The following is a 230,686-nucleotide window of genomic DNA, read 5'->3' as shown; positions in this document are numbered from 1 at the left end:
TGTTCGTCATCCAAACGAAGGTGCTGCCCGCTACATTTCTGAGCAGGTCAATATTCCCGTGGTAAATGCCGGAGATGGATCAAATCAGCACCCGACACAATCCATGCTGGATTTATATTCAATCAGCAAAACGCAAGGGACCTTAGATAATTTGTCAATTGCCCTGGTTGGCGATCTTAAATACGGACGAACGGTTCATTCTCTGGTTTACGCACTTTCTACATTCTCACCTATATTTTATTTTATTTCACCTGAAATCCTGGCCATGCCGGATTATATCACGGAAGATTTGAAACAGATGAATATTGAATATCATATTCTTGATAAGGTGGAAGACATTGTTGATAACCTCGATGTAATGTATGTAACGCGCATTCAGCGGGAACGTTTTGCTGATCCCCAGGAGTATGAGCGTGTTAAGAATGCTTATATTATTCGTGCTTCTCAATTGACAAATGCAAAAGATAATTTCAAAGTTTTACACCCATTACCGCGTGTTAATGAAATCCATACAGATGTAGACGAATTACCGGCTGCATATTATTTTGAACAAGCTGGGAATGGTGTTTTTATGCGCCAGGCGATACTTTCAACTTTGTTAGGAGTGCAGTAAATGAAACATTTAAAAGTTGATCCGATAAAGGAAGGGACAGTAATTGATCATATTCCTGCTAATAAAGCTTTGCAGGTTATTTCAATTATCAAACCCGGCAAAGATGACGTTGTAACAGTTGGAATTAATTTTAGCAGTAAAAAATTCGGTAAAAAAGACATTGTTAAGATTGAGGGTCGAGAATTGACTTCTGCCGAAGTAAACTCAATTGCCCTCGTTGCGCCAAATGCAAATGTTATAATTATTCGCAACCATGAGGTGTTAAATAAAAGGTTAGTTCAAATCCCCGATGAAATAATTGACTCAGCAATTTGCGGCAACCCTAAATGCATCACCAATGTAGAAGAAATGGGCACGCGGTTTAAAACAGTTTCTCGCACACCGGTTCGCCTGCGCTGTGATTATTGTGAGCGTATTTTTCATATCGATGAGTTGCGAGTACGTTAACTAGGATGATTAAATGCAGACATCGTTTATTAGAATAGCAGTTTTAGTTTTTATTTGTGTAAAATATGGTTTTGCCGGTGACGCAATTACAATCGATGGTCTTTTTGAAGATTGGACTGAGATTCCAGTTGCTTACGCTGATGCTGCCGGGGATGGCTCTGAGGATTTTGCAGATTTTAAAATAACCAACGATAAAGACTTCCTTTTTATAAAAATTGCTTTCCACTCGTCCAAACAACTACTTCAAGACTTAAATAGTATTAAACTGTTCATTGATACAGATAACAACAATCAAACAGGACACCAGACAAATGGAATTGGCGCTGAACTGGAGTGGTGTTTTGGTTGTCGTGATGGAATTTACTACAGTTCTACCGGGGAAGCAGCTATTCGCCAGGCTGATATTATTATTCGAAGTGCTCCAACAATTACATCAAAAGAGTTTGAGATTGCCATTGGTCTTAATTCAATTCCAATGACCTCAGGAACTTTGGTTACTCCTGATAATCTTTCGTTATTTTTATCTTCTTCAGATAATACGGATTTTGTTCCTGACGCTTCCGGAGGATTCTCCTATGTGGTTGATACAAATAATGTTGAACCGCTCAATATAATCCCTCTTGTTAAAAATATTGAACAACACGTTCGTATGATGACTTACAACACTTTGAGCAGCGGACTTTTTGATACAGACCGGCAAGATCATTTTAAAAAAATAATTCAGGCTCTAAATCCTGATATTATGGGCTTCCAGGAGCAGTCTGATGGGAATCAAGTTAAGGCTCTGATATCTAACTGGATTCAGGAAACAGAATTATATAGCGTAGAGCTGGGTAATGGCAATGTTGTAGTTTCAAAATATCCGGTATTAAACCAAGCCTTATTGACAACTTCCGATCGAACAATGGCCGTTTTGTTGCAGACCGAATCCATATTAGGGCAAAATCTTCTTATCATAAATTCGCATTTGGCTTGTTGTGCAAACAATGAAAGCCGCCAGAATGATGCAGATGAGATTATCAAAATTATGAGAAACTGGCGTTCAGGCGATGGTCCATTTCCTCTTGCGCTCAATACGCCAATCGTCCATCTTGGGGATTTCAACCTTGTTGGCGATTCACAACAACTTATAACTCTTACCGAAGGCGATATCGTTAATGAAGCAACTTTTGGGGAAGATTTCCTTCCTGATTGGGACAATACTGGTTTAGCAGATTTGTTTTCAAGACAAACTTCTATTCGCATGGGCTACACATGGAGAAATGATAACAGTTCTTTTAGTCCGGGAAAACTTGATTATATTTTATATTCTGACAGCAACATTGAATTGGGCAATCATTTTGTATTAAATACATTAGCTATGTCCCAAAGTGAATTGGATACTTACGGATTGTTATCTGAAAATACGAATATTGCTTCCGATCATTTGCCAAGAATTATGGATATAGCTTCATTAAGTCCTGTTTCTATTGAAGATAAAACGGAAATCCCAAATAAAATAGAGTTGTATCCAGCCTATCCAAATCCATTTAATTCAACGACCAATATTCGGTATTCGCTTTCAAAAACAGGTAGAGTATCCTTGACAGTTTATGATTTACTAGGTAAACAAGTGGAAGTATTAGTAAATGAAATACAATCAGCTGGCCCCTATGTAATACAGTTTGATGCAGGTACGTTATCTAGTGGGATTTATTTATATCATCTTGAGTCAATAGGGCAGAGCAAAGTTAAAAAACTTTTGCTGGTCAAATGACGTAACCTTGGATTACTTCAATTCGAGAAAATTAGTAATGCTAAATATTGATTTATACCAACAGGTTTTTTTTACTACTTTTGCTGTCGCCTTTACCATGCTTCATTTCGTACTTTACATGCATAACCGCCATATAAAAAGCAATTTGTATTTTGCTTTATTTACGCTTCTATTTGCAGCAAATATATTCTTTGATTTTCAGGCAACAATTGAAAATGAATTTTTCTATCTACAATTGCATCGTGTGGTTATGCCATACAACCCTATCTTTATGCTATTATTTATATATTCAATTTTTGAATTGGTAATCCCAAAACAATTTTGGATAATCACAATCGGGTTAATTGTAACTGGTGTTTTAGCTGTATTTGAACCAGTAGCAAATTTAAAATTTGTTATAATTTTTCAAATAGGTTTGGCTATAGAGGTATTTCGTCTTATGGTTTTTGGGATTACAAAACAGAAAGATGGTGCAAAAGTATTATCTTTTGGTTTTTTTCTCCTGTTTGTGTTCTCTACTTATGATGTTTTTATGGACATGGGTTTAATAAACGCCTATTATGGAATTTATAATGGTTACCCTTTTGGATTTATTGGCCTGATTTTTTCAACTTCTGCTTATCTTGCTGCTGACTTTTCAAGAAAGAATAAGCAAATCATTTTGAAAGAACAGCAGGCAAAACAACATGAATTAGAACTCCGGATATTGGAACTTGAAGACACACGTAAATCTAAAGAATTGCAGGATGCACGAGATCTGCAGCTTTCCATGTTACCTAATTGTATGACTGAACTTGGCGGGTATGAAACATGTTTTGAAATGAAACCAGCTGCCGAAGTTGGTGGAGATTATTATGACTATCATATTTCAGAAGATGGAACTTTAACTCTTGCTATTGGGGATGCAACCGGTCATGGGATGAAAGCCGGGATCATGGTTTCTATAATGAAAAGTATGTTTATTGCTCATGAAAAACAAAAAGATATTACCACATTTTTTGAGGAGAGCACACACACAATAAAAAAAATGGGTTTGGGCAATCTGTATATGGCTTTGATGATTTTCAAAATCAAAGATGGTAGATTGTATGGTTCCTCAGCCGGAATGCCGCCATTTTTTATTTATCGTGCTGATACAAAAAGTGTTGAGGAAGTTACTGTTAAAGGGATGCCCTTGGGAGCATTCGAGTCATTTCCATATAAAACGTTTGAAACTAATTTGAATCCAGGTGATACACTATTATTTTTGTCAGATGGGTTGATTGAATTGTTTAATGAACAAAATGAAACTTTAGATATCCCACGAATCAAAGATGCCTTTGCAGGAATTGCTGATGCTTCTCCAAATGAAATTGCCCAAAATTTACTTAGGATAGGGGATGAGTGGCGAAAAGATAGAAAACAAGATGATGATATTACTTTAGTAATTTTAAAAGTAATGAAGATATGACATAGAAAATTGAAAATACTATAAAATTAGCTTGGCAACCCCAGCTATAGCTGCCGTTTCCGCCCTTAATCTAAATTTTCCCAAAGAAACATCTTTAAAACCATTTTCTTTTAAAACAATTATTTCCTTATCACTAAAACCACCCTCAGGCCCAATGCTAAGCAATGTTTCTTCTGTATAATTAATAGGAAAATGAGAGCTAATACCCGGGCTGTTCGGATCAATAGCAGCCAATTTTAAGGGGATGTTATTTGTTTTTTCAATAAAACTTTTAAAATCTTTATGTAGATACAATTTTGGTAACCAAAAACGGTTGCTTTGTTTTATAGCCTGGCGTAGAATTTTCTCAAACCGCTTTTCATTATCACTAAAATAATTGGCATGTTCACTCCTGAAAATATGAAAAGAACCAACGCCAAGTTCGGTTCCTTTTTCAAGAACAAATTCCAAACGGTTAGGGCGTATAAAAGCAATCCCAAGGGATAGGTTTTGTTCATCTTTTTTAATTTTCTTCTTTGAGCTAATTTTAACAGTAAGCCCTGGCTTCAAGCTTTCAATAATTCCAGAAAAATGATTTCCTTCTCCATCGGTAATATCAATTTCATCACCTGTTTTTTTGCGTAGAGTTTTCGTCAAATGTTTGGCTTCAAAAGAATCAAGAGTAAGTAAATTGTCAGAGATGTTTTCCGGGAAAGCGTAAAATAATTCCATGGGTTGAATTTGTGAAAGAACAGGATTTATTGCAATATATTTTGGATTTGATCATAGTCATTTCACCTCGGGGATTATAAAGTTTAGATTAGTTGACTTTCATTGCAGGGCAATCCAAAAAAATGTATATTTAAAGCTGTCCATTTAAGAAATAAAAATCTATAATTTTTACGAGAAAATAATGCAGATTGTACAGGTTGGTAAAATCAAAATTGGCCAGGGAAATCCTTTATTGTTAATTGCAGGACCTTGTGTTATTGAATCAGAAGAGGTCGTAATGCATACGGCAGAAACGCTGAAAAAAATCAGTGAAAAGCTGGAAATCCCCTTTGTTTTCAAATCCTCTTATCTAAAAGATAATCGATCATCTGCATCATCATATCAAGGGCCCGGGTTGGAAAAAGGATTAAAAATTTTGCAAAAAGTAAAAGATACTTTTAATGTCCTGCTTCTTTCTGATATCCATAATGCGCATGATGCAGAGGCGTGTGCCGAGGTTTTAGACATTGTACAAATCCCTGCGTTTTTATCCATGCAAACCAGTTTGTTGCAGGCAGTTGCAAAATCCGGTGTGGTAGTAAATATAAAAAAAGGCCAATTTCTTGCTGGGGGAGATTTATCGGCATCAATAAATAAAATTAAAGATGCCGGCAGCGAACGAATCTTGCTAACCGAAAGAGGAAGTATGTTTGGCTATGGCAACTTGGTGGTCGATATGCGCAGCCTGAAAGTTATGCGCGATTTGGGTTATCCTGTTATTATGGATTCCACCCATGCCTTAAAAAAATATGGTGTCAGGAATAATGATAAAAGTGGCTGGGCCAAAGAATTTATTTTTGGATTATCACGCTCAGCAGTGGCCATGGGTGTTGACGGTTTTTTTATTGAAACGCATCCGGATTGTGATTCCGCTTTATGCGATGCGGATAGCATGTTGCCTTTGGGGCGCATGGAAGAATTAATGAGACAGTTAAAAGAAATTGATCATCTGATCAAACCCAATCTAAAAGGGGATGATCAGGGATTGTATTAGTCTTTGAATGCTTTAACCTAAATCTGCGAGAATCAGTGGAAAAAAAATTATAGGATAAGTTGAAAAATAATCTTAAAAACATAAAAATGGTCCTGATGGATGTGGACGGTGTCTTAACGGATGGTAAAATAATATTTACATCCAATGGAGATGAAGTAAAAGAGTTTAATATCCTTGATGGAATGGGCATTACTTTGGCGAGAATGGCCGGTTTAATGACAGGAATTATCACAGGCCGTGAATCAAAAATGGTTCAGCGACGTGCAGAAGAATTAAAATATGATGTGATTTCACAGGGGAGTTTTAAAAAGTTACCCCGATATGAAGAAATCAAGAAACAATTTAACCTTTCAGACGAACAAGTGTGCTACATGGGTGATGATTTCCCGGACTTGCCGGTTTTAAAAAAGGTTGGATTTAGTGTTGCTGTTTCTAATGCACGTGACGAATTAAAAGAAATAGCTGATTATACTACAGCTGTCTCTGGTGGTGAAGGTGCTGTACGGGAAGTAATTGAGAAAATATTAAAAGCCCAGGGGAAATTTGATAAACTGATCAAAGAGATTAAAGCTTAAATGAAATATTTATACGCAATTCTAATATCATTCTTTTTAAATACTACTGTTTTTTCTCAAGTAAATGTTGCTGTTTCCAACTTTTCCAATGAATCTGAAGTGCTTTATCTTGATGCATGGGAAAGAAGTGTACCAACATTATTACGCTCACATCTGTCAGATAATAAAGATATTGTGGTTCTGGATCGTGCACGACTTGATAAAGTTTTAGAAGAACAAGCCTTAACATTATCCGGATTAGTTGATTCATCAAAAGTGCAAACAATTGGAAAAATCCTGGGTGCGGAGTTTATTTTGTCCGGCAAAATTGATAAGCAGGGCAGCGATATAATTGTTAGTGCAGATTTGGTTAGGGTTAAAACCGGACAGGTTCAAACGGAAATTGTGCGCTCATCGAACAGGGATCATAAAGAATCCATGATTGAAATGCTGGCAAACAACCTTAAATATCGCTTGACCGGACAGGGTGAATACCAGACAAAAAAAGTATTCAAGTCAAACTCAATTTGGTATTGGACAGGAGCTACCGTTTTGCTTGGCAGTGCAACTCTTGCAACAAACTCCTATCATAATGATAGTGTTGACAAATACAACTCTGCCACAAAGTTGAAAGATTTTGACAAATATTATGACCGCTCAAATAACTCCAAAGATCTATATACAATTTTAGGGATTTTGGCAGGCAGCGCTGCGATAGGGACGCTTGTTGATTTTTTGAGCAGCGATGAAGAAAACGAAATCAGAAGTGGCCATTCAAAACAATCTTCTGTAAAAAGTAATATTTATTTTGTAGGAAAAAATGAAATTCAAATCGGTTTTCAAATACATTTTTAGTATCCTGATTATTTTTTCATTTGCCTGTTCTCAAATCGAACGGGATAATATTTTGGATCCGAAAAATAATTCAAGCTCGCGTGAAAGCGTACTCCTTTTAGAAGCGTTTATAAATACAAGTGATAATGTTCCACAGAATTATACTTTTAATTATGATGCTTTGGAAGCCATTGATTCGTTATCGGATATTTATGGAGACAGGTTGATCTGGCTGGAATATCATTGGAACACAAGTAATTCGAATTATTACGATCCTTTTACTTTAGCCATGGGTGAAGATCAGTATACAAAATACACAACAGGATTTGATCTTTCCCGCTCGAAAGGTGTTCCGGATATTTTTATTAATGGAGCAGAAAACCGTGTTCAAGGTGCATCGAACGTATCAAATGTAATTAAAAGAACTCAGGTTTTTGCCTCAGATTTAATTGTTCAACCAAGCCAATTTACAATCGAAACAGAGTTTGATGCCTTATCTGATAAAATCGAAGGGACCTATCTAATAGCGGGCTTGGGCAACAAACAAACTGATGAAATGCTGATGAGAATTGTCCTTACTGATAATAATGGCCTTAAAGGTAAACGCACCGTCAGGGCTATGTCTATACCTGATCCGGTTGACAAAATTGATGCCGGAGAATTTGTTGAAAAGGATTTCACGTTGGAGTTTGACGGTTTTAATCCAGACAATATTATATTTATTTTAATGGATGAAAATGGTAACGAAGTTTTACATGCCATTGAAAAAGAGCTATGAAAAATACAATTTCCGTTTTATTGTTAATATTTTCCTTCTTTATTTCCTGTGAGAAATTAGGTGAAATTATTGATGAGGGTAAATATGAAAAACCGGTCATCGAAAAAGTCGATGCGTTCCCAGGAAATGTTAATCAGGGAGATACCGTTACAGCAGTTGTGGTTGCAACCAATCCTGAGGATGGCATGTTAACTTATAGCTGGAGTAGTGATCCAAGCCGTGGCACATTTATTCAGCCTGCCAATCTGGATACAGTTTATTGGATAGCTCCGTCAGTTGGCGACACATATACTTTGAAAGTTACTGTTAGAAATGATGAAGAATCAAATACAGGTGAAGATATAGTTGTTGTTAGAAGTTATGAAAAACCAATCATCGAAAAAGTAGATGTCTTTCCGGGAACTGTAAATCCGGGTGATACAGTCACTGCAATAGTTGTTGCCACCAATCCTGAAGATGGATTATTAACTTACAGTTGGAGTAGCGATCCGAATCGAGGTCAATTCATTCAACCGGCCAACAAAGATACCGTTTATTGGATCGCGCCATTGATTGGTGATACTTATACATTAAAAGTAACTGTTAGAAACGAGAAATCAAATACAGGCCAGGATGTCGTTATTGTGCAAAGTTCTGTAAATCCGCTGGTAAATATCACCTCTCCAAAAACAAACGAATTTTTTGTGCAAAATACAAATATTGATGTTGAGCTAACCGCATATCATGATAATTCTCTGGCATATGTTCGCTTATTTGTAAATGGAATTCAAAAAGGTGAACAGAATTATGATGCATCAAATAACTATTTATTTAGCTTTACAACAGATTCTTCAATGGTTGGGCCAACCACAATCGAAGTAGTTGCCGCCGCATTTAATAAACCTGACAATACCGGATCTGATTTGGTAGTTGTAAATGTTGAAGGGATCCTTCCGAAAAGCGGGGGAAATTAGATTTATGCCGATTCTTGAAGCTGCAAAACAGGTTATCCGAATAGAGCGTGAAGCCCTTCATGAAATGGAGAACCGTATTGGCGAAAACTTTGAAAATGCCATTAAGCTAATCCTGCAAAGTGAAGGCCGTGTAATTGTAACAGGCATGGGGAAATCTGGCGCGATTGCCAAGAAAATGGTTTCAACTTTTGCCAGTACCGGAACAACATCTTACTTTTTACATCCTGCTGAAGGGCTTCATGGTGACTTGGGCATGGTTCATAAAAATGACGTGGTTATTGCAATCTCAAAAAGTGGTGAGACAGAAGAATTGCTTCACATTTTACCAGCTTTAAAACGTCTCAATGTTCCGATTGTAGCGATGACTGGAAATAAACAATCTACATTGTCCACAAATTCTGATGTAAGCTTAGATATAAGTGTAAAAGAAGAAGCGTGTCCGCATGATTTAGCTCCTACAGCCAGCACAACAGTTACGCTGGTAATGGGAGATGCAATGGCCGTCGCTTTACTGGAAGCCCGTGGTTTTTCTGCGGATGATTTTGCTTTGCTTCATCCGGGTGGCTCGCTTGGAAAAAAATTATTGATGCGTGTTTCAGATATAATGGAAAAAGGTAAAAAATTACCTTTCTGTTTTGCTGAAGATAATATGCGCAAAGCCGTTTTGGAAATGGCCCACAAACGCGGGATATGCCCTGTAGTAGATAAAAATATGCAATTACAAGGTGTTTTAACAACTGGTGATTTGAACAGGCTCATTGAAACAAACGATCAGTTTATGAACATTCCTGTAATTGAAGTGATGAATAAAAAACCAAAGCTGATAAAAGAGGATGCCTTAGCTATAATTGCTTATAACGAAATGGAAATGCATCGAATAATTGCCATGCCTGTGGTTAATAACGAAAATCGATTACAGGGAATAATTCATTTACATGATTTGATGCAAGCCGGCATATCCGTTTAATTTTTAACACTAATACAATTATAAAAATGATCAAATTAATATTTATTATTATTTTACTTTTTACCCTTTTCAACTGTGCCCAGCGTGAAGAGGAAACAACAGGTTCTAGTACAGTTACGGAATTTCCCGATCAGGAAAGCTGGAACTCGACGCTTTTCATTACCAATGATGGCCAAAAAGTGGGGATTGTTGAAGCAAAGCATTTTCAAAAATTCAGTAAAAAAAAGAAGACTTATATTTCTGAAGGACTTAAGGTAGATTTCTTCAATAACGAAGGGCAGCACACATCTGTGCTTACATCAATTGGCGGTGAGGTTGATGATCAAAAACAAGATATGATTGCTTACGGCAATGTAATTGTTGTTTCTGATAGCGGGATGACACTATATACCGATACACTAATGTGGGACAATAAACGGCAAAAAATTATATCTTTAATACCAGTGAAAATTACTTCTGATACAGATACACTTTATGGCGATAGTTTTATATCTGATCCAAGCCTTGAAAACTATGAAATTACCAATTCTCATGGAACAGGGAGTGAACTAATCGGAAAGCCTCAATAATGCGTCTTTCTACAATCCCGTTTCTTATATTCATTTCAATTTTTGTCATTTCCCAGTCAAACTCAAAAATTCGCATAATTCATGCAGATTTGAATTTAGGAAAAAAAATACAGGGTGAACAGATACGAATATTAAAAGGTTCTGTACATGTTGTTAAAGACACAGTTCATATGTATTGTGATAGTGCATATTATTTTGAAGCAAAAAATACATTGGAGCTTTTAGGAAGTGTTGTAGTTAATAATGGCCATCGAACCATTAAGGCAAAAAAAATTATTTATTTTCCTGATGATGAGTTGACTGAGTGCATTGGCAATGTAAGGGCAACATCGGAAACAGATTCATTATTTACAAATCGCCTTGTTTATAATCTAAAAAGAAGTGAAGCAACCGCCACAGACAGTGTTTATTTATGGAGTAAGGAAGACAATGTTCATATTACCGGTGATTATGGATATTTCGATAAAAAAAATAGTTATTTCCGAATAAAAAACAATGCTCATTTTATTCAGGTGGATTCCGCTAAAGGCGATTCTTTTCAAGTTAAGTCTGAAAAATTAGAATATTTTGGAGATACTCTAAAATACGCCTATGCAGAAGACAGTGTAAAAATATGGCAAGGAGGATTAAAAGCCTTTTGTGATACATCATGGTATTATTCAAAAACCGAAATCGCCTGGCTAAAAGGTAATCCAATTACCTGGTTCGAGAATAATGAACTAAAAGGTAAAGAGATTAAGGTGAAATTTGATTCCTCTGAGGTTAAACACTTAGATGTATTTGGTGAGGCGCAGGCAAAAACAATAAATGATTCAATACCAAATGAGTATAATTTGCTAAAAGGCAAATCAATTGAGTTTTTTATAAATGAGAGAAGGCCGGATCTTGTTATCTCCAGGCTAAATGCAAGTAGTAAATATTATTTAAGTGAAAACGCTGACAAGGGTATAAATTATTCGACATCGGATAGTATTTATGTGTTTTTCAAAGCGGGTAAATTGGATTCAATAGAAATAATTGGTGGAGCAGAAGGGACATATTATCCCGACGGTTTTAAAGGGGAAAAAAAAATTGGAGAATAACAAGCTCGTTCTTTCAGGAAAAGATTTAATTAAAATTTATGGTAAAAGAAAGGTTGTTAATTCAGTTTCCCTTAATGTTGCTCAGGGAGAAATTGTTGGGCTATTAGGTCCAAATGGTGCCGGGAAAACAACCACTTTTTATATTATTACTGGAATGATCCGGCCTAACTCTGGTAAAGTAATGTATCAGGATCAGGTAATTACGCGCTTTCCGATGTATAAACGTGCACGATATGGTATTGCATATTTACCACAAGAGGCATCTATTTTTAGAAAACTTACTGTCCGGGAAAACTTAATGGCCATAATGCAAATGATTGGCCTATCTAAAAGTGAACAAAAAAGAAAATGTGATCAATTCTTAAATGAGTTGAATATTACACATATTGCCAACAGTCTGGGGTATAATCTATCGGGTGGTGAAAGAAGACGAACTGAGATTGCCCGCACCCTTGTTACAGATCCAAAGTTTATTTTATTGGATGAACCTTTTGCCGGAGTAGATCCCATTGCTGTTGAAGATATCCAGGGTATTGTTCATGGATTAAAAGAAAGAGGCATCGGAGTATTAATAACGGATCACAATGTGCATGAAACTTTGGATATAACCGATCGAGCATACTTATTGTTTGAGGGACAGATTTTAAAAGAGGGGACAGCAGATACTTTAGCTGCAGATGAGCAGGTAAGAAAGTTGTATTTGGGTGAAAATTTTAAATTAGATCGTTAAGCGGAAGAGTTTATTTTCAGATTGTTCTTATTAACGAAAATGATATTTTCTTTACCAAATATTTTAGAAATAAGCATTGGAGATATCTCTGAAACATTTGGAATATGAATTCTGTTAAAAGGAAAGTTCGAGTTAATAAAAAGCAAAGATTCAGAATCTTTTGATTCAAAATGATAATTGTTTTTCAGCAACACTTTTGCCAGTTGGTTTGATGAAATCTTATTGAAACGGATTTTACGATCAATTATCGGATAGTCATAGGAAGTAGGTAGTGCCTGGTTTCTCTTACTATAACTCTTTCGATATACTTCTATTGCCTTCCGAAGTTCTATAACAAGTTGTTCGGATGAATGTGATTGCACATAGCAACTAGGCAAATTCTCGCAAGAACCGATATAGTTTTTGCCGTCAAATTCCTTTTTTACAATTATCTTCATGATCTTTGAGGATTTTTTGGTTAGTGGGCTAAATATATGCCATTAAAACTTTCATGTCAATTACTAAAACTTTGTAACATCAAGTTGTGATAAATGATACAATTCTGAAATTATTCTTAATTAATGAATCAACTCATTTTTTAAGTTGACGATACTGTTACTAACACAAGTTTTCAATTTGAACTTCTATCCTAGCTTAAACAAACGTATTTTTTAACGAAAGGAATAACGTTGAATAAAATTCTTATTCTACGTGACAATTTTTGGCATAATTCAGCAAAAAAACTTATTGAATCTGATGAAAACATTGATATCCTTACGTTTGATGCTATTGACGAACTTCCACTTTCTTTTGGAAATGAAATATATGGAGGGATATTTTTCCTGGTTAATAAGACATCAAACGATCTTGTTGAATATATAAAAAAATTACGTTTATATAATAATGAGCAGACAATATTTGTTTTAGGCACAGCAGCAAATAAAGAAGTTATAAACAAAATTTCTGATATCAATAATTGTTTGTCTTTTGAAAAGTCTTCTTTTTTTGAGGAACAATTAATACTACTTTTTAACCAGTTAAAAGACATCTCTCAATTACACAGACAATGTGAGCAAAATACTCATAATATTAAAAAATTTATTGCTAATTCACCGGAATGTATAATTACCGCCAATCACAAAGGCAACCTTCTTAATATTAACCAGGTTTTCTGTGATATTTTTAATTATAACCCCACACAGTTAATTAATACAAATATTGATAGTTATATTCCCGGGTATTCATTCGAAGAATATTTATTTTTTACGCGAGACCCTGAAAACAATAAAAAATTGATAACAACTTTTCTTGATGGGGCTGGACAGATAAAACCTGTTGAAATTAATATAATTAAATCACCACAATCGGAAAATGAGTTTTTTCTTTATTTGAAATCCAAAAGTGAAGATTTAAATATTAGAAGAATGCTGGATAATCAAAATAAAAGTTTTGCTGATTTAAGGGAATTACTTAATCAATTTTTTCATATTTCGAATTCAAATTCAAATCTCAAAGTCCTTGGTAACTATATAAAACAAATTGTTAATTGTGATACAATAATCAATTGCCCTGTAGTAGAATCGAATTTTAAAAATAAGTTTATTGTTGATTTTGAAAACATTGCTAAACAAGACCAAGATGCTGTAAGTGCTTTGAAAGGGGTTTTGGAGACGATTTTAAAGAAGCCTGAAATCAGCACTTTTAACTTTTTTAATGAAAATGATGCTCACAAAGAAATAATCCAATTTGGTAGAACAGCTACATTTATACCAATTGTTAATACTCATGTAGTGGAAATAGTTATTCTCCTTTATGCCAATCCCTACGAACCTGATGAATTTGTGATGGATATTTATAAAATAGTTCAGGATATGGCCAGGTATAGATATCTGGCAGAAGGCAAGGGCGAGCTGAAAAAGGAAAGTTTTAATTTTAAAGAGATTGTGGAAAGTGCCCTGGATGGAATATATCGCTCTACCATTGAAGGCGAAGTTATATATGCAAACCCAGCTTTTCTTGATATTTTGGGTTATAAAACTATTGATCAGGTGAAAAGGAATAAGGTCGCATTCGATTTCTATCCAACTGAAAATGAGCGTGAGGAATTTTTAAATAGCTTAAAACATGAAAAAACTGTCAACAATTATGTTTCTAATCTAAAGACTAGGACAGGAAAGCTTATAAAAGTTTTGGAACATGCTCATTTGATTACAGATGATGAAGGAAACTCGTACATCGAAGGGATAATCCGGGATATATCAGAAAACAAGCAACTCGAAAACAATCTAAAAAATACGAGGTTTTTTGCAAATGAGCTGATTGAAAAGGCAAATATAATCATAACAGTCGTTGCTGAAAATGGTGATTACCTGGTATGGAACAAAAAAGCAGAACAGGTGACAGGGTATAAAAAAGAGGAAATATTAGGTGCATCCGATATAATGGACAAATTATATCCCGATGAGAAATATAAAAACTATGTTATCCATAAAAGGAATGAGCATATTGCTGAAAATTCCTCAACACCTATTGAAGTAAAACTTGTATCCAAGACTGGCAAAGAAAAAATAATTAGATGGACTGCAGTTGAAATAAAAGCAGAACACAACAATTCTGTTGTAGTAAATTTTGGTATAGATACAACTGAAATGCGTCATCTTGAAAAGAGGTTTACTGAAACACGCCGCATGGATGTTTTTAATAGCGTAACCGATAAAATAGCGCAACAATACAATCAAATAATTACATCATTAACAAAAAGTTTAGACGAAATAAAAGAGATTTCAGCACCAGAAACTTATGCTGCATTCAGAGATGCTGAGCTGGTTATGCAGGAAGCTCACCAGTTTTCTGACCAGATTTTAAATCTGTCCGGTAAACAACTTTCCAAAGCCGAAACAGCTGTAGATCCGGATCAGATTATTGAGAACTCGATCCACATTCTTAAAAATACAATCCCGGAAAGTATAAAAATTGATGCGGATTTAAATTCCAGGGGGTTTGTAACCGTCAGCGAAGCACAGCTAAATAAAGTTATGTTAAATCTTGCTTTGAATGCTGTAGCGGCCATGCCACAAGGCGGAGATATATTTATTACTTCGCGTGTGTGTAAAACAGATACGGATAGCTTTTTAATTCAAAACAATGCGGTTAATCAAAACTATTTAAAAGTTGTATTCCGCGATACGGGATCTGGCATGAATTCATCTACAATAGACAGATTGTTTGAACCCTTTTTTACAACATCAAAAGATGCCTCACGAAAAGGCCTGGGCGCAAGTTTGATTTTTAATATAATCAGATCGGCCAATGGTTACATTGATGTAGAATCAGAACCAAATAAAGGCACTACAATTTCTTTCTACCTTCCATTTATACATGAAAGACGTGCGGTAAAAAGTGCAAAACAATCACAATTGTCAAAGATATTAATTGTAGATGATCAGCAGGTTATCCGTGAATTTTTAAAAGACATGGCTAATACCGATGGCTATAGTACTTTTCTGGCAGAAGATGGCATGGAAGGCTTAAAAATATTCGAAGAAAATCATTCAGAAATTGATCTTGCAATTTTGGATATTATTATGCCGAAGATGTATGGAAATGAACTTTATTATAAAATAAAAGAAATAAAACCTGAGCTAAAAGTATTAATTACCTCTGCACACACCAATAAGAAGATAAAACAGCAGCTAATTAAAGATGGTGTTGATGGGTTTTTGCCCAAACCTTTCGATGTCCAATCTGCCCGTGAACAAATCCGTGTATTATTATCCTGATAATAAAAAGTATAGCAATGTAATATCTTGTTATGTAAATTTATCCATCTCATAAAATTGCATTGAAAATTGCTATTAGGAGCGAGAAATGAAAAAAAGGGTTCTTGTCCTTGGAACCGAAAATTCTGTTTTGACACCAATGATGTCTGAACTTATTAAACACCTGACATTTAAAAAAGTTGATGTTGATAGCGCCGGAATTCGCCCAAAAGAAATTCATCCTTTAACAGTAAAAGTATTGCTGGAGATGGGTATTGATATGTCTGAATTTAATACAAATTCGGTAAACGAATATACTCATACCAAATTTGATATTATCATCACAACATCAGAAATTGCCAGGAATTCGTTACATATCCTAATGAGCAGCCGTACAAAAATTCATCGTGAGTTTGATAATCCATCAAAAATTGAAGGAAATGAGATCCAGAAACAAAAAGCCTTCAGGCAGGTTCGTGATGAAATGAATGAGTGGCTAAATGAATTTTTAACGAGACATCGATTAATCTAACCAAAAAAATCCTGCATTGTTAAATCTTATAAATTTCCTCCGAATACAAATAACATTAATTTTTCAATCGGTCTTTATTTTGCCTGGGAGGCAATATGTACGCTTTTAGTAAGAAACTCATTCTAATTATCACACTTGCTTTTTTATATATCGTTCCCGCTAATGCGTTTTCAACGCAAAATGAACACGAAACAGACAGTTTAGCAACTTCTCAGGAAGTAGCACATTCTGTTGAAAGTGATAGTCATGATGAACATCATGCACCACATTTAGATGGGAAAACACTTTCTCTTTGGTGGTTAATCCCGTTTGTTGGAATTCTTCTTTCAATAGCCGTTTTTCCATTGGTGGCACCTCATTTCTGGCATAATCATTATGGTAAAATTTCTCTTTTTTGGGGTGTTTTATTTTTTGTGATGTTCACAATTTTTAAAGGGATAAATATGAGCGGGTTTTACCTTGCCGAAGTTTATCTTGGAGAATTCATCCCCTTTATTGTTTTATTATTAGCTCTCTTTACTGTTGGTGGCGGCATTAGGTTAAAGGGCGAGCTTATTGGAAGCCCAAAATTAAATACAGGTTTGATTTTAATTGGAACAATATTAGCCAGCTGGATGGGAACAACCGGTGCAGCAATGCTAATGATCAGGCCGGTGATCCGGGCCAATGCCTGGCGTAAAAACCAAAAACATGTAATAATATTCTTTATTTTCCTGGTCGCAAATATCGGAGGTTCACTTACTCCGCTGGGAGATCCGCCACTATTTCTCGGATTTTTGAAAGGCGTCAGTTTCTTCTGGACAACAACTCACATGTTTCTTCCAATGCTTTTTGAAGTAGTTGTTTTGATAATTGTTTTCTTTGTAATTGACAGCTTTTATTATAAAAAGGAAACTAATAAGCCAACAAAAAAAGAAAATGGTGAAAAGTTTGGTATCGAAGGTTCAATCAATTTCTTGTTTCTTGCCGGGATTATTGCAGCTGTTATTTTTAGCGGAATCTGGCATCCCAATATTGCAGTTGAAGAAGACTGGAGTATTGTAATGTGGGGAACCGGTTTGATGACAAAAGGTACTTTGGCACAGGTACTAATTCTATTAGGCCTTACATTCTTATCATTGAAATTCACTCCTGAATCAGCTCGTAAAGGAAATGGATTTACCTGGGAACCGATCGTAGAAGTAGCTAAGCTTTTCGCAACAATTTTTATTACTATGGTTCCACCTATTGCTATGTTAAAAGCGGGTTCAGAAGGGCCTCTTGGTGCAATTATTAACAGCGTTAGAACAAGTTCAGGAGAGTTTGTGGATTCTGCATTCTTTTGGGCGACAGGCATTTTATCCAGCTTTTTAGACAATGCTCCAACTTATGTGGTGTTTTTTAATACTGCTCTTGGTGAAAGTTTAAAAGTAGGCGATTTAATGACAACCTATGCGTCAACATTGCTTGCAATTAGTGCCGGAGCTGTTTTTATGGGTGCAAATACCTATATTGGAAATGCACCGAACTTTATGGTTAAATCAATTGCTGAGGAAAATGAAATTAAAATGCCATCCTTCTTTGGTTACATGGCCTGGTCAGTAGCTATTTTGGTACCAACATTCGTTTTAGTAACACTAATTTTCTTTTAGAATGATTTAAAACTTGGCGTTAAATTTATTATCTTTTAAAACGAAATTTCTTTAAACAAAGCGACTCCATTAAATATGGCGTCGCTTTTTATATTAATGGTTTTATTTAAAAATGGACCAAACATCCTCAAAAGTTCAAATATTACCGGAACATCTTGCCAATAAAATTGCCGCCGGGGAAGTTGTAGAACGGCCCGCATCCGTTGTAAAAGAGCTGATTGAAAATGCGATAGATTCTGGTGCAAACTCAATTCAGGTACATATTTCCGGTGGTGGCAAAAAACTGATTCAGGTTATTGATAATGGCTGTGGTATTGGTGAATTAGATTTACCTGTTGCTTTTGAACGGCATGCTACAAGCAAAATCCGTTCGGAAAAAGATCTGGAAAGTATTCATTCACTTGGGTTTCGAGGTGAAGCTTTGCCAAGTATCGCATCTGTTGCCCAGGTTGAAATTAAGACTAAAGAACAGAGTGAAAAACTTGGATTGGTTTATTCAATTGATGGAGGTCGAAAAGGTCACGTAAAAAAAATTGCTGCAAACACCGGTACGAGCATATCAATTAAGAATTTATTTTTTAATACACCTGCCCGCCGGAAATTTCTAAAATCTGATAATGCTGAAAGCCAACAAATATTATTAACACTTAAAAGATTTTTTCTCGCTTATCCCGATATTGAATTTCAACTTCATCTTGATGACAAACAGCTTTTCCTTCTTAAAAAAACAAATCTAAAAGAAAGAATTGTTGAAGTTTTTGGACAAGATTTGGAAGAAGGATTGATTGAGATTGACACCAGCGTTGCCGGGATTGAAATAAATGGTTTTATTGCAAAACCCAAAATGGCCAGGAGATCACGGACGCATCAACATTTGTTTTTAAATGGTCGGCCAATTCAGGACAGGAATATCAGCTATGCGGTATACCAGGGATTTGGTGAAACTCTTGATGAAGGCGCACATCCGGTTTTTTGTTTATTTATAGAAATGGATCCAAATTTTGTTGATGTAAATATTCATCCTACAAAAATGCAGGTACGTTTTTCAAATGACAGAACACTTTTTTATCTTTTTTTAAATTCAGTAAAGAAAGCTTTAAACGACAGTGGTATCCTTGCTGATTTAAGTTCGGATGATCAGGGAAGCGCAATTCAAAAAGCAGTTATCGAGCATGATAATGATACACAGAAAAGTATTAAAAATGAGTTTGATCTTAAGAAAATACCTTTAAAAGAAACCGGATTACGCCGTGTTAAAAAAAGTAGCGGACAAACAAGCCTGGCTTATTTTAATCAGCTTGAAGAGACCCCAAAGCAAAATGAAGTAATCGGACAAAAAAATCTCATCCCATCAGAAAACTTAGATGTGCGTTTTTGGCAGGTACATCAAAAATATATTTTTTCTGAGATAAAAAGTGGTTTGGTAATTGTTGATCAACACTTAGCTCATTCAAGAATTTTATATGAAAAAACGATTAAAATACTTGATAATAAATCTATTGCTGATGGGCAAAAACTTCTTTTCCCTCAAAAAATAACCCTGGCTTTAGATGATTTTCTTGTCTTCAGGGATGTTTACAGTGTATTAAACCAAATCGGGTTTACCATTAATGTTTTTAGTGGCAATACAATCATAATTGAAGAGATGCCTTCTGATGTAAAAATTGGGCGTGAAAGCCAAATTCTTCTGGACATTATTGATTATTACAAAAATACGCCTCAGGGCAGTTTTAACCCCAATGAAAAGATTGCTGCTGCTTATGCATTTAAAAATGCCATAAAAACAGGGGAACCATTAAATGAGTTTCAGATGCACAATTTAGTGGACCAACTTTTTGCGTGTGAACACCCTTTTTATTCACCAAATGGAAAGCCGGTTATAGTTTCAATGGAGTTAGATGAACTTGCCCGTAAATTTAAATAAAATAGATACACCACTCTTACCTGTAATTGTTATTGTTGGCCCAACAGCTGTTGGTAAAACATCCCTTTCGCTAAAACTTGCCCAAAAATATAATGCTGAAATTGTTTCTGCAGACTCACGGCAGATTTATACATCTATGGATATTGGCACTGCCAAACCAACTGTAAAAGAAATGGCAGGTATAACTCATCACTTTATTGATTTCACAAATCCTGGTACTGAATTTAGTGCGGGAGAATTTGGAATAAAGGCTCGGGAGAAAATTTTAGAAATTCGCAAGGATAATAAAAATGTAATCGTAGTTGGTGGATCCGGGCTATATATCCGCGCGTTGTTATATGGAATGATAAAGTTTGACCAAAAGGATGATTCAGTTCGTGAAGAACTTACAAAACGCTTAAAATCTGAAGGTTTAGCAAAACTTTATTCAGAACTTGAAAAGGTAGATCCTGAATTAGCTAATCGTTTTTCAGTTAATGACACTCAACGCATTTTACGGGGATTGGAAGTTTTTTTAATCAGCGGGAAAAAGCTTTCTGACTTGCAAAAAGAAAATGAAATTCCAGCCCCATTTGATTTTATTCAGATTGGTATATTAATGGATCGGGAAGAACTATATCAGAGAATTAATAAACGAGTTGATGAAATGATAAAAAGTGGACTCGAGGATGAAGTTAAAAAATTACTGACTAAAGGTTATGATAAAACAAATGCCTTAAATGCCGTCGGTTATAAAGAAGTTGTTAGTTATATAAATAATGAAATATCTTTTGACGAAATGGTTGAACTAATTAAACGAAATACAAGAAGATTTGCAAAACGGCAAATGACCTGGTTTAATAAAGATAAAAACATAATCTGGCTTAAAGCCCCAGTGGAACAACAAAAACTTGAAGATACTTTAAATTTAACCAACCGGCCATGATTTGATTTTTCCATAAAGCCTTGATTGATCCTCTCTTTCACGATTTTATTTTAGTCCTCTTTACCTCTCAAATTAAACCATCCTAATATTATAAAATTTCCTTTTAAGTTATTTATTACCTTTTTCCAAAATTACCATTTTTGACTACGATCTACTCACTTTCTGTTTTTTTATAAAGACACTCCTTGATACTTCGAAATATATAGGCAACAAAAAATAGGGCAAATTATGGATGTTGGCGGAAAACACGTTTATGAAGATAACTGGCTCGCCAAAGCGCTGGTTTATTATCAAATAATTGATCAATCACTTTACGAAGAACTGGTTTTTAGAAATAGTGATGAAAAGTTCTTTGCAAAAATTTTAACAGACAATGATTATTTAAATGACAAAGAAATACGTCAGTTTGTAAAACTGGCACTCCAAATTCCAACCATCAATTTAGATAAAATTGATGCAGAAAAAGATGTGTTGGAAGCTATCCCTGAAGAGCTGTGTTTACGCTATAATTTATTAGCACTGCAAATGGACAAAACGCACATTGCGGTTGCTTTTTCCAATCCATTTAACCTAGATGCAGAAAATGAAATAGAATACCTGACCCGAAAATATGTAAAGAAATTTTATGCACCGCATGAAATTATAAAACAGAAAATTAATGAATACTATGCGCCGGAAAAGATTATCACTTCGTTTGTAAATACAGGTAAAGATGTTGATATAAAATTTTCAGGTGATTCTAATCTTGACAAAAATTCTCCAGTAGTAAAACTAGTAAATCAAATAATCTGGGATTCAATCAGTAAAAAGGCCAGTGATATTCATATTGAGCCTAAAGAGAATTCAATTCAGGTACGCTTCCGTGTGGATGGCGTTTTGCGTAACGAGCTAGAAGTTCCACGTTCTATACATTCAGCACTTGCCAGCCGTATAAAAATTATTTCTAACCTCAATATAGCGGAAACACGTAAGCCGCAGGATGGCAAGGCAAAAGTTATGATTGAAGAAACAGATATAGACCTAAGGGTTTCTATATTGCCAACCAGTTTTGGTGAAAAGATAGTTATCCGAATACTTGATAAAAGAAATGCGACTGTTTCGCTGGATAAAATGGGTATTGTTGGATACAACCGTGAACAGCTCGAAAAATGCTTTCAATTAAAACAAGGAATGGTTCTTGTTACCGGACCAACCGGATCAGGTAAAAGTACAACTTTGTACGCTGCCATAAATCGTATCCGCTCAACTACTAATAATATTTTAACCATTGAAGACCCAATTGAATACATGTTTGATGGTATTAATCAGGTTCAGGTGAATGAGCGAGCAGGTGTAACCTTTGCAAGTGCTTTAAGGTCTTTTTTACGGCAAGATCCTGATGTGATCCTTGTTGGTGAGATACGTGATAAAGAAACGGCAGAGATTAGTATTCAGGCCTCTTTAACAGGGCACCTTGTATTAAGCACTTTGCACACAAATGATACTTTTACAACCATTACCCGCTTAAAGGATATGGGGGTTGATAAATTTAAAATTACTGAGGCGCTGGAAGCTGTTATTGCTCAACGCCTTGTAAGAAAGTTATGTTCGCATTGTAAAGTTCCTGTTGATAAAAAAAATATAGATGAAAAATTATATAAAATATTAAACAAATTATCTGATGATCCACAAGTATTTGAACCAAAAGGATGCGCAAAGTGTGGTTTTGCAGGCTATAGTGGCAGGATTGGGGTTTACGAAATACTAATGCTTGACACAATGCTCAAAGATATGGTTGCAAACGATGCTTCATTGCAATTGATGCGTAAAACTGCAAAGATCAACGGATTTAGAAATCTTTTTGAAGATGCTATGAGATTGGTTGGTGACGGAATTACGGATTATGATGAAATAGTGCGTGTAATCAATCCGGTAATGCAGCGCAAAGAAGAAGCTCAACCTCCTGAGCAAGCATCTCCAAAAACGATTCAACCTCAAAATGGGGACAGTTTAAAAATTGAGCTATCCGGCAATTCGGAAAAAGCAGAAGTAAAAGTTGAAGGATCAGGGCCTGCAACAGAAACTGTTGACACAAGCTCGAAGCCTGCACGAATACTCATTACAGATGATTCTGATCAGACCCGCTTAATGGTGACTAAGATAATCCAGAAAATGTCGAAATGGGAAACGTTGGAAGCAAGAGATGGTGAAGAAGCATTGAAAATTATTCACCAGGACAAACCCGATCTTTTAGTGCTGGATATAATGATGCCTAATATGGATGGCTATGAGGTTTTGCAGGAAATAAAAAGTAATCCTGAATTAGAAAATATACCGGTTTTAATTTTCTCTGCATTAAAAACACAAAAAAGTGAACAAAAAGTATACGAATTAGGCGCGGATGGTTTTATTGTAAAACCAATTGACCCTAAACGCATGATTGAACAAATCAGTAAAGTTTTAGAGCGGAAAAAAATTATTAATAAAAATACTCTGTCACCGTCCCCCTCAGAAGAGTTAGATTTAAAATTGGTTTAATTTATGGAACTAGTTTTTGCTTTCATAATTGGGAGCAGTATTGGCAGTTTTTTAAATGTCTGTATTTACCGCCTTGTGGAAAAGAAGTCCCTCATTTTTCCAGGTTCATTTTGTCCAGAATGTAAAAAAAACATTCCGGCATGGAGCAATATTCCGCTTTTAGGATTTATTTTATTAAGAGGGAAGTGTTATAAATGTTCAGCAAACATTTCTTTTCGATATCCTTTAGTTGAATTATTAGCGGGTGTTTTTACAGTTTTCTCATTCCTCCATTTTGGATTAAGTATCTCCTTTGTGGTTTATTCTGTTTTTATTTATTTCCTGATAGTAATAGCCTTTATCGATATACAAACCCACCTGATATATAATAAAGTCCTGATTGTTCTTTTAATATTTGGATTATTTAGTCAGATATTATTCACGTTTATACCATGGGATGAAGCATTGTTAGGATTGGCAACTGGTGGTTTAACAATGTGGCTAATATCAATTTTGGGGAAATGGATGTTTAAAAAAGAAAGCCTGGGAATGGGCGATGTGAAGCTTGCTGCTGTTGCCGGATTTTTTACAGGTTGGTTAAATGTCCTTATTGCTTTATACCTTGGCTTTATCCTGGCATTTATTGCTATAACTTTGCATAACAAGTTTAAAAAAATAAAAATCACCGGTTATATTCCGTTGGGTCCTTTTTTAGCCGGAGGTCTTATAGTGTTTCTTTTTTGGGGAGACGAAATCTCAAAGTTCTATATAACTCTAGTAACATAACGGGAAAATAATGCCAAATTTTAAATACAAAGCGATTAATCAGGAAGGTAAAACTGTAGAAAGCGTCATTTTGGCTGCAGATCAGAAAGTTGTAATTCAGCAGCTGCAAAAGTTAAACATGACACCTGTTTCTATCGCCCTGGAGAAAAATAAAAAAAGAACTAGAAGCTTAAAAAGTTCTAATAAAATAAAAGTTAGTATAAAATCTATTCTTCTTTTTACAAAACAATTACAAACGCTGCTAAAAGCCGGTATACCCATCGTTACTTGTTTAAGTGTTATTAAAGAACAAGCAGAAACTGAAGATTTTGAAAAGATGATAGAGGCTATTTCGCAGGATATTGAAGCGGGAAGCAAACTTTCTGATGCACTTGCACAGTTTCCGAAAACATTTCCTGCTATCTATGTCAATTCAATTCGTGTTGGAGAAATAAGTGGTACACTTGAAGATACTTTGATCCAGCTTTCTAGTTTTCTTGAAGAAGATGAGAAAATAAAGAAAGAAGTGAAGAAAGCATTGCGTTATCCTGCTATGGTAATTACAGGTCTTGTCGGTGCTTTTATTGTTTTTACGACATTTGTAATTCCAAATTTTATCCCAATTTTTGAAATGAGTGGAACTGAACTTCCACTACCTACACGAATTTTGTTAGGTGTTTATTATTTGATAACAGACTATGGTCTGTTTGCTTTAATTGGACTTGTTGCATTGGTAGCAGCATTTCTAACATGGAGCAAAACCCCAGATGGACGTTTCAAAATGGATTTAATTAGACTGAAATTACCTGTTTTAGGAATGCTTAACAGAAAGTTGAATATTTCACGTTTTGCAAAACTTTTCCACACTATGAACCGGACAGGAATTCCAATTACCAGAACATTTGAAATAATCCGAGAGACACTCGACAACCTTGTTTATCAAAAAGAGGTTGAAAAAATCCAGGATAAGATTGTAAAGGGCAGTGATATTGCATCATCGTTAAAACAAAGCCAATATTTTAGCAAACTGTTGGTGATAATGATTTCTATTGGTGAAAAATCCGGGTCGTTGGATGAAATGCTTGGCAATGTTTCTGACTATTACTATAAAGAAGTATCGGAAACTGTTGAAAACCTAACATCGATGATAGAACCTATAGTAACGTTAGTTTTAGGTGCAATGATGCTGTTTTTAGCACTGGCCATTTTCTTACCAATGTGGGACATGATTGGGGCAATGTAGAAAATATTGCCGAAATTGCATACAAAGAAAATATAAGAATTTCAATATTTAAATAAAAATGTAGTTAACTAGTACCAAACAAATAGAAGGGAGTTACCATGCGTAACAATCAAAGTGGTTTCACACTGATGGAACTTATAGTCGTAGTTGTAATTATCGGAATTTTAGCAGCCATCGCTGTTCCTAAATATTTCGATTTAACTTCAAATGCCGAAACAGCAACAAATGAAGCTAACGCTAAAGCTATTGAAGCAGCTATTCTTATGGAATATTCAAATCAGTTAATGACTGATTCATCAACAGACTTAGCCGATGTTGTGACTGCATATGAAACAGCTCCGGAAGATTTTTTCTTAAATGGTGAAGAACCAACAACACCATCCGGTGGATCATACACGGTTACTGAATCTGGCGGTCAGTTATCGGTCACCTGGTAACCAATCAGATATTATGAATAAGATAAAACTAATTAGAGAAGAGCAGGGACTAACTTTACTGGAAGTAATTGTCACAGTCATAATTGTTGGTATTGCATTGCCTTCTCTTTTTGTTTTAATAGGGAACCTTTCATACCAGTCTTTCCAAAACAGGGTAATGACCCAATCGGTTAATCTTGCAAACAACAGGATGGAAGAAATTCAAGCTTTCAAAGATTCTCGGTGGGACTGGTATAAAAGTATAAATGATTATGTAGAAATTGAGGATGTTGAAGGTTATACAAGAACAACTGAGGTTTCTTATCATAGTGATTGGGACGATTCCGATTATGAAGCTTACCAAGTGGAAGTAAATGTTTCACATCCAAAGTTTCCAAATGGATATAATCTAACAACTTATTTGACGTTGTATTCAAAATGAAGAAATACATCTTTCGAATTAATAAAAATGAGAATGGTGCAACACTGATGGAAGTTACAGTGGGGATGATTATTTTTGGCATTATAGGATCAATTGTTGTTGCAGTTATTGCCAATCAAACAGAATCATTTAACCAGGTTTTAAATCAGGAAGTTGGCCGATCGGATGTACGAAAGGCAATACGGACAATGCGCCGTGATATACAAAATCTAAGTATCTCCAATATAGCTACTATGACTAGTGGCCAATTTGTATTTATGGATAATGATGGCAACAATGTCAGCTATATAAAATCCGGATATAATTTAAGCCGAAATGATAATGTTATTTTGACGGGCTTAGCTGAAGATCCTTTTAGTTATTTGAATATAGATAAAACTACAACCGGGGTTCAAGACTCTGTAAAATTTATCGGGGTTACACTAAATATTGTACGAAACAGCCAATCTGTTAAGGTAGAGGAAGTGATTTATGCAAGAAATTAAAAACAACCAGGAACATGGCGGCGCTTTAATTACAATTGTTAGTGTTGTCCTGATTTTAGCAACATTAGGTTTTATTTTAGCTACTGTTTCCTCCTCATCATCAACATTGCAAATGCTGGAATCGGAAGAGCAACGTTCGTTTTATGCCGCGCAATCGGGGATGGAGTATGGATTAAAGGAATATTTGGCAGCAGATGATATTGAGGATTGGTCAGTTGAAGGGATGTATGCTGGAGATGGCGTTACTTCTAATGTTTCAATGTCAGTTAATGAAGTTACCAATGAAGTGGTGATTACGTCTGTAGGCGTTAGTTCACGTTCAACAAATACTTTGGAGACAGTAATATCTAAAACTGATTCCAATAATGTGCCTGACTATGCTGTTTATTCTAAAAAACCAGTTTTAGGTGTGGTCACCAAAGATTCATTAGCAGAAGAGGGAGATGCCGGTCTTGTTTATGAGAATGCACCAGCTGCACCTGTTTTTGATATGGATAAACTTAGAACTTTGGCTCAGGCTACTCAGGATGATGGCAACAGCTATTATTATGAAGACGATTTGGTAATTGGTGAAGATTTTAATCCGCCTGATGGGACAATCGTATTTACTGAAGGAAAACTCACATTTGCTAAAGGTAGCTGGGAAGGCAATGTGCATTTTGTAGCAATGGATGATATTGCATTTCAATCTACATGGCGAAACTCGGATGATGTAAAAATGACCGTCTACTTGGGGGAGCCAAATAAAAAAGTGTGGATAGAACCACGCGATTATGATGATGATCCTGTTGAGTTTGATATTACTGATGGTGAAGTAATTCCTCAAGAACCTTATGCTGCTCAGATTACGATTTTGGGTTGTGCATACGAAGCATATAGCGGTAATACATATTTGTACGATGCCCCAATTACTATAAATATTACTATTGGTGGAGAGGATATCTATCCTTTTGGAAACAATCCAACCCGATATGAAAGCAACTTACGTAACAAAGTAGATGCTGGTAATGTCAATATTCAAGCAGATTTACCGGTGGATTATACACTGCCAAATCTTTATGACGCCGGGACTTCAATTTCAATAACTGCAAGAGGATGGGCGAGGAACTGGTATTATTACTTTTTTGGTGAATATTGGTGGAACCGTTACGGAAGTTATGATTTAATTGATGAAGCTGAATCCACAAATCCCAGTGATGCAGATATTGTCCAGGCTTTGAGGGATGGAGACAATGTCCCAACAGTCGAGGGCTTTGGAAGTCAGGCATCTGCAGAAGAATTTATTGGTAGTTATGTTGATTTTTCCAGCCAAACAGTAACATTGGACGAAAGCCAGGCAATATATCTGATTGACCTTTCTAACGCCTCGTATGGGGATCCCGGATATGATTTTCAGGATATTGTTGTTTTAGTCACTTTAGCAAAAGAACAAGATGACTTTATTTCCGGAGGAACCGAGGGCGAAACTGAAACAGAATATGCTTTGCCTTTTACAGGAGGCATTATTTCCCATGCACCGGTTTATGGATCGGCCGTTGATACTTATGAAGGGGAAGACATTACAAGTACAATCCAGGTTGTGCGTGATGAAGAGATAATTTCTGATTTTTTAAAGTATTCAGTAAATGGAAATTCACGTGTAATTCTGGAATCCAAATGGAAACGAAAAAATTAATATATCATTTGAAAAGCTTGTAATCATCATCGCATCAATTAAAAGAAATTGTGATTGAGATCGATCTAATCTAATCAAATACAAACATCTTTTTGAGTAGAAATTTATGTCAACGGAACTTGTAGAAGAAAAAAAAACCAGAGCAGGATTGTCGCAAGATATGGAAAATGAGAACGGAAAAGTAGCTGAAAGCCAAAAGGAAACCATTATTGACCATTCAACTCAATCCAGCCCTGAGTTCGCGTTAACAGATACAATATTCAATAATGTAACCAGCTTCAAAGACAAACCTACGATAACTCAAAAACTTTCTGCTCAAAATTATCTTGCGATAGATATTGATTCAGACAACATCCGTTATATTATTGGTTCATATTCAGGGAAAGCCATATTTGTAAAAGATACAGGCGTATCGCTAATTCCGGATAGTGAAAAAGACCGTGACAAAGCGCTGAAAATAACTTTAGATAATATAAAAACCAATGTATATAAAGCCGGGTACAAGGTTCATGTTGGTTTTTTCAGCCCCGATGTAACCATTCGGAAATTTCAGTTTCCTAAAATGCGGAATTTATCTGAATTTAAAAATGCTGTTTTCTTTAAACTTCAAAGCGACCTTACCGGGTTTAATGATAAAAGTGTATGGCGATATAAAATTATTAACGAATTTCAGGATGGTAATACCAGAAAAGTTAATGTTGTAGTTCTTGTTGTACCCGGGTCGATTGTAGATAAATATATGGATATGCTTGAGAGTTCAGGTTTATCCCCGGAAACCATAACACCTCGATCAGTTTCTTCAGCTAATGCTTTTAGCAAAATGGTAGGATCGGATAACCAGGATATGCTTGTTGATATTTCATATGACACTACTCACATTTGTTATTTGAATAATGGCAACTTAGAATTTACACGTAATCTGGCAACCGGCGCTTCAAACCTGGAAATCGCAATTCATGAAAAACAAGGAAATATACTTAAACAAGATATAATCCAGCCTGTTGAAGACGCAGGTATTGGAAAAAACGGTGCTTTAAAACCCGAACTTATAAGAAAAGCTTTGCAGCAACGGTTAAGAACTTTACAAGCACATCAAAATCCTGTCTTACAGCTTTTTAAAAATGAACTGCAACATTCCATTGATCACTTTAATAACCTTGACAAAAACCAAGATGTAAAACGAATATTTTTAACTGGTTATGGCCTTCAAAAAGAAAGCTTACTCTCATTTCTGAAAAACAATATGAAGGTTCCTGTATTTGTTTTAGCTCCAAAACTTTCTGATGCTGAAGAAAACTTGCTAAAACACGGGCAGTTTTTTTCAACTCTTGGTACCGTTATAAATACAAAAGATTCTTTTAATTTGGTGTCTAAAGAGTTTAGGGCCCAGGGAGTTTTTAAGCGTTTAAACTACCTTGTATCAGCTTTAATTGCATTTTCTCTTCTCGGTAGTGTTTACCTCACAAACCTTTCTTATACGCAAATAGATAACTTAAAGAATGAGGTTGAAAAAGTTGAAAACAAATATAACACTTTAAACCCGGTTGAAGTTGAATATCAAAAACTCAATTCAGAAATAAAAAACATAAAATCTACTCAAAACAGTTTAAAGAAGCTTGTAACAAAAACTGGACCTGTTATTGAAGCACTAAAGCTTATTAGTAACGAAACACCGGAACAGATTATTTTGAGTGCGATTTCTGTGCGTCATTCAAGTTCAATCACAATTGGTGGAAAGAAAAATCGAAAAGCACGAAAAAATTCAAACAAAAAGAAACCGGTATTGAAAGCTGGATATTCAATTAACCTCTCTGGTGTTGTAAATGGTGATTATTTAATGAGCGATGTCATTCTTATCAATTATCTTGATCACCTGAAGAATTTAGGATATTTCAAAAGCATAGAAATAACAGATAAAAATAAAAAAAATAAAAAACAGTCCATGCAATTTGAAATCAAAGCAGTTCTTTAAAGGGAAAAAATGTCAGCAAAAAATATATTTATAGTGCTTGTTCTTAGCCTTGCAACAGTTGTTGTAGCTTTTAACTTTGCCATTTATAATCCTGCAGAAGAAGAGCGTTTGCTTTTGCAAAAACAGCTAAATAAAACAGTACAAAAATTTAAAAATGCCAGTAGGGCAAAAAAGGATTTAGAGAATATAAGAGAAAGAATAGATATTGAAAATGACCGTCTTTCAGAAATTAAAAAGAAATTTATAGAAAAGAACGATCTCAGCAATATTACACTTCAAATACGTGAACGGACAAACCAGCATCACCTTAAATTACTGGAGTTTACTCCTGTCTTTAAATTTTATTTTGCAGATACTTCAAAATCGCCGGTTAAGTCATTGCCATTTTCTGTTATAGTAACCGGAAAATTTATTGATATTGGCAAGTTTGTTGAAAGCTGGAATGATTTCGATTTTTATATCATTCCTGAAGAAATTCAAATTGAAAAATTGAATAACAAATCAAACAACCTGGAAGCAATGATTGTAGGCCGTTTTTATGCATGGGCAAAAGATCAGGATAAAAAATGAAAAAGCTTGAAAAGCGCGAGAAGAATTTACTTTTAGTGTTAGGTGTTATTTTACTTATTGGTGCCGGTGATTTTATTTTAAATATGGACTCGTATTTGAATTTTTATAAAGAGCCCAAAAGTGAAAATGCATCAATAAAAAAAACAGATGTTAACAACAACACGAAGAAAAATAAAAACAAGAAACTCCTCGCCTCTTTTAAAGATTGGGGCCGTGATCCATTTTATGATCCATCCTTAAGAGTTAAAAAACGAGTCGTAAAACAAAAAAAGAAAACCATTTCTCTAAGTTTGAAAGCAATAAGTATGGCTGAAAGCATGTCTGTTGCAATGATTAATAGTAGAGTTTTAGCCGTTGGTGACCAAATTGAGGGATATACAGTTAAAAAAATTCAGGCCAAAGAAGTAACCTTGACAAAAGATGGCCAGACAACAACTTTAAAGTTGCAGTGAAAGGAAAACTGAAATGAAATTCAGCTATTTAATCATGTTGTTTCTTTGTGGTAATATTTTTGCCACCAATCTGGCTACGAAACTCGAACAAAAAGTATCTCCTCGTTTTAGCGGGGCCTCCATTGGCGAGGTATTAAATTTATTTGCAAGACAACATTCCTTAAACCTGGTTGTCAGTGGTGATGTACAGGGCAGGGTAAGCATTCAGATGTTTAATGTAAGTCTTGCAGATGCATTAAATACAATATTAAAATCATTAGGTTATCACTATATTGTAGAAAACAATGTATTGCTGGTTAAAGCATTTGACAAAGAATTAAATGGAGAAAAGGTTACCCGAGTATTTAATCTGGATTATACCAATGCATTTTTTCTTAAAAACAATTTACAACCTTTGCTATCCTCGAAAGGGAAAATGACCCCACTGTTAGCAGAAGCGGCAAAAGAAGAAGTGGATCAGCGAGGTTCGATACTTTTAGTGAGTGATTTATGGGAAAATATTAAACAAATCGAACAGGCAATTAAGGAGATAGATGTTGCCCCTAAACAAATCCAGATTGAAATACGCCTTATTGAAAGCTTATTGAGTGAAGAAGAGCAATATGGTTTAAACCTTCCTAAACGTGTTTCTGCATCTTTAGATGGGGCAGAGCTAAATGCACCAATAACAAAAGGAAATACTCAATCAGCAAGTCCAAGATTTTTATCAGCCTGGTATAAAGTTCCTGAAGGCCCGGAAGATGTCACAATGGGTGTATTGTCAGTGGACCAGCTTTCTGTTGCATTGGATTTATTGGCCAAAGATAATGGTTCAAAATTAGTCTCCAATCCACGTATAACCACCTTAAACAATAAAAAAGCTGTAATAAAGGTAGGAACAACAGTTCCAGTGCCGCAAGTTTCGCGGGGAATTGCGGGAGATATAATTACTTATAAAGAAAAAGATGTTGATATAAATGTGACAGTTATCCCAACAATAAGTTCAGATAATAAAATTACTATGGATGTCCATCCGATACTTCAGGAAATAGTTGGTTATACGGGGAGCGCTGATGCCCAGCAACCAATAACTTCAAAACGAGAAGTTAAAACTGTTGTTACAGTTGAAAATAGTCAAACCCTTGTAATTGGCGGTTTAATAAAAGAGTCTAAAAGTAAAGTGGTTGAAAAAATATGGTTATTAGGTGATATACCAATCTTAGGTTACTTATTTCAAAACACTGTTACAAAAAAGGAAAAATCAGATTTAATGATTTTTATAACCCCAAAGGTTGTTGAATACAAAGCTGCCGGAAAAAACTAATGGCCACCAATATTAATGAAATTTTTACAGAGACATTGAAGCTGGCAATAAAGAATGGAGCATCAGATGTCCATTTTAGTAGTGGAATGCCCCCTGTACTTAGAATTATTGGACAATTACGACAGGTAGATGTTGAGGCTCTTGAGAACTCAGAATTAACCGAGCTCTTTCATTCAATGTTAAATGAGCGGCAAAAGAAATATTTCTTAGAACATAACGAGATTGATTTTGCGGTAGATTTAAAGGGACTATCACGATTCCGGATAAATTTCTTTCAACATATGAAAGGTATTAGTGGCGCGTTCAGAATTGTCAGTAATGAAATTAAAACAATTCAGCAATTGAGATTACCAGTAATTATTGAAAAAGTTTTAGAAAAGAAGAAAGGGCTTATTCTTGTAACCGGCCCCACAGGCTCTGGTAAATCTACATCGCTTGCTGCAATGATAAACAATATTAATATCAATAACCGAGACCATATTATAACGATTGAAGACCCAATTGAATATGTTCATAAGCCTGCTAAAAGTCTAATTCATCAGCGTGAAATTGGCATTCATGCAGAAGACTTTCCTGCTGCTTTGCGTAGCGCTTTACGCGAAGATCCTGATGTAATACTTGTTGGTGAAATGCGTGATACGGTTACAATTGAAAATGCGTTGCGCGCAGCTGAAACAGGGCACCTTGTATTTTCTACTTTGCATACAAATTCTGCGGCAGAAACTATTGACAGAATTGTTAATGTTTTTCCTGCAGAGAACCAGCAACAGGTAAAACAATTGTTGGCCAGTACTCTTGTTGCAGTTATTTCTCAGAGGTTAATACCAAAAGCTTTAGAGAATGACAGGGTTGCATTGATGGAAATTTTAGTAAACACAGATGCCGTTAAAAATCTAATTCGTGAAGGAAAAACGCATCAGATAGATTCTACAATTCAAACAGGTGTTGAGCATGGAATGCAAAGTTTTGAACGTAGCCTGGCAGATTTAAAACAAAACAATTTAATATCACCACAACTTGAACTTTTTGAGTTTGTTTAGAAGGTGGAGGAAAAGTGAAAAGCATGGTTAAAAAATTATCAAAGATTGTACTTATTGTTCTTCTCTTTTTGGGATGTGATTCTGCAACTGATTCAGTTGACTTAGTTTCTCTTGAGGGAATCGTCTTTGAATATGATGCAGAAAATAATGCACTGCCTGTTGAAGGGGCTTTAATTACCGCACAAGGGCTATATAAACAAACCCTTTCTGATATAGACGGAAACTATAGTTTTGAAGCAGAACCAGCTGCTGATTCAAGTGCAATAACAATTCGTGCTTCAAAAATTGGTTACTTTGAATCATCAACTTTTATTTATGTTGCGCGGGGCCAATCACTTCAGGTTCCTTCGCTGGAAATGAAAAAAGTAACACTGGTTGACACATCAGATAGTGGTGGCGATGACCCAACAACCAGCGGCGAAGCAGCACATATTGAATTTATTTCACCTCATGAGAGCCATATTTATGTTTATTCATCCGGCCTGCAGGAAACAGCTGTATTAGGCGTAAAAGTAACCGATGCACAAGGGAATCTGGTGGATCAGGAACATGCCGTTGAAGTTAAGTTTAATATTTTACAGGGACCTGATGGCGGAGAGTATTTAGATCCTGGCTCAATGACAACTGAAAATGGTTTTGCTTTTACGGTTTTAAATAGCGGCACTATTGCCGGACCAATCCAGATTGAAGCATACGTTGATTTACCGACCAAGACAATCCATGCAATTCCATCACGAATAGCCATCTATGGCGGGTTGCCAGATGATGACCATTTTAGCGTTGCTGTCGAAAAAGTAAATATTGCCGGTCAGGTTCATTTTGGAATTTTGGATGTTGTAACTGCTTTTGTAGGTGATAAATACAGCAATCCTGTTGCACCGGGAACAATAGTTTATTTTTCTACCGAATATGGGATTGTTGAGGGAGCAGCAGTTACGGATGAACTCGGCCGTGCCTCAGTTAATTTTTTAAGTGCAGCTCCATTGCCTCTTAATCCGGCAACGGATTCTTTTACAGAAATAACTGCATGGACGTATGGTGATACAATATCTGGTTTAACACTTAGTACTTCGTTCGAATTGCTTTTAAGTTCTGTTACAGATAATATTGATGTAAGCCCGTCAAGTTTTCAATATAATGACCTAAATGAAGCAAAGTCATTCTCTTTTAATGTTTCAGATATTTATGAATACCCAATTGTTGAAAACAGCGTGATTTCTGTTCAAGCTACAGATGGGGAATTGTTTGGTGATACACAATTTAAAACGCTAGATAGTCGTAGTTCTGGAAATGGTACAACCGACTTTGGTTTTGTTTGGGCGCCGGGAGATAGTTTAAAAGCTCCGCAAGTTTTCATAACTATAACGGTCACTTCGCCAGAAGAAGGTAATGGAAGCAGGTCAACTAATATTAGCGGAGTTAAAACGCCATAAAATACAAATTATAAATACATAGATTTCGATAATATATTTAAAAAAAATGCCCAGCTTAACCGGGCATTTTTATTTTTCTAAACTTTTTATTTTTTTCACTACATTTTTTTAATCGTTATTCTCTTTCTTCCCAAAATTAGCATCAAGTGGCGCAAGTTTAATTATTAAAATAGCTGGTATTGTTGCAATCATAACCCATATAAAAAAGTGCTGATAGCCAATAATCTCCTGTAGCCAACCGCTAAACATTCCGGGAATCATCATACCTAAAGCCATAAAAGCAGTTGTGATTGCAAAATGGGCAGTTTTATGTTCACCTTCTGATGCATAAATCATATAAAGCATATATGCAGTAAAACCAAAGCCATATCCGAACTGCTCAATAGCTACGGCAAGATTAATTAATAAAAAACTATCTGTTTGTGAATAGGAGAGATAAACATAAACAAGGTCTGGTAAATTGATTGCAATGGCCATGGGAAGCAACCAAAACTTCAAGCCATGTTTTGCTGCAAGAAAGCCACCTAAAAGCCCGCCAAATGTTAGAGACAGCAATCCGACTGTTCCATAAACAAGGCCTACTTCACCTGTTGTTAAAGCCAATCCGCCTGCCTCTTGGTTATCCAGCAAAAAGGGTGCGGCTAATTTAACAATTTGTGATTCTGCAAAACGATATAGTAGAAGGAACCCGAGGATTGCCCCAATTTTTTCCTTTTTAAAAAACAGAATAAACGTGTTAAAAAATTCCGATAAAATACTCTTTATATTTATAACTGCTGAGCCACCATCTTCTTTTGGTTTTGGAAGTATAATTTTATGATAAATAAAAAATAAAATAAACATAGCAGATAACAAGCCAAATGTTATTGACCATGCTAAAGGGATATTACCTGATTGAGCATTAAAAACTGCTGAGGATTTTTCTTTTAGTTTAGGATCAAGTTGAATTACCGCCATTGCGGGAATATTCCAATTGTCCTGATTAAATACGAGTCTGTTTCCGGATATAAGTGAAAGACTTTTGTCACCGGAATCTCTGCCAAAATTTAAAACGATTTCTTCTTTACTCTCTGGCTTTTTGGATAAGTAAAAATAAACTGCACCAATATTACCGGCTATGTCTTTTGAAACAATTTTCTTTTCGGGTGCAAAATATGTTTTTAAAAATGATTCCAGATTTGATACAATTGCACTTTGCCACCACGAGGGTGATTTATTTTCAGCTTTTTGTGAGGTTTTTTCAATTGCAGATGAGTGGCCATTTGCCTCATTCCAGGTATTTGAGAATGAGATCAGTGAGTCTATTTCATTTTTTTGTCGTGGAGCTGCGGTTATTGTTAATTGCTGTGGGCTTATTAAAACTCTTACATCGTTCTGGTTTAGTTCAGTAATTATATCAGTTTTGTTAATCGAATCCGGATGTACAAAACTTGTATACTCAAATCCTGGTGCTGCTTTAACTTCAATTGAAGCTTCTCCTAAACCAGTATTTCCCTCAATATAACCAGCAAAAATTATTAACAGCCCCTGACCGGTTATCATAGCTAAGCGGTAAAATGTACTTCTAATTCCAACAAACCAAGCCTGGTCATGTTGGGAAAGGCCGAGCATGTAAAAACCATCGGCTGCAATATCATGGGTGGCGGAACTAAATGCCAGAAGCCATAAAAATGCTAATGTGTACTGAAAAAAATTTGAAACAGGGATAGTGAACGCCACACCGGCAAAACCAAATCCGATAAGCAATTGCATGGTGATTATCCACCAACGCTTGGTTTTCAAAATATCAACAATGGGGCTCCACAATGGTTTGATAACCCATGGTAAATATAGCCAGCTTGTGTAAAGGGCAATATCTGTATTTGAAATACCCAATCGTTTATACATAATAACCGACACAGCCATTACAACAATATAAGGAATACCTTCAGCATAATATAAGGAGGGGATCCATGACCAATTTTTTAATTTTTTATTATTCATGATACTCCGAAATTTGTAATGTTTGATTACTTTTATTGGCTATTAAAAATTACTCATTTAAGTAAAATGTTGGTCAATATATTTTTTTTAGAAGGCTACCAGGATAATAGTGATATAAAATCTCTTCTGATTTGTAATTATTTAGTGACATCCCAAGTGCGCCGATCTGACAAAGACCAACGCCATGGCCCCAACCTGCACCATTAAATAAAAAATCTTGAGGGATACCATTCTTTATGTTTTGTTCAGAAATTGTAATAGCAGAGCTGTAGAGAAAACTTGTTGATAAATAACGACGGACATCATATTCGCTATTGATCCTGAATGTATTGGCTTTGTCATTGTGATCAAGGTAATGAATATTCAATTTGTTTATTCTTCCTGACATACCTCTTGAGATAATTTCTAACTTGTTTATTGACTTTACAGAAATCCCAGCAAAATTATATATTGTTTCCTTCAACTCTTTTTGAGAAACTGACTTTTGCCATCTAAAATATTCGCCTTCCTCATCGACAGAACCGAGATATTTTTTCAGGTCTTTCTCGGCTACCGTATTTGAACTGCAAAATGCATGGGGTGTTGAGTTTACCCAATTTGAAAAATTGTTTTCTTCACTCAAAGGCTTTTCTAATTCAGGTAACATGTTTTTCGAGTCCGGGATAGCTTGCAAATAATCTTCGTCATTTCCTGGCCATATATATCCAAAGGATTCCATCATCCCACCGCAACTTTTTGAATAGCGCGCATCACAAATCTTGTTGTCATAAACTATAACTTGCCCACTGGTATTTAACGCACCGGCTTTTGATTGTTCGGTTAAAAATGTTGTTCCCTGGTAGCGTTGGCAGCAATCATCATTGCAAATATCCATTTCCATGTGACGATGTTTTTGTTCAACATTTGCCAAAAGCCAGCTACGGGCTGCGACGGTTTGGGCTTCAATTAATGCTTCGGGGCATTCAGCCCCCATCTCGGATGTCGCCACACACATAACGTAATGTTCAAGCGGCATCTGGTTTATCAGAATAAGTGAGTCCTCAATTATATTTACAATAACTGTGTCGGGAAGAAAAACTTCTATAAACTTTTGCCAATGAAATCCTCTTCCTGCAATTACCGAACGGACTTTTATTCCTGATTTGTTCGAAGGAGATATCTTGTTTTTTGGAGAAATTTCAATTTTGGCTTGTGTTGAAATTTTCTGTTGATCAAATGCGAGATGGATTTCTCCCTGTATAAATTCAAGTATAATAACAGATTCTTTAGCAAGATTATAGCTCTGGTTATTTAAGAATATTTGATAATCATTTGATGGAATATGTAAGGTAAGATCAGTGATATTGTCTTCAGGAAGAATTATTCCAACATTAATCTGGGGTTCTTGATCTGGAATTATATCTGGTATAAGCATGTTTGATTAATCCTGCCAACTAAAAAAAGCATCAATTCCAGCACCCAATGCAGGAGCATCCCGTAGCTTAGAAACAGTAATAACTTGTTCAATATTGGTGTAATAATCCTTAGCTGCAGTATCGAGAACAGAGCTTTTTGAAATCAGATTTTTTAATTTTCCCAATAAAGGTAATTTAAGCAAACTTGCTGTATCTTCAGAATTATAAAGGTCACCAAGACGCTGTCCGACTACAATTTTATCAAAATATTTGCCTAGGTGTGGGTGGCTCGTATTTAAAGTAGGTCTATTTGCATTCATAAAATTAAAATTATTCTGCCAACCTGCAAAAAGGGTTGTAATTCGGGAATAAAGCAAATGCGATAGTTTATTAACTAAAATATCAAAAGTATGTTTTGCATGCTTATCGCCTTCGTTTGCAAGCTGTGCAATCTGTGGTGGAAAAATACCCGCCTTGTTTAATTCGGAAACTTCTTTGGCAGCCAGCTCTGCATAAATGCTTTGGATCCCATTAGCAGAACAATATCGTTCCAGCGATTTGCCTTCATCACTCATAAATTCCCATGTTTTGGCAAACCATTCTTTTGTATTGTCCAATGGAATTAACTCTGCATCGATTTTTAATGCATCAGCAACACCGGTTCCACCACCAAGGTAATAGACGTTATCGTAATCTTTCAGGGCACCAATGTCCGAGAAATTTTCTCCTATGCCACAATAATCTGCATCACTACCCAGATGATCAATAGGTGAAATAAGTTCAATATTTACAGACTGAAGGCGTTGTTCAAGCAGGTTTGAATAATTTATCATTCTTGGGCCGTTGGCAACTACACCAATACCTCTTTTATCGGCAGTTTTTAAACCTGGCATTCCAAGCCCGATCAGAACTTGGTTAATACCTTTTTCATTAACAATTTTCTCGATAACATGTGCACAGGCCTCAACATATACAGTTTCCTGCTGCATCTCATTTTTTGTTACCGGAATTGGCTTATCTCCCTGTTGTTCAAGCTGAAGTTTTACATCCACCGGTTTGAACGTTTCTAAAAAACCGGGTATTTCACTATATTTTTTTTCAGAATGAAATTGCCCCAAAGAGAAAAATTTATTTTTTTCGTCAAAAACAGTTTCCCAGGCATTTACTTTTGTTGCTCCGCCATCTATGCCAATTATTAATAGTTTATTCATGTTTTCTTATTTCTCGTTATTAAGTTTAATCCGTCTGGAAATTGCTTCCTGGCGCATATAATCTTTCGCTTCATCATTGCGGTCAATTGTTTCCTGATCAATGCTGTGGTCAGTTCCACCGGAATGGCGAATAACTTCATAAATTGCATCCCAGACACGCCCAATACGGTGTTTTTCACTTAATTTTAAAACCATTCCATAATCTTCACCATAGTTTCTGCAATAAGGTTCTTCATTTACACTAAAACCAACCTGGCGTATTAATTCAATTGGAATAGACCGTGGGGCGCCTGCACCATTTATACGCAAAAGATTGTTCCTGCCATTGCTTTCAGTCCATTCATCATGGGTAACAACTGGTAAATCTTCCATTCTGGTAATTTCACCATTTTCCTGCTTTTCCCAAACTTCATAAGAGCCAATTACCATTCCAATGTTTGGATCTTCTTTATACACAGCCAATATTTTTTCAACAGCATCCGGCTTAAGGCGGTCATCTGAATCGAGTTGAACATAATATTCACCTTTTGCATATTGGGCACCCATATTGAGGCATAACCCAAGGTTGTTAATATCGTATTCCAAAAGCTGAACGCCGGGTTTGTCTGGATCGTATTTTTCACCACCCGGTAGATATTTCCTTACACTTTGCACGGTCGGATCATCATCTCCGCCATTTACAACAACAATTACTTCAACCTCTTTAATGGTTTGCGCCTGAACCGATTCAATCGCTGTTGCAATAAAATCAGGGCGGTTGTTTGTTGGTATTATTACTGATGCTTTCAAAGTTGCATTTTGTGGAGCGGAAGGGCGGGGCATGTAAAAATTCCCTGCTTCCAGATTAGCTGAAATGTTTTTTAAGTGATTTCCAAGTACTTCTTCTGCTTCAAGCTGGCTTTCTTTGCTTGCTAATAGATAATCAAAAACATTTTGCGATTTATCTTCTGCAATAATGCTGTATAATGATCCTGAATAGCGGTTCGCTAAATGTAACAGTTCATATTTTTCTGAAAGGCGTAATCGTAAATCATAAAGTGTGTTAAATTTTAATTTTCCATTTGCATAAGACACGTTGTTCAAAGCAGCTTTTGATAAAAAGAATACTTTTCCAAAATCCTGATTATCACGTACACGGCCAATATGATGTTTAAGCAGTTTTACTTCTTTTACAGAATCACTTTGGGCCAATTCATAATCGGCGTAAACCAGTCCGCAATTTTTACTTCTTTGGGTAGCCAGTTTAAATAAATCCACAGAACCGTTTTTCATAATGATTTGATTGCTACGGTTGTCAAGAAACAAAACATGGGTTTTTGTTACAGATTCAAAAGCCTTGTTTAGCTGTGTGCCAAAGGTTTCGTCTTTGTCGCATTTAATAATGTGGATTTGATTTAAAGATTCATTTGAATTGAATGCTTCTTTAAAAGTGTTGACTGAAACGTTTTCATTTGAAATGTCGATAATAAAAATTTCCAGATCACTTTTTTGAATTGCAAGTGAGTGAAGCGTTTTTACAACGGAATCAATTCCGCCATTCTCATCAGAATAAAATAAAACTACAGATGTGTCTGTATTAGACATGTGGGGCTCTCCATTTTAGTAGAGTAAATACTTAGTTCTTATTTTTTTAAATTCATTTAATTCTTGTTGCCACTCTTTTTCTAATTGATCGACACTTTTGCCGGTTTGTAAACCAGTTGTTATTAAATCACTTCCCATAACTTTATTGAAAGAAGATATTCGGTTTTTGTTGGCAAATAGATCATGATCCGGGTATAAATCCATAGTGGTTTTCATGATATGCAAGCCACAGGTAAAGCTGTCAAAAGTATTATAATCAATTATATGCAGTTGCACACCTTGGCATTGCTGATCTTTTAAACGAAAATAATAAGGCTTAAAAGAAACAGGTCTGAAAATTATTCCGGAAAGATTTAGATTGTTCAATGCGGTCGCAAATTCATCCGATTTAATCCATGGAGCGCCAACAAACTCAAATGGCATTGTATAGCCAACACCTTCGGACAAAACATGCAATTCTCCAAATGTTCCGGTTGCAGCTAAAAATAAAGATGATTCCCAATCTGGAACATGAGGAGATGTTGGAATCCAGGGTAAACCTGTTTCATTCCAAAGCATTGAACGATTCCAGTTTTTTAGCGGAATAATTGTCAGTTTTGCACCAATATTTTTTTCGGTGTTATGCATTTTGGCAATTTCGCCAACGGTCATTCCATGTCGGTACGCGATAGGAAAATATCCAATAAATGAAAAATATCCATCATGTACAATATTCCCTTCAACTTTCACTCCACCAATTGGATTAGGGCGATCAAGAATGATAACTTCTTTGTCATTTTCGGCTGCAGCTTCAATAACCACACCCATGGTTGAAATAAAAGTATAGCTTCGAACTCCAATATCCTGAATATCAAAAATAATTACATCAATACCATTCAGCATTTCTTTTGTTGGTTTTCGTGTTTTACCATACAAGCTGTATACAGTCAAACCAGTTTTAGGGTCGGTTTGAGTAGAAATTTTATGACCGGCAAATATATCTCCGCGAATTCCATGTTCCGGGCCATAAAGCGCTTTTAGGTTAATATCCGGATGGTGAAAAAGAAGATCGGCTGTAGATTGAAGTGACCTGTTTACACCGCTTTGATTTGTTACAAGTCCTACCCGTTTTCCTTTTATTAACCCAACATGCCCGGCCAGGAAATTTTCTACACCGAGTATCACTTTTTTGCTTTCTGAAACGTGTGGTTTATGAATTACTTCGCCCTCTATAAGATTGTTTTTGGGCATATTAGACACGCAGCCAAACAATATAATAAAAAGGATTAATAGATATTTCATTGGGAAAAATTAGGTTAATTTGATTGTTGAACAAACTATCCGAAACATAATGATTGCAATTCACAAATACAAAACTAATTTGAACTTTTCTTTTTTTGAAACTTCCGTAAATAAATTCAGTATTGTGTAAAATTTATAGTTGAAATATTTGAAGATATAATTAAGTTTGTGTTCTTGTTCATTATTAACAATAAAGACAATAGATCAGCATTTCATGGAGATAGGATAAGGATGAAAACCTTTAGAATAACGATAATTATTTTTTCATTTTTTGCACTCCCAATTTGTGCAGAGAATTTGGATATTAACGCAACATTAAAACGCGCTAAGGAGCAAAGTAAGGAATTAAAACTTGCAAGGGCAGAATTGGACGTGGCACAGGCAAATATCAACGAAGCCTGGGCTTCTGCGCTTCCAAATATTTCTGCAGATGTAAACTATTCAAGAAATTTGAAGGAGCAATTCTTCATTATTAAAACTGGGGCAATTCCTGCTACCTTTGATTCAAATGGATCGCAAACTCAGGCTGCTCAACCAGCAGGCGTACAAAAGTTTACATTTTCGTTCAAGAACCAATACTCAGTTACAGCAAAACTTGAGCAAACATTATATAGTTTTGGCAAAGTAAGCACTGCTTTAGATATTGCTTATGATTTTGAAGAGTACGCAGAATTAAATTATAAATACCAGCGTCAACAAATATTAACAAACACTCGGATTGCGTTTTATAATGTTTTGCTGATGAAACAAATATTTCAGGTAGCAAAAGATTCTGAAGAAAGCTCGAAAGGTAATTTTAACGAGGCTAAAACAAAATTTAATAGTGGTGTTGCCTCGGAATATGAAATGTTACAAGCAGAAGTTCGCTGGCAAAATAGCATACCTACACGCATTGCTGCTAATAAAAACTATCTACAGGCATTGAACAGTTTAAAATCAATTTTGAATATACCGTTATCGGAAGAATTGGAATTGACAGGTTCTATGGATGATTTACCGCCGATACCAGAAAAGGTTGGAGCTGAAAATGTATTAACAACTAGGTCGGATTACAAAGCCATTCAGCTAGAAGGCCAAATGCGCGATAAAAATGTGGATATAGAATTTGCAAATCATCTGCCCAAGTTATCAGGCGATTTTACATACAATTATTCCGGCCAATCGGATGATTTTAAAATTGAAAATGACTTTGACAATTATGTAATTGGCATAAACCTGAATATCCCGCTTTATTCAGGAGGCTTTACTTCTGCACAAGTCCAGAAAGCAAGAATTGAATCATTTAAAACAGAAACAAGAATTGCCCAGGCAAAAGATAAAATTGAAATAGAATTAGATAATGTTCAGTTGAATTTGCAAGAAGCACATCAAAGGATAATTGCATCAAAGAAAAATGTAGTAACAGCCAGACGGACATTTGAAATTGCTGAGTCTCGATGGGATAATGGTTTGGCAACTCAATTGGAGTTAAAAGACAGCCGTCTGTTTTTAGACCAGGCAAAAGTGAATTGGCTGACAGCACAGTTTGATTATTTAAAAGCTTATTTTAACTGGCAAATGGTTACCGGTAGATGGGATGAAGAATAACTGAAAAACTTTAAAACCCAGTTGCTTCAGATTATAAGTTCGGATGAAGCTTGGGTTATTACAAAAAAAATGCTTTACAAGATTATTTGGAGGTTCGATGAAAACTATATTATTAACTCTTTTTGTTTTTAGCAGCTTAATTTTAACGAGTTGTTCGGAAGAAAGTAATGCTAAAACAATAGAAACGGATAAATCAATAAGTGAAGAGAAAGTTGGTATTCCTGTAAAAATTTCCACATTAACAGGTAGCCAATTTGAAGAATATCTCAATTTGACAGGTGTTATAAAGGCCAATAGCCAGGTTAAAATTGTGGCAGAAGAATCGGGAATATTGGTAAAGCTGCTTCATGAAAAAGGAAGTTATGTTAAAAAGGGCGCAGCGCTTGCTATTATTGAAAATAAAGTAATTACGGCAAATACCGCTCAGGCAAAAGCTTCATTACATGAAGCAGAGATAAACCTTAAAAGCAACAAAGTGCTGTTCTCAAAGAAGGCTATTTCTGATAATCAAATGAAAATCAGTGAGTTGAATTTTGAAAAAGCAAAAGCGTCTTATGATTTAGCTAATGCACGCTCAGAAAAGTTGACTGTTTCTGCCCCGATTTCCGGATATGTAAATAATCGATATGCAGATGTTGGTGCTTATATAAATCCGGCGTCCCCTTTATTTGAAATTGTTGATAACAGCAAAATGAAGGTCAATATTGGTGTTGCTGAAAGATTTATAAAATTTATAAAAAAGGGATCAGAAATTGAACTTAATTTTGATGCGTTTCCCGATTTACAAATTAACAGTAAAATAGATTTTGTTGCCAAAAGCATAGATCCTGAAAACAGAACATTTTCTGTGGAATCAAGTTTTGCAAATCCGCAGGGCAAACTTGCACCAGAAATGGTAGCGAATATTCGTTTGCTAAAAATGAAACATGAAAACAGCATTGCTATCCCTATTGATGCCTTACTTGATTCTGAAAGAGGCAGGTATGTATTTGTTGAGCAAGATAATATCGCAATAAAAAAGAATATTGAAATCTTAGCAATCGAATCTGAAAATGTATTGGTAAATGGTTTAAATCCGGAACAGCGTCTGGTTGTTGTTGGCCATCGTTTGCTAAGTGAAGGTGATACCTTGCAGGTAATTAAAGATTGATATTTTTTTAAACTGTCAGGTAGCAGACAGATAAATTTAGAAAGGGAAGTTGATATCTGGTAGAGCAAAGTACTTACTAATATGTAACGCCAGAATTGTTTTTTCAGCTTTCAAAAAAAGGGTAATAATGAAAATTACAAACATAAGTTTAAAATATAAAACAAGCGTTTTTGTATTGCTTGCAATCCTTATTTTCTCCGGATTGGTCTCTTATAATAATTTGGCGGTAGAATCTTTCCCTTCAATTGAGCAGCCTTTTGTGATAGTTGCCGTTCCTTATACAGGTGTATCTCCCGAGGATATGGAAACGCTCGTAGCTAACCCGCTTGAGAAAAAAATAAAAGAAATTACAAAAATCAAGAAAATATCCTCGGCGAGCCTTGAGGGTTATACTAATATTACCATTGAGTTTGAATCGGATATTGAGGTTGATGACGCGGTAAGAAAAGTACGTGAAAAAGTAGATCAGGCAAGACCGGATTTACCTGATGATATCGAAGAACCGGTTGTCCAGGAAGTTAATATGGAAAATTTTCCAATCATGCTGGTTTCAATTGTTGGTAACCAATCCCTGGTGCGGCTAAAGAAAATCGCGGAGGATTTGCAGGACAAATTTGAACAAATTACTGGGGTTTTAGAAGTAAACATTTCCGGTGGGTTGGAAAGGGAAGTGAAAGTAAACCTAAATGCCCGACGTCTGGAATATTACAATCTTGGCACAAAAGATGTGACAGATGCAATTAGAAATGAGAATATCACCACACCAGGTGGATCGATTGATGGTGGCGGCCTCAAATATACTGTTCGCATCCCTGGTGAGTTTGACACTGTTGACGAACTTCAAACGATTGTTGTAAAACATGTAAACGGGCAACCCGTCTATTTGAGAGACCTGGCAGATGTAAAGTTTGGTTTTAAGGAGCAAACTAGCTATTCGCGATTAAATAATCAGCCTTCCGTCACTATTTCTATTTTAAAAAGAAGCGGTGAAAATATTATTAATATCGCAACTGAAGTAAAGGCCATCCTTGAAGAAGACTCTAAAAATTTTCCTGCACAAACCCATTATGTGATTAGTAATGATCAATCCAAAGATATAAAAGTGATGGTTAATGATCTTGAAAATAATATCATTTCAGGATTGTTGCTGGTTGTACTGGTGCTATATTTTTTTATGGGAACGCGCAATGGTGTTCTTGTTGGAATTGCCATTCCCATTTCCATGGTAATTTCATTTATTGTGATTGAAGCAATCGGTTTTACATTAAACATGATGGTTCTTTTTAGCTTAATACTGGCGTTGGGGATGTTGGTTGATAATGCTATTGTAATCGTTGAAAATATATACCGTCACCACTTGGAAGGTAAGTCTTTAATGCAAGCCGCAAAAGATGGGACCGCTGAAGTTGGGATGGCGGTAGTGACCTCAACAATTACAACATTGGGAGCGTTTGCACCTCTTGTATTTTGGTCTGGTTTTATTGGTGAATTTATGAGCTTTTTGCCAATAACGCTTATCATCACTTTATCGTCTTCGTTATTGGTTGGCCTTGTATTTAACCCAACTTTATCATCCAGTTTTTTACGGATCGAGAGAAATCTCGAAAACCTTCCTGGTGACAAGTTTTTACGCTGGCTTACGCCACTATATGAAAAAACATTGGACTGGGCTTTGCATAACCGGGTCAGTAGGGCATTGGTAATGCTTATGGCAGGAGGCGGTTTTATTTTCATGCTTGTCATTTTTGTAATGTTTAACCATGGTATTGAGTTTTTCCCTGATCTTGAACCACGAGCTGCATGGATAAAAGTTGATATGCCAATTGGATCGAGATTACAATCCTCTAACAATGTTGTAAAAGAGATTGAGAAACGAATTGTCGATACACCTGATATGAAATATTACATAGCAGATGTTGGTAACCAGACAGATCCAAATGATATGTCCGGACAATCAGCGGGTACGCTACATAAATCGCAGGTAACTGTAGAATTACACGATAAGCATTTACGCAGCCAAAACTCGTTTATAACATTGAAAGTTGTTGCAGATAAATTGAAAGATATTCCTGGCGCCCAAATAGATGTGACTAAGCCACCAGATGGACCACCAACGGGTGCGGCTGTGGAAATTCAATTAAAAGGCGAAGATTTTGATATTCTGGATAATATTTCTGCTGATATCCAGGAATTAATCAGGGATGTTGACGGTCTTGTAAAATTAAAAGATAACTACGAAAAAGGGAAGCCTGAAATTACTATTAGAATTGATCGTGAAAAAGCATCATTATTTGGACTTAATACTTTTGAAATTGCAAATGTAATCCGTACAGCAGTAAATGGAACAGAAGCTTCAAAGTTCAGGGTTGGAAAAGATGAATATGATATTACGGTTCGTTTTGATAAGGATTTCCGTGCAAGCTATTCGGATATTTTGAACCTGAGCATTTTCTATGAAGGCAAACATTACCCGTTGGCCAATTTTGCCACGGTTGAACTTGGATCGGGTTTAACCCGAGTTAACCATGTGGACCGTGACCGTGTTATTACGATTAATGGTGATGCTTTTGGCCGTAGCTCCTCGGAAATTCTACGTGAAGTAAAAGAAAAATTAGCAGATTTTGAAATGCCTGTGGGATATACTTTTTCTTTTGCAGGCCAGGATGAGCAAGAGCAGGAGTCGATGGATTTTCTGGCAAATGCTTTTATGATTGCACTTTTCCTGATTTTCTTTGTGTTGGTTTCACAATTTAATTCATTGATTTTACCGGTCGTTATTATGGCCTCAGTTTTCTTATCATTTTTTGGAATATTTTTTGGCTTACTTGTAACTGGATATCCGTTTGGTATCATCATGACAGGGATTGGGATTATATCGCTTGCAGGAGTGGTGGTAAACAATGCCATTGTTCTAATTGATTATATCCAAAAATTGCGAGCTCGGGGTATGGCCAAAACAGCAGCAATAATCCAGGCCGGAAAAACAAGGTTGCGTCCTGTGCTATTAACTGCAATTACAACCATTCTTGGTTTATTACCCTTAACAATTGGTTTAAATATCGATTTTATTGGTATGCTTAAATTTGATTTTCACAATGTGATTGAGTGGGGTGCTGAGAGTTCACAATGGTGGGCAAATATGGGTGTCGCGGTAATATTCGGTTTATTGTTCGCTACAGCATTAACTTTGGTGATTGTGCCTGTTATGTATCACCTGCTGACTGGAATGGCCGACTGGGCCAGCAATCTATTTGGAAAAAAAGAGAAAAAATTAGCCGCATAGAAATAAAATAGTTTGCAGAAAGAGAGAAAGGTAACTATGCTTTTCTCTCTTTTTTATTATTTCATGGGGATTCCCATTTCAATTAGCATGATGGGAATGTCATCATCAATTCTGTAAACGGTTTTTTTGTCCTTTGTGATTAGACCTTCCTGAAGAGGCTTTTCAACTTTTTTACCTTCAACATACTTTAATGAACCGGCTTCAATTTGGCCGTTTATTTCACTCACTTCATTTTGGTCTAATTCTACAACATCAACTTTTGTTTTAGGACAGCAAAGAATATCGAGCAGTTTTTTATCTATTGGCATAGTTTTTCCTTTTAAAGCTCAAAATTAAACAGAGTGGCTAACTTATTCAAGTGTTTGATAATTAAAGATATTTGTAGTCAGATTCTTGTTTGAAGATATTTGTCTTTAAAAAAATAGAATGATAAATTTGGATAAGTATTTTACATCAAAAATATAGAGGAGAATCATTAATTGGAAATCAAAGAATTAAAAATCAAAATTAGCGGAATGATGTGTGAAGGTTGTGAAAATACTGTTGTCAATGCTATAAAATCTGTTGATGGTGTTGACAGCGCCGAAGCTTCACATCAGTATGGTAGCGTTCAAGTAAGTTATGATGCCTCAAAAACAGATCCTCTATTTATAAACATGGCTATAAATAATACCCATTATAAAGTTGTTGAATAGGTTCATAACTAAAGTTTCTCTCACATACTTGCTAATCGGCAATAATTTCGTTACGTTCCTTTCACTTTGAAAGAGAGCTACTCTTAACTTTAACGACTAACTTACTCCCCGTTTTATCTGAAATTAGCGAACCGAACATTTATTTAAATCCAAAGGAATTTTATGAATCCCCAACATAAAGTTTTTTGTATAGGATTTTCGTATTTGCTCTTTGATTTAATAAAGTATGGAAAGCATAAATATGTTTTTACATTTGAGAAACATTGTTTCAATATCCAAAACAAAATCCGCGATGAAAAACCCTCGTTAATAATTCTTTTTTCTCAAAACATTCACTATTTAGAGCTTTGCAAAAAACTAAATGAACAATGTTTTAAGAACATACCAATAATTTACATTACTGAAGAAACCTCTTTATACAGCAAGCTACAAATTCTGGAATTAGGTGTGGATGCTTATCTTTTGCAGCCTATTTGTATTCAGGAATTGATGATACGTATTAACTCTTTGATAAAGAAACAAGCTGACAAGATAGGAAATGAACCTCCAAAGATAGATTTATTTCTTAAAGAGGTTAACCAGCAAATTGAGAAAAATATTGATAATCCTTTATTTGATACTTCACTTCTTGCTTTATCGTTAAACCTCAGCAGAAGCCAGCTTTATAAAAAATTAAAGCAGAAAACTGGAAAATCGACCACAGCTTACGTGCGCGATTATAAGCTTAATAAAGCCAAAAACTTAATTGAAGCAAATTATGGTTCAGTTTCCCAGGTGGCTTTAGAAGTTGGTTTTAACAGTTTTAATTATTTTTCCATCCAATTTAAAAAACAGTTTGGTTTCACGCCTTCCTCCCTCCAAAAATCCTGAACATTATTCTTTTTGAAAATTACACTTCTTTCAAAAAAAATATATCTAAAAATTTTGCCCTTTGTTTGAGAGAATTAATGTAGTTACTTCCACTTAAGAATTATACACGACAATTAGGTTTTCAGGCTTCATGTGATTTGTGGATTGAAAAGAAACATGTGTTACAGAATTGGAAACATATGTTATAGCAATATTAAAAGAGTGAAGGCTTATTGTAAGATGAAAAAATATGTTAGAAAAGGAATAAAAAACAAGGATTCAATTTAGTTTGAAGAGGTGTTTTTTTTATAGGAGGATTATATGATGGAAAGAACATTGATTGTGAAAAGCGGCCTTACTACCCATTGGCCTGAATTAGAGATGAATTTCTGTGTGAATCGGTTATTGAGCCCAGTAATTGCAAGGCCAAGATTTAGAAGTAGTGTACTGCTGATGCTAGTGCTGCTTCTTACTATGTCTTGTACAAAGGCACCCGTCCTAAATGCAATTGATTCTAGTGATGGATACCCGAGGCAGCTCCTTGCTGTTGACGGTAATACCCTCTTTGCGAGTGTAGTCTGGGATGTAGGACTTCCTACAGAGACGACGCTCTACAACGGCCTTTTTGGGACTTCGTATTTTCAGATTCCAACAACTGCAACCCCTGGAGTTCATCCTGTAGCCATTCGCAACAACAAGGGTACATCATCTTCCGTTAATGTTACTGTCCTTGGGACATCAGGAACATTTCCTGCACCAAGGATTGAGGATGTTGGGATACTAGGTATTTCTGATGTGGGGGGTGGTAATATCGATGTGGCAATTACAATTTCAGCAGCGAATATGGATGTAGATGCGACTATCTCTGTAAACGGTACTTCAGTAGATTCATGGAGATGGGGTGCCTTACCTTTTGATTATTTACAGGATCATCTGCCATCTACTTACGGATATCCGATTTATCATTATACACAGATGTTGAGTCTAGTTGAAAATGTAGCATTTGGATCGAACCTGACAGTGGTCGTAAATAACACAGACGGACAAACTGACACTAAGAGCTATACCCTACCTTCAAATCTGGCGAATTTAGATAGTGATGGCGATGGATTGCTTGACACATGGGAAGATGGATCGTATACAGCACCTGGTGGTGGGACGGTTAATATCTCTGCTATGGGAACTAACAAATGGCAAAAGGATATTCTTGTAGAAGTGGATTGGATTGCTGCAGCTACTCCTAATGCAGCAGTGTGGGCAACCGTTGAAACGGCATTTAATGATGCTCCTGTATTAAATCCTGATGGTTCAAGCGGCATTAATATTATAATAGACCGCGGCCAGGGAGGGGTGTTCACTAATGGTGGAAACATCTTAGCTGACCATACCACGATGGATTTCGGACCGAGTACCGCAGCTGGGTACACGAATTTCTTCACTTACAAAAATGCCAACTTTAATAATAACAGATTGAATATATTCCATTATGGGGTTTTCGGAAGGGCCAGGCCCGGAGGTTCTTCTGGCAGGGGTGAAGTTTGGGGAAACGATTTCATGGTGACATTCAGAGCGTTTGCAGTTTGGCCTCAGACAATTGCGCAGGTTGGAACGTTCATACATGAGCTCGGTCATAATCTTGGCTTGACGCACGGAGACAACAACTCAAATTCAGCACAATGGAATGAGACCCGTAAACCAAATTTTCCAACAACGATGAGTTATCGCTATCAATTTCCCGGTGTTTCATCGGATTGTGATTTTACTTCAGATGGTTTCCACACCTACAGTCAAGGAATGTATGCAAGAATCATCGAATCGAGTGTAAATGAAAACATAGGAATTTGCGACAACTCACCCCTTGACATGAATGGTGATGGAGCGATTTCTACTGGTTCGATGGACACAAGCCAGGATGGAGACTCAAATGATACACACGATGACTTTAATCAATGGGCTAATATATTGTATAAATTTGATGTCGCCAGCTCTCGATGGAACAGTAATTAGGAGATAAATATGAAAAGTTTAAATGTTTTACTCGTAGTATTATTGATTTTTGTGTACGGTTGTTTGGACTCAAAGCCGAAACCTCCAGGGACGCAACCAACACATCCGTTGGTTAAAAATCTAAGCCCTCCAGATGTTAATAAACCTGTTAAGACATCCCCTATTCCGGTTAAGCGAATCAAACCCCAGCTTCCAAATGATGACCAGCCCGCATTGATAATGCTAAGAGATGAGCAGCCCTTTTCTGGAAAAATCAGCATGAAAGGATCAGTGGATATCGGAACTGATTTTATTGATTTTAAATCCATAGAAGGTGAGAAGTCTGAAACTGTTCGTATTCTTTACCGCTTACCACAAGATATGATGAAGCTCTCGGTAGATGCATTTGATGGTTCCATTGAGATTATGGAGTTAAGTGGTTCTCAAGGGGCAAACCGTCAAACTTTAGTGAAGGAAAAACAGTCACTTCGTTTTGCTGAATTTTGGCAAATTTCTGAAAAGCCGCTTGAAGTGGCGCTAGGCGCATTTACCAGCATTGTTCAGCAGAAAATTAATCAAAAGACTAAAGGCACTGAATATACTGAGGCAGAAGTCAACATAATTGATAAAGGCAAATCAGTCTCCACCATACCTATTGGCGAGAGTACATTAGTGAAGACCAGTGTTGGGTCTTTAAGTGTATATCTTGAATTGAGTCATTTTTATAATTCTGATGATGAGGGACTTAAACAGTATCCTAGTGGTTATATGCTTCATTTGTGGGTTGTCGGACAAAGGTGATTTTCTATACATTAAAAAAGAATTCAAAAATAACTTTCTGATAAACAATTTTTTAATATTGTAAATAAGAAACAGATAAATATTATTTATTTTAATAAGGAGATATTCAACCATGGCAAATATTGAAAATATCTTTCGATTCATCTCTCTGAGACCAACCAAACTGGAAAAAGAAAAAGGACGATTGAATATGTATGTCTATAAAGCAGACAGCAAATCTCCTTTTTACAATGAAGTAAAAATAGCTGTAACAACCGGAGTGGCAAAAGAAAACCTGTTCGATATTGCTGTGAAATTTAAAAGCACTGCAAACTATGTAAAAGACTATCATGCTATAAAATTCCCAGTGCCTAAAATGCTAAATTGGGTGACTGACAATGGAAGGCTATCATTTAAGAAAGGCGATTTTATCGCTTCACTTGAAAAAATAGCAGGTAAAGCCCTTAAAGACATTTTGAAAGACAAAGATTTTATATCTGCATACAATAATTTGAGCGATAGTATATTAGCAGATATTTTATCAGCTACACGGGTAAATGATAAAGAAGAAAAGATTAGTGCTATTAAAGTTTTATATATACTCAAAACAGTAGGTGAAAAATCATTAAAGTTAATTGATGATGAGTTGATTGATGAATTCTTTGGAAGAAGTACTGTTGTTTTCCCCTTGCTAAAAGCGACCACTGATAAAAAAGACCAACCAGAACAGCCAAAACCGGACACGAGTGCAGAAGAAAGAGAAAAAGAAAAGAATCGGAAAAAAGAATACTTAACAAACCTTGAAACTGCTCACAGAGAATTATCAAAAATGGCAACAGACGAAAAATATCGTTATTTGCCTGAAGTTAATGAAAGTGAAAATGCAAGGATTAAAGAATTAGAAAATCACGTAAATCTTTTGGCAAACGATTGCAAGAAAAAGAAAAAATCTAAAAATATTTCAATTGCTTCTTCTGTTAGTGCAATGATTCACCCTGCAAAACGGGAGTCTGTTTTATCCAATAAAGCGGTTGGTTTATTAAACGATAATTCAAAAAAAATTCTTGCTGACTTTCATTTTGAAATGGGCAAAATAAATCCTGTAAATGCAGTCAATCGAATTGAAGATGAAATAAGATACATTCATGCTAATACTGAATCAGATTTTACATACAATAAAATGATTGCCATTGGAGGAACGTATGTTGACAAGAAGAAATTTACAGAATCATTTATTGATAAATCAACTTCAGTTAAAAATTCCATCGGTTCATTTTTGAAAAAATGTACAATTAAGGCAGGGCTTGGAGATTTACTAATTGTAAGACAAACATTAAAGGCGTATGAATTAGCTGAGTTTGCCCATGTGGAAAATGCTTTGGCGGGTGAGTTTCGTGAGCGAATGCATAAACGACTTGATGTTACAGAAGTAATTAGTGATACAATTACTGAAACAGTGACCGAAAAAGAAAGAGACCTTCAGAGTGCTGAAAGAAGTGAAATGCAAACCGAAGCAGAAAAAATTATTGAGCAGAAAGCCCATGTTGACGCCGGATTACAAGTGAGCGGTAGTTATGGTCCGAGTGTCAGTTTTTCTGCAAGCCTTAATGCAGGTTTTTCTTCATCTGTTCAGGAAACACAAAAGAAATCAACATCATATTCAAGAGAAGTAACTGAAAAAACTTCTGAGAAGGTAAGAACAAAAGTTACAGAAGAACTAAGAAGAAGAGTATTACAACAAATTAAGGAAACAAATATACATAGAATTGACAATACAGGACAAGGTGCAAATCATATGCGCGGCATTTATCGTTGGCTCAATAAAATTTATGATGCACAGATTTATAATTATGGTCAGCGGATGATGTATGAGTTTGTGATTCCTGAACCAGCATCATTTTTCTTGTATGCAACCGTTGAAAATCCACCAACTGATTCAGATTTGGTAAAACCGGAACTTCCTACTTATTATGGGGCACCGCTTAAACCATCTAATCTGACAAGAACAAACTATAATGATTATGTCAGTCAATACAATGTTGTCAATGCTCCTGAACCACTCTCTACTTTCACAGTTAAAACTTATTTTAATAATCAAGATGGAAGAAGTAGAGTAACTCTGGGGAGGTCTAATGCAATAGCAATTCCTGATGGGTATGAAGCATATGCTGCAATTGTTAGTCAAGAACATATACATGAAATAGGCAAAAACTACTTATTTAAATATATGATTGGGGGCGTATCGCGAGATGCAACATCTTATTGGGGTGCAGAATATTTAAGTTTTCCAAGAAACTATAGAGGAGAAATTACTTTTGCTTTAGAAGTTATGGATTGTTGGAGTTTTGCTATTGGTGTAGATATATTTTGCAACTTAACAAATGAAGCGTTTGCCGAATGGCAACTAAAAATGTATGATGCCATTATGCAGGCATATCTTGACCAGAAGGCAGCATACGATGCAAAAATGGAGCAAAAAAATATTCAAAAGGGAGTAGAGATTTTAGGAAGAAACCCAATCGAAAATAGAAGAATTGAAAAAGAAGAATTGAAAAAATTAATTATTATGATTCTTACAAACAATCCTTGTTTAAATATCAACTCATTTACACGACATAATGTGTGCGACTCGAAATCTCCAAACGAACCAATAATGGATTTGTCCAAAGTCTGTCCAAATGGTTCATTTATTCGCTTCTTTGAAAATGCTTTTGAGTGGGAAAATATTTTGTATGTTTTCTATCCGTACTTTTGGGGCAGACATGCAAAGTGGATTAATGCCATTCACCTCACCGATCCTGACCTTGATTTTGCAGCTTTTTTAAAAGCCGGAGCGGCGAGAGTTCAAATTCCAGTCAGGCCTGGCTTTGAGAAAGCAATCGCATTTTATTGTCAAACACTACAACTTTTAGGAACAGGAATAATATGGGATGGCAATGATGTCCCATTAATCGGTGATGACTTGTACGTCCCAATCATTAAAGAAATTTCGGAAAACCTTGGAAAGTTGGATGATGGCGTTTACTACCCAGACCCAGATACACCGAATCCTTGGGAAGTAACTATCCCAACATCATTGGTTGTTCTCCAGGATCTAAAGGAAATTCCTAATATTAGAGACATGATGACAAATAACAATATCACTTTAATTAATACATGAGCGTTATGAAACAATTTGTTTTTGTAAGTGGATTTGATTACGAATTTAAGGGGACTGATTTTAATATTTTTTCCACCAGAAGACGTGATAAATTAATCAAACAAAATCCAAAGACAAACTTGAAATTTACTTTCTTTGACTTTAAAAGAGGGAAAATAACATCAGAAGATATCACCTATCCATCTGGGGTGGTCAAAAATACATCAACAATTGTAAAAGACAGTTTTGATAAAATAAGTAGTAGTAATTATGTAATTGGGAAATTTAAAAACGGCCAAAGAAATACACTTTCAATTAAGAATGTTTATGATTTTGTCTCAGATATTGGTATGAACGATCCCAATACTCTAGATGAATTAAGTTTTTTTTCTCATGCGTGGATGGGCGGACCCATCTTTGTGAATAGCTTCAATGATCGCAGCACCGTCTATACTGGAACACCTGGGACATCTCCGCCGCCCTCACAAATAGATATTTCCGATCCTAATAAAAGAGATCCAGACGACAAGGATGGAAGGGCTAATGACTTTAGCTCACCTACTATGGATATTAATTTATTTAAAAAAGCATTCAGTTCTAATGGGTATTCATGGATTTGGGGATGTACAGCTACTGAAGTATATAAGGACATGATCAATACAATTCAAAAAATGAGGCAATATTCCGGAGCAGGAACAAAGGATTCTGAAAAATTTATTATCTATAATACAGATTTCTTGTTAGAGTTTGATGAATACCTAAACCATAAACCAAAGGCATCGTCAAAAGCAATAACGGTAACATTTGCTGATGTAAAATCTCTTTTCTCTAAAGTATTGCAAAATACCTATGCTTTTAATTTGGCTCATAGTACTGGAAAAAAAGTTTATTCAGCCTTTGTAGGTGTAGGATCAAATAATGAACCTGGTCCCAAAGGCCTTATGATAGCTGATCGGTATCGTAAAAATGTTATAGACTTTTACAAAACTCATCTTGGAATTAAAATTGATCCTGAGGGAAGAAATTATGCAGAATATCTTCCAACATTTAGTTCTGTAACATCGCCCGTACTATAGGATCTTCGTCATCTTACTGTTTCAAAACTATTTAAAATTTCAGAAAATTGAAAAAAACGAACCCACAAGATAGCATAGATAGTTGTAATTTCAGTGTATGTATTCCTGAAAACTCTTTGGAAACTTGACAGGAATGAGCCCGCAAATGTGCAACTATTCCAATACCCATGGTAGGTCGTAAATCATCCGGCACCATAAATGTATTCTCCTAAAAATTGTATAATTGAGCAGACGCCATTCGCACAATCATACACTTCGGCTTCGCTCAGGATAAACCAAGCGTGTCTCGTGTACGGAGCTTCAATTAAATGAGTAGTAAAGAAAGTTACTTTTCCCTCTTTATGGTGGGATTGAACTGGACTAAGCTTACTCTATAAATCTCATCCCAGCTTAATTCGGAAGGGGTCTTTGCTCAGCTCTTCTTGCAATTAACCAACAATCACGGTACTATTGCGTCTGATGACTTCTCGGCAAATATCATCGAGATCTCCCCAGGCAAGATACTTATCATAAAGTCTATACCGACTGCACCTACAGGGTAATGTATATTGTTCTTAGGCTTTACAAAGATGTGGTTGATTATTCTATTTAACATGGTCATATGCAGTTTATTTTCTTCCGCACAGACTCTTATAGTCCTGCTTCCTTTAGGCTTCTGGTCAACTGCAACACCCTTGCAGCTTACTAATGGGCTGGGACCAACTTGCTATATGAGATTTGCACCCTCTGAATAACCTGTCTTTATCTGTGTTACAAATATAGACGCACCATGCCGAGCACATATAAAATATTCAACTGGGTATTAGTCGCTTGATTGTGGATTCCCAAGCCGTAAATTCCACATCGGTTAAACCCGTGAATATCACGATATGACGGCCTGGGCGAACGCCAACCTATCAAAACAGATCAAGACAACCCACCTGCGGGGTATCAGCTCATCCGCCAGGTTATTTCCGTCAATGATTCGAACTGGGGGTCAAAATCCTGTTAGATATTTTTGTATGTTTGATTTTCTACATTTTCATCCTTTCATTTAAATAAATAAATTTCTTATATTACAATTTTATACTTATCCCCGATATTTAATATTCAATATCCAAGGAGGCCGTTGTGCGTACTCTATTTCTAATTGCCGTATTCTTTCTTTCCCTTTTTACATTTTCGCTTGCAGAAGATAAATCTCCAATGAACAGCTCTACATTTAGCGGACTGAAATTCCGTTCTATAGGCCCGGCGCTTGCTTCTGGCCGCATTGGCGATCTGGCAGTTAATCCGGACAATCCATCTCATTTTTATGTAGCTGTGGCCTCCGGTGGTGTGTGGCGCACTTACAATGCCGGAACAACCTTTGAGCCAATCTTTGATAATGAAGGCTCTTACTCCATCGGTTGTATCACCATGGATCCCAATAATCCACTGAACCTTTGGGTTGGAACAGGTGAAAATAACAGCCAACGAAGCGTTTCATATGGAGACGGAGTGTATAAGTCGATTGATGGCGGGACAAGTTGGACGCATATGGGGCTAAAAAACTCACAGCATATCGCCAAAATTCTGGTTGACCCACGTGATTCAAACACAATATATGTGGCTTCACAGGGGCCACTGTGGAATTCAGGTGGGGAACGTGGTTTATATAAAAGTACTGATGGCGGTAAAAACTGGAAAAATGTAATTGAAGTGGATGAGCATACTGGAGTAACAGATATTCTGTTTGATCCCAGAAACCCGGATATTATTTATGCGGCAACATATCAACGCCAGCGCCGTGTCTGGACGCTTTTAAATGGTGGACCCGGTTCAGGATTACACAAATCTGTTGATGGTGGCAAAAGTTGGAAAAAACTGAGTAAGGGTTTGCCAAAAGGCGAAATTGGCCGCATTGGTCTGGCAGTTTCTCCTGTTAATCCGGATGTGGTCTACGCAATTGTTGAAGCCACTCCTGAAGAGAAGGGTTTTTACAGATCAACAGATGCCGGTGAAAACTGGAAGAAAATGAGTAATCATATTAGCCGTTCACCGCAATATTACCAGGAAATTATCTGTGATCCTGTTGATGTAAATCGCGTTTATTCGATGGATACCTGGATGATGGTGACGCTTGATGGCGGTAAAACATGGAAACAGGTTGGAGAAAAATATAAGCACGTAGACAATCATGCATTATGGATAAACCCCAAACAACCGGATTATATGCTGGCTGGTTGCGACGGTGGTGTTTATGAGACTTTCGATAAGGGTGCAACCTGGAAATTTTTCGATAATTTGCCCGTTACACAATTCTACAAAGTAACAGTAGATAATGATGCTCCTTTTTATAATGTATATGCAGGTACGCAGGATAATGCTACGCTTGGCGGTCCATCTCGCAACACTTCAATAAATGGAATTCGTAATGCAGATTGGTTTGTAACAGTTTTTGGAGATGGCTTTGAAACACAGGTTGATCCAACAGATCCAAATATCATTTATTCCCAATATCAGTATGGCGGACTTGTAAGATTTGATAAAAAAAGTGGAGAAATGGTATCCATTCAGCCACAAGCGGATAAAGGCGCGCCGGCACTTCGTTGGAATTGGGATTCTGCATTGAAAATCAGCCCTCATAATAATCAGCGCCTTTATTTTGGTGCCAACATTCTTTTTCGCAGCGATGATCGTGGAAATAGCTGGAAAGCTGTTAGCCCTGATTTAACGAGACAGATTGATCGTAATAAATTGAAAATAATGGATAAGGTTTGGAGTATTGATGCCATAGCCAAAAATAAATCCACCTCATTTTTTGGTAATATTGTCTCCTTTGATGAATCGCCCCTTAAGGAAGGTTTACTTTATGTAGGAACGGATGACGGGCTTATCCAGGTTTCAGAAAATGGAGGGACAAACTGGAAAAAAATCGCGGAGTTTAGCGGTGTCCCGGGTATGAGCTATGTGAGTCATATTCAGGTTTCTTTGCATAAAGAGAAAGTTGTTTACGCCACTTTTGATAATCATAAAAAAGGTGATTTTAAGCCTTATGTTTTAAAAAGTACAAATAATGGAAATTCATGGACTTCAATATCAGGTAATTTACCTGAAAGAGGTACGGTTTATACAATTGCTGAAGATCATGTTAATCCTGATTTGTTATTTGTCGGAACGGAGTTTGGCGTATTTTTTACAATAGATGGTGGCAAGGATTGGATTCAACTTAAGGGCGGGTTACCAACTATTGCCGTTTTTGATATAGACATTCAGCGCCGAGAAAGTGATTTAGTTCTGGGAACGTTTGGCAGGGGAATTTATATTCTTGACGATTATTCACCGTTGCGACAGATTAATAATAAAGAGCTGGATGCCGGAGCAAAAACTTTTCCTGTTAAGAAAAGCTGGATGTTTATAGAAAGTGCACCATTAGGTCTTGCAAAAAAATCAATGCAGGGTGATAATTATTATATTGCAGAAAATCCTCCTGTAGGAGCCGTATTTAATTACTATCTAAAGGAAAGCTTGAAATCTCTTAAAGAGATTCGCCAGGAAAAAGAAAAGAAACAAAAAGATGATTTCTATCCTTCTTGGGATGCATTGGAAAAGGAAAAGAAAGAAGAAAAGCCATCCGTTATTTTGACTATCCGTGATGAAGCGAATCAAATTGTTAGGAGGATAGAGGGATCTTCAAAGTCTGGAATCCATCGTGTTAGCTGGGATATGCGCTATCCTGAATCGGCACCGGTTAATCTAAAGCCACGGGCAAGAAGTGTTTTTGATTCCGGTCCATTAGCCCCATTGGCGGCTCCCGGAAACTACACAATGACCCTGGAAAAAAAGGTAAAAGGTGTTTATACCGAATTAGGCCAAAAACAAACATTTGAATGTGTTCCATTAAATAATACAACTTTGCCTGCATTAAATAAAAAAGAAGTCTTGGCTTTTCAGAAAAAGACCGCACGAATGCAAAGGGCAATTTGGGGATCAGGACAAGTTGTACGTGAAATTGACAGCCGAATCAAACATCTTAAAAAAGGTTTATTTGATACACCCGCCAGGATAAAAGAGTTACAGAATGAGATTAAATCGCTGGAAGAAAAAATTGCAGAAATTAAATTAGGTTTAAGTGGAAATAGCGTTATTCGTGGACATAGTGAGCCTGTACCGCCATCAATAAATAATCGTATTAATGAAATAATTTATGGTGCGTGGGCTTCTACATCTGAAATAACAGAAACACATAAAAAGAATTATAAAATTGCCGGGGAAGAATTTACACCTGTCTTAGCCAAGTTAAAATCTGCTTTAAAAGATTTAGAAATGATTGAGCAAAAAGCTGAGGTTATTGGTACGCCAATTACTCCCGGCCGTGTTCCGGATTGGAAGATGGAGTAGGAAGTTACATAATGTTAAAAGCGAATTAGCTTATGTATGTATCATGTTTTACTTACTATAGACAAGTTGCAATTACGTAATCGAATCCTTACATTGAGGTAAGAATTTAAATAATCGTAAGGAATAAAATGATCGAAGCAGCGATAACATCAAAAGGACAGGTTACAATTCCTAAAAAAATAAGAGAGACTCTACACATTCAGACAGGTGATAAAATTGGTTTTATTTTATCCGAGAAAGGGGAAGTTATAATACGGTCTATTTCCAAATCTGTTGATGAAGTGTTTGGCCTTTTATCATCAAAGAAAAAGAACTCTTTTAGTATTGATGAGATGAATAATGAGTTGGGCAGATCATTTTCTGAAAGAAAGATATGACAGGGATAGATACAAACCTTCTTGTTCGTTTTCTTGTAAATGACGATGAAATTCAGGCCAAAGAAGTTTTACGGATATTTAAGAATGCTGAAAGGAAAAAGGACTATTTTTTTGTTTCAATACTTGTTACCCTTGAGCTGATTTGGGTTTTGAAAGCAGTGTACAATTTGCCACGAGAGCAGATTGTGTTGGCTATTGAAAGTTTAATTTCAATGCCGATTTTGAAACTCGAAAAGCTTGATGCAATTCATAAAATGGTTTCAGAATCAAAACAAAAAAGTAATGATCTTTCAGACTTGTTGATTGCACATTGTTCTTTTTTAAGTGGTTGTGAAAAAATCCTCACTTTTGACAAGAGAGCTGCCAAACATAATTTATTTAAACAGATATAATCTTCCCTTTTAAATAACAATTAATTGACCAAACACATGGATTATTTGAAAAACATAATAATATTTGCTGTGTTTTTGTTTGGCAAACAAGAAGTATTAAAGGACTGAGAAATTGAACAAAAACAAAACACTAAAATGGGGTATTATTGGAGCCGGGATTATTGGCCATAAAATGGCAGAGGCCCTTAATATTAATCCGGATTGCCACTTACATGCAGTTGCCTCGAAATCTGCTACAAAAGCAAAACAGTTTGCTGATGAGCATAATATAGAAAATGCCTGCACTTACCAGGAAATTGTTAGCGACAACGAAATTGATATTATTTATGTAGCTACAACTCATAATTTCCATTACGAAAACACCAAGCTTGCTTTGGAACATGGAAAACATGTTTTGGTAGAAAAGGCTTTTACTGTAAATGCAAAGGAAGCAAAAGAACTTGTAGGCCTGGCACGGAAAAATAATCTTTTTTTAATGGAAGCCATGTGGACAAGGTTTTTACCAAGCCTTAGAAATTTGAAGAATGTTATTCAAAATCATGAAATAGGCGAAGTAAAAAATCTAAATATTTCTTTTGGTGGGTTTGTTGGTCCTGAATATGAAAAAAGACTTACAGAACCCGACCTTGCAGGCGGTGTTACTTTGGATATGGGAATTTACCCTATTTCTGTTGTTTGTTTTTTACTTGGTGAGCTTCCAACGGAAATAAAATCAATGACACGTTTTAGCGATTTGGGTGTTGATGAAATATCAAATTATATGTTTCGTTTTCCATCCGGCTGTTTTGCAAATATTTCTACAAGTTATAATCTCAAAATGAGAAATCAGGCTGAAATTTATGGCAGTAGAGGATATATTGAATTTCCAGAATTTCACAAAGGTGATCGATTTACAATTTTTGAACATGATGGCACGAACGAAATAAAAGACGTCAAAAAAGTTGTTGAAAATAATCATGAAAATGGTTTTATATACCAGGTTGAAGAAGTAGTTAATTGTATAAATAATGGTAAACAGGAAAGTGACATTATTCCGTTAGATGAGACAGTTGCAATCATGGAAATTATGGATAAAATGAGAGACGAATGGGGTTTTAAATATCCCTTTGAGTGATCGAAAGTGAAATAAAATAGCTTTATGAAAGAAAAAAAATATACTTTGCAGGATATTCAAAACTGCATCTTACTTCTTGAGAACCTTGTTGAAAACAGCGAGCAAATAAGCGGGCTAAGTAAAGAAGAAAAACGGAAACTTTATGAAGCTGCAGGCAAAATTGCCAGACCTTCACCCGAAGAACGTAAGAAACGCCGCACAGATAAAAAACTTGCCAAACGGGAAGCCGCAAAAAAACCGGATAAAATTGCCCGGGCTAATACAGGAATCCGCGGAGCACGATTAAATGATGTTTTTAAAGCGCCGAAAGAACTGCCTTTAAACCGGATTGATAAAGAAATTGAACCTGACAGTCTTAGCTCAGCGCGGAATTGTTATGTTTGCAAAACAGAATTTACAACCCTGCATCATTTTTATGATACGATGTGCAAGTCATGCGGAGATTTGAATTATAAAAAGCGTTTTCAATCCGCTTCTCTCTTTGGCCGGGTTGCCTTAATTACAGGTTCAAGGCTGAAGATCGGCTATCATGCAACATTGATGCTGCTTCGTGCAGGAGCTACTGTGATTGCAACAACTCGTTTTCCGGTAGATTCTGCTTTGCGTTATTCAAAAGAAGAAGATTTTCCTGAGTGGAAAGCCCGTTTGCATATTTTTGGATTGGATTTGCGCCATACACCAAGCGTAGAAATTTTTGGCAGGTATATTGAGCAAGCTTATGACCGCCTGGATATAATTATCAACAATGCTGCACAAACTGTACGGCGCCCGCCTGGGTTCTATTCACACTTAATAGAAAATGAATCAAGATCCATAAATTTGTTCTCCAAAGATGTACAAAATCTTTTAACGGATTATGATGAGTGTAAAAATACTCTGGCGGCACTGTGTAAACCAGAGAATGAAAATGGTTCAAATCTGCCGGTTAGTTGGCATAGCGAGGGTCCCGGCATCGGGATACGTGCTTCTGCAAAGCTTTCTCAAATCCCATATAATTTTGATAATTCAATTGTAGCTAAAGAAGTTTTTCCCGCTGGCAAGCTGGATGTTTACCTTCAACAGGTTGATCTTCGAAAAACAAATAGCTGGCGATTAAAACTTGGGGAAATTGAAACTCCGGAAATGCTCGAGGTGCAACTTGTGAATTCAGTGGCACCTTTTGTTTTAAACAATCGACTGGTAAACCTGATGAAACAGGATAATACAGGACAAAAGCACATTGTCAATGTTACGGCGATGGAAGGCAAGTTTTACAGATTTACAAAAGCAGACCGTCATCCACATACAAATATGGCCAAAGCAGCGTTAAATATGTTAACCCATACATCGGCAAGTGATTTGGCAAAATACGGCATTTTTATGAATGCGGTTGATACTGGTTGGGTAACTGATGAAGATCCAATCGAGCTTTCTAAATTCAAACAAAATGTACATGATTTTCAGCCGCCACTTGATATTGTAGATGGTGCTGCAAGGGTTTGTGATCCTATTTTTGATGGTATTATCACAGGCAAACACTGGGTTGGTAAATTCCTTAAAGACTATTTTCCAATTGATTGGTAATTATGTCTCATATATTTTAGCCTTTCTCACATCAAATTCGATCAACAATCTAAACCTATATTTCAAAATTAAAGTCAAACCATTAAAGCAGGATTAATATGTCAATAAAAACTATTTTCTTTCTGATCATTTATTCTGTTACCACACTTTTTGCCAATAATGGACGTACTCCTGCATATGCCAAGAATGGAATGGTCGTTTCTACTTCAATCATTGCATCGGAGGTAGGGCGCGACATTCTAAAAAAGGGTGGAAATGCAATAGATGCAGTGGTTGCAACGGCTTTTGCACTTGCGGTTACAATCCCGCAAGCAGGAAATATAGGTGGTGGAGGCTTTTTAGTTTTACACAAAACAAACGGCGATGTAACTACGTTTGATTTTAGAGAAAAAGCACCACTTGCAGCAACAAAAGAAATGTATCTGAACAAAGATGGCAAAGTTTTAAATAATTCCAATCATGATAGTCTAATTGCTGTTGGAGTTCCTGGAACCGTAGCAGGGCTTTACAAGGCGCATAAAAAATATGGCAAGCTTGATTGGGCCGATTTGGTTGAACCGGCAATTAAACTTGCAGAGGAGGGTTTCCCATTTACATGGTATTTGTATAACGATGTTACAAGAGATTATTCGGAAAAATTAGCAAAATTTGCTTCAACTAAAAGAAAATTTATAAACAATAAAGGTGAACTATATCAGCCCGGAGAACTTTGGCCACAACCTGATCTTGCCAAAACTCTTAAAAGAATCCAGCAACACGGTCACGATGGTTTTTACAAAGGTGAAACAGCAAAACTACTGGCCAAATTTATGAGAGAAAACGGTGGAATAATCACAGAAGAAGATCTTGCAAAGTACCAAGCTGTAGAGCGAAAGCCAGTTCGTGGTAATTATAGAGGTTTCGATGTTTGGTCTATGCCACCACCTGCTTCCGGTGGAGTGGCGATTCTTGAAATGCTAAATATTCTTGAAGGTTATAATCTCAAAGGGATGGGACACAACTCCGCACTTTATTTGCACTTACTAACAGAAGCAATGCGCAGGGCGTTTGCTGACCGGGCACAATATCTGGGTGATCCGGATTTTAATAAGAATATGCCTGTTCAGAAACTGATTTCCAAAGAACATGCTAAAACACTTCGTTCAGGGATTGATTTTTTTAAGGCTTCTGAAAGTGACTCTTCTAAGTTTAACCAGACTTTTGACAAACACAATACTACCCATTTTTCAGTTGTTGATTCTGAAGGAAATGCGGTTTCTTTGACCTACACAATAGAGCAGTGGTGGGGCAGTAAAATAGTAGCAGAAGGTCTGGGATTTTTCCTTAATAACGAAATGGGCGATTTTAATGCAATCCCCGGATTAACAAACAGAAAAGGTCGCATTGGAACAAAGGCAAATATAATCGAGCCGGAAAAACGAATGCTTTCCAGTATGTCGCCAACAATAGTTGCCAAAGACGGTAAACCTGTTCTTGTTATTGGTAGCCCTGGAGGACGAACCATAATTAATACAACATTGCAGGTTATTCTGAATGTAATTGATCATGAAATGAATATTGGGCAGGCAATTGAAGCGGGGCGAATTCATCATCAATGGCTTCCGGATAAAACTTATTATGAAGAGTGGCAACTCTCGCCGGATACAAAAAGATTGTATGAAAGTATGGGCCATATATTGTATGAAAAGGGAGTTACATTGGGCAGGGCAATGGGCATTTATGTTGATTATGAATCCGGAATTATATCCGGTGCGGCTGATACACGTAGCCCGGATGGTGGCGCCGCAGGCTATTGATAATCAAATCTAAAAAAAATCTTTTATCCATAGAGGAGGTGCAATGAAGAGAACATTAACCTTTATTATGTTTCCATTGTTTTTTGTAGTTTTTGTTTTCTGTGGTTCACAAATGGACCGCGCTAAACATTTTAATAAACTTGCAAGAGCGCCTGAATGGAAACCGGATGAAGTCATAAAAACACTGGATATTCAAAAAGGTGATTTCATCGGAGATTTAGGATCTGGTGGGGGCTATTATACCTTTCGGTTTGCTGAAGAAACCGGTAGTGAAGGAAAAGTTTTTGCAGCCGATATCAATCAGGAGTTCTTAAAAAGTATTGAACTGGATGCAAAAGAAAAAGGGATTTCAAATATCCAGACAATTCTGGCAAAAACGGATGATTCAAATTTTGAAGAAAACTCCCTGGATCTGATTTTTATCAGAAATACTTTTCATCATTTTGATAATAAAAATCAGTATATAAAGAAATTAGCCGGAAAAATTAAAAAGGATGGGCGGATTGCAATTATTGATTATAAGAAGGAATCATCGTCCGGACCATTTGGCCACAATATTACTAAAGAAGATGTTTTGGAATCACTCAAAGGCAATGGTTTAATTATTGAAAAAGAATACAAATTCCTGGAAAAGCAGTATTTTTTCATCTTAAAAAAGAAGTAAGTTTAAATGACATCTCCCGTGGAACCGACAAGTCAGGTTAAGAAAAAAATCAGCTTAACAACCGCAATTGCTATTGTTGTTGCTAATATGATAGGTACCGGAATATTTACAACAACGGGCATTATGGCGAATTATTTGCCAAATTCAAGCTGGATAGTTACCTGTTGGCTGCTAGGCGGACTTATTGCATTAAGTGGTGCTTTAAGTTATTCAGAACTTTCTACGCGTATGCCGGAAGAAGGTGGCGAATATGTGTACTTAAAAAAACTATATCACCCTGTTGTGGGCTTTTTAACTGGCTGGACAAGCTTTTTTGTTGGGTTCTCCGCACCAATCGCCGGGGCCGCGATTAGCTTTGCAGCTTACTTTTTAGCCGGATCCAATTTAGTTTTGTTTGAAGGTTTTCTAACTTCAGGACAAAGCCTAAAAGTAATTGGAATTCTGGTTGTAATTTTATTTACTGCCATCCATTATTTTGGAGTAAAATTTGGTTCAATTATTCAAAATAGCTTAACAGTCCTTAAAATTTTAATTATTCTTGGATTGTCAATAACCGGGATTCTATTTGGTGGCGGAAATATCGAGTTATTTTCAGACAGTATGTCATTTTCAGTTGCAGAAGGTGGATTTGGTGTGGCCATGATGTTGGTTATGTTTTCTTATAGTGGGTGGAATGCAAGCACTTATATTGCAGGTGAATTAGTTAATCCCAAGAAAACTTTGCCACGCTCGCTTATAAGCGGTACTCTTATCGTGATTGGACTATATTTATTACTAAATATTTTTATTTTAAAGGAAGTCCCTTTTCAGGATATAAGAGATAGTATTGCCATTGTTGAACAGGTTTCAACTCATGCTTTTGGAAGCTGGGTTGGAGATATTTTCGGGCTTCTTATAAGTATTGCATTGTTATCCTCGCTAAGTGCATTTATAATTATTGGTCCACGCGTTTATTATGCCATGGCCATTGATAAGATGTTTTTTTCTTTTGCATCTCGCATAAGCCCAAAATATGAGGTACCGGGATATTCGATTTTAGTTCAAGGGCTTTTAGCCGTTTTCATGGTCTTGGTGGGGACCTTTGAACAACTGCTAATTTATATAGGCTTTGCACTGAATATTTTTCCATGGCTGGCCGTATTTGGTTTATTTCTGGCGCGTAAACGGAAAATTGGCGAAGAATTCGCAGTTAAAACCTGGGGGTATCCGGTTATCCCAATCTTTTTTTTAATCAGTAGTTTTCTAATAATGGTAGCAGCCTTTATAAATAGACCTGTTGAATCAATTACAGCTATAGTTACTGTTTTGGTAGGAATTCCAATTTATTATTTAATGATGGTAAACGTAAAAAAGAAAAGGGATGGCGTTTAAACCATCCCTCATTGGCAGGAATTTTAAAGTAAGCTAAAATTATTGCTGCATACATTGGCCGCGTTTTCCCATTCCACGTCCATGTTTTCCACCTTTTCCATGGCCTTTTGCGTCAAAAAATAATTTTTGCTCATCGTTTAACAGGGCACGTATTCTTTGTTTGTTGCCGGCGCGTAATTTAGCCTGTGCCGTTTTTAAAGATGATATCTCATCAATAGTTTCATTGATTGCGCTCATATTTGGTTTTTCGGCGGTTTCAAGTGTTTGTAATTTTGCTAACTTTTCACCAAGCTGATTTCTTATTGGTTTCATCGCTTTCATTCCGCTGATCTTAATTTCCTTCATTTTCTCTTTTTGTTCATCTGTTAGTCCTGGTAAATTCATCATTTTTTCTTTTCTAAATGATCTGCCTTCTCTTGCTTCCCCGCGTTGTTTCATTCGATTAGGGTTTTGGGCAACTAAGCTTGCTGATAAAACTAATACTGCAAGTATCATTGATAAATATATTTTTGATGCTTTCATGATATTTCCTTTCAGATTAAGTTAATGTTTTTATTACCATGGTATTTATAACTTCAGACAGATGCGTAATAAAAACCTTGCAAAAAAAATAAAATTTATTGTTAAATATTGTAATTCAGAGGTTTAAGAATGAAATATAGCTGGCTTTTTTTTGATGCTGACGGCACGTTGTTTAATTTTGATGCAGCGCAGGATAGCGCAATAGAACAGACATTCTCTTCTTTAGGTATTCCTTTCAAGAATAAATATCACAGAATTTATTATGATATAAATAAAGCAATCTGGGCACAGTTTGAAAAAAAAGAAATAGAGCAGAATGTAATCCCGGTACAAAGATTTAATATTTTTTTTGAAGAAATAAATGTTCAGGCTGATGCTAATAAAGCAAGTAGGTTGTATCTTGAATTTTTGAGCCAGAGCGACCAATTGATTGATGGTGCAGAATCACTTATCGAAAAATTGTCCGGTGAGTACAAGTTGCTGTTGATAACAAATGGGCTCAAATCTGTGCAAAGACCCAGATTCTCAAAATCATCTATTACAAAATATTTTGATGAGATTGTTATTTCTGAGGAAGTTGGATCGGCAAAGCCACATAAAAAAATATTTGATCTTACTTTTGATAAAATCGGCAATCCAAATAAAAAAGAGGTACTTATAATTGGCGATAATCTGGGTTCAGATATTTTGGGCGGACAGAATTATGGAATTGATACATGTTGGTTTAATCCCGAAAACAATGTGTCTCAGGATGGAATTATTCCAACATACGAAATTAAGAATCTTATTAATCTTGTTTCAATATTAAATGCGAGAGCTTAATTAGTGAGTTAATTTTAAGCCCATGAATATATCAAAGTTTAAACACATTATTTGGGATTGGAACGGCACTTTGCTTGATGATGCCTGGCTATGCGTAGATATTATGAACTTAATTTTAAAAGAGCATAACCTTCCTGAAATGACGCTTGATCATTATAAATCCATTTTCGATTTTCCTGTAATCAGTTATTATGAAAAACTTGGTTTCAACTTCAATAAAACAACTTTTAAAGAAGTAGGAACACAGTTTATTCATACATATGAATCGCGTAGAAATGAATGTATGCTTCATAGTAGTGCAAAAAATTCTTTGAAAATGGTAGCAAAGGCCGGTATTTCACAATCAGTTTTATCAGCTTCTAAGCATAGTTATTTAGTTAAGGCTTTGTCGGATAATCATATTTTTAATTATTTTTCTGCGATAAATGGGCTTGACAATCATAATGCATTTGGCAAAGAAGATATTGCTCAAGATTGGATAAAAGGTTCAGGTTTGAATGAGGAAGATATTTTGTTGATTGGAGATACGGTTCATGATTTGGAAGTTGCCAAAGCGATAAATGTAAAAGCAATTTTAGTTGCTCAAGGACACCAAACAAAAGGAAAACTTTTAGATGCAGGCGCGACAGTTATTGAATCATTAGACGAATTGTGTTTTTGATAAAACCGAGTGTAAAAAATTGATTTTAGAAAAACTGAAACCAGAAATTAATTTATAGGAAAAATATGAAGATCGCTTTAGTTCAACAAAAAGCAACGGAAAACAGAGAGGTAAATCGAAAAAAAGGAATTCAAGCTGTGGAAGAAGCTGCCAAAAATGGCGCTGAAATTGTTGCCTTTGCAGAGTTAGCTTTCGAACGTTTCTATCCTCAACTAAAAGCGTCCTCCGAGACATTGGCCTTATCAGAACCGGTAGATGGTGAAACTGTAAGGCGCTTCCAGGAGTTGGCCCGGACACTTAAAATAGTTATTGTTTTAAATATTTTTGAAAAAGCAGGTAATAAAACCTTTGATACATCACCCGTAATTGATACAGATGGAAAAATTCTTGGCAAAACCCAAATGGTGCACATAACAGATTATGAATATTTTCATGAAAGAGGGTATTACGCACCAGGTGAATTTGGAGCGCCAGTTTATAATACAGCCTACGGCAAAATTGGTGTTGCCATTTGTTACGATCGCCATTATCCTGAATATATGCGCGCCCTGGCCTTAAATGGTGCTGAGATTGTTTTTATACCACAGGCCGGTTCCATTGGAGAATGGCCGGATGGTTTGTACGAAGCAGAAATGCGCGTGGCAGCTTTTCAAAATGGTTATTTTACTGCTTTGTGCAACAGGGTTGGTAAAGAGGAAAAACTTACTTTCGCAGGAGAGTCATTTGTATGCAATCCGGCAGGAGAAGTGATTGCCAGGGCAGGAATGGGGACAGAAGAAATTTTATATGCGGATATTAACCTGGATGAAATAAAAGACTCCAATGCTCACAAACTTTTTTTAAGGGACCGCAGACCGGAGTTGTATGCCGAATGGTTTTCACATAAATAAGAAAAGGGATTATGAAAAATCCATTTATTATTGGAACTAATATCTATCTTCGTGCTTGTGAAGATGATGATAAAAACATCTGGGCTGAAACAGAAAACCATCCGGATCCGCGTGAGTTTCTTTTTTATGCTTTACCTTCTTCACCCGCAGAGCAACTTGTAAAACTGGAGCAAGCCATAGCGGACCATAAAACCGTACTTTTTACAATCTGTGAAAAGGAATCGGACAAATCCATTGGAGTTACTGCTTTTTACAGGGTTGATTGGATTAGCAGAGCGGCAGTTTATTATATTGCCATTGCCCAAAAGGAAAACTGGTCAAAAGGATACGGCAGGGAAGTTACAAATCTTATGATAGATTATGCTTTTGAAACTTTAAATTTAAACAGAATCCAGCTTCATGTTTATGTCGGCAATGAACGGGCTGTAAAAGCTTATCAAAAATGCGGTTTTAAAATTGAAGGCACCTTACGCGAGGCAATGTTTCACAAAGGTCATTATTGCGATTTTTATGTGATGGGGCTATTAAGTAGTGAAAAAAAGTAGCACCAAGAAAAACAGGAGTTTATCTGTGAATTAAATAGTTGTCATTCCCGAGTGCCCTTATCGGGAATCTAAAACGGATTCCTGTTAAAAACCTACAGAAATGACGACATCCTAATCGAAAGTCTTAATCACTAGTGTTCATCTTAATACGGGCTTCAGCTGTATCTTTTATCTTTTTTGCAATCTCAGGGTGTTGAGACAAAACTGATTCAAACACCTCGCGTTCCAACTTATATAAATCTGTATAAGTAATGGCCTGAACATTGGCCATACGCGGTTCATTGCGCAACAGGGCAATCTCACCAACAAACGAACCGTCTTTTAAAATAATTGACTTATCAGGCGTACCGTTTTTAAAGATTTTAATTTCTCCTTTTATTACAAGAAACATTTCATGACCTTCTTCACCTTCCGAGATAATAAAATCTCCTGGTGTATAAATGACAGGCTTAAGGTTCAGGGCGATATCATTCAAGAATTCTTCACCTGTTTCTTTAAATAACGGTATCTTGTCTATTATCTTGCGTTTTAAGTGCAGCGCAACTTCATTTTTTAAACCGGTAGGCAGGTTTTCTAAAAAACCGGATTCATCATAACCCAATCGCTTTTTCCAAAGATATGCATAATAATCACGAATACGGTGCTGTAATGTTATCGGTAGTTCCCGGTATTTTACGAAAGCTTTCAGGCTATCCATATTATTTTGAAAAGCCATTTTAGCAGGATCTGTTGTGGAAAGAATTTTGGCAATATTACCAATTACATAGCCATAAATACCAACACCAAAAATCATCACAACCATAGAATATGCTGTTTCAATATTTGTGCTTGGGACGATATCGCCATAACCAACTGTTGTTAGTGTTACAACCGTCCAATAAAGGGACCGGACATATAACGTTGTAGTATCAGATATTGAACCATAATTGTGTAGAGCCAACCAACCGCATGCCAACCAATGGGTGATAATAAAAATCCAAAAGACAAAAAAGGCCAGTTTCTGATAATCGCCCAACCTGACAGCACGTCTGTTCCAAACGGATTGATACTGTGCGATACGGATGATTTTGAGCAATTGAAGGATTCCAACAATTGGAGTAAAAATTATTCCAAGCGGTAAAATACCAATAAAATCAATCGCTAAAAGAAATGCGTTATGTTTATGCTCCAATATCTCCTGCGGTGAGGATTCGTTTTTACGTTGGCGATATTCTTTCAGATTGTTTAAAAAATCTAAAATAAGGATTGTTGAAATCAAAAGATAAACAGGTAGAACAATTTCTGCTTCGACAACTAAGACAAGTTTTAAGGGCAAAATAAAAGCAATAACTGCGGTGGCAAAGCTACTTAATATATGCAGGATTAGAGTTATGGAGTTTTTCATGGTTTTATTGGCTTTGTCGGAGGAGTTGACTTTTTTATGATCGTATCTCTCGTCTCAATATGGCAAAAATTGAGGAACTCCGCAAGCTTTAAGCCCGGCGTTTAAAACCCTCGCCTAAAACTTCGTGAACTGTACTGATGATTACAAATGCATCCGGATCTATTTCTTTTATCAACGATTCCAGCATGATTATTTCGCGCCGGGTAATAACAGTCATCAAAATTTCACGATCTGTATTACGATACAAACCACGACCTTTTAAAGCTGTAGCACCACGTGACATACGATTCATTATGGCATCGGCAATTTCTTCGCCTTTTTCAGAGATTATTAAAGCAGATCGTGCATAATCAAAGCCATCAATCATAACATCAACAATCCGCGAGATTATAAATGTTAACATCAGGGCATAAAATGCCAATGAGATAGCGGGTCTGTTGGGTGATAAATTATTGATATAAATAACCGCTGTGGCAAAAGTAATAATAAAAAAATTCATTACCATAATGGAATTGCCGGGTTTGTAGCCAAAGCGGCGCTGTAAAATAGCGGCCACTACATCGGCGCCACCGGTTGTCCCCTGATGTTTTAATACAAAACCCATACCCACGCCAAGCAAAACTGCACCGATAATGATTAGAAAAAGAAAATCATTTTGCAGCAAATCAACAATTGCTTCACTTTTATTTAAGGCAAAGAATTCCAAGCCCGGAAAATCACCGTGAAAAAGGTCAATTGAAAAAGCGCTTATGCTGAAGCCAAAAATAGTTCGCCGGGCAAAACCCCAGCCAAGTTCTTTAATACCCCAAACAAACAAAGGTATATTCATCAGCCATAATGCCAATCCCGTGGGAATGTTTTCATTAATAAAATGGAGAGCCATGGCAATACCGGAAACCCCGCCAGGAACAACCCTTGCATCAATCATAAATACAGAAATGGAAAGCCCCATAAGTGTAGCGCCAAACATTATAAAAAAGTAATCTTTTAAGATTTGTTTTTTCATTAAACCTGGTTCCCAAATAGAAAATGAAGGTGTTATATGAGTGAAGGCAGGAATTTACTTTATGCCGAGTTATCAAATCAATATGATTTTAGTAATTCTTGAATTTCCACTTGCAGGCCAATTAATAAAGTACCTGTTACATGCGTTCGAAAATAGTTTTATGCTTTTTGAAAATAACTCTCGGCAAGATGGCAGTTTTAAGCTATTAGGTACGGCCTTATTTGCTTATATGCTGATAATAATTCTGGTGATAACCCTTGCACCTTTTCGGTACCACGTTCCGCAAAAGCTGGCCATATTCTGGTTTTGGGATGTAAAAGAGGTTTTGCAGAATATTTTCCTTTTTACACCATTTGGCTTTCTTATCCATTCTATTATAGGTGAAAAGAGCCGTTTTTACCTGGCCAAAGTTTATTTATTGGGTCTGGCACTAAGCAGCTTTATCGAGTTTAACCAATTTTTTATATACACAAGAATGACCAGCCTTATTGATATAGCAGCCAATTCTTTTGGTTCATTGGTTGGTGCCTTCTTTTATGTGCAGTTTAAAAAAAGGCTTTCCAAAGCTTCGGGTAAAATTATTCTTGAAATACCGTTGATGAACCTGTTGTTTTTATTAATTCCTTTACTTTGGCTAAGCAGCCTGGCCATCGGAAAAGAGGTACAGAGAATTTGGTTGATTTTACCACTTGGATTGATGGGAGCTATTTTAATAAGTGAAATATATCTGAACCGCATTTATTCCAAAACATATTTTAACAGGATACTTTTTTTTCTTTTCTTTTTTGCATGGTTTATCATCAGCACTTTTCCAGCACTTGTTGAATTTCCAAAAACGATTCTCGCTTTTTGTTTGATTTGCGTTGCATTTATAGCAGTTCGTTTTCTGCTTCAAAAACAGAAAATGGCCTCGGAGCAGCGTTTTGAGTTAAGGACTCTTATAAAAATTGTACCGCTGTATTGCTTTTATATAATCATATTAAACCGGTGGCCAATAAGATCGTTTGATAGCAATTACTCTTTTAGCTTTGTTCAGCCCGAACTATTTTCCACGTCAGATCTGGATTTTATTATCCGTACTATCCAACTTTTTTCATCCTTTACAATTGTTGGTTATACGCTGTATCAATATATAAACCGAAGAAAGCCGCGTAACATTACAGCCAAATTGATTTTTTCTCTTTTGGCAATTTCGATGATTATTGAAATGCCACGTGGGTTCAATCCATCACAAGTAGCTGTTTTCACAAATATTTTTTTCAATTTCTTTTGGGGATTATTTGGTGCATTGATTTACATTTTGCAGCTTCACTATTTTAAATCCATTCAAAATGAGAAAAAGGAAGTACAGTTGGAATTGGACTTCGATACAAAAAGTATAGTCCGGCGCAAACGGGCTTCTTAGCTATTTGAGATTCAATAATTTGAAATATATTCAGTGTTTTTAGTACACAAAGTTAATTTTGAATCTTTACATTTTGTGAAAATTGAATTTGAGAAGGCTGATCTAAGTAGTTGATTATTAAAGATATGATGATTATTGTTGCTGCTGCTAAACAAGATATTAAGTTGTAAATAATACATAAAGAGGAATCAGTGATAAAAAGAATATGGCATGGATGGACAACTCAGGATAATGCAGAAAAGTATTTTGATGTACTCATAAAAACGGTTATTCCAGGCATTGAAGAAAAGAAAATCTCTGGATATAAGGGATTTGAAGTGCTTCGAAAAGAGAATGGTGATGAGGTTGAATTCGTTACTATAATTACATTTGAGTCATTGCAAAATGTCATCGATTTCCAGGGAGAGGATTACACTGTTGCATATGTACCGGATGCTGCACGGGTAGTATTAAAACGATGGGATCAACATTGTTTGCACTACGAATCCCTCAAATAAATATCTTTCTAAGTTAAAGGTTTAATAAGGATAGATTATTGATTATAATTTCCCGTGGTTGGGGCCTTGTTGTCCCTATTATTGTAGTAATTATTACGTTTGCTGTAACCACATGTATGAAGTTTTTTGATCAAAACCTACCAACCCTCCAATGGTTGTCTATCACTTGTATGATCTCATCTGTTATTTTATGGCCTCTTGGAAGATACTTAAACACCCATAGCCGCAAAAAAAGTGAAGAATTGGATATTTTAAACCTAAGCTTAGATGAGAGGATAGAAAGGATATTTGAAGAATCAAAAAATACATTCTATTTTATCCCAGTTGAGTACTGGGGGATTATCTTAATCGTGTTGAGCCTTGTTTTCCAAATCGTACAAACCGAGTAAAAATAATTCTGATCAATAATAAATAAAATAAAGAACAAAGCTATGCCACTATATATGGATATTCACACGGTCGATTCCGATGATTTTTCGGTTGAAGATGTTGTAAAAGCACACATGCAGGACTTGGCCATCCAGGAAAGGTTTGGCGTTACTCAAATAAAATACTGGGTAAATGTAGATGCCAAAACCCTGTTCTGCCTAATGGAAGGACCGGACAAAGATGCCTGCAATAAAGTTCATAAAGAATCTCATGGGAATACAGCCTGCAATATAATTGAAGTCTCGGATGATGAATTTAATCTATTTCTTGGGCAGGGTAAAAGTGTAAACGATTTAGCGTACACAAATTCAGGGGAAATTGATACTGGATACCGTACAATCCTTTTGCTCAATTATGCGGATTTTACCGTCAAGTATATTAATGTGTATAAAGAGATTTCAAACTTAGTTGAACAAAATAATGGCACAATTGTCGTTCAGCCCGATGATGAAATTATGGTTTCTTTTGTTTTAGCGAGCGAGGCAATGCTCTGTGCTGAGGCAGTTGTAAATTTATTAAAATCTGTTAAAAATAATCTTGAGTTTAGTATTTCTTTAGTTAGCGGAAGACCGGTTGATGAGCATGGAAAAGATTTATTTGAGGAAACAAAAAAGAAAACTCAGGATATTTGTAATTTAGGTTTTAATAAAACAATTTATCTTGATTATGAAACTAAAGCCCTTGCTGAAAAAGAAAAGATTACTTCCAAAGTAAACATCGAAGATTTTAAAACAATCCAAAAAGAAGACTTCAGTTTTTTACTTCAGGTATCAGAAGAATTAAAGAATAACTTAATCAATCCTGAATTTAAAAGTGATAATTTGCATGAACTACTTGGCCTAAGTAAATCACAAACCTACCGCAAAATAAAATCATTAACAGGTCTGGCTCCAAATCAGCTAATTCAGGAAGCGAGACTTATACTATCCTTAAAACAAATCAAAAAAAGCGGTAAAACTATTTCTGAAATTGCATATGATTCCGGTTTTAACAGCCCAACCTATTTCGCAAAAATTTTCAAGAAAAGATTTGGTAGTACACCCACCGATTTTAGCAGTATTTCTAAAAATTAATAGCAAAACCGGCCAAATTGAATCAATTGTACCAGATTTTGAATCAATCGTGGTATTGATTTTAATCTAATGCTCCTATCTTGGTCCCAACAATAATTATTTGATTTTAATATTGGAGGGACAATATGGAAAACAAAATAAAGATAGCTGCAGCACAATTAACCCCAGTGTTTTTAAACAGAGATGCGACAGTTCGCAAAGCTTGTAAGGCAATTACTGAAGCAGGTGAAAAGGGTTGCAAACTAATTGTATTTCCCGAGGCATTTATTTCAGGATATCCCGATTGGGTCTGGCTTGTTCCAAACAGCAATGGTGCCGTTTTAAATGAACTTTATGTAAAACTGGTTGAAAATGCTGTTTCTGTTCCGGACAACTCTACAGCAATGCTGTGCAAGGCTGCAAAATCTGCAAATATAAATGTTGTAATTGGTATGCATGAACGCAATTCTGAAACAAGCAACGCCAGTCTTTTTAATAGTCTGTTGTTTATCAGCGATGAGGGAGAAATATTAGGTACCCATAGAAAGCTAATCCCAACGGGTGGCGAACGGCTTATTTGGGCTCAGGGCGATGGCTGTACACTTAAATCATATTCCACATCTGCCGGTAAAATTGGTGGATTAATTTGTTGGGAAAATTTTATGCCCTTGGCAAGGAATGCAATTTATGAAGCAGGTACGCAGATACTTGCATCACCAACCTGGGATAAAAGTTCTAATTGGCTGCAATCCATGCAACATACAGCCAGAGAGGGCGGCTTATTTGTGGTCAGCACCTGTATGGCTATCCGGATGAATGATATTCCGGATGAGTATAATTTTAAAAAACTTTATCCTGCAGGCAGGGATTGGATTAATCCAGGTAACAGTGCAATTATAGCGCCAAATGGTCAACTTTTAGCCGGACCGTTGGAAGCAGAAGAGGGCATTCTTTATGCGGATATTGATCATCAGCAAATTATTGCAGCAAAACGAATGTTCGATGTGGTCGGGCATTATTCACGCCCGGATGTTTTTAATTTTAGCGTAAAAGGCGAGAAATGAAATTAATTCACCAAAGAGACGCAGAGTACACAGAGAATATTTGTTTTTACTTTTCTTATTTTCGTGTAATCCGTGGAAAGAGAATTTCAAATACTACGGAGGGCATTAATTCACTGCTGAGGCGCAGAGTACTCGGAGGTTGTAAAGAACTTCAAACATATGCTTTTGCGTTTATTGTCATTCCCCGCCATATCGGGATTACAACATGAAATATCTTATCAGGAATCTGAATTGCATTTATTTTGCGTAACCATGGAAAGATTTTTTTAATCAAAATTAAATGAAAGGAAATAATTATGACTAACTTACACTCAGTAAAAAGCAAAAAAGCCAAAGATTTGGCAGAACGTATAGCTAAAGGTGCAAAGGCCCTGGAATTATTTGTAAAAAATTTATCCGAATCGGATTGGCAAACTCCGGTTTTGGTTGATGGACGCACGATTGGTGTTGTTGTTCACCATGTGGCCAGCAGTTATCCAATGGAGATTGAATTGGCGCAAACCCTGGCATCCGGGCAACCGATAACCGGGGCCACAATGGATGTGGTTGACCAAATAAATGCTGATCATGCAGAAAAGTATGCATCGGTAAATAAAAAAGAAACACTGGAATTGCTTAAGCAAAATAGTTTGGCCGCTGCAGATTCAGTAAGAAAACTTTCAGATGCTCAATTGGAAAAGGCTGCACCTGTTTCGCTTAATGCAGATGCGCCACTAACAGCTCAGTTCTTCATTGAAGATCATGCACTTCGCCATAGCTACCATCACCTGGCCAGAATACGGGAGACACTAGGTTTATAAGCCTGAGCTAATATAATTTTTACTACAGAAACACAGAATAAATAATGTTAACCACGGAGACGCAGAGGACGCGGAAAATTTTAAAAGCTTTATTCCGTATTACTCTGTGATCTTCCTTGGTTAAGAAATATTTTATATATGTATCGTTATTCCTGAGAGCTCTTATCAGGTACCTGAATTTAGCTTTTATTCCAGCCAATTTGAGAAATTCGTGGAAAGCAACATAAATATCAAAAGTTAAAGATAGAAAACTTTGCTCCTTTTAATCTTCCTGTGATTTTTCCCTATTTTCAAAAACAAGATTTTGTTGTATATTCAGCCCCAACAAATTTAAAGTTAATTCAAACTACATTAAACCACGAGTAAACCGAGTATATTCACTCATTTAGAAACACAATACTTTTAACTAAAAAGAAATTTTATAGTAAATAATAGTTATACAAAAAAGTAAAATGAATTATTGAAATACTGAATTATTGAAAAAACTGAGGTACGCATCAATTCTACCACTTCATTAATTCAATATTCCAAGTATTAAAGAGAAAGTAAATGGATAAATATTCATATATAAATAATGCACATCCACAATATGTTGACCAGATGTATCAGGAATACCTGAAAGACCCTGAATCTGTTGATGAAAGCTGGCGTATGTTTTTCACCGGTTATGAATACGGCCAGAACGGTGAAGACACAGAAACAATTCTTGATGATAAAATAACTACCAAAAGAGCCTTAAAAGAACTTTCTGTAATTAACCTGATCAACGCCTACCGTACACGGGGACATCTTTTTACAAAGACTAATCCTGTCCGGGAGAGAAGGCCATATAAACCAAATCTTGATCTTGAAAACTTTCATTTAAAAGAAAGTGATCTTGATACTGTTTTTGAAGCCGGCGCAGAATTAAATATTGGTCCAGCCAAATTGCGTGATATTTTAAGCCATTTAGATGAAACATATTGTAGTTCTATCGGAGCTGAGTACATGTTCATCCGTGTGCCGGAAAAGCAGCAATGGCTAAAACAGCGGATGGAACTGACTAAAAATAAAACGGTCTGCACAGTTGATGAAAAAAGACGAATATTACGAAAATTAAATGAAGCTGTTGTTTTTGAAAGGTTCCTGCATACAAAATATGTCGGCCAAAAGCGGTTTTCACTTCAAGGTGGAGAAACACTTATTCCCGGATTGGATGCGATTATTGAATATGGTGCACAACTTGGTCTGGAAGAAATTGTAATCGGAACAGCGCATAGGGGACGTCTGAACATTTTAGCCAACACACTCCAAAAACACTACGAAGATATTTTTAGTGAATTTGAAGGCGAAGGGCATGCAGATTCTGTTTTTTCCGGGGATGTAAAATATCACCTTGGTTACACCAGCATGGTAGAAACAACATCTGGGAAAAAAATAAAAGTTGGCATGGCACCTAATCCTTCACATCTTGAGGTTGCTAACCCAATTGTTGCAGGAATGGTTAAAGGCAAACTTGATGATGAGTATCATGGAAATGAAGATAAAATCGCACCAATTATGATACATGGCGATGCAGCAATTGCCGGGCAAGGTGTAGTTTACGAATTGATCCAAATGTCCCTTTTAGATGGTTATCGAACCGGCGGTACAATCCACATTGTTATCAATAATCAAATTGGTTTTACAACAAATTATTTGCAGGGCCGCTCCAGCACCTATTGTACAGATGTGGCAAAAGTAACTCTTTCACCTGTTTTTCATGTAAATGCAGATGATGTTGAAGCGGTAGTGTTGACAGTCAAAATGGCCCTTGAGTATCGCCAAAAATTCCACACAGATGTATTTATTGATTTACTTGGATATCGCCGTTATGGCCATAATGAAGGTGATGAACCAAGGTTTACACAACCAAAACTTTACGCCACGATCGCAAAGCATCCTGATCCGCGGGAAATATATAATCAAAAATTAATGGCTGCAGAAGGTTTTGAAAAAGACCTGGCTAAGGAAATGGAAAAAGAGTTCAAATCAATGCTGCAAGCCAAACTGGAAGAGGTTCGCGCAGAGGATGAAGAACAGGAAAAATCCGGTGATGTGGATTTTGAATTTTCTTGTGATTGGCGTAGTGATGAACTTGGAAACCGTTATTATCCGATCCCATTAACCTTCTTTCCTGAAAAGAAACTAAAAGATATTGGAAAACGAATTTTCACTTTGCCGGACAGCTACAATCTGATCAACAAAGCACGAAAACTTTACAAAGACCGTTTGGATAAAATTGAATCCGGGGTCGATCTGGATTGGGCCACGGCTGAGTTTTTGGCTTATGCATCAATTTTGGAAGAAGGGCATCCAATACGTTTAAGCGGGCAGGATTCTGAACGTGGTACGTTTTCTCACAGGCATGCAATACTTCGTGACGAAAAAACAGAAGAACTTTACCTACCACTGAACCATGTCAGCAATGAACAAGCACCATGCAGGATTTTTAACAGTCTTTTATCAGAATATGGCGAAATGGGTTTTGAGTACGGCTATGCTGCTTCAACGCCACACGGGCTGACAATTTGGGAAGCACAATTTGGAGATTTCTTTAACGGGGCACAGATTGTAATCGATCAGTTCCTTTCATCTGCAGAAGCAAAATGGCAGCGAAATAATGGTTTGGTTCTATTTCTTCCACACGGTTATGAAGGGCAGGGGCCGGAACATTCCAATGCCAGGATTGAACGCTTCTTGCAACTATCCGCAAACGATAACTGGAGAATAGCCGTGCCAAGCTCACCGGCGAGTATGTTCCACCTTTTAAGAACTCAAGTGAAATATCCATTTCATACACCGTTAATTATTTTTACGCCAAAAAGTTTATTAAGGCATCCGGAGTGTGTTAACGATCTTAAAACACTTGCAGAAGGAAAATTTCAGCCTGTTATTGATGATGATAGTGCACAAGCAAAAAATGTTAAACGGATTATATTTTGCTCCGGCAAAGTTTATTATGATCTCAAGGCTTATAAAACTCAAAACAAGCGCAAAGATGTGGCGATTGTACGAACAGAGCTTCTTTATCCATTCCCTGAAAAAGAGATTGCTGACATATTGAAGAAATATAAGAATGCAGAAAACATTTTATATGTTCAGGAAGAGCCCGAAAACTACGGTGCCTGGCCATTCTTTAAAAACTGGTTTGGTATCGATGGTTTAAAAGGAGTGTACAGAAAAGCGGGTGCTGCCCCTGCTACAGGTTTCCATAAGCAACATGCCGTTGAACAGAATGAAATTGTACAAAAAGCATTTTCGGATTGAAAGATTGATGATTTTAAGATTGTTGAGTCCCGGTTTTTTCGGGGCGAAATCCCGAGTTTTTTTTCGGGAAAGGATTGTAATTTCTCTGAGGGATAAGTGTGTGGGTAATTTTAAGAAATGTTTTGACGGGAGTACACATTAAACATTGAGGCAAAGCGTACTTTAAATAAGTTTTAAAGAAAGAAGCTTTTCTCAGTGACCTCTGCGGACTCTGTGTAAAATTTATCTTTTAAAAGGAAAATTAAGTATGAAAATAGATGTTGTTGTACCGGTGATTGGTGAATCGATTACAGAAGCAGTAATGGGCGTTTGGATGAAGGAAGAAGGTGCTTTTGTAGAAGAAGATGAAATTATTTGCGAGGTTGAATCCGAAAAAGCAACTGTAGAAATTGTTGCTGAAAAAGCCGGGGCTTTGCATCAGAAAGCTGCAGAAGGCGATACAATTTTAATCGGCGGAGTAATTGCAGAGATTGACACCAGCGCAAATGGGGCCGATACCGATGATACACCGGAAAAGAAACAAGAAGCTCCCAAAAAGGCAGAAGTAAAATCTGAACCCAAAAAGGAATCCGTAGAACCGGAAAAGCAGGCAAAAGTTTCTCCTGTTGCGGCAAACATTTTGGGTAAAGCAGGAATTGAATCTGCTAAAGTTGAAGGTAGCGGAGCAGGTGGACGCGTTACTAAAGCTGACGCTTTAAAAGCTTTGGATGGCGGTGTAAAACAACCTGTTAAAAGTGAGCCTGCTAAAACAGAAGCACCATCGGGCGAAAGAAATGAACGTCGTGTAAGGATGACAACATTGCGCAAAACCATTGCCCGCAGATTGCTTGATGCCAAGCATGGAACAGCAATGTTAACAACTTTTAATGAAGTGGATCTGCAAAAAGTAAAAGAGCTTCGGGCGCAATATAAAGATTCTTTTAAGGAAAAATATGGAATTGGTTTGGGATTTATGTCCTTGTTCACTAAAGCCAGTTCAATTGCCTTAACTGAAGTCCCTGCTGCAAATGCCATGATTGATGGAAATGAAATAGTTTATCACGACTATGCGGATATTGGGATTGCGGTTTCAACTGAAAAAGGCCTTGTCGTGCCGATTATTCGAAACGCAGAAAAAATGGCCTTGCATGAAATTGAATTGGAAATTGCAGGCTTGGCAGGAAAAGCGCGGGATGGTAAACTTTCGATTGATGAAATGAGCGGTGGAACATTTACTATTACTAATGGTGGTGTTTTTGGCTCAATGATGTCAACCCCAATTATCAACGCTCCGCAATCAGCAATATTAGGAATGCATAATATTATTGATAGACCAGTTGCGATTAATGGTCAGGTTGTAATCCGCCCAATGATGTATATCGCGCTTTCTTACGATCACCGGATAATTGACGGCAAAGAGTCTGTAACATTCTTGAAAAGAGTAAAAGAACTTCTTGAAGATCCAATCCGGATGGTTCTGGAAGTTTAATTTTTGTTCTGATTGGACTATAAATAAAACTCGTCATTCCGAATTTATTTCGGAATCCAAACGGATAAGTAACAAATTAAATTGGATCCTGAAACCAGTTCAGGATGGCGAGATTAACTCTTAAATTCACCTCTTTTTTTTTGAAATAATAACTCATTTCTTTACAATCAAACGCTTTCAATTTCATGCTAAATAAACATTTCCCACAGGTTGCTGTTGGTGCAATCATTTTTAAAGATGAAAAGATTTTACTTGTTAAGCGGGCCAATGCTCCGGCAAAAGGTGTGTGGGCTGTTCCGGGTGGAAAAATAAAACCAGGCGAATCCATGAAGAATGCCCTAAAACGTGAAATCCTGGAAGAAACAAATCTTGAAATAGAAGTGGGTGAAGCCGTTTTAGTTTTTGATGTTATTGAGTATGGAGAAAATGCAGAATTATTATTTCATTATGTGATTATTGATTTTGAATGCACAGTAACTGGTGGATCAATAAAAGCCGGGGATGATGCAGCGGATGTTCGTTGGGTTTCTGAAGAAGAAGTGGGTGAATTAAAGATGAGTGAAAAGACCAAAGAACTGTTGAAAAATAAATATAGTTTTGGTTTATAGAGAACTTGTTTTTTCCAGAACTATTTCGGCAAGTTTATTTTGTTGAAATTTGAATAAAGTGTAAATTCCGTTTTTCCTAAAATATGAAAGAAAATCACGATGAAAACTGTAATGCTTGGAATTGACATAGGTGGGACAAACACCGTTTTTGGATTTGTACAAAAAAACGGCAATGTAATTGCTGAGTTTTCAATCCCAACCAAAGCGAAGAAGCCGGCAGATGAATTAATTAAACGCATAAAAATAAATGTAAACGATTTTTTCACTAAAAATGCAGACAAATATAAATTAAAGGGGATAGGTGTAGGAGCGCCAAATGCGAACTATTACACTGGTATGATCGAAAGTCCTCCAAATTTGAAATGGGGTACGTTTAATCTTGCAAAGGCAATAGAAAAACAATTTAAAAAACCCGTTAAAATTACCAATGATGCCAATGCAAGTGCATTAGGAGAGCTACTTTTTGGTGCTGGCAAAGGTATGAAAAACTTTATTATCATCACACTTGGCACTGGTCTTGGAAGCGGGATAATTATTGATGGTAAGTTGCTTTATGGAAAAAATGGATTTGCCGGAGAACTTGGCCATGTTTGTATAGACTTTCATGGGCGTCATTGCGGATGTGGAAAACGCGGTTGCCTGGAATGCTATGTTTCTGCACCAGGTATTGTGAGATCGGCGATAGAACTATCTGCAAAAAGAGTTAGTAATTCAAAAATCAGGGAAATACCAACAGAAGAACTTTCTGCTAAAAAGCTGACTGAAATTGCTAAAAAAGGTGATAAAGTAGCTCTTGAAACTTTTGACTACACAGCACGCCTGTTAGGTGTAAGCCTGGCAAATGTAGCAATGACCATCGGACCAGAAGCATTTATTATTTGCGGCGGATTGGCAAAATCGGGTGATTTATTATTGAAAAAAACCAAAGAATATATGGAATCTCACTTAATTAAAAATTTTAAAAATCAAATCAAAATTCTTCCAACAGGAATAAGCAACGGAAACTCTGCTGTAATTGGTGCAGCTGCCCTGGCATGGAACGAATTTTTAGAAGTATAATAACAACAGATGAAATAAGGAAAAGATGAGCAATATTAAAATTGGGTTTCAAGGGGAAAAAGGTGCTTACAGTGAAAAAGCCATTGATCATTTATATCATGACCGCGAGGTAGAGAATGTGCCTTTCAGGACATCTTATGCCGTTGTAGATGCATTAAAAAAAGAGCTAATTGATTATGGGCTGTTGCCAATTGATAACTCTATTATTGGAAATATTTCCCATACATATGATTTGTTAGTAGAAAATAAACTTACAATTCTCAAAGAGGTAATAATTCCAATCAATCATAGTTTGATTGTTTATCCGGATGTTACAAAAGATAGAATTAAAAAAATCTATTCCCATCCAGCAGCTATCTCACAATGCGAAGTTTTTTTACGCGGTTACCCGGATACAGAAATTATCCCAACATATGATACAGCCGGTAGTGCTAAAATGATTGCTAATAAGAAATTGATAGACACAGCTGCCATTGCCAGTGTTGAATCAGCAGAACTCTATGGTTTGGATGTTCTTTCACAAAAAATTGAAGACTATCCGCATAATCAGACACGTTTTGTCCTTATTACAAATGAAGATATTCAGCTGGCAAATGATAAAATTGCACCGTGGAAAGTTACCGCTGTTTTCAATACGCTGGATCAATCTGGGATGCTTTTTAAATGTCTAGGTGTTTTTGAAAAACATAATCTGAATATGACAATGCTGACATCACGTCCTCATAAAACTGAGCCTTGGAAATATAACTTTTTTGTAGAAATTGATGGCCACGCTGATGATCCGCACATAGACGCGGCATTTGAGGAGATAAAGTCAATGGTCGGGTTTTTGCATGTTTTAGGCTCATATCACCATTATCAGGCGGATGAGGACTTTGAGAGTACATCTGAATCCGGCGGAAAAGTTGTTTCAAATGAGAAAGCACCGCTTTATAGTTTAGCAAGAAAACCGGAACAAACGATAGTAGAAGTGAACGATATAAAAATTGGCGGGGATGAGTTTATAATTATGGCAGGCCCGTGTAGTGTAGAAGGGCGCCATCAAATGATAGAATCAACAAAAATTGTTGCCGAAAATGGTGCTCAAATATTGCGAGGCGGTGCTTTTAAACCACGAACAAGTCCATACAGCTTTCAGGGACTGGGTGAAGAAGGGCTGCGTTTGTTAAAAGAAGCCGGTGAAAAATATAATATGCCAATCATTACCGAAGTTATTTCCCCGGATGATGTTGCTTTGGTTGCTGACTATGCCGACATGCTTCAAATAGGCGCCAGAAATATGCAAAACTTTGTTTTACTGCAAGAAGTTGGTAAAACCCAAAAACCAATCTTGCTGAAAAGAGGGTTAATGTCCACAGTTAAAGAATTGTTAATGTCCGCTGAATATATTCTGGCTAAGGGAAATCCAAATGTAATTTTATGTGAACGGGGTATTAGAACATTTGAAACAGCAACACGAAATACATTGGATATTAGTGCCGTGCCTTTATTAAAAGAAAAAACACATTTACCTGTTATTGTTGATCCAAGCCATGCAACAGGAATTGCCACTTTGATTGAGCCAATTTCAAAAGCTTCGTTAGCTGTGGGAGCTGACGGGATTATGGTTGAGGTTCATTTTAATCCTCCAACAGCATTAAGTGATGCTGAACAGGCCTTAACAGAAAAGCAATTTAAAAGCTTAACCGGGGCATTAAATAAAATGAAAAAGTAATGATCTAAATATTTGGATGTGTGAGAATACGATCTTGAAATAGAAAAAGCCCCGTCAAATTAAATTGCGGGGCTTTTTAAGTTTTAGAATAAAATTAGATTTAATAAATACTAAATTTCCTTCTGTTATCAACGATATCAGCTTCATCTTTTAAATTCTTCATCCAATCAGCAAAAACAATATTTTTTTTCTGATTCAATAAACGGCTTTGGATGGCTGTTTTTTGTACTGAGAACGCTGTACTATCGAAAGCTGTTTTCTCGAGTAGTTTTTGGTAATAGAATCCGAGATCGGTTTCAATCAATCCGGAAATATCACCTGGTGTCATATTAAAAGCATTTGCTGAGAACTCTGCCGCTTTTCCAACACCGCCCGAAATAGGCTGGTTTAAACTGAACATTGGAGTAACATCGTATTTAACTTTATTTGATGTATCACTTTGGGCGATTTCGCTAAATGGCAAGTTCTGGCTAACTTTTGAGCTCAAATTTTCTGCATAGGCTCGGGCAATATCTTTAGCTTTCAAAAGTTTTACCTGATTGGTTACAAATGCTTTCTGTTCTTCAAGCGACTTATAACCTTTATCTTTTATACCATTGACTTTAAATACAACATAGCCGTTATCTAATCCAAAGACACCGGAGACATCCCCTTCGGACTTTGTAAAGGCAAAATTCGAAATAGCCGGATTTCTTTCCAAACCAGGGATAAAGCCTGATCTTTCTTCAAAAAAACCTGTTGATTTTATTTCGTATCCGGTTTCTTCAGCAACAGTGTCCCAACCCTTTTCGATTGCATCGCGTGAGAAAATTTTAGCTTTATCTTCCTGTTCAAATCGGGTATCATTTCCGATGGTAATTTTTAATAAAATATGGCTGGCTTTTACTTTTTCAACACCATTTTCTTTTTTCTTGTCTTCAACCTTAATCAGGTGGTACCCAAATTGTGTTTCAACCGGTCCAACCAAATCACCTATATTAGCTGCAAATGCTGCATCTGAAAATGGCTTAACCATTGCACCACGTTCAAAATAACCCAAATCTCCACCGTTTTGAGAAGCAGAAGGGTCTGTAGAATATTGATAAGCAAGGGTACTAAAATCTTCTGTTCCCATTGCCAGTTTTTCCTTTATTTCATCAAAGTCTTCAAAAAGTCTTGCTGTGTCGGCTTTTGTCGTTTTTATTTCAAATAGAACATAGGCCAGATCGCGCATTGGCTCCTGCTCATATTCTTCTTTATGCTCTTCATAATAAGCCGCAATTTCATCATCGCTAACTTCAATACCGGTTTGAAAAAGAGCGGACATTATAGAAAGATACTCTACTTTTGCCTTAACGTTTTTGCGAATAAATTCATCTTCTATTTCAGACTCACTCACGCGGACTGAATTTGTGATAACATTTTGCAACTTTGTGAATGGAATCTGCTGTCTGTAAAAGCTTTCAATCTCTGCCCAGGGGATGTTAGGATCATTTAAAGCAGCACGGTATTTTTTTGGATCAAAAACACCATTTGTCTGTAAAGATGGGTTTTGCTTAATCTGATCCAGAGGAAAGTTCATGATTTGGTATACTACTTCCGAATCTGTAACCGCAATATTTAACTGATCCATTTGTTCGGTTAATAAAGTACGTTGAATAAACTGTTCCCATACCTGGTTTTTAAGTGTTTCCAGGCGGCGTTCATCTATTTGTGCATCAGGACGTGCAGCGCGCTCATTTTCGTAAAGTTGTTTATAAAGCTCTTGATATTCTGTAAATGAAAGTTTATTACCGTTTACTTCGCCAACGGTTGAATCTGGTCCGCTTGGTCCACCGGCACCCCATTCAAAAACAATCAGTGCTATAAACGCCAATCCGACAATTACAAAGATTACTTTGCTCATCTGGCGCATTTGAGTCATCATTATACTAACTCTCCTTTATTACTTATTTTAAGGTTATATTTTATAATTAATGTATAGTTTTCTTTTTGGAAAGAGCTAATAAATTTAAGCGGATCGGATAAGAAGTTCAAATTTAATTTAGTACAACGATTCTACTGGTTGAATAAAAAAAATGAAATGTTTAATTTACCATTATGGACAGAATACAATATTATCTTTTAAAGAGCCTTTATAGCCTTTTTACTATCCTTCCTTTTGGGTTTGTTGAAAAAATTGCTAACATCTTTGCATTCATTTTACAGAACTTTATCGGTTACAGGCGCAGGGTAATCCGTGAAAACCTGAAAAAAGTTTATGGAGATAATTTACCCTTTGATGAAAAACTATTGGTGAAAAATATTTACCGTAACTTCACCTATCTGTGGTTTGAGGTTTTACAGACAAAAAAGATAAATATTAAAAATATTGACAGACATTTTACATCTCATAACCTGGAGCTGATAGAGAAAACACTGGCCAAAGAACAAGGTGCTCTTTTAATGACGGGGCATTTGGGCAACTTTGAGTGGTTTTCAATTTACCTTGGCCTAAAAAAAGTTCCTTTTGCTGCAATTGCTAAAAGAATTAAAAACAGGTATATAGATGATTTTATGCACAAAAATCGTGAACGGAATGGTTGTACAGTTATTTATACCAAATCGGCAATGCGGGAAGGATTGAAATTCTTAAGGTCGAATAAGTGTGTTGCGATTGCGGGTGATCAGGATGCACGAAAAAAAGGCATATTTGTGGATTTCCTTGGTCAACCATCATCAACGGCCGTTGGGCCTGCTATTTTTCAACTAAGGAGCGGATCGCACATGTTGTTTATGGCAGCAATTCGCACTAGTTATGCGCATTTTGATATATTTTTTGAGGAGATTAAAATTCCTGAAGGTTTAAAAGTCTCAGATGAATCGATCCTGGAAATTACTCAACTTCATACTTCTGCACTGGATAAGTGGATTCGGAAATATCCTGACCAATGGTTTTGGATGCATAAACGATGGAAATCTAAGCCAAAGGAGATTGAAAAGTAGAAGATTGAAAGATAGTATTTCCACTCAGTTTTTAACCCGCAATTAATCTATTTTCCAAATACTATCAGCCTGTTACGGCCCTTGTTTTTTGCTTTATAAAGGGCTTTGTCAACATTCTTCAGCAAGGCTTTTGTAGTTTCGCCATCTTCAGGAAAAGATACCAGGCCAGAACTTATAGTTAAATTACCCAGAGGTTGTTTTTTCTGATTTGGAAAAACTTTCTGTTCAACTTTTGATTGTAATTTATCTGCAATCTCAATACCTCTGTTTTTTTTCACTCCAGGCAGTACTATTAAAAACTCTTCACCACCATATCTGGCAATTGTATCTGTTTTGCGCGTATTCTCCTTTAAAAGCTTGCTAAATTTCTTTAGAAGGGCATCACCCATTTGGTGACCATTAATATCATTGTAATTTTTAAAATGGTCAATATCGATCATTATAATTGAAAATGGCATTTTGAAACGCTGGGCACGATTTACTTCTCTCTCCAGTTCGCGCATTAAATAGCGGTAATTATAAACTTTTGTTAATTCATCAGTCACAGCCTGTTGTTCTCGGATTTTATACGTCTCAAGCAGGTGATGGTAGAGAAGCATGTTTTCATAAATAGTACCCACTGTTTGAATAAAGGATTTTAGAATCCGGACTTCGTACGTTTCAACCGGGGAACCATCAGTCCCTTTATCAATAAATAATATGTATTTATCAGGAAGTTCTTTTTGCTGGTCTAAATCGGTCACAGATTTTAAAACTTGCGTTGAATCAGCCCTGGCTCCAAGATCATTTAACTTGCTTAAAATAAATGACGATGTTTTTAAGCTCTTGGAAAATTTTTCCAGTTCATATTCCATTATGTCAGCAGTATTTCTAATCCAAACTAAACCACCTTTTTGCCGAATAGTTTCGAACAGCCTTGTATTAAGCTGAAATTTTTTATATTTAAACCGCTTTAGCTCGATACCGGCGTAATAGATTGGGATAAGTTGATTTGATGCGACTTCAACTTTAAAGATTATGCATCGCTTTACTTTGAACCCTTCGATGGTTTTTTGAGGCAATATCTTTAAAACTTCTTCGGGATTTTGTCTTTTGCGTAGAAAATTTGCCAGATTATTTAAATAAAAAAGCCGGTCATTATATCTGCCAAGTTCATCTTTAGATTTTGACAATTCTTTGTTGACGTTATACAGATCTTCATTAATGGTTTCCAGCTGAATAATTTTTTTGGATAATTTTTGAACTAATTCAACATTGTATTTTTGTAAAAACTGTTGCTGTTGGTTTTCTGCTAAACGATCCCTTCGCCCTGAAAGATATTCTTCAATTTTGAATAAAAACTCATTAACGTTGATTGGTTTGTGTATAAAACCATCGCAGCCGGCGGCAAGCGTTAATTCTTTAACATTTTTTTTTGATTCGGCTGTAAGAGCTATAATGGGTTTGTCTTTTAACTCATCGATCGATTTTAACAGGGTCGTTACTTCATATCCTTCCATATCCGGCAATCTTAAATCAATAATAATAAGATCAGGAATTACCTTTTTTGCAAGACGGATGCCCTCAATGCCTCGCTCAGCTTCAAAATATTGATACCCGCGGTATCGTATAATATCTGCCATGAGTGACCTGGTTTCGGCATCATCTTCGATGTACAAAACTTTTGGATTCTTTTTCATATAAAAAGAGTGAAGTTAAAACCAAAAAAAAGGAGTTAGAATAGAATAGTCGATGAAATACGAAAGAAGTTTAAAATTGCAGAGAATAAAATAAAACGGAGTAATTACTCGTGTTTGGCAATAATCAAAGTTAAATCATCAGCATTTAGTTTAAAGTTAGAAAAAGAACCAAGGGATTCATATAAAGCAGCTTTAATATCGTGAACAGATTTTTCTTTATGTTTTTTAATAATTTCAATAATCCTATTTTCACCAAATTCATTTTCATTGGCGTCCATAATCTCAGTAACGCCGTCTGTAAAAGCTATAAAAATATCGCCTTCATCAAAATCTACTTCTTCCTGTTCATAATATTGGCTGTCCATAAATCCCAGAACAATTCCACCTTTATTTAAATATTTAACCTCTCCATTTTTTCTTAAGAGAATTGGAGCATTGTGCCCGGCATTTGTAAATATAATTTTATTTAAATCCATTCGAATAATGCCGTAGAAAAAAGTAGTATATTTTCCTTCGATTGTCGTCTGGGTCAGCAAGTCATTCATATGGTTTACAACATCACATGTTGTGGAGTCCGTTTTGTTTTGTGAGCGAAACCCCGCAAGAACAAGTGTCATCATTAACGCAGCTGGAGCACCTTTACCTGCAACATCGCCTATTGCCACACCGAGGGCATTTTCATTTATCTTCCGGAAATCATATAAATCACCACTAACAATTTTGCTGGGTGTGTTTTCAGCTGTAATAGCAAGATTATCAATCCGTGGTAAACGTCTTAATAAAAGGCCTTTTTGAACAGTTGCAGCGTTGATCAATTCATGTTCAAATGCCTGTTTTGCTAAACGGATTTCTACCTGGCGGGCATTGTGGATTGATACAGCCACAAGATTAGCAAACATTTTTAATATTTCAACTTCGTTTTGCTTAAAGAAGTCTTCTTCATCACTTTCCAAAGTCAAGACACCAAGAACAGAACCATCAAATAAAAAGGGAAGGGCAACCTGGGAAACTGTCTCTTTACGGGCGGCACAATAATGTTCAGCATCTGTAACGTTTGCAATTAAATCAATGTTTTTTGTTTGCACTACAAATCCTGCAGAACCTTGTCCCACTTTTAACTTAAGAATATCCGGATTTACATTTTCATAGCCACGGCTACTGGTAGATTTAAGTGATTCTCCGTCTTCATCAAGCAGGAAAATTACAGCTGCATCGTAGGAGATTAGTGTTGCCAAAGCATCCAATATAAAATCAAGAATAGTTTGTGTATCAAGGGAAGAGAGGACTTTTTGGCTGACTTCAATCAATTTTTTAATTTCAAAGTTTCTTTTTTCCAGATCTATAAATAGTCCCGTGTTTTCCAGGACCAATCCGGCTTTTTTCTGAACTCGTTTAAAAGCCTTATTGATTGGTTCGCGTTTTAATAATTTTTTTGCATCCCTGGTTGTCAGCATAAAAGCAAACAAGTGGCTATGCCCAGGGAAAGTAAAAATCTCTGAAAGACCTTCAGAATTAAAGGCATTTACTTTTATCTGTGGCAATGATAAGTCTTTTTCAAGATTAAGATGTTCTGTTTGTAGATCCATATTTTCAAAATATGAGCAATCTATTGTAACGGGCAGGGCTCTTCCATTTTTGATTTGGGCATAATGAGATAAATAATAGTGGTCATTATCCCATAAATAGAATGCCTGTGGGGTTTCTGTCAGCAATTTTCCGAATGCCTCAAAAAGTAGTTTCTTGGCTTCCTGATAGCGGATGGAACCCACAAGATTTTGGACTAATCTTTCAAGAATTTGTTTTTGCTCAAGGCGAAGGAACCGGAAAGGGGCTTGCAGATAGTGGCTGTAATAGTTTCTTAGAATACGGTCAAAAATAAGGTTTATAAGAATAACAATAGAGAAAGCAATAACATGGGGATTTTCAAACTTGCCATTTAACAAACTGAATAGCCCAAAATAGAGCAGGCCATAAATAATAAATCCAATAATTACTTTTAAAATGAAAATAATATTCAATGCAGGTTTCTCTCCAAAAAGCGGCTAATTTAGAGAGCAAATTGTAAAGATGAAAGAAATTTAAATAGAAGGTTACTAATTATTTCGGCGGACAGTTAGAATCGTAACATCATCGTCTTTTGTGGGATCACCGGCAAAATCGTAAAGTAGTTCAATTAATTTGAAGTTTAACTTTTCGGAATTGTAACCAGACATTTCTTTTATAAAAAAATCAATTACCCGGAATTCATCAAAAGGGATATCATCAGGGCTCATTGCTTCAGTAACTCCATCGGTAAACATTGTTAAACAACAGCCCGGCTCCATAGGTAATTCACCCGTTTCATAGGCTACATTTTCCATCATCCCTAAAATTATCCCACCTTTCGTCAGCTCCTCATATTTTCCTTCATTGCAAAAAAGGTATGGCGGATTGTGTCCAGCATTTACAAAACTAATAGTGTTCTCTTTTAAGTTTAACTTGGAAATAAAAAATGTAATGTACTTTTCAATACTCGTATTTCTGAAAATCAGGTTATTTAACCGAAATGTAATTTCTGAGAGGGAATAGTCTTCCTTGTGCAAGGTATGCAATCCAGCTTGTAGATTTGACATTAGCAGCGACGCGGGCATTCCTTTTCCGGAAACGTCTGCAATCGTAAATATGATTTCATTTTCATTAATTACCAAAATATCAAAATAATCCCCGCCGACTTGTTTACTTGGAATATTATGGCCGTGAATATCAAAACGATCTACCTGGGGCATGTTAGATGGTAGTAATTTTGCCTGAATTCCTTTTGCTACATTCAGCTCTTCTTCCAGCCTTTTTTTCTCCAGGGTTTCCTGAAACAGATGTGCATTCTCTATGGATATAATCGCGATATTTGCCAATGTCGCTAAAAACTCCACATCTGATTTGGAAAACTCTGTTTTATTAAGTTTTGGTCCCAGGAAAATATAGCCGCGTACTTTATCCTGTAAAACCATAGGGACAATTGTTTTTACTCCAAGTTCATCAAAAACTTTTTTTTCTTTTACTGATAAAGTATCAACTAATAATGGTTTTTTAAACTCGTTACTTTCGAAACCGGAATCTATACATTGCTTAATGTTTTCATCTGTAAATGATGAACCTTTTTTATAAACTGTTTTTAAATGATTTTCCCCATTTTTCAGAATTACAAAAAACTGGTTAATAAGCATTTGGCCCATTAAAGAAAAAGATAGGCGTTTTAAAATTTCATCTAACTCAAAAACGCGATTTAATTCATTGCCAATTTCAAAAAGGGTATTTAACTCCTGAACTTTTTGATCCAGCTTAAAATTAACAGAATTGAGTTGTTCAAACACGCGCGCATTTTCAATTGCCGGAGCAGCTATATTGCCAATTGAGGAGAGAAAAAATATTTCATCTTCGGTAAAATCTTTGCCTAAAAGTTTTGGCCCAAGTAAAATCATGCCACTAATTTTATTCATCGATTTTATAGGTATGACAAGTTTTATTTTAAAATCGGAAAATATTTTAGGATAGTTTTTTAATTCTTCAATATTGTTGATCTGAAAAGCTTCTGAGGGTTTATTGCTAAATTCTATTTCAGAGTTGATTAATTCATCAGGGATTCCTTTTACTGTAGCAATTTTACATGTTTCATCATCATGAGATAAAAGGATTAAACCTTTGCCAACCATTAACCGACCCATTGGTACAAAAAGCAAGCTGTCCAGAATTGATTTAATATCAAGTGATGAGTTTAAGGTTTGGCTGAATTCAAATAATGAAGATAGTTCAAGATGTTTTGGGTCCATCTGATCCATATCAAGATTTGCTTCATTTCTCAATCGAAAACTATTTAAAAAATCACTCATTATCAGGCCGCGGTTTTAATGTATTTTATTAAGGATACCTGGTTCTTTATTCCAGGATTAAACGAATAATTAACTTCATCCATCAAAGTCTTCATCAAATGAATACCCAAGCCACCCATTTTTGCCTCATGGATATATTTTGATAAATCCGGTTTTTGAAGTGTCTTAGGATCAAAACCTTTGCCTTTATCTGTAATAACTATTTCAAATTTCTGCTCATCATAATTAACAGAAAGGTCAATCATACGCCTGGAATTATAATTATGCGCATGTTTGATAACATTTGTACATGCCTCATCAACCGCTAAAGAGATTTGATCAGCACCTTCTTCTACAAACCCTGCTTTTAGGGCCAGCCGGTGTACAAAATCACGAACAACTTCGAGATTGTCTGTTCTGCTTGGGAAGCGGATTTTATATCTGTATTTTCTCATTTTTTTCATTTTTTAGCTCTATATCAAAGGTTCGAATAATTCATTATTTGGTTTCACTAAATTTTTCTGTGGCTTCTGCTTCTTCATCAAATATTTCATAAAGGGCAGGAAAACCAAGTAAATCAAAAACCTTAAATACTTTTTGGGAAAGGTTTGACAGTTTAATATCGCCACCTTTTTCTCGTATTTCTTCAATAAAGCCCATAAAAACACCTAAACCGGCGCTGCTGATATAATCCAGGTCTTTTAGGTTTACAATTATTTTAACACGGTTTTCCTTTATCAAGGATTGCAAACCATCTTCAAATTTAGGTGTTGTGTGTGCATCCAAAAAACCGCTTAAATACAATACGGATATTTCGCTTTTGTCACTCCGGCTAACATCAAATCCGCTCATTAAATACCTCCAAATTTAAACTCAAAAACTATCAACATTTTACTAAAACCAAAGTAAGGTCATCATGTAAATTTTGACCATCAAGAAAAGCTAATATTTCATCAATAACCTTTTCTTTTAATGCATCAACTTCCAGGTGTGCATTGTTTTTTATTATTTCGCCTAATCTTTCATCCCCAAATTCATCATTTTCTTTATTCATTGCTTCAGAGAGGCCATCTGTGTAAAAAGCTAAGATATCATCATCTGCCAGTTTTACTTTCTCTTCTTTTAATGTCGTATCAAATACTTCACCATTATCCAGGCCAATAGCAATTCCGGACGGTTGAAGAAAATCTGTTTCCTGTTCTTTAGCTCTATAATGCAAAACGGGGCAATGGCCACCACGGGCAAAGCGTAGTAATTGCTTTTTATAATCGATTTGAGCTACAAGTAGAGTTATAAAGGATTTTTTTTCAAGGGAATCAAAAAGGATCGTATTTGTATTTACAAGAATGTCATAAGGTGAATAATAGTTTCTCGTTATCGATTGAATTATTCCTTTTGTTTCGGCCATATAAAATGCCGCCGATGTGCCTTTCCCGCTAACATCACCAATAATCAACCCAAGATTATTTTCTTTTGTTGGGAAAAAGTCATAATAATCTCCACCTACTTCATAGGCCGTAATTGTTAGGGTATCAATTTTTAAATTACCGGATGATGGTACTTTTTGAGGTAACAGACGCATCTGTACTTCTCGGGCAATTTGCAGTTCTTGCTCAAGTCTTTCACGCTCCAGTGAGTTTTTAACCAATTTTGCATTTTCCAGAGCAATAGCTGCCTGGTTCGCATATGCTTCTAACATTTTTAAATCATCCGGATCAAATCCAAACTCGTATGATTTGGTAGCAAATATAATTCCAAGCACTTTACCTGCGGCATCAATTAAAGGAGCAGCAGCAAGGGAACCAATGTCCTTACGCCATTTTTTTATAGAAGCATACTCACCATTTTTTGTAATGTTATTAAGGGTTATTGGCTGTTTTGTCTCTATTAGCTTCAATCCTATTTCATGAATGCTGTGGTTGTTGAAAGATTCAAGATCATTTACATCCAGATTATCGGCAGCGGCTACAAAGAGGTTATCCCGTTTTTCATCATAAAGTTCAATCCATGTGTGATTTGATTCGATTACTTCTGTGGTCATTCCTGTAACAATATCAACCAGCTTTTCTGAATTAAACTCTGCAGAAATTACACGCCCTAGCTGATGTAATGAACTAACTTCTTTCATCTTTCGATCAAAAACACGTGCTGTTGGTAGATGAAATAAAAAAGTTATACTTGAAAACAAGGCATAAATCGTCAGGAAATACCAGGCCAGGTTAGTGAAAGAATCTAATGAAATACTGTGAGCAGCAACTGAATCTAAAAAGGCAAAACCGTATAGTATTATAATGATCCACACCAAAACAACTGAAACCAAAAAATATGTGTATTTTTCTTTTCTCGATAAATAAGTAATCCAGGTATTATTAGTTCCAAGAAGTGCATAAAATATCAACGTAACCACAAGTGATGTTGATACATAAATGCCATTTCCGGTTGTTTCGCTAAGGGGTGCCTGGAAAACCACAGACAATGTCATCGTAATTACAGTACTGATTAGTGCTAGAATAGTATATATTCTGGTTCGGCTCCGTTGTTTAAAATAGATTAGATTTTTAACCAAAATAATCATCGGAACCAGGAACAAGATAGAACTAATTGAAGCCAGGTTACTATATATTAAAGAAGATAGTGTATCAGGAACCGGAGGAAATGCAGCAGAATAGCTGGGGTTCATGAAAAACTTAAAAATCAGCGCCCAGAGATATAATCCTGTTAAAAGCTTTATGAAATTTTTAAGTGTAATGGAAAGCTTTTCCTGCTTGATAAAAGCAAGGTTTTTAACATAGCCATAAAAGAAGACAATAATAACAAGAGTAAGTACTTCATGTACATATTGCCATTGTGGAAAACCAAGTGAACTTTCAAATTTTAGGTAGTCAAAAACGAACGTTGCAAGGCCAAGTAAAACACTTATGATAAGAAGTAGTTTAGATGGGACTTGTATTTTTTTCATTCAATATAAATCCTTGAAGGATCACCGTAGGTGCTAAAAGTACCGATTTTTGTTAAATCAGATCGATAATGAAATACTTTTGGGACTTTTATGTTTACTTTAAATTTAAAATCAGTAATTACAAAATTACCGTTTATAGAATTGACCTTTATATCAACCGGCTTTTCTAAATCACTGATAAAATGACGGGTTGTTTCACCGGAAAGTTGCACAAGATTTGAATTTAAACGCTTTGCAATAATTATCCAAATTGTTTCATCAACAGAATTAACATCAAAGGAATAGATAATACTATCCTGGAAAATATTGGTTATCTCTTTACTTAACATATTGTATTTATATAAAGTATTATTGCGTGCTTCACCATCAAGGATGTAAATATTGTTATTTGTTTTATCCAGGCGAAACTGTCTTAAATGTGTAAACGAGCTGTCGTCAGGTGTTTTAAAAATAGAATCTTGTACTTGTGAAGAATTATCATATATAAAAATTTTATGTAACCCCTGATCCATAATAAATAGATTCTGATCAAATAATTCTATCTGTATTGGTTTGATAAAACTACGGGAAACAAGTTGTTCAGAGGCATCATCCGGGTTAATTGTATATAAGGAACCGCTGGAATCAACGAGCCAGAATTTATTATTTCCACTATCATAAACTGCGTCATATGGGCGTTCAATGTTTCGGTTCCCAGCTATGAACTCACCATTAGTCATATCAAAAATCTCCATATCCCTAAACCTTGGATATGTAACAAGTGCGAGATTTAAACTTTTTGCAATAGCCATGTTTTTGGGTGGCCAAAAGGCATTCTTCCTAACTATGGATGAGCTTAAATCATAATTAAGTTTGTTTATTTCTGCTAAAAAAGTATCAAGAATCCAGATAGAATAAGGACCAGGTATTATTGTTTCTGTTTCGGTGGGATAAGATTCTTCCGTTTCTCCATTTATTGTAAGATAATAAGAATACTCTTTGTCAAACTCGATGTTATTATCAATATAAAGTGTAATGTCTTTTTCTACAGTTGCGTATAACCGGGCTACTTTTTCGCCTTCTGTTTTTCGAAAAATATTTATACTTGTATACTTAATATTTGCCGGAGAATTCCATGATATCCTAATTGTGGAATCGGTTGATGAAAGGCTAAGACCAATATCTATAGATTTGTTTTTATTTGCAGGATCAAAAATATTATTACGTTCCCGTTCTTCACATGAGTATGCAATAATAGATAAAATTAATAAGACAAAATAATAGAATCTATTTCTCATTATAAGACGCTCTTTGTTTTAAAAACGGGCTCTTTTGGGCGGTCCTATAAATAGAATAGAAACCGACAACTTTTGGAGAAAGTATTAATTTATTGCCAGATTTTTGATTTCATTGAATACTTCATCAATAGATTTGTTCCCATCTACTGAAAAGAATTTTCGTGCTTTCTGATAATATTCTTTCACTGGTGCTGTTTGTGCCTGATAAACTTCCAATCTGTTTAAAATAGTTTCTTTTGAATCGTCTTCACGTCCTCTTGCTAAAAGCCGTTCTAAAATTGCTTCATTAGGAACATAAATTTCGACACAAGTAAATTCAGGAATATCATGTTTTTCTAACATTGCTGTAAATTCTTCGGCCTGGCGGATGGTTCTTGGAAAACCATCTAGGATAAATCCATTTTTGCAATCATCGTTTTTAATTCTTTCATCAATAATTCCCATAATTACATCATCAGGAACAAGCTGGCCTTTATCCATAAGTATTTTAGCTTTTTTTCCTAAGTCAGTACCTTCTTTAATGGCTGCTCTTAACATTTCTCCGGTTGATATTTGAGGGATATTGTATTCAGCACAAATTTTTTCCGCTTGGGTTCCTTTTCCTACACCAGGAGCGCCAAATAAAATCAAAAACATTTTATCTCCTTATGTCACAAAATTTTTTCAGTGTTTATTCAGTTTATTGTCGTTTCTTTTTTACATTTTCTGCATACAATTGGCCACATGCAGCCTTTATTTCCCAGCCTTTTCTTTTACGAAGTGTTATCCTGCGGCTTCTTTCATTTATATGTTGCTCAAATATTTGCACCTTCTCTTTTGAAGGAGGCTGATAATCCGGCTCGTCAGAATTACAGGGTATTACATTTATTTTGCATGGTATTCTATGGGTTAATTGAACCAGCTTTTTAGCATCTTCCTTTGAGGCATTAAACTTGTCCAGTAAGACATATTCAAAGGTTATTAATTTATTTAGCTGCTCAGTGTAATCCCGGGCCGCATCCATAAGATCATTTATCGGATATTTTTTTGAAATAGGCATAATTTTTTCACGAATTTTATCATCAATGCTATTTAATGATATAGCCAGTGAGTATGGCTGTTTTTCTTTTGTGAAACGTTTTATACCGGGAATGACGCCGCTTGTGGAAATAGTGATCCGCCTTTTACCCAAGCCAAGGCCTTTGGGAGCTGTTAAAATATCAGCAGCCTGAATAACCGAATCGTAATTCAGCATTGGTTCTCCCATGCCCATATAAACGATATTTGTCGGCTTTTGGCCAATCTTTTCCTGCATTAGCAATACCTGTTCAACAATCTCGCCGGGAGTAAGATTACGTAGAATACCCATTTTACCTGTCGCACAAAATTTGCAATCCAATGCACAGCCCACCTGGGATGAAATGCAAAAGGTAGTTCGCTTGTTTTCGGTAATTATTACACTTTCAATTTTATAACCATCTATTAATTTCCAAAGGAACTTTTGTGTATTATCAAAGGTTGAGGTTATTTCTTCAACTTTTTCTAAAGTACGCAGGTAAAAATTTTCTGCTAGTTTTTGACGTGTATTAAGCGGGAGTGTGGTGAACTCTTCAAAACTAATTTTATTTTGAGCGTAAATACCCTCAAAAATTTGGTTTGCCCGGAATGAAGGTTCATTAATCGAGGCCAGGTATTCAGTTAGTTCAATTATGCTGCAATCGAGTATTGATTTTTTCATTAAATTTTATGGTATTAAAAACTGACAGTATCTAAATTAAAAGCTAATATTTTAAAAATACTTAATTTAAGTAATTGTGATAATAATCTCAAGCAACTAAATGAGTTAATTGGAGCAGGTTATGTCTGATGATGTAAAAACGGTTCAAAAAATTTCCAAGAGTTATAAACAAATTGTTTCGGAACTTAGCAAAGTTATTGTTGGGCAGGATGATATAATTGAAAAATTGCTTATCTCGCTCTATGCAAAAGGGCATTGTATGTTGATTGGAGTTCCCGGGTTGGCAAAAACTTTGATCATTAAAACCCTAGGTGAAATACTGGGATTGGATTTTGCGCGCATACAGTTTACGCCAGACCTAATGCCAAGTGATATAACAGGTGCAGAAATTTTGGAAGAAGATCGTTCCACAGGAAAAAAAGCATTCCGCTTTATGAAAGGGCCGATCTTTGCAAACATTATTCTGGCAGATGAAATAAACAGAACCCCACCAAAAACACAATCTGCTTTATTGGAAGCTATGCAGGAGTATAATGTTACCACGGCAGGTGAAACTTTTGCTTTGGAAGAACCCTTTTTTGTTTTGGCAACGCAAAACCCCATTGAACAGGAAGGAACTTACCCATTGCCGGAAGCACAGCTTGACAGGTTTATGTTTAGCCTTTGGCTCGATTATCCTAAGTTTGAAGAGGAAGTTGAAATTGTTAAAAGAACCACCGCCGTTCAAAAAACAAATATTGAATCAAGCATAAGCAAAAAAGATATCCTGAAATTTCAAAAAATAATCAAAGATATACCGGTTGCTGATAATACAGTTGATTATGCTGTAAAATTAGTGAGCGCTACTCGCAAAGGCTCACCATATTCCGATGAAAAACTTGCTGAGTGGATCCGCTGGGGAGCCGGGCCGCGTGCATCACAATATCTAATTTTAGGGGCAAAGGTCAGGGCAGTGTTACATAACCGTTTTGCACCGGAAATTGAAGATGTCAAAGCCATTGCAGACTCTGTTTTGAGGCATCGTATTGTAACTTCTTTTAGTGCAGAAGCAGAGGGTGTGAGTATTGAGGATATCATTTCCCATATAATTGCAAAGATTGATTGATTGGGAAAGAAAAGTTTTATAAAAAAACCTTCCAGTTTAGCGTCTGGAAGGTTTAAATAGTAAGATCAAAAAACATTATTAATTAGGATTTATTTTATTACCACCATTTTTTCTATCTTTTCTTTTTTATCCTTACCTTCTTTCAAAACTAATTTGTATAAATAAACCCCATTAGCCAAAGTATTACCGTCACGATCAAGACCACTCCATTCAATCTCATTGTAACCGGCTTCAGTAAAATTGCCTTCCAGTTTCTCAATTAATCTACCGGACAGGGTGTATATTTTAATGGTAGCTTCAGCACCAACGGCATTTGTCTGAAATGTAAATGAAGTCTTTCTTTTAAAAGGATTTGGATAGTTAACTACGTCCTCCAAAACCAGGCCACTTGCAGATGTGATTTTAAATTCTACAGTTTGTTCAGTGCGGTTGTTAAGGTTATCGAATGCTTGAAGAGTTAAAGTATGATCACCGGGTTCTAGACTTGTAATAGGGTAACGTACCATGCCTTTTGTAAAACTATCACGCTCATAAGTAAACGATTCAGAAATATTTATTGTAGTTGTTTCATCAATTTTCAATTCAATTTTATGGCCCAACTGACCTGTTAAATTAATCCCGCTGTCATCACTTAATTCTGCGATTAAAACAGGGTTCGCGGATATGATGTCGCCGGAACTAAAGTTTTCCTGTCCATCAAAAAATATATCAATTTCAGGCCCATCTGTTTCTTTTGCGAGGTTGGATGAACCTAATAATAGCAGGTTTTTCCGGATTACACTTGCACTTGTATTCGTGGCATCATCCCATGCATAGAGAGTTATACGGCCGGAATTTTTATCTTTATAACGGATGGATTTTGGAACGATAAAGTTAGCTTCCATATCACCATCTTCAACAGAAACCTCACCCCGAAACACAAGGGGACCTGTCAGGTTATACTCAAGGCCACCACCGGTTTCAACATCTTCAAAGGTCGCATCATTAACCAGCATAACGGCACCACCATTAAAATTGGTTGCAGGTGAGTCATCTATCATTACATTTGCTTTAACATTAACCTGGCTCAGGGCTTGTAATGTATCTGGTGTAATAGATGTGATTTCAATGTCCTGATGAGCATCTGCCAATGTCATTGCAGGGTCAGCAAAAAGGTGGTATTTCTGGTCATTAGTATTTCCAGCTGTATTTGAAAGAAAAGAATGCAAAAAAGCCTCTCCAAGAGGGACTGAAGGTTTTCCATCAGGAAACAAGTTTCTATAAAAACTTTTGTTAAATGCAAAATTTTGTCCGGAATATACAAGTCGTGTCGCAGCAAGACTTCCTATTGTCCCTGATTTTTCCTTCCATATTAAGGCTTCTGTAAAACTTATATGGTTTGGATTATCAAAAAGGCCAAAATCGCAAGTGGCCGCTATAAAAAAGGGAAAAGCCCCTTCATTATTAATTTTGGAATAATCCCTGTCAAAACTAAAAAGTGTTTCATGTGCCCATTGCGTTGGGGAACCATGACCGGTGTAATTTACAATAAGTGTTCCGCGGTTTATCTGATCTAGCAATGCTTGTGTTGCATCTGGTTTTAACCGTGCCCTACCACCGGCAACTGTTTCAAACGCAGAGAGATATATTCTGGAAATGTTAAAGCGGTTTAACTGGGACATAGTGGCTAATTCTTCGGCTTGATATTGGTGCTGCCATTCTGTTGAATTTGAGCTTGCGCTGACTTTTTCATCGTCACCAACTATTGTTATGTTGGTTTGCCAGCCATTTCTAACCTGGTTTTGATTGTAAATTTGTAACTTCTCAACCACTCTCTCTGCATCAAGAGCATTTTCAACCGGCAGACGGCCAATCGCTAATGAAGGCGTAATTGTGTTAGGAGCAATTGAATTGATACGCGTATCTAAATCGACATAAAAAATATCACTTTCCCGGCTTGATAGTTCATCTAGACCATAAATTTGAAAAGTTGGAACAACGCTGCTGTCTTGAATGCTAATATTTCTATAATCAAAATGGCCATCACCTAACAATAAAATGTAGGAAATATTTGGTGTCTCCCAATTATAATAAGCGTAGCGGATAAAATTTCTTATGGCAGTTGGATCCTGAACCCCATTATTGAAATAGAAAAAGATATCCTCAACAGAAACAACTTCCGTTTTTAGATTGGAGTGTAGCTCTGCAATTTGTTGACCATAATCCAATAATGATTTGCGGGTTATTATGATGTAGTCAGCACTTTTTGATTGATCCAACAAATTGTTGTTAGTTGTGTAGGGCGAAAGTGAGTTTATTGTTGTTATTGATGAAGAACTAAGGCTACTAACTATGAAGTTTTTATTATCCCATTCTGCAGGAATATCAAAACTATATTTACCTGATATGCTTTGTTGATCCTTTGCCAATATTTTGACATGAAGCGGGTTGGTTACATCAAAAAGGTAAATATCGTTCACAGTACTTAATCCAGATACTGAATAACGTTTATTCGAACCATCGGCATCATGAAAGAAACTGATGGAATTACTGGTTGTATTTAGCTTTTTAGGATAAGTGATATTGAAATAATCAAGATAAACATTACTTTCATCAAAATCGCTGGAATAACTAAATTGCAGCGTATTCTTGCCTGACTTTAAAATTGATGAGCTTTCCAGCTCTTTCACTTTTGTGAAAGTAGATTTATTTGCTAATGAGAGAGCACTATGAACGGTTGAGCTGTTTAAAAATATATCAAAATAATACCTATAGATTGTTGAATTATAAGGCCAAAAAATATTGTTTGCACCTTTAAACCTCATTGTTATACTCGGTTTTATTTCGCTGTTAACATCTGCTTCAAGCTCAAAATCGATACTGTGATTACCTGATTGACCAAAAAAGCGCGTTCCGTACCAATCCGGGCCTGAGTTTAGCAGATTTACTTTTTCTTCTTCAAAATGAAACCTTTCTAAAAAATAATTTTGTTCGATAGCACCACTAATGGCAGGCAAATCTTCAATGACCATTCTTTTACCATTGCTACCACTTGCTGATAAATAATAAATATTCTTTGTGTCATAGCGGTGTGTTTGGTGCGAGAATTTTTTCAAATCAGAATCATAAAACCAACTATTTACAGCTTTTCCATAAAACAAGAAATAATCATTTCCATCAAAAATACCATTGTTGTTTTGATCAATAACATGGATTGGAATTTCCTGTGTAAATGCCGGATTCCACTGTTCCAGGTGTGTAGCAAGGCTTAATGTATGGCCACCATTATTGTACAATTCCAGCGCATTTATATTTAAGCCATCAATGTTAACGCCATTATTGCTCAAAGTTGAAGCTGTGATTTTATAAAGTCCATCCTGAGTAATTTCAAACCCATAAAAGGTGCCGGTAGAAAGGGACTTTGTTTTAAATATTTTTCTTTCTTTTGGTATTTGCCAGTTTTTTCCTGTCTCAAAATTAACAAGAAGTTTTTTATACAGGTTATCCAGCTTCCCCCTGGATTTATATAATGCCGAAGAGTTTATATTGCCTGAGTAAGTAACTTTTAGTTTTATTTTATGTGTTAATTTTAAACTTTTGGTTGTTCTGTTATAAGCAAGGGGATTAATTATAATATCCTGAATCATCATATCCCTGAAACGCCTTTTCTCTCCAATTGTAATAAGGTCGTCTATATTCGTTTCAGCAATTTGATATGGTTTTTTTTCTTCCAGGAAAACATTATTTATTGTTCTATCAGATTTGGAAATAAGCTGAACATTTAAGCTTCCATTCTGGGGAACGGCAAAATTAAGTAGCCGAAAAGGAAGATCGTAAATGGAAGATGAGGGCAATGAAGAACCATTTTTAAAAGAAATAGTTTGATAGCTATCCGTTAAGTCATTTGATTTTGAAACTTCAAAATCTTTTAATACTATCTCATATATTTCTTCATTATCATTTTTTTGAGTTCTCTTAATATCATCAAAGTCTGAAGCAAATCCCAGGCTGATTGTGCAAAATAAAAGAGTGCTTAACAAAATATTTTTTCCAAGCATTAATTTTTCTCCAAATCTAAAAAATCCATCTGTTGGTATTAAATTATCCGGTATACTTTTCAACATCAACACCAAATTTAAGTAGCATATTCTTAGTGTTACAAAGAATAAAATAGTTTTAAAAAACCTGTACTGTACCGGCTTTTTATATTTCTTGAATCATCAACAAAATTAATTGCCGCATAAGCATTTAAACTGATTCTGTTATTTACATTATAATAAATACTGCCAAATGGTCCCTGGTTTGTTATTGTCCTGTTTTTTGATTTTTTCGGAACATGCCGCCATTCCAATCGTGAGAAGAACAAATACCCAACTCTATAACCCAATCGGCGAAATAACTTTTGTGTAGCATAGATATTGTATTTTGTTACCCGGTATGATTGGATCAGGTTTTGGGCGAATTTCTTTTTTAAAAAATTTCCTTTTTCTTCAATTTCAAGCCGCGCATTTAAACCAATGGCCATCTTTTTATAAACAGGCACCAATACAGAGTCGCTAATCGTGTATTTCCTTGAAAGAAAAGAGCGTATCTTTGGTCCAAGGTTTTCAAAATCAAAAACAGTATAATTTGCAATCACACTGGTGGAAAGGCTGTTTTCAAAAATGTCATTTTTATATTTAACTTGCGGCGAAATTTTCAATACACGGTTCCAATTATTGTTTATACTTTGTTCTTTAAACAGATAAATTTGGTGAAATAAAAACCCATACGCATTTAATCTGAATGTTAAGACCGGTGATAATTGTGTAGTATAGCCAATGTCAAAAATAAACCTTTGTTCATCACGGTCATCTGTATTTTTTTCGTTTGGTGTATCATATTGAAGCTTATTATAAATAAAATCAAATTTCAGATTACTTTTATCGCTTATAAAATATTTAGATTTTAGAGCAAGTGAACTCTGCCTTGTCCTGCTATCCGTGATTGTTTCCCGGTTATCCAAAGTTTCGTCATTTGTCCGGAAATCAAGCTGGTAACTCAATTGTCCTAAATGTCTAAACTGTACTCTGTTCTCAATTAAGAACACATTTCTATTCGTTGATGATACATTATTGTTTGTGTTAAATGATACATTTTTTGATAAAATATTTGTTTCAAAAGTAAACTGGTTTTGATTTGAAAGTGCATATATAAGGTTATTTTGTATAGAACGGTTATATAATTTAACCTCAATTAAACTTGTGCCGCTTGTATTATAAAATTGTTTACTCACTTCTTCATAACTTACTTTTAAAGAATCTGTTGTAAATTTATTAAACTTGGTACTTATTTTATTTGAGAACCTATTGTTATAGTTCTTCCTAGTCTCAAAAAAATCATAATTTGAAGAAATATCTAAATTGTTTTTATAAGCACCAAACTCAAAATTATTGGCACTTCCATCAATTCCAATATCTAAACCTATATCCGATTTTGTTATATTTTTAGCTCTTTGCACTCCGGCATATGGCAAAAAAGAAATCTTTTTAATCGGTTCATATTTTATAAATAATGCTCCCGAGTGATTTGAAAACTCATTTCGGGTTGCTTGCTGCTTGTCGAATAAAAGCCAACTATTAATATACACTCCCCAAAGAAACTGGTTTAAACCGGAATAATACAATCCTTTAAAGCGGTGTTCATCTTTCCATTGTTTTATGGAGTTGCTCGGGGTAATTAAGTTACTCTGAAAAGTTTCTTTTAAGCTTAAGAACTCATTTTGATTAATTTGTTTTTCTATTTTAAAATGACCAAGCCAGTTCCAGGTCGTGTTCTGCTTGGAAAAGTCGGTTCTTAAATTTATGGCTGGTAGAGTATTTTGGTTTAATGGGATTTGACTTAATAATGGGTTTAAAGAGAAGAGTACATAGAAAAGGAAAAAGATAATTGTTTTGAATAGTCGGTGCATCGTTTTTATTTAGTCTTTGTCCATTTCAACCTGATATACTTTTTCCTCTTTCTTTTTCATTTTGTATTTCTCGCGGGCAATTTTCTCAATATATTCCGGATCGTTTTTTAGCTTGTCTTTTTCTTCCTTCAATTCATCTCGCTTCTTTTCAAGCTGTTCTATTTCTTGTTCTAATTTTTCCTTGTCAGAGTAGCTTTTATAAAAGAATAAAGTTCCACGATCTGCAAAAAGAAATACAGCAATAATAATAAAAACAACAATAACCACTAAAATAGATCCACTATTTTGAGAAACTTTCTTTACGGTTTTTGTAAATATTGTCTTATTTTTTTTTGCCATGATATTTTAAAAACTGGTTCCCAGTTTTAGTAAGGAACCAGTTTTTATTAATTGATTATCTGTTTTTATAGGTTTTAATTCCAGGGTAAACTGCTTCCTGATCCAAAATATCCTGGATGCGTAAAAGCTGGTTATACTTTGCAATCCTGTCACTACGTGATAAAGATCCTGTTTTAATCTGGCCACAATTTGTGGCAACTGCTAAATCGGCAATCATTGAATCCTCAGTTTCACCGGAACGGTGAGAAACAACAGCTGTGTAACCTGATTTATGGGCCATTTCAATTGCATTCATTGTTTCTGTTAAAGTTCCAATCTGGTTTACTTTAATCAAGATCGAATTTGCAATGCCTTCATCAATTCCACGTGCCAGTTTTTCTGTATTTGTTACAAAAAGATCATCACCAACAAGCTGAATACGGTTACCAAGTTTATCAGTCATTTGTTTCCAACCAGTCCAGTCATTTTCATCCAGGCCATCTTCAATGGAAACGATTGGATAATTATCAACCCATTTGCTATAAAACTCAATCATTTCTTCAGCGCTTAAGTTTCTGTTTTCAGAAGCTAATTCATATAAACCGGTTTCTTTATTATAAAACTCACTGCTTGCTGCATCAAGGCAAATAACAACGTCTTCACCGGGTTTATAACCAGCTTGTTCAATAGCTGTAATTATAACTTGTAATGCTTCTTCATTAGATTTTAGATCAGGAGCAAAACCACCTTCATCGCCAACAGATGTATTCAATCCTTTTTTATTAAGCACTTTTTTCAATGTATGGAAGACTTCTGCACCCATACGCAAGCCTTCTCTAAAATCTTCCGCGCCGGCAGGGGCAATCATAAATTCCTGAAGATCAACACTGTTATCAGCATGGGAACCACCATTTAAAATATTCATCATTGGTACAGGCATCATTTTAGCGCTTATACCGCCAATATATTGATAGAGTGGTAAACCGGCAGCTTCAGCAGCAGCTTTGGCAACGGCAAGCGAAACACCAAGAATGGCATTCGCACCTAATTTACTTTTATTTGGCGTGCCGTCTAATTCAATCATTAATGAGTCAACCAATGTTTGATCTGTTGCATCAAGTCCGATAAGTTCTTCACCGATTAATTCATTAACATTTTTTACTGCATTCATAACACCTTTACCTAAGTAACGGTCTTTATCTCCATCACGAAGTTCAACAGCTTCGTGCTCACCGGTTGATGCGCCTGATGGAACTGCGGCACGTCCCCTGATTCCACTATCTAAATCAACTTCTACTTCAACGGTTGGGTTTCCTCTGGAGTCAAGGATTTCCCTGGAATAGATATCAACAATTTCTGTCATTTTACTTCCTCTTATTTTTAGAATTTTGAATATGGTTTTTTATTTAAATCAATGTGGCCAACTTAAGGATTCGAAGAAATTCAAGCAATTTAAAATGGGTAAAATAAAGCCTTTAGGTAGAAATCAAAACTGCCCGAATTTTAAGTTACTATTTTTCTTTATGAATCATTTTTGCTGCCCCTTGTGCGTTGGCCAAAACAATCACATCGGCAATTTGCACATGGGCAGGGCGCGACGCATTAAAAATGGCAATTTCGGCAATATCTTTTCCAAGCAGCGGATCAAATCCTTCATAGAATTTATCGGCAGTTGCCTTGTCTCCATTCAAACGAACTGTGCTGAATTCAGTATTTACCGCGCCGGGGGATATGCTCGAAACGCGCAAGGGTGTATCTATCAAATCCATACGAAGGCCTTTAGTCAGCGCATCAACGGCATGCTTTGTTGCACAGTAAACTGCGCCTCCAGGATAGACTTCGTGCCCTGCGATTGAGCTGATATTTATGATGTCGCCACTTCCATTTTCAACCATGCGGGGCACAATTGCCCTGGTTACATTGAGCAATCCATTTACATTTGTATTGATCATTATTTCATGATGGTCTGGATTAGCTTGGTGCACCTTATCAGTTCCTAAGGCCAAACCTGCATTGTTGATCAAAATGTCAACAGACACGGTTTCCTTTAATTGAGAAAAAACCTCATCTTTGTCGGAAACATCAAGAACGATTATTTGAACATCAACATTAAATTCCTTTTCAATTTTTTGCTTTAACGATTTTAACCGGTTTTCGCGGCGGGCAATAACGATTAAATTACACCCTTCTTTAGCGAAGGCAAAGGCACATGCTTCACCAATTCCTGCGCTGGCGCCAGTTATAAGTACATTCTTATTTTTTAATAAAGACATAAAAACTCCATTTTTTTGAAAGAACAAATATAGGTGAATATGTAATTATTATACAAGATTGATCGATAACAAAGTAAGAAGTAAGAAGTAAGAAGTAAGAAGTAAGAAGTAAGAAGTAAGAAGTAAGAAGTAAGAAGTAAGAAGTAAGAAGTTTTTTACAACCTTCTATTATAACCTCATTTATATTTTTATGATACGTTTAAAAATATTAATTCTATTTTTGGGACTATTTTCTTTTTTAGCTGCTCAAAGTCATCACTTTGTAAACTATAAAGAGCATGGGTTTCCAAGTAACCAGATATTTTCTTTATATCAGGATTCCCATGGGTTTTTATGGATAGGAACCGGTGTCGGTTTAGCGAGATATGATTCTGAAGAATTTATTTATTTTTCAGTTGAAGACAGTTTACCGGCAAATGAAGTATTGTGCATGACATCAGATGGTTTGTCAACTTTATGGGTTGGTACGGGCCTAGGCTTAGCAGCATTTGATATCTCTGACATGAATAACCCAAAATATAAATTTGCACCGGAAGAACTGCTTGAAGAAACCATTTCATCTTTATTATTTCATGAAAATAAATTATGGATTGGAACCGATCATGGGTTATTTATTTATGAAGAAAATGATGATGGTTCTTATAATGTCATAAATTTTAATACAGAAAACTATGTCCCGGAAATTAAATTATCGCCTGATGAAGACATAATGGTTTTGTATAATAACAGCCTTGTTATTTACAATAGCAATAAAGATGTTCTCTCTAAAATAGACATACCGTTACAAGGGCGTCTTAAATGCCTCCTGCCACAAAATAACAAAACTCTAATAGGCACTTCACGTGGATTGTTTGAAATTATGCCAAATGGGAATCAGGTGAAACAGGTGAACAAACCAAAACTTGGTAACTTGGATTTTAATCGGTTTATTAAAGACAATAAAGGAACAATCTGGGCAGGAACAGATAAAGGTTTATTAAAGCTCACAAATAATGAATGGACTTTGATTGAAAAGAACAGGGGATTGCCCGGAAATGATATCAGGGCACTTTTATCAGATTTTGAAAATAACTTTTGGCTTGGAAGTTACACATCCGGTCTGTTTAAACTGAGCAATCCGGATTTGTTAAATTATGATGATTCACATGGTCTTCGATCCAAAGTTGTTAACTGCATAATTGCAGAAAATAAGCAGGTGAAACTGATTGGAACAGATTTAGGAATTTTCAAGATAGATGGATTATCCCTATTGAAGGATAATCGTTTCAAAACCCTTGAAAATGAAATAATCTGGTTTATTTACATCGATCGAGCGGGAAGTATTTGGGTTGGTGGAGAAGGTGTTTTATATGTTTACAACAAATACGGATTGAAAGAAGTTAAAATACGTTCGCTGAAAGTAGAATGTACTTTTCTCGATATGAAGCAAGACAGTAAAGGTACATATTGGATTTGTACAACTGTTGGCCTGTTTTCGATTAACGGGAATGAGCATGAGGAATATCCGGAGTTTAGCGCAAATGGTATCAGGAGGGTTTGGAGTGCCAATGAGTTGTCTGGGGACCGTCTTCTGTTTGGGACAGATAATGGCTATGCAGAGAAAACAGAAAATGGATTCACTTTTACAACAAAAAAGGATGGTTTACCTGATCGTGCAATTTATCAAATAGTTGAAGATAAAGACAAAACACTTTGGATGGCAAGTGATTTGGGAGTTATAAAAAAAGATACTCAGGGATATAAACTGTTTGGGGAAAAGGATGGACTTAGCGGTACAATTATTTCACAAATTTTATTGGATAAAACAGGTGCTTTGTGGATTGCATCTGATAAAGGATTACAAAAATTTGCAAATGGCAAAGCCGGCTACCGCTATGGATTAAAAGATGGTTTACTTGATGAAGAGTTCACAACCCATAATTCATCCCTGATTGATGAAGATGGAAATTTCTGGTTGGGTGTTTTTGGAGGATTAACCGTATTTAAACCAGGCAAGATCAAATCAGAAAATGAATACCCACCTGTATATTTTGTAAAAGCAGAGTATGGCTCAAAAGATAAAAAATACAATTTCAACCAGGATAAGATTAATACATTAAACCATTCTCAAGGTAATTTATTTTTTAAAATACGCGGCCTCTATTTCTATAATGAACAGAGCCTGAAATATATTTATAAACTTAAAGGATATGATTCAGATTGGCAGGTTGCGAAAAGAGGCGAATCCATTCGGTATAACAACCTTTCTGCCGGAGATTATAAGTTTGAAATAAAGGTTCAGTTAGAAGACGAAATTTCTGATGAGATATTTTTAACTCAGGAGTTTGTGGTCAAAAACCCGTTCTGGATGGAAATCTGGTTTGTTGCAATAGTAATTCTTTCTGCAATGACTTTTGGATATGGTATATTTTATTATAAAACAAAAAGAATTCTTGCTGTTAACAGAGAGTTACAATCCAAAATTAATAAAAATGTAAAAGATCTTGAACTGGCTGAAGCAACAATAGAAAATATAATTGAGCATTCGGGAAGCGTCCTTATTACGACGGATTTAAAGGGCCGAATCGCAACCTGGAATAAAAGAGCAGAGCAGGTATTTGGATATTCAAAGAAATCAGTTTTGCATAAAAATATTAATATTCTGGATAAAAAAAATGATTTATGGAGTTTCTTAAGTGTTCTTGATGAAGTAAAACAAAGTGGTGAATTACGGCAGCTTGAAGTGCAAAAGAAAACTGCTAATGATGAGATTGTTGATTTAATTGTTACAACAACAGCACTCCGGGATAAAGAAGGGAATATACATTTAGTAACTTATGCAATGGAAGATTTTAGTGAACGTAACCGCCTTTTGGAGTTTCGGATTAACCGGGAAAAATTATTGGGTGGTATTGAAGCTTTAAATAAACTTCTTGCAACTCTGTCTCATCACATCAATAATGCAATTGCATCAATAAGTGGAATGGCCCAACTGACTGAATTAGACAACGGTTATAATGCGCAGTTTGTCAGCGTCACCAAGTTTCAGGTTCAAAGAATCCAGGCTGTTTTAAAAAGCCTTACTTTACTGGTTGACCAATTAAATTTAAAAACTACAGACTATATTGGCGGGGACGAAAAACTGTTTGATATTGAAAATGAAATAGCAACATTTTTAAAAACTGTTGAGGAAATCTCAGGAGAATCTAAGACATAGTTTCTATTGTTAAATATTTTTGTTTGTATTCAATTTGATTATTGCCATTAGAAATGTCTGTAAGTATATTTTGCGTCTTTGAAAATTGAAAAACCTTAATAATAAAAAGGAATAAAATGAGTGAAATACAAGCTGTTTCTCCGCTAACACATTTAAGCGAAGAAGAGAAGTTTTTTTATGAAACTGTAAAAGATTTTGCTGAAGAAGTTATAAAACCACACGTGGCACAGATGGACAAAGATGCAGCGATGAGACCTGAAATTCCCAAACAACTTTTCGAAATGGGGTTGATGGGTATCCATGTACCTGAAGAATATGGTGGATCGGATGCTAATTTTTTTATGTCTGTTTTGGCGATTGAAGCGTTGGCAACTGTAGATGGTTCCACTTCTGTGATGGTGGATGTGCAGAATACGCTGGTTACAAATGCTTTTATAAATTGGGGCAACGAGACAATTAAAAAGAAATATTTACCGCAACTTGCTTCAGAAAAAATTGGCGCTTATGCACTTTCGGAAGCCGGTTCGGGAAGTGATGCATTTGCATTGGCATGCCAGGCAAAGGACTGTGGGGACCATTGGGAATTAAACGGTCATAAAATGTTTATAACCAATGGAAATGAAGCTGAGATTTTTATTGTATTCGCAAATGCTGACCCAAGCAAGGGTTACAAGGGAATTACTGCATTTGTTGTTGAAAAAGGATTTGATGGATTTTCCATTGGTAAAAAAGAAGAAAAACTTGGGATCCGTGCTTCATCTACCGTTGAATTAATTTTTGAAAACTGTAAAGTGCCAAAAGATAATGTTCTTGGGGAAGTAGGTAAGGGCTACAAAACAGCCATTGAAACACTTAATGAAGGCAGGATTGGTATTGGCGCACAAATGGTTGGGATTGCCCAGGGCGCTTTTGATGCCGGTGTAAAATATACAAAAGAGCGTGAACAATTTGGAAAAAGTATTTCCAGTTTTCAGGGGGTACAATTTCAATTAGCAAATGCAGCTACAAAAATTGAAGCGGCCCGATTACTTGTTTATAACGCTGCTCGAATGAAAGATGCAGGAATACCATTCTTAAAACAAGCAGCAATGGCAAAACTATATTCATCGCAAGCCGCGCAGGAAGTATGTTCTTTAATGATTGATTTACTGGGTGGATACGGCTTTAGCAAAGAATACCCGGTTGAAAAATTTTACCGCGATGCCAAGATCGGTACAATATACGAAGGCACGTCAAATATGCAGTTACAGACTATTGCCAAGTTTATTTTGAAAGATTAATATTTTGAATATCGATGCCATCATTTAAAATGACGGCATCGTTTTAATTTTGTTATTGAGAACTCGCCGGTGGATTAATCATAATATGAGCTTTATGTGTTCCTGCGTTCATAATCCATGGCCCACCTGACGTTGTTGGAGTTTCCGAAATTCCTGTAGTTTCTGTGGTTGCCCATGGGAAATAAACTACATACCTGTAAATGGCATCTACTTTTGTTGGACCGGACAGGATATGTAAAGTCGCCCCGCTTTTTGCCATTTTTAGCTTGCCACTCTTTGCTTCTTTTTCCCTGGTTTTAAAAACTTCCGATCTTGATTTCCCTTCAGATCTTAATTCACGACCTCGCGCCATAAATGGTTCCAAATCTTTATGATAGGCAGCAACGCTAAAACCTTTTTTGCGCGGATCATCTGCAAGGCAAATCATATTATTTGTGCCTTCCCGCAAAGTAGTAAATGATCCGTCTGTATTAAACCCTTTGACTGTCGCCTCTTTTCTGAACTCATCGGGAGCGGCGAGAACAGCAGATTCTATACGTTCAGCCATGGATGAATTATTTTGTGCCAGGTAAGATGTAATTGTTATCAAAGTAATGTAAAAATATTTTTTCATGATCTTCTCCTGGATTTGAATAATAACTGATCTAAACAAAAAAGAATCGAAAAATAATCCTGCTTGTTTTTTTGTGACAGGTTATTTTATACACATATTTTGTGTTGAATTTATTCCCTGGTTTTTTTCCAAAAACGCCAGGATAACATCACCGCAGCAGATGCCAAACCACTGACAAAACCAGCCCAAACACCGTCCACACTATAATCCCAGGTTATACCTAAAAAATAACCAATGGGGATACTTAATATCCAATAGGCAATAAAAACTATAAATGTTGGAATTTTTACATCTTGAATTCCACGCAAAACACCAACCCCTACAGCCTGAATGCCATCAAATATTTGGAAAATAGCTGCGATAATTAATAACCGGGCTGCAATTTCGCGCACAGAAAAATCATCAACAAAAAAGCCAACCAACTCATGACGAAAAACTACAAATATTAGTCCATTTACACCCATAACCAATATTGCAAGCAAGATTGCAGAAAAACCGGCTTTCAGTGTTTCTCTTTTTTGGTCTTTGCCAAACTCTATACCAACGCGAATTGCTGAAGCTTGAGAAATACCTAATGCAAACATAAATGTAACAGCAGCAAGTGTTAAGGCAATCTGATGCGCAGCAAGTTCGTAGGCTCCAATCCAACCAATAATAAATGCCACACCCGTAAAAGCAAAAACTTCAAGAAATGCTTGCAGTGAAGATGGAATTCCAATTCTTAAAATTTTCAAGATCAATTCTTTATGATATTTAAATCTAAAATAGCGTGGGTTAAACTTTTTAAATTTGCTGTTAAAAATGACATATAGAAACATAGCCACACCTGCAAATATTCTGTTTCCAAGAGTAGATATTCCAGCTCCATTCAGCTCTAATCTTGGAAAGCCTAAGTTGCCAAATATTAGCGCCCAGTTTAAAAAAACATTTACCACGTTTGCCAATAGCATTATGTACATGGCTGGCTTTACAAAGGTCAATCCATCACTAAATTGCCGATAGGTTTGAAAAAAAAGCATTGGTATGATCGAGATCGCAATTATCCTTAAATAGGGTGCGGTTAAGTTTATTATCCTCTCTTCCTGGCCTAAATAAGGTAGCAGGCCAATTGCAGCTTCCATCACGACTAACAAGAGAACCGAAGCGACCATATTTATTGCAAAACTGTGATGTAAAAGTGAAGAACATTCTTCTTCATTGCCTGGGCGATTTGCTGCAGCAACCAATGCTGAAAGGGCAAAAGTAAGCCCAAGGCCAAGGATCATGAATTGAACAAATATTGCATTAGCAAGCGATGCAGCAGCTAAAAAAACCGGACCAAGCTGTCCAATCATCAAGTTATCTACAACACCAAGGGCCATGTGACCCAATTGCCCAATTACAAGCGGAATTGCTAACTGAATTGTCTTTCTAAAATGTTCTTTTAATGACATTAATTCGATTCTGGTTTAAATAATAGAAAAGCAAGATAAGCCTTTTAATTTAATAGCTGCAATTTTGTTTTACGAAATTGAATAAATGATAATTGAAAAAGAATAATTCACTCTTATCAATAAAACATGTTGTTTTTGCGCCAATTATTGAATAAAAAAACATACCATCTTTTATTTATGAATTTATAAATAAGACCGAACGTGATGAGAAGATGATTATTATATACGCTTATTCAACTATACTTGCCGCAGTTTATTGTTGCTAGAAAACCATAATTAATAAAATAACATTAACAATAATTAGGATTTAAAATGCTTAGAAAAATTATTCTTTTCTCAATACTATTTATTCAACTTGTTTTAGGCCAAACCCGCGAGGCTGACTCCTTAGCACTTGTAACAATTTATAATCAAATGGATGGGGCAAACTGGGTTAATGCAGACTCCTGGCTTACTTCTGCGGATATATCGACTTGGGAAGGAGTAACAGTTTCTGATGATCGCGTTGTAAACTTAAGTTTATATAACAAAAATTTGTCTGGTGAAATCCCGGCGGCTGTTGGTGATCTTACGGGGCTAACTAGTTTGCAATTCGGAAATGATCCCATAACCGGCGCCATTCCTGCGGAAATTAGTAACTTAACTAATTTGCTGTATATGTATATTTATTATGCAGAAATTACTTCCATCCCTAATGAAATTGGACGGATGAGTAGTCTAAGAACTGTATATTTGAATAATAATGATTTGGAATCAATACCAGATTCTATAGGAAGTTTAACAGAGTTAAATAATCTTCAGTTACAGTACAATAATATTACCAGTTTGCCATCAACAATCAGCAATTTAACTGGCTTAACAACTTTAAATGTTGAAGGTAATAAACTGTCAGTTATTCCGGCTGAGATATATAACCTTACAAATTTATTATCATTGTCCATTGGGTCCAGTTCATTGACCAGTGTTTCATCCGATCTTGGAAATTTAATAAATCTAACTTTTCTTAGCTTGTCAAATAGCCAAAATCTTAGTGGGTTACCACCAGAAGTCTCTAGTTTAACTAATTTGACTTCTTTATATATAAATGGGATGAACCTTACTTCCATCCCAACCGGGGTATATTCTTTAACGAACCTTCAAACTCTCAATATTAGTAGTAATTCTATTAGCGAAATTGGTTCATCAATTTCAGATTTGACAAAATTGAACTCCCTATTTGCAAATCATAATGACCTTACAGAAATTCCGGAATCTATTTTTACACTAACAACCCTTTCCAATTTATACCTCTACAATAATTTTATTACAAGCATTCCTTCTGAGATTGGGGATTTGATTAATCTTCGCTATTTATATTTACAGACAAATCAAATAACCGGGAATATTCCTTCAGAAATAGGAGATCTTACAGAGTTATACTATTTAAATTTAAGTAACAACCAGTTTGAAGGGGAGATACCTCAAAGAATTACTCGGCTTAAAAATGTGCGCAGGCTTAATCTTGAAAATAATATGTTAACAGGAACATTGCCCGATAGTATGTCAAACCTGGAAGAACTTGATTATTTCTATGCATATAATAACCAGTTGAGTGGAACTATTCCAGAAGATTTAGGGAACCATAACAGCTTAATTTACCTCATAATTTATAATAATGAATTTGATTCACTACCAGATTATTCCGGAACTAACCTGACCAATACCATAAGTCAGATAAATGTTTATAATAACAAATTGGGATTTGAAGATATTATTCCAAACTTAGATGTGCCTTCAAGTAGTATTTATTATAATCCTATGAAACCTTATGGTACAGCTGTAGATTCGATTGTTTCACTTGGACAGGAAATTACGTTATCCGTTCAGCATAAACATAATGACAATATGTACCAATGGTACAAGAATGGTGTTATGCTGGATGGCGAAACAGGTCATAATCTGCATTTTTCATCGATTGATGCCGAAGATGCGGGCTCATATACATACACTGTTACAAACACAGCTGTTGCTGATTTGACACTAACAAGTGAAGAACAGAATATACTAATCCCGGATGTCGAAGCGCCATCTACACCCGGCAATTTTTATGCATATCCACGCAATACAATGGCTTACTTAGAATGGAGTGCAAACAATGAGGTTGATTTTTCCGTTTACAGAATTTATGGCGGGCTTTCATCACAAACTTCAACTTTGATCGACTCAACAACTGATAATTATTACACAGTTGAAAATTTGACCAACAATTTAGAATATAAATATTATATAACTGCCAGTGATTTGTGGGGTAATGAAAGTGCGTCAACCGCTGAAAAAAACGTAACACCGGATGGCACTCCTCCGGCTGTTCCCACAGGCTTGATGGCCTTTGCTGGTGAAGCCTCGGTAGATTTGCAATGGGATGAAAATAGTGAGGATGATATTGATTATTATTCGATATATTTTGGAACCTCACCAAACCCAACACAACGTTATACAAATACATCATCAAATTCTATAACTGTATCAAACTTAACTAATGATGTGATGTATTATTTTAGAATATCTGCCATAGATCATGCTTTAAATATTAGTGATACGACAGCAGATGTTACATCAACACCAAGCGACATGAAACCTCCCGCTCCAATCGATGTGAATGTGGTTGAAAATAATCAAAAATTAATCGCGCAATGGAATATTGAGAAAACGATCCCTGATTTTTATGCATACAAATTATATATGGACACTGTTCCTAATCCAGTTAAGTTGGTTGACTCGCTTTTAACACAATACTATGTGAATTCAAATGATTTGTCTATAGATATTGAGGGCCTTGAGAATAATAAAACATATTACTTGCGCTTAAAAACCTTCGATACGGGCGGCAAAGAAAGTGACTTTTCAAATGAAGTTATGGCTGAACCGGATAATTACAGATCTCTGGATTCTTTGGCATTGGTAGAGTTTTACAACGCAATGGATGGTTCAAATTGGACTGGTGCTGATTCATGGCTAACATCATCGGAAATATCTTCATGGGAAGGTGTTACAGTAACAAACGACCGTGTGTCACAATTAAACCTATATAATAAAAGCTTATCCGGTAATATACCGTCTGTAATTGGTAGCTTAACAGAATTGACCTATCTTAGATTTGGATATGATGATATTACAGGAGAAATACCAAGTGAAGTAGGGCTGCTTGATAAGTTACAAACCCTGGAGGTAAGAAATACGGAAATTACAAAAGTGCCGGATGAGATAGGGCAGTTAAGCAATTTAGTCACTTTGGCATTACATTCTAACAATATAACCGAACTACCTGATGTATTTGCAAACCTGGACAAGCTTTCCAATCTATATCTTTATTCTAATGAACTTACGACAGTTCCCCAATCGATTGGCAGTTTGGAAAAAATTACTTATCTGCGCTTAGATAATAACAACATTTCAAGCCTTCCAGTTGAGTTGTTTAATTTAGAAACCTTAACACAGCTTTTTATAAATACAAATCAGTTAACCTCAATCCCAACAGAAATTAGTAATCTTACTAACCTGACATATTTAAATATCTCATATAATAATATAAGCACCTTCCCTCAGGAATTGAGTAGTTTATCCAACCTCACTCAGCTTTATTTGGATGGTATGGCGCTTACTCAAATTCCATCATTTGTTTTTGATCTTTCTAATTTGCGAACGTTTTCTCTTTCTTATAATGAATTCAACAGCGTACCATCAGAACTGTTTAATCTAACAGAATTGACGTACATAAATCTGTCGGATAACAATTTTACAGGAGCTATTCCGGATGGTTTTGGTGACCTTACGAACCTAAACTCTCTATATCTGTACAGGAATGAATTTAGCGGAGAAATCCCGTCAGCAATTGGAAACATAACAAACCTCGTTAACTTAAATTTATATGGAAACCAATTAAGCGGACAAATTCCTGCGAGTCTTGGAAACTTATCCAAGCTTAGTAATTTGAGCTTGTATAATAACCAATTAGAAGGTGAGATCCCCGATGAAATAAATTCATTGCCAAATTTACGATATCTTTATATTCAAAATAATCAGCTAAGCGGAACAATTTCTTCTGAAATATCTAATTTAGAAAATTTGTATTATCTAAATTTAAGTAACAACGAATTCAGCGGAACATTGCCAGCCTCCTTTGGAGATTTTAAAAACATTCGTCAAGTACAGGTTCAAAATAATAATTTAGATTCATTACCCGATTTTACTGGGACAAGTATGGATAGCATCCTGAACCTGTTTTATATTTCTAATAACTACTTAGGATTTGAAGATGTTGTACCTAATGTTGGTGTTCCATCAGGGAATTATTCTTACAGCCCAATGAAGGCGTATGGAGAACAAATAGACACTGTTTCCCAGGCCGGCAACTCATTACAACTATCTGTAATTCACAAGCATGCAGATAATGAATACCAATGGTACAAAGATTCACAGATATTAGATGGAGAAACTAATCAAACACTCTCTATTGATACTTTGAAAGTAGAAGACATTGGTGCATACACATATCAAATTACAAATCTGAATGCACCATCACTAACCTTGGTAAGTGCAAATATAAATGTGTTTATTCCGGATTCTGTTTCCCCGGCAACACCAAATAATTTTGCAGTATATCCAAGAAATTCAGCCGTATTGTTATCCTGGAACAATGTACCAGAGCTTGATCTTTCAGTATACCGGATTTATGGTGGAGTTGTTGGCTCACCTACCAGCCTGATTGATTCTACAACTGCATTAAAATATATGATTAATGGATTATCAAATGGAACAGAATATCAATACTATATAACTGCGGTCGATCGCTGGGGTAATGAAAGTTTGCCAAGCGCAACAATGCAAGTTACTCCGGATGGTACTGCACCTTCAGTACCTGCAAACATAGTAGCAATGCCATTAGAAAACTCTGTTTTTCTAAATTGGGATAAAAACCCGGAGAGTGACTTATTACGCTATCATATTTATAGTGGTCAAAGTGCAGGCAATTTATCGTTAACAGATTCATCTGTTGTCGATTCTGCAATTGTAGATGGATTAATAAATGGTAGGGAATACTTTTTTGCAGTTTCTGCTGTTGACCGTGCCATAAACAAAAGCGATACTTCAGCAGTTGTTTCAGCAATACCGGTAAACCTTGTACCGCCTGTTGTTGCCGGTTTAGCCGTTATTGAAAATGATACCAAATTGACTTTGAAATGGACGCAGAGCCAAATCCCCGATTTTAATTATTATAAAATTTATATGGGAACGTCGGCAAATCCGACAACAGCAGTTGATTCTATTTATCAGAGTTATGTTGGATTAAAAGAGTATACAGGTTTGGTAAATGGAACGGAGTATTTTTTCCGTATGACTCAAGTAGATGACAACTTGATTGAAAGTGATTTTTCAATTGAAGTAAATGGCACACCCGGTGAATATTTTGAGCAGGACTCACTTGCTGTAGTTGCTGTGTATGACAGCTTGGGAGGAGCGGATTGGACAGATAATTCAAACTGGAAAACTAGTGCTTCTCTAGATGATTGGTATGGTATCACTGTTGATGATGGTAGGGTAACACGCGTTCAGTTATACAACAATAACTTAATTGGCACTATACCGGCAGAAGTAGGCGGACTAACAGCTATTAGCAATTTTGAGTTAGGTAATAATGCAGGAATTACAGGAACAATTCCAGACACAATAGGGTCCATGACAAATCTGGAATATTTATATTTGTACAATACCGGGCTATCCGGAACAATTCCCAAGGAAATTGGAAACCTTTCAGCTTTGAGATATTTATATCTTTATTCAAATTCTTTGACCGGGGCAATACCGGCAGAATTGAAATCCCTTTCAAATTTGAACAGGCTATATCTATATCAAAACGAACTAAGTGGATCAATTCCTGCTGAATTAGGGGAATTGGAAAACTTGCAGTATCTCAATTTACAATCAAACCAATTAACTGGGAATATCCCGGAAGAGTTTGGTCAGCTATCAAACTTATATAACATGAACGTACAATCTAATGAGCTTAGCGGTGAAATCCCGGAAAGCATAGGAAACCTTACAAATCTTCAATATATATATTTTAGTTCTAATCAACTTAGCGGTACAATACCAGCCAAATTAGGACAAATGGCTAACCTTTATGGATTATATATTGCAGATAATGAATTTACTGGGCAACTACCACCGGAGATTGGTGGATTACCTAATTTGTCTCAGTTTTATGCCTACGGAAACAACTTTACCGGTTACGTTCCTGTAGAATATAGAGATATGCAGAATATTGACCGCTTTTATATTTATAATAATGAAATTGATTCATTACCGGATTTTAGCGGATCAAGTTTTGATCAATCTGTCAGGTATTTTTCTGTTTACGGAAATAAGTTAGAGTTTAATGATATTATTCCAAATATTGCCGTTGCAGAAAATTCATTTAGCTATTCACCACAAGATAGTTTAGGGTCATATATAACTGATTTTGTAAATGAAGGCGGTGAATATACAATGACAGTCTCAACGCCTGGTGATAGTAATAATTATCAGTGGTATAAAGACAATTCTGCAGTAACCGGGGCAACTGAAAGCTCTTACACGATTTCTAACTTTACAGAAGATAACAATGGTGTCTATAATGTACGTGTCTCAAATAGCATGGCTCCAAGTTTAACACTTATCAGTAGGACAACTACTTTACAATTAGTTGCAAAACCGAAGATATCCACATCACTTCTTCAAAATCCTGCTTCAACAAAATATACAGATATAGTTGTTGTTTCTGATATGGAGCTTCTGACTACATCAAAAGTTGATGTTCTGGGACCAGGCGGAACCACTACTTTATCGTTGTCGCAAATATCCGGATCAACTGTTTATAAAACATCACATATATTCAACAGCGAAGGGCAGCATACTTTAACAATCACTGCCAACGGCGCATCTGGTCTCGATTCAGTCCAGGTGAGGGTACTAAACTTTGTATTGGCCAAAGTTGGGGAAGACAATTTAATTGCAACTGTAGACCAGAAAGCAAAAATATCCTTTAGTGTACCGGATTTAGATAAAAACCGTTTTGTAAGGGCAGAAACTGTAAAAATGAACAAGAAAGGTCATTTTATTTTTGGTCCGGAAATTAGTATTGATGAAAAAAGCGAATTATCAATTCAATTTGAAGCAGAGCAGTTTGAAGATATAAGTAAACTTTTTGTTTATCAGAAATCCGGCCAGGAATGGATACGGCTAAAATCTGCTGTTTATAAAACAGCAAAATTAATCAAAGCAAAAGTACCTGTTTTAGGTGAGTTCAAAATCGAAACAGACATGGAGTTTACCGGCAGTAATATTATGCCTGAAAAATATGCACTGCATCAAAACTATCCGAACCCGTTTAACCCTGTTACAACGATTCCTTTTTCATTAAAAGATGACACAAAGGTTGCTTTATATATTTACAACATCTTAGGTCAGCGTGTTAGAACTTTGGTAAATAAAAAGTATGAAGCTGGAACGTATCAACTGAAATGGGATGGTAGAAATGATTATGGTGTTAAAGTATCTACCGGTCTTTATTTTTATAATATTGTTACACCTAAGTTTGTGAAAAGCAAAAAGATGATATTGTTGAAATAGTAAGGATTAAATAAATACCAAATATCAAACCCTCAGTGAAAGCACTGAAGAGATTTTAAATTGGAGAAGAATAAATGAAAAAAATACTTGTAATTTTCCTGGCTGTTTTCTTAATAACAGCCTGCTCAAAACAAACTTCCGATTCCACGCCAGAAGATCTAACGTACGCCGAAGCAATGGAGAAAGGAATTACTGCGTTCGAGTCTTCAGACTATCAAGATGCTGTTAGCAAATTTAATAGTGCACTTGAACAAAATGCAGATTCTGCTTTGGTTTACACCTGGTTGGGATGGGCATCTTTCAAAGCGGATATACTAAATGATGCAAATACATTCTTTAGTACAGGAAGTTCTAAAATTAATCCGGATGTAGACTTGTATGCCGGGCATTCCTTTGTATTAAATGCTCTAAAAGAATACAGTGAGTCTAATTCAATAATCGATACTTTTTACAGTGCCCTGGATGATTCTGTTTGGTCATTTAATTATGGCCTGGACATTGGATTGAACCATATCTATCTTCTGTCTGCCCAAAACTATTTTGCCTTAGGTGATTATTCAGAAAGCCTTGATTGGGTTCAGGTAGTTGACCCGGAATTTTCTGTAAATGTAAATACAACTGAAGGATTGGCCGATTTAGCTGATAAAATTGAAGAGCTGATAAATTCTTTATAACACGTCCACCAAGTATTTCCTCCTTTACAAGCAGCGCTGATTATTTGGTGCTGCTTTTTTTATTTCCTTAGATTACGCGTCCTAAATAAACAAAGTTAGGTAAGTTCAGTTGTTATTAAATTAGCAAAACCTGCCTAATCTTCTTAAATTTCGCGGCTTAAAAATAACTATCAAAGAATATATTCTGTTTTACTTGAAAATAAGAACCAGTGGAAAATAATTCTAAATTAAAAACCGCGTCACTACACACTTTGGGCTGCCGTTTAAACCAGGCTGAAACAGCAATCATTGCTAAAAATCTACAAGAGCAGGGTTTTAAGATTGTTGATTTTGGATCGCCGGCAGATTTGACTGTTGTTAATACTTGCACTGTAACGGAGCAGGCTGATGCAAAGTGCAGGAAAGCCGTACGCCAAAGTATCCGTTCTAATCCTGATACTTTTGTAGCAGTTGTTGGCTGCTATGCCCAAATGGCCGTTGATACAATCCGTGCTATAGACGGCGTTGATATGATTGTGGGAAATGAACATAAAATGCAATTAGCAGGTTTTGTTGAAAATCTGGAAAAAGTATCTGAAGCGCGTGTGATTCATTCTCCAAAAATTTCAAGAAATGAATTTACGATCGAATCAGTTGGGTTATACGACAACAATACACGGGCAAATTTAAAAATTCAGGATGGATGTAATTTTGTATGTTCCTTTTGCATTATTGCCAAAGCCCGTGGCCCGGCAAGAAGCAGAAAATTTTCAGATGTTTTGGATGAAGCTAAAAAACTTGTGGAAATGGGCCATAAAGAGATTGTAATAACCGGTGTAAATGTTGGGACATATTCCAATTCTGGAAAGAATTTTTTGGATATTCTTGTTGCTCTTGAAAAGTTAAATGGGTTGGAAAGAATTCGCATCAGTTCCATCGAGCCTACGACAATTGGCAGGGAATTAGTAGATTTTATGGCCAATTCAAATAAACTGTGCCCATATTTGCACATTCCTTTGCAAAGCGGAGACGATACAATCCTTGACTCAATGCGCAGAAAACATGATGCAACTTTCTTTAAGGAATTTATACAGTATGCTGTGGAAAAAATTCCACATATTGGCTTAGGAACAGATATTATGGTCGGTTATCCAAAAGAAGGTGAATTGGAATATAAAAACTCTAAAAAACTATTGGCAGATTTACCTGTTTCATTTTTTCATGTTTTTACTTATTCCGACCGTGAAGGAACCAGTTCATTTAAAATGACACCTAAAGTAGATTCAAAGGAAAAGAAAAGACGCTATAATGAATTGGCCGATATGGGCCGCAGAAAAAAAGAGATGTTTTATCAACAATTTATAAATAAAAATTTGGATGTCTTGTTTGAGGAAGAAAAACATGGGCGTTGGAATGGATTTACCGGAAATTATTTGCGTGTGGTTGTGGAAAGCAATGAGAACCTGCATAATCAAATCCGCCGTGTTAAACTTAAACGAATAGAGAAAGACAGAATATTAGGAGAGCTTGTTTGAAAAAGGTTTATATAGAAACATATGGCTGTCAGATGAATGAATATGACAGTGAAATTGTAAAAACGATTTTAAAAAAACAAGGTTATGATTTTACAACTGAGCCAAATGATGCACATGTTATCTTTTTAAATACATGCTCGGTTCGTGAAAATGCACATCAAAAAGTACATAACCGTTTGGAGGCGCTGAAACATTTAAAACGCAAAAATAATAATCTTGTGATGGGTGTATTGGGCTGCATGGCACAAAACCTTCGCAAAGAGTTGCTGGATGAGAAGGTTGGGGTTGATATTGTTGCCGGCCCGGATGCTTATAAAAAATTACCTGAAATGCTGTCCAAGGTTAATGGAACCGGGGAGAAAGATTTTTATCTGACTTTATCGGAATTTGAAACTTACAGTGATGTTTTCCCGACACGGGAAGGTGGAGTAAATGCCTGGATTGCTGTTATGCGCGGATGTGATAATTTCTGTACATTTTGTGTGGTTCCGTATACTCGCGGCAGGGAGCGTAGCCGTGATCCTTTAAATATTGTAGATGAAGTAAAAGCCCTGGCAGATAAAGGATTTAAACAGGTTACATTGCTTGGACAAAATGTGAATTCTTATAAATATGAAAAGTATGATTTTGCAGACCTGATTGATATGTCCAGCAAAGTAAGCGGAATTGAGCGTATCCGGTTTACTTCTCCGCATCCAAAGGATTTTCCTGAAAAATTATTACACATAATAGCAGAAAATGATAAAGTCTGCAAACAGATTCACTTACCTCTTCAAGCCGGTAATACTCGCGTTTTAGATATGATGAACCGTACTTATAGCAAAGATGAATTTCTTTATTTAGCCGATCATATACGCAACACTGTACCGGACATATCCTTATCAACAGATATTATTGTTGGTTTTCCAACCGAAACTGAAGAAGAATTCCAAGATACGCTTGATGTGATGAACAAAGTAAAGTTTGATTCTGCTTTTACATTTAAATATTCCGAACGAAAACAAACCATTGCATCTCGCAAGTTTCCTGATGATGTTACTGAAGAAGAAAAAACTTCACGAATAACCCGAACTGTTGATCTGCAAAGACAACACTCTCTGGAACAAAACCAAAAACATCTGGGTGATACCTATAAAGTTCTTGTTGAGGGGAAAAGTAAAAAGCACAATCAGCAAAAGGGCAGGAATGACGGCAATAAAGTTGTAGTATTTCCTGATATAAATGCTGAAGTAGGTTCTCTGGTAGATGTGAAAATTACAAGCGTTACTACGAATACTTTGATTGGTGAGATTGTTTAGTTTATTTCTAAATGGAGATTTGTTTTTCGCTTAAATTCAGAATTGAATTGATCTTTTCAATTAATTGATTTGGCTTAAAAGGTTTTGAAAGAAACTCATCCATACCGGATGCAATGCATTTTTCCCTATCATCGGAATAAGCGTTGGCTGTTAATGCGATAATAGGAATATGTTTTTCTATATTTTGTTCTCTTTTTCTAATTTCAATGGTTGCAGTAAGCCCATCCATTACGGGCATTTGAACATCCATAAGAATTAAATCATAGCTATCATCCTGTTCAATTTTATCGAGCAATTGTTGACCATTTTCAACAGCATCTGCCTTACAACCAATCTTCTTCAGCATCGAGAGTAAAACCTTTTTATTTATTAGATTGTCTTCTGCGACCAGTATTTTCAAATTGTCTCTTATTAATGAAACCTCAGTTTTTTCATTATATTGTTGAAGTTTTAGTTGTTTTCCATTGATCAGATTTTGAAGTAAATGATAGTCAATCGGAAACGCCTTAACTATATCATATTCAAAGTCACAAGTTTCTGAGAAATTGGATTTTTCAAAATGAGGCTCGAGAACAATGAAGCTAATATTCTTACCCTCAAATTTGCTTTTTGGAATTTTATTCACTTTGGAGATTTCAGAATAATACACCACAAAAATTGAATTATTCTCAATATTTTCCAATTCGCTTTCATACTTTTTCAGGTCAATTTTGGAGATAACAAAGCCATTATATTCGAATATACTATATAATGATTTTGCCTTAATATCTTCTGGAATTATAAAATAACAATGCTTTTTTGAGTTTTGGTTATCAATTTTTGTAAAGACCAGTTTTGAATTTGGTGCATTTTCAAGTTTTAAAGTAAACCAGAAACTTGATCCATTCCCTTGGTTACTTTCAACACCAATAGTACCGCCCATTAATTGAACAAGCTGGTTGCAAATCGATAAACCTAGTCCAGTACCTCCAAATCTTCTTGTAATAGAATCATCTGCTTGGGAAAAACTATCGAAAATATGTTTTTGATTTTCTTCTGAAATTCCAATTCCAGAATCAATTATTTTAAATTTAAATTCACTATGGGATTGTGTTGTAGAAGTTATTTCTATCTGCAACGTTACGTGACCATGTTCGGTAAATTTCACAGCATTACTAAGTAAATTTACCAATACCTGTCGTAATCTATGAGGATCTCCTATGTATTTATCCTTAAGGCTAAAATCTGGTTCACGGTAAAAAACAATGTTTTTTTCACGGCACTTAACCGAAAAAGTACTGGATAGTTCTCGAAAAATTTCTAATAAAGAGAACTCTATTTTTTCAATTTTTAACTTATTGGATTCTAATTTTGAAAAATCTAAAATGCCATTGATCAAATGCATTAGTGAATCGGCACTTGACTTTATAAACCCGGATATTTCTTTTTGGTCATCATTTAAACCGGAATCCATCAAAAGATGGTTCATGCCAAGAATTCCGTTCATTGGCGTGCGGATTTCGTGGCTCATGTTCGCTAAAAACCTACTTTTGGAACGTACAGCATTTTCAGCTGTAATTCGGGCTTGCTCCAATTCATAGGTTCTATCAGAAACTTTTTGTTCAAGTATCTTTTTTTCTTTTTCGAAAGCTTTTATGCGCCATTTAATATATGCCCATATCAATATGCTAATAAAAACTAAAAAGATTATGGCAAACCAGGTTGTTCGCCAAAACGGAGGGGCTATTTGAAACCTAAAAATTGCTGGGTTGGCAGAAACAACATTGTCTCCGCTTTTAGCCAGAACATTAAAAATATAGCTGCCAGGATCAAGATTTGTATAATTTGCAAAGTTTCTTTTTGTATAATCGCTCCACTCCTTTTCATAGCCTTCTAAAGTATAGCTATATTCAATACTTTTTTCATCCTTGAACCAAAGTCCGACAAATTCAAATGAAATAGAATTATGCTTATAATCGAATAATTTATTATCCGTTTGCGCTTTCTCATTTATTGATTCAATATGAACAATAGGCGCAGAAGAGGATGTAATATCTTCTTTTGGGTTGTATTTACAAAGACCATCGACCGTACCAATCCATAAATTATTTGCTGAATCAATCATAATACTGTTTATATTTGTTTCATCACTAATTAACCCGTTTTGGTATGTGTATGGAATCCATTTGTTTTTCTCTTTTTTTATCAAACCATGATTAGTTCCAAACCACATTTCACCATTTTCACCTTCTGCAAATGCCCAAACAGAGTTTTTTGATAAAGGCAAATAGTCATTAACAAAATGGAATTTACCGTTTTTAAAAATATAAGCACCTTCAATACTCCCAAGCCAAAGAGTATCACCAGAGCTTTGGAAAGAGCTATAAAAATTGTCAGTTTTTAATCCATCTTTTTCATCAAAATGTCTAACCACGCCATCTTTTATCCGGTAAACACCATTTCCATATGAACAGACCCAAACGCTATTATCATTTGTAATATTTATATGCCATATAGATTTATTTAACGTATGGTCAAGTGTTTTAAAGGTAGAATTTTGTGGATTAAAAATTGCAACTCCACGATCGGTTGCAATCCAAATGTTTCCATTTTCATCGAAGTCAATACTTCGTACATAAATACCGGGCAAGCCATCTTTTTCTGTAAAGTGCCGGAATGAATTGTCCTTAAATTTATAGAATCCTTCACGGCCTCCCATCCAATATGTATTGTCTTTTTTCCTCATTACACGGATCATTTTCGTTTTAAGTACATCAAACATTTTAGGTTTGATAATTTTTTTGTTTTTATATGCGACAATACCACCACCATGGCTGCCTATATAAATACTGCCCATATCCTCATAAATTGAAGTAATAAAGTTAACCGGGATTCCATGTAAGGTTGAAAAATACAGAAATTTTTCCTGAGAAAGTTTGCTAATCCCACCATTTGTGGCAAGCCAAACAATTTCTTCTCTATCAATATAAACTTTTAACACTCTTTCGTTAATAAGTCCGTTTGGGCTTGAATAATTTACAAATCCTCCCGACTCATTTAGTTTGCTTACGCCCCTGTTGGTTGAAATCCATAAGTAGTTTTTTGATTTTGCCAGAGAATAAATATTTTCAGAAGGCAGACCATCTGAACTGTTTAAGGTTTTTATTACTAATAATTTATTATTAACATATTTAGCTTTGATAAGGCCTTGCTTTGAACCAAGCCAGATTACACCATACTTATCAATATGTATAGATCGGATTTTAGTATTTGGTAAGCCGTCCTTAGTATCAAATTTGGTAATTCTATTACCATCAATTAAAAATAAGCCAAGATTATAAACAGAAACCCATTTACGATTCAGGGAATCACATACCATTGCCCGTGTAAATTGCTCATCATCATTATGGCCAAGTTCTAACTTTGAAAATGTGGAATCAGCATATTTAATAATTGTTGCGCTATCTGTTGCAAACCAAAGTGTATCTTTAACTTTTAATATGTCATAGACTTTATTGCCAGTTGAGTCGTAACTCTGAAAATAAGACTGGAAAGAATTGTTTTTATCAGGATTGTTTTTATTAAAGCGGAAAATGCCACCACGAATTGTACCGGCCCATAAATTCCCGAGATTATCCTCTTCAAGGCAATAAATTATATCCGATGCTATATCAACATGGTGATGATCATAATTTGTAAACTTTAAACCATCATAACGGCTTAGCCCGGCAGCTGTTGCAAACCACATAAACCCATCCCTGTCCTGCAAAACGTCATAAACCTGTGATTGGGGTAAACCATCGGAAACTTTGTAGTTTTCGAATTGCAGGTTTTGGGCTGATAAAGAAGATATTAGAGAAAAAAGCAGAATAAGTCGTAAAACTATCAATTTTCTATTTCCCGGAATCTATGTTTTTTCAAAAGTGATATATTCTTAATCGGTTTGTTTTTTTAGATAGTAAAATTTTTTTAATCTTTGTTTATAAAAATAATTTGATAACAAATTGGATTCAGACTGACTTAAAAGTAAATTCTCGGTTTGTAATTAGAATGTAATATGATAACAAAGCAAATTAACTATATTAATTTATGGTGTATTAAAAAAGCTCGATAATTCATGTCTTAGAAACTAATGCATGGGATTTATTTAGGAGAGAAAATGATAAAGTTTACGGAAGAACATGAAATGGTTCGGAAAATGGTGCGGGATTTTGCCCAAAAAGAAATGGCACCAATTGCGATAGAAATAGATGAAAATGAAAGATTTGCAGAAGAGACGTTTAAAAAAATGGCAGATTTGCATTTACTGGGATTACCGGTTTCAGAAAAATATGGTGGGGCTGGATTTGACTTAATCTCCTATGCAATTACACTTGAGGAATTTGCAAAAGTCTGTGCGTCAACAACACTTTCATATTCTGCACACATCTCGTTATGTTCAACGCCCATTGAAATGTTTGGAACGGAAGAACAAAAACTAAAATATCTTGTGCCTTTGGCCAAAGGAGAAAAACTGGGTGCATTTGGTTTAACAGAGCCTGGTGCAGGAAGTGATGCCGGTGGAACCCAGACAACAGCAGAAGAACAAGAGGACCATTATTTAATAAACGGATCTAAGGTGTTTATTACAAATGCTGAGTATGCTGAGATATTTGTAGTAACAGCAGTTACTAATAAGGGAAAAGGCGCACGGGGTGTTTCCAGTTTTATACTTGAAAAAGACATGGCTGGTTTTGAAATTGGTAAAAAAGAAAAAAAACTGGGGATGCGGGGTTCTCCCACCAGTATGCTTCATTTTACAAATGTCAAAGTTCCAAAAGAAAACCTGCTTGGTAAAAAAAATGAAGGGTATAAACAATTTTTAATGACCTTGGATGGCGGACGGATAGGAATTGCAGCTCAGTCACTTGGTATTGCAAAAGCTGCTTATGAAAAAACTATGCAGTATGCACATGACAGGGAACAATTTGGAAAAAAACTAATTGACTTTCAGGCTACACAGTTTAAAATTGCAGACATGGTCACAAAAATCATGGCTGCGGAAGAACTTATTTATAATTCCATATCATTAAGAAACGAAAATTTGCCACATAAAAAAGAGGCATCTATAGCTAAGTTGTTTACATCGGAAGCAGCGATGGATATCACAAAAGAAGCAATCCAAATTCATGGTGGTTATGGATATGTTCAAGATTATGAAGTTGAACGATATTGGCGCGATGCAAAGCTTATGGAAATTGGCGAAGGTACCTCAGAAGTACAACGAATGGTTATTTTTCGTGAAGCATTAAAAGAGTTCAGCCACAGGTAAAAAATATATAAAGTAAAGTTAAATGAAATTAAAAAAATCGTGGGACAGCTTTCTTGCGTCCCTTGAAAAATATACAAACAGTGAAAAGCCTTTTCGCGAATTTGCTGCAAAAACATCATATTTTGTTATTCTGCTGATAATTATTCCTCTTCTTTTTTCAACTGATAATACTATCCGATATACAGATGTTAAAATTGGCAGTGTGGCTACAAAAAAGGTTGTCGCACCATTTAATTTTTTTATTCTTAAAACAGATGACGAACTACTTGCTGAAAGAAACAATGCAATCAGTTTAGTTCCCTATCGATTTGATTATAAAAAAGAAATAACGACAGATATTTTTTCAAATCTGAATACTACTTTAGGAATTTTAAAGAAAAGGCTCCCTGTAAGTCAGCCGGATGATTCATTGAACAACCCACAATCAATAGTTAGCCGGAACATTACATTTCTGCAAGACTCCTTTAATATAATGCTAAGCAGGCCACAGTTTTTAGCAATAAATTCTATTTATAAAGATAAGAATTCCCAGAAAAACCTCGACCTGATTCTAAACCTTACCAGGAAGATAGTTACAGACGGCATTCTTGATATTGATCCGAATACTTTAAAACGCAATAATATTGCCTTTCAGAAAAACGAAATCGAAGAAACAGTTAATAAAAAAGAAAAGAAAGATTTACTGACTGTTATCAATGAGATTTCGGACAAATCCACGGCTGTTTTTCCTGTAGATCAGGCCAGGGCTTTTAATAAATATATTAAACAGATTATTAGGCCAAACCTTGTTTTTAACCAACGCCTTACCGATGAATTTATTGAAAAGGCCGTTGGAAGCGTGAGCCTGACGAAAGACATGGTTTATGAAAATGAACGTATTGTAGATGCAAACGAACGGGTTAATGAAGAAATCTATCAAAAGCTTTATTCCCTGGAATCTGCCCGTGTTGAACGCAGTGCGCGGGAAGGGAACTGGCAGCCGGTTTTTGCACAGGCCGGAAAAATTATGCTGCTGGCAACTATTCTGTTTATAGTTGGATTATATTTATTTTCTTTCAGGAAGAAAATTTTTGCAGATAATAAAAAATTATTGCTGATTACCATTGTAATTTTGTTACAGGTAATTGTTGCGGCTGTAATTGCAGGGCCTTTGAATTGGCCGGTTTATCTAATCCCGACAACTATCGCATCAATGTTATTAGCAATTTTAATTGACTCTGGAATTGCCTTTGTTGTAACGGCGGCAATCGCGCTAATTTTGGGTGGCGTACAGGGTGGCGGTTACGATATAACTTTGCTTACAGTAGTCAGCGGAATGGTTTCAATTTATTCTGTTCATGAAATCCGAAATAGGAACCAGATATTTAAAGCTATACTTTATATTGCCTTAGCGTATCTATGGATTATCGCCGCCATTACGTTTTTGCGCTTCGATACTATCAACAATCTTGGGATGATTTTTGTTACAAATCTTTTACCAAACGCCATATTTGCTCCATTTGTAACATATATGCTGCTTGGGGTTTTTGAAAAAATGTTCGACATAACTACTGATGTGCGTCTCCTCGAACTTTCGGATTTAAACCACCCATTACTAAAGGATCTTTCCCTGAAAGCACCGGGCACTTTTCATCACAGTATGGTTGTTGGAAACCTGGCCGAAGCTGCTGCTGAAGAGATTGGAGAAAATTCTCTGTTAACGAGGGTTGGGTCTTATTTTCATGATATAGGAAAAATGGAAAAACCGGAATACTATATAGAAAACCAGATGGATTCTAAAAACCTGCACAGCAAGTTAAAAGCCAATATGAGCGCGTTGATTTTAGCGGCGCATGTTAAAACCGGTTTGGAAATGGCAGCGGAATATAAATTGCCACGCCGTATTTGCAACTTTATTGACGAACACCACGGTACGAGCCTGATGTATTTTTTCTACAATAAAGCCATTGCTGTCGCCGGTGATAAGGAAGATGTAAATGAAGATGATTTTCGCTATCCGGGGCCAAAACCACAAAGTAAAGTTACAGCCATTGTTATGATTGCTGATACGGTTGAGGCGGCAACACGAACCTTAAAAAATCCAAGTCCGTCAAAAATCCGTGCTTTTGTAGAAGGTCTCGCTCATCAAAAATATAAAGATGGTGAGCTTGATGAATGTGATTTAACCTTTCAGGAGTTAAAAAAGATAGTGGATGCTTTTATGCCTGTTTTATACGGAGTTTTCCAACGACGTGTTGAGTATCCTGAAAGTAAGAATTTAGTAAAAGAAAACAGCAATCAGAAAAAACAAAAAACTGAAAAAATCCCTGAAAGCAAAGGTTCTGACAACGGTAATTAATAAGTGTCAACTTTTTAATTTTCTTTTTGGCCCACGGATTTTTTACAGATTGTCTGCTTTTGAAAGAAGAATAAAAAATTAACTCTCCGCGTCCTCTGCGCCTCAGCGGTTATTATTATTTAGGTTTTGGTGAATAAATGGAAATTGAAATATTTCAGCCTGACCCGGATTTCAATCTCTCTGAAAAACAAATTGAAGATATTGTTAAGCAGACCTGCTCTGAAGTAAACCTGAAAGCCAAATACTGCCATTTTATTTTTGTTGATGATAAAACCCTGGCTGAAATGCACGACCAATATTTGAATGATCCGAGCCCGACGGATGTGATCACTTTTGATTTAGGTGAAAATGATGTTGAAGGTGAAATTTATATAAGTACAGACAGGGCGCAGGCACAGGCAAAACGATATAACGTCTCTTACAAAGACGAAATTACCCGCCTTATAATCCACGGACTTTTGCACCTTGCCGGTTATGATGATATTGACGAAGAAGATCGAAAACAAATGAAAGCTGTTGAAAACCGACTTGTTGATATCTACAGAGAGTAACTGTGAAACACCACGCCATTTTAATAACATTTACCTTAATATTATTAATTATCACATCGTGCAGTGAAAACAGCGTTAAGCCAGCACCGGAAGAAAAGTTGTGCGAGATTACCGACACCACCAGCCATGATTTTACCTGGCGTGTGGATACTTTAGGGCTCTTCCCAAGCGCTTTATATGATGTGGCTGCAATTGATGAAAATAATGTGTGGGCAGTGGGTGAGATTGAATTGTCAACTGGACGGTATAATGCTGTTAAATGGAACGGAAGTGAATATCAATATTTTCAAGTATTTGATAATACTGGGTTGCCTAGAATTGATGTTGTACTTGCATTCGATACTCAAAATATTTGGATGTTTGCAGGGGATCGATACCATTATTTGGTCGGGGATTCTTTTATAACAGGGAATATAAAGCCTGGTGAAGCAAAAGGATCCACCAAAGCTGCATGGGGCTTGTCATCAAGTGATTATTATTTAGTGGGCGATCATGGCTCTATTTCACATTATGATGGCACTAGCTTTGAACTAATGGAAAGCGGGACAGACAAAAACTTGCATGATGTAACAGGTTATGTTGACCCTGAAACAGGAATAACCCATGTCTGGGCGGCAGGTGAATTAATTTTGTTGCATTATGATGGTTCCCAATGGGAAACAGTTTGGGATGAAAATAATCCGGTGTTACCAGACAATTATAACCACCCGGGCGCTATATTTGCACCAAACCATAAGCAGCTTTTGGTTGCAGCCTGGTACCCACAAATTATTAGAGGATATTGCATAAATAGTAGAGATGTTACTGAGTTTAAAGAAATATTTAAAGTCGATCTTTTTGCTTATGCAATGGATGGACCTGCAATAAATGATTTTTTTATTGTTGGCTCGTGGAACAAAGTTGCCCACTTCAATGGAAACAGTCTGAGAGAATATCCAGAAATAACAGGGGGCAGCAATAGAAGTGTTAGTTATGTAAATGATAAAGTTTTTATAGTTGGACCGCTTGCAGAACAATTGGGTCTATTTATTCATGGAACAAGGAATTAACCTCCAAGCACAACTTTTAATCCAAAACTCTCAAACTTTTTAGCGATTTGTTCTTGTTCTTCTTTTGTTGGCTCGGCCATCTCACCCGGCTGATAGGTTTCTCCAAGTTTTTGATATTTTCTTTCCGCAATATTATGATAGGCCAATAAATTAACCTGCCGTTTTTCCCCGGGCAATTCCGCTACAAATTCCGCCATCTGTTCAATATTTTCAAAGTCATCATTTACATTTTTGATAAGCGGAATGCGAATATTAATGCTGGCATCCGTTTCAGCAAGAATTTGCAGATTATCAAGAATCTTTTTGTTGCTGACACCTGTCCATTTTTTGTGTCGTTCATCATCCATTAATTTCAAATCATACAAAAAGTAATCCGTCCGTTTCGCGACATCAAGTAATGTTTCTGTTTTTGTTAAACCACTTGTATCAACCGTACAATGGATGCCCCTTTGCTGGCAGGCATCCAATAGTTCTATCAGGAAATCGGCATACATCAAAGGCTCACCGCCGGAAAACGTAACACCGCCGCCGGACTGATCAAAAAAGATACGCTCTTTTTCAATTATCTCAATTATCTCCTTAACCGATTGAATTTTTCCGGACATTTCTGTGGCGCCGGTTGGGCAAACATCTGCACAAATACCGCAGGTTTTACATAGGTCAGGATCAGTGACAATCCCATCTGGTGTAAGCTGGCAGGCATTTTGCGGACAGGCCTCAACACAGCTGTTACAGCCAATGCATTTATCTGCCGTATACATTTTTTGAACTTTTGGTGAGATACTTTCAGGATTGTGACACCACTCGCATTTTAATGGGCATCCTTTTAAAAACACAGTTAAGCGGATTCCCGGGCCATCATTAATTGCATAACGTTTTATGTCAAATATTAATCCTGATTGCATTTTTTGTAAACCTAAATATATATATAAATAATATGGATTAAATCGACTGTGTCGATTTATATTGACACAGTCAATATTCTCCAAAATTAAAAAGCCTCATTTTCTGTACGTTCAATTACCTCCTGCTGCAGATCAGCATTCATATCATTAAAATAATCGCTATAACCAGCCATTCGCACAAGCAGATCTTTATAATCGTCCGGAGATTCTTGTGCGGCTAACAGTGTTGCTGTATCCACAATATTAAACTGAATATGATGGCCGCCTAAAGTAAAATAGCTGCGGATCAACTTGCCCAGCTTGCGGATATCTTCTTCTCTTTTAACAAGGCTTGGCAGAAAACGCTGGTTGAGCAACGTTCCTCCGGACTTAACATGATCCAGCTTTGTTAATGATTTTATTACAGCCGAAGGTCCATTTGTATCTGCACCATGGCTTGGGGAAGTGCCATCCGAAATAGATTTACCGGCCAAGCGCCCGTTTGGTGTTGCACCCATTACTTTTCCAAAGTAAACATGGCAAGTAGTCGAGAGCATATTAAGATGGTATTTACCGCCATCTTTTATATTTGGTTTACCATCGATTGCTTCAAGCAAATCATCATAAACACGCAGTGCAATATCATCAGCGTAATCATCGTCATTTCCAAAAAATGGTGTTTTATTCATAATTGTCTGGCGCATAAACTCTTCACCGTCAAAGTTGGTGGAAACGGCGTTTAAAAGCGAATCAATCGAAAAACGCTTGTCATCAAAAACATGTTTTTTAATGGCAGCAAGGCTGTCTGTTGTTGTACCAAGGCCGCAACATTGAATATAGCTGGTGTTGTATCTCGGACCGCCATCATAATAATCACGCCCATTACTGATACAATCATCAATTACCACAGAAAGAAAAGGAGCAGGCGCATATTTGGCAAACATACGATCGATATAATTACTTACACGGATTTTTTGATCAACAACAAAATTCAGTTGCTTACGGAATGCTTCATAAAGCTCATCGTACGATTTGAATTTCGTAGCATCCCCTGTTTCGATTCCGGCTTTTTTGCCCGTCACAGGATTAATTCCATTATTAAGGGTAACTTCGAAAATTTTTGGTACGTTGAGATAACCGGTCAGCAAATAAGCTTCTTTGCCAAATGCGCCCACTTCGATACAGCCGCTGCAGCCCCCTTCACGCGCATCCTGTAAAGATTTTCCCTGACGAAGCATTTCCGGAATGTATGTGTCAGGATTAAATACAGAAGGATATCCATGTCCCTGCCGAATAACATGGGCAGCAGCATGAAGAAATCTGTCTGGTGTTTTTGCGCTGATATGTACAGAATTTCCGGGTTGCAAAACATGAAGTTCCTCAATGATTTCGAGCATTAAATAAGAAACTTCGCTAGTTCCATCAGAACCATCTGATTTAATGCCACCCAAATTAATGTTGGTAAAATCATTATAAGTTCCACTTTCCCGTGCGGTAATACCAACTTTGGGAGGAGCAGGGTGGTTGTTCACTTTTATCCAGAAACAAGAGATTAATTCTTTTGCTTTTTCTCGCGTCAAAGAACCATTTGCCAATTCTGTTTCATAAAAAGGAGTTAAATGTTGGTCAAAGTGTCCCGGATTCATGGCATCCCAGCCGTTTAACTCTGTAATCGTACCAAGGTGTACAAACCAATACATCTGGATTGCTTCCCACAAATTACGAGGCGCGTGGGCCGGAACATGGCGGCATACATCAGCGATTTGTTTTAACTCGGCTTTACGTTTTGCATCCTCTTCATGATTAGCTAAATCCTCAGCTAAATCAGCATGGCGCTCGGCAAATACAATTACGGCATCGCAAGAAATGGACATAGCTTTCCATTGTTCGGCTTTATCTGTTGCTTCAGGATCATTTAAATAATCCAGGCTGGCAATATTCTGTTCGATTTCATTTTTAAAGTCGAGCATACCTTTTTTGTAGATTTTTCCATCAAGCGCAGTATGGCCGGGCGCTCGTTGTTCCATAAACTCTGTAAACAAACCGGCTTCATAAGCAGCTTTCCATTCCTGAGGCACATGATTAAAAATGCGTTCGCGTTGTGTTTTACCTTGCCAATAGGGAATAACTTCTTTCTCATAAATGTCGATATCTTCCTGCGATGTGATGTATTGCTGCTGGTCACGCGTATTTAGAACATGGAAATCTTCCACAGTGTGGCAGGTTAGTTCCGGAAAAGTAGGAACAGATTTTGGTTTAGGGCCTCGTTCGCCAACAATCAGTTCATCATTGCCTAAATAAAGTGTTTTCTTTTTACAATGATCAAGGAAAGTTAGCGCCCGTAAAACCGGTATAGAATGTTTGCCATAGTTTTCTTTATAAAACACCGTTTCATGAAGTGCGCGTTCAATGGAAATGGTTTCCTGAGTTTCAACGCTAAGTTTACGTAGCCTTTGAATCCTTGGATTCATTCCAGGACCAATTTTATTAATTTGAAGTTTATAGTAATTGCCTTCAGCTTCAGCGGGTCTTTCAGGTTTTATGTTATTTGTCTGGATTTTTTCAAACATTTTTAACTCCGTTTTTATCTGGATTTATAACAGTTTTTGAAAAATACTTTTGTAAATCAGATTTGTTTATGTCAGCAAATGTTGAGTAAAGATTGGAAGAATCAAAAAAAAAAGTAAAATTTGATTCAACAAAAGGAGTTAAATATAAAACATCAGGCAGCTGTATAAACAGCGGTAGCTTTTATGGAGGATTTTTAAAATAATTGACTGTTTCATTTTTTTTCTTTCATGAAGTTGAAATAAATCTAAATGCATACTCGCCAAAAGTCAAGATATGTAAAGTAATCATTATTAATAGAAATGAATAATATCCTCTTGTAATTCTTCAATTATACTTATAAATTCCCAAACTTAATTTTAATATGTTTTATCAAATCAGGAGGGGATTCCAAAACTTTGGATCCGTCATCGCTTTTTACTAGTTTTATCTTTCTGTTCTTTATTTTATTATCCGCATTTTTTCTTGGTATTAAAACCGCATTGTTTTCACTGAATAGCTCTACTTTAACAGCTTTTTCAGAAAGTGAAAAATCCCCGGAAAATCAAATTTCCAGGCTTATGGAAAGCCAGCGAAGAGTTTTATTAACAATCGTTATTGGAAACAGTTTAAGCGGATCTTTTGCATTGATTTCAGCACTTGCGATAACTAGCCCGTCATATGTATCAAATGGATCATATTATTTCCTTAACAATATCTTGGGTGTTCTTATTTTTATCGTTTTTTATTTGGTTGTTGGTGAAATCTTATCGAAATATTTAGCAAGCAAAAACCCAAAAGCCTTTTCGAAAGTTGCAGTTTACATTTTTTTACTTTTTTATTACCTACTATTTCCGTTTACGTTTGTTCTGGAAAAAATTTCCAACAAATTTTCTTCATCACTTGGCATGAACAAAGACAAAACAGAGCTATCTGAAGATGAGCTGCGTTATATTGTTGATGTAGATGGAGAAGGCGATGCGTTGAAAAAAGACGAACGCGAAATGATTCATAGCATTTTTGAGATGAGTGAAACTGTCGCCCGTGAAATTATGGTACCTCGCCCGGATATGATTAGCGTTGAAGATAATACTTCAATAACTCAGCTTTTAAAAATTAATAAAGATAAAAACCATAGCCGAATTCCGGTTTATAAAGAATCCGTTGATAACATTGTTGGCGTTTTACACATCAAAGATTTGTTGCCATTAATAAAGAAACGCAGTTATGCAGATTTTGATATAATGAAATTAATAAACGAGCCCTATTTTGTCCCGGAACAGAAAAAGGTAAATGAGCTGTTACGCGAGTTCCGGGCAGAAAGTATCCATATGGCCATAGTTGTGGATGAATACGGCGGTACTGCCGGTATTGTAACCCTGGAAGATGTTATAGAAGAAATTGTTGGTGAAATCCAGGATGAGTATGATGAAGAAGCACCGCAGTTAAATGCAATTGATGAAAACACCTTTCTTGTAAACGGCAGTATGTTGATAGATGACCTCAATGAGGGCCATGATTTTAATCTCCCGGAAGAAGAGGGCATAGACACGCTGGCTGGATTTTTATTGGGACAATTTGGTTCTGTTCCTAAAACGAAAAGCAAAATCCGCTGGGAGAATTATGATTTTATTGTTGAACGGGTTTACCGCAGGCGAATTGAGCGGGTTCGCATAATTAAAGGTTCATCGCTGAAAAAGGAAGATTAGCTTACACTCAAATAAATTTATGTGTACAATTACGAATATTTATTAAATTTTTAATTTAATCTAATGCTTAACTCAACAACCCTCGAAAATTTTAAAAGTCATGTAAGCTCAAACCCTGATAAAACAGGTAAAACGGGTACGCTGGTTCCTGTTATCGAAGAACACCTTGCCGACATGGATACGCCGGTTTCAGTTTTTTCAGCTATTAGTGAAAACAAATCTTTTAAAAATCCTTTCATTTTTGAAAGCGCAGAAGGCGAAACCCAAAATGGCCGTTATAGTTTTATCGGGTTTAACCCGTTTCTGCTTTTTAAAATTAACGGGAATCAATTTGAAATAATTATTAAAGATGCGCAATTTTCCTGGATCAAATCTAAGGTAAAATCAAAACATCCTTTAGAAGCGCTGAATGAGCTTCTATCAGCGGTTTCAATTATCCAGCCTGATAACGCTCCAAGGCTTATTTCTGGTGCTGTTGGCTATCTGGGTTATGATTCAATTCGGTTGGTTGAGAATGTACCATTTGATGTTCAAAAAGATCAGGATATTCCCACAGGTGTTCTTGGTTTTTATAATAATTTGATCATTTTTGACAATGTGCGCAAAACATTGATGTATGTCTACGCGCCATTTATCTCAAAAACTGATTCAGTAGAATCCGTTTTTAAAAAAGCTAAAAACAAACTTAATAAAATAACCGAAATATCTTTTCATAAAAGCTCGGACACATTTACTCCTCAAAAAACTCCTGTCAACTGGGAATCAAATCTTGATAAAAAAACATTTGAAAAGAATGTTGAAGCAGCAAAGGAACTTATTAGGGCCGGAGACATTTTCCAGGTAGTTCTTTCCCAGCGGTTTGAAACAAAATTTAATGATTCACCATTTGATTTGTACCGTGTATTGCGCATAATTAATCCATCACCATATTTATACTATATAGATTTTGATGATCTTAAAATCATTGGTTCTTCACCGGAATTATTGGTTCGGATTGATGAAGATCAGGTTTATACTCGTCCCATAGCAGGAACCAGGCCACGAGGCAAAACTTCTGATGAAGATGATGCTTTTGAAAAAGAACTTTTGCAGGATAAAAAAGAATTGTCGGAGCACTTAATGCTTGTTGATCTGGGGCGTAATGATCTTGGTAAAGTGTGCACTTTTGGTTCTGTCCATGTTTTAAGGATGATGAAAGTTGAACGGTATTCGCATGTTATGCATATCGTATCTGATGTTTGTGGCATATTGGATAAAAAAAATAACGCTATTGAAGCTTTATATGCCGCTTTTCCTGCAGGTACTTTGTCCGGAGCACCAAAGATTAGAGCCATGGAAATTATTGATGAACTTGAACCAACTGAACGTGCGGTTTATGGTGGAGCTGTTGGTTACTTTGACTTTGGCGGAAATATGGATTGGTGTATTGCAATCCGGACAATTGTACTAAATAAAAACCGCTTAACCATCCAGGCTGGTGCAGGCATTGTAGCAGATTCTATTCCTGAAAAAGAATATGAAGAGACAATGAACAAATCACAAGCTTTGAAAACCGCTGTTGAGTGGAGTACTAAAAAAAATAAATAATTATAACATAATAATTCTTAATTAATATGATCTTACTTTTAGACAACTACGATTCTTTCACTTACAATATTGCTCAAATACTCGGCCAGCTCAATCGTGAGTTTGAGGTCATACGCAATGATAAAATTTCTGTAAAGGAAATTGAAAAAGGAAAATATAAAAGTTTGATCATATCACCTGGGCCGGGAATTCCTAAAAATGCAGGAATTACAATGCAGGCTATAAATGAGTTTAAAGGAAAACTTCCTATTTTTGGTGTTTGTTTGGGGCATCAGGCTATAGGTGATGTTTTTGGAGCAAACGTTATTAGAGCCCCGCAGCTAATGCACGGCAAAACCTCTGACATTTTTCATGATAATAATACAATTTTCAATGGACTTATAAATCCGTTTACGGCCACACGTTATCATTCGCTTATTGTTCAAAGAAATTCTATTCCAGAGTCGCTTGAAATTTCTGCTGAAACCAAAGATGGGATTGTAATGGCTCTTCGCCACAAAGAGTATCCCATTGAAGGAGTTCAGTTTCATCCGGAATCGATACTTACAGAAGCCGGGAAACAACTCTTTGAAAATTTCTTCTCTTTTTACTCTTTATAGATTAAGCGGCATAAATCACTGCTTACCAGATAAAAAATCCCATATTTTAGTTTGCTGTAAGTTCTTGAGTTATTAAATTAGTACTGCTATTTAATTTTGATTGGATTAATGGAAATAAAGGAAAATTTCATGTTATCTGAAAGAATGACAAGAGTTACAGAATCTGCCACAATGAAAATTGCAGCGGAAACTATTCGCCTGAAATCCGAAGGAATTGATATAATTAATCTTGGAGTGGGCGAGCCGGATTTTAACACACCTGAGTTTGTAAAAGATGCTGCAAAACAAGCTATTGATGATAACAAAACTCATTATACACTTACTCGCGGCATAAAAATTCTCCGGGAATCCATTTCAAAACGTTTGAAAAAAGATTTCGATGTTGAATTTTCTGCAGATGAAATAATTGTAACGAACGGAGCTAAACAGGCAATTTTTAACATTATCCTGGCCATGATAAATCATGATGATGAGGTAATTGTTCCTACGCCATGCTGGCCAACTTATATGGAACTTATCCATATTGCCGGTGGTGTTCCTGTAAAATTGAAAACAGATGTGTCAATGGATTTTAAGATTACACCCGAACAATTGAAAAAGGCAATCACACCAAAAACAAAAGCTATACTTTTTAGTAATCCGAGTAATCCAACCGGTATGGTTTACAGTAAAAGTGAATTAGAAAAACTTGTCCAAACTTTACGTGAAAGTGGGATTTTTGTATTTAGTGATGAAATTTATGGCAAGTTGGTTTTTGATAATTTTGATTTTGTCAGCCTTGCTACTTACAGGGAATATTTGAATAATAAGCTGGTTTTATTTCAAGGGGCTTCCAAAGCATACGCAATGACAGGCTGGCGCCTGGGATTTGCAGCCGGGCCAAAAGAAGTGATTAATGCCTGCAATACAATCCAGGGACACAGCACTTCTAACGTGGCTACTATTTCGCAACACGCTGCTTTGGCTGCATTTGATGGTGATCAGGATATTGTTGACAGGATGCGCGACGCTTTTGAAGAACGCAGAAATTTTGTTACGGATTATTTAAAGACTATTAAAGGTCTTTCATTTACAAAACCTGAGGGTGCCTTTTATGTATTCCCGGAAATTAAATCATTTTATGGCATCGCCCCGGATGGAAGTGAAATTAGGAACTCCACAGATTTAACAATGTATTTATTGCAAAATGCCCATGTAGCTGTTGTGCCGGGCCTAGGTTTTGAAGCCGAAGATTACATAAGAATTTCTTATGCTGCCAGCATGGAGCAACTGGAGCAGGGCTTAAGCCAAATTAAAGATGCATTGGAAAAAATCAGGACAAATTAATATGCATTTAAAACTTAAAGAAATCATATTTATCTTACTGATCTCCCTTGCCAGTGCTGCAATTTTTAATTCAGTTTCCGTAAGCGGCGTAAGTTATATTTATAAACCGCAGATTGTAAAGAATAATTCGATTCTTTCCCTTTATGAAACAAAAAATATTTTTGATGCTAACGAAGGGTTGTTTATAGACGCACGTCCAAAATCTCAGTATAAAAGGGATCATATCAAAGGCGCGGTTAACGTTCCTTACAACTCCAGTGAAAAAGAAAATTTAATGCGTGGGATAGAGCACAATCAAAATATTATTGTTTATTGTTACAGCAAAAGATGCAATCAGGCACGCCGTCTCGCAAAAGATTTAGAAAAATTAGGATACACACAAGTTGCATTATTTGAAGACGGGATCGTTGAGTGGAAGAAAGCAAAATATCCAGTTGAGGTAGTTGAAAATTAGCATGAAAGAATTCGTAAAAAGCAAATATGTAAATCTATTTTTAAGATTGTTTTTAGGCGCATTTTTAATATATGCTGCCCAGGAAAAAATAATGCATGTGGCTGATTTTGCACAGGCAATTCGGGCTTATGATATAATCCCTGCCGGGTTAAGTACACTGCCGGCAATATTTTTACCGTGGATTGAATTATTTTGTGGTGTGTTGATAATTGCGGGATTTTATACTCGAAGCAGTGCATTAATCGCATCGTCTTTGCTGGCTTTATTCTCTCTAAATGTTTTAATAGCCTTGTTTAGAGGCCTTGATATAGATTGTGGATGTGGCGCATCCATAGCCGGTATCGATAAGGTTAGTTGGGGGAAAATTCTGGAAAATACACTCTTAATTGTACTTTTATTGAAATTAAATTTCACTGAACGGCAATTTCTTGCTGTAGATAACATTCATTTAAAACCATAAAAACTACCTTATTCCTGAAATTGAAAATGGATAATTAGAAATAATAGTCAGGGAAGATAAATGTCAAACCTACAAAAGCTTCACGATTTTTATTTAACAACAAAGCCAAATGTTGGTAAAGTTCAATCCGCATCAAATTTGCTGATACGCTTATGTAAACATTTTGAGCTGGATTCACCCGAGGAGATTACACCGGAACTTTATGTAAAAATCCCAAAAGCAATCGACAATTATTTCAGCAAAGATTTTCACAAAGCTATTCAGGATAAAAGCATATTTGCGGAGATGATTGGTGCATTTGGCCCTGTTCAAGGATGGGAAAGGGCACTGGAAGTATTGTTAAACGATGATGATTCTAATCTGAGACAGTTTTCATTTCAATCATTAGAGAACATTGCAAAACAAAACCCCAACCTTATAATTCCATATATCGAAAAATATAAGGACACGGATGATTTACTGATGCAAACTGTTGCTGCCAGAATTATGAGTAAAATCTATTCTCCTGAAAATAATGAGCTTTTTATTACTAAAATTAAAAAGTGGAGCGAAGAAGGCTCATTTGATTTCTTAAAAATTCTGGACGAAAACATTAAAAAATGTATAAAACGCCATGAGAGTTTTACTGAAGAAGAGTCTCATGTGTCATATTATGAAAAACTTACTATGATTCTTAAAAAAAGAGAAAACGAAGAATCTCAATAAAAATAGTAAATCCCGCCAAAAATTTATAAGAATATATTGAATTTTGTTTGTAGTTTATGTTTCAATAATATGAAGATATAAGCAAAATTTTTATGCATAAGCCATCGCTTCCAATAATCCTAATTCTTTTCTTTATTTTTCAATTTTGTCAACCAAAACAAAATATAAATTACGATAAGAATATTGCGTTTAAAATGTTCTCGCGAGCTGTTGAGCAATATCATGCTGTTAACTATGAAGATGCACTGGATTATATAAATCAGGCTATTAAAGCAAATGGCAGAATCGCTGGATATTATGAGTTGAAAGGTGATATACAAACCAAACAGGGAAAGCTTAAAGCAGCTATAGTAGATTATGACAAAGCAAAATCATTGCGCTCATTTTATCCAGAAGTATTTTTAAAAAGTGCAAAAAACTATTTTCGATTACAGGAATATGATCACGCCATTCGTAACTACAAAAAAGCTTTTGTTCAAGAGCCACAGCAAATATCAATTTTGCTAAATCTGGCTGAATGCAACCTCCAGTTAACCGAATTAAATTTAGCAATGAATATTCTAAAAGAATATATCATGCACTGTGAAAAACAATCTAAGCTTGCGGAACGGTTTTATTATGTTTTGTTTGCAAAAATAAAATTTGAGCAAGAGTTGTTTGAGGATGTTATATCTTCTATGGTTCTTGCCAGGCAGAATGGCCCTTTAAACCGCAATGAAGGATTGTTTTATGTGAGGGCACTTATACAGGAAAATGAACTTGAAAATGCATACAGGCTGGCTACAATTGATTTGAAGAATGAACTTAAGGCAGCAGAAATACACTTTATTCGTGGATTGTATTATTACCATTTAAATAATTTCAAAGATGCCAAAAATCAGCTTGAACTTAGTATTGCAAACAACACAATTGTTTTTGAAGCCTACGAAACACTCTCAAATATTTATAAACAGGAAAACGATTTTGACAGGGCGCAAGAGGTGCTAAAGCAAGGTGAAAAGTACAGAAGTTTCCGGTTTATTAATTATGGATTAAGTTATAAATAATGTGCCGAGTATAATTATTAAATAAAATATATCGCTGTTTCAAGATTGAAATAAAAGTATTAAAAAACATATACATCATAAATACTTTAATAAAAGGAAGATCAAAATGAAATTAAGATACATTGCTATTTTTCTAATTTCCAGTCTGTTCATATTTGCAAATGTGAATGCAGGTGAACAACCTCAGCTTACCCATCAGTTTGGCGGGACAGTTCAAACCTGGGCCAGTTTTTCACAAATTGGGCCGGATACTAATAATGCAGCATTTGGCTTAAGAAGAGTACGTTTTCGTTATTATGCGCAGTATGATGAAGTTAAACTTTTTGTTCAGTCAGAATTAACATCTGGTTCTTTGCTGGATGCCAGGATTGAGTACTATTTTAATGATGCTTTCAATGTCCGGGCAGGACGTTTTATAGGTGCAGGTGTCCGTTCAGGAGGATTAACATCACACACAAAGATTGATATTATCGAACGACCGATTTCTGCGCGAAAGTGGGGTGCAATGACTGTTGGCTCGGATTATCGTGATTATGGTTTCCAAGTTGAAGGGAATGTATCGTCCTTTACAGGCAGGCTCTGGGTTCACAATGGTGACGGCTCAACAAATAATACAAATCGGGCTGGCGATTTCTATAGCGATCAGGATAAAACCAGAAAAAAAGGAGATTCATTACCAAGCGCTGTGGACGCAATGATTATTCATAAACCTGAAAGTATCAAGGGGCTTGAAGTTGGAGGGCACTATGGTATTGGAAATGAAGATATCGGTAGAGATTATTCTTCTTATTCCGTTTATGGATATTATAGTCCCGGGCCATTGCGGATTAAAGCCGAACTTATCAGCCATACAACAAATGGCGTTGCCGGAGCGGATGATAAAAATATGATGGGTTACTATTTGTTTGGCGGTTATAGTTTATCAAATAATTTTGAATTACTTGGACGTTTTGAAAATTATGATCCGAACACAGATTTTGATGACGATGGTCTTTCACTAATTACTGTTGGCGCTGCTTATAATAAATTTGATAACACGAGCAATAATAGAGTTGTTGCAGCAATTGTGTTACCAACAAATGAAGGTAGTGATCTGGATGACATGGGTTTTCAGGTAATGTGGCAATTTTTATTTAAAACAAAATAAATGGTAATATTTAAAAACGGAAAGCCGTTCCTATTTAGGGGCGGCTTTTTTTATTTACTAAATTTTAAAATTAATTTTTAATTATCATTTTGAGAAGAATTATCTGTTTTGTTTTAAACACCTTTTTTTTAACTTGTTGACCATCAATTAAACGACTATTTTTATATTAAACCTGATTTTATTTTATGCCTGAGCTCCCTGAAGTAGAAACTGTTGCGCGTGAACTCCGCGGATTTGTTCTCAATAAACAAATTGATGAGATAGAAGCTTTGTGGGGACGCTCTTTCCAGAATGAAACAGATGTAGATTTATCAGGGCAAACAATCAAATCAATTGGCAGGCGTGGAAAATATTTAATAGTAAATTTATCAAAGACTTATTTGATAATTCATTTACGGATGACAGGTCAAGTACTTTATATTGATGATATTGCCAATGCAGATTTGAAAGACTATATACGTGTTGTTATTTCCCTCAAAGACAGAAGTGCACTGCTTTTTAAGGATGTTAGAAAATTTGGACGAATAACACATGTTGAAAATGTAGAAAATAAAATAGCTCATGTTGGCGTGGATGCTTTAGATAAAAGGGTAACTCAGGCTTATTTTTGTGGATTACTTAATAAAAGCTCCATGAGTATTAAAGCCTTTTTAATGGCACAAAAATATGTATCCGGGATGGGCAATATTTATACCGACGAGGCTCTATTTTTATCAAAAGTTCATCCGTCAATTCCTGCAAATAAAATATCAAATAAAAATGCAGCGAACCTTTATAAAAATATGCGATCAGTTTTACAAAGTTCGATAGATAATATGGGTAGCTCTATTTCAGACTATCGGGATCCATCTGGAAATGAAGGGACAAATCAAAACTATTTTTTTGTTTATGGAAGAACAGGATTACCCTGCAAATATTGTGGCACAGATATTGAAAAAATTAAATTTGCCGGGCGCGGAACACACTATTGCCCGAGTTGTCAAAAAAAATAGAAATTTAAACCTTAAAAACTTAACTGAGAGCTGGTTATGAATAACAAAATAGTTACTTTACTAACTGATTTTGGAACACATGATGGCTATATTGGCAGCTTGAAAGGTGTTATTAAAAGTTACTATCCAGCAGCGGATATAATTGACATCAGTCATGATATTGATCCTTTTGATGTACGTGGAGCTGCTTTTACACTGCATACATATTATTCATATTTCCCAAAAGACACTATTCATTTTGTGGTGATTGATCCTGGTGTTGGAAGTGTGCGCAGGCCTTTGCTGTTGCGAACAGCGCAACATTATTTTGTGGGACCTGATAATGGTGTTTTTCAGTTCATTTTTAGTAGAGAGGCTTACACAGCCTATGAACTGGATGTGAAAAAAATTAGTTCCGGCACACCGAGTGCTACATTCCATGCACGGGACATTTTTGCGCCGGCCACGGGAAAACTCTTGCAAGGTAATCCATGCGAAAAACTTGGAAAGCGTCTTGATGAGCGGACAGAAGTGCCGCGCGTTTTTTATTCAAAAGAGGAGAACGGAGTTTTAAAACTTGAGGCTGTTAATATTGATCGTTTTGGAAATATTGTCACCGGGTTTTCCCGCAGAGATATGGAACGAATGAATAAATATGCCATAGATCAAGTTAAAGTAAAGGATTTTTCAACCAATACTTTAAATTCATTCTATGCCGAAAAAAGTGATGGCGAATTAATGGTGCTATGGAACAGTATGGATTTTCTGGAAATTGCCGCTGTAAATGCCAATGCTGCAAAAATTTTAAATTTTGATAAAACCAAAGATTCCGTTCAAATAAAAATCAGATAAATTATGAAGATTAATTCAAGACAAGTTTAATGTTGATATTTGCGGATTTGCAGATTTTTTTATTTTAAGATAAAATGAATATGGACAAGTATTTATCCTACATAAAAGCTAATTACCGATCACTTTCCGGATCTGTGTTTCTGGCGTTGCTGCTGTGGTTTACAATTGCCAGCGATAAAGAGTATACACATGTTATAAAAGTTCCGCTTTCTATAGAAACGCTTGGTGAAAACCTTGTCCTGACAAAAAAACCACCACAAACTGTTCGTCTAAAAGTAAAAGGAACCGGGCGTGCTTTGTTTGCCCTAAATTTTGTAGATCAGCAAATTGGCATTGAATTTCCGGAAATAACCTCGAGCCAGGTTTTAAGTTTAAATGACTATAAAAACCAATTTCAATTTCCACGTGACCTGGGTGTTGAAATTCTGGATGTAGTTTCACCCAAAAAGATTTCATTAGAGGTTGATACATATGAAGAACGCTATGTTCCTGTAAAAATTACGAATGATATTAAGGCGGTTCCTGGCTATTTGCTTGTAAACTATTTTTCCGATTTTGATTCCGTTTTTGTATCCGGACCAAAATCTATTGTTGAAAAAATGCATTATGTTGAAACAAAAATCATCAAAAATTATGATGTGCGTTTCCCGTTTGAGACAACCACGGAATTAATAAGCCCAAGAAATGAGATCGTTACAATTGAACCTAAAATCATCAAAGTTAATTTTAATATTGAGCAGCTTGTAGAACGAACGGTCTATAATATTCCCATCCAGATATTGAATGTCCCGACCAATTTAACAGCTGAAGCAACACCAACTACCATTTCTGTGCGTGTAAAAGGCGGAGAGACGCGTGTCTCAAGTTTGGAGATTGATGAAATAGATGTTTTATTTGATTATGCCTCGGATTATCAAAGTGGGAAATTGAATTATTTGATGCAGGTTAAAACACCAGAAGATGTAACATGGGTAGAAGTTAGTCCTCAATATTTTAATATTAAATTGGTCCGGAAAGAAGAAACACTTTGAAAATTTTAGCAGTTGAAACCTCATGTGATGAAACATCTGCAGCGGTTATTGAAGAAAATAATGTGCTATCCAATATCATTTCCTCGCAAATAGTTCATTCTCAGTTTGGCGGTGTTGTCCCGGAATTGGCATCACGCGCGCATTTGCAATTGGTTGTACCGGTCATAAAACAGGCCTTAAGCAGCGCGGCCACCAATTTGGATGATATAGACGGATTGGCTGTTACTAAAGGTCCCGGTTTGGTTGGAGCTTTACTTGTAGGATTGAATTTTGTTAAAGGACTGGCTCTTTCTTTAAATAAACCTTTTATTGGCATAAACCATATGGAAGGTCACATTTATGGAAATTTACTTACACAGGAAAATATTAAATTTCCGATCCTTTTTTTAATAGTTTCTGGTGGACATACTATGCTGGTTCTGATGAAGGACCACTTAAAATATGAAATTTTGGGAACAACACGCGACGATGCCGTGGGCGAAGCATTTGACAAAACTGCAAAAATTCTGGGTCTTGGATATCCGGGTGGTCCAATAATTGACTCACTTGCAGAAAAAGGCGATCAGGAGTTTGTTCGTTTTCCAAAGGCGTTTTATAAAGAAGATCATTTTGATTTCAGTTTCAGTGGTTTAAAGACAGCAGTTTTAACATATAAAAATAAAAACTCAGAATCTTTTGTAAAAGAAAACATGGCGTCTATTTGTGCGGCTTTTCGTTTTGCGGCGATTGATGTTTTGGTAGCAAAAGCAATTCGTGCTGCAAAGAAATATAATGCAAAATCCATTGGTGTAGCAGGCGGTGTAGCGGCAAACTTGCTCTTACGCAGAATGCTTGGTGAGGAAGCTGGAAAAGCAGGATTAATTTATTATCAGCCTAAATTTGAATATTGTACCGATAACGCCGCAATGATAGGCAGAACAGCACTTGAATACTTAAAAAAGAACAAACAATCAGACCAGGGATTAAATGCCTATCCATCCTTAAAATTGACATCGATTGAATAATAATGACAGATTTATTCCCTGAAGTTATACAGTTTAGCATACCTTTTATTTTTATCCTTCTTATTCTTGCCGCCTCTGTCGGATTGGCTTATTTGCTATACCGAAAAACAAATCCTGATAATAGTAAAATTATCCGTATCCTGTTAGCCGTAATGAGAACCGCGGTGATATTCGCCGTTATTCTTCTTCTGTTTAACCCTCAAATATTTTACCGTTTTTTTGAATCCAAGCCCAAGGTTACAGCATTGTTTGTGGATCACTCTGCATCTATGGGTTTAAAGAATGACACTAAAAACAGACCTGATAGCACGCAGATAGTCGTTTCAACAATCAAAGATATTTCAGCAGCTAAAAATTTAAATCTAAAAACGTATTTTTTTAACCGGGATGTGTTTGAAATCCAAACGGATACTTTGCCAGCTCCTAGCGGACTTACAAATTTTTCCTTCCTGAATAGCTTTATCTCAAAAAACAAAATTGATCAGGCCATTATTGTCAGCGATGGAATACGCACGGATGGTTCCTTGCCGAATATTAAAAATGATACACAGATTTTTACAATCGGGATTGGCAATACATTAAAAGAACCGGATATTTCAATCACAAATGTTGAATATAAACCAGTCGTTTACCATGAAAAGGAGCAGGAAATTACTTTGCGTTTGTCAAGCAAAAACACAAATGACAAAAATCCTGTAGAGATTAGTTTATTTAACCGCGAAGGTTTGTTAATTAAAAAAAATATAGAATTAACCGAAAGCGGAGCTGAACAAGAGTTGACATTGACATACACACCCGGGAAAGTTGGATTGCAAAAACTCCGTGTGCAAGCGCTGTCAAGTAAGCCAGACGCTAATCCTGAAAATAATTCTTTTACCTTTACTCAAAGGGTTGTTAAAAATAAAATCCAGATAGGGATTTTTTCTTCAGCGCCTAACTATGAACATAAATTCCTCAAATTTGCATTAAACCAATCAGAAAATATTGCTGTCCATTCTTTTATAACAATAAAAAATCAAAAGGTGTCAAAGTTCCCGATTGATAGTCTTGATGTTCTTATTTTTCAGGATTATCCTTCTGCACAAACACGGAACTTAGAGCTGGAACAAATAAAACAATCTATCCAAATAAACAAACAAGGCCTGATTGTTCTGAGTGGCAGAAATACAAATCCAGGAAAGTTAAATACTTTTATTGAGTATTTGCCTATTAAAAATATACTTTTAAGAAACAGGGTTATTACAGAAAATATAACGATTTCAGAAGGAGTTAATCAGCATTCAATAATTAACTTATTTGACAACCCTGACTTGAATTTAGGGTTTTGGGAAAATTTACCACCGCTGCAAACACGTTTTGCTATCCAGACCAAAAATAATTCTCAAGTTTTACTTACGGTTGAAGGAAAAGGACAAAAAGAGAATGGGCTTGTAGTTTTCGAAAACAAAAATTATAAAAGTGCATTGCTAAACGTGCAAGGAATTTGGAATTGGCATTTTTCATTAAGGGATGATGACAAATATAAAGATGGATATAAAAATTTTATTTTAAATCTTGTTCGCTGGAGCGCAAATAAAACCAAATTTAAATCCGTGGTTTTAGCAACAAACAAAAACACATCATATCCCGGCGAAGAAATTCAATTTGAAGGATTTATTTATTCTGCTCAAAATGAACTTCTTAAAAATGGACGGATGGAAATAAACGCTTCTTCGAAAAAACAAAAATTTACAATTCAGATGGAAGGTGATAGCAGTGGTACTTTTAAAGCTCGTTTTATTCCGGCAGAAGAAGGGCGCTATGTGTTTAGTGCTTCTGCTTTTGTTGGTGATAAAAAAACGGGCACATCAACAAAAATAGTTGAAGTAATTCCATATGATCGTGAGTTTATTCAAACCGATTTAGACACAACTTTTTTAAAACAAATTGCGGATGGAAGTGGTGGTGTTTTCCTCAAAGGCCGCGATGCAAAAGAGCTCACAAATCATCTGGAGTTAAGCTATAACAATATTCTTCATGAAAATGAGGTTGATTTACGAACAAAAGCCTGGCTGTTGTATTTTATAATTGGTGCCATTGTTTTGGAATGGGCAATCAGGAAAAAGAACAATCTAGTTTAAATGCCAAAATACAAATCTTAAAGAACAGATAAATTCTAAAATTTAAAATCAAATAACCAAATAGTTTGTTTTGCAAATTTGAATTTTTGCTATTGTAATTTACTTGATATTTATATTTTGTTTATTGAATTATTAAAAACTGTCATTCTGATCGAAACGAAGTGGAGAGAAGAATCCCCTGTTTGAAATAAAGAAATTGAAATTATTTGGAGAAATTTATGAAACGCTGCGATTGGGTTCCTGAGAATGATGAGCTTTATTGCGAATATCACGACAAGGAGTGGGGTGTTCCGGTTCATGATGACCAGCTTCTGTTTGAGTTTCTTATTTTAGAAACTTTCCAGGCCGGCCTTAGCTGGAAAACTGTTTTATATAAACGTGATAATTTCAGAAAAGCCTTTTTAAATTTCGATGTAAAAAAAGTCGCCGCCTTCACTGAAAAAGATGAAGCACGGTTATTACAGGATGCAGGCATTATTCGCAACAAGCTAAAAATTAAAGCTGCTATTTCCAATGCACAGGCCTTTTTAAAAGTAGCGGAAGAGTTTGGCAGTTTTGATAAATACATCTGGGGATTTGTAAATCATAAACCGCTTGTGAATTCATTTAAAACACTAAGCGATATTCCGGCAAAGACCGAACTTTCTGATAAGCTAAGTGCAGATTTGAAAAAGCGAGGTTTTAAGTTTGTTGGCTCCACAGTCGTTTATGCGCACATGCAGGCCACTGGAATGGTTAATGACCATACCACAGATTGTTTTAGATATAAAGAAGTTTGATGGATTGACTATATATCACTTATGTGATATATTGGTGCTAAAAGAAAGGACGAAATAATGACAAGATTATTACTTTCTCTTCCTGATGAAATGAAGAAATGGCTTGAGCAGTATTCCCATAATGTTAATCAACCAATAGCAAAAACAATCAGGGATGCAATTACTGAATATATAGATGACAGAAAATCTTTAGATACAAATGAGATAATAAAAAGGACAGCTGGCATTTGGAAAGTAAAAAATATTGATGGGCTTGAATATTCAAATTCTATAAGAAAAGATTGGGATAGAACTTGAAATCTGTTTATTTAATTGATTCTGTTATATTAATCGACCATTTAAATGGAATTAAAGAAGCGACTGATTGGTTGTTAAAAAATTCAGAACGGTCTGTTATTTCTGTGATTTCTCGAGCAGAGATATTAGCCGGAATTGATCAAATAGATTTAAAATCAACTCGTTTATTTTTAAACACTTTTCAATGTTATTCCATCGATGAAAAGATTGCTGACAAAGCGGCTGAATTAAGAAAAAAATTTCGATGGAAATTACCAGATGCTTTTCAGGCAGCATTTGCTGAGCTTAACAAAATAAGTTTAGTAACGAGAAATACAAAAGACTTTAGACCTGAAAAACATGCTTTTGTATTTATACCCTACACGCTCTAAACAAGACTACGATAAAGAACTTATGATCTCCAAAGTTTATACTGCTGCTCTAATGGGCATAGACGCCCATAAAATTGAAGTTGAAACGCACTCCGAGGGAAACGTCCCATTTTTTACAATTGTAGGCCTGCCCGATATAGCTGTTAAGGAAAGCCGCGAACGTGTAATTTCGGCCATAAAAAATTCAGGCTATAAATTTGTCTATCAAAAACGAATCACTATAAATCTCGCCCCGGCCGATATCAAAAAAGAAGGTTCTTCCTACGATTTGCCTATTGCTGTAGGCATTATGACAACCCAGGAAACAGTTTCTCCGGATAAATTAAATGAATATATAATTCTTGGTGAACTGGCGTTGGATGGCACAATCCGTCCGGTGCATGGCAGCTTGTCTATTGCCATTGCGGCAAAGAAACTTGGCTACAAAGGGATTATCCTTCCGGAAGAAAATGCCCGTGAAGCCTCAATGGGTAGTCCGGACCTTGATGTTATCCCGGCCGGCCATTTAACGGATGTTGTAAATTTTCTAAATGGTCAATTGAAAATTGATCCGTATAAAACAGATGTTCATGAGCTGTTTCGAGAAGGGCAGAATTCCAAATTTGATTTCGCAGATGTAAAAGGGCAGGAGCATGTAAAAAGAGCTCTAGAAGTTGCAGCGGCCGGTGGTCATAATATTATCATGGTTGGCCCTCCTGGATCGGGGAAGACGATGCTGGCAAAACGGTTTGCCACAATTTTACCGCCTCTCTCTTTAGAAGAAGCAATCCAGACAACAAAAATCCATTCTATTTCCGGATTGTTAAAAAACAATCATGGACTGGTTTCAACACGGCCGTTTCGTTCACCACACCACACAATTTCCGATGCTGCTTTGGTCGGTGGCGGCAAATTCCCTAAACCAGGGGAAGTAAGCCTTTCGCATCATGGAGTTTTGTTTTTGGATGAATTACCTGAATTTAAAAAGAATGTTCTGGAAGTAATGCGCCAACCAATGGAAGATGGTCACGTCACGATTTCTAGGGCCGCACTTTCTTTAACTTATCCGGCAAATTTCCTTTTAGCCGCCGCTATGAATCCGTGTCCATGCGGGTATTATGGCGATCCGACCAGAAGCTGCACCTGTCCGCCTCCGCAAATTCAACGCTATCTTGCAAAAGTCTCCGGGCCGTTGTTAGACAGGATCGATATCCATATTGAGGTTCCTGCAGTTAAATTTAAAGAGCTCTCTTCAGATCGCAAAGGCGAACCTTCGATAAATATTCGGGAGCGCGTACAGCAGGCCAGGGAAGTTCAGCAAAGCCGGTTCAAAAATGAAAAAGATTTGTTTAGCAATGCTGATATGCAGTCTGCAGAAATCCGTAAATTTTGTAAAATTGATGATCCCGGCCAGGAGCTGCTAAAAACAGCAATAAACAGGTTGGGACTTTCTGCCCGCGCTTATGATCGAATTCTAAAGGTTTCCAGAACAATTTCAGACTTGGCATTAACCGAATCCATTTTACCGGAACATATAAGTGAAGCTATTCAATACAGAAGCTTAGACCGGGACATTTGGAGTTAAGTTGGAAAAATGAAAAAACAAATATTTGCAATCATATTTATCTTGTGTTTTTCACTTTATGCACAAGACGAGCTGGTTATCTTTAGTGACAGTCCTGAAGGTGATACGTATTATGATGCATCGTGGGGATTTGCAAATAGTCCAAGTACGCTGGAGTTAAAAGGCGCAGATAATACTAAGTTTCCGGTGGAAGCGGCTTATAGTTTTCAGGGCTCCCATAGTTTGCGCTTAAAATGGAAATCATCTTCGGGTGGAGATTGGGGAATTGCATTCGCCAAGCAAGGCTGGCCGGGGATTAATTTTAATGGCTTTGATTCTCTGGTTTATTGGATAAATGCACCATCGGAAGTACAACAATCGGCATTACCTGATTTGCTTATTGAAGATTTGTCCAATCAAAAAAGCGGAAAAGTTTGGCTTGGCAGTTATCTAAATACTGTTGACTCTTCAACAGAAACATGGCAGAAAGTAAGTATACCGATATCCGATTTCCCTACTGGAAGTGCGGATTTCTCAAACATAAAAACAGTTTTTCATGTTCAAAAAAATAACAATGAAACAGAACACATTGTTTGGATTGATGAAGTCAAAATCTTAAAAAAGGGTGTTTCCGGAGTATCACCGTTTGACCCGCCTTTAATTACACATCTTGATGCACATGACAGCAGGACTGATATTAAATGGCAAGAGAGTCAAAGTTTCATTGCTTATAATGTCTACCGGTCATCAAACAAGGATGATGCTTTCTCAAAAATTAATTCATCATCATACACCTACAATATTTATAGCGACTTTACAGGCATAAATGATCAGGAGTTTTTCTATTATATAACCGGGATTGATCAAAATAGTATGGAAACTTTGCCTTCCGATACTTTGTCCGCAACTCCATTTTCTATGACAAATGATGAGCTTCTTACCTCTGTTCAGGAAGCTACATTTCGTTATTTTTATGATTATGGACATCCTGTAAGCGGATTAGCGAGGGAACGAAAAGGATCTGGTAATACATGTACAAGTGGTGGATCTGGTTTTGGTCTTATGGCCATGGCGGTTGGTGTTGAGCGTGGATTTGTCCCTCGTGACTCTGCGGCAACCCGTGTTCTAAAAATTCTGTCTTTTATGAAAAATAAAGCTGTTCGATATCACGGAGCCTGGGCGCACTGGATAAACGGTCAAACAGGTCAAACAATCCCATTTAGTCAATATGACAATGGCGCTGACCTTGTTGAAACCGCATTTTTTATTCAGGGAGTACTTACGGTCCGCCAATACTTTGATCAAAATAACGCAATTGAAGATGAAATCCGCGCAATTTCAAATGAGCTCTGGGAAGATGTGGAATGGGATTGGTTTAGAAAAGATCCTGCAGAAAATGTACTTTACTGGCATTGGTCGCCAAATTATGGTTGGCAATTGAATCACTCAATCCGTGGGTTTAACGAAACCATGATTGTTTATCTTTTAGCCATCGCTTCACCAACTCATCCCGTTCCAAAAGAGCTGTATGATTTAGGCTGGGCCGGGCAAAATTATACAAACGGTAAAACTTTTTATGGTCATAAGCAGTGGGTCGGTCCAGATAAAGGTGGACCTCTGTTTTTTACTCATTATTCTTTTTTGGGATTTGACCCGCGGGATAAAGCCGATAAGTATTGTAATTATTTTCAAAATAATAAAAATACTTCGCTAATAAACCGTTCTTACTGTTTTGTTAATTCCGGTGGACATACAGGTTATAGCTTTCTTGAGTGGGGGCTGACAGCAAGTGACAATCCTTGGGGATATAATGCCCACAGCCCAACAAACGATAATGGTACTATAACACCAACAGCTGCTTTAAGTGCAATGCCTTATATTCCGGATGAATCACTGGCAACCCTAAGGCATTTCTATTTTGAATATGGTGACAGGTTGTGGGCAGAGTTTGGTTTTAAAGATGCTTTTAATCGTGATCAAGATTGGTTTGCAGACAGCTATTTGGCCATAGACCAGGGGCCAATTATTTTGATGATTGAAAATGCACGCACAGGGCTTTTATGGAATACATTTATGTCCAGTCCGGAAATTGCACCAATGCTTGATTCTTTGAATTGGGTTGTAACCAATCTTGAAAGTGAAAAAGGAAAGTCAGTTTCAAATTTTGAATTAAAGCAAAACTTTCCAAATCCTTTTAATCCTGTTACTCAAATTGAATATCAATTGGCCTCAGCAGGATTTGTTTCTCTGGAATTGTTTGATGGTTTGGGAAAAAAAGTCAGTAATCCCGTAAATACATTTCAGATTGCAGGAAAGTACAAAGTTACAATCAATGCTGAAAACTTTGCCAGCGGGGTTTATTATTATCGCCTTAAAGTGTCCGGCCATAATCCAGGATTGATATATCAGAAAACAGAAAAAATGATATTAATTCGTTAACAATATTTCAAGAACATTAATCAGGTCAAAGTAAAATGAAAATTAAAATCCTATTTTCCATGCTACTTCTAATTAGTCTTTCTTTAATAATTTCATGTAGTCCCGGATTTGAAAAAATTGAAAATCGATACTTTAATCCTGATTTAGTTGAACGTCCTGCAGAATTAATTGATACACTCCAGTATCGCAGCTTCCTATATTTTATAAATGAAATAAATCCTGAAAACGGCCTTGTAAAAGATCGCTCTACAAAAGACTCTCCGGCAAGTATTGCAGCGGTAGGATTTGCTTACCCAATTTGGGCAATTGGTGTAGATCGTGGATGGATTACGCGCGAGTATGCACGACAATTAACCTTGAACAGTTTAAGATTTTTCTGGACTTCACTTCAAAGTACTGATCCATTGGCCACCGGATATAAAGGATTTTACTATCATTTTTTGGATATGAAAAATGGTGAACGCGTTTGGAAATGTGAGTTATCTACAATAGACACCGCACTTCTTTTAGCGGGAATCCGCTTTGCAATGCAGTTTTATGATGGGACTAATCCTGATGAAAAAGAAATTCGCGCTTTAGGTGATTCTCTCACTCAACGCATTGATTGGGACTGGACAACTATGCCCGATGAAAAGTGGTTTGCAAATTCTGTCTCATTTGGTTGGCACCCGGAACAAGGATTTATACAAAGTAGCTGGGTAGGTTATAATGAAGCAATGATTTTGTACATTCTTGCAGCAGGAAGCGGTTATTCAGGTATTGAAAAGGCTTGGCAACAGTGGCTTAGTCATTATAAATGGCAAGAACCCTACACCGGTTTGGCTCATGTAAATTTCCCACCTTTATTTGGGCATCAATACTCTCCCATGTTCATAGATTACCGATATCAATCAGACAATTACATGCAAAATAAAGGCATTAATTATTTTGAAAACGGACAACGTGCAGTCCTAAGCCAAAACTTATACGCAACAGAAAATCCATTAGGCTGGGTTGGCTACGATTCTTTGACCTGGGGTTTAACAGCCTGCGATGGGCCAGGAAATAAATTTAATACGGACACAAATGAGTTCCGGTCTTATTCAGCCCGTGGAGCAAACGGCCCTAATCATATCGAATTTGATGACGGAACAATTGCTCCAACCGCAGCGGCTTCGTCAATCATTTACAACCCAAATCTTGTAATCCCGACAATCCAAAACATGTATCAAAAATATGGCTCTAAAGGTTTATGGAGGAAATATGGGTTCAAGGATGCCTTTAATCCTACTGCAGGCTGGTTTGCATCAGATTATTTGGGAATTGATCAAGGGCCAATAGTTTTAATGATTGAAAACTGGCGCAACGGATTTGTCTGGAAATATATGATGAAAGATCCGGTTGTTAAAAAAGGTTTGTCCCTTCTTGGCTTTACGAAAACATCAGATTATCCCTTTGAGACAGCTATCAAAAAATTTGAGCAGCAGGATAAAACTAATCCTCCACCAAAAGATGCTGTTTTATTTGTAGGTAGTTCCAGCATTCGCATGTGGAAATCATTACAAAATGATATGGCACCGATTAAAACAATCAATCGCGGATTTGGTGGATCAGAAGCTGAACATGCAATTCATTTCTTTGACCGTATTGTTGAACCATATAAACCAAAAGCAATCGTTTTTTATGAAGGGGACAACGATATTGCATCGGGTAAGCCGCCGGTTGAAGTTTTGGTTCATTTCAAAGAATTCTGCAGGCAGGTAAATCAGAAATTAAAAAATACACCGGTTTATTTTATCTCGATAAAACCAAGTATCGCCCGTAAAAAAGTTTGGCCACAAATGCAGGAAGCAAATGCCCTAATCAAAGAGTTTTGCGATACCAGACAAAATGTTTTTTACATCGATACAGCAGCTGGCATGCTAACCGAGACAGGCGAAATCCGTGATGACATTTTTATCAAAGACATGCTGCACATGAATGATACAGGATATAAAATCTGGGCTGATTTGGTAAAAGCTCAATTGCAGAACACTCAATAATCAATACTATCTAATCCAATTGTGGCTTTTAATTATTTTTAAGGAATCTTTCTCTCCCAATTTTAGTTTTCCGCATAGTTAACAAATCTTACAATAAGCTAAGAAACCCATAACATCTATTTGATTTACAGGAACAAGATATTTAGATTCAGCCCTTCAATTTTGAAGATGGGTTGATTATTTAAGCAACAAAGAAAGGCAAATAGTAAATGAGTGTAGACACCCAGGAAAAGAATCAGAAACTAAAAAAACGAATTACCATCCGTTTTGCCGGCGATTCCGGCGATGGGATTCAACTTACAGGAAGCCAGTTTACCAGCACAACAGCTGTATTTGGAAATGATCTTTCAACATTTCCTGACTATCCTGCTGAGATAAGAGCACCGGCCGGGACACTTTTTGGAGTTTCAGGTTTTCAAATTCAGTTTAGTAGTGACAATGTTCATACACCAGGCGATGACAGCGATGTTTTAATCGCGATGAATCCGGCAGCCTTAAAAGTTAGCCTTTCAACCTTGAAAGAAAATGGCATTATTATTGTCAATAAAGACTCTTTCACAACCCGTAATTTAAAATTAGCCGGTTATGATGAAAACCCGTTGGAAGATAGAAGTCTTGACGGTTATCAGGTTTTTGATGTCCCAATTACTACTTTAACGCGCGAATCGCTGATTGACTCTCCATTGACTTCTAAAGAAAAGGATCGCTGTAAAAACTTTTTTGCTTTGGGAGTTGCTTACTGGATGTTTACCCGCCCGATGGATACAACCCTTGAATGGATAAAAGCCAAATTTAAAAATAAACCGGATATTATTGAAGCCAACTCTCAAGCTTTAAATGCAGGCTATTCGTATGCATTATCGACAGAGATATTCACTACCTCATATCATATTGAACAGGCAAAAGTTGATCCGGGGATTTACAGAAATATAACAGGAAATGAAGCAATAGTGCTTGGCCTGATTACAGCTGCAAAAAAGGCAAGTTTGGAATTGTTCATGGGAGGATATCCAATCACACCGGCCAGTGATATTCTACATTATATGGCAAAATACCGTAATTATGATGTAAAAACTTTTCAGGCTGAAGATGAGATTGCCGGAGTTGGAGCAGCCATTGGCGCATCGTATGCCGGAGCTTTGGGGGTAACAGCATCGAGCGGTCCTGGAATTGCCTTAAAAGGCGAGTTCCTGGGTTATGCGGTTATGATGGAATTGCCACTTGTAGCTATAAATATTCAACGAGGTGGACCCAGTACCGGTTTACCTACAAAAACTGAACAGGCCGATTTGTTTCAGGCGCTCTATGGCCGTAACGGTGAAGCGCCAATCCCTGTAGTAGCCGCACAAAGTCCTGCAGATTGTTTTGATGCAGCATATGAAGCAGCAAAAATCTCTGTACAATTTTCAACACCGGTTTTTCTGCTTTCGGATGGCTATATCGCCAATGGGGCAGAGCCCTGGCTTATTCCAGATCCGGATAAAATTGATGAGATTAAAGTAAGATATGCTGATCCGAATAAAGAATATCAACCTTATTTGCGTGACCCGGAAACACTTTCCCGTCATCTTTCAATTCCGGGAACAAAAGGGCATGAACACAGGCTTGGTGGGTTGGAAAAAGAAGACATCAGCGGTAATGTGTCTTACGATCCGGACAATCATGACAAAATGGTGCGTTTACGAGAAGAAAAAGTAAACAAGATTAGAGATTTTGTTGAAGATCCTCAAATGGATGGACAGGAACAGGGCGATCTTTTAATAATTACCTGGGGCAGTACATACGGCACCATGCGAAATGTTGTTGATGAGATGCGTAAAAATGGTGATTCGATTTCATGGTATCATTTGCGTTGGATAAATCCACTACCACAAAATCTGGCTAAGTTTATCCATAATTTTAAACATGTGATTATTCCTGAATTAAACATGGGCCAACTAATCAGGGTTATTCGTTCAGAATATCTTGTTGATGCAAAACCTATTAATCAGGTAAAAGGTTTACCATTTAGTACAAATGAAGTTATAGATGCAATAGATGAGATTATGAAAGGTTCAAATAATGCCTGAGAATGTAGTAGCAAATCAAAATGTTTCTAAACTGACAAAAAAGGATTTTACATCCGATCAGGAAGTTCGTTGGTGCCCGGGTTGTGGTGACTATTCCATTCTTGCACAAACGCAAAAAGTTTTGCCAGAGTTAGGAATTCCAAAAGAAAACATCGTTTTTGTTTCGGGTATTGGCTGTTCCAGTCGCTTTCCATATTATATTGATTCCTTTGGGATTCATGGTATTCATGGACGCGCGCCGGCTATTGCATCGGGAATTAAGCTGGCAAATTCTGATTTAAAAGTTTTTATAGTTACCGGTGATGGTGACGGACTCTCAATTGGTGGCAATCATCTGATTCATTTATTCCGCCGCAATCTTGATGTGACTGTTCTCTTGTTTAATAATAGAATTTATGGATTAACAAAAGGGCAGTATTCTCCAACGAGTGAACGTGGTAAAATTACAAAATCTTCACCTTATGGCTCCTTGGAAAACCCTTTTAACCCTGTTAAAGTGGCTCTCGCAGCAGGCGCAACTTTTGTAGCACGCAGTATTGATAGAGAACCCAAACATTTAGCAGATATTATTAAGCGGGCGTCTGAACATACCGGCACATCGTTTGTGGAAATCTATCAAAACTGTAATATTTTTAATGATGGTACTTTTGGTCAGCTAACAGATTCGAAAACCAAAAAAGATCATGTAATTAATATGGAAGATGGGAAACCGTATATCTTTGGAAGCGAAAGTGACAAAGTCCTTGCGTTTGAAAATGGCCAGTTTCATGTGGAAAAATACATTGAATCTGATAGTCAAATTATTCATGAACCCAAAAAGATAAATACGTCTATCGAATTTGCTTTGGCTGAATTGACAGAAAATGAACAATTACCAGCACCTATCGGTGTTTTTAAAGAAGAAGATAAAAAAACATATGACGGGTTATTGATCAAACAGGTAAATAATGTAAAAGAAAAGCAAGGTTCAGGCGATTTAAAGAAGTTGTTATTCTCAGGAAATACCTGGGAAATAAAATAGGCCCCTTATATGTTTACTGATTTCGCTCAAACTGCATTAATAAACCCAAATTCAAAAATTCTTATTGTCGATGATACACCAGACAATATAGAAACTCTTGAACAAATACTTGAAGATTTTAATTATAAAATCTATAAAGCATATAATGGTGATGAGGCTCTTCAAAAGATTGATGAAGTTGAACCAAATCTTGTTTTGTTAGATGTGATGATGCCAGGAAAAAATGGTTATGAAGTCGCTAAAATTGTAAAGCAAAATGAAAAAACCAGGTTAATTCCTATCATTATGTTAACAGCTCTTGATGGTCAGGATGAAAGGCTAAAAGGATATCAGGTTGGTGTGGATGATTTTATTTCCAAACCTTTTAATATTTTTGAATTACGTGCAAGGGTTCGAAATCTTCTACAGCTACACTCTTATATAAGTGAACTTGATCATGCTGAGCAAATAATCTTTAGCCTGGCCCGAACGGTGGAAGCAAAAGATAAATATACAGAAGGTCATTCGGAACGACTTTCTAAAATGAGTTCCAATCTTGGACGAAAAATAAATCTTCCTGAACCAGATATGACCATACTTAGGCGTGGCGGAATATTGCATGATATCGGAAAAATAGCTATTCAGGATTCCATACTGCAAAAAAATGGCCCACTGACTGATGAAGAATATGAAATTATCAAAACTCACCCCGCAGAAGGCGAACGAATTTGTGCTCCTTTAAAAAGCTTGAAACCAATTTTGCCCGTTATTCTTTATCATCATGAGAAATATGACGGTAGCGGTTATCCAACAGGTTTAAAAGGCAGTGATATCCCAATTCACGCAAGAATTATGGGCATAGTCGATTGTTATGATGCTTTAACCACAACCCGTTCTTACAGGCCTTCTATGTCTGTAGATAAAGCGCTTGGAATTATGGAAGATGAAACTACGATGGGGAAATGGGATCCTTATCTTTTCAAAAAGCTCCTTGAGCTTGTTGAAGACATGGAGCTCTTAGAACCTGTATAAATAGTACTTAAACCATAATTTTTAAAATCCTCCCCATTCACTATTTAAAATTGGTTTGTAAATAAAACCAAATCTATTTAAGTTAAAATTTCTATTTACTAACTCATAAAGAAAAAGATTATGCGACTAGTCCTTACTATATTTTGGATTATTTTAGCCTTTTTTATTTTGTGGATTTTCACACTCAATATCAATCAGACTGTTGATATAAATTTACTTTTCGCAGAATTTGAAAAAGTAAATCTTGTTACAGTAATTTTTAGCTCTATTTTTTTAGGGTTTGTGTTTGGAATTATTTTTTTTCTCATTCAGTTTGCCAAATCAAAAAAAGAAAATTTTCAAATGAAAAGACAAATTAACGCCTTACAAACGGAGTTGGGAAATTTACAAAATTCTGAAAAAGAATCTCTGGAAGCAATTAACCCGCCTATTGAAGAAGAGGGTGGAGATGAATTAAATAAAGATAAAAATGAGTTGTAACCGGTTATGTGGAATTCCATATTTAAAATTATATTGCCGGTAATTTTTTTATGTTTGCCCCTTCATGTTTATTCCCAAACAAATCAAGAATTGTATCAATTATACCAAGAGAAGAATTATAATCAATTAAAAGAAAAGTATGAAAAGGTTAAAGCAAATTTATCAAAAGCCGAACAAATATTTTTTGACACTATTTTTATAAAAGATGCTGAAAAAGCATTTCAAGTCTATAAAGATCTGTTTCAGGATTCCAACGGTAAATTGAAATATTACTGCGGTGAGCGGTTAAAAGATTTTTATTATGCAAAAGGGTATTATAGCACAGCATCAGATTATGAAAAATACCTGGTTGATAATTCTCACCTAATTGAAGAGAAAAGTTTTTCAAACGCAAATTATGATTCTGAAATAATAGATGAGGAAAAACTATTTATTCAGGTTGGCGCATTTGGGTTAAAAGAAAATGCTAAGCAAATGAGTGATATGCTTAATACCCAGAAAATAAAATCAAAAATAAAAATACGCCATGTGAACAATAAAGATTTATTTTGTGTATGGGTATTAGGCAAAGAGGATTTTAAACAAACATTGAAACTTGCAGATGAATTAAAGCAAAAATATCACCTGGATTATAAAATTATTAAAGAGTGAGGTTATAAATGGATATCGAACTTTTAGGCTCAATTCCCTTGTTTTCTGAGCTTAGTGATGAGGATTTGGAAAGTATTTCAAAGCAAACCGTTCGACAGGTTTATAAAAAAGACAACATGGTGCTTATTGAGGAAGAGATTGGTTCCACAATGTTTGTTATCCTGGATGGAAGGGTGAAAATATCACGGATTAGTGATGAGGGTAGAGAAGTCATTTTATCTATTTTAGTAGATGGCGACTTTTTTGGTGAAATGTCTATTTTGGATGGCCAAACAAGAAGCGCAAATGCTGTAACCCTGGAAGATACTGAGATGCTTATCGTTCGCAGGGAAAATTTTTTACAAATGCTTTATGATTATCCACAAATTGCTATTAACCTGTTAAAAGAACTTGCCCATAGATTGCGCAGAAGTGATTCACAAATAAAAAGTTTGTCTTTGCAAAATGCCTTAGGACGTGTAGCCTCTACCATCTTACGCATCGCTGATGATTCCGGGACAATAAAACATGGTAAGGTTGAAATATCCAGTTTACCGCCTCAGCAAGATCTGGCAAATATGGCCGGCACAAGCCGTGAAACAATTTCTCGTGTTATAAAATCATTGAATCAACTGGGTTATGTAAAAAAAGAAGGAAGCAAACTAATTATTTTGGAATATGACCGTTTCAGACAAGATTTCTCCTGAAATATCTGATGAATACGCGTCAAATTTCAATCTGCCTTGTTTCAAATAATGAAGAAAGGTTGACCAAATATCTCAATCTATTAGCTGATCCAACAAATAAAATTACTGCAGGGACCTTTGAACAGGCTTTTCATGAAATTTTTATTGAAGAAAATCCTGATCTTTTAATTCTGGACATCACATCCTACGATAATTTTGATTATAGAATAATCGAACCTTTACGCTCGCAAAATAAATACGCAAACCTGCCATTTGTTTTTTTACTCGCAGAAAGCCAACTCCATTTAGTTCAACAGCTTTATAAAGTTCCGCACAACAGGGTTCTGGTTGAACCTGTAAATAAATACCTGCTCATTTCCGAGATAAACAATTCAGTCCATTTAAATAATCTTGAACGCCGGGTTAACCTTTACAAAGATATTGTAGATGGTGAAAAAAAGCTTATTTCCTATATGGATGAGTTGTTGGAGTTAAACAGGCTAACGGAGCTCAAAACCAAAGTTGACGTATTGAATTATCTTCAAACAGGCCTTGTAAAAAAGCTTGAGCTCGCATTGGCAGTGGAAATGTGTGTAGTTGGAATTTATAATGAGAAGAAACACAATTTTATAATTCAAATTTTCAGCCAGGATGGCAAGGAAATTACAAAGAAGTTTTCGATTTCTATAAAAAACTCAAAAATCAAATATCTTCTTAAAGATAATTACCCGTTAATATTTGAAAAAGATTTATTATCAGATCCGTTTGTTCAGGAATTTGAAGAATTGTTAGGTTATAAAATTTCCGGGATGCTCGTAACTCCACTTGTACTTTTACACCAACCAATAGCGTGTTTTATTTTAATAAATAAATTATATCGAACGGATTTTTCTGAAAATGATTTGGCTTTTACAACAATTGCTGCACAAAAAATAGTATATCATTTAGAATTATTAGAGATAGTTGGAAAGGATGAATCAAGCTCATTACTACAAAATATGCCGATTGATTCTGTAGCTAAAAACTCCCTGCTTTTAGAAAAGGTATTATCTGCGGTTGATTTTGGCCTTGTTATATTTGATGAAAGCCAGAAAATCCATTATTACAATCCGGCTTCCAACAACATCCTCCGCTCTAAAAAAACACCGGCAAACCTTCAGGAAATGTTTGATCCAAATGCTTTCGAGCAAATTGAGGATTCCATACAAAGCGGTGAATTTCCAGTTGTCAGAAAAGAAATACATCTTCACTTCAGCAAAGAGTCTGATTTTTATATTGGCTATTCAATTTATACAATGAAATGGGATTTTAATAAAACCTATTATATTCTGGTATTCTCGGAGATTTCTCAAACCAAACGTATACAGGCAGAAATTATACGTATGGACCGCATGGCCTCGTTGGGGATTTTAAGTTCCGGGATTGCCCATGAAATTCGTAATCCACTTGCGGGAATAAAGGCCATGGCCCAAAATATGGAAGAGGAACTTCCCAAAGGCTCGCACACCCTGGAATATGTTTATCGTATATTAAGACAGGTCGACAGGCTGGATACATTATTGCGTTCGTTCTTTTCTTATGCAAAACCCACAAGGCCTGACCCCAAAGAGTGCCATATAAAATCCATAGTTGACGAAGCACTTGGACTTTTTACGCGAAAATTGAGAGAAAAAAATATTACCGTTTCTCAATATTATGCTAAAGATTTAGGCCAGGTATTTGTTGATGCCAACCAAATTCAACAGGTTCTAATTAATGTTATTTTAAATGGTATCCAGGCGATGGACTCAGACGGAGAATTAAATATTTCGGCGGACAATGCCCAAAAGCAGATTCCAACAATAGATCGTAGAAAACGTTCTCCAGGCCTCTTATCGGATAAGTTTATTGAAATATCGATCAAAGATAGCGGTACCGGATTTGATGACGTTTTAAAGGAAAAAATATTTAATCCCTTCTTCACAACCAAATCCTCCGGAACAGGGCTTGGCTTAGCTATTGTTTACCAGATTGTACGAGAGCATGGTGGCCAGATTGATGTTGATAGCGAGCAAGGGAAGGGTACTACTTTTAAAATCCTTTTACCGGCCTCGGCAGGAGGAGGAAATAACAGCCTAATTTCATAAGTTTTATCGAATTGACACAATTTAAGCGATTAAGTATATTCGTTTTGTGCGATTAAATTAACATTCCAAAATACTAACCAGAAAAATATAATTTAATTGTGTTTAAACCTACAAAAAAGCACAGAACGTTCGATCTACAAAAAAGGCTTGGAGATTTTTCGTATTTAAAGCCGGAAGAAGATCAACGCATAAAATTTGAACGATTGCCAAAAAATAAAGTGAAATCAATCTGGTATTACCTGGCAGCCTTTGTTATAGTATTATACTTTTTCTTTTATTTAATAAATATTTAGCACCTTAAGGACTGGGAGAATAGATCAAATGATCCAAATAGGAAAAATAATAAAGAAAGTACCTATTTTTAGAATGCTTGGAAAAGAGAGCATTGACTTTATCGTCGAGCGGTTGAAGTTTAAAACATTTGCAGCTGGTGAAGCCATTTGTAAAACCGGTGACAAAGGTGAAGAGATGTACATCATCATCAGTGGTGAAACTGATGTGCAAGTAGGCGAACCCGGTAAAGAAGTTGTTGTGGCAACACTTAAGTCTGGAGATTATTTTGGTGAAATGTCCCTTTTAACAGACGAGCCGCGATCAGCTACAGTCCTTTCAAACGATGGATGCGAAACTTTTGTTCTTTATAAAAATGATTTTGATGTTATTCTGGAACGCTTCCCATCGATTGCGCTAAGCATGACAAAAATAGTTAGCCAACGTTTGAGCGATACCAATAAAAAAGCTGCAAAATTGCCTAAGCCGGAAGATATTGATACAAAAGGCGGTAAAGGTCCAACAGGAGATATTAAAGACATCGCTCTTGTTGATTTAATCAGCTTTTGTGAGAGTAATTCTCTTACTGGTACAATGAATCTCGTAAATGGAGCGAATAAAGGGCATTTTGAGTTTCAGCGTGGAAACTTAATATCGGTTAAACTTGGTGATGTAACCGAAGATGAAGCTCTGGACACGATGCTTGGCTGGAATGAAGGTAAATTTGATATTACAGTAAGTCCGCTAAATCTTGGCATTGAGGCTGAAGAATCTGACGAAGTTGAGACTAAAAGCATTCTAATTGTGAATAATTCATTGGTCGTACGCAAAGTTATTGAGCGTGCCTTCAAAGGATTAGGGTATATCGTTGATACAGCTTCAAATGTTGCAAATTCTATGGAAAAAGCCGGCTCGTTAAATCCGGATTTGATTATATCCGATGTAAAATTATCTGATGGAAATGGTGTTGATTTTATAAACAAAGTGCGGGAAGAAAAAGATCTGCCATTTATTTTTATAACGGATGATTCCATTAAAGCAGAGTTTGAAGGGCAAATAAAACAACTTGGTAATGCAGAACTTACAAAAACGCATGAAGTTAGTGAAATTGTAAAACTTGTTGAAAACACACTTCTTTAATGTATAAAAACTCAGTTGAGCAACTTAAGAGTATTCCTCTTTTTACCTTTGTGGAAGAGGAAGAATTAGATTTAATTGCGGAAAAACTAGAACCACATACTTTTCCTGAAAATACCCTTGTCATAAAAGAAGGTGATCCAGGTGATTGCCTTTATTTAATAAAAAGCGGCCGTGTTAAGGTTTTTGCAAATCACGAAGATCTTAGCCAGGAAATTGTATTATCGTATTTAGAAGCCGGTGACCATTTTGGTGAAATGGCCCTGATTTCCGGCGAACCACGATCAGCCAGTGTAGTATCTGTAACCGAAATTGAAGTTTGGGAATTAAACCGCGCAGTTTTTGACGGCCTGATAATGAATAACCCAAACATCACTTTAACTTTAACTCACCTGTTAACCCAGCGTCTCAAAGAATCTAATATTGCCCGCAAAGAGTCTGAAGAATATTACGAACAAAAATTTATGCCTCATGGAGAACTGGAAGAAATTCATGTTGTCCAGTTGTTAAAATATGCTGAAGATAATTCTTTAACCGGAACAATTGTTGTTAGCAATAATGAATCGAAAGCAAAATTTCACTACAAAAAAGGGCAATTGATTAAGCTGGAATTTGGTGAGATGGAGGAAGACGAGGCGATGGATATCATTCTCGAATGGGAGAAAGGGTCCTATCGAATTGAGCCAACTTTAGTTTCTCCCGAAGTGCATACAGATAAAGCCATCGAACCAAAAGAAGAAAATGTTAATGAAGAAAAATCTGAGGATACAAATCTTCAAATAATTCAGAAATATCTGCATGAAAAACTATCTGACTTTATCCATTTTGCAGGTGCAAGAATTACCCAACGTGCTATCAACAGGTCTTATCATAATTTTGAAAAGTATTTCTCGATAATTAATGAAATTAAAATTAAGGTATTGCCTGAGCTGGAAATTGACTTTAATATTAAAAAGGCCTGGAGTGATAAACACACGCTTCTATTGGCAATTATTGTGCGGGATTTAGTTGCCGCCGTGGACAGGGATGTAATTGGAATGATGTTTTGGACACCCCGGTCGACAGATGCAAAAATTAACTCTTTTCTGGAAAGCCTCGATTTTTTTGAATATTATGAACAATCAAATGAGTTAGTGGCTTAACGAGGAAGGCGATCCTCTAAAATATTCATTGCTTCTTCTACAGTATCCACAAAGTTAAATAGCTGCAAATCCTCCTCAGAAATAGTTCCCCATTTTACCAAAGCATCAAGATTCAGAACATCCGTCCAGTAATCTTTTCCAAAAATAATTATTGGCATTTTTTTATTAACTTTCTTTGTCTGGATAAGTGTCAAAGCTTCCATTAATTCATCAAGTGTTCCAAATCCTCCTGGAAAAATAACAATCGCCTTGGCAAAATAAACAAACCAATATTTACGCATAAAAAAATAATGAAACTCAAAACTTAGCTCTTTTGTAATAAAGGGATTCGGGTATTGCTCCATCGGAAGAGAAACATTTAAACCGACTGAACGCCCATTGGCCAGGACAGCGCCTTTATTTGCTGCTTCCATAATTCCCGGACCTCCACCCGAACATACAAAATACTTTTGCTTTTTTGTTGCTTCATCCAAAGTCCATTCAGTTATTCTTTTTGAAAGTTCAACAGCATCCTCATAATATTGAGACATTTTCAAATCATTTTGAGCCTGAATTAAAGCAGCCTTATTTTTGTCATTTACATGTTTGAAGTGGAGCTTCTCTGCAGCGTCTACTTTTTCAACAGCTTCTTCTTTAGATAGTATCCTTGCTGAACCAAAAAATACAATAGTTGCTTTTATATTATGCTTTCTAAAGCGGTAAAAAGGTTCAAAGTATTCAGCCTGAATACGTAATGGACGAGCATTTTTGCTGTTTAAAAATTCATTGTTTTTATAGGCTTTATCTGGTTTATGTGGAGTTGTCATTTAGTTCCTTTAGTTATTTTGCAGTTTTAAGACCGCTTTATTTATTTCTGTTTTAAATTGTTTATGCTGGCTTGCCATTTCTTTTATAAATGCGTCTTCTTCAAATTTCCCCAAAACTGCTTCCATTTCTTTTCTATTGCGGTACACAGATTGGCGAAACGGATTTGAATAATCTTTTATTCGGGCATCTTTTGTCCATTGCAAGATTTGTGCATCTGTGTTTGTTGCATTGGTTAGCAGTTCAATAATATCAATAGTAGAAATATTCTTTGCTGATTTCTTTTCTTTTTGTAACCAGCATTGAATTGCAAAATCCCTTTTTTGATATTTATATTTTTCCCAAAGATCGTTATAGCGTTTATGAACAGATGGCCAAGAGTTTAAATCACCCTCTTTTATATCGGCGATTATTTTTAAATAATCATTTTCTTCAATAAGCTGACCGCCAAAATTCATCCAATTTTGAGATAAGCAGCTTTCCTTAAAAAGCGAATCAATGTCTTTTACACCATCTTTTAGGATGTATTTCAAAATCTCTTTTGCTGCAAAATACGAGAGCATCAATTTATACAGCCAAATGGCTTGAAGCGGTTTAATAACGAGTACTTTTTGTTTGGGGGCAATATCATTTAAATAAATATTTCGCAATTCCTGTTTATCAAAGTTGCTTTCATCAACAAAAGGAACTTCTCCTGTTTCAGTCTTTACAGCTTGTTCAAGAATTTCGATTCCAATCAATATTTCAGCAACCGAGTCCGGAGCCAGGTAATCCATCTCAATATTTTGTTCCTTTTTCACACGCTTATCACGTTTATTAAATTTCCAGGAATTTCTTGCCAAAGCATACATATTATAGCGAAACCAGAAAGCCGGAAAAATTTGTAGCTGTCCGGATGACGAATCTATACTCATTAACGAAAAGGGCAGTTTTACATTGAGCTCCGTTTCATAAGATCCTTTTGCAATTAAAGAAAAACAAGCAAACCGAGAGTTATGTTTATAGCTTGAATTTAGTCCGGGCCAAAAACCACGTCCGGCCAATATTTCACCATCTGCAGCCCGGGAGTTATGATTAGAACCAATTGTTGCACCGGCAGCGATATTTGATTGTCCCAGAAGGGTAGAGGCGATTAAAAAGGAGTTGTTGTGATGTTGTTCATGGAAAGGAAAGATGAGATTGCTCAAAACCTCACAACAGGCAATTGTAGAATTTGATCCTACGAAAGTATGCTTTACCCTTGCACCCAATTCGATTTTTACATTTCGGCCGGTTACAAAATTTATACATTTTGGCCCATGAACAATTTTATTTGAATAACCAACAATTCCATTGATTAGTTCTGCAGCATCACCAATTTTTGTAGGTTCTTCTTTATTTGAAAGAACAGTAATATTCTTAAGAAGTGTGGCTCCAATTATTTCAACATAACTACCAATTTTAGAATCTTCAATTCGTCCAATATTCTTTAAAATACTATTTTGACCAATACGTCCAAGAGTATCGTTATTATCAAAAGTATTATCTGTAATCAGGTTTAGCTTTTTTAAAAGTAAAGCATCTTCCCTAAAACGAGACCACAAAAAAGCATCTGCTGGCAAAATGCTTTCAAATGGTAAAACTTGCCTCCCACCGTTCTCATTTCCTATCTCAAGAGAGTCTTGCTCACCAGATTCTGTCTGACAACCATTCCCAAAAGAAGCTGTGTTTGAACAGTTTATTTCAGAAATATTAAAAAGCAGGGAATCATCCTCGATAAAATAATTGTATAGATTATGGACATTTTTTATGGCACAATTTTTTCCAATTATTGAATTGTTTAAACAAGAATTATAAATGCCGGTTTGTAAAATAGTGTTTTCATGTTTTACTTGTTTTTTCTTTATGGAATCGATATAAACAGGACCGTAAAACTCACAGTTTTTTATCAAAGTTAAATCAGTAGTTTCAGAAATAAATACAAACTCCCAATTATCTGAGTAGTTGTTACTTTTTTCAAGTAGTTCAATTTCGTTATTCTTCAAATTTCTGAATTTCTTTCCGGATGGAAATTTTTTTAATAACAATTCCTTTTGCCGATTTTTTTTATTTAAATCACCGTTCATTATTAAGCCTGATTTTTTTTAATTGTAATTTTATGCTATATTCAGAGTTGTATCTATTAACATCATTATCGTACAAATTTAAAATATCACTTCCTTTATTAATAAAAAAGATATTAGAATACTTATCCTACTAAAATTAAGATAATTACAGGTTTTTTATGTTGCGAAAAGTTGGTTACGGAACAAAACTCGTCAGGGATTATAATGAGTTAAATATTTTACGGTTTATAAAATTGTATGGACCGCTTTCCAGGGCTCAATTATCAAAAAAATACAAAATTTCAAAAGCAACCGTTTCAGAAATAATTACAAAACTGATGGAAGTCAATTTCGTTAAAGAAATTGGCATGGGTAAATCAACAAAAATTGGTGGCCGTAAACCAATCCTTTTAGAATTTAATCCTAAAGCAGGATTTGCAATTGGTATTGAAATCAAACGCGATCATGCCCGAGTAGCACTTACCGATTTAAACGCACACATATATAAGCAAAATACCATTGAATACCCTGAAAATGTATCCCTGACAGATGTCTTAGTTCTACTGTTTCCATTAATAAGTGATTACTTAAAAGAGACGTGGGTAAAATCTGCAAAACCGATGGGTATCGGCGTCTCAATTCCCGGCTTAATCGATTATAAAAAAGGTTGTATTTTAGAATCGGACTCATTAAAAGAGTGGGAAGGCGTATTAATAAAAAAGATTTTTGAAAAAGAATTTGGTATCGAAACTTTTATTGAAAATGATGTTAAGGCGATTACTTTTGGAGAATCGCGGTTTGGAAATGGGCGCAACTACAATAACATGATTTACCTGTGGGTTGGTGATGGGATTGGTGCGGGTATTGTGATTAATGGTGAGTTATATCGTGGTGTCAGCGCGAGTGCCGGTGAAGTTGGCTTTTATGAATTGGGCTATTATATCCAAAATGAAGCAGAGTTTAAATGGCTTTACAACGGGCATAAAACATTTGGAGATATTCTGTCTGAAAAAGTACTTATCGAGGGTGCTTGTAAAGGAATCCGGGAAAACTTTGAAACAGGCATGAAAGAAAATGAGCTAAGTATTGAAACCATAATGGATAAAGCATTAGAAGATGATCCTTTGGCACTGGAGTTGATTAAAGAGTACGCAGGTATTGTTGGGATTTTATGCATAAACCTAATCAATACGCTTAATCCGGAAATCTTGTTGATTGGTGGAGACCATCTTGCATATAACACCAGGCTCATGGAGTATATCCGTGAACGAGTTAAGAAGGATGAGCTGCATACACCAATTCTTGCTGTAAAAATTCAAAATGCCGGACTAAAAGATGTCTCTGGTGTGCTTGGATCTGTTGGCCTTGTACTTGATGATATTTTTTATAGTGAGCAGTTAAACCTTGGTCGATACCGGGCTATTTTTGGAAAAAGCTAATATGCCCTTAAGGCTATTTTACTTCCATTATCATTGAATTAGTTTATAACCTTCCCTAAATTATCGCTTCACAAAAATTAAAAAGACTTAGTTGAAGTTTTCGTTAAAACATACAGACCAAAAATCAAAGGCCAGAGCAGGGCTTATTGAAACAGATCATGGGATGATTGAAACCCCGATTTTTATGCCCGTTGGGACACAGGCTTCTGTAAAAACACAATCACCTAAAGACCTGAACGATTTGCAGGCCCAAATAATCCTTGGGAACACATATCACCTTTATATGCGACCCGGACAGGAGATAATTTCTTCCTTTGGCGGGATTCACAAGTTCATGAACTGGGATAAACCGGTTCTTACCGATAGTGGCGGTTTTCAGGTTTATAGCCTAAAAGAATTACGCAAAATAGATCAAAATGGAGTTCGTTTTCAATCTCATTTAGACGGGTCTTATCATACGTTTACACCTCAAAGTGTATTAGAAACACAACAGCATATTGGTTCGGATATAATGATGGTTTTGGATGAATGTCCTCCTCATGACGCAACATTCGAATATGTCGAGAAGTCAAATAAATTAACTTTGAAATGGGCACAGATTCAGCGTGATTTGTATGAAAAAGGTGGTTCAATCCATGGTTATGATCAATGGCTATTTGCGATTGTTCAGGGTGGTACATTTGATCAACTTCGTGAAATAAGTGCCACGGAACTTGTAAAAATGGATTTTCCTGGTTATGCAATTGGCGGGTTGGCTGTGGGTGAATCTAAAGATAAAATGTACCATACAACAGATTTTTGCACAGATTTTCTACCAAATGAGAAACCGCGTTATTTGATGGGTGTTGGAACACCGCAGGATTTACTGGAGTGTGTTGAACGTGGTGTTGACATGTTTGATTGTGTGATGCCAACACGAAATGCCCGCAATGGAACTGTTTTTACCTGGGATGGGAGGGTTGTAATAAAAGCAGGGCGTTATAAAACATCTCAGGAGCCATTAGACAAAAACTGCGATTGTTATACATGCAAAAATTTTAGCCGGGCATATATTCGCCATTTGTTAAACACAAGTGAAGTTCTTGGAATTTGGTTAACAACGCATCATAATTTACATTTCTATCTTCAACTTATGCGGGAGGCGCGGAATCAAATTTTAGTGAACAAATTTTCAGATTGGAAAAAAGACATTCTAAAAAGCATGGAATAAATTTCAGATAATAATTAAGCTTTGAATATTAAAATTTACAAACTTTAAAGGAGCAAAAAATGTTACAAATGTTTTTATTGTTTTTTCAAGATGCAGGTGAGGGCGCCGGCGGTTTAATGTCCTTTTTACCATTTATTTTAATCATGGTCATCATTTATTTTTTAATGATGCGCCCACAATTAAAAAAACAAAAAGAAAAGCAAAAAATGGTTGAGGAATTAAAAAAAGGTGACAATGTTATTACCCGTGGTGGAATTCATGGAAAAGTTGTTGGCTTTACTGATGAAAATAAAACTGCCATCGTCAAAGTTGATGACAATGTAAAGCTAAACCTTGATAAAGGTGCAATTGAACTTGTTCTCCCAGTTGGTGGAAAAACCGGGGCAGGAGACGTTAAAAAATAATGAAGATTGTTTTTATGGGGACTCCCGATTTTGCTGTGGAGTCCCTTAAAGCTTTAATAAAATCCAGCCATGAGGTTTGTGCTGTTGTAACTATTCCGGATAAAAAACAAGGCCGCGGTCTAAAGATTAAATCATCACCTGTAAAACAATTTGCAGAGAAATACCATATTTCAGTTCTGCAACCGGAAAGTTTTAAAGATAGTGATTTCATCGAGCAACTTAGAAACTACTCTACAGATTGTTTTGTAGTTGTTGCATTTAAAATTCTACCAAAAGAAATATTTACAATCCCAAAATTAGGGACAGTGAATGTTCACGGTTCTCTGTTGCCGGCTTACCGTGGAGCAGCACCAATCAATTGGGCCATTATGAATGGTGACCTGGAATCCGGCGTTACAACCATGTTAATAGATTCCAAAGTTGATACCGGCGATATGCTTTTGCAAGACAAAACGATAATATCAGAGAATATGACAGCAGGAGAATTGCACGATATTTTAGCCGAAAAAGGTGCCGCTTTGCTTGTACAATCCCTGGATAAATTGGCTGCAGGAGTTATTAATCCCATTGCCCAGGATAACACGAAAGCTACAAAAGCCCCAAAAATAAATAACCTCACCGCTTTAATTGATTTGGAAAAACCGGCCCGAGATGTTCACAATCAAATTCGTGGATTAAGCCCTTATCCCGGTGCGTATTCTTTTGTAAATGATAAAAAGATTAAACTTTTACAAAGTGAAGTAATTATCTCTCCCAAAAAGGAGTCAGCCGGAAAAATTATTGAAGTTACAGATAAAAGTTTTTCCATTGCATGTGAAAACAATGCGATTAAAATCCTTCAAGTCCAGCTTGAAGGAAAAAGAAAAATGACCTCCCGTGATTTTTTAAATGGTTATAAATTGACCGTTGGTGATTGTTTTAAAATTATTAAACCTTAATTCCATCCTCTAATTCAGATCATTTTATAGCGTATTAAAAATACTGCTTAAGTTCCTCATTTCCAGACCGAATTAAATTAAACTTACCTTTTGGAGATTTCTGTGTCTAAGATTTTAATAATTGATGATTACGACGAAAGCATTGCGTTAATTAAAACTTACTTCCTTGGAACTGACCATACTTTTATCAGCGCTAATAATGGAAGAGAAGGTTTAAGCTTAGCAAAAGAAGGATCTCCTGATTTAGTGCTTTGTGATGTTATTATGCCAGGCATGGATGGATTTGAAGTTTGCCAGAATTTACTTGGTTCTTCCAAGACAAAAGATCTTCCAATAATAATGATTACCGGACTGGAAGATAACCGATCGCGGTCTAAATGTTTTGAGTTGGGTGTTGAATACATTTCCAAACCATTTAATATTTTTGATATAAAAATGCGCGTTGAAAAATTGTTGGAGTTGAAAAATTATAAAGCCCAGTTAAAAAGTGCTGAAAAATTAATATTTCAATTGGCGTTGATTGCCGAAAGAAAAGACGCGTATGCAAAAGGAACAAATGAGAAACTTGCAGGATTTGGGACCCATTTTGCCAAGCATCTTGGGTTAGAAGATAATGAGATAAAAAATATTGGCAAAGGTGCATTGTTACACGCTGTTGGTAAAATTGAGATATCAGAAAATATTCTCTCTAAGCCAGGCCCACTTTCTTCAGAAGAATTTGAAAATATAAAATCGTATCCGGAAGCCGGAGAGAAAATTTGTCAATCCATAGACTCGTTAAAAAATGTTTTGCCAATTATCCGTCATCATAAAGAGCAGTTCGATGGAATGGGTTATCCGGATCAGCTATCAGGTGATGAAATTCCACTAAATGCACAAATCATTTCAATTGCAGATAGCTTTAATGCCCTTACTACAAATCGCCCTTACCGAGAAGCATTATCTGTTACTGAATCGTTTTCAGCTATGGATTCAGAGTTGGACAAAGGTAAAATTAATCCTTATTTATATAAGGAATTTAAGCAGGTTTTTAAGAATGAAAGTATAGAAAATATATCAATGGATTTTGGCGATATTACAAATTAGCTATTTTAAATTGAAAAAATTCATTTTTAATCTTCTTTCTGAGAGTAATCCTTCACGCTACACAATTATTATTTTCCATCCCTTGTCTTTGTTTTCATAATCCTATAAATTAAAACGCTTTAATACGAAACCGGAAAATAATTGTCTATGATCGGAGCTAAATAATGTTTGAAAATATAACCTCAACAGACCTGATAATGATTATTGTCACTTTTGTTGCTGGTCTATTGATTGGTGTAATTTTTTATCACATCAATTTAATACGCACAAAAACCAGTGTTAAGTCATTAAAAGAAAAGTCTGCACGGGAAGCTGAAAAAATTAAAAAAGAAAAGTTATATAATTTTAAAGTAGAAATGCAGCAAAGAAGGACCCGCTTTCAAAACGAATTACGACAGAAAGAAGACAAGATAAATAAACAGGAAGCACAGATCGCCACTAGGGAAAAGCAAATAAGAAAAGAAGATAACCAGCTGCACATCGCTCAAAGCAGGTTAGAATCCAAAGAGAAAAAAATAAACGAGCTTGAAGAAATTCTCTTCGAAAAACACAAAAAGATGGATACGGTAATTGAGGAGCAAAACAACAAGCTTGAGAGATTATCACATGTTTCACAGGAAGAAGCAAAAAAGATTCTTTTAAAAAACCTTGATTCTAAAGTAAAAATTGAAGCTGCACAAATTGCAAACGACATCCGAACGGAAGCAAAAGAACGGGCTCAAAAAGAAGCCAAAGAAATAATTGCCACGGCCATTGAAAACCTTTCTTACGAATTTACAATGGAATCCACTTTATCCAATGTTGAACTTCCAAACGAACGTTTTAAAGGCATGATTATCGGTCGTGAGGGAAAGAATATCCGCGCTTTTGAAGATGCAACAGGTGTAAAAGTTATTGTTGATGATACACCCGAAACAGTTGTTCTATCGGGTTTTGATCCAGTTGCCAGGGAAGTTGCCCGTGTTGCTATGCAAAATTTAATCAAGACAAAAAATATCAATATTAACAATATTCATCATGCTGTAAAAAAAGCAAAAAATGAAGTTAACCGTTCAATCTCAAAAGCTGCGGAAGAAACATTAAGAGAATTGCGTTTAAACAATGTGCATCCAATGATGAAAGAAAATCTTGGACGTTTGCGTTACAGGTACAGTTATGGCCAAAATCAGTTACAGCATTCTAAAGAAGTAGCATTCCTGGCAGGGAAGCTGGCTTCTGAGCTGGGTTTTAGTGTTAAACTGGCACGGCGTGCGGGACTGTTTCATGATATTGGTAAGGCGATTAGTAGCCATACGGAAGGAAGCCATGTTACACTTGGTGTAGATTTGGCAAAAAAATGCAGGGAACATGAGGTTGTTATAAACTCGATTTTGGCCCACCATGAAGAAGCGGAACCCATTTCGCCAATATCGGTTTTGGTGACGGCAGCAGATAAAATTAGCGGCAGCAGGCCAGGCGCCCGCAGGGATTCCCTGGAGGCTTATACTAAACGGATCAGCCAGCTGGAAGAAATAGGAAACTCATTTGATGGAGTTAATAAAACGTATGCAATTTCGGCCGGGCGTGAAGTACGGGTAATTGTAGAGCCGGCTAAACTTACTGATGAAGAATGCATGGTTCTGTCCTCAGATATTGCAGCCAAAATAAAAGATACAATGGAGTATCCGGGGCAAATTAAAATCACAGTCATAAGAAAATCTGTTTCTTCAAAAATGACTGATGATGTAGAAGTATAGAAAAATTTAAAATAAAAGTTTTAGGAGTAATTTGATGATTACAGTAAGCGACAAAGCAGTTGGTAAAATAAGAGACATATTAGGCGCTGAGCAAAAACCAGATGGGTTTATCCGCGTTGGTATTAAAGGCGGCGGTTGTTCAGGTTTTACTTATATTTTAGATATAGAAGAAAACCAGGCAGAAAGTGATCAGATTTTTGACTATGGTGGTGTTAAAGTATTAATTGATGCGAAAAGTATTGTCTATTTAGCTGGCACTGAACTTGATTATACTGATGGCCTAAATGGTTCCGGGTTTGTTTTTAATAATCCAAATGCTCAAAAAACATGTGGTTGTGGTAGCTCGTTCGCTGTTTAAAACTAATCAAAATTCTACTTTAAAAATATGCTGAAACTACGACTTATTGGCGATCCAATTCTCCGCAGGGAAACTGAAGAGGTACAGGTTTTTGACCAATCCTTAAAAGATTTTGTAAAGCAAATGATAAAAAAGATGCATCGAGAGGATGGCATTGGTCTGGCCGCACCTCAAATTGGCCATTCTAAAAAAGTGCTTGTTGTTGATATTTCAGCAATTGAGGAAGAGGCAGAACCACAAGCATTTATCAATCCTGAAATTGTCGAGGGAATAGGCGCTTCTGTTGTGGAAGAGGGTTGTCTCTCCATTCCGGAAGTTCGCGAAGATGTTGAACGGCCTGAGACAATTAAGTTGAAATATCTTGATGAAAACGGTGACAGTTTTGAAAACGAGTTTGATGGATGGATGGCCCGAGTGCTTCAGCATGAAATAGATCATTTAAATGGCGTCTTATTTGTAGATTTAATCAGCCCCATAAAAAGACAGCTTCTAATCAGCCAAAAAATGATCCCTGAAAAATATTAGATTAAAAAAAACAGACGTTCTCCCTTAATAACTTTCTTTTCTTTGCACATTTTTTATTTAATAAATCATATATATTTCTTATCTTTAGCCTTGTTTAATTCTTAAGATTTAATATTTAATCCTGCACAATAAGAGCATTTTAATCGAATTCATTCTGTTTGGCTCTTGCACACAATATTCTATATGGTAAGGAGATAAATATGAACCCGACAGCAAGCACAATTGGATTAATTTTATATTCTATAATTTTAGCTGTATCGTTAGCCGCTTTTGGATTCTTTGTGTACAGACGTTTTGTAATTCTTAAGGCTTCTCAAAATGAACCAATCTTACGTTGGGATAATATTGGCAAGAGAATTATTACTGTATTACAGTTTTTTGTTGGACAGGGACGGATTCTGGACAGACGTTTTTTTGTTGCAGGATTAATGCATGCTTTTATTTTCTGGGGATTTTTGGCTGTGAGTATTAATACAATTCATCTGGTCGTTGGTGGATTGGTTCATGGATTTCATTTACCATTACTTGGACCGGGATCATTTTTGGGTGACATATATACGGTTTTCAGGGATGTGTTTGAAGTAATTGTTTTAGTAATGGTTATATATGCCTTGTTTCGCAGATTGGTTTTAAAACCTAAGCGGGTAACCTTGTCAGGTGAAGCTATCCTTGTCCTTTTGTTGATTGGTATTTTAATGCTTACCGATTTTATTTCCGGTGGTGTAAAGGTTGTGGCCGGTATCCAAACTGAGCTATCTCCAATGAGCCAGGCATTTAGCTCATTTTTTGCCGGGCAAAGCGCTGATACTTTGGCATTAATACATGACGCTTCCTGGTGGATTCATGTTTTATCTTTATTTCTCTTTCTTAACCTGCTGCCAAATTCAAAACACTTTCATGTAATCACTTCACTGCCAAATGTTTTCTTACGCCGGTTTAGCTATGGAGCTTTGCGGCATATTGATCTTGAAGAGGCTGAAAATTTTGGTGTTTCACAAATTGAACAGAGCTCATGGAAAGACATTCTTGATATTTATACATGCACCGAATGTGGGCGTTGCCAGGATGTCTGCCCTGCATATAACACAGGTAAAATGCTTAGCCCAAAAGAAATTAATATAAAATCCCGTCATCATCTATATGAAGAAAAGACACCGTTTTTACTGCAATTGGCAAAACAAAAAGAGGGTACAAAAGAATATGTTGGTAAAGCACTGGTTGGTGAAGTAATAGAAAGTGAGATGTTGTGGGCTTGTACAACTTGCAAAGCGTGTGAAGAAGCTTGTCCGTTGTTTATTGAATATATCGACCGCATTGTAGATATGCGCCGCTACCTTGTTTTAGAAGAAGGGGACATGGCACCGGAATTGGCCACTACCTATAAAAACTTGGAAAACCAGGGTAATCCGTGGGGTTTGGCATCGAGTACCAGGGATGAGTGGGCTGAAGGAATGAATGTACCTCAAATTACAGAAGATACAGAAGTCCTTTATTGGATTGGTTGCTCCGGTTCATTTGACGACCGCAATGTTAAAGTAACAAAATCAATGATAAAAATATTGAATGCAGCAGGGACAAATTATGGAATTTTAGGCAAAAAAGAATCGTGTACAGGTGATCCGGCAAGACGATCCGGAAATGAATATTTGTACCAGATGCTGGCTATGACAAATATTGAAACGTTGAATAATCTGAAATTCAAAAAAATCATAACTCAGTGTCCACATTGCTACAATACTTTGAAAAATGAATACCCTCAATTGGGCGGGAACTATGAGGTTGTCCATCATTCGCAATTTATCAGTGATTTGATTGACCGGGGATTAATTAAGCAGGTTGAACAACAAGTTGAGAAAACTACTTTTCATGATCCTTGCTATTTAGGCCGCCATAATGAAGAGTATGATGCACCGCGTGATTCGCTTAAAGCAAGCGGTGCTAATCTTGTTGAAATGGATCGATCAAAAAATAATGGATTTTGTTGTGGTGCCGGAGGTGCCCAGATGTGGAAAGAAGAAGAAGCCGGTAATGAACCGGTTCGCCAGGCGCGTTTTAAAGAAGCCCGGGAAACAGGCGCAGAAACCATCGCAACAGGCTGTCCTTTTTGTATGACGATGATGACGGATGCTTCCAAAGAATTGGAATCAGAAATGGAAGTGAAAGACATCGCAGAAATTGTTGCAGAAAAATTAGTATAGTTATATAAAATAGTAAGAAATAGATTATAAAATGCATCTCTTAAACTGGATGCATTTTTTGCTTTTAAAAGGCGTAAATAATGGATTTAGGCCAGGTTTTTTTGTAAGTTTGCGCCTTGCCCGGAACATTTAAATTAATGCAACAGTTGATGTACTATCTGTTTGATTTATCGGGCTTTATAAAAGATTATAAAATAATGATAAAATCTAAACCTTGAAAAAGTTTAGAATGCTAAAAAAAGACACCGTTTGCTCTCTTTTAGCGCTAAAAAAATGAAAAAAACTATTATCATAACGTGCCTCATTCTTTCTTTTCTCGGGCTGTTTTTTGTTTCGCTTCCCGCTTTGTTGAAAGTAACTGGCTATGACACACCATTAAAAAACTATCTAATTGATAAAATATTTGCTGAGCAGGGACACCAGCTTGATCTGCAAAAAATAGAAATTGGGTTGGGGAAATTCGAAATTAGTGAAATATCTTTTCTTTCTTCCAATGAACAGGTCGAATTGCTTATAGAACAAATTGTGATCGATTTTAATCTGTCGGATTTTATTAAAAACCCATCGAATCCTCAAAATGCAATCAGGGAAATATATTTAAATCAACCTCGCCTCATCATCCACCAGGTTAGTAGTGTAAAAGAACCGGTTATTAAAGACAGCTCAAATTTGGATATCTTTGCCCAGATAGAGAGGTTAAATCAATTCAATAATTTACGGGTAAATAATGGCAAAATTATATATGAAAACAGTGAAGGAAGTTTTATTGCCTACGCTCAAAATTTAAATGGCTGGTTAAATTCCACACGTAAAAAAGATTTAGTCCTAAACGTGAAAGGGAATATTTTTTCTACAGAGGATGAGAATTTTAAATTAAACCTGCTTGTAGATAAAAAGAAACAAGATTTTGTCTCAAGAATTGATATAGTAGAATACTCTTTTGAAGAATCAATTATAAATCATTTTGTTGAAAAATTGGTTATTGAAGGTTCTTTGGCAGGATTTATGGTATTAAGAGGTAATATTTCCAAACTTGATTCTGTTATGATAATCGGAAGTCTGGATTTAAAAAATATGGCAGCTTCTTACCAGGATGAATATGCGGATAATATAAATTTTAATGTAAAGATTGAAGATAATAAACTTGAAATTAGTAAGGGAAATCTTAATTATAAAAATCATCCCTTAAATATAACCGGCACAATTGAAAATGTGTTTGCCCCGGAATTATACGGTGAAGTTGATACTAAAAACTTTCCATTAAGTGCATTTCAGAATTACATCCGCAAAGAAATATTTGATAGCAGCACCGTTGATTTGAGACTTGCTTATCATTTGGGGCTTGATAATTATGACATTAAAGGAAGCCTAAGCTCGAGGGACATCACAGTTTATAAAAATCCAATAGAGAAAGTTATTACAAATTTTAAGTTTTCAGATAAAGGAATACAATTACCTTCAATTTTAATAAATGATCATGATTTATCCATAAGCGGCAACGGTTTTTATGGATATGATGATGACAAACTGAATATCAATGTAGCGGGTGGATATCAATCGGGTGAACATGTTTTATTTGATAGACTTAGCCAGGCAGCCCATAGTTTTAACTTAAAACTAAATGTTGATTTGAGTTCAGGAAAATCAGATGGAAATTGGGATTATAACCTGGCAGGATTTGATACCCTGCTTTCTTTAAACGGAAATGTAATTGGTGATTCGAACACACTTCAAATAAATCTTACAGAATCAAACAGCAGCAATTTAAAGGGAAGTATTAGAATCGCTGATTATTTAACGCAGCCAAATATCAAATCTGCTTTTTTTGAAAATTTTCCATTTTCGAAATTTTCTTCGGATAAAATAGTAACATCAATCTTTGATAAAATTGATACAAAGGGTTTGTTGTATGGTACTGTAAATGATCTTCACGGGCAGGTTCAGGTACGTGATCGATCTTCTGCGGACACTATTTTTACTTTGTCAACAAATTTAATAAATGTTTTGGAACCCCATAAAAAATTAATTGGGAAAATCAATTTAAAAAACTTAAACGGCAGTTATGAAGCTGATTTCACTGAAAACTTTTTTGGTAGTCAAATAAACTTTGAAGAAGGAATTGCCGGTAATTTTTATTTAGACTTGGAAAAACAAGCTAATCAGCTACAAGGCGAAATTACTATTAACGATTTTAAAATAATCCGGGCTTTGTCAAACTCCTCAAATGATGATTACAGATACCAAGGTGAAATAAATGGGGATATTTTATTCGGGGGAAGCTTAAAGGAACCCTGGATGAAAGCCGACCTGAGAGGAGACAAATTTGTTCTAAATGATATTGGCTATTATCAACCGGAAGTAAAATTCACTGCTGATCGTACGCGATTTATTGCTGACTCAGTAAAAATTTCCCATAACAATATTGAGCTATTAAACGGTAATTTAGAATGGGGATTGTTAAATAATCATATTTCCGGATATTTTAGTGGCCAGGGAATTGAAATTCCGTCTTTGATAAAAAGTTTTAATTTGGATGAAACTCTGGTAACAGGCTCTGCTGATTATGAAGTCAATTTAAAAGGAACTGTAAAACAGCCTTATGTAGAAGCAAATGTTTCATTGGCAAATGGAACGCTGGATGGTATTGAATATGACAATTTGGAATTAATACTTTTAGATAATATTCCGGCGGAAGGCAGTGTTGTTAACTACGATGACCATAAAATAGAACTCCAAAGATTGTTTATTGAGAAGCAAGGATATTATCATCTAAATAGTGTTGGTACATTTCCACTTAATTCCAAAGATGACGTTGATCTGCTTATTAATTTTGATGGAGATATTTTAGACTTGCTTCCCCATTGGGAACCTTTCTTTCTCGATGGTGCATCTCTTTCTGATATTTCATTAAAATTTAAAGGCACTTCCGATGAAATTTACCTTGTTGCAGCAGATATAAATATAGATCGCGGTGAATTGTGGATGAACTCTGTTGCACCCTATGTGCATGATATTAGTGGGCGGATACTTTTAGAAGAAGGCTCTAACAAAGTTAATATTGAAAATTTAAATGCATATGTTGACGATAATTATCTCAATATTAATACAGTTCGAGATATCAAAACTCAATCCGGTAAACAGCTTGAACATTGGTTCTTCAAAGGGCTGAACCTCGATTTTGGCATCCTTGCATTGGAAACAAGTGATGATGGCGTAAACCTAAATATTCCTGGGATTATGCGCGAAACGAGTTTTGGAAAACTGGATTTGTCCGGTAAAACAGAACAAGAGAAGTTTTATTTTGCAGGACCCGTAAAGCACCCGCTTGGTTACGGAATTGTAACGCTCAATGAAGCCACAATTACATATCCTTTTATTGTAAGTAAAAATCCTAATAAAAAACCATCAACAGCAGCTCAGTTTCTAAGCAATATGGAATGGGATGCTACTGTAAAATCTGGTGAAGATGTTGTTTACCTTAGGGAAATACCTGCTTATATAGATAACGTTAATGCGGAAATAACAGTTGATGAAAGCAGCGAAGGTTTGCATTTTTCGGGTATTATAAATAAAGGAACTTTCAGACCAATTGGAAGCCTCGTTTCTACTCGCGGGCGTCTTGAATACCTCGACCAGAATTTCAAAGTTGACCGGTTTGCATTGGATTTTCCACGGGGTAAAGATTTGCCTGATGTTTCCGGAAGGGCATGGACTACAATCCGCGATAGTGTTGGGGCAATTCCGAAAACAATATATTTACAATTATATACTCTGGATTCTAAAACAGGGCAAACAAAACAATCGGGTGATTGGCAGGATTTTAAATTTAAGTTAGTCTCCGCTGACCCTACAATGGGCGAAACTCAGGAACAAGTATTGGCATACCTGGGTTACTCTGTAGAAAATTTCAGAGAAAAGGCTACAAATGTTGGTGGCGCGCTTACAGAAAAATACCTTATTCGGCCATTGTTAAGGCCAATTGAGCGTGTTTTAGAGCGTAGCCTGGGGATGGATTTGGTCCGGTTTAATTCCAGCATTGCACGAAACTTGTTTTACAGCAGTGTCGGAAGGCAATTGAACAATCATGACACAAATCCGTTTATAAATCCAATTTCAAGCGATCTGCCGTACTTGTTTTTAATGTCAAGCTCAGAAGTAACAGTTGGCAAATATTTAAATGAAAACCTTTATTTAACTTATACCGGCCAACTTGTATCATTGTATGATGACGCTGAAAGCAGCTTTGATTTTAACCATTCTTTAGGGCTGGAATACCGATTTTTTAGAAATATGCTGGTAGAGTTTGAGTGGGACAGAGAGTTACTTGGATATTATAATATTGCTAATCAAAGGCAGTATTTAGAAGACTTTAAAATTAGACTTAGACATTCATTTTCATTTTAACATGGAGGATCATGTGCGGAAATTTTTCGCGACATTTTTTATTTTATTTTTTATAACAATTTTAAATGCACAAGTTCAGCAAATAACTATTAATTCAATAACAATTGAAGGAAATACAAGTGCTGATGCAAGTTCAATAAGATTGAACTCCGGACTGACATCAGGGATGAATATAACAGGTGAAAATATTCAGGAAGCAATAAAAAACCTTTGGGCTTTAAGGATATTTGAAGATGTTCAGGTCTATGTTACCAGCCAGTCGATTGACGGATTGGACCTTTTAATTAAAGTCAAAGAGTATCCTCGTTTAAACTTGGTTAATATTACTGGATTTGATGAATTAGATAAAGATGAAATTGAAGACGAATTAGATACTTATCGCGGTATGGTAGTTGCCCCGTACAAAATTTCAAAAATGAAAAAGAAAATCCTTAAAAAATATCGGGAAGAAGGTTTTCTGCTTGCGACAGTTTCCATTGATACTTCAACCGCAAAAAAAGACAGGGTTAATTTAGATATTGAAATTGAAGAAGGCTCTGAAGTTCAGATTGAAGGAATCCGCTTCCATGGTAATACTGCTTTTGAAGGTGATGATTTAAAAGATGCAATGGAAGAAACACAGGAAGACCGCTGGTGGAGAAGTGCTGATTTTGATCCCAAGAAATTTGAAGAAGATAAAAATCTTGTTGTCCAATATTACAAAGAAAATGGGTATCGCGATGCCGAAGTATTGAGAGATTCGCTGTCATACAGCGATGATAAGCAAGATCTGTTTATTGATATCTGGGTTCATGAAGGTAATGAATATCACTTCGGAATGATCAAATTTGATGGAAATGAGATATTTTCAGATGAAGAGTTAAGCGCCGTTTTAGATATTGAAAAAGGTGACATTTACGATCAGAAGAAATATGATGAAGGTATTAGAGACCGGCTTCAAAAGCTTTATTACAACCAGGGTTATCTTTTTGCAAGCATAGTTCCACAAGAAATCCCGGTGGAAAACGATACACTAAATATTAATTTTTCTATTACTGAAGCAAATGTTGTACGGATAAAAGAAGTCAGTATTGTTGGCAACTCGAAAACGCATGAGAAAGTAATCCGCAGGGAGTTTAAGCTTCATCCCGGAGATAAATTTAACAGTGCAAAGCTCGAACGTTCAATTCGTGATTTAATGATTCTAAATTATTTTAGCAACGTTCAACCCGATGTGCGTCTTATTCCGGATGATTCTAAAAATGTAAACCTGAAAGTTGAAGTCGCAGAAAAATCTACAGATATGGCAAATATGTCAGCTGGTTTTAGTCAGCGTGATGGGCTTATCGGTAGTCTGGGATTAACTTTCAATAACTTTTCTCTCGCACATCCATTAAGTGGCGGCGATGGACAACGCCTTGTTATTGATTGGCAGTTTGGCCGTATTTATCGATCTGCATCTATCAGTTTCACTGAACCTTGGCTTTTTGATACACCAACTTTAGGCGGGTTTTCTATCTTTGATACACGTACAGGCGGCGGATTTTATCCTTTTACAAGAAATGATACAGGTGGGAGTATTCGTCTTGGAAGACGCTTCCGCTGGCCGGATAACTACTTTAGAGGTGATTGGATTTTCCGAGCTGCAAAAACAAGAATTTCCAATGTTGATGGAAGCCTTGAAGGCTTTGGTTACAGAAACGGTAATACAAGCCAGTTAAGCTTAACCCAGATCATTTCAAGGGATAGCCGCAATAATCCAGAATTCCCGACAAGGGGAACTTCTCATTCTTTATCAGTTGAACTTTCGGGTGGTCCTTTTGGTGGTGAGCAACATTTCCTTAAAACCATTTTTTCATCTGAATGGTTTCTCCCATTACCGGCAAATTTGGTTTTATATTCTCATAATAAATATGGCATGATAAACTTATTAAAAGACGACACAAATCTGCTTTTTGGTGAGTTCTTCTACATGGGTGGTAGCGGCCTTGGCTTTGCTGAAGGCCTTAGAGGATATGAAGACGGAAACGTTGGCCAATTGGTTAATGGCAGCCCACTTGGCGGTAAATCTATGGTTAAATCCACTCTGGAATTGCGTTTCCCAATTGCACCAAACCCAACTATTTTTGGATTGTTTTTTGCAGAAGCAGGAAATACATGGCAAAATGTTGGTGATACAAATCCATTTGAATTAAGGCGATCTGTTGGGGCAGGCGTGCGTTTATTTATGCCACTTGTGGGTATAATCGGGATAGATTTTGGTTACGGTTTTGATTATTATGATCCGGTGACAGGTGATCCTATTGATGGAAAATGGAAAGTTCACTTTCAATTTGGAAGGTTTTAACAAATTAACTAAATTCAGCGTTTTAAATTTATTGGAATTAAACATTTAAATAAATGTGTTCATTAAGGAGGATTTTGTGAAATCAATCAAAGTTAGTTTAATTACAGTTCTTTTACTATTTATGGCATTACCTGTTTTTGCTCAAAAATTTGCATATGTTCATTCTCAAAAAGTATTAACTGAATACCAGGAATACAAAGATGTTCAAAATAAACTTGCTGAGATTCAAAATAAATACCAGGCAGAGTATGATCAGCTAGTTCAAGATTATACACAACAGCTACAAGAAATTGAGTCACAAAGTTTGTTGTTAAGCCCAGAAAAAAAGGCTGAAAAAGAAAAAATGATGCAAACCAAAGGAATGGAAATAGAAAAATATAAATACGAAAAACTTGGTCCACAGGGTGAATATTATCGTAAGCAGGCAGAGCTTGGACAGCCAATAATTGATAAAGTTGCAAATGTTATAAAAGAAATTGGCGAAGCGGATGGCTATGATTACATTTTAGACGGCGCCACGGGATCTGTTGTTTATTTTAAACCGGAATACGATATCACAGATCAAGTAATTGAAGAGTTGAACAAAAACAAAGTTTCAACTACTACAACTTCCGGTAAAAAGTAGCGCCACTGTAGATGAAGCTTATAGAAATTGCAAAACATCTAAACGGAGAACTTTCTGGCCCGGAGGATATTGAAATATCCGGACCTGCAAAAATAGATTCTGCCAAAGATGGCGAAATTACTTTTTTAGCAAACCCTAAATATAAGCATTTTATTAAATCAACAAGTGCAAGCGCCATTGTTGTTGATACCAGTGCCGGTGAAATTTCGATGCCTCATATAAAAGTTGAAAACGCTTATATGGGGTTTCTTCTTTTATTGAAACTATTCGAACCAAAAAAAGTCTTAGACTTCGAGGGAATTTCTCCAAAATCTGAAATATCAGAAAGTGCAAAAATAGGGGAAGTCTGCAACGTTGGGCCGTTTGTTTTTATTGGTTCAAATTCGAGAATTGGTGATAACTGTACTTTTTATCCCGGTGTAAAAATATTGGATAATGTTTCGATAGGAAGTAATACAATTCTTTATCCTAATGTTTCAATCCGTGAGCGCTGTGTTATTGGTGACAATGTAATTCTGCATGATGGGGTTGTTGTTGGTAGCGATGGATTTGGTTTTGCACCACATGATGGTAAATATATAAAAATCCCACAGATTGGAAATGTTGTAGTTGAAGACAATGTTGAAATTGGTGCTAATACGACTATCGACAGAGCCACTCTTGGTTCAACAATAATAAAAGAAGGTGTTAAACTAGATAATCTTGTTCAGATTGCACATAATTGCATAGTAAATGAGCATACGGTAATCGCAGCCCAAACCGGTATTGCAGGTAGTACGGAAGTTGGGAAGAACGTAACAATTGGTGGTCAGGCAGGAATAGGTGGACATTTGAAACTTGGAGATGAATCGATCATTGCCGGACAAGCAGGGGTAACTAAAGATACTCCCAAAAAATCCATTTTGATGGGGATGCCAGCCATACCAATAATGCAAAAGAAACGTATTGAAGCGAGTGTTAAACATCTGCCAGAAAACACTAAGAAGCTACACCAACTTGAGACTGAAGTTTTGGATTTGAAAAACAAAATATCTGAATTAGAAAAAGGAAATGACCAATAATGAGAGATAAACAAGCAACAATTAAGAAAGAAGTCTCATTTGAAGGCCGTGGACTGCATACTGGAAATAAAACCAAAATTACATTTAAGCCTGCACCGGAAAATTATGGACGAAAATTTGTCCGTGTTGATATTGACAATTCTCCGGAAATTGAAGCGATTGTAGATAATGTTGTTCAAGACACAGAAGTTGATAGTTTACGTGGCACCACAATTCAGGTTGATGGTGTTGCTGTACATACAATTGAACATGTTCTTGCTGCGCTAGTGGGATTGGAAATTGATAATGTACGTATCGAGCTTAACGCAAATGAGCCACCAATTGGTGATGGTTCTGCAAAAGAGTTTGTTGATATCTTACAATCAGCAGGCATGGATGAGCAAGAAGCCGAACGTGAATTTTTGGTAATTGATGAAACTATCAATTTTACTGTTGATGAAAAAGGTGTTCAGATTGTTGCACTGCCAACCGACGATTACCGTCTTACAGTTATGATTGATTACAATAATCCGGCCCTTGGAAGTCAGCACACAGGTTTGTTTAATATGGACTCAGAATTTGTTACTGATTTTGCTCCTGCCAGAACATTTTGTTTTCTACACGAAGTTGAAGGCCTTGCTGAACAAGGTTTGATAAAAGGTGGTGATTTAGATTCCGCGTTGGTAATTGTCGATCGCGACTTGTCAGATAAAGATATTACGCGCCTTAGAAATATGTTTGACATATCTGAAGATGTTGTACTTGGAGAAAACGGAACATTAAACAATAAACAACTACGTTTCAAAAATGAACCCGCCAGACATAAACTATTAGATTTGATGGGTGATCTGGCTCTGGCAGGTGTTAATATTAAAGCGCAGCTGTTAGCGGCACGTCCCGGGCATCAAAGCAATATCGAGTTTGCAAAAATCCTGAGGTCATTATATAAAAAACAGCTATTAACACGTAAATATCAGGATATAGAAAAAAAAGGCGTTGTTTTTGATATCAATGCCATTAAAAAAATATTACCTCACCGCTATCCATTTTTGTTGATCGATTCAATTATTGAACTTGAACCTGAAAAAAGAGCTGTTGGAATTAAAAATGTAACAGCAAATGAGCAATTTTTTGAAGGCCATTTCCCGGAACGGCCGGTTATGCCGGGGGTTTTAATTGTTGAGGCAATGGCGCAGGTTGGTGGTGTACTTTTGTTAAATGAGCAACAAGAGGTTGGGAATAAACTTGTCTTTTTTACCGGAATTGACAATGTGAAATTTAGAAAAACAGTTCAGCCTGGTGATCAGCTAATTATGGAATTAGAAATGATAAAAGGCAGGCGTAGCATGTTTAAAATGGCAGGTAAAGCATTTGTAAAAGGGCAGCTTGTGTGTGAGGCTGAAATGATGGCCGCCGTAGTTGATAAATAGGAGAAAAATGACACAGATTCATCCCAGTGCCATTGTTAGTGAAAATGCTGATATTGGAAATGACGTTTCTATTGGGCCATATTCAATAATTGAAAATGATGTAAAAATTAACGATGGCTGTCAAATAGCATCACATGTTTTAATTTCCAGTGGTACAGAGTTGGGTAAAGGATGTAAAATATCCAAAGGCGCTGTTTTAGGCACAGATCCGCAGGATTTGAAATTTGAAGATGAAAAAACATTCTTGCAGATTGGCAACAATACAACGATACGCGAATTTGCAACGTTAAACAGGGCAACGACCCATAGCTATTACACCCGGATAGGTGACAACTGTTTAATTATGGCTTACGCCCATGTGGCCCATGATTGTCAAATTGGGAATAATGTTGTTCTTGCAAATTCAGTTAACCTTGCCGGGCATGTTATAATCGAAGATTTTGTTGGAATTGGTGGATTAACTCCCGTACATCAATTTGTAAAGATAGGCACGCAAAGCTTTATTGGCGGTGGATTGAGAATCCCTAAAGATGTTCCTCCATATATTTTGGCAATGGGAGAACCATTAAAATTTGCAGGTTTAAATAAAATTGGTATGCAAAGGCGTGGATTTTCTGCGGACTCACTTTCTGCAATCCGAGAGGCATATAAAATATTATATCGCCAGAATAATACTACAAAAGAAGCAATTAAGCTCATTTCAGAAAAATTTTCTGACACTCCAGAAGTTATGCATCTTGTTGATTTTCTCAAATCATGTGACAGAGGTATTATACGTTAAGTTATGCTTCCGTTTACTTCTCTTCGTGTAATCCCATTTCAATATTTTACAGGTTTAGAAAATATGGCTTTGGATCTGTTATTTGCTGAACAGGTTGGCCATGACCAAAAACCAATACTAAGATTTTATGGCTGGAATCCTTTCTGCCTTTCACTTGGGCGCCACCAAAATTTAAATAATGTTGATATTGAAGCCATTGACAAAAACAAAATAGATATTGTTCGAAGACCAACCGGTGGCAGTGCCATTTTACATGCTCAGGAACTGACATACAGTTTTATTATCCCAAGGGGTTATATTACACATCATGAAATATATGAGATATTTCATATTCTATTGGCCGGGGCTTTAAAAGATATTGGTTTTGATGTGGCGCTTTCTACTACTAAAAAAGATAATAACTATTTAAACAAAGGTGATAGTACATTTGCCTGCTTTAACAGGGCTGCCAAAAGTGAAATCCAGTTAAAAGGGAAAAAAGTAGTTGGAAGTGCTCAAAAAATCTACAAAAAATCGATTTTGCAACACGGCTCAATAATTATTGGTAGAGAACATGAAAAAATTATCAATTATATTAGAACAGATTCAGGCAATAAAGAGGGACAGACAGAACTTTTAAAACACAATTCAACTAATCTTGAAAATATTAACAAAAAAAAAATAAGTGAAGTCGAAATTTCATCTGCTTTATCAGAATCTTTTTTCGATAAATATAAAATACCAATACATTATAAATATCCCACAAAATCAGAAAAAAAAGAGGCGGAAAAATTTAATAGTCAGTTATTTATCCCGAACCAATATCAGAGCTAAATATTTGTAATTTTATAATTTACTCTATTTGCTATTTTAATTGTCTAAACCTTATATTTGCGCAGCTAAACATAAATATACACACGGAGGATTTTTATGTATAAATTTTTACACTCACTACTAATTTTACTTTTAATATCTGGAGTTTCTTTCGCCCAGGTAGATTTGGATTTGACCGAATACTCATCCGTAAAAGATTTAGAAAGTGAATTTGAAGATTTTAATAATGGGATTCATGCAGGAATGAGCGTATTAGATTGGACTGATGCTTCTGGACCATCTGTTTTTCGTTTTAGCGCCGGTGTGTTTTTTGGTGTTGGAAGTATAGAAAAAAATGAAGCAATCGGTATTGATGATGATTTATATTTTCCCGGTGGTGCAGGCATACAGCTTGGATTTGGTACTGCCGGCTTTGAAGCTTACGGACGTTTTTTACCTGAATTAGAAATGTCTGGTGCAAATGTTAAAGTATTAGGCTTTGGTTTAAAATATGAAATTACAGATTTAATTCCTGTACCTGCATTTCCAGCTACAGCTTTATTTGCAGATTATAATACAATGACTTTTGGTGCAACTGAGACAAATTCAGTAACTGTACAAGGCGTAACAGGAGATGTTAAGACCGGAATTAACCTTGACTTTTCTACAATAAACATTGGCGCAATGATGAGCTATGACCTAGTTGTTGCCCGAATTTATGGAAAACTTGGAGTTGAACTAGGCTCAACAGATATGACCTGGAACCAGGCGATCGTTACTAATGGCGTAGTAGTTCCAAACGAAATAACAGGTACGCTCGATTCTACAGGGTTTAGGTTTGCGGCTGGGTTAGCCCTTTTTGGTTTTAAGGTAGAAGTTGGTGGCAGAGGTAGTAATTTAGCTGCCGGCGTTGGATACGGTATTTCAATTTAAAGGTAAGTGTTTTTAATATAAGCCCCTTTACGGGGCTTTTTTTCTATATAGTCATTTTGAATTTCAGAGACGGGTAGTGAAAGTAATTATTCTAAAAGCTATTATTGCATTTTTTGTGATTTGTTCTCCAGTAAGTGGACAGGTATTGGAAAATGATATTAGCAGATTTTTTTTAAATAACAATGAAACGAGTTTAAAAGGCTATTTAACACCATTGTCAAATGCTTTCGGTGCAACACTTGCCAGCTCATCCTACTTCAGTGCAAAAGCATATAAGTTTCCGCATTTTGATTTAGGTATTAATTATATAACAACCCCAATAGCACAAAGTGAAAAAACGTTTGGGACAGATTCACTGCAGTCGGTAACCGTTTTTGGCAAGACTTTAGATGATTCATCAGGAATCAAGGGATTGGATATTAATTCATTCAATATCCCGGTTTTGCAATTAAATATTGGTGTTGGTGATAATACCAACCTGCTTTTACGCTATTCCGAATGGAAAGATAAAAAAGTTGGTAAAATCACAATTTATGGTGTTGGGATAAAATACGAGCTGGAAAACTTGTTTTCTATATCCCCGATACCGTTTAATATTGGTGTTTTAGCTGTTTATCAAAAATACGGAGTTGATGATTATATTGAAGGCGCTGTGTTTTCTATGAATATTGTAGGCTCAAAAAGAATTAGTGTGTTACCAATAGAAGCGTACGGTGGTGCAGGATATATTAATAATGTAACAAACGTCAGCGATCCAGGTACTGGTGATAAAGTGGATATTTCAATCCCAGGATTGGAAGAAATTAGGTATCAATTAGGTATAAATTTTTCCATATTGATTTTTAACTTAAATGCTGAGTATAATTTTGGTGATTATAAATCGATTAGCGCCGGATTAAGGTTGATTTTATAATTTGTTTGAAACAATTATGAAAGATTTGAGTTACCGCAGTAATAATAATAAAAAGAAAGAAAAAGAATGTCGTTTTTAGGTATTGTCGCAGTAATATTTGCATTTAGTATCCTCGTATTAATTCATGAACTTGGTCATTATCTTGCTGCACGTTGGATGGGTGTACGTGTAGAAAAGTTTTCCATAGGATTTCCTCCAACAATATTGAGCAAAAAAGTGGGAGACACAGAATTTTCCATTGGAGCAATACCTCTTGGAGGCTATGTGAAAATGGCCGGTTTTATTGATGAAAACATGGATTCCGAAATATCAGGTGCTGAGGATGAATACAGCTCAAAACCTGTCTGGAAACGTATAATCATCATTTCGGCAGGTGTAATTATGAACCTGCTTTTAGCGATTGGTTTATACACTTTTGTAAATTATTCACAGGGCGAAATAGTTACTCCTATTACAAATCTTAAAGTTCAGGGAGAATCCGGGATAGCACAAAAGATAGGCTTTTTAGATGGCGACAAAATTATCAAAATCAACAACGAATATATTGATACTTGGAAACAACTATCTTATGCTTTTTTTAATAATATTGAAAATGATATTGAGTTTGAAGTATTACGAGACAATGAAACAACAACTTTATTTTATAAGAAAGAATGGATATCAGAAAAGAATAGTGAGATGTTGAATATTTCTCCTATTTTTCCGGCAACTGTGAGAGAAGTAACGCCGGGTGATCCTGCTGAAAAAACCGGCCTCAAACCTAGAGATACGATTATTGAATTAGATGACAAAGCAATCTCAAATTGGGGTGAAATGACAGAGATAATTAAGAAGAATGCGAACAATTCTATAAGTATTAAATGGAAAAGAGGCGAAGAAGTATTCTCTGGAATGGTTACTCCTAAAAAAATTCATTCAGTTGATGACAAAGGTATTGATAAGTCTTATGGACTTATAGGGGTTTCCTTATATTATGAACAAATAAAAAATCCGGTCTCTTTTGCAAAAGCTTTAAAAATGGGTATTGCCGAACCATTTCAAATGATATATATGAATTTTGTTGGATTGAAATTGTTAGTTACAGGTGTGAAATCTGCTGAGGATACGGTTGGCGGACCTGGAACAATAGCGGTAATGCTAAGTGATGCAGCAAACCGGGGTTGGGTTACCTACGTCCGTTTTATTGCATTGCTCAGTTCAGTACTGGCATTTTTCAATACATTGCCTATCCCGGCACTAGATGGCGGTCATTTAGCCTTTTTAGTTGTTGAGGGGATTATGGGCAGGCCTTTGTCTATAAAAACCAGAATTGTCATTCAGCAGGTTGGAATGGCCTTTTTATTGTTTTTAATTATTTTTGTCCTTTATGTAGATATAAACAGATATTTCTAACAGACCATTATTGAAGTAGATAATTAATGGAAAGCACAACGCCTATCAATGACCTACAAAACATAATCAATAAAAACCTTCTTTTTGCTTATCAAAAAAATACTCCTAAGATTAGTTTTAAAAATAGTGCCAATTATGTAAAAGAAAATCAGAGCTACAATTTTAAAACTTTTTCAATTACTTTTGATAAATCTAATCCAACAAATAAAACTACCACCCAATCCTGGCGATTTCCAAAATCCAGAATTTATTATTCAGAAATTGTAACTCTAAATTTCAAAACTACAATTATAGAGTTTTTTGAAGAAACGCTCATTGTTTATCAAAATTTTAACACTAAAGAAAAACACAGTTTAATAATTACTGCACAGAAAAATAAAGCACAATTTTTTGATTTATCTAATAAAATTAAACCAGTAACTAGCAAAATTGAGATTAATCCTGGTGAACAAGTAATTTTATTTAATTCTGAAAAATTAAAAACAGCTCATTTGCAGCTTAATATTTACCTGGAAAAGCTTTTTGAAAATGAAAGAAAAATCCACCCATTATCTTTTCTGCAAAGTGAGAATAACGAATTACTTATGGAGATTGATGAGTTATGGGCAAAAATACCATGGATAGGGAACGAAGGAAATTTATCATTTAAGTATGATAGCCAAAGATCTGATCACAAAATGGCTTTATTATTTTTAAGAGAATTATTCTATTTATTCAATAATCATGAAGAAATAAATAACTTGCTTAAACAGCAAACAGAACAGGATTCTTTTATAAAGAATTGTCTAAAATCCGTAACCACCAACCAAAGCCTTAAAGAGAAAGATTTATCTTTTTGTGAATTATTATCGACGAAGCAGACAGATAATATATTAGTAAAAAATAAAATTCAACATAGCTGGAATGCTCTATCATACTCATCGAGAAATTTATACTTTGAAAATTTTGTCAAAGAATTTCCTGAAGAGGCTTCAGCATTATTGATTTTGGTATTTAAGAATAATTTTTGGTGGAAAAATAAAATTGCTGCTAAATTTGAAACGCAATTAGAGAATCAAAACTCTCCTTTTTTAAATCTTTATCGACTCTATTCAAAATTGGCTTTAAATAACTTCCTTATTGATTCTTCTAAAGAAAATCTAAAAATAGACTTAGCTGATTTTGTGCTCAGCAGTAATCTCACTTCTTTAGCTAATAATATTATCAATTACCAGGTTGTAAAAAAAAGAGATAAAAATTTCTGTTCTGTTTCTTTCAAAAATTTCCCACCAATTAGAATTGATAAAAAGGCGTCAATAGAATACAGCAAAAATGACTTAATTATTTTAAAACCTTTTTTGTATCATCACGATTTAATATTTGAAAATTTCATTAAGATTAGTTACGAAGGTATTACATTAAAAATAATATTAGCCTGGAAGAATTTTACTGTTAACTTTGGAGATTTAAGACTAAAGTTTTTGTTTAAAGGAAAGCGTTATCAAGTAAGTATAAAAGGCGCAAAATGGATTAATGACTGTAAAATAGCTGATATTGATTATTCTTTCGAAAAATCATTATATCATAAAACTTATATTGATGTGCCTAAAACCAATAGAATCGAAGAGTTTCAATTTTTTAATAGTAATGGTACGGTTTTAGATTTATCAAATCTGGAAAAAAGTAATACTGATTTATACCTGCATGGCGTTTTGACTAATCATTATAACCATGTAATAGATTCTGTTTCTGTAAATTTCAATGACTCAAAAAAGAATTTGAACATAAAACCATTGAGTGTTTTTCCTGATAAACTTAGAGTTGAAAAGCAGATTAAAGTTATTGTTCCAAAGTCTTATACTTTTTCTTACAAAACAAAAGTTCAGGATCTGATACTAACAAAAATAAAAAACACAGACGCTCAATTGCTTTCTCAAGAGCTGGTTATTTTTATTAAAAATCCCGAAAAAGAATACAAGAATATTAAGTCACTGTTTTTCAAATATTTTGGCTTCTATGTTGATATTATTGATACAAAACATCTTAATTCTGTTTTTTACAAATATACAATTATCATACCTGATTTAGTGGAAGGTGAAGTGCTTTATACTTCTGTTAATCATAAAGAAATCCTCCTAAAAAATCATGGTCAAAGAAAGGCGATAGTAGTAAGTCCAGACAAAGTTGAGGCTTGGCTGAATGAGCATTTTGAGTTATCAATAAAAACATAAAAAAGAGGCTCAATATTTATTTGATTTTATAAAAACCCGTGGCTAAATTCTAAGCTCGAGTTTTGAGAATATTAGGGCCCATAGCTCAGTTGGTTAGAGCACTCGACTCATAATCGAATGGTCCGGGGTTCAAGTCCCTGTGGGCCCACTTTAAATTTTATCAGGATAGTTTTATGCTTTCAAAGTGTTCAAAAAAAAAGCAAAAAAAAGTTTTAAACAAATAACATCAAAGTGCATTCTACAAAAATAGGGTGCACTTTTTTTATATAAAAGGGGAGGGGTAAGAGGTGCAAAAAACTTTACATGCACTCATCGAGTTACAAGAATTGGATAACAGGCTTGATGAGCTGATGGAAGAAAGGGGAGATTTGCCCAATATAGTTAATGAGTTCGAAGAGAAACTAATATCAAAAACAGCCTCTCTTGAAGAAATAGAATCTGATATCAAATCTTCAAAATTACGCATTAAGGAAATTGAGCTTTTTGAAAAGGAATCTCAGGAAAAACTAAATAAATACAATGAGCAACTGTATCAGGTAAAAACAAATCGTGAATACGATGCAATTACGGTTGAAATTGAATCAGTCCAGAAAACGCAAAAAGAATATGGAAGTGAACTGGTTTTAATAAAGTCCTCTGATGAAGAGAAAGAAAAAGAAATAAATGAACTTGAGGCTGAAATTGCAAAGATAAAAGAGGAACTATCGGAAAATAAAGTTGAATTGGATTCCAGCCTTGCCGAAACCGCAGATGAAGAGAATTCTTTAAAAAAGAAACGTGATAAGGTTCTTAAAAATTTAAGCAAGCATGTTTATTCAACTTATCAAAAAATTCGTAAAGCACGTAATGGTACAGGTATTGCTAAAGTGGAAAACGGAACTTGCGGTGGATGTTTTTCATATATTCCACCTCAGAAAGTTGTTGAAGTCAGAAAAATGAAAAAGATTTACGAATGTGAATTCTGTGGTAGAATTTTAGTGTGGACGGAATAAATTTCATATATCCGGGTAAATGAGATAGCTGCCTTTGCAATAAGGAGGAAAGTCCGAACATCAAAGGGGAAATTCTTCTGAGAAATCAGAATCTGCATTTGCAGAAGGAGAGTGTCACAGAAAAAATACCGTCCCGATTCATCGGGATAAGGGTGAAAAGGAGAGGTAAGAGCTCACCACCTTGTTCCAATTGGAATATCTAAATTTAGATACTTTAACAGCAAGGGTACTACAAACCCGAATTGATGCAAGACCAAATAAAGAAGGAACCCTTATTGGGTGCGTTTTCCCCTTAACGCGTTTTTTAAACACACTTCAGGGTAGGTTGCTTAAATTATCTGGCAACAGGTAACTTAGATAAATAGCTATCGTCCCGTTTTGCGGGATACAGAATTCGGCTTATCATTTCCCGGGTTTTTACTGGTACAAAAATGTTATTTGAATGGATTTCCCAGCCTGTCAAAGATGTCGTTTTAGACACTTCAAATTTTGACAAACAGCCCCCACCAGTGATAACCCAGATTCTCTGCCAAAGAGAAATCGATTCAGAAAACAAATTTAAAAAATTTATTAAACCACAGCTTTCAGATTTATATGATCCATTTCTTATGAATGGAATGCAGCGGGCTGTGGACAGGGTTGTTGCCGCACTTGAATCAGGTGAAAAGATACTTATTTATGGAGACTATGATGTTGATGGAGTAACCTCTGTATCGATACTGTATCAGGCAATTCATAGTTTGGGTGGAAAAGTTGATTTTTATATTCCTGACAGGTTGTCCGAAGGCTATGGACTTTCAATTGCAGGAATAGAAAAAGCTGTAAAAAAGAAAACATCGTTAATCATTACTGTTGATTGTGGTATAACAGCAAATAATGAAATAGCTTATGCACAATTAAAAGGAATAGATACAATAATTTGCGATCATCATGAATTGGTAGCTGAAAAACCAGATGCTTTTGCAATATTGGATCCCAAATTAAAAGAATGTAAATATCCATTTAAAGAGCTTGCTGGATGTGGCGTAGCTTTTAAATTACTTCAAGGACTCTGCGAAGTTTTACAAATTGAAAAAGATTTTTTATATCAATTTCTTGATCTTGTTGCTTTAGGAACAGCGGCCGATATTGTTGACTTGAGGTTTGAAAACAGGACAATGGTAAAATATGGGCTTGAATTAATAAATTCTAAACCAAGTTATGGAATTGAGGCTTTGTTAAAAACGTGTGGTTTGGTAAAACAAAAAATAACTGTTAATTTGATTGTATTCTTGCTTGCACCAAGGTTAAACGCTGTTGGGCGGATTTCAAATGCAAAGAAAGCAGTTCATTTATTAACATCGTCAAGTCCGCAACAGGCAAAAAATATTGCCCAGATTTTAGATTCTGAAAACAAACGCCGGAAAGATATTGACGAAGAAACTTTGAAGGAGGCAGAAGAACAGATAGCCAGAGATCACAATCTTGAAAAAGACTGTGTTCTTGTATTAGCAAAAGAAAACTGGCATCTGGGGGTTTTGGGGATTATTGCTTCGAGAATATTGGAGAAATATAACCGCCCTGCAGTTTTAATATCCATCAATGATGGAATAGGCAAAGGATCAGCCCGATCCAAAGCAAATTTTAGTATTTTTGATGCCTGTAATAATCTTTCAGAGTATTTAATTTCTTATGGCGGACATGAATGTGCAGCCGGTTTAACCATTGAGGCCGGTAAAATAGATATTTTTCGAAAAAAAATAAATGAGATAGCAACAAATACAGTTGATGTTAATAATAGCCTGCCAACTTTAAATATTGATTCTTTTGTTTCTTTAAATGAGTTTACCGGATCTTTTTTAAAATGGCTCGATTGGTTAGCCCCTTTTGGACCAAAGAATATGAGGCCTGTTTTTGTTACAAAAAACATTGATATCTCCGGGAATATTATTATTATTGGTGGAAATCACTTAAAATTTAAAGTAAAACAAAATGGAGTTGTAATTGATGCAATTGCGTTTAATATGGCAAAATATCAATCGGTTCTTGAACAGGAGAATATAAAAATTAATTGTGCTTATGTAATCGAAGAAAGTAATTGGCATGGACAGGTAACTATCCAGCTTAGAATAAAAGATTTTGAGGTATCTGATGGAACAGAATGAAGAATATGGGAACTTATTTGAGCACTTAAAAAAAATCAGGCTCAAAAAAAATATTTCATTAAAAACAATTGCTCAGGATAGCCGGATTCAACTTTCCTATTTAGAGGCAATTGAATCTGGTGAGTTTGAAAAAATACCTGAGGTTTATGATAAACTTTTTTTTCAAACTTACATTTCATATCTAAATGTAGATGAACCTGAAAAGTATTTGGCAGAGTTTAAAGCTTTACGTAAAGAAATTTATTATCCTACTCCAACAACAACAATTCAACGAATAAAAACAACGCGTGAAAAAAATAATTCCATTTTCAATTTACGTACCCTGTTTTTTGCAGGTCCTGTTGTTTTAATTGTAATCATTCTGGGGTTTCTTGCATGGAACTCCAAACTGACAGGTGATAGCTCTGAAGAGAAAGTAAAAGAATTGCCTGTTAGAAAAATTGTTGCGGAAATAGAAGCTAAAGAACAGGCAAAAATTGATTCGGTAAAAGAAGTAACAAGAGAAATAAATAATACCAGCAATGTTATTATAGATGTATCTGCAGTTGATACGACCTGGTTGCGTTTCATCAAAGACAAAAAAGATACTTTGGAATATACGCTTTACACAGGAAATACGATTAATATTTCTGCTGACTCAGTGGTCCAATTTTTAATAGGTAATGCTTCCGGGCTTGAGTTTAATATAAATGGTGAAAATAAAGGTGCACTTGGAAATGAAGGCGAAGTTATTAGTTATATGGCGGTAACCCCTGAAGGTATTAGAGATATTCGCAAAAAGATTATTAATAAACAAGAGGTGGTTAATGACACGACGAATATTGATTAGCCTGATTTTTCTTTTTTCTTGTACTGCACAAATGACATCAAAAAAAATCACAAAGAATAATACAGAGCTACTTTATGGCCAGATAAATAAAGAGCAATTATATTTCGATTACCCTGTATGGCTGGAACAAGAAAACGTATATAAGCCCAATGAAGAAGAATTAAAAAACATTCAAGGATATGACAAAGATATAAATATATATATTTTTTTAGGAACATGGTGTGGTGATAGTAGAAGAAATGTTCCAAAATTTTTTAAAGCAATAAAAGGAAATAGCCATTTTAAAACTATTTTATGGGCCGTTGACAGAAAAAAAAAGTTGGATAATGACCTGATAGAAAAATACAATATTAAACGTGTTCCGACTTTTATTTTTGAAAAAGACGGTGTGGAATTAGGAAGAATAATTGAAAATCCGAAAAAAACTATTGAAGCTGATATTCAAGATATTCTTCTGTTAAAAAAATAGATAAATTGGTGACTTTTGCTTATTTTCGCAAGAATTAAATAAGAATCAAAAAACAGGATATTATGAAAAAGAAGAACAATTCAAAGAAAAAAAAATCACAAAACCAACCTGAAGAAATAGTCTTTACTGAAGAAACAGAAGCAATCTTTAAAAAAATATTGCGTATAATGACATGGATTGTTGGCCTATGTTTTGTTCTAATAATTATTTTCCATTTATTTAATGACAAAACTATGGATATAATTACAAGGATTCTGTTTTTTATTGGGATAATAAATTTACTTGTTTTTACTTTATTGGAATTTATCGGAGACAAAGTAAAGCTAAAGATTCAAAAAATAACATCTGCTGATAACAGCCTTGAAAATCAATCAGTAGACAGACTATAATTAAAGAATCTAATTTTACAACCTCACTAAATGAAACCCAATATACTAATCATTGATGATGAGAAAACGATACGGGATTATTTATCCAACATATGTATCGACGGATCGTATAGTGTTCAAAATTGTTCTAATGCTGAAGAAGCAAAAGAACTGATTAATAAATATACATTTAGTGTCCTTATTATTGATATAATTCTGCCAAAACAAAGTGGTCTTGAATTTATTAAAGAAATTCAAGACTCAGGAAATAACACACCTGTAATAGCAATAACAGGAAGCAGAGAATTAGAACACGCACAAGAAGCAGTTCGATTAAATGTGTTTGATTATTTTCTTAAACCCTTTGAAAATAAACATTTACTCCAGGCAATTAAGAATGCTCATACTCAGTTTATTCTAAACAGGGAAAGATCGATTCTTGAAAAAAACAAAGATGAATACCGGCAAAAACTTGAACAGGAAGTAAAAGAAAAAGTACAACAACTGGAATTATCAGAACAGAAATACCGTCAACTTATTGAGCAGTCTATTGTTGGTGTTGCAATTATAAGTGATGGGTTGGTTGTTTATAATAATAATAAGTTTGCAACAATTTTCGGTTTTTCAAACAGCTCCGGAATTGATAGCACCCGCTTCATTGATTTGGTATTAAAACACAAGCAAAAAGCATTACAAACATTGATGCAGGCGTGTCTTTCACAGCAAAGGGACAACACAACCATTCAATTTCCGGCACATAAAAAAAAATCTAAAGAGATATATGTTCAGGCTTGGTTATCATCAATTGAATACAATAGCAATCCTGCTCTTTTGGTTGTTATCACAGATATTACAGAACAACACCTGGCCCAGCAAAGAGAAAAAAAATATGCTTTGGAATTGCTAAAAGAAAACAAAATGGCCTCGATTGGTCAACTAACAGCGGGCATAACTCATAACTTAAACACCCCGATTTCAATCATTCAGGGAAATGCAGAGCTTTTGCAGTATAAAAATCCAAATTCAAACGAAGTTAATATGATTTTAAAGCAAACTTCGCGAATGAATGAATTAATCCATACAATAATAACAAAAGGAAAATATGAGCTAAATTATGAAGAAGATGAGATTGATTTAAACAGCCTTCTAAAAACAGAAATTGAATTCTTAAAAGCGAATTTATACTTCAAACATTATATTGACTGCACTCTGGATTTAGATGATTCCATTCCTTCGCTTTATGGAATATACAGTGATTATTCGCAAAGCATTTCTGTAATTATTCAAAATTCAATCGATGCTATGTACAAATTTGAAAAAAGGGAATTATTTGTACAAACCAAAAAAAATAAGAGTTCTGTAAAACTTGTTATAAAAGATTCTGGTGTTGGAATTGAGCGTGATGTACTCGAGCAGATTTTTGAGCCATTTTTTACAACAAAACCAGCGCCTGATGAAAAAATCCAGGACGATAAAGCTCCGCGTGGTACCGGATTAGGGCTGTCCATGGCAGACAAAATTTTTAAAAAATATGATATTCAGGTTGAGGTAAACTCAAATGTTGGTAGTGGTGCAGAGTTTATTTTATCAATTCCTGTAAAAAAACATAAAAAAAGGGAAAAATGAAAATTAGTGAAAATAGAGGCCGGGAAATAATAGAGTCATTCCAGGGAAAGAAAATACTGGTAATAGGTGATATTATGATTGACGAATATTTAACAGGAAAAGTAACACGAATTTCTCCTGAAGCCCCTGTGCCGGTTGTTGAGATTGATCATGAAATATTATGCTTTGGCGGAGCAGCAAATGTGGCTTTAAATATAAAATCTTTAGGTTGCGAACCTCTTCTTGTTGGGCTTGTTGGTAAAGATAGAATGGCTGAAAATTTTGCTTCGTTAATGTCAGAAAACCATTTAAACACAAAAGGATTGGTTGAATCTACTTCACGACCAACGACGGTTAAAACAAGAATTATTGGCGACAATCAACATATTGCACGTGTTGATAAAGAGACTATTAATGCAGCTAATAAAAAGGAAGAATTAGGGCTGAAACAACGAATCGAGTTTTTAATTACCCAAGCCGATGCTGTTATTTTGCAAGATTATAATAAAGGGGTTCTTACAAAAGAACTAATTTCCTATGCCATAGATTTGTGTATCAAATATAAGCTTCATGTTTCTGTTGATCCTAAATTTACTAATTTTAAAAGTTATAAAAATACTACCATATTTAAGCCTAATATAATTGAAGCCCAACAAGCTGTGGCTAAAAACTTTGAAAACGATGAAGAAGTTGAAGAAGCCGGGTTTGAACTTTTAAACATGTTGAATGCAGAAAGCGTTTTATTAACACGCGGAAAAAAAGGATTATCCCTTTTTGAAAAGAATAATACGGTGACACATATTCCTACCCAGGCGCGTAAAGTAGCTGATGTATCCGGCGCAGGTGATACTGTAATAAGTACTGTTACTTGTTCCTCTATTGGAGGTGCTACAAAACAGGAAGCAGCTGTTCTGGCAAATATTGCAGCCGGCATAGTCGTGGAGGAAGTTGGTATTGTACCTATAAAAAAAGAAAACCTTTTAGCTAATTTGTCTAATTAAAATATGAACACTATTGTAACCATTGATAATATTAAAAAGGTCATCGCCGAATTAAGAAAAAAGGGCTTAACTATTGCATTTACAAATGGTTGCTTCGATTTATTACATCGCGGTCATGTCTATTATTTAGAGAAAGCTAAACAAAAGGCTGATATTCTGGTTTTGGGTCTAAACTCAGATTCATCCGTGCAACGTTTAAAAGGTGCTGACAGGCCATTAGTCAAAGAAGAGGACAGGGCATTTGTTCTCTCAAGGCTGGAATCGGTAGATGTTGTTTGCCTGTTTGCTGAAGATACACCAATTGAAATAATAAAAATTGTTAAACCGGATTTTTTAATAAAAGGCGGGGATTATAGCATTGATCAGATTATAGGTCATGAATTTGTTCAAAAAAACGGTGGCAAAGTGTTAACAATCCCGCTTGTTGAAGGAAAATCTACTACAAAATTAATAGACCAGATTTCTAACCAATGAGAATTATGAAATTTAAAAAATATCAAATACTAAAAATGATTTCGGTTATTGCTTTAATTGCAGCATGTCAACCAGTAACCCATGTAAAAATTGATAAAAGTGAAACGGATGCTGAAAAAAGATTACCTAATAATCTTTGGCTATCAGAAAAATCATTAGACAGGGTAGATTCTATTTTCACCTTAGCTAAACAGGCTCATCAGCAATTGACCAACAGCGATACCTTAGGAGCAGAACTTACATACGAATATGCTTTCGAACGCATTTCTGCCTTTTCTGAAAAGGAACAGGTTACATTAACGAGCTGGACAAAATATGATTCTGTATTAAAGTTAATGAATACCGATTATGAAAGAATCTTTGAAGAACAGGAAGAAATACTGGAAGCTGAGGAAATAAGAGAAGAAATCACAAATATTAATAAAATAGTTTTTCCCGATTCTGTTCTGTTTGGAAATGAAACTGTAATTGATACAAGTACCAGCGGAATGCCAATTACGTTGAACAAAAAAGTACGATCAGTTATAAAATATTTTCAAACAAAAGGTAGAAAAGTATATACAAAATGGCTGGAAAGAAGCGGCAGATATAAAACATTTGTAAAAAATGTATTTGAAGAAAAAGGGTTACCCGATGAATTAATGTACCTTGCCATGATTGAAAGTGGTTTTAATCCCCGGGCCCGTTCTTATGCTCGTGCAGTTGGCATGTGGCAGTTTATTTCTGCAACAGGGCGTTATTATGGGCTTCGCCATAACTGGTGGTTTGATGAAAGAAGAGACTTTATAAAAGCAACTGAAGCGGCTGCACAACATTTAAAAGATTTGCATGAACGTTTTGACGGCCATTGGTATTTAGCACTTGCCGGTTATAATTGCAATCCTAAACGCGTTGAACGGAATATGCGGAAATATAAAACGAATGACTTTTGGAAACTACGCCGTTTGCCAAGACAAACCCGCAATTATGTCCCGACTTTTTTAGCTGCAGTTATTATCGCAAAAGATCCTAAAAAATTTGGATTCTATATAGATCCGCAAACACCTTTTGAAGTTGATTCTATAACGGTATCTGAATCAATTGATTTAAACGTTGTAGCTAAAGCCGTTGATACGACTTATGCTTTTATTAAAGAAATTAATCCGGCAATCATAAGATGGGTAACACCACCGGGAATTAAAAACTTCACGCTTTATATTCCCAAAAACAGCAGGGAAAAATTTAAAAAAGCATATGCACAAATCCCGGACAAAGAAAAAAGATCCTGGGTTCGGCATAAAATTAGATCTGGCGAGAGCTTATCAACAATAGCGGCAAAGTATTATACAAGTATCTCTGTTTTGAAATCTGTTAACAATTTAAGAGGTACACGTATTAGGGCAGGAAAGTATATGTTGATTCCTGTACCTCAAAACAAAAAACACTATTATGTCAGTAATTATTCAAACCCATCATCTAAATCAAAAAAGAGATATACAAAGAAAAAAAGTGTTGTAAAAGAGAATTCTGCTGAATATAAAGCAATTGATTACATCGTAAAAAAAGGCGATACATTGGGTGGGATTGCAGAAGCATATTCTACCAGGGCAAGTAAAATCCGATCCTGGAACGGGCTTTATTATGGACAAAACATATATCCAAAACAGAAATTAAAAGTATATGTCAGAAAAGGTCAGCAATTTTCTTCAAAGAAAAAAAGTACACCGGAAAACTTGGTAGATGATGGCCCTTATTACACAGTAAGAAGAGGCGATACATTATGGGATATAGCAAAAAAGCATAGGATTTCTATTTCGCAGCTAAAGAAAATAAATAAAATTAATGGCTCAAAAATAAAGCCCGGTGATCGTTTAAAAGTTCAATGATTTTAAAACAGAACTAATTAAGCTTGTCCTTACACAATAATAAAACTCAAAATTTAAGTAAAAGAAAATCAAGAAAAGAATGCATAAATAGAATTGATTTTAGGATGTAAAAGTCGTAAAATCAATGCTTCAATAATTATGAGTCAAAAATCAAAGATGAAAAATAATTTTTGCCCTTCTTGTGGTGCAAAACTAGAAAATAATCCGAACTTTTGTTCAAGTTGCGGCGAAAAATTAGAATCGACAAGCGCTAAAAAAAGTCCCCAAAAAACAAAAAAGACCGAACCTCCTAAAAAGAGTAATTCATATTTTATTTTGGCGTTGGCATTTTTATTTGCAATTGTAACAATAATTCTTGTAAACAACAGCAATACAAAATCATTTCAAAAAAAGCTGAATTCCAAGGTTTCTCAAACTCCTGCTGAAAATCCTGATCTTAACAGGATGATGAATACTATACAGGAGTTACGTAAACAGTTGGATGCTGACCCTTCTAATTATGAGTTAAATGTTAAAATGGGAAACAGTTTTTTTGATATTAGCCGTTTTCCGGACGCGATTAAACATTATCAAAAAGCTTTAGAGGTAAATGCAACTGATCCTAATGTTTTAATTGATCTAGGTGTCGCATATTTCAATACTAACTCATCCGATTCTGCATTGATGTATATGCAAACAGCTTTGAAGATAGATCCAACACATAGTCAGGGATTATATAACTCTGGAATAGTTCATTTTAACATGGGTGATTCTTTGGGTGCTATAAAAATGTGGGAAAAGTTGATAGAAACGAATTCTCAATCACCACAGGCTGCCACAGCCAAAAAATTTATTGACCAAATTAAAAGTAAAATAACTAAATCATAACGGAGATTCTATTTTATGCCAAGCGGTAAAAAAAGAAAACGTGCCAAGATGGCTACTCATAAGAGAAAAAAGCGTTTAAGAAAAAATAGACATAAAAAGAAGAAATAAAGGTTCATTATTATGAACCTTTTTCTTTTCTATTTACAGTTGTAATTAATTTATTTCTTCTTAAGCTTCAAATCTTTCATGGAAAAGAAAGTATACAGTGTAAGTGATATTACACGCACTATTAAAACTCTTTTAGAAGAGAGCCTGCCAACTATATGGATTGAAGGTGAAATATCAAACCTGAAAGCCCATTATTCCGGTCATTTATATTTTTCTCTCAAAGATAATGATGCCCAGATTTCTGCAGTGATTTGGCGTACACGTGCTGAGCAGATCAGCTTTAATCTTGAAGATGGAATGCAGATTAAAGCACTGGGTAATATTCGCCTTTATGAAAAATCCGGGCGTTACCAAATTGATATTCTCCAGGCACAACCTGCTGGTGTCGGGAACCTTCAGCAAGCTTTTGAACAGTTAAAAACAAAATTGCTGTCAGAAGGTCTTTTTGCAGAAGAAAACAAAAAAGCAATTCCAGAATTTCCTCAAAAAGTGTCAATTGTTACATCTCCCACAGGAGCCGCAATACGCGATATTCTGGATGTATTAAAACGGCGCGCCCCTTATCTCGAAATATTAATTCGGGCGGCAAAAGTGCAAGGTATTAATGCCTCAACGGATATTGCATCTGCCATAGAAGAAATAAATAAGCACAATAAAGCAGATGTGATTATTGTAGGTCGGGGTGGTGGATCTTTAGAAGATTTATGGGCCTTTAATGAAGAGCAAGTTGCCAGAGCCATATTCCAGTCAAAAATACCTGTTATTTCTGCTGTAGGACACGAGGTTGATTTTACCATATCTGATTTTGTTGCAGATTTAAGGGCAGCAACACCTTCGGCAGCAGCTGAGTTGGTTGTTACAGACAGAAATGAATTGGCAGGATTGTTTTTAGGAATTAAACAACAAATGCAGAATGCAGTACAGGCCAATATTAACTTTTTAAATCAAAAAGTTTCATCTTTAGAAAAAAGCCATGGGTTAAAACGATTTGAAGATTTGTTAAACCAATATGCTCAAAGAATTGATGACCTAAGCAGCAGATCGCAAAATGCTTTCCTAAATCAGTTCTTTCAGAAAAAAGAGAAAACACAATTTTTGACAAAGAGACTTAACAGTTTAAACCATGAAGCTACCCTTGCAAGAGGATTTAGTATTACTTATGCTGATGGGAAAATTGTTAAAGATATTTCCAAACTGAAAAAGTGGCAAGTTTTGGAGACGAAGGTTGCAAATGGTGAAATCGAAAGTACCATAAACAAACTAAAGTATTAGGTTTATTATGAAAAAAGATGTTAAATTTGAAGCAGCTCTAAAACGTTTGGAAACAATCGTAGACCAGCTGGAATCAGGCGAAATTGACCTTGATAAAAGTATTAAAATTTATGAAGAAGGCAACGACCTTGTAAAAGTTTGTCTCGAAAAATTAAATTCTGCCGAGAAAAAAATTAAACAAATCTCAAAAGATCAAAGTGGAAATATTATAGTTGATGATTTTGAATAAATTGAAGTAAAATGGCAAAAGAAATTAAAACAATTGGGATTGTTGTTAACCCACGTAAAGATAACGTTAATGACCTGCTTGAAAAGTTTGATAACTGGGCAGCAAAATACAGTGATCAGGTATCTTTCTATTTATGCACAAATGACTCGCCTTATATAAGTACCGAGTTTAAAAGCCTTCGGTTATTATCTGAATCTGAAATACTAAATAAATCCGAAGTATTAATAACTCTTGGCGGTGATGGCACGCTTTTAAGAACCGTTGAGAAAATAACCGATACTTTTCCAAAATTTTTAGGAGTAAACCTGGGTGGTTTAGGTTTCCTGGCAGATACACCACCGGACAAATTAACCGATCACCTTGAGAGTGTTTTGTCGGGTCAGTATACTTTGGATGAACGAACTTTACTTACTCTCAGGCAAAATGGCCATAAAGAAAAAAAAGTCGCATTAAATGATATTGTTGTTGATAAAGCAGGGTTTTCCAGGGTTATACAAATTGATGTACGGATAGCCGGGCGGACATTAAACTCATATATTGCAGACGGTCTGATAGTTTCAACACCTACTGGATCGACAGGTTATTCGCTATCTGCGGGCGGCCCAATAGTTGAACCAAGGTCAAATGTAATTGTTTTAAACCCCATTTGTCCGCATTCTTTAACGAACAGGCCTCTAATAATTCATGATGATGGTGAAATTAATCTCCAGATATGGACAGAACATAAATCCTTTAATATTCTCAAAGATGGGCAAATCCAGGGAAGCTATCCAAGTGGAACACGATTTATTATCAAAAAAAGTAAAAGAAAAATCAACTTCATTAAAATTAAATCTCAAAACTTTTTTAAAACATTAAGTAGAAAGCTTAGTTGGGGCGAGGATTTTAGAAATAAAAAGCGTTGGACTTATCAAAAAGATTGATGAGTTTTAATCATTTGTCCGTTTGTAGTTTGGAATTAGAATACGATCATACCAATCTGGATTTTGAATCTCTTTATAATAGGTTGAATGAAGCAGTTCATATCTTCCAAATCCACTCCTGTCCCCAAAAATAAATTTGCTTCCGCCATCTAACTCATAATAATTCCAAATCACATATGGATCGGTGTCTGTATTATTAGTAAAGCGCTCAATTTCACTTGGAATACCATAAAGAATCAACACGCGTCCACGATCAGTTTTATAACCCTTAACCATAGATGAGCTAAAATCATTATTCGCCATAAAAAATAACCTTAAAAATTTTTCACGGGTTAATCCAAATGCAATTCCGTTTTGCTTATCGAGGTTACGCCAAAAGGTGGTTAAAAAAACACGAATTTCATTAGCAGTAACAAGTTGTTCAAAAATTTCTGTTTCCTGCAATGTTGCAAAATAACTTGCAGCCTCAAACTCCTCTTTTAATTCTTCCAGGTTCATAGAATTAAAAACGGGATCAATATCAGAAAGTTGATTCTCCAGAACTTTTTTCTTTCTTGGTTTACGAACCGAGAAGCGTTTTCTTGTATTACTTGAGTTACCGGAAAACAAATCTTTAGCACGTATATTTAAATTATAGCTACCCGGTGGAAGTGAAAGGGCATTGAATGCACCAATTTCTACCTGGGCATTTCCTGCAATATTATTAGTTTTTTGTGGACCTGTTTTTAGCGTATCTCCATTTTCATTTGTAACAAAATAATTGAAATTGTACTTATTTTGTTGGGTTTCACTATAGCTTAGATTATTGAGCTCCACATAATAATATAGCATCGGTTGCAGAAGGTCATATACTTTTCGGGGATAAGGGATGATTTTCAGATTGTTCTTTGTAAACTTTCCGTCAACGGTTGTTTTTTCAATATGGGATGATAGTTGAATATCTGACAGGCGAAATTTATTTGTTGCACCGGGAATATTTATATCTAAAATATATTCTCCAGTAAATCCTGAGATTTTATCTGTAACCCGAATTGTGGCCGAAAAATGACGAAATGGAAGGGCAAGACTGAATATATCATAAAACTGACTATATTTTTTTACACTTGCAGAATCTGTTTCAGTGTTTTTAAAATTATGAGAAATATTCTTAATCTCATCACCATTATGATTAATAATTAATTTGTTTTCAAATAACGCCTGTAAGGTATCATTTTTATAGTCATATTGAAGATTACTTTGAAAAAAAGAAACATAAAATTCTACATAAGCCAGCGAATCATTCATTTGAAAGGCTGAATAATCTGCACTAATAGGAATAAATGAAACTTGTCCATAACTGAAAAAGGGGAAAATTAGTAAAACTGTTTTTAAAAGAATAAATTTAGTTTTTTTCATTTATAGTGGATTTCTTTTTTTATTAAATTTTAAAAGATTCTGATCGTTATTGAATTTCAATCCCGAATGTCCATTATAGACAAGATTCCTGCTTAAGGCTTGCAGGGATGACATTCATTTGTCCTAATTGAATTGCACGGACACTAACTTTGAAACACCTTCTTCTTCCATTGTGACGCCATACATGGTCTCAGCAGCTTCCATAGTGCGTTTGTTGTGTGTAACTACTAAAAACTGTGTATTGTTCGAAAAGCTCTGCAGTGCCTCTGTAAATCGGCCAATATTGACATCATCCAAAGGAGCATCAACTTCATCCAGAATACAAAAAGGGCTTGGTTTAACCAGGTAAATGGAAAAAAGCAGGGAAATAGCTGTCAGTGTTTTTTCACCACCTGAAAGCAGGGAAAGGGTCTGCAAACCGCGACCTTTGGTTGTAACTTCAATTTCTATATCAGCTTCAAGCGGGTCATCAGTCTCGTCCAGCATAAGAGTTCCGCGCCCATTAGGAAAAAAGGATACAAAAACTTTTTCAAAATTTTCTTTAATAGCAGTAAAAGTCTCTTCAAATTGTTTGCGGGCAGTTTTGTTGATTTTATCAATTGTTTCCAACAATGATTGTTCTGCCTTTTGTAAATCATCTCGTTGAGTTGTTAAAAATTCCAGTCGTTCACTTTCCTTTTCATGTTCCGATACAGCCAGTGGATTAACAGGCCCAAGATTTTTTATGCGGTTACGAAGGGAATCTAGTAAGTCTTCTGTTTCTTCTTCATTAAGGTTCTGGTTTGGGATATGCGCATCAACATCAGTTGAATATTCCTTTGATGCATAAGTTCTAACCGCTTCAGATTGGTATTTATACTCACTGATTTCTATTTCAAGTTTCTTAGATTTTTCCAGCGAACTGTCATGTTTTCTGCGGAACTCACGGATTTCATTTTCCAGCTTATGGCGTTTATCTTTTAACTCTTGAAATTCAGTCTCAAGCACTTGTTTCTTTTTGTCAAGTTCATCCCGGTGCTGCCAAATTTGTTCACGTTTTACTTTACGATCTACGATTTCACTATCAAATTTAACAAGAGATTCTTTTATATTTTCAATTTCCTGTTTACGGCGAGTGATCGAAGTTTCCAGCTCTTTTACATTTTCAGAATTCCGTTTCAAATCATTCTCACGGTTTACAAGCTGGTTTTGAGAATTACTGTGTTTTAACTGAGTTTCCTGGTATTCGTCCAGCAAAATTTGAAAGCTCTCATTTTTTGTTTCAAATTCATTTGTGCGAATAATGGTTTCTTTTTCAAGCTTGTTTAACTCGCTTTGTTTTATTTCCAACTCAGCGGATATTTCATTTGTTTCTTTGAGGAGAATGTCGATTTGCGTATTTAATTGAGTTGTTTGGATATCAGCGGCTTCAAGTTGTTTTTTCTTATTTTCAAGCTGGTAAGATAATTGTTTAAGGTTATTATCAATTTCAAAAAAGCGGTGTTGTTTTATATCCAGTAATTCGCGTTTTTCTTTTTCATTGTTTAGGATTTGTTCTAACTCATATTCAAACTTTTTACCGGCATCTTTTAAAACTTGAAGCTCTTTATCTTGTTTTTCCTTCAGTTTTTCCAACTCTTTTAATTTGTTTTTTCGTCCGATGATTGTTGTATCTTTTTTTCCGGTACTGCCACCACTAATCTCGCGGCTAAAATTAACAGTTTCTCCATCGTTGCTAATAAAACGTAAACCCGGTTTTTTTTCGGATAGTTTTATTAATTCATCCAATGAACTACCTATTGCCACATCACCGATCAAAATATTTAAAAGATGCCTAAATTTATCTGAACAAGAAATGTTGTCCAGTAAAAAGCTGAGCCCGGCGCCATTTTTATTCCAATTAGGCGCATCAATTTTTTCAACACGGTCAAGAGGAATACAAGTTACACGACCTTGGTTTTCTGCTTTTACTTTTTGGATCAGCTCTTTTGCTACGCTAATATTTTCCACTACAATGAAATTTAATGAATCTTTTAAAACAGATTCTACAAGTAGGGCGTGTTGTTCATTTGCATCAATTAAATCGGCCAAAGGTCCATAAACACCGTCAATTTTATCTTGTTGGGACATTACAAATTGTGTGCTTTTAGCGTGGCCTTCATAACTGCTGATAATATTTTTTAAAAAGCTTTCACGGGAACGGGTTCTTTCAAGGTCACTTAACAAAAGATTATAATCAGACTGGTTTTTAGTTATATTTACCCGAACTTTTGTGGAGCTTTCTTGAATATGGCTTATTTCAGATTTTATTTTTTCAATTTCCGCTTCACTGGCAATCTTGCCTTTATTTGACTCATCTAATTTCTCATTTAATTCTGAAATCTCAGAGTCTTGTTCACTGTTTATATGGTTGATTTTTTCTATCTGCTCTTTATCAAAATTAACGCGGTATTCTTTTTGTTTTAGCAGCTCTTTTTTCTCAGTAACTATTTGAAGCTGTTCACGGAATTTAGTATTCAACTGGTCAATATCCGCTTTTTCAGCGTTGATTAAATCTGCATTCTCTTCCTTTTCTTTGCGGATTTCAGCAAATTGTTTATCAAGCTGTTCTGTATTTAAGCGGATTTGTTCCAGCTCATCCGTGTATGTTTCCTTATCCTCATTTAGCAGGGTGATTTTTTTCAGGAAGCCATCTATTTCATTTAGATAGCGTTCCCGGTTCTTTTTCATATCTTCAATTTTTGCTTCTGCAATTGCATCATCCTGGTTTAGATTGCGGATGTTGATATCTTTTTCATAGAGGGTTTTATTTAATTCTGAAACACGTTGCTCAAACTCAATTTGTTGGCGGTTGTAATCCTCCAAAATAGCTTCTTCTAAAGTAATTTGGTGTGAACTTTCTTCTTTCTCTTTGCTGATTTCTGTCAACTCTGTTTCCAGCGGATCAATTAAATCTTTAAATTTGTGATAGCGGAAAACAGCAAGGTCAATATCATTCTTCTTCATTTGATCGGTTAAATCTATAAAACGTCGGGCTTTTGAAACCTGGCGACCTAATGAGGAGACAGTTTTTTCAACTTCAATTACAATATCATTTATACGTGCTAAATCCTGCTGAGTGGAATCTAATTTTCTTAATGCAGATTTTCGGCGTGTTTTATATTTTACAACGCCGGCAGCTTCTTCAAAAAGAAGGCGCCGTTCATTTTTATTTTCGCTTAAAATACTTTCAACCATCTTAAGCTCAATTACTGAATATGAATTTGCCCCCATACCTGTATCCATAAAAAGATTTACTACATCTTTTAAACGCACAGGTACTTTGTTAATCATATATTGGCTTTCTCCGGAACGGTATAAGCGCCGTGAGATAACAATTTCTTCATACTCACTATCAAGAATTTTTTTGTTGTTTTCTATTGTCATGGAAACTTCGGAAAGCCCCATTGGTTTGCGCTTTTTAGTACCGTTAAATATAACATTTTCCATTTTATCACTACGCAAAGATGAAACGCGCTGCTCACCTAAAACCCAGCGGATTGCATCTACAATGTTCGATTTCCCCGAACCATTTGGCCCAATAATACAAGTTAACCCTTCATTAAAATCTAATTTGATCTTTTGGGCAAACGATTTAAAACCTAAAATTTCTAACTTTGACAGATACATAAAATATTTTCTTCTTTACAAAATTAAGATTTAAAATCAGCAGATTTATTTACCAATCCATTGATCTGATCAAAAAAGAGCACTGGAATTTAGTAAGGTGGTTAAATAATCATACCACATAGGTTGTGGAATAAAAAAGAAACCGAAAATAACAAGTGGGATTGTATAAGACAATAGCAATACAAGAAAAATTACGCGGAACTTAGCAAGAACCAGAACTCGTATACCATTTATCAGGCGTACATGCGACCAAATTAAAAATAAAGCAAAAATAATTAACATGGGGGTAACAAATAGGTTGTTAACCAGCAAGTGATAGGCGGCAAAACTTAACGGAAGCATGAAAATTAAAGGCGCGCTGGACCATAGCCCAATTACAATAGCCTGACGAAAACGAACATAGTTTTTAGAAATCATTCCCAATAACTTAAGTATTATACCCATCATTAACGGATGCAAAAATAACAGTATAAACAGGAATGGAAGTATCAAAAGCTCATTGTTGCTGATTGTTAAATAGGTTGCATAAATATCTGACCTGGCAATTAGAACATTCATTATTTCCTGAATGAGAAGCAAATCACTACCAAAAAAGACGAATGACCCAATAAAAACTGATAGGATCAAAGAATTATGTACACCAAGCATAAAAGAATTAAAAATCGGGATTATTCTTCTCTCGCGCATATCTACATAAAAGCCATAGGGATGTTTTAAAGCCCGTTTATAATTTTCGCTGAAGCGTGGATACCTTCTATAAAAAAAGAAAAAAATGAGAGAGCCAAATAACATTACAATTGAAAAAATATTACTGGATTTTTTTTCTTGTTCAATTTCCAATGACAATAGTTCATCATTATCCCAAATGTTTATTTGTGATTTTGCCCAGTCATATTTTGTCATACCAGAATCATAAAAACCATTGCGGATAATTTTATTCTTTTCATTCATGTTTTGATGAGATTGCTTTTTTGCAGACCAATCCATGAAACTTTCTATAAAACCGCCTTGCATTTTCAGTGTTTTTAAAACTGCCTTCACATCAGTTTTTAAAAGAAGTTTTTGTTGAACAGCATAATTTGGATTATCGTGATCTAAATAGTTCAAGTCACTGTTAAACCCGGTTTTACCGGACAAAGCATAAGGAATACCTGTTTCCACAACTGTTTCTACTTTTCTGAAAACAGCATCATAAACATCCAGCATATAAAAATCAGCCGCCATTTCTTTGGAAATGTTGTTTTGAGGAACAGGGGAAATATAAGTTAGAAATGGTATAGGCTTTTCTGTAGCGCCATTTAAGATGATATAAAACTTTTTGGTAGAAGGATTTGATAAAAGTACTTCCTGCCCGATGCCAAGTGCAACAAAAGATGGATGACTCTTAAGATTATTTACTGTTGTAGAAATTGACATTTTTAAATTTTCCAGGAGAGCATCTTTTTGAAAAACTATTTCCGGATAACGCCGGATGGGCAAATCAATAAAAAGCAGTAAACCAAGCGTATCTGCGATTGAAAAATATCTTTCATCGGGGATATGACCATAAAAACGCACCGCATTAAAACCATCATTTTTTATAAGCATCATCCGTTGTTTAATATCAGAGAATAAATTTGAGGACTTTTGGGCAATCAGGTTTTCATATACATTTATACCATTAATTTTAGCTTTTTCAAAATTGATATACAGCTCGTTTTTATAGGATTCAATATTTCTAATCGCAATTTTTGCTTTCTGGGTGCTGATTGTTTGACCAAACCGCTTTAAGGAAATTGAAAAATTAACAAACTTTGGATTTTCTATTGTCCAAAGGTTGCTTATCTGGAATGTTTTTTTATTACTAATTACCGTGGTTCTTGAGGATGCTGGAATAGTTCTTTTTGATATAATTCTCCCACTGCTATCGGAAAAGATTTCTTCAAAAGATATGCCACTTTTATTTTTTATATCCTGAATGGCTTTTTGCGATGTTCTATAATTGTAATTTATAAAAATTTCATTGTTTTCTTTTTCAAGAGAATATTCAAAATCACTGAAAAGAGGTTTCTTAACTATCTCAAGAAAAAATGGTCGGGTAATTCCGATAAATTCCGGTTCAGAATAAAGGTGTGTTGAAACAGGAAAACCTGTCTCAAAGTTTTTCTCCCGGGTTATAATAAAATTTATGGTATTTGTGGAGCTATCTGATTTTAAATAATTTTTATTTACTTTTACACGAAATGGTGCAGAGTGGTTTAGTTGTTTTGAAATTAAATGTCCGTTAACAAAAACAGAGACTAATCCATGAACTCCAAAAGATTTGAAATAAAGGTCACCGTTAAGTGAATCATTATTAAAGTTAAAACTGTTTGTTAAACTTATTGTATCTGCAGTATCGGAATAAAGAGGAAGTTTTGATTGCTCAATATCTGCAAAGCCTGCAACTTTCCAATTTTCGAAGTTGTAAAGGTCAATAATATCATTGCGGTTATACGTTTTTGCCTGAAGCAGAGAAAATGTTAAAAATAAAATAATCAGTATTCGAAAATCACTCATTCTGAAATATAGTCCTACAACGTTTTTTCTTTTGTTGATTAGAAAGTAAAGTTAACTAATTATTGCCTGCAAATCCCTTAAAGCTTGCTCAATTCCTATAAAAACTGCCTTACTAAGAACCGGTTTACCAACTACAATATCTTCTATAAAGTTAATCTGGGCAACTTCGCGAATATTATCGTAGCCAATCCCGCCAGATATATTTACGCCCATGCCTAATTTACTTGAGGCCAAAGCCAGGCTGGATAGGTTTTCCAGGGCATCCACTTCGCTGTTCATATCTGATGCTTCAGAAAGGGAAGTGGCATCTAGTTCAACATAGTCAAATTCAAATCTACCGGCAGTTTTAACTTCATTTATTGTAGGTTCAATCAACACAGATGAAAGAATATTATTTGATCGTAACTCAGCAATATAATTTTGTAATTGGCTGGAATATGTATCCAATGAGATAGGCTGTGGCGAGAAACTATTTAAATCTCCAGGCGCAACAAAAGTAATCATATCAACTTTTAGAGCAATTAGGTTGCGGACATGTTCTTCGGTAAGGTTGCAACGCACAGTTAAATGTGTTTTTACAATTTCTTTAAAAAGAGAAATATCTCGCTGTTTCACTGTCATTTGATCATCACGCAGATAGCAGACAATAGATTCAGCGCCGCCCAGTTCGGCCATAATTACAGAGCTAACAGGATCGGGTTCATTTCCACCTAAACTATTACGAACAAATGCGATAGGATCTATATCCAAAGCAATACGTTGCATTAAAATGCCTCCAGAATGTTATAAAATGTTTTATTAAAAAATGTGCTTTAAGGGAAGGAATCACGGGCTAATCTTAAAATTTGTTTCCCACAAAATCCCTATTTTAATTTTAGAAAGCCGCTTTATCTTCCCAGCGTGTAATTTTCCAGCGCCCAGAGCTATTTCTTCTAAGGATAAAAAGAGCTTCGCTGTTTATTGTCCTCAAAACAAAATCAATGTCCAAAGTTAATTGAAAAAGTTGTTTCATTTCAACATGTGTACTATCAATTTCGTGTTCAAAAATAGTTCCTCCCCAAATAAGATTTAGGGTTTGTGATTTTTTAAAAAGACCGCTGGTTGCTTTTAGCTCTGTATCCCGTCCCCAAGTCAAATCAGTTACAGGATCAGTAGAATAATCCTTTGAAATAAATAAGAAAGTTGTGTCAATCAGATCGCTGTACACAAGCGAATCTTTAAAATTATATGCAAATGCAAAATTTGTCATCACTTCCTGGGGCGTTCTTTGCTCAGTCAAAATAAGGGATGTATTGGAAATATCATCGCTTAAAGAAGGCGCAAAAGGATTGCAACTAAGAATCAGAAATACAAAAGGAGATATAAAAATTGATTGTTTTTTTAAATAAGATATTTGCATTAAATAATTTGAGTTTGATAGTTCTTCTAATTTCTTATTGATTTTCAGCTTTCAACGCCGTCCATGAGTTTTCCAGTGCTTCGGTTTTGGCCCGATCTTCCCAAGAGTAGATGTACCACGCTTCATTTGCGGTGGCGGACTTAAACAGTTTGAAATTGGAAAAACCAAAGTAAACTTTTTGAGTATCGGGAAGAGTAATTTTCAGTTCATACTCCATAAAGTCCGTTTCAACTGAATCTAGGGCTGAATAAATCCTCGCCGGTAAAGAATCTACAAAACTAAATCTAAAAGCAGGTTTTTCGTTATCTTCACCAAATATCATTTTAGAGAAATAGTTTTTTTCTTCGCTGTATGTCCATGGGAAAATCAATTGATTGATAAGGTTTGCATCTCCAATAAAGCGGAAATGTTTTTCTGATACTATTTCCGGATTGGAAAACAATTTGGCATATTCCAGTGCATTGGCTCCCTCTATGGCCCGCGACAAATTAATCATTATATTTGCCGGCTCAGATGGTTCTAAAAAAACCTGGGAAACAGTACCGGGATCAGGCTTTTCAACCTTGTCTTCTCTTGTTGAAAAAAGGTTGGTACAGCTAATGAAAAAAAGCATAAAAAATATCAGTGCAACGGTTTTGGTCATCACGATTTATTGTTTTTGAACAGGCAATAAGTATACTTAAAATCGGCCTTTATTTCCAAACTAATATCGTGGGCAAATTCTCAAAAAAATATTATTTTTTTTTTTGAAAATTAATGGTCTTTATCTAACACGGTGTTCACAGATGATAAGTAGAATCAATGAAAAAAATACAATATTTTATAAGATATCAATTTATAAATTTAAATTTTGCCTATTTCCTTGCCTTTCCTTTAAATTCCTTCATTTAATTTAATGCGAAATGAATTCAATTTAAGGCTTTATAAAACCCAAAATAATTATGAATACAAAAGAACGAATCGAACAGCTGAGAAAAGAGCTGCATGAGCATGATTACAAATATTATGTTCAGGCCCAGCCAACTATTTCTGATTATGATTATGACCAGTTGATGAAAGAACTGCAAAAACTGGAAGAAGAAACCGGGGATTTCTTACCACAATCACCAACACAACGGGTTTCCGGGGAACCAACCAAAGACTTTCCGACTGTAACTCATCGTTTTCCTATGCTCTCTTTGGCCAATACATATAATGAAGAGGAATTCCGCGAGTTTGATGCGCGTGTTCGCAAAACACTGGGCGAAAGTGAAAAAGTTGAATATATTACTGAGCTAAAAATAGATGGTCTGGCCATCAGCCTGCTATATAATGATGGTGTTTTTACAAGGGGCACTACTCGTGGTGATGGGACTCAGGGTGATGATATAACTGTCAATCTGCGAACAATCCGATCCATACCTTTGAAAGTTTTTAATATAGAAAATTTACCAAAAGAATTTGAGGTTAGAGGGGAAGTTTATTTGCCGCGGGAAAACTTTGAGCGAATTAACAAAGAGCGTGAAGAACAGGGCGAACCTTTATATATGAATCCGCGGAATGTAGCTGCCGGCACTATAAAAATGCAGGATGCTAAGATTGTTGCAAGCCGCGCTCTTCAGATGTTTTGTTATTCGATGCATAGTAAAAATGACGATGATCTTGAAGAATTCCATTTCCAGAATCTGGCGTTATTGCAAAAATCCGGTTTTCACGTAAACCAATACTTTAAAAAATGTGCATCAATAGATCAGGTTATAAAATTTGTTGATGAATGGGAAAAGAAACGCGATTCACTTAGTTACGATATTGACGGCATTGTTGTAAAAGTCAATTCGATACGCCATCAAAAAAAATTGGGAAGTACTGCAAAAAGTCCACGATGGGCTATTGCTTTCAAATTTAAAGCCTTAAAGGTAGAAACAATTATTAAAGACGTAACCTGGCAGGTTGGTCGTACAGGCGCGGTAACACCGGTTGCAGAGCTTGAACAGGTTTTCCTGGCCGGCACAACAGTTTCGCGGGCAACTTTACACAATGTTGATGAAATTAAGCGAAAAGACATTCGCGTGGGCGACCATGTTTTTATAGAAAAGGGCGGGGATATTATCCCAAAAGTGATTGAAGTAATTTCTTCTAAACGAAATGCTGACAGCAAGGAATTGAAAATACCGGAACACTGTCCGGTTTGCGAAACAAAACTTAGCAGGGTAGAAGGGGAAGCTGCTCTCCGTTGTGATAATAATAAGTGTCCGGAACAAGTTAAGCGGCGTATTGCCCATTTTGCTGCTCGGGGAGCAATGGATATTTCCGGATTAGGGATTTCTCTTGTTGAGCTGTTGGTTGAAGAAGAATTAATTCATAACAGTGCAGATTTATATACATTAAAAAAAGAGGATATTGCTACTCTTGAAAGAATGGGTGATAAAAGTGCTGAAAACCTAATTTCCGGTTTGGAAGAAAGTAAAAAACAATCTTTGGGGCGATTGGTTTTTGCCATCGGTATTCCATTTATAGGAATTACAGCAGCAAAAATATTAGCAAGTGAATTTGGATCATTAAAAGCTATCGTTGATGCAGACGAGGAAAAGTTTGCAGAAATTGATGGGATAGGTGAAAAAATGGCTGAGAGTATTTCGCTGTTTTTCAAGGATGAAATGAACATTGATATTGTAAACCGGCTGGAAGAATATGGTTTAACTGTAGAAGAAACCCGAAAAGTAAGTGGGGAAGAATCATCCACATTTGAAGGCAAGACATTTGTACTAACTGGAACATTGCCCACATTGACTCGTGACCAGGCTGCAGAAATTATTGAATCACAGGGAGGAAAAGTATCATCATCGGTTTCAAAAAAAACAAGTTATCTGCTTGCAGGTGAAAAGGCCGGCTCCAAACTTACTAAAGCGGAAAAGCTGGGTGTTGAAATAATAAGTGAACAAGATTTGAATAATCTGATTGCTTAATTTATAATCACCTTTGTTCACCTGTTTTTTGCTTGTTTGAAGACAAATTACGCAAAAATAAACTTCACAAGGTAAACCCTATTTTTTGTTTGACTTTAAAATAGCATGCTCCTAAATTTGTAAGCTGTTATTTAAACATTTTTAAACTCAATTATAATAAAATTAAAAACTTCCGGAGGAATTAAGTTTTAATGAAATCTAACTC

Annotated in this window: 176 protein-coding genes, 1 tRNA gene, 1 other RNA gene and 1 pseudogene (2 of these 179 running past the window's edge); 140 read left to right on the top strand and 39 right to left on the bottom strand. The window is 35.7% G+C overall.

The genetic code is table 11. The features are described from left to right. The 3 genes and pseudogenes from pyrB to HND50_03245 form a co-directional block, all read left to right on the top strand. Nucleotides 1-1,060, top strand: a pseudogene (gene pyrB, locus HND50_03255) (aspartate carbamoyltransferase) (it extends 290 nt beyond the left edge of the window). A gap of 13 nt (nt 1,061-1,073) precedes the next feature. Then, nucleotides 1,074-2,816: a T9SS type A sorting domain-containing protein gene (locus tag HND50_03250; GenBank protein NOG44217.1), complete on the top strand. Its 1,743-nt coding sequence runs from the start codon at nt 1,074-1,076 to the stop codon at nt 2,814-2,816. A gap of 37 nt (nt 2,817-2,853) precedes the next feature. Continuing rightward, nucleotides 2,854-4,266 carry a SpoIIE family protein phosphatase gene (locus tag HND50_03245; protein NOG44216.1) on the top strand — a complete coding sequence of 471 codons (1,413 nt, stop codon included), beginning with the start codon at nt 2,854-2,856 and terminating at the stop codon, nt 4,264-4,266. Between the two features lie 18 nt (nt 4,267-4,284). Here the strand turns inward: HND50_03245 and HND50_03240 are convergent, their stop codons facing one another. Continuing rightward, nucleotides 4,285-4,977 (bottom strand): 16S rRNA (uracil(1498)-N(3))-methyltransferase, encoded by a 693-nt coding sequence (locus tag HND50_03240; protein NOG44215.1) that lies wholly within the window; start codon nt 4,975-4,977, stop codon nt 4,285-4,287. Nucleotides 4,978-5,158: 181 nt separating this feature from the next. Here HND50_03240 and kdsA point away from each other — a divergent pair, with 181 nt between their 5' ends. The 9 genes from kdsA (at nt 5,159) to lptB (ending at nt 12,477) form a co-directional block, all read left to right on the top strand. Then, nucleotides 5,159-6,010: a 3-deoxy-8-phosphooctulonate synthase gene (gene kdsA, locus HND50_03235; protein ID NOG44214.1), complete on the top strand. Its 852-nt coding sequence runs from the start codon at nt 5,159-5,161 to the stop codon at nt 6,008-6,010. A gap of 86 nt (nt 6,011-6,096) precedes the next feature. Beyond that, nucleotides 6,097-6,585 carry an HAD hydrolase family protein gene (locus HND50_03230; protein NOG44213.1) on the top strand — a complete coding sequence of 163 codons (489 nt, stop codon included), beginning with the start codon at nt 6,097-6,099 and terminating at the stop codon, nt 6,583-6,585. After that, on the top strand, nt 6,586-7,419 hold the full coding sequence (locus HND50_03225; GenBank protein ID NOG44212.1) for a hypothetical protein: 834 nt from the start codon (nt 6,586-6,588) through the stop codon (nt 7,417-7,419). Next, nucleotides 7,385-8,176 (top strand): hypothetical protein, encoded by a 792-nt coding sequence (locus tag HND50_03220; protein NOG44211.1) that lies wholly within the window; start codon nt 7,385-7,387, stop codon nt 8,174-8,176. The genes HND50_03225 and HND50_03220 overlap by 35 nt, the downstream gene beginning before the upstream one ends. After that, on the top strand, nt 8,173-9,129 hold the full coding sequence (locus HND50_03215) for an Ig-like domain-containing protein (GenBank protein NOG44210.1): 957 nt from the start codon (nt 8,173-8,175) through the stop codon (nt 9,127-9,129). Before HND50_03220 ends, HND50_03215 begins: the two co-directional genes overlap by 4 nt. Nucleotides 9,130-9,133: 4 nt before the next feature. Beyond that, nucleotides 9,134-10,096, top strand: a complete 963-nt coding sequence (locus HND50_03210; GenBank protein ID NOG44209.1) for a KpsF/GutQ family sugar-phosphate isomerase — start codon at nt 9,134-9,136, stop codon at nt 10,094-10,096. Nucleotides 10,097-10,122: 26 nt separating this feature from the next. Further along, on the top strand, nt 10,123-10,665 hold the full coding sequence (gene lptC, locus HND50_03205) for an LPS export ABC transporter periplasmic protein LptC (GenBank protein NOG44208.1): 543 nt from the start codon (nt 10,123-10,125) through the stop codon (nt 10,663-10,665). Beyond that, nucleotides 10,665-11,747: a hypothetical protein gene (locus HND50_03200; GenBank protein ID NOG44207.1), complete on the top strand. Its 1,083-nt coding sequence runs from the start codon at nt 10,665-10,667 to the stop codon at nt 11,745-11,747. Before lptC ends, HND50_03200 begins: the two co-directional genes overlap by 1 nt. Beyond that, nucleotides 11,737-12,477, top strand: coding sequence for an LPS export ABC transporter ATP-binding protein (gene lptB, locus HND50_03195; GenBank protein ID NOG44206.1), 741 nt, complete (start codon nt 11,737-11,739; stop codon nt 12,475-12,477). Before HND50_03200 ends, lptB begins: the two co-directional genes overlap by 11 nt. Here the strand turns inward: lptB and HND50_03190 are convergent. Further along, on the bottom strand, nt 12,474-12,914 hold the full coding sequence (locus HND50_03190) for a hypothetical protein (protein NOG44205.1): 441 nt from the start codon (nt 12,912-12,914) through the stop codon (nt 12,474-12,476). The two genes, lptB and HND50_03190, sit on opposite strands and share 4 nt — an antisense overlap. Nucleotides 12,915-13,145: 231 nt before the next feature. Between HND50_03190 and HND50_03185 the strand changes: the two genes are divergently transcribed. The 18 genes from HND50_03185 (at nt 13,146) to HND50_03100 (ending at nt 35,518) form a co-directional block, all read left to right on the top strand. Next, nucleotides 13,146-16,235: a PAS domain S-box protein gene (locus HND50_03185; GenBank protein ID NOG44204.1), complete on the top strand. Its 3,090-nt coding sequence runs from the start codon at nt 13,146-13,148 to the stop codon at nt 16,233-16,235. An 88-nt stretch (nt 16,236-16,323) separates the two neighbouring features. Beyond that, entirely contained in the window at nt 16,324-16,746 is a 423-nt protein-coding gene (locus HND50_03180; GenBank protein NOG44203.1) for a hypothetical protein, read from the top strand. A 95-nt stretch (nt 16,747-16,841) separates the two neighbouring features. Next, on the top strand, nt 16,842-18,377 hold the full coding sequence (locus tag HND50_03175; protein ID NOG44202.1) for a sodium:proton antiporter: 1,536 nt from the start codon (nt 16,842-16,844) through the stop codon (nt 18,375-18,377). A 112-nt stretch (nt 18,378-18,489) separates the two neighbouring features. Continuing rightward, nucleotides 18,490-20,301 carry a DNA mismatch repair endonuclease MutL gene (gene mutL / locus HND50_03170; GenBank protein NOG44201.1) on the top strand — a complete coding sequence of 604 codons (1,812 nt, stop codon included), beginning with the start codon at nt 18,490-18,492 and terminating at the stop codon, nt 20,299-20,301. Further along, nucleotides 20,276-21,226 (top strand): tRNA (adenosine(37)-N6)-dimethylallyltransferase MiaA, encoded by a 951-nt coding sequence (gene miaA / locus HND50_03165; protein ID NOG44200.1) that lies wholly within the window; start codon nt 20,276-20,278, stop codon nt 21,224-21,226. The genes mutL and miaA overlap by 26 nt, the downstream gene beginning before the upstream one ends. A gap of 228 nt (nt 21,227-21,454) precedes the next feature. Next, nucleotides 21,455-23,743, top strand: coding sequence for a Flp pilus assembly complex ATPase component TadA (tadA, locus tag HND50_03160; protein NOG44199.1), 2,289 nt, complete (start codon nt 21,455-21,457; stop codon nt 23,741-23,743). A gap of 3 nt (nt 23,744-23,746) precedes the next feature. Then, entirely contained in the window at nt 23,747-24,508 is a 762-nt protein-coding gene (locus HND50_03155) for a prepilin peptidase (GenBank protein NOG44198.1), read from the top strand. A 10-nt stretch (nt 24,509-24,518) separates the two neighbouring features. Continuing rightward, entirely contained in the window at nt 24,519-25,730 is a 1,212-nt protein-coding gene (locus HND50_03150) for a type II secretion system F family protein (GenBank protein ID NOG44197.1), read from the top strand. Between the two features lie 98 nt (nt 25,731-25,828). Then, a complete protein-coding gene (locus HND50_03145) occupies nt 25,829-26,167 on the top strand; it encodes a prepilin-type N-terminal cleavage/methylation domain-containing protein (protein ID NOG44196.1) in 339 nt (112 codons plus the stop codon). A gap of 13 nt (nt 26,168-26,180) precedes the next feature. Further along, the gene (locus HND50_03140) at nt 26,181-26,588 is read left to right on the top strand and encodes a prepilin-type N-terminal cleavage/methylation domain-containing protein (protein ID NOG44195.1); all 408 of its coding nucleotides are present in this window, start codon (nt 26,181-26,183) and stop codon (nt 26,586-26,588) included. Continuing rightward, nucleotides 26,585-27,073, top strand: a complete 489-nt coding sequence (locus HND50_03135; GenBank protein ID NOG44194.1) for a type II secretion system protein — start codon at nt 26,585-26,587, stop codon at nt 27,071-27,073. The genes HND50_03140 and HND50_03135 overlap by 4 nt, the downstream gene beginning before the upstream one ends. Beyond that, nucleotides 27,060-28,748, top strand: a complete 1,689-nt coding sequence (locus HND50_03130; protein NOG44193.1) for a hypothetical protein — start codon at nt 27,060-27,062, stop codon at nt 28,746-28,748. Before HND50_03135 ends, HND50_03130 begins: the two co-directional genes overlap by 14 nt. Nucleotides 28,749-28,854: 106 nt before the next feature. Continuing rightward, entirely contained in the window at nt 28,855-30,720 is a 1,866-nt protein-coding gene (locus HND50_03125; GenBank protein ID NOG44192.1) for a hypothetical protein, read from the top strand. A 9-nt stretch (nt 30,721-30,729) separates the two neighbouring features. After that, nucleotides 30,730-31,290 (top strand): type 4a pilus biogenesis protein PilO, encoded by a 561-nt coding sequence (gene pilO, locus HND50_03120; protein NOG44191.1) that lies wholly within the window; start codon nt 30,730-30,732, stop codon nt 31,288-31,290. Next, entirely contained in the window at nt 31,287-31,742 is a 456-nt protein-coding gene (locus HND50_03115) for a hypothetical protein (protein ID NOG44190.1), read from the top strand. Before pilO ends, HND50_03115 begins: the two co-directional genes overlap by 4 nt. Before the next feature lie 13 nt (nt 31,743-31,755). Beyond that, a complete protein-coding gene (locus HND50_03110) occupies nt 31,756-33,045 on the top strand; it encodes a hypothetical protein (GenBank protein ID NOG44189.1) in 1,290 nt (429 codons plus the stop codon). After that, nucleotides 33,045-34,085 carry a PilT/PilU family type 4a pilus ATPase gene (locus HND50_03105; GenBank protein NOG44188.1) on the top strand — a complete coding sequence of 347 codons (1,041 nt, stop codon included), beginning with the start codon at nt 33,045-33,047 and terminating at the stop codon, nt 34,083-34,085. Before HND50_03110 ends, HND50_03105 begins: the two co-directional genes overlap by 1 nt. A 14-nt stretch (nt 34,086-34,099) precedes the next feature. Next, nucleotides 34,100-35,518 (top strand): hypothetical protein, encoded by a 1,419-nt coding sequence (locus HND50_03100; GenBank protein ID NOG44187.1) that lies wholly within the window; start codon nt 34,100-34,102, stop codon nt 35,516-35,518. Nucleotides 35,519-35,626: 108 nt separating this feature from the next. Here HND50_03100 and HND50_03095 read toward each other — a convergent pair whose 3' ends face one another. From HND50_03095 to HND50_03075, 5 genes are all read right to left on the bottom strand, one after another. Then, nucleotides 35,627-37,501: an MFS transporter gene (locus HND50_03095; GenBank protein ID NOG44186.1), complete on the bottom strand. Its 1,875-nt coding sequence runs from the start codon at nt 37,499-37,501 to the stop codon at nt 35,627-35,629. 73 nt (nt 37,502-37,574) lie between these two features. Further along, the gene (locus tag HND50_03090; GenBank protein ID NOG44185.1) at nt 37,575-38,915 is read right to left on the bottom strand and encodes a SpoIID/LytB domain-containing protein; all 1,341 of its coding nucleotides are present in this window, start codon (nt 38,913-38,915) and stop codon (nt 37,575-37,577) included. Nucleotides 38,916-38,921: 6 nt separating this feature from the next. After that, nucleotides 38,922-40,106 carry an ROK family protein gene (locus tag HND50_03085; GenBank protein ID NOG44184.1) on the bottom strand — a complete coding sequence of 395 codons (1,185 nt, stop codon included), beginning with the start codon at nt 40,104-40,106 and terminating at the stop codon, nt 38,922-38,924. A 6-nt stretch (nt 40,107-40,112) separates the two neighbouring features. Further along, nucleotides 40,113-41,690 (bottom strand): glycosyltransferase family 2 protein, encoded by a 1,578-nt coding sequence (locus HND50_03080; GenBank protein ID NOG44183.1) that lies wholly within the window; start codon nt 41,688-41,690, stop codon nt 40,113-40,115. A 15-nt stretch (nt 41,691-41,705) separates the two neighbouring features. Beyond that, nucleotides 41,706-42,920, bottom strand: a complete 1,215-nt coding sequence (locus HND50_03075) for a DUF1343 domain-containing protein (GenBank protein NOG44182.1) — start codon at nt 42,918-42,920, stop codon at nt 41,706-41,708. Nucleotides 42,921-43,202: 282 nt separating this feature from the next. Here HND50_03075 and HND50_03070 point away from each other — a divergent pair, with 282 nt between their 5' ends. The 3 genes from HND50_03070 (at nt 43,203) to HND50_03060 (ending at nt 48,991) form a co-directional block, all read left to right on the top strand. Next, nucleotides 43,203-44,558 (top strand): TolC family protein, encoded by a 1,356-nt coding sequence (locus HND50_03070; protein ID NOG44181.1) that lies wholly within the window; start codon nt 43,203-43,205, stop codon nt 44,556-44,558. 97 nt (nt 44,559-44,655) lie between these two features. After that, nucleotides 44,656-45,708 (top strand): efflux RND transporter periplasmic adaptor subunit, encoded by a 1,053-nt coding sequence (locus tag HND50_03065; protein NOG44180.1) that lies wholly within the window; start codon nt 44,656-44,658, stop codon nt 45,706-45,708. Nucleotides 45,709-45,835: 127 nt separating this feature from the next. Continuing rightward, a complete protein-coding gene (locus tag HND50_03060) occupies nt 45,836-48,991 on the top strand; it encodes an efflux RND transporter permease subunit (protein ID NOG44179.1) in 3,156 nt (1,051 codons plus the stop codon). 56 nt (nt 48,992-49,047) lie between these two features. On the opposite strand, the gene HND50_03055 is transcribed toward HND50_03060, so the two are convergent. Further along, a complete protein-coding gene (locus tag HND50_03055; protein ID NOG44178.1) occupies nt 49,048-49,293 on the bottom strand; it encodes a Trm112 family protein in 246 nt (81 codons plus the stop codon). A 213-nt stretch (nt 49,294-49,506) separates the two neighbouring features. Between HND50_03055 and HND50_03050 the strand changes: the two genes are divergently transcribed. From HND50_03050 to HND50_02985, 14 genes are all read left to right on the top strand, one after another. Then, nucleotides 49,507-49,686, top strand: a complete 180-nt coding sequence (locus HND50_03050; GenBank protein ID NOG44177.1) for a heavy-metal-associated domain-containing protein — start codon at nt 49,507-49,509, stop codon at nt 49,684-49,686. A 162-nt stretch (nt 49,687-49,848) separates the two neighbouring features. After that, entirely contained in the window at nt 49,849-50,556 is a 708-nt protein-coding gene (locus tag HND50_03045; GenBank protein NOG44176.1) for a helix-turn-helix domain-containing protein, read from the top strand. A gap of 300 nt (nt 50,557-50,856) precedes the next feature. Next, nucleotides 50,857-52,542: a hypothetical protein gene (locus HND50_03040; protein NOG44175.1), complete on the top strand. Its 1,686-nt coding sequence runs from the start codon at nt 50,857-50,859 to the stop codon at nt 52,540-52,542. A gap of 9 nt (nt 52,543-52,551) precedes the next feature. Next, on the top strand, nt 52,552-53,322 hold the full coding sequence (locus HND50_03035) for a hypothetical protein (protein NOG44174.1): 771 nt from the start codon (nt 52,552-52,554) through the stop codon (nt 53,320-53,322). Nucleotides 53,323-53,434: 112 nt separating this feature from the next. Continuing rightward, entirely contained in the window at nt 53,435-56,461 is a 3,027-nt protein-coding gene (locus HND50_03030; protein ID NOG44173.1) for a hypothetical protein, read from the top strand. Between the two features lie 5 nt (nt 56,462-56,466). Beyond that, nucleotides 56,467-57,516, top strand: a complete 1,050-nt coding sequence (locus HND50_03025; GenBank protein ID NOG44172.1) for a hypothetical protein — start codon at nt 56,467-56,469, stop codon at nt 57,514-57,516. A gap of 1,110 nt (nt 57,517-58,626) precedes the next feature. Beyond that, the gene (locus tag HND50_03020) at nt 58,627-61,878 is read left to right on the top strand and encodes a glycosyl hydrolase (GenBank protein ID NOG44171.1); all 3,252 of its coding nucleotides are present in this window, start codon (nt 58,627-58,629) and stop codon (nt 61,876-61,878) included. A gap of 128 nt (nt 61,879-62,006) precedes the next feature. Then, nucleotides 62,007-62,255: an AbrB/MazE/SpoVT family DNA-binding domain-containing protein gene (locus HND50_03015; protein NOG44170.1), complete on the top strand. Its 249-nt coding sequence runs from the start codon at nt 62,007-62,009 to the stop codon at nt 62,253-62,255. Beyond that, nucleotides 62,252-62,647 (top strand): type II toxin-antitoxin system VapC family toxin, encoded by a 396-nt coding sequence (locus HND50_03010; protein NOG44169.1) that lies wholly within the window; start codon nt 62,252-62,254, stop codon nt 62,645-62,647. Before HND50_03015 ends, HND50_03010 begins: the two co-directional genes overlap by 4 nt. A gap of 112 nt (nt 62,648-62,759) precedes the next feature. Then, nucleotides 62,760-63,761 carry a Gfo/Idh/MocA family oxidoreductase gene (locus HND50_03005; protein ID NOG44168.1) on the top strand — a complete coding sequence of 334 codons (1,002 nt, stop codon included), beginning with the start codon at nt 62,760-62,762 and terminating at the stop codon, nt 63,759-63,761. A gap of 24 nt (nt 63,762-63,785) precedes the next feature. Continuing rightward, nucleotides 63,786-65,324: an SDR family NAD(P)-dependent oxidoreductase gene (locus tag HND50_03000; GenBank protein ID NOG44167.1), complete on the top strand. Its 1,539-nt coding sequence runs from the start codon at nt 63,786-63,788 to the stop codon at nt 65,322-65,324. 98 nt (nt 65,325-65,422) lie between these two features. Beyond that, the gene (gene ggt / locus HND50_02995; GenBank protein ID NOG44166.1) at nt 65,423-67,120 is read left to right on the top strand and encodes a gamma-glutamyltransferase; all 1,698 of its coding nucleotides are present in this window, start codon (nt 65,423-65,425) and stop codon (nt 67,118-67,120) included. 43 nt (nt 67,121-67,163) lie between these two features. After that, nucleotides 67,164-67,784, top strand: a complete 621-nt coding sequence (locus HND50_02990) for a class I SAM-dependent methyltransferase (GenBank protein NOG44165.1) — start codon at nt 67,164-67,166, stop codon at nt 67,782-67,784. A gap of 6 nt (nt 67,785-67,790) precedes the next feature. Continuing rightward, nucleotides 67,791-69,155 (top strand): amino acid permease, encoded by a 1,365-nt coding sequence (locus HND50_02985; GenBank protein NOG44164.1) that lies wholly within the window; start codon nt 67,791-67,793, stop codon nt 69,153-69,155. Nucleotides 69,156-69,194: 39 nt separating this feature from the next. On the opposite strand, the gene HND50_02980 is transcribed toward HND50_02985, so the two are convergent. After that, nucleotides 69,195-69,677, bottom strand: coding sequence for a periplasmic heavy metal sensor (locus HND50_02980; protein NOG44163.1), 483 nt, complete (start codon nt 69,675-69,677; stop codon nt 69,195-69,197). Between the two features lie 129 nt (nt 69,678-69,806). On the opposite strand from HND50_02980, the gene HND50_02975 reads away from it, so the two are divergent. The 4 genes from HND50_02975 to HND50_02960 all read left to right on the top strand — a co-directional run bounded on the left by HND50_02975 (nt 69,807) and on the right by HND50_02960 (nt 72,595). Continuing rightward, complete coding sequence (locus HND50_02975; GenBank protein ID NOG44162.1) at nt 69,807-70,499, top strand: noncanonical pyrimidine nucleotidase, YjjG family; 693 nt, start codon at nt 69,807-69,809, stop codon at nt 70,497-70,499. Between the two features lie 22 nt (nt 70,500-70,521). After that, nucleotides 70,522-71,160 carry an HAD family hydrolase gene (locus HND50_02970; protein NOG44161.1) on the top strand — a complete coding sequence of 213 codons (639 nt, stop codon included), beginning with the start codon at nt 70,522-70,524 and terminating at the stop codon, nt 71,158-71,160. Nucleotides 71,161-71,225: 65 nt separating this feature from the next. After that, entirely contained in the window at nt 71,226-72,050 is an 825-nt protein-coding gene (locus tag HND50_02965; GenBank protein NOG44160.1) for a carbon-nitrogen hydrolase family protein, read from the top strand. A gap of 11 nt (nt 72,051-72,061) precedes the next feature. After that, complete coding sequence (locus HND50_02960) at nt 72,062-72,595, top strand: GNAT family N-acetyltransferase (GenBank protein NOG44159.1); 534 nt, start codon at nt 72,062-72,064, stop codon at nt 72,593-72,595. Between the two features lie 124 nt (nt 72,596-72,719). Here the strand turns inward: HND50_02960 and HND50_02955 are convergent, their stop codons facing one another. Both HND50_02955 and HND50_02950 read right to left on the bottom strand, forming a co-directional pair. After that, nucleotides 72,720-73,979: a cyclic nucleotide-binding domain-containing protein gene (locus HND50_02955; protein ID NOG44158.1), complete on the bottom strand. Its 1,260-nt coding sequence runs from the start codon at nt 73,977-73,979 to the stop codon at nt 72,720-72,722. Nucleotides 73,980-74,067: 88 nt separating this feature from the next. Then, entirely contained in the window at nt 74,068-74,985 is a 918-nt protein-coding gene (locus HND50_02950; GenBank protein ID NOG44157.1) for a YitT family protein, read from the bottom strand. A gap of 61 nt (nt 74,986-75,046) precedes the next feature. On the opposite strand from HND50_02950, the gene HND50_02945 reads away from it, so the two are divergent. From HND50_02945 to aroF, 11 genes are all read left to right on the top strand, one after another. After that, on the top strand, nt 75,047-76,390 hold the full coding sequence (locus tag HND50_02945) for a VanZ family protein (GenBank protein ID NOG44156.1): 1,344 nt from the start codon (nt 75,047-75,049) through the stop codon (nt 76,388-76,390). Between the two features lie 191 nt (nt 76,391-76,581). Continuing rightward, a complete protein-coding gene (locus tag HND50_02940; protein NOG44155.1) occupies nt 76,582-76,887 on the top strand; it encodes an antibiotic biosynthesis monooxygenase in 306 nt (101 codons plus the stop codon). Nucleotides 76,888-76,925: 38 nt separating this feature from the next. Further along, nucleotides 76,926-77,276, top strand: coding sequence for a hypothetical protein (locus HND50_02935; protein NOG44154.1), 351 nt, complete (start codon nt 76,926-76,928; stop codon nt 77,274-77,276). 42 nt (nt 77,277-77,318) lie between these two features. Continuing rightward, complete coding sequence (locus HND50_02930) at nt 77,319-78,389, top strand: DUF4242 domain-containing protein (protein NOG44153.1); 1,071 nt, start codon at nt 77,319-77,321, stop codon at nt 78,387-78,389. 125 nt (nt 78,390-78,514) lie between these two features. Beyond that, on the top strand, nt 78,515-79,432 hold the full coding sequence (locus HND50_02925; GenBank protein NOG44152.1) for a carbon-nitrogen hydrolase family protein: 918 nt from the start codon (nt 78,515-78,517) through the stop codon (nt 79,430-79,432). A 296-nt stretch (nt 79,433-79,728) separates the two neighbouring features. Beyond that, a complete protein-coding gene (locus tag HND50_02920) occupies nt 79,729-80,232 on the top strand; it encodes a hypothetical protein (GenBank protein ID NOG44151.1) in 504 nt (167 codons plus the stop codon). Nucleotides 80,233-80,781: 549 nt separating this feature from the next. Beyond that, nucleotides 80,782-83,520 carry a 2-oxoglutarate dehydrogenase E1 component gene (locus HND50_02915; GenBank protein NOG44150.1) on the top strand — a complete coding sequence of 913 codons (2,739 nt, stop codon included), beginning with the start codon at nt 80,782-80,784 and terminating at the stop codon, nt 83,518-83,520. A 247-nt stretch (nt 83,521-83,767) separates the two neighbouring features. After that, entirely contained in the window at nt 83,768-84,988 is a 1,221-nt protein-coding gene (odhB, locus tag HND50_02910; protein ID NOG44149.1) for a 2-oxoglutarate dehydrogenase complex dihydrolipoyllysine-residue succinyltransferase, read from the top strand. A 185-nt stretch (nt 84,989-85,173) separates the two neighbouring features. Next, a complete protein-coding gene (locus HND50_02905) occupies nt 85,174-85,596 on the top strand; it encodes an NUDIX hydrolase (protein ID NOG44148.1) in 423 nt (140 codons plus the stop codon). Nucleotides 85,597-85,689: 93 nt separating this feature from the next. Then, nucleotides 85,690-86,655 carry an ROK family protein gene (locus HND50_02900; GenBank protein ID NOG44147.1) on the top strand — a complete coding sequence of 322 codons (966 nt, stop codon included), beginning with the start codon at nt 85,690-85,692 and terminating at the stop codon, nt 86,653-86,655. 25 nt (nt 86,656-86,680) lie between these two features. Then, nucleotides 86,681-88,369 (top strand): 3-deoxy-7-phosphoheptulonate synthase, encoded by a 1,689-nt coding sequence (gene aroF / locus HND50_02895; protein ID NOG44146.1) that lies wholly within the window; start codon nt 86,681-86,683, stop codon nt 88,367-88,369. 100 nt (nt 88,370-88,469) lie between these two features. Here the strand turns inward: aroF and HND50_02890 are convergent, their stop codons facing one another. Beyond that, on the bottom strand, nt 88,470-90,275 hold the full coding sequence (locus HND50_02890) for a hypothetical protein (GenBank protein ID NOG44145.1): 1,806 nt from the start codon (nt 90,273-90,275) through the stop codon (nt 88,470-88,472). A gap of 173 nt (nt 90,276-90,448) precedes the next feature. Between HND50_02890 and HND50_02885 the strand changes: the two genes are divergently transcribed. Then, nucleotides 90,449-91,333: a lysophospholipid acyltransferase family protein gene (locus HND50_02885; protein NOG44144.1), complete on the top strand. Its 885-nt coding sequence runs from the start codon at nt 90,449-90,451 to the stop codon at nt 91,331-91,333. A 47-nt stretch (nt 91,334-91,380) separates the two neighbouring features. Here the strand turns inward: HND50_02885 and HND50_02880 are convergent, their stop codons facing one another. The 9 genes from HND50_02880 to rlmN all read right to left on the bottom strand — a co-directional run bounded on the left by HND50_02880 (nt 91,381) and on the right by rlmN (nt 102,810). Continuing rightward, nucleotides 91,381-92,955, bottom strand: a complete 1,575-nt coding sequence (locus tag HND50_02880) for a diguanylate cyclase (protein ID NOG44143.1) — start codon at nt 92,953-92,955, stop codon at nt 91,381-91,383. 161 nt (nt 92,956-93,116) lie between these two features. Next, a complete protein-coding gene (locus HND50_02875) occupies nt 93,117-95,030 on the bottom strand; it encodes a SpoIIE family protein phosphatase (GenBank protein ID NOG44142.1) in 1,914 nt (637 codons plus the stop codon). A 75-nt stretch (nt 95,031-95,105) separates the two neighbouring features. Continuing rightward, nucleotides 95,106-96,878: a SpoIIE family protein phosphatase gene (locus HND50_02870; protein NOG44141.1), complete on the bottom strand. Its 1,773-nt coding sequence runs from the start codon at nt 96,876-96,878 to the stop codon at nt 95,106-95,108. 2 nt (nt 96,879-96,880) lie between these two features. Beyond that, the gene (locus tag HND50_02865; protein ID NOG44140.1) at nt 96,881-97,321 is read right to left on the bottom strand and encodes an ATP-binding protein; all 441 of its coding nucleotides are present in this window, start codon (nt 97,319-97,321) and stop codon (nt 96,881-96,883) included. Between the two features lie 34 nt (nt 97,322-97,355). Next, nucleotides 97,356-97,709, bottom strand: a complete 354-nt coding sequence (locus HND50_02860) for an STAS domain-containing protein (GenBank protein NOG44139.1) — start codon at nt 97,707-97,709, stop codon at nt 97,356-97,358. 31 nt (nt 97,710-97,740) lie between these two features. Continuing rightward, entirely contained in the window at nt 97,741-99,816 is a 2,076-nt protein-coding gene (locus HND50_02855; GenBank protein ID NOG44138.1) for a SpoIIE family protein phosphatase, read from the bottom strand. Next, a complete protein-coding gene (locus HND50_02850; GenBank protein NOG44137.1) occupies nt 99,813-101,093 on the bottom strand; it encodes a hypothetical protein in 1,281 nt (426 codons plus the stop codon). Before HND50_02850 ends, HND50_02855 begins: the two co-directional genes overlap by 4 nt. Before the next feature lie 84 nt (nt 101,094-101,177). Then, a complete protein-coding gene (locus tag HND50_02845; GenBank protein NOG44136.1) occupies nt 101,178-101,729 on the bottom strand; it encodes an adenylate kinase in 552 nt (183 codons plus the stop codon). 43 nt (nt 101,730-101,772) lie between these two features. Next, a complete protein-coding gene (rlmN, locus tag HND50_02840; GenBank protein ID NOG44135.1) occupies nt 101,773-102,810 on the bottom strand; it encodes a 23S rRNA (adenine(2503)-C(2))-methyltransferase RlmN in 1,038 nt (345 codons plus the stop codon). A gap of 121 nt (nt 102,811-102,931) precedes the next feature. On the opposite strand from rlmN, the gene HND50_02835 reads away from it, so the two are divergent. Further along, complete coding sequence (locus tag HND50_02835) at nt 102,932-103,915, top strand: MoxR family ATPase (GenBank protein NOG44134.1); 984 nt, start codon at nt 102,932-102,934, stop codon at nt 103,913-103,915. 89 nt (nt 103,916-104,004) lie between these two features. Here the strand turns inward: HND50_02835 and porU are convergent, their stop codons facing one another. The 5 genes from porU to HND50_02810 form a co-directional block, all read right to left on the bottom strand. Continuing rightward, nucleotides 104,005-108,018 carry a type IX secretion system sortase PorU gene (porU, locus tag HND50_02830; protein NOG44133.1) on the bottom strand — a complete coding sequence of 1,338 codons (4,014 nt, stop codon included), beginning with the start codon at nt 108,016-108,018 and terminating at the stop codon, nt 104,005-104,007. Between the two features lie 32 nt (nt 108,019-108,050). Next, entirely contained in the window at nt 108,051-109,844 is a 1,794-nt protein-coding gene (locus tag HND50_02825) for a hypothetical protein (protein NOG44132.1), read from the bottom strand. Between the two features lie 9 nt (nt 109,845-109,853). After that, nucleotides 109,854-110,183: a hypothetical protein gene (locus HND50_02820; GenBank protein NOG44131.1), complete on the bottom strand. Its 330-nt coding sequence runs from the start codon at nt 110,181-110,183 to the stop codon at nt 109,854-109,856. Nucleotides 110,184-110,238: 55 nt separating this feature from the next. After that, nucleotides 110,239-111,525 (bottom strand): phosphopyruvate hydratase, encoded by a 1,287-nt coding sequence (eno, locus tag HND50_02815; protein ID NOG44130.1) that lies wholly within the window; start codon nt 111,523-111,525, stop codon nt 110,239-110,241. Between the two features lie 148 nt (nt 111,526-111,673). Beyond that, nucleotides 111,674-112,435 carry an SDR family NAD(P)-dependent oxidoreductase gene (locus HND50_02810; protein NOG44129.1) on the bottom strand — a complete coding sequence of 254 codons (762 nt, stop codon included), beginning with the start codon at nt 112,433-112,435 and terminating at the stop codon, nt 111,674-111,676. A gap of 190 nt (nt 112,436-112,625) precedes the next feature. Between HND50_02810 and HND50_02805 the strand changes: the two genes are divergently transcribed. Both HND50_02805 and HND50_02800 read left to right on the top strand, forming a co-directional pair. After that, nucleotides 112,626-115,631 (top strand): PAS domain S-box protein, encoded by a 3,006-nt coding sequence (locus HND50_02805; GenBank protein NOG44128.1) that lies wholly within the window; start codon nt 112,626-112,628, stop codon nt 115,629-115,631. A gap of 116 nt (nt 115,632-115,747) precedes the next feature. Beyond that, complete coding sequence (locus HND50_02800; GenBank protein ID NOG44127.1) at nt 115,748-116,911, top strand: acyl-CoA dehydrogenase; 1,164 nt, start codon at nt 115,748-115,750, stop codon at nt 116,909-116,911. Between the two features lie 52 nt (nt 116,912-116,963). Here HND50_02800 and HND50_02795 read toward each other — a convergent pair whose 3' ends face one another. Then, a complete protein-coding gene (locus tag HND50_02795) occupies nt 116,964-117,524 on the bottom strand; it encodes a hypothetical protein (GenBank protein NOG44126.1) in 561 nt (186 codons plus the stop codon). Nucleotides 117,525-117,634: 110 nt separating this feature from the next. Next, complete coding sequence (locus tag HND50_02790; protein ID NOG44125.1) at nt 117,635-118,957, bottom strand: MATE family efflux transporter; 1,323 nt, start codon at nt 118,955-118,957, stop codon at nt 117,635-117,637. Nucleotides 118,958-119,269: 312 nt separating this feature from the next. On the opposite strand from HND50_02790, the gene HND50_02785 reads away from it, so the two are divergent. The 4 genes from HND50_02785 (at nt 119,270) to miaB (ending at nt 130,090) form a co-directional block, all read left to right on the top strand. Continuing rightward, the gene (locus HND50_02785) at nt 119,270-126,604 is read left to right on the top strand and encodes a T9SS type A sorting domain-containing protein (protein ID NOG44124.1); all 7,335 of its coding nucleotides are present in this window, start codon (nt 119,270-119,272) and stop codon (nt 126,602-126,604) included. 74 nt (nt 126,605-126,678) lie between these two features. Further along, complete coding sequence (locus HND50_02780) at nt 126,679-127,278, top strand: hypothetical protein (protein ID NOG44123.1); 600 nt, start codon at nt 126,679-126,681, stop codon at nt 127,276-127,278. A gap of 209 nt (nt 127,279-127,487) precedes the next feature. Next, nucleotides 127,488-128,792 (top strand): tRNA (N(6)-L-threonylcarbamoyladenosine(37)-C(2))-methylthiotransferase MtaB, encoded by a 1,305-nt coding sequence (gene mtaB, locus HND50_02775; protein ID NOG44122.1) that lies wholly within the window; start codon nt 127,488-127,490, stop codon nt 128,790-128,792. After that, on the top strand, nt 128,789-130,090 hold the full coding sequence (gene miaB, locus HND50_02770; GenBank protein ID NOG44121.1) for a tRNA (N6-isopentenyl adenosine(37)-C2)-methylthiotransferase MiaB: 1,302 nt from the start codon (nt 128,789-128,791) through the stop codon (nt 130,088-130,090). The genes mtaB and miaB overlap by 4 nt, the downstream gene beginning before the upstream one ends. A gap of 7 nt (nt 130,091-130,097) precedes the next feature. Here the strand turns inward: miaB and HND50_02765 are convergent, their stop codons facing one another. After that, complete coding sequence (locus HND50_02765) at nt 130,098-133,958, bottom strand: response regulator (GenBank protein NOG44120.1); 3,861 nt, start codon at nt 133,956-133,958, stop codon at nt 130,098-130,100. 270 nt (nt 133,959-134,228) lie between these two features. On the opposite strand from HND50_02765, the gene HND50_02760 reads away from it, so the two are divergent. The 4 genes from HND50_02760 (at nt 134,229) to HND50_02745 (ending at nt 139,318) form a co-directional block, all read left to right on the top strand. Further along, entirely contained in the window at nt 134,229-135,380 is a 1,152-nt protein-coding gene (locus HND50_02760) for an acyl-CoA dehydrogenase (protein NOG44119.1), read from the top strand. 22 nt (nt 135,381-135,402) lie between these two features. Continuing rightward, nucleotides 135,403-137,718: an HDIG domain-containing protein gene (locus HND50_02755; GenBank protein NOG44118.1), complete on the top strand. Its 2,316-nt coding sequence runs from the start codon at nt 135,403-135,405 to the stop codon at nt 137,716-137,718. 137 nt (nt 137,719-137,855) lie between these two features. Then, on the top strand, nt 137,856-138,269 hold the full coding sequence (gene ybeY / locus HND50_02750) for an rRNA maturation RNase YbeY (protein ID NOG44117.1): 414 nt from the start codon (nt 137,856-137,858) through the stop codon (nt 138,267-138,269). A 2-nt stretch (nt 138,270-138,271) separates the two neighbouring features. Continuing rightward, complete coding sequence (locus HND50_02745; protein ID NOG44116.1) at nt 138,272-139,318, top strand: hypothetical protein; 1,047 nt, start codon at nt 138,272-138,274, stop codon at nt 139,316-139,318. Here HND50_02745 and HND50_02740 read toward each other — a convergent pair. After that, complete coding sequence (locus HND50_02740) at nt 139,315-140,223, bottom strand: glycyl-radical enzyme activating protein (GenBank protein ID NOG44115.1); 909 nt, start codon at nt 140,221-140,223, stop codon at nt 139,315-139,317. The genes HND50_02745 and HND50_02740 overlap by 4 nt on opposite strands. A gap of 86 nt (nt 140,224-140,309) precedes the next feature. Next, nucleotides 140,310-142,673, bottom strand: a complete 2,364-nt coding sequence (locus HND50_02735; GenBank protein ID NOG44114.1) for a glycyl radical protein — start codon at nt 142,671-142,673, stop codon at nt 140,310-140,312. 495 nt (nt 142,674-143,168) lie between these two features. Here HND50_02735 and HND50_02730 point away from each other — a divergent pair, with 495 nt between their 5' ends. The 29 genes from HND50_02730 to HND50_02590 all read left to right on the top strand — a co-directional run bounded on the left by HND50_02730 (nt 143,169) and on the right by HND50_02590 (nt 175,782). Further along, the gene (locus tag HND50_02730) at nt 143,169-144,458 is read left to right on the top strand and encodes an HlyC/CorC family transporter (GenBank protein NOG44113.1); all 1,290 of its coding nucleotides are present in this window, start codon (nt 143,169-143,171) and stop codon (nt 144,456-144,458) included. 63 nt (nt 144,459-144,521) lie between these two features. Continuing rightward, nucleotides 144,522-146,045 carry an anthranilate synthase component I gene (gene trpE / locus HND50_02725; protein ID NOG44112.1) on the top strand — a complete coding sequence of 508 codons (1,524 nt, stop codon included), beginning with the start codon at nt 144,522-144,524 and terminating at the stop codon, nt 146,043-146,045. 26 nt (nt 146,046-146,071) lie between these two features. Further along, nucleotides 146,072-146,644 (top strand): aminodeoxychorismate/anthranilate synthase component II, encoded by a 573-nt coding sequence (locus HND50_02720; protein ID NOG44111.1) that lies wholly within the window; start codon nt 146,072-146,074, stop codon nt 146,642-146,644. Nucleotides 146,645-146,773: 129 nt separating this feature from the next. After that, nucleotides 146,774-147,970 carry a pyridoxal phosphate-dependent aminotransferase gene (locus HND50_02715; protein ID NOG44110.1) on the top strand — a complete coding sequence of 399 codons (1,197 nt, stop codon included), beginning with the start codon at nt 146,774-146,776 and terminating at the stop codon, nt 147,968-147,970. 1 nt (nt 147,971) lies between these two features. Then, entirely contained in the window at nt 147,972-148,424 is a 453-nt protein-coding gene (locus HND50_02710) for a rhodanese-like domain-containing protein (GenBank protein NOG44109.1), read from the top strand. Between the two features lies 1 nt (nt 148,425). Continuing rightward, nucleotides 148,426-148,884, top strand: coding sequence for a DoxX family membrane protein (locus tag HND50_02705; protein NOG44108.1), 459 nt, complete (start codon nt 148,426-148,428; stop codon nt 148,882-148,884). A 60-nt stretch (nt 148,885-148,944) separates the two neighbouring features. Next, nucleotides 148,945-149,589: a hypothetical protein gene (locus tag HND50_02700; GenBank protein NOG44107.1), complete on the top strand. Its 645-nt coding sequence runs from the start codon at nt 148,945-148,947 to the stop codon at nt 149,587-149,589. A 194-nt stretch (nt 149,590-149,783) separates the two neighbouring features. Further along, entirely contained in the window at nt 149,784-150,635 is an 852-nt protein-coding gene (locus tag HND50_02695) for a tetratricopeptide repeat protein (GenBank protein NOG44106.1), read from the top strand. 106 nt (nt 150,636-150,741) lie between these two features. Further along, a complete protein-coding gene (locus HND50_02690; GenBank protein ID NOG44105.1) occupies nt 150,742-151,782 on the top strand; it encodes a hypothetical protein in 1,041 nt (346 codons plus the stop codon). Between the two features lie 185 nt (nt 151,783-151,967). Continuing rightward, entirely contained in the window at nt 151,968-152,774 is an 807-nt protein-coding gene (gene mutM / locus HND50_02685) for a DNA-formamidopyrimidine glycosylase (protein ID NOG44104.1), read from the top strand. A 36-nt stretch (nt 152,775-152,810) separates the two neighbouring features. Beyond that, nucleotides 152,811-153,605, top strand: coding sequence for an SAM-dependent chlorinase/fluorinase (locus HND50_02680; protein ID NOG44103.1), 795 nt, complete (start codon nt 152,811-152,813; stop codon nt 153,603-153,605). Nucleotides 153,606-153,685: 80 nt separating this feature from the next. After that, complete coding sequence (locus tag HND50_02675; protein NOG44102.1) at nt 153,686-154,636, top strand: hypothetical protein; 951 nt, start codon at nt 153,686-153,688, stop codon at nt 154,634-154,636. Continuing rightward, the gene (gene tsaD, locus HND50_02670) at nt 154,633-155,640 is read left to right on the top strand and encodes a tRNA (adenosine(37)-N6)-threonylcarbamoyltransferase complex transferase subunit TsaD (protein NOG44101.1); all 1,008 of its coding nucleotides are present in this window, start codon (nt 154,633-154,635) and stop codon (nt 155,638-155,640) included. Before HND50_02675 ends, tsaD begins: the two co-directional genes overlap by 4 nt. 2 nt (nt 155,641-155,642) lie before the next feature. Beyond that, a complete protein-coding gene (locus HND50_02665; protein ID NOG44100.1) occupies nt 155,643-157,760 on the top strand; it encodes a hypothetical protein in 2,118 nt (705 codons plus the stop codon). A 218-nt stretch (nt 157,761-157,978) separates the two neighbouring features. Continuing rightward, nucleotides 157,979-158,539, top strand: a complete 561-nt coding sequence (locus tag HND50_02660; GenBank protein ID NOG44099.1) for a DNA-3-methyladenine glycosylase I — start codon at nt 157,979-157,981, stop codon at nt 158,537-158,539. A gap of 57 nt (nt 158,540-158,596) precedes the next feature. Next, nucleotides 158,597-158,836 carry a hypothetical protein gene (locus HND50_02655; GenBank protein NOG44098.1) on the top strand — a complete coding sequence of 80 codons (240 nt, stop codon included), beginning with the start codon at nt 158,597-158,599 and terminating at the stop codon, nt 158,834-158,836. Continuing rightward, nucleotides 158,833-159,207: a PIN domain-containing protein gene (locus HND50_02650; protein NOG44097.1), complete on the top strand. Its 375-nt coding sequence runs from the start codon at nt 158,833-158,835 to the stop codon at nt 159,205-159,207. The genes HND50_02655 and HND50_02650 overlap by 4 nt, the downstream gene beginning before the upstream one ends. Nucleotides 159,208-159,229: 22 nt before the next feature. Beyond that, nucleotides 159,230-160,771, top strand: a complete 1,542-nt coding sequence (locus tag HND50_02645) for a YifB family Mg chelatase-like AAA ATPase (GenBank protein ID NOG44096.1) — start codon at nt 159,230-159,232, stop codon at nt 160,769-160,771. A 9-nt stretch (nt 160,772-160,780) separates the two neighbouring features. Beyond that, a complete protein-coding gene (locus tag HND50_02640; GenBank protein ID NOG44095.1) occupies nt 160,781-163,189 on the top strand; it encodes a T9SS type A sorting domain-containing protein in 2,409 nt (802 codons plus the stop codon). A 35-nt stretch (nt 163,190-163,224) separates the two neighbouring features. Then, the gene (locus tag HND50_02635) at nt 163,225-165,210 is read left to right on the top strand and encodes a hypothetical protein (protein ID NOG44094.1); all 1,986 of its coding nucleotides are present in this window, start codon (nt 163,225-163,227) and stop codon (nt 165,208-165,210) included. A gap of 209 nt (nt 165,211-165,419) precedes the next feature. Beyond that, on the top strand, nt 165,420-167,279 hold the full coding sequence (locus HND50_02630) for a 2-oxoacid:acceptor oxidoreductase subunit alpha (protein ID NOG44093.1): 1,860 nt from the start codon (nt 165,420-165,422) through the stop codon (nt 167,277-167,279). Continuing rightward, nucleotides 167,272-168,300: a 2-oxoacid:ferredoxin oxidoreductase subunit beta gene (locus tag HND50_02625; GenBank protein NOG44092.1), complete on the top strand. Its 1,029-nt coding sequence runs from the start codon at nt 167,272-167,274 to the stop codon at nt 168,298-168,300. Before HND50_02630 ends, HND50_02625 begins: the two co-directional genes overlap by 8 nt. Before the next feature lie 39 nt (nt 168,301-168,339). After that, nucleotides 168,340-169,311, top strand: coding sequence for a response regulator (locus HND50_02620; GenBank protein NOG44091.1), 972 nt, complete (start codon nt 168,340-168,342; stop codon nt 169,309-169,311). A gap of 120 nt (nt 169,312-169,431) precedes the next feature. Next, nucleotides 169,432-169,791, top strand: coding sequence for a LapA family protein (locus tag HND50_02615; GenBank protein NOG44090.1), 360 nt, complete (start codon nt 169,432-169,434; stop codon nt 169,789-169,791). Nucleotides 169,792-169,881: 90 nt separating this feature from the next. After that, nucleotides 169,882-170,442 (top strand): hypothetical protein, encoded by a 561-nt coding sequence (locus tag HND50_02610; GenBank protein NOG44089.1) that lies wholly within the window; start codon nt 169,882-169,884, stop codon nt 170,440-170,442. Between the two features lie 8 nt (nt 170,443-170,450). Further along, the gene (locus tag HND50_02605) at nt 170,451-171,128 is read left to right on the top strand and encodes a Crp/Fnr family transcriptional regulator (protein NOG44088.1); all 678 of its coding nucleotides are present in this window, start codon (nt 170,451-170,453) and stop codon (nt 171,126-171,128) included. A gap of 8 nt (nt 171,129-171,136) precedes the next feature. Next, a complete protein-coding gene (locus tag HND50_02600; protein ID NOG44087.1) occupies nt 171,137-173,233 on the top strand; it encodes a hypothetical protein in 2,097 nt (698 codons plus the stop codon). A gap of 321 nt (nt 173,234-173,554) precedes the next feature. Further along, the gene (locus tag HND50_02595) at nt 173,555-174,643 is read left to right on the top strand and encodes a cyclic nucleotide-binding domain-containing protein (protein NOG44086.1); all 1,089 of its coding nucleotides are present in this window, start codon (nt 173,555-173,557) and stop codon (nt 174,641-174,643) included. Beyond that, nucleotides 174,643-175,782 (top strand): cyclic nucleotide-binding domain-containing protein, encoded by a 1,140-nt coding sequence (locus HND50_02590; protein ID NOG44085.1) that lies wholly within the window; start codon nt 174,643-174,645, stop codon nt 175,780-175,782. The genes HND50_02595 and HND50_02590 overlap by 1 nt, the downstream gene beginning before the upstream one ends. On the opposite strand, the gene HND50_02585 is transcribed toward HND50_02590, so the two are convergent. Further along, the gene (locus tag HND50_02585) at nt 175,779-176,588 is read right to left on the bottom strand and encodes an LOG family protein (protein NOG44084.1); all 810 of its coding nucleotides are present in this window, start codon (nt 176,586-176,588) and stop codon (nt 175,779-175,781) included. The two genes, HND50_02590 and HND50_02585, sit on opposite strands and share 4 nt — an antisense overlap. A 9-nt stretch (nt 176,589-176,597) precedes the next feature. Then, nucleotides 176,598-178,610, bottom strand: coding sequence for a DUF4954 family protein (locus tag HND50_02580; protein NOG44083.1), 2,013 nt, complete (start codon nt 178,608-178,610; stop codon nt 176,598-176,600). 239 nt (nt 178,611-178,849) lie between these two features. Here HND50_02580 and HND50_02575 point away from each other — a divergent pair, with 239 nt between their 5' ends. From HND50_02575 to HND50_02405, 35 genes are all read left to right on the top strand, one after another. After that, nucleotides 178,850-180,109 (top strand): ROK family transcriptional regulator, encoded by a 1,260-nt coding sequence (locus HND50_02575; GenBank protein NOG44082.1) that lies wholly within the window; start codon nt 178,850-178,852, stop codon nt 180,107-180,109. Between the two features lie 91 nt (nt 180,110-180,200). Beyond that, nucleotides 180,201-181,319, top strand: a complete 1,119-nt coding sequence (tgt, locus tag HND50_02570) for a tRNA guanosine(34) transglycosylase Tgt (protein ID NOG44081.1) — start codon at nt 180,201-180,203, stop codon at nt 181,317-181,319. A gap of 59 nt (nt 181,320-181,378) precedes the next feature. Further along, the gene (gene yajC / locus HND50_02565; GenBank protein NOG44080.1) at nt 181,379-181,723 is read left to right on the top strand and encodes a preprotein translocase subunit YajC; all 345 of its coding nucleotides are present in this window, start codon (nt 181,379-181,381) and stop codon (nt 181,721-181,723) included. Next, the gene (locus tag HND50_02560) at nt 181,723-182,661 is read left to right on the top strand and encodes a methionyl-tRNA formyltransferase (protein NOG44079.1); all 939 of its coding nucleotides are present in this window, start codon (nt 181,723-181,725) and stop codon (nt 182,659-182,661) included. The genes yajC and HND50_02560 overlap by 1 nt, the downstream gene beginning before the upstream one ends. 102 nt (nt 182,662-182,763) lie before the next feature. After that, the gene (locus HND50_02555; protein ID NOG44078.1) at nt 182,764-183,747 is read left to right on the top strand and encodes a response regulator; all 984 of its coding nucleotides are present in this window, start codon (nt 182,764-182,766) and stop codon (nt 183,745-183,747) included. 164 nt (nt 183,748-183,911) lie between these two features. Next, on the top strand, nt 183,912-185,483 hold the full coding sequence (rny, locus tag HND50_02550) for a ribonuclease Y (protein NOG44077.1): 1,572 nt from the start codon (nt 183,912-183,914) through the stop codon (nt 185,481-185,483). A gap of 34 nt (nt 185,484-185,517) precedes the next feature. Next, a complete protein-coding gene (gene erpA / locus HND50_02545; GenBank protein ID NOG44076.1) occupies nt 185,518-185,841 on the top strand; it encodes an iron-sulfur cluster insertion protein ErpA in 324 nt (107 codons plus the stop codon). A gap of 27 nt (nt 185,842-185,868) precedes the next feature. Beyond that, nucleotides 185,869-186,366: a peptide deformylase gene (def, locus tag HND50_02540; protein ID NOG44075.1), complete on the top strand. Its 498-nt coding sequence runs from the start codon at nt 185,869-185,871 to the stop codon at nt 186,364-186,366. A gap of 200 nt (nt 186,367-186,566) precedes the next feature. Then, nucleotides 186,567-188,564: a (Fe-S)-binding protein gene (locus tag HND50_02535; GenBank protein ID NOG44074.1), complete on the top strand. Its 1,998-nt coding sequence runs from the start codon at nt 186,567-186,569 to the stop codon at nt 188,562-188,564. A 273-nt stretch (nt 188,565-188,837) separates the two neighbouring features. Next, complete coding sequence (locus HND50_02530) at nt 188,838-192,968, top strand: DUF748 domain-containing protein (GenBank protein ID NOG44073.1); 4,131 nt, start codon at nt 188,838-188,840, stop codon at nt 192,966-192,968. A gap of 13 nt (nt 192,969-192,981) precedes the next feature. Then, nucleotides 192,982-195,294 carry an outer membrane protein assembly factor BamA gene (gene bamA, locus HND50_02525; protein NOG44072.1) on the top strand — a complete coding sequence of 771 codons (2,313 nt, stop codon included), beginning with the start codon at nt 192,982-192,984 and terminating at the stop codon, nt 195,292-195,294. Between the two features lie 76 nt (nt 195,295-195,370). After that, complete coding sequence (locus tag HND50_02520) at nt 195,371-195,919, top strand: OmpH family outer membrane protein (protein ID NOG44071.1); 549 nt, start codon at nt 195,371-195,373, stop codon at nt 195,917-195,919. 11 nt (nt 195,920-195,930) lie between these two features. Next, the gene (gene lpxD, locus HND50_02515) at nt 195,931-196,980 is read left to right on the top strand and encodes a UDP-3-O-(3-hydroxymyristoyl)glucosamine N-acyltransferase (protein ID NOG44070.1); all 1,050 of its coding nucleotides are present in this window, start codon (nt 195,931-195,933) and stop codon (nt 196,978-196,980) included. Further along, complete coding sequence (locus HND50_02510; GenBank protein ID NOG44069.1) at nt 196,980-198,389, top strand: bifunctional UDP-3-O-[3-hydroxymyristoyl] N-acetylglucosamine deacetylase/3-hydroxyacyl-ACP dehydratase; 1,410 nt, start codon at nt 196,980-196,982, stop codon at nt 198,387-198,389. The genes lpxD and HND50_02510 overlap by 1 nt, the downstream gene beginning before the upstream one ends. Before the next feature lie 7 nt (nt 198,390-198,396). Next, nucleotides 198,397-199,170: an acyl-ACP--UDP-N-acetylglucosamine O-acyltransferase gene (gene lpxA, locus HND50_02505; protein ID NOG44068.1), complete on the top strand. Its 774-nt coding sequence runs from the start codon at nt 198,397-198,399 to the stop codon at nt 199,168-199,170. Between the two features lie 3 nt (nt 199,171-199,173). Next, nucleotides 199,174-199,983: a lipoate--protein ligase family protein gene (locus HND50_02500; GenBank protein ID NOG44067.1), complete on the top strand. Its 810-nt coding sequence runs from the start codon at nt 199,174-199,176 to the stop codon at nt 199,981-199,983. Nucleotides 199,984-200,079: 96 nt separating this feature from the next. After that, on the top strand, nt 200,080-200,895 hold the full coding sequence (locus HND50_02495) for a hypothetical protein (GenBank protein NOG44066.1): 816 nt from the start codon (nt 200,080-200,082) through the stop codon (nt 200,893-200,895). Nucleotides 200,896-200,971: 76 nt separating this feature from the next. Next, the gene (locus tag HND50_02490) at nt 200,972-201,808 is read left to right on the top strand and encodes a hypothetical protein (GenBank protein ID NOG44065.1); all 837 of its coding nucleotides are present in this window, start codon (nt 200,972-200,974) and stop codon (nt 201,806-201,808) included. 66 nt (nt 201,809-201,874) lie between these two features. After that, complete coding sequence (gene rseP, locus HND50_02485; protein ID NOG44064.1) at nt 201,875-203,200, top strand: RIP metalloprotease RseP; 1,326 nt, start codon at nt 201,875-201,877, stop codon at nt 203,198-203,200. A 26-nt stretch (nt 203,201-203,226) separates the two neighbouring features. Beyond that, nucleotides 203,227-205,410, top strand: a complete 2,184-nt coding sequence (locus tag HND50_02480; GenBank protein NOG44063.1) for a hypothetical protein — start codon at nt 203,227-203,229, stop codon at nt 205,408-205,410. A gap of 74 nt (nt 205,411-205,484) precedes the next feature. Continuing rightward, nucleotides 205,485-205,558, top strand: a tRNA-Ile gene (locus HND50_02475). A gap of 139 nt (nt 205,559-205,697) precedes the next feature. After that, a complete protein-coding gene (locus tag HND50_02470; GenBank protein ID NOG44062.1) occupies nt 205,698-206,402 on the top strand; it encodes a hypothetical protein in 705 nt (234 codons plus the stop codon). Nucleotides 206,403-206,413: 11 nt separating this feature from the next. Then, nucleotides 206,414-206,819, top strand: an RNA gene (rnpB, locus tag HND50_02465) — RNase P RNA component class A. 14 nt (nt 206,820-206,833) lie between these two features. After that, nucleotides 206,834-208,546 carry a single-stranded-DNA-specific exonuclease RecJ gene (gene recJ, locus HND50_02460; GenBank protein ID NOG44061.1) on the top strand — a complete coding sequence of 571 codons (1,713 nt, stop codon included), beginning with the start codon at nt 206,834-206,836 and terminating at the stop codon, nt 208,544-208,546. Then, nucleotides 208,533-209,375, top strand: coding sequence for a DUF4115 domain-containing protein (locus HND50_02455; GenBank protein ID NOG44060.1), 843 nt, complete (start codon nt 208,533-208,535; stop codon nt 209,373-209,375). Before recJ ends, HND50_02455 begins: the two co-directional genes overlap by 14 nt. A 31-nt stretch (nt 209,376-209,406) precedes the next feature. Continuing rightward, complete coding sequence (locus HND50_02450) at nt 209,407-209,844, top strand: thioredoxin (protein ID NOG44059.1); 438 nt, start codon at nt 209,407-209,409, stop codon at nt 209,842-209,844. 62 nt (nt 209,845-209,906) lie between these two features. Then, on the top strand, nt 209,907-210,233 hold the full coding sequence (locus HND50_02445; protein ID NOG44058.1) for a hypothetical protein: 327 nt from the start codon (nt 209,907-209,909) through the stop codon (nt 210,231-210,233). Between the two features lie 30 nt (nt 210,234-210,263). Beyond that, on the top strand, nt 210,264-211,838 hold the full coding sequence (locus HND50_02440; GenBank protein NOG44057.1) for a response regulator: 1,575 nt from the start codon (nt 210,264-210,266) through the stop codon (nt 211,836-211,838). Next, the gene (rfaE1, locus tag HND50_02435; protein ID NOG44056.1) at nt 211,835-212,818 is read left to right on the top strand and encodes a D-glycero-beta-D-manno-heptose-7-phosphate kinase; all 984 of its coding nucleotides are present in this window, start codon (nt 211,835-211,837) and stop codon (nt 212,816-212,818) included. The genes HND50_02440 and rfaE1 overlap by 4 nt, the downstream gene beginning before the upstream one ends. Before the next feature lie 3 nt (nt 212,819-212,821). Continuing rightward, nucleotides 212,822-213,292, top strand: a complete 471-nt coding sequence (gene rfaE2 / locus HND50_02430; GenBank protein ID NOG44055.1) for a D-glycero-beta-D-manno-heptose 1-phosphate adenylyltransferase — start codon at nt 212,822-212,824, stop codon at nt 213,290-213,292. Between the two features lie 5 nt (nt 213,293-213,297). Beyond that, nucleotides 213,298-215,157 (top strand): LysM peptidoglycan-binding domain-containing protein, encoded by a 1,860-nt coding sequence (locus HND50_02425; GenBank protein ID NOG44054.1) that lies wholly within the window; start codon nt 213,298-213,300, stop codon nt 215,155-215,157. Between the two features lie 156 nt (nt 215,158-215,313). After that, entirely contained in the window at nt 215,314-216,024 is a 711-nt protein-coding gene (locus HND50_02420; protein NOG44053.1) for a tetratricopeptide repeat protein, read from the top strand. A gap of 186 nt (nt 216,025-216,210) precedes the next feature. Beyond that, nucleotides 216,211-217,404 (top strand): exodeoxyribonuclease VII large subunit, encoded by a 1,194-nt coding sequence (gene xseA / locus HND50_02415; protein NOG44052.1) that lies wholly within the window; start codon nt 216,211-216,213, stop codon nt 217,402-217,404. A 7-nt stretch (nt 217,405-217,411) separates the two neighbouring features. Further along, nucleotides 217,412-217,633 carry an exodeoxyribonuclease VII small subunit gene (gene xseB, locus HND50_02410; GenBank protein NOG44051.1) on the top strand — a complete coding sequence of 74 codons (222 nt, stop codon included), beginning with the start codon at nt 217,412-217,414 and terminating at the stop codon, nt 217,631-217,633. Nucleotides 217,634-217,644: 11 nt separating this feature from the next. Beyond that, nucleotides 217,645-218,556 (top strand): NAD(+) kinase, encoded by a 912-nt coding sequence (locus tag HND50_02405; GenBank protein ID NOG44050.1) that lies wholly within the window; start codon nt 217,645-217,647, stop codon nt 218,554-218,556. Nucleotides 218,557-218,562: 6 nt separating this feature from the next. Here HND50_02405 and HND50_02400 read toward each other — a convergent pair whose 3' ends face one another. The 6 genes from HND50_02400 to HND50_02375 all read right to left on the bottom strand — a co-directional run bounded on the left by HND50_02400 (nt 218,563) and on the right by HND50_02375 (nt 228,149). Continuing rightward, nucleotides 218,563-219,951, bottom strand: coding sequence for a GWxTD domain-containing protein (locus HND50_02400; GenBank protein NOG44049.1), 1,389 nt, complete (start codon nt 219,949-219,951; stop codon nt 218,563-218,565). 123 nt (nt 219,952-220,074) lie between these two features. Next, a complete protein-coding gene (smc, locus tag HND50_02395; GenBank protein NOG44048.1) occupies nt 220,075-223,599 on the bottom strand; it encodes a chromosome segregation protein SMC in 3,525 nt (1,174 codons plus the stop codon). Nucleotides 223,600-223,668: 69 nt separating this feature from the next. Next, the gene (locus HND50_02390; GenBank protein NOG44047.1) at nt 223,669-226,137 is read right to left on the bottom strand and encodes a hypothetical protein; all 2,469 of its coding nucleotides are present in this window, start codon (nt 226,135-226,137) and stop codon (nt 223,669-223,671) included. Nucleotides 226,138-226,188: 51 nt separating this feature from the next. Then, nucleotides 226,189-226,902: a pyridoxine 5'-phosphate synthase gene (locus HND50_02385; protein NOG44046.1), complete on the bottom strand. Its 714-nt coding sequence runs from the start codon at nt 226,900-226,902 to the stop codon at nt 226,189-226,191. A 109-nt stretch (nt 226,903-227,011) separates the two neighbouring features. Next, a complete protein-coding gene (locus HND50_02380) occupies nt 227,012-227,536 on the bottom strand; it encodes a hypothetical protein (GenBank protein ID NOG44045.1) in 525 nt (174 codons plus the stop codon). A 34-nt stretch (nt 227,537-227,570) separates the two neighbouring features. Next, nucleotides 227,571-228,149: a hypothetical protein gene (locus HND50_02375; protein ID NOG44044.1), complete on the bottom strand. Its 579-nt coding sequence runs from the start codon at nt 228,147-228,149 to the stop codon at nt 227,571-227,573. A 328-nt stretch (nt 228,150-228,477) separates the two neighbouring features. Here HND50_02375 and ligA point away from each other — a divergent pair, with 328 nt between their 5' ends. After that, on the top strand, nt 228,478-230,481 hold the full coding sequence (ligA, locus tag HND50_02370) for an NAD-dependent DNA ligase LigA (protein NOG44043.1): 2,004 nt from the start codon (nt 228,478-228,480) through the stop codon (nt 230,479-230,481). A 191-nt stretch (nt 230,482-230,672) separates the two neighbouring features. Beyond that, a protein-coding gene (gene secD, locus HND50_02365) for a protein translocase subunit SecD (GenBank protein NOG44042.1) crosses the window boundary here: on the top strand, nt 230,673-230,686 show its 5' portion. Its footprint extends 1,864 nt past the window's final position; the window shows 14 of its 1,878 coding nt (coding positions 1-14); it begins with the start codon at nt 230,673-230,675; its stop codon lies beyond the right edge, outside the window.

Source organism: Calditrichota bacterium (assembly GCA_013112635.1).
Classification (GTDB): domain Bacteria; phylum Calditrichota; class Calditrichia; order Calditrichales; family J004; genus JABFGF01.
The sequence above is the reverse complement of the archived record's forward strand: the minus strand, read 5'-3'. Positions and strand labels throughout refer to the sequence as shown.

Coding starts and splice junctions, on each gene's coding strand:
- HND50_03250 (NOG44217.1), top strand. CDS start 1,074: ATGCAGACATCGTTTATTAGAATAGCAGTTTTAGTTTTTATTTGTGTA.
- HND50_03245 (NOG44216.1), top strand. CDS start 2,854: ATGCTAAATATTGATTTATACCAACAGGTTTTTTTTACTACTTTTGCT.
- HND50_03240 (NOG44215.1), bottom strand. CDS start 4,977: ATGGAATTATTTTACGCTTTCCCGGAAAACATCTCTGACAATTTACTT.
- kdsA (NOG44214.1), top strand. CDS start 5,159: ATGCAGATTGTACAGGTTGGTAAAATCAAAATTGGCCAGGGAAATCCT.
- HND50_03230 (NOG44213.1), top strand. CDS start 6,097: ATGGTCCTGATGGATGTGGACGGTGTCTTAACGGATGGTAAAATAATA.
- HND50_03225 (NOG44212.1), top strand. CDS start 6,586: ATGAAATATTTATACGCAATTCTAATATCATTCTTTTTAAATACTACT.
- HND50_03220 (NOG44211.1), top strand. CDS start 7,385: ATGAAATTCAAATCGGTTTTCAAATACATTTTTAGTATCCTGATTATT.
- HND50_03215 (NOG44210.1), top strand. CDS start 8,173: ATGAAAAATACAATTTCCGTTTTATTGTTAATATTTTCCTTCTTTATT.
- HND50_03210 (NOG44209.1), top strand. CDS start 9,134: ATGCCGATTCTTGAAGCTGCAAAACAGGTTATCCGAATAGAGCGTGAA.
- lptC (NOG44208.1), top strand. CDS start 10,123: ATGATCAAATTAATATTTATTATTATTTTACTTTTTACCCTTTTCAAC.
- HND50_03200 (NOG44207.1), top strand. CDS start 10,665: ATGCGTCTTTCTACAATCCCGTTTCTTATATTCATTTCAATTTTTGTC.
- HND50_03190 (NOG44205.1), bottom strand. CDS start 12,914: ATGAAGATAATTGTAAAAAAGGAATTTGACGGCAAAAACTATATCGGT.
- HND50_03180 (NOG44203.1), top strand. CDS start 16,324: ATGAAAAAAAGGGTTCTTGTCCTTGGAACCGAAAATTCTGTTTTGACA.
- HND50_03175 (NOG44202.1), top strand. CDS start 16,842: ATGTACGCTTTTAGTAAGAAACTCATTCTAATTATCACACTTGCTTTT.
- mutL (NOG44201.1), top strand. CDS start 18,490: ATGGACCAAACATCCTCAAAAGTTCAAATATTACCGGAACATCTTGCC.
- miaA (NOG44200.1), top strand. CDS start 20,276: ATGAACTTGCCCGTAAATTTAAATAAAATAGATACACCACTCTTACCT.
- tadA (NOG44199.1), top strand. CDS start 21,455: ATGGATGTTGGCGGAAAACACGTTTATGAAGATAACTGGCTCGCCAAA.
- HND50_03155 (NOG44198.1), top strand. CDS start 23,747: ATGGAACTAGTTTTTGCTTTCATAATTGGGAGCAGTATTGGCAGTTTT.
- HND50_03150 (NOG44197.1), top strand. CDS start 24,519: ATGCCAAATTTTAAATACAAAGCGATTAATCAGGAAGGTAAAACTGTA.
- HND50_03145 (NOG44196.1), top strand. CDS start 25,829: ATGCGTAACAATCAAAGTGGTTTCACACTGATGGAACTTATAGTCGTA.
- HND50_03140 (NOG44195.1), top strand. CDS start 26,181: ATGAATAAGATAAAACTAATTAGAGAAGAGCAGGGACTAACTTTACTG.
- HND50_03135 (NOG44194.1), top strand. CDS start 26,585: ATGAAGAAATACATCTTTCGAATTAATAAAAATGAGAATGGTGCAACA.
- HND50_03130 (NOG44193.1), top strand. CDS start 27,060: ATGCAAGAAATTAAAAACAACCAGGAACATGGCGGCGCTTTAATTACA.
- HND50_03125 (NOG44192.1), top strand. CDS start 28,855: ATGTCAACGGAACTTGTAGAAGAAAAAAAAACCAGAGCAGGATTGTCG.
- pilO (NOG44191.1), top strand. CDS start 30,730: ATGTCAGCAAAAAATATATTTATAGTGCTTGTTCTTAGCCTTGCAACA.
- HND50_03115 (NOG44190.1), top strand. CDS start 31,287: ATGAAAAAGCTTGAAAAGCGCGAGAAGAATTTACTTTTAGTGTTAGGT.
- HND50_03110 (NOG44189.1), top strand. CDS start 31,756: ATGAAATTCAGCTATTTAATCATGTTGTTTCTTTGTGGTAATATTTTT.
- HND50_03105 (NOG44188.1), top strand. CDS start 33,045: ATGGCCACCAATATTAATGAAATTTTTACAGAGACATTGAAGCTGGCA.
- HND50_03095 (NOG44186.1), bottom strand. CDS start 37,501: ATGAATAATAAAAAATTAAAAAATTGGTCATGGATCCCCTCCTTATAT.
- HND50_03090 (NOG44185.1), bottom strand. CDS start 38,915: ATGCTTATACCAGATATAATTCCAGATCAAGAACCCCAGATTAATGTT.
- HND50_03085 (NOG44184.1), bottom strand. CDS start 40,106: ATGAATAAACTATTAATAATTGGCATAGATGGCGGAGCAACAAAAGTA.
- HND50_03080 (NOG44183.1), bottom strand. CDS start 41,690: ATGTCTAATACAGACACATCTGTAGTTTTATTTTATTCTGATGAGAAT.
- HND50_03075 (NOG44182.1), bottom strand. CDS start 42,920: ATGCCCAAAAACAATCTTATAGAGGGCGAAGTAATTCATAAACCACAC.
- HND50_03070 (NOG44181.1), top strand. CDS start 43,203: ATGAAAACCTTTAGAATAACGATAATTATTTTTTCATTTTTTGCACTC.
- HND50_03065 (NOG44180.1), top strand. CDS start 44,656: ATGAAAACTATATTATTAACTCTTTTTGTTTTTAGCAGCTTAATTTTA.
- HND50_03060 (NOG44179.1), top strand. CDS start 45,836: ATGAAAATTACAAACATAAGTTTAAAATATAAAACAAGCGTTTTTGTA.
- HND50_03050 (NOG44177.1), top strand. CDS start 49,507: ATGATGTGTGAAGGTTGTGAAAATACTGTTGTCAATGCTATAAAATCT.
- HND50_03045 (NOG44176.1), top strand. CDS start 49,849: ATGAATCCCCAACATAAAGTTTTTTGTATAGGATTTTCGTATTTGCTC.
- HND50_03040 (NOG44175.1), top strand. CDS start 50,857: ATGATGGAAAGAACATTGATTGTGAAAAGCGGCCTTACTACCCATTGG.
- HND50_03035 (NOG44174.1), top strand. CDS start 52,552: ATGAAAAGTTTAAATGTTTTACTCGTAGTATTATTGATTTTTGTGTAC.
- HND50_03030 (NOG44173.1), top strand. CDS start 53,435: ATGGCAAATATTGAAAATATCTTTCGATTCATCTCTCTGAGACCAACC.
- HND50_03025 (NOG44172.1), top strand. CDS start 56,467: ATGAAACAATTTGTTTTTGTAAGTGGATTTGATTACGAATTTAAGGGG.
- HND50_03015 (NOG44170.1), top strand. CDS start 62,007: ATGATCGAAGCAGCGATAACATCAAAAGGACAGGTTACAATTCCTAAA.
- HND50_03010 (NOG44169.1), top strand. CDS start 62,252: ATGACAGGGATAGATACAAACCTTCTTGTTCGTTTTCTTGTAAATGAC.
- HND50_03000 (NOG44167.1), top strand. CDS start 63,786: ATGAAAGAAAAAAAATATACTTTGCAGGATATTCAAAACTGCATCTTA.
- ggt (NOG44166.1), top strand. CDS start 65,423: ATGTCAATAAAAACTATTTTCTTTCTGATCATTTATTCTGTTACCACA.
- HND50_02990 (NOG44165.1), top strand. CDS start 67,164: ATGAAGAGAACATTAACCTTTATTATGTTTCCATTGTTTTTTGTAGTT.
- HND50_02985 (NOG44164.1), top strand. CDS start 67,791: ATGACATCTCCCGTGGAACCGACAAGTCAGGTTAAGAAAAAAATCAGC.
- HND50_02980 (NOG44163.1), bottom strand. CDS start 69,677: ATGAAAGCATCAAAAATATATTTATCAATGATACTTGCAGTATTAGTT.
- HND50_02975 (NOG44162.1), top strand. CDS start 69,807: ATGAAATATAGCTGGCTTTTTTTTGATGCTGACGGCACGTTGTTTAAT.
- HND50_02970 (NOG44161.1), top strand. CDS start 70,522: ATGAATATATCAAAGTTTAAACACATTATTTGGGATTGGAACGGCACT.
- HND50_02965 (NOG44160.1), top strand. CDS start 71,226: ATGAAGATCGCTTTAGTTCAACAAAAAGCAACGGAAAACAGAGAGGTA.
- HND50_02960 (NOG44159.1), top strand. CDS start 72,062: ATGAAAAATCCATTTATTATTGGAACTAATATCTATCTTCGTGCTTGT.
- HND50_02955 (NOG44158.1), bottom strand. CDS start 73,979: ATGAAAAACTCCATAACTCTAATCCTGCATATATTAAGTAGCTTTGCC.
- HND50_02950 (NOG44157.1), bottom strand. CDS start 74,985: ATGAAAAAACAAATCTTAAAAGATTACTTTTTTATAATGTTTGGCGCT.
- HND50_02945 (NOG44156.1), top strand. CDS start 75,047: ATGCCGAGTTATCAAATCAATATGATTTTAGTAATTCTTGAATTTCCA.
- HND50_02930 (NOG44153.1), top strand. CDS start 77,319: ATGCCACTATATATGGATATTCACACGGTCGATTCCGATGATTTTTCG.
- HND50_02925 (NOG44152.1), top strand. CDS start 78,515: ATGGAAAACAAAATAAAGATAGCTGCAGCACAATTAACCCCAGTGTTT.
- HND50_02920 (NOG44151.1), top strand. CDS start 79,729: ATGACTAACTTACACTCAGTAAAAAGCAAAAAAGCCAAAGATTTGGCA.
- HND50_02915 (NOG44150.1), top strand. CDS start 80,782: ATGGATAAATATTCATATATAAATAATGCACATCCACAATATGTTGAC.
- odhB (NOG44149.1), top strand. CDS start 83,768: ATGAAAATAGATGTTGTTGTACCGGTGATTGGTGAATCGATTACAGAA.
- HND50_02905 (NOG44148.1), top strand. CDS start 85,174: ATGCTAAATAAACATTTCCCACAGGTTGCTGTTGGTGCAATCATTTTT.
- aroF (NOG44146.1), top strand. CDS start 86,681: ATGAGCAATATTAAAATTGGGTTTCAAGGGGAAAAAGGTGCTTACAGT.
- HND50_02890 (NOG44145.1), bottom strand. CDS start 90,275: ATGATGACTCAAATGCGCCAGATGAGCAAAGTAATCTTTGTAATTGTC.
- HND50_02885 (NOG44144.1), top strand. CDS start 90,449: ATGGACAGAATACAATATTATCTTTTAAAGAGCCTTTATAGCCTTTTT.
- HND50_02880 (NOG44143.1), bottom strand. CDS start 92,955: ATGGCAGATATTATACGATACCGCGGGTATCAATATTTTGAAGCTGAG.
- HND50_02870 (NOG44141.1), bottom strand. CDS start 96,878: ATGAGTGATTTTTTAAATAGTTTTCGATTGAGAAATGAAGCAAATCTT.
- HND50_02865 (NOG44140.1), bottom strand. CDS start 97,321: ATGAAAAAAATGAGAAAATACAGATATAAAATCCGCTTCCCAAGCAGA.
- HND50_02860 (NOG44139.1), bottom strand. CDS start 97,709: ATGAGCGGATTTGATGTTAGCCGGAGTGACAAAAGCGAAATATCCGTA.
- HND50_02855 (NOG44138.1), bottom strand. CDS start 99,816: ATGAAAAAAATACAAGTCCCATCTAAACTACTTCTTATCATAAGTGTT.
- HND50_02850 (NOG44137.1), bottom strand. CDS start 101,093: ATGAGAAATAGATTCTATTATTTTGTCTTATTAATTTTATCTATTATT.
- HND50_02845 (NOG44136.1), bottom strand. CDS start 101,729: ATGTTTTTGATTTTATTTGGCGCTCCTGGTGTAGGAAAAGGAACCCAA.
- rlmN (NOG44135.1), bottom strand. CDS start 102,810: ATGAAAAAATCAATACTCGATTGCAGCATAATTGAACTAACTGAATAC.
- HND50_02835 (NOG44134.1), top strand. CDS start 102,932: ATGTCTGATGATGTAAAAACGGTTCAAAAAATTTCCAAGAGTTATAAA.
- porU (NOG44133.1), bottom strand. CDS start 108,018: ATGTTGAAAAGTATACCGGATAATTTAATACCAACAGATGGATTTTTT.
- HND50_02825 (NOG44132.1), bottom strand. CDS start 109,844: ATGCACCGACTATTCAAAACAATTATCTTTTTCCTTTTCTATGTACTC.
- HND50_02820 (NOG44131.1), bottom strand. CDS start 110,183: ATGGCAAAAAAAAATAAGACAATATTTACAAAAACCGTAAAGAAAGTT.
- eno (NOG44130.1), bottom strand. CDS start 111,525: ATGACAGAAATTGTTGATATCTATTCCAGGGAAATCCTTGACTCCAGA.
- HND50_02810 (NOG44129.1), bottom strand. CDS start 112,435: ATGTCTTTATTAAAAAATAAGAATGTACTTATAACTGGCGCCAGCGCA.
- HND50_02805 (NOG44128.1), top strand. CDS start 112,626: ATGATACGTTTAAAAATATTAATTCTATTTTTGGGACTATTTTCTTTT.
- HND50_02800 (NOG44127.1), top strand. CDS start 115,748: ATGAGTGAAATACAAGCTGTTTCTCCGCTAACACATTTAAGCGAAGAA.
- HND50_02795 (NOG44126.1), bottom strand. CDS start 117,524: ATGAAAAAATATTTTTACATTACTTTGATAACAATTACATCTTACCTG.
- HND50_02790 (NOG44125.1), bottom strand. CDS start 118,957: ATGTCATTAAAAGAACATTTTAGAAAGACAATTCAGTTAGCAATTCCG.
- HND50_02785 (NOG44124.1), top strand. CDS start 119,270: ATGCTTAGAAAAATTATTCTTTTCTCAATACTATTTATTCAACTTGTT.
- HND50_02780 (NOG44123.1), top strand. CDS start 126,679: ATGAAAAAAATACTTGTAATTTTCCTGGCTGTTTTCTTAATAACAGCC.
- HND50_02760 (NOG44119.1), top strand. CDS start 134,229: ATGATAAAGTTTACGGAAGAACATGAAATGGTTCGGAAAATGGTGCGG.
- HND50_02755 (NOG44118.1), top strand. CDS start 135,403: ATGAAATTAAAAAAATCGTGGGACAGCTTTCTTGCGTCCCTTGAAAAA.
- ybeY (NOG44117.1), top strand. CDS start 137,856: ATGGAAATTGAAATATTTCAGCCTGACCCGGATTTCAATCTCTCTGAA.
- HND50_02740 (NOG44115.1), bottom strand. CDS start 140,223: ATGCAATCAGGATTAATATTTGACATAAAACGTTATGCAATTAATGAT.
- HND50_02735 (NOG44114.1), bottom strand. CDS start 142,673: ATGAATCCAAGGATTCAAAGGCTACGTAAACTTAGCGTTGAAACTCAG.
- trpE (NOG44112.1), top strand. CDS start 144,522: ATGCTTAACTCAACAACCCTCGAAAATTTTAAAAGTCATGTAAGCTCA.
- HND50_02720 (NOG44111.1), top strand. CDS start 146,072: ATGATCTTACTTTTAGACAACTACGATTCTTTCACTTACAATATTGCT.
- HND50_02715 (NOG44110.1), top strand. CDS start 146,774: ATGTTATCTGAAAGAATGACAAGAGTTACAGAATCTGCCACAATGAAA.
- HND50_02710 (NOG44109.1), top strand. CDS start 147,972: ATGCATTTAAAACTTAAAGAAATCATATTTATCTTACTGATCTCCCTT.
- HND50_02705 (NOG44108.1), top strand. CDS start 148,426: ATGAAAGAATTCGTAAAAAGCAAATATGTAAATCTATTTTTAAGATTG.
- HND50_02700 (NOG44107.1), top strand. CDS start 148,945: ATGTCAAACCTACAAAAGCTTCACGATTTTTATTTAACAACAAAGCCA.
- HND50_02695 (NOG44106.1), top strand. CDS start 149,784: ATGTTCTCGCGAGCTGTTGAGCAATATCATGCTGTTAACTATGAAGAT.
- HND50_02690 (NOG44105.1), top strand. CDS start 150,742: ATGAAATTAAGATACATTGCTATTTTTCTAATTTCCAGTCTGTTCATA.
- mutM (NOG44104.1), top strand. CDS start 151,968: ATGCCTGAGCTCCCTGAAGTAGAAACTGTTGCGCGTGAACTCCGCGGA.
- HND50_02680 (NOG44103.1), top strand. CDS start 152,811: ATGAATAACAAAATAGTTACTTTACTAACTGATTTTGGAACACATGAT.
- HND50_02675 (NOG44102.1), top strand. CDS start 153,686: ATGGACAAGTATTTATCCTACATAAAAGCTAATTACCGATCACTTTCC.
- HND50_02665 (NOG44100.1), top strand. CDS start 155,643: ATGACAGATTTATTCCCTGAAGTTATACAGTTTAGCATACCTTTTATT.
- HND50_02660 (NOG44099.1), top strand. CDS start 157,979: ATGAAACGCTGCGATTGGGTTCCTGAGAATGATGAGCTTTATTGCGAA.
- HND50_02655 (NOG44098.1), top strand. CDS start 158,597: ATGACAAGATTATTACTTTCTCTTCCTGATGAAATGAAGAAATGGCTT.
- HND50_02645 (NOG44096.1), top strand. CDS start 159,230: ATGATCTCCAAAGTTTATACTGCTGCTCTAATGGGCATAGACGCCCAT.
- HND50_02640 (NOG44095.1), top strand. CDS start 160,781: ATGAAAAAACAAATATTTGCAATCATATTTATCTTGTGTTTTTCACTT.
- HND50_02635 (NOG44094.1), top strand. CDS start 163,225: ATGAAAATTAAAATCCTATTTTCCATGCTACTTCTAATTAGTCTTTCT.
- HND50_02630 (NOG44093.1), top strand. CDS start 165,420: ATGAGTGTAGACACCCAGGAAAAGAATCAGAAACTAAAAAAACGAATT.
- HND50_02625 (NOG44092.1), top strand. CDS start 167,272: ATGCCTGAGAATGTAGTAGCAAATCAAAATGTTTCTAAACTGACAAAA.
- HND50_02615 (NOG44090.1), top strand. CDS start 169,432: ATGCGACTAGTCCTTACTATATTTTGGATTATTTTAGCCTTTTTTATT.
- HND50_02605 (NOG44088.1), top strand. CDS start 170,451: ATGGATATCGAACTTTTAGGCTCAATTCCCTTGTTTTCTGAGCTTAGT.
- HND50_02600 (NOG44087.1), top strand. CDS start 171,137: ATGAATACGCGTCAAATTTCAATCTGCCTTGTTTCAAATAATGAAGAA.
- HND50_02595 (NOG44086.1), top strand. CDS start 173,555: ATGATCCAAATAGGAAAAATAATAAAGAAAGTACCTATTTTTAGAATG.
- HND50_02590 (NOG44085.1), top strand. CDS start 174,643: ATGTATAAAAACTCAGTTGAGCAACTTAAGAGTATTCCTCTTTTTACC.
- HND50_02585 (NOG44084.1), bottom strand. CDS start 176,588: ATGACAACTCCACATAAACCAGATAAAGCCTATAAAAACAATGAATTT.
- HND50_02575 (NOG44082.1), top strand. CDS start 178,850: ATGTTGCGAAAAGTTGGTTACGGAACAAAACTCGTCAGGGATTATAAT.
- yajC (NOG44080.1), top strand. CDS start 181,379: ATGTTACAAATGTTTTTATTGTTTTTTCAAGATGCAGGTGAGGGCGCC.
- HND50_02560 (NOG44079.1), top strand. CDS start 181,723: ATGAAGATTGTTTTTATGGGGACTCCCGATTTTGCTGTGGAGTCCCTT.
- rny (NOG44077.1), top strand. CDS start 183,912: ATGTTTGAAAATATAACCTCAACAGACCTGATAATGATTATTGTCACT.
- erpA (NOG44076.1), top strand. CDS start 185,518: ATGATTACAGTAAGCGACAAAGCAGTTGGTAAAATAAGAGACATATTA.
- def (NOG44075.1), top strand. CDS start 185,869: ATGCTGAAACTACGACTTATTGGCGATCCAATTCTCCGCAGGGAAACT.
- HND50_02535 (NOG44074.1), top strand. CDS start 186,567: ATGAACCCGACAGCAAGCACAATTGGATTAATTTTATATTCTATAATT.
- HND50_02530 (NOG44073.1), top strand. CDS start 188,838: ATGAAAAAAACTATTATCATAACGTGCCTCATTCTTTCTTTTCTCGGG.
- lpxD (NOG44070.1), top strand. CDS start 195,931: ATGAAGCTTATAGAAATTGCAAAACATCTAAACGGAGAACTTTCTGGC.
- HND50_02510 (NOG44069.1), top strand. CDS start 196,980: ATGAGAGATAAACAAGCAACAATTAAGAAAGAAGTCTCATTTGAAGGC.
- lpxA (NOG44068.1), top strand. CDS start 198,397: ATGACACAGATTCATCCCAGTGCCATTGTTAGTGAAAATGCTGATATT.
- HND50_02500 (NOG44067.1), top strand. CDS start 199,174: ATGCTTCCGTTTACTTCTCTTCGTGTAATCCCATTTCAATATTTTACA.
- HND50_02495 (NOG44066.1), top strand. CDS start 200,080: ATGTATAAATTTTTACACTCACTACTAATTTTACTTTTAATATCTGGA.
- rseP (NOG44064.1), top strand. CDS start 201,875: ATGTCGTTTTTAGGTATTGTCGCAGTAATATTTGCATTTAGTATCCTC.
- HND50_02480 (NOG44063.1), top strand. CDS start 203,227: ATGGAAAGCACAACGCCTATCAATGACCTACAAAACATAATCAATAAA.
- recJ (NOG44061.1), top strand. CDS start 206,834: ATGTTATTTGAATGGATTTCCCAGCCTGTCAAAGATGTCGTTTTAGAC.
- HND50_02455 (NOG44060.1), top strand. CDS start 208,533: ATGGAACAGAATGAAGAATATGGGAACTTATTTGAGCACTTAAAAAAA.
- HND50_02450 (NOG44059.1), top strand. CDS start 209,407: ATGACATCAAAAAAAATCACAAAGAATAATACAGAGCTACTTTATGGC.
- HND50_02445 (NOG44058.1), top strand. CDS start 209,907: ATGAAAAAGAAGAACAATTCAAAGAAAAAAAAATCACAAAACCAACCT.
- HND50_02440 (NOG44057.1), top strand. CDS start 210,264: ATGAAACCCAATATACTAATCATTGATGATGAGAAAACGATACGGGAT.
- rfaE1 (NOG44056.1), top strand. CDS start 211,835: ATGAAAATTAGTGAAAATAGAGGCCGGGAAATAATAGAGTCATTCCAG.
- rfaE2 (NOG44055.1), top strand. CDS start 212,822: ATGAACACTATTGTAACCATTGATAATATTAAAAAGGTCATCGCCGAA.
- HND50_02425 (NOG44054.1), top strand. CDS start 213,298: ATGAAATTTAAAAAATATCAAATACTAAAAATGATTTCGGTTATTGCT.
- HND50_02420 (NOG44053.1), top strand. CDS start 215,314: ATGAAAAATAATTTTTGCCCTTCTTGTGGTGCAAAACTAGAAAATAAT.
- xseA (NOG44052.1), top strand. CDS start 216,211: ATGGAAAAGAAAGTATACAGTGTAAGTGATATTACACGCACTATTAAA.
- xseB (NOG44051.1), top strand. CDS start 217,412: ATGAAAAAAGATGTTAAATTTGAAGCAGCTCTAAAACGTTTGGAAACA.
- HND50_02405 (NOG44050.1), top strand. CDS start 217,645: ATGGCAAAAGAAATTAAAACAATTGGGATTGTTGTTAACCCACGTAAA.
- HND50_02400 (NOG44049.1), bottom strand. CDS start 219,951: ATGAAAAAAACTAAATTTATTCTTTTAAAAACAGTTTTACTAATTTTC.
- smc (NOG44048.1), bottom strand. CDS start 223,599: ATGTATCTGTCAAAGTTAGAAATTTTAGGTTTTAAATCGTTTGCCCAA.
- HND50_02390 (NOG44047.1), bottom strand. CDS start 226,137: ATGAGTGATTTTCGAATACTGATTATTTTATTTTTAACATTTTCTCTG.
- HND50_02385 (NOG44046.1), bottom strand. CDS start 226,902: ATGCAACGTATTGCTTTGGATATAGATCCTATCGCATTTGTTCGTAAT.
- HND50_02380 (NOG44045.1), bottom strand. CDS start 227,536: ATGCAAATATCTTATTTAAAAAAACAATCAATTTTTATATCTCCTTTT.
- HND50_02375 (NOG44044.1), bottom strand. CDS start 228,149: ATGCTTTTTTTCATTAGCTGTACCAACCTTTTTTCAACAAGAGAAGAC.
- ligA (NOG44043.1), top strand. CDS start 228,478: ATGAATACAAAAGAACGAATCGAACAGCTGAGAAAAGAGCTGCATGAG.